General features: G+C 74.2%; 226 protein-coding genes and 4 tRNA genes (1 of these 230 only partly in view). 114 read left to right on the forward strand and 116 right to left on the reverse strand.

Annotated elements, in window-relative coordinates:
* Positions 1-89: 89 nt before the first annotated feature.
* The 3 genes from ACI79E_RS00005 to ACI79E_RS00015 are packed head-to-tail and all read right to left on the reverse strand — an operon-like array spanning position 90 to position 3104.
* Positions 90-1487 (reverse strand): hypothetical protein, encoded by a 1398-nt coding sequence (locus ACI79E_RS00005; protein ID WP_456930486.1) that lies wholly within the window; start codon positions 1485-1487, stop codon positions 90-92.
* Positions 1480-2181, reverse strand: a complete 702-nt coding sequence (locus ACI79E_RS00010; RefSeq protein ID WP_456930487.1) for a class I SAM-dependent methyltransferase — start codon at positions 2179-2181, stop codon at positions 1480-1482. Before ACI79E_RS00010 ends, ACI79E_RS00005 begins: the two co-directional genes overlap by 8 nt.
* Entirely contained in the window at positions 2181-3104 is a 924-nt protein-coding gene (locus tag ACI79E_RS00015; RefSeq protein ID WP_456930488.1) for a GNAT family N-acetyltransferase, read from the reverse strand. Before ACI79E_RS00015 ends, ACI79E_RS00010 begins: the two co-directional genes overlap by 1 nt.
* A gap of 60 nt (positions 3105-3164) precedes the next feature.
* On the opposite strand from ACI79E_RS00015, the gene ACI79E_RS00020 reads away from it, so the two are divergent.
* The 6 genes from ACI79E_RS00020 (at position 3165) to ACI79E_RS00045 (ending at position 9998) form a co-directional block, all read left to right on the forward strand.
* Positions 3165-3653: a sugar 3,4-ketoisomerase gene (locus ACI79E_RS00020; RefSeq protein ID WP_456930489.1), complete on the forward strand. Its 489-nt coding sequence runs from the start codon at positions 3165-3167 to the stop codon at positions 3651-3653.
* Complete coding sequence (locus ACI79E_RS00025; RefSeq protein ID WP_456930490.1) at positions 3650-4765, forward strand: DegT/DnrJ/EryC1/StrS family aminotransferase; 1116 nt, start codon at positions 3650-3652, stop codon at positions 4763-4765. The genes ACI79E_RS00020 and ACI79E_RS00025 overlap by 4 nt, the downstream gene beginning before the upstream one ends.
* Positions 4762-6090 (forward strand): glycosyltransferase family 2 protein, encoded by a 1329-nt coding sequence (locus tag ACI79E_RS00030; protein WP_456930491.1) that lies wholly within the window; start codon positions 4762-4764, stop codon positions 6088-6090. Before ACI79E_RS00025 ends, ACI79E_RS00030 begins: the two co-directional genes overlap by 4 nt.
* A gap of 71 nt (positions 6091-6161) precedes the next feature.
* Complete coding sequence (locus ACI79E_RS00035) at positions 6162-7475, forward strand: citrate synthase (protein ID WP_456930492.1); 1314 nt, start codon at positions 6162-6164, stop codon at positions 7473-7475.
* Between the two features lie 98 nt (positions 7476-7573).
* The gene (locus tag ACI79E_RS00040) at positions 7574-7783 is read left to right on the forward strand and encodes a hypothetical protein (RefSeq protein ID WP_456930493.1); all 210 of its coding nucleotides are present in this window, start codon (positions 7574-7576) and stop codon (positions 7781-7783) included.
* Positions 7784-8342: 559 nt separating this feature from the next.
* Positions 8343-9998, forward strand: coding sequence for an NlpC/P60 family protein (locus tag ACI79E_RS00045; RefSeq protein WP_456930494.1), 1656 nt, complete (start codon positions 8343-8345; stop codon positions 9996-9998).
* Positions 9999-10080: 82 nt separating this feature from the next.
* Here the strand turns inward: ACI79E_RS00045 and ACI79E_RS00050 are convergent, their stop codons facing one another.
* From ACI79E_RS00050 to ACI79E_RS00090, 9 genes are all read right to left on the reverse strand, one after another.
* The gene (locus ACI79E_RS00050) at positions 10081-10839 is read right to left on the reverse strand and encodes a hypothetical protein (protein ID WP_456930495.1); all 759 of its coding nucleotides are present in this window, start codon (positions 10837-10839) and stop codon (positions 10081-10083) included.
* A complete protein-coding gene (locus tag ACI79E_RS00055) occupies positions 10836-11180 on the reverse strand; it encodes a hypothetical protein (RefSeq protein ID WP_456930496.1) in 345 nt (114 codons plus the stop codon). The genes ACI79E_RS00050 and ACI79E_RS00055 overlap by 4 nt, the downstream gene beginning before the upstream one ends.
* A 130-nt stretch (positions 11181-11310) precedes the next feature.
* Positions 11311-12405 (reverse strand): flagellar biosynthesis protein FliA, encoded by a 1095-nt coding sequence (locus ACI79E_RS00060; protein WP_456930497.1) that lies wholly within the window; start codon positions 12403-12405, stop codon positions 11311-11313.
* Positions 12406-12478: 73 nt separating this feature from the next.
* On the reverse strand, positions 12479-12937 hold the full coding sequence (locus ACI79E_RS00065) for a hypothetical protein (RefSeq protein ID WP_456930498.1): 459 nt from the start codon (positions 12935-12937) through the stop codon (positions 12479-12481).
* A gap of 201 nt (positions 12938-13138) precedes the next feature.
* Entirely contained in the window at positions 13139-13438 is a 300-nt protein-coding gene (gene csrA / locus ACI79E_RS00070) for a carbon storage regulator CsrA (RefSeq protein ID WP_456930499.1), read from the reverse strand.
* Between the two features lie 83 nt (positions 13439-13521).
* The gene (gene fliW / locus ACI79E_RS00075; protein ID WP_456930500.1) at positions 13522-13926 is read right to left on the reverse strand and encodes a flagellar assembly protein FliW; all 405 of its coding nucleotides are present in this window, start codon (positions 13924-13926) and stop codon (positions 13522-13524) included.
* The gene (gene flgL / locus ACI79E_RS00080) at positions 13923-14831 is read right to left on the reverse strand and encodes a flagellar hook-associated protein FlgL (RefSeq protein WP_456930501.1); all 909 of its coding nucleotides are present in this window, start codon (positions 14829-14831) and stop codon (positions 13923-13925) included. Before flgL ends, fliW begins: the two co-directional genes overlap by 4 nt.
* A 4-nt stretch (positions 14832-14835) precedes the next feature.
* Entirely contained in the window at positions 14836-16287 is a 1452-nt protein-coding gene (flgK, locus tag ACI79E_RS00085; RefSeq protein ID WP_456930502.1) for a flagellar hook-associated protein FlgK, read from the reverse strand.
* Positions 16284-16769, reverse strand: a complete 486-nt coding sequence (locus ACI79E_RS00090) for a flagellar protein FlgN (protein WP_456930503.1) — start codon at positions 16767-16769, stop codon at positions 16284-16286. The genes flgK and ACI79E_RS00090 overlap by 4 nt, the downstream gene beginning before the upstream one ends.
* A 174-nt stretch (positions 16770-16943) precedes the next feature.
* On the opposite strand from ACI79E_RS00090, the gene ACI79E_RS00095 reads away from it, so the two are divergent.
* The 32 genes from ACI79E_RS00095 to ACI79E_RS00250 all read left to right on the forward strand — a co-directional run bounded on the left by ACI79E_RS00095 (position 16944) and on the right by ACI79E_RS00250 (position 46007).
* Positions 16944-17888 (forward strand): sigma-70 family RNA polymerase sigma factor, encoded by a 945-nt coding sequence (locus tag ACI79E_RS00095; RefSeq protein ID WP_456930504.1) that lies wholly within the window; start codon positions 16944-16946, stop codon positions 17886-17888.
* Positions 17889-17961: 73 nt separating this feature from the next.
* Entirely contained in the window at positions 17962-19026 is a 1065-nt protein-coding gene (locus ACI79E_RS00100; protein WP_456930505.1) for a glycosyltransferase family protein, read from the forward strand.
* Positions 19027-19167: 141 nt separating this feature from the next.
* The gene (locus ACI79E_RS00105; RefSeq protein ID WP_456930506.1) at positions 19168-20325 is read left to right on the forward strand and encodes a flagellin N-terminal helical domain-containing protein; all 1158 of its coding nucleotides are present in this window, start codon (positions 19168-19170) and stop codon (positions 20323-20325) included.
* A gap of 108 nt (positions 20326-20433) precedes the next feature.
* Entirely contained in the window at positions 20434-21795 is a 1362-nt protein-coding gene (gene fliD / locus ACI79E_RS00110) for a flagellar filament capping protein FliD (protein WP_456930507.1), read from the forward strand.
* 67 nt (positions 21796-21862) lie between these two features.
* Positions 21863-22249, forward strand: a complete 387-nt coding sequence (gene fliS, locus ACI79E_RS00115; protein WP_456930508.1) for a flagellar export chaperone FliS — start codon at positions 21863-21865, stop codon at positions 22247-22249.
* Positions 22246-22602: a hypothetical protein gene (locus ACI79E_RS00120; RefSeq protein ID WP_456930509.1), complete on the forward strand. Its 357-nt coding sequence runs from the start codon at positions 22246-22248 to the stop codon at positions 22600-22602. Before fliS ends, ACI79E_RS00120 begins: the two co-directional genes overlap by 4 nt.
* A 298-nt stretch (positions 22603-22900) precedes the next feature.
* A complete protein-coding gene (gene flgB, locus ACI79E_RS00125) occupies positions 22901-23248 on the forward strand; it encodes a flagellar basal body rod protein FlgB (RefSeq protein WP_456930510.1) in 348 nt (115 codons plus the stop codon).
* Positions 23249-23252: 4 nt separating this feature from the next.
* Positions 23253-23651, forward strand: coding sequence for a flagellar basal body rod protein FlgC (gene flgC, locus ACI79E_RS00130; RefSeq protein ID WP_456930511.1), 399 nt, complete (start codon positions 23253-23255; stop codon positions 23649-23651).
* Positions 23651-23986 (forward strand): flagellar hook-basal body complex protein FliE, encoded by a 336-nt coding sequence (fliE, locus tag ACI79E_RS00135; RefSeq protein ID WP_456930512.1) that lies wholly within the window; start codon positions 23651-23653, stop codon positions 23984-23986. The genes flgC and fliE overlap by 1 nt, the downstream gene beginning before the upstream one ends.
* Complete coding sequence (fliF, locus tag ACI79E_RS00140) at positions 23986-25578, forward strand: flagellar basal-body MS-ring/collar protein FliF (RefSeq protein ID WP_456930513.1); 1593 nt, start codon at positions 23986-23988, stop codon at positions 25576-25578. Before fliE ends, fliF begins: the two co-directional genes overlap by 1 nt.
* Complete coding sequence (fliG, locus tag ACI79E_RS00145) at positions 25575-26657, forward strand: flagellar motor switch protein FliG (RefSeq protein ID WP_456930514.1); 1083 nt, start codon at positions 25575-25577, stop codon at positions 26655-26657. Before fliF ends, fliG begins: the two co-directional genes overlap by 4 nt.
* A gap of 119 nt (positions 26658-26776) precedes the next feature.
* A complete protein-coding gene (locus tag ACI79E_RS00150; protein WP_456930515.1) occupies positions 26777-27532 on the forward strand; it encodes a FliH/SctL family protein in 756 nt (251 codons plus the stop codon).
* A complete protein-coding gene (locus ACI79E_RS00155; protein ID WP_456930516.1) occupies positions 27529-28836 on the forward strand; it encodes a FliI/YscN family ATPase in 1308 nt (435 codons plus the stop codon). The genes ACI79E_RS00150 and ACI79E_RS00155 overlap by 4 nt, the downstream gene beginning before the upstream one ends.
* A gap of 19 nt (positions 28837-28855) precedes the next feature.
* Positions 28856-29308 (forward strand): flagellar export protein FliJ, encoded by a 453-nt coding sequence (locus tag ACI79E_RS00160; protein WP_456930517.1) that lies wholly within the window; start codon positions 28856-28858, stop codon positions 29306-29308.
* Entirely contained in the window at positions 29296-30249 is a 954-nt protein-coding gene (locus tag ACI79E_RS00165) for an NlpC/P60 family protein (RefSeq protein WP_456930518.1), read from the forward strand. Before ACI79E_RS00160 ends, ACI79E_RS00165 begins: the two co-directional genes overlap by 13 nt.
* Positions 30246-31538: a flagellar hook-length control protein FliK gene (locus tag ACI79E_RS00170; RefSeq protein WP_456930519.1), complete on the forward strand. Its 1293-nt coding sequence runs from the start codon at positions 30246-30248 to the stop codon at positions 31536-31538. Before ACI79E_RS00165 ends, ACI79E_RS00170 begins: the two co-directional genes overlap by 4 nt.
* Positions 31539-31552: 14 nt before the next feature.
* Positions 31553-32020, forward strand: a complete 468-nt coding sequence (locus tag ACI79E_RS00175) for a flagellar hook assembly protein FlgD (protein ID WP_456930520.1) — start codon at positions 31553-31555, stop codon at positions 32018-32020.
* A gap of 48 nt (positions 32021-32068) precedes the next feature.
* Positions 32069-33316 carry a flagellar hook protein FlgE gene (locus tag ACI79E_RS00180; protein WP_456930521.1) on the forward strand — a complete coding sequence of 416 codons (1248 nt, stop codon included), beginning with the start codon at positions 32069-32071 and terminating at the stop codon, positions 33314-33316.
* Between the two features lie 213 nt (positions 33317-33529).
* On the forward strand, positions 33530-33805 hold the full coding sequence (locus ACI79E_RS00185) for a flagellar FlbD family protein (protein ID WP_456930522.1): 276 nt from the start codon (positions 33530-33532) through the stop codon (positions 33803-33805).
* A 3-nt stretch (positions 33806-33808) separates the two neighbouring features.
* Complete coding sequence (locus ACI79E_RS00190; protein ID WP_456930523.1) at positions 33809-34579, forward strand: motility protein A; 771 nt, start codon at positions 33809-33811, stop codon at positions 34577-34579.
* Between the two features lie 4 nt (positions 34580-34583).
* Complete coding sequence (locus ACI79E_RS00195) at positions 34584-35492, forward strand: flagellar motor protein MotB (protein WP_456930524.1); 909 nt, start codon at positions 34584-34586, stop codon at positions 35490-35492.
* Entirely contained in the window at positions 35485-35955 is a 471-nt protein-coding gene (locus ACI79E_RS00200; protein ID WP_456930525.1) for a flagellar basal body-associated FliL family protein, read from the forward strand. Before ACI79E_RS00195 ends, ACI79E_RS00200 begins: the two co-directional genes overlap by 8 nt.
* Positions 35956-36047: 92 nt before the next feature.
* A complete protein-coding gene (locus ACI79E_RS00205) occupies positions 36048-37007 on the forward strand; it encodes a flagellar motor switch protein FliM (protein WP_456930526.1) in 960 nt (319 codons plus the stop codon).
* Positions 37004-37750 (forward strand): flagellar motor switch protein FliN, encoded by a 747-nt coding sequence (gene fliN / locus ACI79E_RS00210; protein WP_456930527.1) that lies wholly within the window; start codon positions 37004-37006, stop codon positions 37748-37750. Before ACI79E_RS00205 ends, fliN begins: the two co-directional genes overlap by 4 nt.
* Complete coding sequence (locus ACI79E_RS00215) at positions 37747-38136, forward strand: FliO/MopB family protein (RefSeq protein ID WP_456930528.1); 390 nt, start codon at positions 37747-37749, stop codon at positions 38134-38136. Before fliN ends, ACI79E_RS00215 begins: the two co-directional genes overlap by 4 nt.
* Positions 38136-38972, forward strand: coding sequence for a flagellar type III secretion system pore protein FliP (fliP, locus tag ACI79E_RS00220; protein WP_456930529.1), 837 nt, complete (start codon positions 38136-38138; stop codon positions 38970-38972). Before ACI79E_RS00215 ends, fliP begins: the two co-directional genes overlap by 1 nt.
* Entirely contained in the window at positions 38972-39247 is a 276-nt protein-coding gene (gene fliQ, locus ACI79E_RS00225) for a flagellar biosynthesis protein FliQ (protein ID WP_456930530.1), read from the forward strand. The genes fliP and fliQ overlap by 1 nt, the downstream gene beginning before the upstream one ends.
* Before the next feature lie 5 nt (positions 39248-39252).
* Positions 39253-40017, forward strand: a complete 765-nt coding sequence (fliR, locus tag ACI79E_RS00230) for a flagellar biosynthetic protein FliR (protein ID WP_456930531.1) — start codon at positions 39253-39255, stop codon at positions 40015-40017.
* Positions 40018-40020: 3 nt separating this feature from the next.
* On the forward strand, positions 40021-41154 hold the full coding sequence (locus ACI79E_RS00235) for an EscU/YscU/HrcU family type III secretion system export apparatus switch protein (protein ID WP_456930532.1): 1134 nt from the start codon (positions 40021-40023) through the stop codon (positions 41152-41154).
* A gap of 83 nt (positions 41155-41237) precedes the next feature.
* Entirely contained in the window at positions 41238-43280 is a 2043-nt protein-coding gene (gene flhA, locus ACI79E_RS00240) for a flagellar biosynthesis protein FlhA (protein ID WP_456930533.1), read from the forward strand.
* 55 nt (positions 43281-43335) lie between these two features.
* On the forward strand, positions 43336-45786 hold the full coding sequence (locus ACI79E_RS00245) for a hypothetical protein (protein ID WP_456930534.1): 2451 nt from the start codon (positions 43336-43338) through the stop codon (positions 45784-45786).
* Complete coding sequence (locus ACI79E_RS00250) at positions 45783-46007, forward strand: hypothetical protein (RefSeq protein WP_456930535.1); 225 nt, start codon at positions 45783-45785, stop codon at positions 46005-46007. Before ACI79E_RS00245 ends, ACI79E_RS00250 begins: the two co-directional genes overlap by 4 nt.
* A gap of 270 nt (positions 46008-46277) precedes the next feature.
* Here ACI79E_RS00250 and ACI79E_RS00255 read toward each other — a convergent pair whose 3' ends face one another.
* The 4 genes from ACI79E_RS00255 to ACI79E_RS00270 form a co-directional block, all read right to left on the reverse strand.
* Positions 46278-47573, reverse strand: a complete 1296-nt coding sequence (locus ACI79E_RS00255; RefSeq protein WP_456930536.1) for a PhoH family protein — start codon at positions 47571-47573, stop codon at positions 46278-46280.
* A gap of 232 nt (positions 47574-47805) precedes the next feature.
* On the reverse strand, positions 47806-47982 hold the full coding sequence (locus tag ACI79E_RS00260; RefSeq protein ID WP_456930537.1) for a hypothetical protein: 177 nt from the start codon (positions 47980-47982) through the stop codon (positions 47806-47808).
* A 4-nt stretch (positions 47983-47986) separates the two neighbouring features.
* Positions 47987-49204: a DUF885 domain-containing protein gene (locus tag ACI79E_RS00265; protein WP_456930538.1), complete on the reverse strand. Its 1218-nt coding sequence runs from the start codon at positions 49202-49204 to the stop codon at positions 47987-47989.
* Positions 49205-49217: 13 nt separating this feature from the next.
* The gene (locus ACI79E_RS00270; RefSeq protein ID WP_456930539.1) at positions 49218-49997 is read right to left on the reverse strand and encodes an isoprenyl transferase; all 780 of its coding nucleotides are present in this window, start codon (positions 49995-49997) and stop codon (positions 49218-49220) included.
* A gap of 134 nt (positions 49998-50131) precedes the next feature.
* On the opposite strand from ACI79E_RS00270, the gene trhA reads away from it, so the two are divergent.
* The gene (gene trhA / locus ACI79E_RS00275) at positions 50132-50944 is read left to right on the forward strand and encodes a PAQR family membrane homeostasis protein TrhA (RefSeq protein WP_456930540.1); all 813 of its coding nucleotides are present in this window, start codon (positions 50132-50134) and stop codon (positions 50942-50944) included.
* Between the two features lie 169 nt (positions 50945-51113).
* Here the strand turns inward: trhA and ACI79E_RS00280 are convergent, their stop codons facing one another.
* The 4 genes from ACI79E_RS00280 to ACI79E_RS00295 are packed head-to-tail and all read right to left on the reverse strand — an operon-like array spanning position 51114 to position 55753.
* A complete protein-coding gene (locus ACI79E_RS00280; RefSeq protein WP_456930541.1) occupies positions 51114-52364 on the reverse strand; it encodes a geranylgeranyl reductase family protein in 1251 nt (416 codons plus the stop codon).
* A gap of 42 nt (positions 52365-52406) precedes the next feature.
* Positions 52407-53069: a maleylpyruvate isomerase N-terminal domain-containing protein gene (locus ACI79E_RS00285; protein ID WP_456930542.1), complete on the reverse strand. Its 663-nt coding sequence runs from the start codon at positions 53067-53069 to the stop codon at positions 52407-52409.
* Positions 53070-53088: 19 nt separating this feature from the next.
* Positions 53089-53697 carry a hypothetical protein gene (locus tag ACI79E_RS00290; protein ID WP_456930543.1) on the reverse strand — a complete coding sequence of 203 codons (609 nt, stop codon included), beginning with the start codon at positions 53695-53697 and terminating at the stop codon, positions 53089-53091.
* Positions 53698-53755: 58 nt separating this feature from the next.
* Entirely contained in the window at positions 53756-55753 is a 1998-nt protein-coding gene (locus ACI79E_RS00295; protein WP_456930544.1) for a thioredoxin domain-containing protein, read from the reverse strand.
* A 194-nt stretch (positions 55754-55947) separates the two neighbouring features.
* Here ACI79E_RS00295 and ACI79E_RS00300 point away from each other — a divergent pair, with 194 nt between their 5' ends.
* Positions 55948-56514: an AMIN-like domain-containing (lipo)protein gene (locus tag ACI79E_RS00300; protein ID WP_456930545.1), complete on the forward strand. Its 567-nt coding sequence runs from the start codon at positions 55948-55950 to the stop codon at positions 56512-56514.
* 57 nt (positions 56515-56571) lie between these two features.
* Here ACI79E_RS00300 and ACI79E_RS00305 read toward each other — a convergent pair whose 3' ends face one another.
* Positions 56572-56913: a hypothetical protein gene (locus tag ACI79E_RS00305; RefSeq protein WP_456930546.1), complete on the reverse strand. Its 342-nt coding sequence runs from the start codon at positions 56911-56913 to the stop codon at positions 56572-56574.
* Positions 56910-57797, reverse strand: coding sequence for a mycothiol conjugate amidase Mca (gene mca / locus ACI79E_RS00310; RefSeq protein WP_456930547.1), 888 nt, complete (start codon positions 57795-57797; stop codon positions 56910-56912). The genes ACI79E_RS00305 and mca overlap by 4 nt, the downstream gene beginning before the upstream one ends.
* Positions 57798-58012: 215 nt before the next feature.
* Between mca and greA the strand changes: the two genes are divergently transcribed.
* Entirely contained in the window at positions 58013-58516 is a 504-nt protein-coding gene (gene greA, locus ACI79E_RS00315) for a transcription elongation factor GreA (protein WP_456930548.1), read from the forward strand.
* Positions 58517-58530: 14 nt separating this feature from the next.
* Positions 58531-58860 (forward strand): RNHCP domain-containing protein, encoded by a 330-nt coding sequence (locus tag ACI79E_RS00320; protein ID WP_456930549.1) that lies wholly within the window; start codon positions 58531-58533, stop codon positions 58858-58860.
* Between the two features lie 66 nt (positions 58861-58926).
* On the opposite strand, the gene ACI79E_RS00325 is transcribed toward ACI79E_RS00320, so the two are convergent.
* The 4 genes from ACI79E_RS00325 to ilvA form a co-directional block, all read right to left on the reverse strand.
* Complete coding sequence (locus tag ACI79E_RS00325; protein WP_456930550.1) at positions 58927-60999, reverse strand: M3 family metallopeptidase; 2073 nt, start codon at positions 60997-60999, stop codon at positions 58927-58929.
* A 153-nt stretch (positions 61000-61152) separates the two neighbouring features.
* On the reverse strand, positions 61153-61962 hold the full coding sequence (locus ACI79E_RS00330) for an ABC transporter permease (RefSeq protein WP_456930551.1): 810 nt from the start codon (positions 61960-61962) through the stop codon (positions 61153-61155).
* Positions 61959-62975, reverse strand: a complete 1017-nt coding sequence (locus ACI79E_RS00335) for an ATP-binding cassette domain-containing protein (protein ID WP_456930552.1) — start codon at positions 62973-62975, stop codon at positions 61959-61961. The genes ACI79E_RS00330 and ACI79E_RS00335 overlap by 4 nt, the downstream gene beginning before the upstream one ends.
* A 160-nt stretch (positions 62976-63135) precedes the next feature.
* The gene (gene ilvA / locus ACI79E_RS00340) at positions 63136-64359 is read right to left on the reverse strand and encodes a threonine ammonia-lyase (protein WP_456930553.1); all 1224 of its coding nucleotides are present in this window, start codon (positions 64357-64359) and stop codon (positions 63136-63138) included.
* An 83-nt stretch (positions 64360-64442) separates the two neighbouring features.
* On the opposite strand from ilvA, the gene ACI79E_RS00345 reads away from it, so the two are divergent.
* From ACI79E_RS00345 to ACI79E_RS00355, 3 genes are read left to right on the forward strand one after another with little or no spacing between them, the layout of a single operon-like run.
* Complete coding sequence (locus ACI79E_RS00345; RefSeq protein ID WP_456930554.1) at positions 64443-65906, forward strand: sigma 54-interacting transcriptional regulator; 1464 nt, start codon at positions 64443-64445, stop codon at positions 65904-65906.
* Positions 65907-65910: 4 nt separating this feature from the next.
* Positions 65911-67893, forward strand: coding sequence for a VWA domain-containing protein (locus ACI79E_RS00350; RefSeq protein WP_456930555.1), 1983 nt, complete (start codon positions 65911-65913; stop codon positions 67891-67893).
* 52 nt (positions 67894-67945) lie between these two features.
* Complete coding sequence (locus ACI79E_RS00355; RefSeq protein WP_456930556.1) at positions 67946-68767, forward strand: alpha/beta fold hydrolase; 822 nt, start codon at positions 67946-67948, stop codon at positions 68765-68767.
* Here the strand turns inward: ACI79E_RS00355 and ACI79E_RS00360 are convergent.
* Positions 68733-70097: a DUF2252 domain-containing protein gene (locus ACI79E_RS00360; protein ID WP_456930557.1), complete on the reverse strand. Its 1365-nt coding sequence runs from the start codon at positions 70095-70097 to the stop codon at positions 68733-68735. The genes ACI79E_RS00355 and ACI79E_RS00360 overlap by 35 nt on opposite strands.
* A gap of 67 nt (positions 70098-70164) precedes the next feature.
* On the opposite strand from ACI79E_RS00360, the gene ACI79E_RS00365 reads away from it, so the two are divergent.
* Together ACI79E_RS00365 and ACI79E_RS00370 are read left to right on the forward strand one after the other, a co-directional pair.
* Positions 70165-71184 carry an SGNH/GDSL hydrolase family protein gene (locus tag ACI79E_RS00365; RefSeq protein WP_456930558.1) on the forward strand — a complete coding sequence of 340 codons (1020 nt, stop codon included), beginning with the start codon at positions 70165-70167 and terminating at the stop codon, positions 71182-71184.
* A 92-nt stretch (positions 71185-71276) separates the two neighbouring features.
* A complete protein-coding gene (locus ACI79E_RS00370) occupies positions 71277-72497 on the forward strand; it encodes an acetyl-CoA C-acetyltransferase (RefSeq protein WP_456930559.1) in 1221 nt (406 codons plus the stop codon).
* An 80-nt stretch (positions 72498-72577) separates the two neighbouring features.
* On the opposite strand, the gene ACI79E_RS00375 is transcribed toward ACI79E_RS00370, so the two are convergent.
* The 7 genes from ACI79E_RS00375 to ACI79E_RS00405 all read right to left on the reverse strand — a co-directional run bounded on the left by ACI79E_RS00375 (position 72578) and on the right by ACI79E_RS00405 (position 81456).
* A complete protein-coding gene (locus ACI79E_RS00375) occupies positions 72578-73432 on the reverse strand; it encodes a Bax inhibitor-1/YccA family membrane protein (RefSeq protein WP_456930560.1) in 855 nt (284 codons plus the stop codon).
* A 132-nt stretch (positions 73433-73564) separates the two neighbouring features.
* Complete coding sequence (locus ACI79E_RS00380) at positions 73565-75853, reverse strand: FHA domain-containing protein (protein WP_456930561.1); 2289 nt, start codon at positions 75851-75853, stop codon at positions 73565-73567.
* 14 nt (positions 75854-75867) lie between these two features.
* Entirely contained in the window at positions 75868-77403 is a 1536-nt protein-coding gene (locus ACI79E_RS00385; protein ID WP_456930562.1) for a serine/threonine-protein kinase, read from the reverse strand.
* Complete coding sequence (locus ACI79E_RS00390; protein WP_456930563.1) at positions 77387-78967, reverse strand: trypsin-like peptidase domain-containing protein; 1581 nt, start codon at positions 78965-78967, stop codon at positions 77387-77389. Before ACI79E_RS00390 ends, ACI79E_RS00385 begins: the two co-directional genes overlap by 17 nt.
* A gap of 206 nt (positions 78968-79173) precedes the next feature.
* Positions 79174-79247 (reverse strand) — tRNA-Leu (locus ACI79E_RS00395).
* Between the two features lie 34 nt (positions 79248-79281).
* Positions 79282-80661 (reverse strand): NAD(P)/FAD-dependent oxidoreductase, encoded by a 1380-nt coding sequence (locus ACI79E_RS00400; RefSeq protein WP_456930564.1) that lies wholly within the window; start codon positions 80659-80661, stop codon positions 79282-79284.
* A 9-nt stretch (positions 80662-80670) separates the two neighbouring features.
* Positions 80671-81456, reverse strand: a complete 786-nt coding sequence (locus ACI79E_RS00405; RefSeq protein ID WP_456930565.1) for a uracil-DNA glycosylase — start codon at positions 81454-81456, stop codon at positions 80671-80673.
* A 47-nt stretch (positions 81457-81503) separates the two neighbouring features.
* On the opposite strand from ACI79E_RS00405, the gene ACI79E_RS00410 reads away from it, so the two are divergent.
* On the forward strand, positions 81504-81818 hold the full coding sequence (locus ACI79E_RS00410; protein ID WP_456854709.1) for a DUF4235 domain-containing protein: 315 nt from the start codon (positions 81504-81506) through the stop codon (positions 81816-81818).
* Positions 81819-81825: 7 nt separating this feature from the next.
* Here ACI79E_RS00410 and ACI79E_RS00415 read toward each other — a convergent pair whose 3' ends face one another.
* From ACI79E_RS00415 to eno, 5 genes are read right to left on the reverse strand one after another with little or no spacing between them, the layout of a single operon-like run.
* Positions 81826-82275, reverse strand: a complete 450-nt coding sequence (locus ACI79E_RS00415; RefSeq protein WP_456930566.1) for a VOC family protein — start codon at positions 82273-82275, stop codon at positions 81826-81828.
* Positions 82276-82327: 52 nt separating this feature from the next.
* Positions 82328-83278 carry a Ppx/GppA phosphatase family protein gene (locus ACI79E_RS00420; protein ID WP_456930567.1) on the reverse strand — a complete coding sequence of 317 codons (951 nt, stop codon included), beginning with the start codon at positions 83276-83278 and terminating at the stop codon, positions 82328-82330.
* Positions 83275-83769 (reverse strand): DUF501 domain-containing protein, encoded by a 495-nt coding sequence (locus ACI79E_RS00425; RefSeq protein WP_456930568.1) that lies wholly within the window; start codon positions 83767-83769, stop codon positions 83275-83277. Before ACI79E_RS00425 ends, ACI79E_RS00420 begins: the two co-directional genes overlap by 4 nt.
* On the reverse strand, positions 83766-84341 hold the full coding sequence (locus ACI79E_RS00430) for an FtsB family cell division protein (RefSeq protein WP_456930569.1): 576 nt from the start codon (positions 84339-84341) through the stop codon (positions 83766-83768). Before ACI79E_RS00430 ends, ACI79E_RS00425 begins: the two co-directional genes overlap by 4 nt.
* A gap of 13 nt (positions 84342-84354) precedes the next feature.
* Positions 84355-85635, reverse strand: coding sequence for a phosphopyruvate hydratase (gene eno, locus ACI79E_RS00435; protein WP_456930570.1), 1281 nt, complete (start codon positions 85633-85635; stop codon positions 84355-84357).
* Positions 85636-85819: 184 nt separating this feature from the next.
* Between eno and ACI79E_RS00440 the strand changes: the two genes are divergently transcribed.
* A complete protein-coding gene (locus ACI79E_RS00440; protein ID WP_456930571.1) occupies positions 85820-86380 on the forward strand; it encodes a dihydrofolate reductase family protein in 561 nt (186 codons plus the stop codon).
* Between the two features lie 57 nt (positions 86381-86437).
* Here ACI79E_RS00440 and ACI79E_RS00445 read toward each other — a convergent pair whose 3' ends face one another.
* The 4 genes from ACI79E_RS00445 to mfd all read right to left on the reverse strand — a co-directional run bounded on the left by ACI79E_RS00445 (position 86438) and on the right by mfd (position 92264).
* Positions 86438-86653 carry a hypothetical protein gene (locus tag ACI79E_RS00445; RefSeq protein ID WP_456930572.1) on the reverse strand — a complete coding sequence of 72 codons (216 nt, stop codon included), beginning with the start codon at positions 86651-86653 and terminating at the stop codon, positions 86438-86440.
* A gap of 47 nt (positions 86654-86700) precedes the next feature.
* A complete protein-coding gene (locus ACI79E_RS00450; RefSeq protein ID WP_456930573.1) occupies positions 86701-87615 on the reverse strand; it encodes a MazG family protein in 915 nt (304 codons plus the stop codon).
* Between the two features lie 4 nt (positions 87616-87619).
* Positions 87620-88624, reverse strand: coding sequence for a SurA N-terminal domain-containing protein (locus ACI79E_RS00455; RefSeq protein WP_456930574.1), 1005 nt, complete (start codon positions 88622-88624; stop codon positions 87620-87622).
* A gap of 79 nt (positions 88625-88703) precedes the next feature.
* Positions 88704-92264, reverse strand: a complete 3561-nt coding sequence (gene mfd / locus ACI79E_RS00460) for a transcription-repair coupling factor (protein WP_456930575.1) — start codon at positions 92262-92264, stop codon at positions 88704-88706.
* A 256-nt stretch (positions 92265-92520) separates the two neighbouring features.
* Here mfd and ACI79E_RS00465 point away from each other — a divergent pair, with 256 nt between their 5' ends.
* Together ACI79E_RS00465 and ACI79E_RS00470 are read left to right on the forward strand one after the other, a co-directional pair.
* Complete coding sequence (locus ACI79E_RS00465; protein WP_456930576.1) at positions 92521-93219, forward strand: 4'-phosphopantetheinyl transferase family protein; 699 nt, start codon at positions 92521-92523, stop codon at positions 93217-93219.
* Complete coding sequence (locus ACI79E_RS00470) at positions 93197-96127, forward strand: acetoacetate--CoA ligase (protein ID WP_456930577.1); 2931 nt, start codon at positions 93197-93199, stop codon at positions 96125-96127. Before ACI79E_RS00465 ends, ACI79E_RS00470 begins: the two co-directional genes overlap by 23 nt.
* A gap of 53 nt (positions 96128-96180) precedes the next feature.
* On the opposite strand, the gene ACI79E_RS00475 is transcribed toward ACI79E_RS00470, so the two are convergent.
* The 16 genes from ACI79E_RS00475 to ACI79E_RS00550 all read right to left on the reverse strand — a co-directional run bounded on the left by ACI79E_RS00475 (position 96181) and on the right by ACI79E_RS00550 (position 114707).
* Positions 96181-96711, reverse strand: coding sequence for a hypothetical protein (locus ACI79E_RS00475; protein ID WP_456930578.1), 531 nt, complete (start codon positions 96709-96711; stop codon positions 96181-96183).
* The gene (locus tag ACI79E_RS00480; protein WP_456930579.1) at positions 96708-97973 is read right to left on the reverse strand and encodes a hypothetical protein; all 1266 of its coding nucleotides are present in this window, start codon (positions 97971-97973) and stop codon (positions 96708-96710) included. Before ACI79E_RS00480 ends, ACI79E_RS00475 begins: the two co-directional genes overlap by 4 nt.
* Before the next feature lie 89 nt (positions 97974-98062).
* Positions 98063-99637 (reverse strand): right-handed parallel beta-helix repeat-containing protein, encoded by a 1575-nt coding sequence (locus tag ACI79E_RS00485; RefSeq protein ID WP_456930580.1) that lies wholly within the window; start codon positions 99635-99637, stop codon positions 98063-98065.
* Between the two features lie 61 nt (positions 99638-99698).
* On the reverse strand, positions 99699-100277 hold the full coding sequence (locus tag ACI79E_RS00490) for an arsenate reductase/protein-tyrosine-phosphatase family protein (protein ID WP_456930581.1): 579 nt from the start codon (positions 100275-100277) through the stop codon (positions 99699-99701).
* Between the two features lie 118 nt (positions 100278-100395).
* Positions 100396-101718, reverse strand: coding sequence for a polysaccharide biosynthesis tyrosine autokinase (locus tag ACI79E_RS00495; RefSeq protein WP_456930582.1), 1323 nt, complete (start codon positions 101716-101718; stop codon positions 100396-100398).
* A 271-nt stretch (positions 101719-101989) separates the two neighbouring features.
* Positions 101990-103156, reverse strand: a complete 1167-nt coding sequence (locus ACI79E_RS00500; protein ID WP_456930583.1) for a hypothetical protein — start codon at positions 103154-103156, stop codon at positions 101990-101992.
* Between the two features lie 121 nt (positions 103157-103277).
* Positions 103278-104393, reverse strand: coding sequence for a glycosyltransferase (locus ACI79E_RS00505; RefSeq protein WP_456930584.1), 1116 nt, complete (start codon positions 104391-104393; stop codon positions 103278-103280).
* 11 nt (positions 104394-104404) lie between these two features.
* Entirely contained in the window at positions 104405-105178 is a 774-nt protein-coding gene (locus tag ACI79E_RS00510; RefSeq protein WP_456930585.1) for a WecB/TagA/CpsF family glycosyltransferase, read from the reverse strand.
* On the reverse strand, positions 105175-105720 hold the full coding sequence (locus tag ACI79E_RS00515; RefSeq protein WP_456930586.1) for a serine O-acetyltransferase: 546 nt from the start codon (positions 105718-105720) through the stop codon (positions 105175-105177). The genes ACI79E_RS00510 and ACI79E_RS00515 overlap by 4 nt, the downstream gene beginning before the upstream one ends.
* 268 nt (positions 105721-105988) lie before the next feature.
* The gene (locus ACI79E_RS00520) at positions 105989-108619 is read right to left on the reverse strand and encodes a DUF7402 domain-containing protein (protein ID WP_456930587.1); all 2631 of its coding nucleotides are present in this window, start codon (positions 108617-108619) and stop codon (positions 105989-105991) included.
* A 158-nt stretch (positions 108620-108777) separates the two neighbouring features.
* A complete protein-coding gene (locus ACI79E_RS00525) occupies positions 108778-110133 on the reverse strand; it encodes a sugar transferase (RefSeq protein ID WP_456930588.1) in 1356 nt (451 codons plus the stop codon).
* A 339-nt stretch (positions 110134-110472) separates the two neighbouring features.
* On the reverse strand, positions 110473-111060 hold the full coding sequence (pth, locus tag ACI79E_RS00530) for an aminoacyl-tRNA hydrolase (RefSeq protein WP_456930589.1): 588 nt from the start codon (positions 111058-111060) through the stop codon (positions 110473-110475).
* A gap of 56 nt (positions 111061-111116) precedes the next feature.
* The gene (locus ACI79E_RS00535; protein ID WP_456930590.1) at positions 111117-111809 is read right to left on the reverse strand and encodes a 50S ribosomal protein L25/general stress protein Ctc; all 693 of its coding nucleotides are present in this window, start codon (positions 111807-111809) and stop codon (positions 111117-111119) included.
* Between the two features lie 279 nt (positions 111810-112088).
* Positions 112089-113069 carry a ribose-phosphate diphosphokinase gene (locus tag ACI79E_RS00540; protein WP_456930591.1) on the reverse strand — a complete coding sequence of 327 codons (981 nt, stop codon included), beginning with the start codon at positions 113067-113069 and terminating at the stop codon, positions 112089-112091.
* A gap of 53 nt (positions 113070-113122) precedes the next feature.
* Positions 113123-114601: a bifunctional UDP-N-acetylglucosamine diphosphorylase/glucosamine-1-phosphate N-acetyltransferase GlmU gene (glmU, locus tag ACI79E_RS00545; protein ID WP_456930592.1), complete on the reverse strand. Its 1479-nt coding sequence runs from the start codon at positions 114599-114601 to the stop codon at positions 113123-113125.
* Positions 114602-114634: 33 nt separating this feature from the next.
* Positions 114635-114707: transfer RNA gene (locus ACI79E_RS00550), tRNA-Gln, on the reverse strand.
* A gap of 221 nt (positions 114708-114928) precedes the next feature.
* Between ACI79E_RS00550 and ACI79E_RS00555 the strand changes: the two genes are divergently transcribed.
* A complete protein-coding gene (locus ACI79E_RS00555) occupies positions 114929-115897 on the forward strand; it encodes an acyl-CoA desaturase (protein WP_456930593.1) in 969 nt (322 codons plus the stop codon).
* An 80-nt stretch (positions 115898-115977) separates the two neighbouring features.
* Positions 115978-116631, forward strand: coding sequence for a TetR/AcrR family transcriptional regulator (locus ACI79E_RS00560; protein ID WP_456930594.1), 654 nt, complete (start codon positions 115978-115980; stop codon positions 116629-116631).
* A 6-nt stretch (positions 116632-116637) separates the two neighbouring features.
* On the opposite strand, the gene ACI79E_RS00565 is transcribed toward ACI79E_RS00560, so the two are convergent.
* The 8 genes from ACI79E_RS00565 to ACI79E_RS00600 form a co-directional block, all read right to left on the reverse strand.
* Complete coding sequence (locus ACI79E_RS00565; RefSeq protein ID WP_456930595.1) at positions 116638-117603, reverse strand: 4-(cytidine 5'-diphospho)-2-C-methyl-D-erythritol kinase; 966 nt, start codon at positions 117601-117603, stop codon at positions 116638-116640.
* The gene (gene rsmA, locus ACI79E_RS00570; protein WP_456930596.1) at positions 117600-118523 is read right to left on the reverse strand and encodes a 16S rRNA (adenine(1518)-N(6)/adenine(1519)-N(6))-dimethyltransferase RsmA; all 924 of its coding nucleotides are present in this window, start codon (positions 118521-118523) and stop codon (positions 117600-117602) included. The genes ACI79E_RS00565 and rsmA overlap by 4 nt, the downstream gene beginning before the upstream one ends.
* Positions 118480-119589 (reverse strand): ubiquitin-like domain-containing protein, encoded by a 1110-nt coding sequence (locus ACI79E_RS00575; RefSeq protein ID WP_456930597.1) that lies wholly within the window; start codon positions 119587-119589, stop codon positions 118480-118482. The genes rsmA and ACI79E_RS00575 overlap by 44 nt, the downstream gene beginning before the upstream one ends.
* 535 nt (positions 119590-120124) lie before the next feature.
* Positions 120125-120964, reverse strand: a complete 840-nt coding sequence (locus ACI79E_RS00580) for a hypothetical protein (RefSeq protein ID WP_456930598.1) — start codon at positions 120962-120964, stop codon at positions 120125-120127.
* 51 nt (positions 120965-121015) lie between these two features.
* Complete coding sequence (locus ACI79E_RS00585) at positions 121016-121903, reverse strand: TatD family hydrolase (protein WP_456930599.1); 888 nt, start codon at positions 121901-121903, stop codon at positions 121016-121018.
* Positions 121900-123693: a methionine--tRNA ligase gene (gene metG / locus ACI79E_RS00590; protein ID WP_456930600.1), complete on the reverse strand. Its 1794-nt coding sequence runs from the start codon at positions 123691-123693 to the stop codon at positions 121900-121902. Before metG ends, ACI79E_RS00585 begins: the two co-directional genes overlap by 4 nt.
* Positions 123694-123726: 33 nt before the next feature.
* On the reverse strand, positions 123727-124347 hold the full coding sequence (locus ACI79E_RS00595; protein ID WP_456930601.1) for a hypothetical protein: 621 nt from the start codon (positions 124345-124347) through the stop codon (positions 123727-123729).
* A gap of 103 nt (positions 124348-124450) precedes the next feature.
* The gene (locus tag ACI79E_RS00600) at positions 124451-125953 is read right to left on the reverse strand and encodes an amino acid permease (protein WP_456930602.1); all 1503 of its coding nucleotides are present in this window, start codon (positions 125951-125953) and stop codon (positions 124451-124453) included.
* Positions 125954-126075: 122 nt separating this feature from the next.
* Between ACI79E_RS00600 and corA the strand changes: the two genes are divergently transcribed.
* Together corA and ACI79E_RS00610 are read left to right on the forward strand one after the other, a co-directional pair.
* A complete protein-coding gene (corA, locus tag ACI79E_RS00605; RefSeq protein WP_456930603.1) occupies positions 126076-127179 on the forward strand; it encodes a magnesium/cobalt transporter CorA in 1104 nt (367 codons plus the stop codon).
* 97 nt (positions 127180-127276) lie between these two features.
* Positions 127277-128191 carry an endonuclease domain-containing protein gene (locus ACI79E_RS00610; RefSeq protein WP_456930604.1) on the forward strand — a complete coding sequence of 305 codons (915 nt, stop codon included), beginning with the start codon at positions 127277-127279 and terminating at the stop codon, positions 128189-128191.
* A gap of 59 nt (positions 128192-128250) precedes the next feature.
* On the opposite strand, the gene rsmI is transcribed toward ACI79E_RS00610, so the two are convergent.
* Entirely contained in the window at positions 128251-129093 is an 843-nt protein-coding gene (gene rsmI, locus ACI79E_RS00615) for a 16S rRNA (cytidine(1402)-2'-O)-methyltransferase (RefSeq protein WP_456930605.1), read from the reverse strand.
* Between the two features lie 104 nt (positions 129094-129197).
* On the opposite strand from rsmI, the gene ACI79E_RS00620 reads away from it, so the two are divergent.
* The 5 genes from ACI79E_RS00620 (at position 129198) to ACI79E_RS00640 (ending at position 133636) form a co-directional block, all read left to right on the forward strand.
* Positions 129198-130721 (forward strand): dolichyl-phosphate-mannose--protein mannosyltransferase, encoded by a 1524-nt coding sequence (locus ACI79E_RS00620; protein ID WP_456930606.1) that lies wholly within the window; start codon positions 129198-129200, stop codon positions 130719-130721.
* A gap of 65 nt (positions 130722-130786) precedes the next feature.
* Entirely contained in the window at positions 130787-131026 is a 240-nt protein-coding gene (locus ACI79E_RS00625) for an MFS transporter (RefSeq protein ID WP_456930607.1), read from the forward strand.
* Positions 131023-131970 (forward strand): MFS transporter, encoded by a 948-nt coding sequence (locus ACI79E_RS00630; RefSeq protein ID WP_456930608.1) that lies wholly within the window; start codon positions 131023-131025, stop codon positions 131968-131970. Before ACI79E_RS00625 ends, ACI79E_RS00630 begins: the two co-directional genes overlap by 4 nt.
* A 63-nt stretch (positions 131971-132033) precedes the next feature.
* A complete protein-coding gene (locus ACI79E_RS00635; RefSeq protein ID WP_456930609.1) occupies positions 132034-132828 on the forward strand; it encodes an enoyl-CoA hydratase/isomerase family protein in 795 nt (264 codons plus the stop codon).
* 148 nt (positions 132829-132976) lie between these two features.
* Positions 132977-133636: a hypothetical protein gene (locus ACI79E_RS00640; RefSeq protein ID WP_456930610.1), complete on the forward strand. Its 660-nt coding sequence runs from the start codon at positions 132977-132979 to the stop codon at positions 133634-133636.
* 45 nt (positions 133637-133681) lie between these two features.
* Here the strand turns inward: ACI79E_RS00640 and ACI79E_RS00645 are convergent, their stop codons facing one another.
* The 6 genes from ACI79E_RS00645 to galU all read right to left on the reverse strand — a co-directional run bounded on the left by ACI79E_RS00645 (position 133682) and on the right by galU (position 139704).
* Positions 133682-135463 carry a PQQ-dependent sugar dehydrogenase gene (locus ACI79E_RS00645; protein ID WP_456930611.1) on the reverse strand — a complete coding sequence of 594 codons (1782 nt, stop codon included), beginning with the start codon at positions 135461-135463 and terminating at the stop codon, positions 133682-133684.
* A 170-nt stretch (positions 135464-135633) separates the two neighbouring features.
* Positions 135634-135707 (reverse strand) — tRNA-Ala (locus tag ACI79E_RS00650).
* 134 nt (positions 135708-135841) lie between these two features.
* Complete coding sequence (sepX, locus tag ACI79E_RS00655) at positions 135842-136546, reverse strand: divisome protein SepX/GlpR (protein WP_456930612.1); 705 nt, start codon at positions 136544-136546, stop codon at positions 135842-135844.
* Between the two features lie 183 nt (positions 136547-136729).
* A complete protein-coding gene (locus ACI79E_RS00660) occupies positions 136730-137350 on the reverse strand; it encodes a GNAT family N-acetyltransferase (protein WP_456930613.1) in 621 nt (206 codons plus the stop codon).
* 9 nt (positions 137351-137359) lie between these two features.
* Positions 137360-138748, reverse strand: coding sequence for a molybdotransferase-like divisome protein Glp (glp, locus tag ACI79E_RS00665; protein WP_456930614.1), 1389 nt, complete (start codon positions 138746-138748; stop codon positions 137360-137362).
* Positions 138749-138789: 41 nt separating this feature from the next.
* A complete protein-coding gene (gene galU / locus ACI79E_RS00670; protein WP_456930615.1) occupies positions 138790-139704 on the reverse strand; it encodes a UTP--glucose-1-phosphate uridylyltransferase GalU in 915 nt (304 codons plus the stop codon).
* Between the two features lie 80 nt (positions 139705-139784).
* Here galU and ACI79E_RS00675 point away from each other — a divergent pair, with 80 nt between their 5' ends.
* The 5 genes from ACI79E_RS00675 to ACI79E_RS00695 are packed head-to-tail and all read left to right on the forward strand — an operon-like array spanning position 139785 to position 145178.
* Positions 139785-140378: a 5-formyltetrahydrofolate cyclo-ligase gene (locus tag ACI79E_RS00675; RefSeq protein WP_456930616.1), complete on the forward strand. Its 594-nt coding sequence runs from the start codon at positions 139785-139787 to the stop codon at positions 140376-140378.
* Between the two features lie 42 nt (positions 140379-140420).
* On the forward strand, positions 140421-141755 hold the full coding sequence (locus ACI79E_RS00680; protein WP_456930617.1) for an SLC13 family permease: 1335 nt from the start codon (positions 140421-140423) through the stop codon (positions 141753-141755).
* A gap of 19 nt (positions 141756-141774) precedes the next feature.
* The gene (locus ACI79E_RS00685; RefSeq protein WP_456930618.1) at positions 141775-142953 is read left to right on the forward strand and encodes a CaiB/BaiF CoA transferase family protein; all 1179 of its coding nucleotides are present in this window, start codon (positions 141775-141777) and stop codon (positions 142951-142953) included.
* Positions 142950-144470 (forward strand): carboxyl transferase domain-containing protein, encoded by a 1521-nt coding sequence (locus ACI79E_RS00690; RefSeq protein ID WP_456930619.1) that lies wholly within the window; start codon positions 142950-142952, stop codon positions 144468-144470. Before ACI79E_RS00685 ends, ACI79E_RS00690 begins: the two co-directional genes overlap by 4 nt.
* 3 nt (positions 144471-144473) lie before the next feature.
* Positions 144474-145178, forward strand: a complete 705-nt coding sequence (locus ACI79E_RS00695) for an AAA family ATPase (RefSeq protein WP_456930620.1) — start codon at positions 144474-144476, stop codon at positions 145176-145178.
* 3 nt (positions 145179-145181) lie between these two features.
* On the opposite strand, the gene ACI79E_RS00700 is transcribed toward ACI79E_RS00695, so the two are convergent.
* The 8 genes from ACI79E_RS00700 to ACI79E_RS00735 all read right to left on the reverse strand — a co-directional run bounded on the left by ACI79E_RS00700 (position 145182) and on the right by ACI79E_RS00735 (position 151808).
* On the reverse strand, positions 145182-146204 hold the full coding sequence (locus ACI79E_RS00700; RefSeq protein WP_456930621.1) for an LLM class flavin-dependent oxidoreductase: 1023 nt from the start codon (positions 146202-146204) through the stop codon (positions 145182-145184).
* A gap of 40 nt (positions 146205-146244) precedes the next feature.
* Positions 146245-146736 (reverse strand): MarR family winged helix-turn-helix transcriptional regulator, encoded by a 492-nt coding sequence (locus ACI79E_RS00705; RefSeq protein ID WP_456930622.1) that lies wholly within the window; start codon positions 146734-146736, stop codon positions 146245-146247.
* Positions 146737-146801: 65 nt separating this feature from the next.
* On the reverse strand, positions 146802-148217 hold the full coding sequence (locus ACI79E_RS00710; protein ID WP_456930623.1) for an FAD-binding oxidoreductase: 1416 nt from the start codon (positions 148215-148217) through the stop codon (positions 146802-146804).
* A gap of 219 nt (positions 148218-148436) precedes the next feature.
* Entirely contained in the window at positions 148437-148811 is a 375-nt protein-coding gene (locus ACI79E_RS00715) for an STAS domain-containing protein (protein WP_456930624.1), read from the reverse strand.
* Positions 148808-149524 (reverse strand): response regulator transcription factor, encoded by a 717-nt coding sequence (locus ACI79E_RS00720; protein ID WP_456930625.1) that lies wholly within the window; start codon positions 149522-149524, stop codon positions 148808-148810. The genes ACI79E_RS00715 and ACI79E_RS00720 overlap by 4 nt, the downstream gene beginning before the upstream one ends.
* A gap of 177 nt (positions 149525-149701) precedes the next feature.
* A complete protein-coding gene (locus ACI79E_RS00725) occupies positions 149702-150916 on the reverse strand; it encodes an MFS transporter (protein ID WP_456930626.1) in 1215 nt (404 codons plus the stop codon).
* A gap of 20 nt (positions 150917-150936) precedes the next feature.
* Positions 150937-151500 (reverse strand): TetR/AcrR family transcriptional regulator, encoded by a 564-nt coding sequence (locus ACI79E_RS00730; RefSeq protein ID WP_456930627.1) that lies wholly within the window; start codon positions 151498-151500, stop codon positions 150937-150939.
* Positions 151497-151808 carry a hypothetical protein gene (locus ACI79E_RS00735; RefSeq protein ID WP_456930628.1) on the reverse strand — a complete coding sequence of 104 codons (312 nt, stop codon included), beginning with the start codon at positions 151806-151808 and terminating at the stop codon, positions 151497-151499. The genes ACI79E_RS00730 and ACI79E_RS00735 overlap by 4 nt, the downstream gene beginning before the upstream one ends.
* A gap of 85 nt (positions 151809-151893) precedes the next feature.
* Here ACI79E_RS00735 and ACI79E_RS00740 point away from each other — a divergent pair, with 85 nt between their 5' ends.
* The 5 genes from ACI79E_RS00740 (at position 151894) to mscL (ending at position 154652) form a co-directional block, all read left to right on the forward strand.
* Positions 151894-152388: a MarR family winged helix-turn-helix transcriptional regulator gene (locus ACI79E_RS00740; RefSeq protein ID WP_456930629.1), complete on the forward strand. Its 495-nt coding sequence runs from the start codon at positions 151894-151896 to the stop codon at positions 152386-152388.
* A gap of 120 nt (positions 152389-152508) precedes the next feature.
* The gene (locus ACI79E_RS00745; RefSeq protein WP_456930630.1) at positions 152509-152958 is read left to right on the forward strand and encodes a DUF5313 family protein; all 450 of its coding nucleotides are present in this window, start codon (positions 152509-152511) and stop codon (positions 152956-152958) included.
* 174 nt (positions 152959-153132) lie between these two features.
* Positions 153133-153465 carry an FmdB family zinc ribbon protein gene (locus ACI79E_RS00750; protein WP_456930631.1) on the forward strand — a complete coding sequence of 111 codons (333 nt, stop codon included), beginning with the start codon at positions 153133-153135 and terminating at the stop codon, positions 153463-153465.
* Positions 153466-153558: 93 nt separating this feature from the next.
* Positions 153559-154182, forward strand: a complete 624-nt coding sequence (cpaB, locus tag ACI79E_RS00755) for a Flp pilus assembly protein CpaB (protein WP_456930632.1) — start codon at positions 153559-153561, stop codon at positions 154180-154182.
* Positions 154179-154652: a large conductance mechanosensitive channel protein MscL gene (mscL, locus tag ACI79E_RS00760; RefSeq protein WP_456930633.1), complete on the forward strand. Its 474-nt coding sequence runs from the start codon at positions 154179-154181 to the stop codon at positions 154650-154652. The genes cpaB and mscL overlap by 4 nt, the downstream gene beginning before the upstream one ends.
* Before the next feature lie 4 nt (positions 154653-154656).
* Here the strand turns inward: mscL and ACI79E_RS00765 are convergent, their stop codons facing one another.
* Complete coding sequence (locus tag ACI79E_RS00765; RefSeq protein WP_456930634.1) at positions 154657-155358, reverse strand: YbaK/EbsC family protein; 702 nt, start codon at positions 155356-155358, stop codon at positions 154657-154659.
* A gap of 89 nt (positions 155359-155447) precedes the next feature.
* On the opposite strand from ACI79E_RS00765, the gene ACI79E_RS00770 reads away from it, so the two are divergent.
* The 3 genes from ACI79E_RS00770 (at position 155448) to ACI79E_RS00780 (ending at position 156698) form a co-directional block, all read left to right on the forward strand.
* A complete protein-coding gene (locus tag ACI79E_RS00770; protein WP_456930635.1) occupies positions 155448-155807 on the forward strand; it encodes a VOC family protein in 360 nt (119 codons plus the stop codon).
* Positions 155804-156220, forward strand: a complete 417-nt coding sequence (locus ACI79E_RS00775; RefSeq protein WP_456930636.1) for a PaaI family thioesterase — start codon at positions 155804-155806, stop codon at positions 156218-156220. The genes ACI79E_RS00770 and ACI79E_RS00775 overlap by 4 nt, the downstream gene beginning before the upstream one ends.
* Before the next feature lie 133 nt (positions 156221-156353).
* Entirely contained in the window at positions 156354-156698 is a 345-nt protein-coding gene (locus tag ACI79E_RS00780) for a hypothetical protein (protein ID WP_456930637.1), read from the forward strand.
* A 56-nt stretch (positions 156699-156754) separates the two neighbouring features.
* On the opposite strand, the gene proS is transcribed toward ACI79E_RS00780, so the two are convergent.
* Genes proS through ACI79E_RS00810 form a run of 6 tightly spaced genes read right to left on the reverse strand, consistent with a single transcriptional unit; the run spans position 156755 to position 162397 of the window.
* On the reverse strand, positions 156755-158167 hold the full coding sequence (gene proS / locus ACI79E_RS00785; protein WP_456930638.1) for a proline--tRNA ligase: 1413 nt from the start codon (positions 158165-158167) through the stop codon (positions 156755-156757).
* 41 nt (positions 158168-158208) lie between these two features.
* Complete coding sequence (locus ACI79E_RS00790; RefSeq protein ID WP_456930639.1) at positions 158209-159126, reverse strand: MSMEG_6728 family protein; 918 nt, start codon at positions 159124-159126, stop codon at positions 158209-158211.
* 31 nt (positions 159127-159157) lie between these two features.
* On the reverse strand, positions 159158-159463 hold the full coding sequence (locus ACI79E_RS00795) for a biopolymer transporter Tol (protein ID WP_456930640.1): 306 nt from the start codon (positions 159461-159463) through the stop codon (positions 159158-159160).
* A 10-nt stretch (positions 159464-159473) separates the two neighbouring features.
* The gene (locus ACI79E_RS00800; RefSeq protein ID WP_456930641.1) at positions 159474-160340 is read right to left on the reverse strand and encodes an NAD-dependent protein deacetylase; all 867 of its coding nucleotides are present in this window, start codon (positions 160338-160340) and stop codon (positions 159474-159476) included.
* 40 nt (positions 160341-160380) lie between these two features.
* Positions 160381-160827 (reverse strand): SRPBCC family protein, encoded by a 447-nt coding sequence (locus ACI79E_RS00805; RefSeq protein ID WP_456930642.1) that lies wholly within the window; start codon positions 160825-160827, stop codon positions 160381-160383.
* 22 nt (positions 160828-160849) lie between these two features.
* On the reverse strand, positions 160850-162397 hold the full coding sequence (locus ACI79E_RS00810; protein ID WP_456930643.1) for a PucR family transcriptional regulator ligand-binding domain-containing protein: 1548 nt from the start codon (positions 162395-162397) through the stop codon (positions 160850-160852).
* Between the two features lie 141 nt (positions 162398-162538).
* Here ACI79E_RS00810 and ACI79E_RS00815 point away from each other — a divergent pair, with 141 nt between their 5' ends.
* From ACI79E_RS00815 to ACI79E_RS00825, 3 genes are all read left to right on the forward strand, one after another.
* A complete protein-coding gene (locus tag ACI79E_RS00815) occupies positions 162539-163036 on the forward strand; it encodes a nucleoside deaminase (protein WP_456930644.1) in 498 nt (165 codons plus the stop codon).
* Complete coding sequence (gene codB / locus ACI79E_RS00820; protein WP_456930645.1) at positions 163033-164340, forward strand: cytosine permease; 1308 nt, start codon at positions 163033-163035, stop codon at positions 164338-164340. The genes ACI79E_RS00815 and codB overlap by 4 nt, the downstream gene beginning before the upstream one ends.
* A 156-nt stretch (positions 164341-164496) precedes the next feature.
* Positions 164497-165309 carry an alpha/beta fold hydrolase gene (locus ACI79E_RS00825; protein ID WP_456930646.1) on the forward strand — a complete coding sequence of 271 codons (813 nt, stop codon included), beginning with the start codon at positions 164497-164499 and terminating at the stop codon, positions 165307-165309.
* 1 nt (position 165310) lies between these two features.
* Here ACI79E_RS00825 and ACI79E_RS00830 read toward each other — a convergent pair whose 3' ends face one another.
* Positions 165311-165694, reverse strand: a complete 384-nt coding sequence (locus ACI79E_RS00830) for a hypothetical protein (protein ID WP_456930647.1) — start codon at positions 165692-165694, stop codon at positions 165311-165313.
* 92 nt (positions 165695-165786) lie between these two features.
* On the opposite strand from ACI79E_RS00830, the gene ACI79E_RS00835 reads away from it, so the two are divergent.
* Together ACI79E_RS00835 and ACI79E_RS00840 are read left to right on the forward strand one after the other, a co-directional pair.
* Positions 165787-165862: transfer RNA gene (locus ACI79E_RS00835), tRNA-Arg, on the forward strand.
* Between the two features lie 239 nt (positions 165863-166101).
* Positions 166102-167382, forward strand: coding sequence for a hypothetical protein (locus ACI79E_RS00840; protein WP_456930648.1), 1281 nt, complete (start codon positions 166102-166104; stop codon positions 167380-167382).
* A gap of 67 nt (positions 167383-167449) precedes the next feature.
* Here ACI79E_RS00840 and ACI79E_RS00845 read toward each other — a convergent pair whose 3' ends face one another.
* Positions 167450-168091 (reverse strand): hypothetical protein, encoded by a 642-nt coding sequence (locus ACI79E_RS00845; RefSeq protein WP_456930649.1) that lies wholly within the window; start codon positions 168089-168091, stop codon positions 167450-167452.
* A 190-nt stretch (positions 168092-168281) separates the two neighbouring features.
* On the opposite strand from ACI79E_RS00845, the gene ACI79E_RS00850 reads away from it, so the two are divergent.
* Together ACI79E_RS00850 and ACI79E_RS00855 are read left to right on the forward strand one after the other, a co-directional pair.
* Positions 168282-169316: a site-specific integrase gene (locus ACI79E_RS00850; RefSeq protein WP_456930650.1), complete on the forward strand. Its 1035-nt coding sequence runs from the start codon at positions 168282-168284 to the stop codon at positions 169314-169316.
* A gap of 119 nt (positions 169317-169435) precedes the next feature.
* Positions 169436-169864, forward strand: a complete 429-nt coding sequence (locus tag ACI79E_RS00855) for a hypothetical protein (RefSeq protein ID WP_456930651.1) — start codon at positions 169436-169438, stop codon at positions 169862-169864.
* A 129-nt stretch (positions 169865-169993) separates the two neighbouring features.
* Here ACI79E_RS00855 and ACI79E_RS00860 read toward each other — a convergent pair whose 3' ends face one another.
* Both ACI79E_RS00860 and ACI79E_RS00865 read right to left on the reverse strand, forming a co-directional pair.
* Complete coding sequence (locus ACI79E_RS00860; RefSeq protein WP_456930652.1) at positions 169994-170158, reverse strand: hypothetical protein; 165 nt, start codon at positions 170156-170158, stop codon at positions 169994-169996.
* A 5-nt stretch (positions 170159-170163) separates the two neighbouring features.
* Entirely contained in the window at positions 170164-171501 is a 1338-nt protein-coding gene (locus ACI79E_RS00865; protein WP_456930653.1) for a hypothetical protein, read from the reverse strand.
* A 436-nt stretch (positions 171502-171937) separates the two neighbouring features.
* On the opposite strand from ACI79E_RS00865, the gene ACI79E_RS00870 reads away from it, so the two are divergent.
* The 5 genes from ACI79E_RS00870 (at position 171938) to ACI79E_RS00890 (ending at position 176267) form a co-directional block, all read left to right on the forward strand.
* Complete coding sequence (locus ACI79E_RS00870; protein ID WP_456930654.1) at positions 171938-172243, forward strand: hypothetical protein; 306 nt, start codon at positions 171938-171940, stop codon at positions 172241-172243.
* A 451-nt stretch (positions 172244-172694) separates the two neighbouring features.
* Positions 172695-173153 (forward strand): excisionase family DNA-binding protein, encoded by a 459-nt coding sequence (locus ACI79E_RS00875; RefSeq protein ID WP_456930655.1) that lies wholly within the window; start codon positions 172695-172697, stop codon positions 173151-173153.
* 1 nt (position 173154) lies between these two features.
* Positions 173155-173709, forward strand: a complete 555-nt coding sequence (locus ACI79E_RS00880; protein WP_456930656.1) for a PIN domain-containing protein — start codon at positions 173155-173157, stop codon at positions 173707-173709.
* 139 nt (positions 173710-173848) lie between these two features.
* A complete protein-coding gene (locus ACI79E_RS00885; protein ID WP_456930657.1) occupies positions 173849-175543 on the forward strand; it encodes an HsdM family class I SAM-dependent methyltransferase in 1695 nt (564 codons plus the stop codon).
* Complete coding sequence (locus tag ACI79E_RS00890; protein ID WP_456930658.1) at positions 175530-176267, forward strand: hypothetical protein; 738 nt, start codon at positions 175530-175532, stop codon at positions 176265-176267. The genes ACI79E_RS00885 and ACI79E_RS00890 overlap by 14 nt, the downstream gene beginning before the upstream one ends.
* Positions 176268-176542: 275 nt before the next feature.
* Here the strand turns inward: ACI79E_RS00890 and ACI79E_RS00895 are convergent, their stop codons facing one another.
* Positions 176543-176800: a helix-turn-helix domain-containing protein gene (locus ACI79E_RS00895; RefSeq protein WP_456930659.1), complete on the reverse strand. Its 258-nt coding sequence runs from the start codon at positions 176798-176800 to the stop codon at positions 176543-176545.
* Between the two features lie 680 nt (positions 176801-177480).
* Here ACI79E_RS00895 and ACI79E_RS00900 point away from each other — a divergent pair.
* Together ACI79E_RS00900 and ACI79E_RS00905 are read left to right on the forward strand one after the other, a co-directional pair.
* Positions 177481-177978: a hypothetical protein gene (locus ACI79E_RS00900; protein ID WP_456930660.1), complete on the forward strand. Its 498-nt coding sequence runs from the start codon at positions 177481-177483 to the stop codon at positions 177976-177978.
* Between the two features lie 537 nt (positions 177979-178515).
* Positions 178516-178944 (forward strand): hypothetical protein, encoded by a 429-nt coding sequence (locus ACI79E_RS00905; protein WP_456930661.1) that lies wholly within the window; start codon positions 178516-178518, stop codon positions 178942-178944.
* 69 nt (positions 178945-179013) lie between these two features.
* On the opposite strand, the gene ACI79E_RS00910 is transcribed toward ACI79E_RS00905, so the two are convergent.
* Positions 179014-180084: a hypothetical protein gene (locus ACI79E_RS00910; protein ID WP_456930662.1), complete on the reverse strand. Its 1071-nt coding sequence runs from the start codon at positions 180082-180084 to the stop codon at positions 179014-179016.
* A 1747-nt stretch (positions 180085-181831) separates the two neighbouring features.
* Between ACI79E_RS00910 and ACI79E_RS00915 the strand changes: the two genes are divergently transcribed.
* The 3 genes from ACI79E_RS00915 to ACI79E_RS00925 all read left to right on the forward strand — a co-directional run bounded on the left by ACI79E_RS00915 (position 181832) and on the right by ACI79E_RS00925 (position 184881).
* The gene (locus ACI79E_RS00915; RefSeq protein WP_456930663.1) at positions 181832-182341 is read left to right on the forward strand and encodes a hypothetical protein; all 510 of its coding nucleotides are present in this window, start codon (positions 181832-181834) and stop codon (positions 182339-182341) included.
* A gap of 424 nt (positions 182342-182765) precedes the next feature.
* A complete protein-coding gene (locus ACI79E_RS00920) occupies positions 182766-182960 on the forward strand; it encodes a plasmid mobilization protein (RefSeq protein WP_456930664.1) in 195 nt (64 codons plus the stop codon).
* 82 nt (positions 182961-183042) lie between these two features.
* On the forward strand, positions 183043-184881 hold the full coding sequence (locus tag ACI79E_RS00925) for a hypothetical protein (RefSeq protein WP_456930665.1): 1839 nt from the start codon (positions 183043-183045) through the stop codon (positions 184879-184881).
* A 172-nt stretch (positions 184882-185053) separates the two neighbouring features.
* Here ACI79E_RS00925 and ACI79E_RS00930 read toward each other — a convergent pair whose 3' ends face one another.
* Positions 185054-185389, reverse strand: coding sequence for a hypothetical protein (locus ACI79E_RS00930; protein WP_456930666.1), 336 nt, complete (start codon positions 185387-185389; stop codon positions 185054-185056).
* On the reverse strand, positions 185386-185682 hold the full coding sequence (locus ACI79E_RS00935) for a hypothetical protein (RefSeq protein ID WP_456930667.1): 297 nt from the start codon (positions 185680-185682) through the stop codon (positions 185386-185388). The genes ACI79E_RS00930 and ACI79E_RS00935 overlap by 4 nt, the downstream gene beginning before the upstream one ends.
* A gap of 556 nt (positions 185683-186238) precedes the next feature.
* Between ACI79E_RS00935 and ACI79E_RS00940 the strand changes: the two genes are divergently transcribed.
* Together ACI79E_RS00940 and ACI79E_RS00945 are read left to right on the forward strand one after the other, a co-directional pair.
* Complete coding sequence (locus ACI79E_RS00940; RefSeq protein WP_456930668.1) at positions 186239-186484, forward strand: helix-turn-helix domain-containing protein; 246 nt, start codon at positions 186239-186241, stop codon at positions 186482-186484.
* Between the two features lie 43 nt (positions 186485-186527).
* The gene (locus tag ACI79E_RS00945) at positions 186528-187934 is read left to right on the forward strand and encodes a tyrosine-type recombinase/integrase (RefSeq protein WP_456930669.1); all 1407 of its coding nucleotides are present in this window, start codon (positions 186528-186530) and stop codon (positions 187932-187934) included.
* Between the two features lie 97 nt (positions 187935-188031).
* On the opposite strand, the gene ACI79E_RS00950 is transcribed toward ACI79E_RS00945, so the two are convergent.
* Together ACI79E_RS00950 and ACI79E_RS00955 are read right to left on the reverse strand one after the other, a co-directional pair.
* Positions 188032-188823: a TIGR02391 family protein gene (locus tag ACI79E_RS00950; RefSeq protein WP_456930670.1), complete on the reverse strand. Its 792-nt coding sequence runs from the start codon at positions 188821-188823 to the stop codon at positions 188032-188034.
* Between the two features lie 98 nt (positions 188824-188921).
* The gene (locus ACI79E_RS00955; protein ID WP_456930893.1) at positions 188922-189320 is read right to left on the reverse strand and encodes a putative immunity protein; all 399 of its coding nucleotides are present in this window, start codon (positions 189318-189320) and stop codon (positions 188922-188924) included.
* Positions 189321-189706: 386 nt separating this feature from the next.
* On the opposite strand from ACI79E_RS00955, the gene ACI79E_RS00960 reads away from it, so the two are divergent.
* From ACI79E_RS00960 to ACI79E_RS00970, 3 genes are all read left to right on the forward strand, one after another.
* Positions 189707-190015, forward strand: coding sequence for a hypothetical protein (locus ACI79E_RS00960; protein WP_456930671.1), 309 nt, complete (start codon positions 189707-189709; stop codon positions 190013-190015).
* Positions 190016-190193: 178 nt separating this feature from the next.
* Positions 190194-190601 carry a four-helix bundle copper-binding protein gene (locus ACI79E_RS00965; protein WP_456930672.1) on the forward strand — a complete coding sequence of 136 codons (408 nt, stop codon included), beginning with the start codon at positions 190194-190196 and terminating at the stop codon, positions 190599-190601.
* A 102-nt stretch (positions 190602-190703) separates the two neighbouring features.
* Positions 190704-191357, forward strand: coding sequence for a DUF305 domain-containing protein (locus ACI79E_RS00970; RefSeq protein WP_456930673.1), 654 nt, complete (start codon positions 190704-190706; stop codon positions 191355-191357).
* Between the two features lie 26 nt (positions 191358-191383).
* Here ACI79E_RS00970 and ACI79E_RS00975 read toward each other — a convergent pair whose 3' ends face one another.
* From ACI79E_RS00975 to ACI79E_RS00995, 5 genes are all read right to left on the reverse strand, one after another.
* On the reverse strand, positions 191384-192286 hold the full coding sequence (locus tag ACI79E_RS00975; protein WP_456930674.1) for a F510_1955 family glycosylhydrolase: 903 nt from the start codon (positions 192284-192286) through the stop codon (positions 191384-191386).
* Between the two features lie 86 nt (positions 192287-192372).
* Positions 192373-193014: a DUF305 domain-containing protein gene (locus ACI79E_RS00980; RefSeq protein WP_456930675.1), complete on the reverse strand. Its 642-nt coding sequence runs from the start codon at positions 193012-193014 to the stop codon at positions 192373-192375.
* 92 nt (positions 193015-193106) lie between these two features.
* On the reverse strand, positions 193107-193571 hold the full coding sequence (locus ACI79E_RS00985; protein WP_456930676.1) for a hypothetical protein: 465 nt from the start codon (positions 193569-193571) through the stop codon (positions 193107-193109).
* A 64-nt stretch (positions 193572-193635) separates the two neighbouring features.
* Positions 193636-194229, reverse strand: coding sequence for a DUF4396 domain-containing protein (locus ACI79E_RS00990; RefSeq protein ID WP_456930677.1), 594 nt, complete (start codon positions 194227-194229; stop codon positions 193636-193638).
* 384 nt (positions 194230-194613) lie between these two features.
* Positions 194614-194970 carry an ArsR/SmtB family transcription factor gene (locus tag ACI79E_RS00995; RefSeq protein ID WP_456930678.1) on the reverse strand — a complete coding sequence of 119 codons (357 nt, stop codon included), beginning with the start codon at positions 194968-194970 and terminating at the stop codon, positions 194614-194616.
* Between the two features lie 118 nt (positions 194971-195088).
* Here ACI79E_RS00995 and ACI79E_RS01000 point away from each other — a divergent pair, with 118 nt between their 5' ends.
* From ACI79E_RS01000 to ACI79E_RS01035, 8 genes are all read left to right on the forward strand, one after another.
* The gene (locus ACI79E_RS01000; protein ID WP_456930679.1) at positions 195089-195601 is read left to right on the forward strand and encodes an ArsI/CadI family heavy metal resistance metalloenzyme; all 513 of its coding nucleotides are present in this window, start codon (positions 195089-195091) and stop codon (positions 195599-195601) included.
* A 21-nt stretch (positions 195602-195622) separates the two neighbouring features.
* A complete protein-coding gene (locus tag ACI79E_RS01005) occupies positions 195623-195832 on the forward strand; it encodes a hypothetical protein (protein ID WP_456930680.1) in 210 nt (69 codons plus the stop codon).
* Complete coding sequence (locus ACI79E_RS01010) at positions 195829-196329, forward strand: GNAT family N-acetyltransferase (protein WP_456930681.1); 501 nt, start codon at positions 195829-195831, stop codon at positions 196327-196329. The genes ACI79E_RS01005 and ACI79E_RS01010 overlap by 4 nt, the downstream gene beginning before the upstream one ends.
* Positions 196330-196615: 286 nt before the next feature.
* Positions 196616-196912: a hypothetical protein gene (locus ACI79E_RS01015; RefSeq protein ID WP_456930682.1), complete on the forward strand. Its 297-nt coding sequence runs from the start codon at positions 196616-196618 to the stop codon at positions 196910-196912.
* Positions 196913-197007: 95 nt separating this feature from the next.
* Positions 197008-197379 (forward strand): GNAT family N-acetyltransferase, encoded by a 372-nt coding sequence (locus ACI79E_RS01020; RefSeq protein ID WP_456930683.1) that lies wholly within the window; start codon positions 197008-197010, stop codon positions 197377-197379.
* A gap of 122 nt (positions 197380-197501) precedes the next feature.
* On the forward strand, positions 197502-198311 hold the full coding sequence (locus ACI79E_RS01025; protein WP_456930684.1) for an Fpg/Nei family DNA glycosylase: 810 nt from the start codon (positions 197502-197504) through the stop codon (positions 198309-198311).
* Between the two features lie 63 nt (positions 198312-198374).
* The gene (locus tag ACI79E_RS01030) at positions 198375-199199 is read left to right on the forward strand and encodes a hypothetical protein (protein ID WP_456930685.1); all 825 of its coding nucleotides are present in this window, start codon (positions 198375-198377) and stop codon (positions 199197-199199) included.
* 47 nt (positions 199200-199246) lie between these two features.
* Positions 199247-199933 (forward strand): DNA alkylation repair protein, encoded by a 687-nt coding sequence (locus ACI79E_RS01035; RefSeq protein WP_456930686.1) that lies wholly within the window; start codon positions 199247-199249, stop codon positions 199931-199933.
* Here ACI79E_RS01035 and ACI79E_RS01040 read toward each other — a convergent pair.
* Positions 199930-200241: a putative quinol monooxygenase gene (locus ACI79E_RS01040; protein WP_456930687.1), complete on the reverse strand. Its 312-nt coding sequence runs from the start codon at positions 200239-200241 to the stop codon at positions 199930-199932. The genes ACI79E_RS01035 and ACI79E_RS01040 overlap by 4 nt on opposite strands.
* A 61-nt stretch (positions 200242-200302) precedes the next feature.
* On the opposite strand from ACI79E_RS01040, the gene ACI79E_RS01045 reads away from it, so the two are divergent.
* Positions 200303-201721, forward strand: coding sequence for an FAD-dependent oxidoreductase (locus tag ACI79E_RS01045; RefSeq protein WP_456930688.1), 1419 nt, complete (start codon positions 200303-200305; stop codon positions 201719-201721).
* 36 nt (positions 201722-201757) lie between these two features.
* On the opposite strand, the gene ACI79E_RS01050 is transcribed toward ACI79E_RS01045, so the two are convergent.
* Positions 201758-202858, reverse strand: a complete 1101-nt coding sequence (locus ACI79E_RS01050) for an inositol monophosphatase family protein (protein WP_456930689.1) — start codon at positions 202856-202858, stop codon at positions 201758-201760.
* 231 nt (positions 202859-203089) lie between these two features.
* Positions 203090-205888 carry a phosphoenolpyruvate carboxylase gene (gene ppc, locus ACI79E_RS01055; protein ID WP_456930690.1) on the reverse strand — a complete coding sequence of 933 codons (2799 nt, stop codon included), beginning with the start codon at positions 205886-205888 and terminating at the stop codon, positions 203090-203092.
* A 55-nt stretch (positions 205889-205943) separates the two neighbouring features.
* Here ppc and ACI79E_RS01060 point away from each other — a divergent pair, with 55 nt between their 5' ends.
* The gene (locus ACI79E_RS01060; RefSeq protein ID WP_456930691.1) at positions 205944-206870 is read left to right on the forward strand and encodes an SMP-30/gluconolactonase/LRE family protein; all 927 of its coding nucleotides are present in this window, start codon (positions 205944-205946) and stop codon (positions 206868-206870) included.
* 111 nt (positions 206871-206981) lie between these two features.
* Here ACI79E_RS01060 and ACI79E_RS01065 read toward each other — a convergent pair whose 3' ends face one another.
* The 5 genes from ACI79E_RS01065 to ACI79E_RS01085 all read right to left on the reverse strand — a co-directional run bounded on the left by ACI79E_RS01065 (position 206982) and on the right by ACI79E_RS01085 (position 211841).
* Positions 206982-207839, reverse strand: a complete 858-nt coding sequence (locus ACI79E_RS01065; protein WP_456930692.1) for a tetratricopeptide repeat protein — start codon at positions 207837-207839, stop codon at positions 206982-206984.
* Positions 207840-207917: 78 nt separating this feature from the next.
* Positions 207918-208895, reverse strand: coding sequence for a TIGR03557 family F420-dependent LLM class oxidoreductase (locus ACI79E_RS01070; RefSeq protein ID WP_456930693.1), 978 nt, complete (start codon positions 208893-208895; stop codon positions 207918-207920).
* A gap of 57 nt (positions 208896-208952) precedes the next feature.
* On the reverse strand, positions 208953-210143 hold the full coding sequence (locus ACI79E_RS01075; RefSeq protein ID WP_456930694.1) for an ABC transporter permease: 1191 nt from the start codon (positions 210141-210143) through the stop codon (positions 208953-208955).
* A complete protein-coding gene (locus ACI79E_RS01080) occupies positions 210140-211054 on the reverse strand; it encodes an ABC transporter ATP-binding protein (protein WP_456930695.1) in 915 nt (304 codons plus the stop codon). The genes ACI79E_RS01075 and ACI79E_RS01080 overlap by 4 nt, the downstream gene beginning before the upstream one ends.
* A gap of 37 nt (positions 211055-211091) precedes the next feature.
* Entirely contained in the window at positions 211092-211841 is a 750-nt protein-coding gene (locus ACI79E_RS01085; RefSeq protein ID WP_456930696.1) for a hypothetical protein, read from the reverse strand.
* A gap of 78 nt (positions 211842-211919) precedes the next feature.
* Between ACI79E_RS01085 and ACI79E_RS01090 the strand changes: the two genes are divergently transcribed.
* Positions 211920-212591, forward strand: coding sequence for a UdgX family uracil-DNA binding protein (locus ACI79E_RS01090; protein WP_456930697.1), 672 nt, complete (start codon positions 211920-211922; stop codon positions 212589-212591).
* A gap of 31 nt (positions 212592-212622) precedes the next feature.
* Here the strand turns inward: ACI79E_RS01090 and ACI79E_RS01095 are convergent, their stop codons facing one another.
* Both ACI79E_RS01095 and pdxH read right to left on the reverse strand, forming a co-directional pair.
* Positions 212623-214023: an MFS transporter gene (locus tag ACI79E_RS01095; protein WP_456930698.1), complete on the reverse strand. Its 1401-nt coding sequence runs from the start codon at positions 214021-214023 to the stop codon at positions 212623-212625.
* Positions 214024-214102: 79 nt separating this feature from the next.
* The gene (gene pdxH, locus ACI79E_RS01100) at positions 214103-214750 is read right to left on the reverse strand and encodes a pyridoxamine 5'-phosphate oxidase (RefSeq protein ID WP_456930699.1); all 648 of its coding nucleotides are present in this window, start codon (positions 214748-214750) and stop codon (positions 214103-214105) included.
* Between the two features lie 168 nt (positions 214751-214918).
* Between pdxH and ACI79E_RS01105 the strand changes: the two genes are divergently transcribed.
* The 7 genes from ACI79E_RS01105 (at position 214919) to ACI79E_RS01135 (ending at position 222939) form a co-directional block, all read left to right on the forward strand.
* A complete protein-coding gene (locus ACI79E_RS01105; RefSeq protein WP_456930700.1) occupies positions 214919-216049 on the forward strand; it encodes a citrate synthase 2 in 1131 nt (376 codons plus the stop codon).
* Between the two features lie 99 nt (positions 216050-216148).
* Positions 216149-217261, forward strand: a complete 1113-nt coding sequence (gene serC, locus ACI79E_RS01110) for a phosphoserine transaminase (protein ID WP_456930701.1) — start codon at positions 216149-216151, stop codon at positions 217259-217261.
* A gap of 210 nt (positions 217262-217471) precedes the next feature.
* Positions 217472-218413, forward strand: a complete 942-nt coding sequence (gene sepH, locus ACI79E_RS01115) for a septation protein SepH (RefSeq protein WP_456930702.1) — start codon at positions 217472-217474, stop codon at positions 218411-218413.
* Between the two features lie 67 nt (positions 218414-218480).
* Positions 218481-218954, forward strand: coding sequence for a general stress protein (locus ACI79E_RS01120; RefSeq protein ID WP_456930703.1), 474 nt, complete (start codon positions 218481-218483; stop codon positions 218952-218954).
* 96 nt (positions 218955-219050) lie between these two features.
* Positions 219051-220766, forward strand: a complete 1716-nt coding sequence (locus ACI79E_RS01125; protein ID WP_456930704.1) for a PEP-utilizing enzyme — start codon at positions 219051-219053, stop codon at positions 220764-220766.
* Positions 220763-221581 (forward strand): PEP/pyruvate-binding domain-containing protein, encoded by an 819-nt coding sequence (locus ACI79E_RS01130; protein ID WP_456930705.1) that lies wholly within the window; start codon positions 220763-220765, stop codon positions 221579-221581. The genes ACI79E_RS01125 and ACI79E_RS01130 overlap by 4 nt, the downstream gene beginning before the upstream one ends.
* A gap of 5 nt (positions 221582-221586) precedes the next feature.
* Positions 221587-222939, forward strand: coding sequence for an MFS transporter (locus tag ACI79E_RS01135; RefSeq protein ID WP_456930706.1), 1353 nt, complete (start codon positions 221587-221589; stop codon positions 222937-222939).
* Positions 222940-222950: 11 nt separating this feature from the next.
* Here ACI79E_RS01135 and ACI79E_RS01140 read toward each other — a convergent pair whose 3' ends face one another.
* A complete protein-coding gene (locus ACI79E_RS01140; protein WP_456930707.1) occupies positions 222951-223760 on the reverse strand; it encodes a TrmH family RNA methyltransferase in 810 nt (269 codons plus the stop codon).
* 30 nt (positions 223761-223790) lie between these two features.
* Positions 223791-224615 (reverse strand): thioesterase family protein, encoded by an 825-nt coding sequence (locus ACI79E_RS01145; RefSeq protein WP_456930708.1) that lies wholly within the window; start codon positions 224613-224615, stop codon positions 223791-223793.
* 28 nt (positions 224616-224643) lie between these two features.
* On the opposite strand from ACI79E_RS01145, the gene ACI79E_RS01150 reads away from it, so the two are divergent.
* A protein-coding gene (locus ACI79E_RS01150) for an aldo/keto reductase (protein WP_456930709.1) crosses the window boundary here: on the forward strand, positions 224644-225249 show its 5' portion. It continues 357 nt past the right edge of the window; the window shows 606 of its 963 coding nt (coding positions 1-606); its start codon is at positions 224644-224646; its stop codon lies off the right edge, out of view.

The raw sequence follows: 225249 nt of genomic DNA on the forward strand, positions 1-225249 counted from the left end.
TTCGGCGGGATGATCGAGCTCGACGCCCCCCCCGGGCGGGGGGGGGGGGGGGCCCCCCCCCCCCCCCCCCCCCCCCCCCCCCACCACGCTCAGGCGAGCTGTTCGGCTGCCTGCAGCCCCTGCAGGACCTGCTCGTTGAACGAGTCGTAGCCGTGTGCCAGGGCACCTCCGACCACCGTCGCGTGGACGTCGAGCTCGTCCCACCGCCGCACCGCCGCGGCGTGCCGCTCGACGGTGTCCGCCGTGGGGTCGGTGAAGGTGGGCCCGGCGAAGACGGCCAACTCCCGCACGGGAGCACCGTCCGCGCACAGTCCCACCCGCTCCACGACCCGCCGCGCCGTGGCCCCGGCCTCGTCCGGCGGGACGTCGTGCGCGAGCTCCACGCACAGGACGCGCGTCCCGGTCGCCTCGTCCAGCGCACCGGCAGTCACCCGGTAGGCCGGGACGTCGGGGTCGAGGACGTGCACGAAGCCCGGCAGCGCCGTCAGGTCTGACTCCCGGATCGCGAGCCACGCGAGGACCGAGCGCACCCGCGCCGGGGCGTGGTCGATCCCGGCCGCGCGGAACAGGTCGCCGGCGGACAGACCGAGGACCGGCCGGTGCACCGACTCGACCCGGCCGTCGGCGAACTCGACGCGCACGCCGGCACCCTCCCGCGTGATCGACGTGAGGCCGTCGACCTCGGCGACCTCGGCCGTCGAGGCCCGGAGCCGAGCCAGCAGCGCACGTACCACCGGTCCGACGCCGCCCGGGCGAGCCACGGTCAGGGGCCGGTCGGGGACGAAACCGACCGGCCGGCCGGCGAACGCCTCGGCCACGGTCCGCGGCCAGAACAGCGGGACCCAGAGCTTGCGCCGCAGCGCCGCCAGGACGTCCCGGCCACCGGCGGGACGGATCTTGGCGGTGAAGGGGGCCAGGAACACCTCGTGGAAGGTGCGGCCGTGCTGGTGCAGCGAGGCCTCGTCGAAGCCCCGTCTCCACAGGGTCGGCCCAGCGTCTGCCGACAGCCAGCCGGCCGCACCCGACTCCGCCGCGATCGCCGCCGCCTCCTGCGCGATGCGGAGGGCCACGCCGGACGGGACGAGACCGGCCGCTGATGTGAGGTCCGACTGCAGGAGCACCTCCGGGCCGAGTCGTCCCCCGAGCCAGCTCGCCGGCGGGTCGATCTCGACGAGGCCGTCGTCACCGACGAGGTCGCGCACCCACCGGTCGAGGATGCCGACGAACGGCCGGTGCCCCTCCCCCGCCGGCCGGTACTCCTCCAGCGGCGGTGGGGCACCCACGCCCTCGTAACGCAACTCCAGCACCCGCATGCCCAGCTCGAGGGACTGCCCCTCGCGGACCAGCGGCAGGAAGCCGCCCCCGACCCCCTTGCGCGGGAGGAACAGCCGCACCTCCCGCCCACGCGCGGCGAGCGCGTCGGCCGCGGCGAGGGCGGCGACGGTCCCGCCGACGACGACCTGCGCCGTCGAGGCCGGCTCAGTCACCGGCGACGAAGATCGCGTAGTTGAGCGCGCCGTTCTCCGGAAAGCGGCGGGCGACCCGGTCCAGGCCGGCGATCACGGCGTCCGGCAGGCCGGCCAGCTGCGCGTTCGTGAACGGCTTGAGCAGCACCGGCTCCCGGTGCACGCACACCAGTCCGGCCTCGGCGGCGAGGGACTCCAGCCGGTCGGCGTCGAAGATCTCCACCGTGGCGAACTCGCGGCCCCGGTCGCTGAGGGCAGTGGGGGCCTCGATGAGTCCCATCTCCATGGCGATCAGCCGGTGCAGCGACAGTGGATTGGTCATCGTGACGTGCACCAGGCCGCCCGGCGCCAGCATCTCCGTGCCGATCCGCTGGAGCAGGCCGAGCGGATCGGGCAGCTCGTTGATCACGTGGGCCGCCACGACGTGCTGGTAGCGCTCCGCCGGGACGAAGTCGTCGATGTCGGAGAGGTGGAACGTCACCTGGGGCAGCCCCCGGGCGACGGCTCGCTCGTGGTAGGACGGCGTGCGCTCGACCGCGTCGACACGGACGTCGCGCTCGGCGAACAACGAGGTCATGAACCCCGCCGCGCAGCCCAGCTCGAGGACCCGGTCGCCGGGCCGGAACCACCGGCGGATGCGCGTGCCCGTGGCGACCGTGTAGTGCCGGTCGAAGTCGGTCTCCGGGTCGTACCGGTCGGAGTAGTCGTGCGCCATCAGTCGAGTGAAACCACGAAGACCTTGCGGGTGCCAGGTGCCGCGCCGATGCTGCGCTTGAAGTTGACCAGACCCACGTTCGGCGTTCCGTCCTTCTCGGTCGACGGGCCGAGGTCCAGCAGCCGTGCCCCGGTGCGCACCGAGGCGGTCACGAGCAGGTGGGCGAGCAACTCCATGGGCGAGCGGTCCGCCGCCCCCTCCGCGTCGGCCCAGGAGACGACGACGTCGACGTCGTGGAGCACCCGGTAGACCACCGCCCCCGCGACCGGCTGCCCTTCCTGGTGCAGGAGGTGGAATCGGACCCGCCCCGGGAAGCTCTCTCGGGCCTTCGCCAGGTAGTCGAGCGGCAGGACCGGCGGCCGCCCGTGCGCGGTCCGGTTGGCCGACAGGATGTCGTGCAGCGTTGTGAGGTCGGCGCCACCCCGGACCTCGGCCAGCTCGTGCGGCCGCCGCAGCGCGGACCGGACGTACCGGCGCTTCCGCTCCTTGAGCAGTCCCAGGGGGTCGGCACCCGCGGCGAAGGGCGCAAGGTCCAGGTGCTGGTTGAGGTCGCAGTGCTCGACGGCGAAACCACGGTGCAGGAGCACGTACTCCAGCAGCGGCTCGGCGGCCGAGTACACCGGGGGGCGGGCCCGGATCCGCACTGCGGTCAGCCCGTCCGAGCGCGCCGCGGCGAGCGCTCCGTCGATGAGGTCGAGGAGGTCGACGACCGTCGGGTCCTCGCGGACCAGGTCGGGCCCACCGAAGGGAGCACTGTGACCGGAGAGCAGCACCCCGTCGGTCACGACGCCGTCCAGGACGCCGACCAGCCGGCCGTCGCGGCGGTGCTCGTAGCGCCACCGGAGGTCCTCCGGGACGCCGTTGAGGTCGTGGAAGCGGCGGTCGCAGAAGAGCAGACCGCCGCCCAACACCTGCTCAGTCACCGACAGCTCCTCCATCCCACCCGGTGCGGTCCATCCTGCCTCCTGCCGATGAGTTCCCCCGTGACCTCCGTCGACCGACGCTCGCACCTCCCCGGCCGCCGGGCGACCGACTGGAACCCCCCGCCGACGGGGAACGGTGCCGGCTGCCGTCTGGTCGACCTGCCCCGGATCACCGACCCGCGCGGCAACCTGACCTTCATCGAAGGCGGCGCGCAGATCCCCTTCGACGTCGCCCGGGTCTACTACCTGTACGACGTCCCGGGCGGTGAGTCCCGCGGGGGCCACGCACACCGGGAGCTCCAGCAGCTGATCATCGCCGCAGCAGGCAGCTTCGACGTCATCGTCGACAACGGCACGGAGACCGCGCGGTTCCACCTGAACCGCTCCTACTACGGCCTGCTCGTGCCCCGGATGACCTGGCGCGAGCTCGGCAACTTCTCCAGCGGCAGCGTGTGCCTGGTCCTCGCCTCGACCCCGTACTCCGAGGACGACTACTTCCGCGACCTGGAGGAGTTCCTCGCCGCCCGCCGGGTGGAGGACGGCCAGTGACCGGCGTCGGCGTCCGGGTGCCGTTCCTGGACCTCGCGGCACTGCACGACGAGCTGCGGCCCGTGCTGGCCGACGCAGCCCTGCGCGTGCTCTCCAGTGAACGGGTGCTGCTCGGCCCGGAGCTGGCCGCGTTCGAGGCCGAGTGGGCCGACGCCGTCGGGGCCGCCCACGCCGTGGGCCTGGGCAGCGGGCTCGACGCGCTCTCCCTGGGCCTGCGCGCCCTCGGCGTCGTCGCCGGGGACGAGGTGCTGGTGCCCTCCCACACGTTCGTGGCCACCTGGCTGGCCGTGCTGCACGTCGGCGCGGTGCCCGTCCCGGTCGACGTGTCGCCCACCACCGGGCTGTGGGACCCCGCCGACGTGACGGCGGCCGTGACCAACCGGACCCGGGCGATGGTGCCGGTGCACCTCTACGGGCACCCCGTGGACGTCGACCCGCTGCTCGAGGTCGCACGCGAGCGGGGGATCCGCGTCCTCGACGACGCCGCGCAGGCGCACGGGGCGAGCTACCGCGGCCGGCCGGTCGGCGACCTCGCCGACGCCACGGCCTGGAGCTTCTACCCCGGGAAGAACCTCGGCGCGCTGGGGGACGGCGGCGCCGTCACGACGTCCGACCGGGTCGTCGCCGACCGGCTGCGGTCCCTGCGCAACTACGGCTCGACGGAGAAGTACGTCCACCAGGAGGTCGGCTGGAACAGCCGGCTGGACGAGATCCAGGCGGCGCTGCTGCGGGTCAAGCTGCGTCGGCTGGAGGACTTCAACACCCGCCGCCGTCACGTGGCTCGGCGCTACGACGAGGGCCTGCGGGACCTCGACCTGGTCCTCCCCTCGACTACCCCCTGGGCCGAGCCGGCCTGGCACCTCTACGTCGTGCGCACGCCGCACCGGGACGCACTGCGCGCGCACCTCGCCGACTGCGGGGTGGAGACCGGGGTCCACTACCCCGTCCCCCCGCACCGGCAGCCGGCCTTCGCCGGCAGCGGCCTGGCCGGGGCCGATCTCCCGGTCGCCGACACCCTCGCCCGTCAGGTCCTGAGCCTGCCCATGGGCCCGCACCTGGACGACGAGTCCGTGCAGCACGTCATCGAATCCGTGAGGTCGTTCCAGCCGTGAGCCAGCCCCTGGTCAGCATCCTGATCCCGACCTACAACGGCGAACGCTTCCTGCGTCCCGCCCTGCGATCGGCGCTCGAGCAGACGCACCGCAACGTCGAGGTCCTGGTCGGCGACGACGCCTCCACCGACCGGACCCCCGACGTCCTCGCGGAGTTCCAGGCCGATCCGCGGGTCAGGGTCCTGCGGTACAGCCGGAACATCGGCGCCTTCGAGAACCCGCGCCGGCTCCTGGCCGAGGCACGCGGCGAGTACGTCAAGTTCCTCCTGCACGACGACGTCCTGGCCTCGGACTGCGTGCGCGACCTCGTCAAGGGCATGCAGTCTGCGGGGGACGTGACCCTGGCCTTCTCCCACCGCAGCTTCATCGGAGACGACGGCCGACCGCTGCCGAACACCCAGCCCAAGCCCTTCAGTGACAAGGCAGGCCCGGTCGACGGCGTCGCGCTCGGCGACCTGGTCCTCGGCAACTGCACCAACGTCATCGGCGAGCTGACCACGGTGCTGTTCCGACGGGCGGACGTCGCCCCCGACGAGCTCTGGGAGGCCGACGGCCGGCAGCTGGCCGTGCTCGGAGACGTCGGACTGTTCCTGCGCCTGCTGACCCGCGGCCGCGCGTACTACTCACCCCGCACCCTCAGTCGCTTCCGGATCCACGGTGGACAGCGCTCGCAGGGAGCACAGATGGTGCCCGCCAGTGTCCGCGACTGGGTCGCGCTGATCGACTGGGCAGGGCGGCAGGGCTTCCTGGCGGCGGAGGGCCAGGAGAGGCGCGCACACGTGGAGGCGCTGGCCATGGCCAGCGGAGTGCTGCGAGGGGCTTCCGGCTCCCCTCACGGCGCCTCCTGCCTGGAGGCCCTGTTCCTCTCGGTCGCCCGCTTGACGGAGCTGGAGACGGGGACGGCCGCGGACATCGCACAGCCGCTGGCGGACCGGGCCCACAGGCCCGAGTCCCTCCGCCGGTTCCGCCAGGAGGTCGACGTGTGGTCCCGACGGCTCCCCCGCGCGCTGGCCGCGCCGGCACCGGACGCTGCAGAGGTCACCGCGACGATCGACGCCTTCCGGGAGTTGCGGGACGCCGGGCGGGCCGAGCAGTTCCTGCTCGCGACGCACACCTCGCTCGTCGACGAGACGGTGCCTCTGGTGGAGGCCGCACTGGACCAGGGGCCAGACGTCGACGTCGAACTCGTCCCGACCGACGAGGACCCCTCACTGTTGCTGCCCGGACCGTGGCTGGCCGTGACACCCCGCCGTGACGGTCCCCCGTGGCACCGCGGACGGGCCACGGCGGTGTGGCACATCGACCTGTCACAGGCGACGTCCTGATGCGCTCCCTCCACCACCCGGGTGGGACGGCGCGCGCGTACCCCGCGGTACCTGAGTAGCCTGCGGACCTGATGAGCGAGACAGCGAGCGCACCCGCCGGCACCGCCGACGTGTCCCTGCGCTACCCCGGTGGAGACCTGCCCCTTCCCGTCGTCCCCGCGACGGAGGGCGCGGACGGCATCGACACGAGCAAGCTCCTGGCCACGACCGGCCAGGTCGCCCTCGACATCGGCTTCGTCAACACGGCGTCCTGCACCTCGGCGATCACCTACATCGACGGTGACGCCGGGATCCTGCGGTACCGCGGCTACCCGATCGACCAGCTGGCCGGCAAGGCCAGCTTCGCGGAGGTCAGCTACCTGCTGATCTACGGGGAGCTGCCCACCGCCCAGCAGCTGTCGGACTTCGACTCCCGGCTGCGGCGGCACACGCTGCTGCACGAGGACCTCAAGCAGTTCTTCAAGGGCTTCCCCCGCGACGCGCACCCCATGCCGGTGCTCTCCTCGGCGGTGAGCGCCCTGTCGACCTTCTACCAGGACTCCCTGGACCCGTTCGACGACGAGCAGGTCGAGATCTCGACGCTGCGGCTGCTGGCCAAGCTGCCCACGATCGCCGCGTACGCGTACAAGAAGTCCGTCGGGCAGCCGTTCCTCTACCCCGACAACTCGCTGGGGCTGACGGAGAACTTCCTGCGGATGACCTTCGGGTTCCCGGCCGAGCCCTACGAGGTGGACCCCGAGCTCGCCGCGGCGCTGGACATGCTCTTCGTGCTGCACGCCGACCACGAGCAGAACTGCTCGACCTCGACGGTGCGCCTGGTCGGCTCCTCGCAGGCCAACCTCTTCGCCTCGGTGTCGGCCGGCATCAACGCCCTGTTCGGCCCGCTGCACGGCGGCGCCAACCAGTCGGTGCTGGAGATGCTGGAGTCCATCCAGCGCGAGGGCGGCGACATCAACCGCTTCGTGGAGCGGGTCAAGAACAAGGAGCCCGGCGTCAAGCTGATGGGCTTCGGGCACCGGGTCTACAAGAACTACGACCCGCGCGCGGCGATCGTCAAGAAGACCGCCGACGCGGTGCTGGACAAGCTCGGCGGGGACAACCAGCTGCTCGACCTGGCCCGCCAGCTGGAGGAGATCGCGCTCAGCGACGACTACTTCATCCAGCGCAAGCTGTACCCGAACGTCGACTTCTACACCGGGCTGATCTACCGGGCGATGGGCTTCCCGACGCGGATGTTCACCGTCCTGTTCGCCCTGGGCCGGCTGCCGGGCTGGATCGCCCAGTGGCGCGAGATGATCGCCGACCCGTCCACCAAGATCGGCCGTCCGCGCCAGGTCTACACCGGCGAGACCGAGCGGCCATTCGTGGAGATCGCCGACCGCTGAGGCACGCAGCCGAGGTCCCGTCGTCCGTCCGGGCGACGGGACCTCGGCGTCTCGGGCAGCATGAGTCCGTCCAGCCGCACCCACCGGGGAGGAGTCCCATGGCCGAGTCCTCGACCGAGGACGACCTGACCCTCCCACCCGTCCCCCTGGCCACCGGTGAGGTGGTCCGCCTGGACGGCGCCGACCGCCGCGTCGCGCAGGTCGAGCTCGTCGTCTCCACGGAGGACGGCGGCGAGCTGCGCATCCCCCTCGAACACCACCACGGCGGCTGGTGGCCCCCCGCCGACCGCACCCCCGCCGGTCCCTGACCTGTACGCCGATCGGGTGTCACCTGCGATCCACCCTCCCCCGGAGGGGTGAGGCCGGTCCCCGAAGCACTCCGGGCATCCCCCGCGCCCGTCGATACGACGGCCGAGAGCTCCGCTGCACACCGCGGAGCCGGCCACGTACGACGAGACCGCCGGGGGATCCGCAGTGCCTGCACCACGCACGAGGGGCTCCCGACCCGGCGGCACGCCAGCCGACCGCCAGGCGGCCCTGGTCGCCGCTGCGCGTGAGGCCGCCCGCCGCGAGGCCACCGCCCGTGCCGGCGTTGCCCGACCCCCCGCAGCCCGCTCCCGGGCCACGGCCGCGACCGGGGCCTCGACGCGTCCCCCGCTCACCCCCGAGCAGATCCGGGCGCTGCGGGCGACGCTCGCCACCCGGGCCGACGGGTCCGCCTCCCCGGCCGGCCGCACGGGTGCCGCCCGCCGGCGTCCCCCGACCGGCAAGAAGGCCCGCACCCGCGGGACGTCGCGGTCGCGGCGGAGCACCCGCCCCCGGACGGCGCGGCCCGACACCCCTCCCGCAGGTCCTCGCCGCTGGCGGGTGCGGCTGTCGCTGGCCGCCCTCGGCCTGGTGCTGCCGGTGCTCGCCGGCCTCGTCGGCCCGGGGACGCAGGCCCCGGGGAGCGCGGCCGAACCGACCGACACCACCAGCCTGGCGCTGGCCGCGCAGGGCACCATGATCGACGGCGCGAACCACTACCGGGCGCTGCAGGAGGACCTCGCCGCGCGCCGGGCCGAGCTGCAGGCGGCGCAGGACGCCGAGCGGGCCGCCCGCGACGCCGTCGCCGCTTCCCGGGCCGACGTCGGAGCCCGCGCCGCGACGCTGTACCGGACCTCGCCCCAGTCGCGCCACCCCCTGCTCACCCTCAGCGTGCGACAGCCGGCCGCCACGGCCGACGTGCTCCACCAGGAGGCCCTGGTCGAGCTCACCCGGCGTGACCTGGAGCGGACCGTCGTCCGGGCCGACCGCGCCGAGGCGGCCCTCGCGATCGCGGTCGAGCGCGTGGCCACCGCGCGGGCCGCCGTCGCCACCGTGGAGCAGCAGGCCGCCACCGTCCTGGCGGACGTGCGGGCGCACATCGGCGGGCTGCGCACCGACGTCACCGCCCAGCTGGCCGCCCTCGGCACCGTGCCGTCCGCCGGGGCGCAGCAGGACACCAACCAGCAGGCCCTGCGCCGCTGGCAGGACCACCTGGGGCGGCTGGCCGTCGCCGGCATCACGCCGCCGCCCGCGGCCGTCCTGACCGATCCGGCCGCGCTGCCGCCCGGCTTCTCCCCCGCGCTCGACGCCGCCGGCCGGCCGGTCCCGGGTGTGGCGTGGGCCGTCGCCGGCAACCAGCCGGTGACCGTGCTGCCGGCTGAGACCGTGGCCGCGGTCAGCAGTGCCCTGGCGCAGGTCGGCAAGCCGTACGTGGCCGGCGGCGCCGGTCCGGACGTGTACGACTGCGGCGGGCTGGCCGCCGGCGCCTGGCTGCTCGCGGGGTACGCGCTGCCCACCGGGTCCACGGACCAGTGGACCCAGGGCGCCACCGTGCCGCTGTCGCAGCTCCAGGTCGGCGACCTCGTCTTCGCCGACGGCGGGTCGGACGTCGGCATCTACCTCGGCGAGGGGCAGGTCGTCGCCGCCTCGGCCGCGACCTTCCAGGTCGGCGTGCGCGCGCTGTCCGACGCCACCGGCGCGGTGCGGGTGACCCTGCCCAGCCCGGCGCAGCCGAACCCGGCGCTGCCGGCCGGCACCGCGGGACGGGGTGCGTGCGGCGCACCGCCGGCGCCGGTCGGCCCGGTCAGCCCCGCGTGGGGCGGCTGGTCGAACGGGCGCATCCCGTCGGGCACGCTGTGCACGATCGCCCGCGGCCACGCCCTGCGGTGCGACGCCGCCGCCGGCTACACGGCGATGGCCACCGCGTTCGAGGCGACGTTCGGCCGCGCGCTGTGCATCACCGACTCCTACCGGTCCCTCGCCGCCCAGGTGACGGCGTTCCGCGCCAAGCCGGCGCTGGCCGCCGTGCCGGGGACGTCGAACCACGGGTGGGCTCTCGCGGTCGACCTGTGCGGGGGCATCAACGTCGCCGGGACGACGCAGAACACCTGGATGACGGAGAACGCGGGCCGCTTCGGGTTCGTCCAGCCGGACTGGGCGCGCCCCGGCGGGGAGAAGCCCGAGCCGTGGCACTGGGAGTTCGGCCACCTGACGTGAGCTGGCGTCGGTCGCCCCGAACGGTCGGCCCCGTCCAGAGGCTCGCCGCGAGCCTGCGAGCGGTGAGGAGGACGGGGTCCTTCTACAGCCAGCGCAGGTGGGCGAGCTGCGGCACCGGCAGGCGCACGCACGCCTCGCCGGTCTCCCCGGCGAGCCGGGCGGCGACTCCCGCACCGGCGCAGGCCACCGCCGAGCTCGGGGTGACGACCACGTGCGGGTCGGCCACCTCCAGGCCGGCGGCGGCGATCCGGTCGAGCAGCTGCTGGGGGCGCACCAGGACGGCCGACGCCAGCAGCGGGACCTCCGGGTGCGACCAGAGCGCCACCGGCCCCTCGACCCGCAGCTCTCCGGCGAGGGCCGCGGAGCGGCCGGTGGCGGCCTCCCGCACGTGGCGCAGCTCGCGCGCGTCGATCGCGGGGGACGGCGTCCACGGCAGCGCGGTCCGCCCGCGGCGGACGACGACCCGCCAGCCGATCGCGGTCTGTGTCCGGTCGGTCCAGTCCAGGACGGCGAGCCCCGCCTGGGTCGCGGCGGCGTCCGGCACGGGCCGCAGGTCCAGCCAGGCGACGAGCGCGGCCGACAGGGCGTCCGGTGTCGGTGCGACACGGGCGTCGGTCAGGTCCTCGGCGAGGTCGCGCAGCGGCACCGCCTGGCGCCGCTCGTCCTCCACGACCACGAGCACGGGCCCGTCGGTCCGGTCCTCGACGAGGGCGATCCGCAGCCGCGACGTCTGCAGCGGCGGCACGACGTCGGCCACGGCCCGTCGCAGGTCGGCCACGGTCACCGGCACGGGGCGCAACCGCTGCAGGAGGCCGGAGCCCCCGCGCGGGTCGGCGTTCACCCGCGTCCCCGGCCGAGCGCGGTGCGCACCAGCGGCGGGAGGGCGGGCAGGTCGAGCACGCTCGCGAGCTCCCGCGCGGACAGCCGGACCGGCAGCACGTCGGCGCCCCAGCCGGTCACCCGGCGCACCCGGGCGGCCGGGGCCGGCCAGACGGCGTCGCGCGCGGCGGCCACGTGCAGCTCGGTGAGCACGTCGGCGAGGTGCACCGCGGCGACGGGGTGCACGCTGGAGTGCTCCAGCGCCCGGCGCACGACGGCGGCCAGCTGCTCGCGGTCGGCAGCGGCCAGCCAGTGCGGCACGAGGACCTCGGGGGTGGGCTCCCCCGCGGCGAGGGCGCTCATCGGGCGCCGTCCCGCCCCGGCACGGTCCCGCTCTCGCGGCGGGGACCCGTGCGTTCCATCACGAGTGAGATATCGGCAGGCGGGAGCGGCACTCGACCCGTGATCCCGGCCTTTCTCCGGACGGAACGGGTCAGTCCGCGAGCTCGGCGAGCCGCTGCCGGAGGCTGCGCTCGACGCGGTCGGCGTGCACGTTCATGTTCCGCACCGAGGTGCCCAGGTCGGCCGACAGCTGCGTCTTGGTCCTGCCGCCCCAGGTGGTCAGGTACCAGGTGGCCCAGCCGAGCACGTTGGGCTGGCCGGCCCGCTGGTCCGGCCGCGCGGTGGGGTCCGGGGCGCAGGCGGCGGTCAGCGCGTGCGACAGCAGCGTCTGCTCGGCCTCCCCCATGATCTCGTCGGGCGCCTCGCTGGTGTCGGGCAGCATGATCTCGGTGCCCTCGGGGCCGCCGTCCAGCGACTGGAGGTTGCGCAGCCCGTTGAGCGTCGCCACCGTCTGCGAGTTGCGCCGCAGCGTCGCCACGCTCTGCCCCATGTAGGCGGCCAGCTCCTTCTCGCTGGGCTTGCGCTGGTGCTCGGCGAGGAAGGCGGCGATGGCCTTCTGCTGCTTGTTCTCCGTGTCGGCGGCGGTGCGGCCGTGGGCGTTGCGGCCCAGGTCGTGCACCCACTTGGACAGCTGCGTGGCGAGGAAGGCGCCGAACGGGACGCCCTTGGTCTCGTCGTACTGCCCGACCGCCTTGAGGATCCACTCGCTGACCTGCTGGGTGAGGTCGTCGGGGTCGGGCAGGTGCAGCCGCAGGGTGCTCATGTTGCGCTGCAACCGCTTGAGGCTGACCGGCAGGTAGTGGCGGCACAGCTCGTCGAGGTAGGCCGGCGGCAGGTCGCGCGCCGCGCGGCGCCGGACGTCGGTCTCGGCCCGCAGGCCCACCGTCGTGCAGCCGCGCCCGGCGCACCAGGCCCGGACCCAGTCGGCCAGCACCTGCGCCGACCCGCACGCGCCGTCCACCCGGTAGAGGCCGTCACCCTGGTCGTAGCTGACCGTGACGCCGTCCGGCAGCTCGCGACGGAACTCGTCCAGCGGCAGCTCCCGGTCGACGCGGAAGTGCACCCGGTCGCGCGGGGTGATCGGGGCGAGGGCCCAGCCCTCGGCCTCGGGGATGCCGCCGAAGACCAGCGGCGCGCGGGGCGCGGCGGCGGGGACGTCGAGGGTGGTGGACATGCGGTCGGACACGGGAGGACTCCTGGGCGACTGTGTGGGGAAGACGTGGCCGCGCCGGGCACCGAGGACGGCGTCCGGGGAGACTTCAGGCGGGGATCTGCTCGGCCGGGAGGGACTGGCGCGGGGCGGGGACGGCGGCCTGCGCAGCCGACCCCGATTCCAGGCGGGCGACCAGGTCGGCCGCGGCCGCACGCTCGGCCCCGCTGGGCTCGACCGTGTAGACCGGCATGTGGTCGTACAGCGTCGTGAACATCGCGCTGACGAAGGCGTAGGCAGCCTGCGCCTCGGGTGAGAACCGGGCGACCGCGGCCCGCGGGCCGAGCTCGACGCCCACGGTGACGCGGACGACGCGGTCGTCCTTGCTCAGCCCCGTGAGGTCGAAGGAGACGTCGGGGTGGCCGCCGGCCAGCTCGGCCAGCGCCGCCAGGCAGCGCCGGGTCGAGCCGCGACGCGGCCGCAGCTGGACGTGCACGACCACGGTGTCGGACCCGGTGCCGAAGCCGCCGGCCTCGGTGCCGGTCGCGGTGACTGCGCTCTGTTGCATGGTGATCGCCCCCTGTGACGTGCTTGGGGCAACTCTCGCGCATCGAACGCCGGGGAGCGGCACAACACTCGCTGTGCCGAACGCAGTTGTCGGGCCTTCTCTTCGGCAGGTCTTGCCCGTGTCGCTGGCGCGAAGCTGCCGCCCGATGGGGTGGACGGCAGCTTCCGCCAACAGGAGGGGGACATCCCCCAGTCAGTTCTGTCAGCCCGCGGTGTCCTCCGTGACCGTCTCGTGACCTGCGGGCTCACCCTGAGGAGCCGCTCCCGGTGCGCCGGCCGCGGGCACGAAGGCGGCCAGCGCGCTCAGGGTGTCGGCGGTGACCTGGGCCGCGAGCAGGTTGGCCTCGGCGATCTGCCGGTACACCTCCTCGCGGTGGATGGTCACCTCCCGCGGGGCCTTGAAACCGAGGCGGACGGTGCCGCCGCGGACCTCGACGACGTGCACCTCGATGTCGTCGCCGATGCGGATGGTCTCGCCGACGCTGCGCGTGAGAGTGAGCACGGATACCCCTCCATGGGTGTGTGGTGGCCGTCCTTGGCGTGCCCGCGGGAGCGGGCGGACGGGCGGCGGTGCCGCCCTGGGTGTTATCGGCGCAGGGGACGCCGGATCTGATGCGAACTGTCGGTGAGCACGACCTGCACCGCCCGCCAGTTCCGCGGGTTCACCACCAGCGGCGCCCGCAGGTTGGCCGTCGCGGCCGCGGGCCCCTCCGGCGGGACGGTGAGCAGGCAGTACACGCGGGCGTCCGCGGGGTCGGCGAGCTCCAGGTCGGCGCACACCGAGCGGGGCAGCGCGGGCGCGTACTCGGGGAAGTACATACCCGGGTCGATGGCGAGGAACCGCGGCCCCTCGGGCGCCATCGACTGCAGCCAGAACAGCCGGCCGTCGCCGTCGGCGGTGACGAGCACGTAGTCCCGGTGCCCGGGAAAGCCCGGCAGCGCCTCGGTGAGCGCGAGCAGGGGCAGCGTCGCGACCGCGGAGAGGGTCATCGCAGGAAGTCCACGAGCGTGGGCTGCAGGGCCTTGGCGGTGGCGGCCAGGGCCGCCTGGTAGCCGACCTTCTGCATCTCCAGGTCCATGATCGTCTTCGGCAGGTCGATGTCCTCGGTGACGGCGAGCCGGCTGTTGAGGGTCAGCGAGAGGTCGGCGGTGGTCTGGGCCGCGATCTCGACCCGCCGGGAGCGGGCGCCGACGTCGGCGAGCGCGGACAGCATGGTGTTCCGCACCTCGTCGAGGGCGCCGAGCTGCGTGTCCAGCGCGGTGGGGTCGGTCGGGTTCTTGATGGCCTCGGCGATCTTCCCGACCACGACGAACAGGTTGTCCTTCCCCGGCTCGCCGAAGGCCTCGGTGCCACTGATGTCCACCCGCACGGTCTCGGTGTCCGACACGCGGCGCCAGATCTGGGTGCTGGGATCGTCCAGGTCGACCCCGCGGCCGACGTACGCACCGTCGGTGCCGTAGGCCTGGGCGCCCGAGGTGGTGCCGCCGAACAGCGGCCGGCCCTGCACCGTCTGGTTGGCCAGCGCCAGCAGGCTCTCCCGCAACTGGTCGACCTCGGCGGCGATGGCCCCCTGCGACATGGTCCCCAGTGAGCCGGTGTTGCTGGCCTGCACGGTGAGGTCCCGGACGCGGCGGACCTGCTCGAGCATGGTCGTCAGCGCGGAGTCGGTCGTCTCCAGGATCGTCTTGCCGTCGGAGATGTTGCGGGCGTACTGCGCGTTCGCGGCGATGTCGCCCCGGGTCTGCATCGCCCGGTTCGTCCCGGTGGGCGAGTCGGCCGGCTTCGTGATCATCTTGCCCGAGGTGAGCTGCTCCTGGAGCCGGCTGACCGCGTCGAGGTTGCGGCCCAGGCCCTGGAGGCTGGTGAGCGCGACGGCGCGCTGGGTGATGCGCATCAGGTCACCGCCCCACGACGCCGGTGCGGTTGATCAGCACGTCGAGCGCCTCGTCGATCGCGGTCACCATCCGGGCCGCGGCCGAGTAGGCGTGCTGGAACTGCAGCATGTTCGACATCTCCTCGTCGAGGTTGACCCCGGCCACCGACTCGCGGGCGGCGTCGACGTTCGTGGTGATGACCGACTGGATGCCGAGGTTGCGCTCCACGACGGCGGCCTGGATGCCGAGCTCGACGATCATGCCGCGGTAGCGCATGTCAGCGCCGCCGGTCTCGATCCGGAGCTGGGCGATCGCATCGGCGACCCCGGCGTCCGCCGCCGGCGTCTTGACTCCCGAGGTCGGGTCTCCCGGGGTGTTGTACTCGGGCGCCTGCCTGGAGGCGGCCACCTTCGCCGGGTCCGTGAACGCCAGCGTGATCTCCCCGGTGGCGGCGTCGAAGGTCAGCAGGTCACCGGCCGGAGCGCCCGTGAGGTCGTAGCTCCCGGGTGCGCCCTCGGCCCCGGAGTGCCGGTGCAGGGCGTTGACGCGCGTCACGAGGTCCTGGGAGACCGCGTCCAGGCCGGTGCGGTAGTCGGGGACGACCCGGGTGAGGACGTCGATCTGGCCCTCGGCGGTACCTCCCGGGGTCACGTTGGTGCCGCCGGGGACGGTCACGATGCGCGGTGCGTCGGTGGCGACGTCGTCCGGGTTGACGGCCCCCTGGGTCGCGAGCCTCGTGGCGGTGCCGCCGGCCACGAGGGTCACGCCGCCGACGAGCACGTTGACGACGCCGTTCTCAGCGGGGCGGACGGTGGCGCCGACCTGGCCGGCCAGCTTGAGCACGAGGACGTCGCGCTGGTCGGTCAACTCGTTCGCGGACTTGCCGTCCTGCGTCGCCCGCCGGATCGAGTCGTTGAGCTTGGCGATGTCGGCGGCCGTGGCGTTGACGTCGTCGACCAGGGCGCCGAGGCTCTCCCGGGTCTGCGCCCACTGGCCGTCGAGGGCGGAGCGCGCGGCGGCGATGCCACTGGCCAGCGTCTGGGTGCGCTGCAGCAGCTGGCTGCGCGCCGGGATGTCCGTCGGGTGGTTGGCGACGTCCCCCCAGGCAGCCCACATGTCGGAGAGCTGGCTCTGGATGCCGGTGTCGCCCGGCTCGCGGACCGCCTGCTGGATCTGCTCGTAGGCGTCGTTCTGGACGGTGAGCCGGGCCTGCGTGGCGTACTCGGTGTGCGCGCGACCCTCCAGGAAGGAGTCGCGGATGCGCACGACGCCGGCCACCTCGACCCCGCCGTTGGTGCCGTTGCTGACCGAGTAGAAGGCGGGCATGCCGGTGCCGCCCATGGCCTGCAGGTCGACCCGCTGGCGGGAGTAGCCCTCGGTGTTGACGTTGGCGATGTTCTGCCCGGTGACGTCGAGACCGCGGCGCTGCGCCCAGAGGGCGGTCGTGGCCGTGTTCAGCCCGGAGAAGGTGCTCACAGGGCACCGTCCAGCGTGACGGCGCGGTGGGACCGCTCCGTCGACCGGCCGGTCGAGCCGTACGTGCCGGCCGACGGGGCCTTCACCGACAGCAGGGCGTCGCCGAGGGCGGCCAGGCCGCCCTCGATCAGCTCGCGGTTGGCATCCGAGAGGCTGCGCAGCTCGGTGACCAGCACCAGCAGCGTCTCGTGGTGCTTGGCGAACAGGTCGTTCCACGGCGCCGGCGCGGCCTCGGCGAGCTTCCGCAGTGACGGATTGTCGCCCACCCCCAGGTGGACGGCGATGGCCTCGGTGACCGCGGCGCGCTCCAGCTCCAGGGTGCGCAGCTGGTCGAGGACGACCTCGATCTCGTGCGCGATCCGCGCCAGCCAGCGGGTCTTGCCCGTGACGATGAGGTACTGCTTCTCCTCGGCCTTGAACAGCAGCAGGTCCAGGAGCTCCTGCTCGCGCCAGAGCAACGTCGACAGGTGCTGGTAGTCCACGCCCGTCACCGTCCTTCCGTCTTCTCCCCGCGGCAGACGTCGGTGCTGCCAGCGGGTTCTCGCTCCAGCCATCGGCACCTCCGGATGAGGCCTCAAGTCGAGGGCCTCAAGTTCGCCCGAGATGGTGCCGACAGGTAGGTCCCGTCCTCGCTCCGGCCTGCCGAGGAAGGGGGCGTGAGAGCATCGCGCGCCCTGGTGACCGAGCGGACCCCTGCCTCCCGGCCCCCCGTCCTCGCGCGGGCCGGCGCCGGCACCCCGGTCTCCGACGTCGACGCCCTGGTGACCGAGCACCTGCCGCTCGCCGCGTTCGCCGTGAACGCGGTGGCCTCGCGCATCTCACTGCCGGGCCACGTCAGCCGCGAGGACCTGCTGTCGTGTGCACGGGTGGCTCTGGTGGAGGTGGCCCGACGGTTCGACCCGTCCGCCGGTGCCACCTTCGCCACCTACGCCCTCGCGCGCCTGCAGGGCGCCGTCCTCGACGAGCTGCGCTCCGGCGACTGGGCCAGCCGCAGCGTGCGGGCCGCCGCGCGACGCACGGACGCCGCGGCCGACGCCCTCGCGATGTCACTGGGTCGCCCCCCGACCCGCGAGGAGCTCGCCGCCAGCCTCGGCATCGCCCGCAGCGACCTGGAGTCGCTGCAGGTGGACGTCCACCGCGCGGTCATGGTGAGCATCGACGCGGAGACCGGCCCGGACGGGTCCTCCCTCGACCTCCCCGACACCGGCGAGTCCCCCGAGCGGGCGGTGCTGCGCAGCGAGCGCTCCCGCTACCTGAACGAGGCCATCCGGGCCCTGCCCGACCGGCTCGACGAGGTCGTCGAGCGGAACTTCTTCGGCGGGGAGTCGCTCACCGACATCGCCGCCGACCTCGGCGTCACCCTCTCCCGCGTCTCCCAGATGCGCGCCCGCGCGCTCACCCTGCTGCACGCGGCGATGAGCGAGGTGTGGGAGGGCAAGGCGGTACCGGCGGACGGCGGTGTGCGGGCCCGCAACCAGCAGCGCTCCTACGTCGACCGGGTGGCCGGCCGGAACGCACCGCCCGTGGCCGCACCCCCGCTCCCCCACCCCCGCAGCGCGCGGGCGGTCGGCGAGCGCTACGGCACGGCCCGCCCCGCCTGACCTCCGGCACTGCCTGCTTCCGGCAGTGGACACCCCCGACGCACGTGCACGACCGCAGAGAGGCCACGACCCCATGAAGGTGCTGATCATGCACGCCGGGCAGGACGCCCAGGACCACTACCGGGTGCGCGAGCCCGCACGGGAGATCCGGGCGGCCGGCTTCGACGTCGAGATCGAGACGACCCGCGGGATCGAGACGATGGTCCGTCCCGGCGAGGGCGGCGAGGTCTACGACGCCGACGCCCGCGGTGCCGACGTCGTCGTGCTGCAGTTGCCCAAGACGGTGGCCATGCTGCAGACCATCCGCGTCCTGCAGGACCAGGGCGTCGCCGTCGTCGTGGAGATGGACGACCTGCTCTCGGCCATCCCCTTCGGCACGCCCAGCCACGACGTCCTCGTGCGCAAGGGCATGGCGCGGCGGGCCGCCGAGTGTGCCCGGGCTGCCGACATGGTCACCACCACCACGCCCGCACTGCTGGAGGAGTACGCGCCGCACGGTCGCGGTGCGGTCGTCCCCAACGCGGTCCCCCGGCGCCTCGCCGAGCTGCCGCCCGCCTACGAGCGCGAGCCGGACGTCGTCACCATCGGCTGGACCGGCAGCGTGTACTACCACCCGTACGACCTCGAGGAGGTCGGGACCGGGCTGCAGCAGGCGCTGGACCGCACGGCGGGCCGGAGCCGGTTCACCGTCCTCGGCCAGAAGGGCAACGCCCGCACCCGCCTCGGGCTCGCCGAGGAGCCGGACGAGGTGCCCTGGATCGACGGCATCGACGCCTACACGGCGGCCGTCGGCGAGCACTTCGACGTCGGCATCGCGCCCCTGCGGATCGACCGCTTCAACACCGCCAAGAGCTGGCTGAAGGCGCTGGAGTACGCGGCACGCGGGGTGTGGTTCGCCCGCTCACCCAGCGCGGAGTACGAGCGGTTCGGGCTCGGCTGGCGGGCCCGCAACGCCAAGGACTGGGCCAAGGCGCTCACGACGGCGGTCGAGCAGCCCGAGCGGCGCCGGGAGCAGGCCGCCGCCAACCGCGAGGCGGTCCTCGCCGGCCACCTCACCGAGCACACCGCCGAGCGCTGGGTGGCCGCCTGGCAGCAGGCCCTCGACCACCGCGCACGGAGCCGGCGGAAGTACGCCTGAGGACCCTCCCGGGTGACCCCGGCGAAATCCCCGGCCGGTTCGCCTCAAGTCCCAGGCGCCCCACGCCGAAAGACCACCTGCACGGCCCGCAGCACGGATGCAGCGGGATGAACACCAGGACCCCGTCCAAGGAGGAACACCATGGGTCTCAGCGTCAACAACAACATCGCGGCGATGAACTCGTACCGCAACCTGTCGATCACCGACGGGCAGATGAGCAAGTCGCTGGAGAAGCTCTCCTCCGGCTTCCGCATCAACCGCGCGGCGGACGACGCTGCGGGTCTGGCCATCTCCGAGGGCCTGCGCTCGCAGATCGGTGGCCTCAAGGTCGCCGTCCGCAACACCCAGGACGGCGTCTCGGTCGTGCAGACCGCTGAAGGTGCGCTCACCGAGACGCACAAGATCCTGCAGCGCATGCGCGACCTGACCGTCCAGGCCAGCAACGGCGGCGGGCTCAACGACGACGCCAAGAACAACATCCAGTCCGAGATCACCCAGCTCAAGAACGAGCTGACCCGCATCCAGGACACGACCACCTTCAACGGCACCAAGCTGCTCGACGGCAACTACGACGGCAAGTTCCAGGTGGGTGCCAACGTCGGCGAGTCCATCAACGTCAAGGTCGGCACCGCCATGGGCGCCGCCGGCCTCGGCGTGGACGGCGTGGACATCACCACGGACAGCCAGGGCATCACGGCCGCGGCGACCGCCGCGGGCGTGGCGACGGCCGCTGTCGTCACCGTCGCGAGCGGCACCGCGGACCTCACCAAGGCCGAGGAGTTCAGCAAGCTCAACGGCACGCTGTCGATGAACGGCAAGACCCTCGACCTGTCCTCGGTCTCCTACGAGGCCACCGCCGGGTCCGCCGCTCGCGAGACGGCCCTGAAGGACGCCGTGACCAACGTCTTCGGCACCGACGTCGTCGCCAGCTTCACCGGCGGTGCGGTCTCCTTCACCGCGACCACCGCCACCACCGCCGACGACGTCGCGAAGTACGACCTGAAGTTCACCCAGTCCTCGGGTGCCAGCGAGGGCCTGAAGCAGATCGACGCCGCCATCAAGACGGTGTCGAACACGCGAGCCGATCTGGGTGCCATCCAGAACCGGTTCGAGCACACCATCAACAACCTCAACGTGGCGGTCGAGAACCTGACCGCCTCGGAGAGCCGGATCCGCGACACGGACATGGCCCAGGAGATGACCAACTTCACCCGGACCCAGATCCTGACCCAGGCCGGCACCGCCATGCTGGCCCAGGCCAACCAGGTCCCCCAGGGTGTCCTGAGCCTGCTCCGCTGATCCACCCGCAGTACCTGAGCACCACCAGGTGAAGGGGGGAGGCCTCCGGGCCTCCCCCCTTCCCGCTCGATCACCCCCTCGACCACAGGAGGCCCCGGTATGGCAGGCATGAGCACGAGCGTCGGCCTGATCTCGGGCATGGACACCGCATCCCTCATCAGCCAGCTGATGCAGGTCGAGGCGAACCCGCAGACCCTCCTGAAGAACAAGCTCGTCGCCACCAACAGCGACGGCAACGGCTACCGCGCGGTCAACCTCCGGTTCGACTCGCTGCGCAGCGCTGCCGCCGCACTCGCCACCGACTCGGCCTGGACGGCCAACAAGGCGACCAGCTCCAACACCTCCGTCACGGCGTCGGCCGGCTCGAGCGCGCTCGCCGGCGCCCTGACCTTCACCGTCGAGCAGCTGGCCACCACCCACGCGATGCGCAGCGACACCGTGTTCGCCGCACCGGCCGGGAAGACCGCCGCCGCCGACACCGAGTTCACCGCCACCTCGATCGGCGTCAAGGTCGGTGCCACCACCACGACGGTCGACCTCGACACCGACAAGAACGGGACGGCGACCCTCACCGAGGCGGCCGCCGCGATCAACGCGAAGAAGGACCTCGGGCTCACCGCGACCGTCGTCCAGGTCGGCGAGGGCAAGTACCGGATGCAGCTGACCACCGCGACCGCCGGCACCCCCGGCGTGTTCGAGGTCGTCAGCGGCCCCGCGTTCGTCGAACTCACCAAGGGCACCGACGCGAAGCTGAAGATCGGCTCCGGCACCGGCGCCTACGAGGTCACCTCCACCAGCAACACCTTCACCGGCCTGCTGCCCGACACCACGATCACGGTGTCGAAGGCCGGGGAGACCTCGACGGTGTCGGTGGCGCGCGACACCGACTCGACCGCCGCCAAGGTGCAGGCGCTGGTGGATGCCGCCAACAACGCGCTGCAGGTGGTCAGCGACTACACCTCGAAGGACAGCGCCACCGCGACGCTGCAGGGCGACCGGACCCTGCGCGACCTCGCCGGCAGTGTCCTCGACATCGTCTCCTCCGGCATCGGTGGCAAGTCCGCCGCCACCTACGGCATCCAGCTCACCAAGGACGGCAGCCGGTTGACGTTCGACAAGGCCGCCTTCTCCACCGCGCTCGCCGCGGACCCCGCCGCCACGCGCACGTTCTTCAGCGCGACCACCGGCGCGGGCGCCACCGCCCGGCCGGTGGGGCTGTCCGCGCAGCTCGAGGCGCTGGGCAAGTCGGCGTCGGACACCACGACCGGATCGCTGACCGTGCTGGCCAAGGGCAGCGAGAGCGTCGCCAAGGACCTCCAGGAGCGCATCGCCGACTGGGACGTCCGCCTCGCCCTGCGCAAGGAGACGCTGACCCGGCAGTTCACGGCGATGGAGACCGCCCTCGGCACGCTGCAGAACCAGTCGTCCTGGCTGGCCGGGCAGATCAGCAGCCTGCCGTCCTGGTCCTGAGCCACCCGCTCCCGACGTCCCCCACCGACGCCGCTCCCCCGACGTTGACCCTGGAGATCCGTACCCCATGAGCACCGCATCCCTCCGCGCCCGGTACATGGGTGACACGGTCACCACCGCGTCCCCGCAGCGACTGCTGGTGATGCTGTACGACCGGCTCGCCCTCGACCTCGAGCGCGCCCAGGCCGCCCTGACCAGCGGCACGCGCGAGCAGGCGAGCGAGCAGCTGCAGCACGCGCAGGAGATCGTGATCGAGCTGCGCAGCAGCCTGCAGGTCGACGCCTGGGAGGGCGGGCCCCGCCTCGCCGCGCTCTACACCTGGCTGATCGGCGAGCTCGTGCAGGCCAACGTCAAGGCCGACCGCAACCGCGTGGCCTCGTGCCTGCAGGTCGTCGAGCCGCTGCGCGACGCGTGGCGGCAGGCCGCCGCCTCGCTCGCCGCCGCGTCGGCATGACCGCCGACCGCCCCTCCCCCGGGCGGGCCGAGGAGCCCACCGCGGAGTGGGCGACCGTCCTCGACGACCTGGAGGGCGAGGTCCTCGCCGCCGCGGCGAGCATGGACGCCGAGCGCACCGAGGAGATCGAGGCCTGGGGACGACGCGCCCAGGACTGGGTGCCACCCACCGGCCTCGGCCCCGTCCCGCCGGACCTGCGGGAGCGCGCCGCCCGCCTGCTGCAGCACCAGCTCGAGGTCGCCGAGGCACTGGTCGAGGCGATCATCCAGTCCCGCCGGCAGCGCGACGTCGCCGCCCGCATGACCTACGCCCCCACCCGGCCGGTGGCCTCCTACATCGACCGGGCCCTGTAACTCCTGCACTCCCCCGCCCCCCGCGGCCCACCGGTTCCCGGTGCCGCGGGGGGCTCTGTCGTTTCCTGGGCCCGGTCACTCCCAGCAGTCACATCCGCCCCGTTCACACCATCTGCCAACTCGGGCCACTCCCGTGGGCGACATCTGGTCATGTCTGGGGCTCGGGATGCCGATGGAACAGGAGCACGGACAGCACAGCCCCTCGCCACGGATCGGCGGACCCCTCACTCGCTCGCGAGTGTCTCCCGCGTACCCGGAGGTCGATCGTGTCCTGCCCTGCCCACGTGGCGAGTGCCCGGTGATCGGCGACGTCACCATGACGACGCTGCACGCGGCCCTGAGCGGGCTGGCGCAGCGGCAGCGCGTCACCTCCGACAACATCGCCAACATCAACACGCCCGGCTTCCTCGCCGGCCGGGTCGACTTCGAGTCCACCCTGCGCAGCCAGCTGCGCAGCGGTCAGACGCCGACGGTCGGCGGCAGCACCGTCGCGCGCTCCCTGGAGCCGACCAACACCAACGGCAACAACGTCAACCTCGACAGCGAGACGGTGATCGCCACGGAGACCGGTCTGCGCTACCAGCTGGCCCTCAACGCGCTGGACGGCAAGTACAACAGCCTGCGCACCGCCCTGCGGACGGCGTGACGCGATGTTCGACGCACTGAACGTCGCCGGCTCCGGACTCCTCGCCCACCGCAAGTGGCTGGACGCCGTCTCCGACAACATCTCCAACATCAACACGGTGAGCGGCACCGGCGAGGACGCGTTCCAGGAGCGCTTCATCGTCGCCCAGGCCGTGGACTACGGCTCCGGGGAGGGCGGCGTCCGCGTGGCCCGCGCCGAGTTCGGCGACGCCGAGGGCCGGCTGGTCCACCAGCCCGACCACCCGCTGGCCGATGCCGACGGCTACGTGAAGTACCCCGACATCGACCTCGGGGAGCAGATGACCCAGATGATCATGGCCCAGCGCGGTTACCAGGCCAACCTCGCGATCGTCGAGCGCGCCACGAACGCCTACCAGGCCGCCCTCCAGCTCGGGAAGAACTGATGACCGCACCCATCGCGGGCATCTCGCTGCCCACCGTCGGCGTCCCGTCGATCGGCGCGCTCGGCGACGTCGACGCCGCCGCCGGGGCGGCCACCGGGACCCAGTCCGCCACGGGAGCCGGCTTCGCCGGCGTCCTGGCCACCGCACTGGACCAGCTGCAGGCGACCCAGTCGGTGTCCAGCGAGCTGGCCACCCAGGCCGTCACCGGCGACCTGAAGGACGTGCACGACTACATGATCGCGGCCGCCGAGGCGAAGGTCGCCACCGAGATGGTCGTGACCATCAAGAACAAGGCCGTTGAGGCCTTCACCGAGATCATGAGGATGCCGGTCTGATGCCTGCTGCCCTCGCCGGTCCGCTGGAGCGGATCCGCTCCACGCTGGCCACGATCAGCCTGGGCCAGAAGGTCGTCATCGGCCTCCTGGTCGCCGGTCTGCTCCTGGGCGGTTTCTTCTTCGTCCGGTGGACGACCGCACCGACGATGGCGCCGCTGTTCTCCAACCTCGCCTCGACCGACGCCTCGGCGATCGTCGACGAGCTCAACGCCTCCGGCGTCGCCTACGAGCTCGCCGACGGCGGCGGCACGATCATGGTGGCCAACGACGCCGTGTACGACCTGCGGCTGTCGATGAGCGGCAAGGGCCTGCCCGCCGGCTCCGACACCGGGTACGCGCTGCTCGACGAGCAGGGCATCACCACCAGCGAGTTCCAGCAGCAGGTGTCCTACCAGCGCGCCCTCGAGGGCGAGCTGGCCAAGACCCTCGAGGCGCTGGAGGGCGTGCGCTCCGCGGTGGTGCACGTGGCCCTGCCCGAGGACGAGGTCTTCGTCTCCGACGAGAAGGAGCCCACCGCCTCGGTGCTGCTGGACCTGGCGCCGGGCACGACGCTGTCCGGTGGGCAGGTCCAGGCGGTGACCAACCTGGTCTCCTCGAGCATCGAGGGCATGGATCCCGACCAGGTCACCGTCGCCGACTCCACCGGTCAGGTGCTCTCGGCGCCGGGCCAGGGCGTCACCGCGGCCGCCGGCGACGCCCGCTCGCAGCTGGAGCAGGAGTACGAGGACCGGCTGGCCGCCAACGCGCAGGTCATCCTCGACCGGGTGCTCGGCCCGGGCAACGCGCAGGTGTCGGTCCGCGCCGACCTCGACCTCAACCAGCGCGACACCACCTCGAAGACCTACACCTACGAGGAGGGGACCCCGCCGGTCTCGGAGAGCACCAGCACCGAGGAGTACACCGGCACCGGCGCCACCGTCGGCGGCGTGCTCGGCCCGGAGAACACCGCGGACGCCGGCGGGGACGGGGAGTCGACGTACAACAAGGAGTCGACGACCTCCAACAACGCCGTCGGTGAGACCGTCGAGACCGTCCAGGGCGCGCCGGGTGCCATCAACCGGCTGACCGTCTCCGTCGTCATGGACCAGGCGGTCGCGGGCAACCTCAACCAGAACCAGGTCGAGGACCTCATCGGCAACGCCGTCGGCCTGGACGCCGCCCGCGGCGACGACATCACCGTGGCCTCGATGGCCTTCGACACGACCGCCGCCGACCAGGCCGCCGCCGAGCTGGAGGCCGCGCAGGAGGCGGAGCAGCAGGCGCAGCTCTGGTCGATGATCAAGACCGGCGGCATCGCGCTGGGCATCGCGCTGCTGGTGCTCGTCGTCTGGCTGCGGTCTCGCCGCAACCGGGAGGACGACGAGGACTACGAGGAGCTGGGGCTGCCCGACGACGTGCTCGCCGAGCTCGACCGGATCCGCATCGAGAGCACCCGCGAGGTCCCGGTCGACACCGCGGCCGCGGAACTGGAGGCCGCCGAGCGGCAGCGGGTGCGGGGCGAGATCTCCACCATGGTCAGTGAGAAGCCGGACGAGGTCGCGGCCATGCTGCGCGGCTGGCTCAGCGAGAGCGGGAGCGGGAAGCGGTCATGACCCTCGCCAGCGTGGAGCAGATGGTCGGGATGGCCCCGGCCGCGCAGACCTCCGTCCTCCCGGCCGTGCGCCAGCCCGTCGAGATGCCGGGCATCCGCAAGGCCGCGGTGTTCATCGCGCAGCTGAGCAAGGAGGAGGCCGGCGCGCTGCTGTCCAAGATGCGCCCGCGGGAGGTCGAGCAGATCACCCGCGAGCTCATGAAGCTCGGCACGGTGGAGCCCGACGACGTCGACGGCGTCCTCGACGAGTTCCACCACCTCATGACCGCCCAGCGCTTCGTCGGGCGGGGCGGCCTGGACTTCGCCCGCGAGATCCTGGCCGCCGGCCTGGGCGAGGACAAGGCCGAGGGCATCCTGTCCCGGCTCAACGTCGTCTACTCCGAGGTGCCGTTCTCCTCGCTTCGCAACGCCGACGTCCGCCAGCTGGTGACCTTCCTCAAGGACGAGCACCCGCAGACGATCGCGCTGGTCCTGGCCCACCTGACCGCGGCGCAGTCGGCCGAGGTGCTCTCCGGGTTCGCCCCCGAGCAGCAGGCCGCGGTCGCGCACCGCATCGCGACGATGGACCGCACCTCCCCCGAGATGGTCCGCCTGGTCGAGGAGGAGCTCGGCCGCCGCATGGGGTCGCTGCTCGCGCACCAGGACATGAGCACCGTCGGTGGCGTCGAGACCCTCGTGGAGATCATCAACCGCTCGCCGCGGCCGACCGAGCGGTCGATCCTCGAGTGGCTCGACGCCACCGACCCGGAGCTGGCCGACCAGGTCCGGTCGCAGATGTTCGTCTTCGAGGACATCGTCTCCATCGACGACCGCTCCCTGCAGCTGGTGCTGCGCGAGGTGGAGGCCAACGACCTCGCCACCGCGCTCAAGGGCGTCCGCCCCGACGTCCGGGACAAGGTGGTGCGCAACCTCTCCGAGCGCGCCGCGGAGAACCTCGCCGAGGAGATCGAGCTGCTCGGCCCGGTCCGGACCCGGACCGTCGAGGAGTCCCAGGCCAAGGTCGTGGGTGTCATCCGCACCCTCGAGGAGCAGGGTGTCCTGACGATCTCGCGCGGTGGCGACGATGAGTTCGTCGCGTGAACAAGGACCCCGTCCTCCCCACCCCTCGCACGCTCGGGGCGGGCCCCTGGACGGGGCCGTCGGAGCCATGGGCGTGAGCGCCGGCGAGCGAGGAGCGGACCGCAGCGCGGAGGCGCGCCATGGCATCGCCTGAGAACGCGCCGCGGGAGACGGCGCTGCTGCGGGGGGCCCCGGCCGCCGCGGCGGCGCCCTACCGCAGCACCGTCCCGCCGCAGCGCGAGACGCCGCCCGCGGTCGAGCGGCGGACGACGATCCGCCGGGCCGCCGACATGCCGGCGCCGACCAACCGGCCCTCCTTCCGGCTGGGCGACGTCTACGCCGAGGAGCTGGCGCGGCTGCGCGCGCACGCGCACCGCGAGGGCTACGCCGCCGGCCACGCCGAGGGGGTCCAGGCCGCCGGTGCGGTCGTGGCCGAGGCCGAGCGGGCCGCGGAGGCCCGCCTGGCCGAGGTGCAGGCGCGGTGGGAGCGGCGGATGGTGTCGGCCACGGCGGCCCTCGGCGCGGCGGTGACGCAGCTGGAGGAGGCCGCCGTCCCGGTGGCCGACGACGTCCGCGACTCGGTCATCTCGATCGTGCTGACCCTGGTCGAGGACCTGCTCTGCCGGGAGCTGGCCATCGCCGACTCCCCCGCCCTCGACGCGGTCCGGCGGGCGCTGACCCTCTGCCCCGCCGACGCGCCCACCGTCGTCCGGCTGCACCCCGACGACCTCGCCGAGCTGCCCGTGGAGGCGCTCGCGGAGCTGCCCGCCACCGTGCGGGTCGTCGGCGACCTGTCGGTGGAGCGGGCCGGTGCGGTCGCGGAGACCGGGCCCTCCCGCGTCGACGCCCAGCTGGGCACGGCGCTGGAGCGGGTGCGGGCGGTGCTCGCCCCGTGAGCGGTGTCGGGCTGCTCGACCGCGCCCGGGCCGCCGCCCGGCCGCAGGTCACCGGCCAGGTCGTGGGGGCGATGGGCCTCACCCTCTCCGTCGAGGGCATCGTCGCCTCGGTCGGTGACCTCGTGGAGGTCAACCCGGGCCCGCGCGGGCTGCTCGGCGAGGTCGTCGCGGTGACCCGCGACCGGCTCACCTGCATGCCCCTCGGCGAGCTCTCCGGCGTGCACTCCGGCGCCCCCGTGCGCGCCACCGGCATGCCCCTGCAGGTGCCGGTCGGAGAGGCGCTGCTCGGCCGGGTCCTCGACGGGCTGGGCCGGCCGGTGGACGGCGGCCCGCCGCTGGACGCCGGTCTCGAGTTCGTCGACCTGGCCAGCGAGACCCCGCACCCGCTGGCCCGCAGCCGCGTGCAGGAGCCGCTGACCTTCGGCGTCCGCGCCCTGGACACCCTGGTCCCGTGCGGCAAGGGCCAGCGGCTGGGCATCTTCGCCGGGTCCGGCGTCGGGAAGTCCACGCTGCTGGCGCAGATCACCCGCGGCACCGACGCCGACGTCCGGGTCATCGGGCTGATCGGCGAGCGTGGTCGCGAGGTCAAGGAGTTCCTCGAGGAGAACCTCGGCCCCGAGGGCATGGCGCGCACGGTCGTCGTCGTCGCCACCTCCGACGAGCCGCCGCTGGTGCGGCTCAAGGCGGCGTTCGTGGCCACCCGGATCGCGGAGGGCTTCCGCGACCAGGGCCGCGACGTGCTGCTGCTCATGGACTCGATCACGCGGACGGCGATGGCCCAGCGCGAGGTCGGGCTCTCCGCGGGCGAGCCGCCGGCCACCCGCGGCTACCCGCCGAGCGTCTTCGCGATGATGCCCAGGCTGCTGGAGAAGGCCGGCACCGCCGCCACGGGCTCGATCACGGGCCTGTACACGGTGCTCGTCGACGGCGACGACCACAACGAGCCGATCGCCGACACCGCCCGCTCCATCCTCGACGGCCACATCGTGCTGACCCGCAAGCTCGCCACCGCGGGGCACTTCCCGGCCATCGACGTCCTCGAGTCGATCTCCCGCGTGGCCGGGGCGGTGGTCCCGCCGGCGCAGATGACCGACGCCCGCGAGGTGCGCCGGCTCATGGGCGCGCTGCGCGACGTCAAGGAGCTCATCGAGATCGGCGCCTACCAGGCCGGCAGCGACCCGCTGGTCGACCGTGCGCGGCAGCTGGCGCCGGCGATCGAGTCGTTCCTGCAGCAGCCCACCGGTGAGCTGACGCCGGCCCCGGAGTCGTGGGCGTGGCTGAACCGGATCGTGAGGTCGGCGTGACGACCTCCGCCCCGCCCCTGTGAAGCGGCGCGCGTTCCGCCTGCAGCCGGTGCTGGAGGTCCGCCGCGTCGAGGAGCGCGCGGCCGCGCTGGCCGCCGCCGACGCGGCCCGCGCGGCCGCGGACGCCGACCGCCGGGCCAGCGAGGCGGAGGACGCCCTGGCCACCGCGCTGCCGACCGGCGCCGTCAGCTCCGGTGCCTTCCGCGCGGCGATGGTGCTCGCCCGCGTCGCCGCCGAGGACGCCGCAGCCGCCCGGGCGCTGGCCACCGCGTCGGCCGAGCAGGCCGAACTGGTGCGCACGGCCTGGACGGCGGCCGCGCAGCGGACCAAGGGACTGGAGCGGTTGCGGGAACGTCACCTCCAGACGGTCCGACTGGCCGACCAGGCTGCCGAGGAGAGGACCGTGGACGACCTCGTGACCGGCCGATCCGGCCGCCGCGCCCCCTCCGGGGAGGTGCCGTGGACGGACTGATGGCCGTGCAGAGCCGGATCAACGAGATCCAGACCCGCTTCGCCGTCCCCGTGCAGCGGTCGTCCGGCAGCGCCTGGGCCTCTGCCGCCGCGGCCGCCGGGCTCACCGGCACCGGGTCGGCGACCGCGGCATCCGCCGGCCGGGCCGGCACCGCCTCCGAGCAGGCGGTCGTCACCGAGGCGCAGAAGTACCTCGGCGTCCCCTACCTCTGGGGCGGCACCGACCCGTCGAAGGGCCTGGACTGCTCCGGCTTCACCCAGCTCGTCTTCGGCAACCTGGGCATCGACCTGCCCCGCACCTCCTCGCAGCAGGCCACCTCCGGCACCGCCGTGGCCTCGCTGGCCGACGCCCGCCCCGGCGACCTGGTGTTCTTCGACCACAGCTCCGGGCGGCCCGGCATCGACCACGTCGGCGTCTACATCGGCGACGGCAAGATGATCGCCGCCCCGCAGGCGGGCGAGACGGTCAAGGTGCAGTCGGTGGGCAACCCCACCGTCATCCGCCGGGTGCTGCCCGAGCAGCCCGCGGCGACGGTGTCGGCGTCCTCCGGCGCGGGCCTGTCCGGCGTCCCGTACGCCGATCTGTTCACCCGCGCGGGCAACCGGCACGGCGTGGACCCCGCACTGCTCGCGGCGGTCGCGTCGACCGAGTCCGGCTTCGACGCCTCGGCGGTCTCCCCGGCCGGCGCCCAGGGGCTCATGCAGTTCATGCCGGCCACCGCCGCCGGGCTCGGGGTCGACGCCCTCGACCCGGCATCCGCCGTCGACGGCGCCGCCCGCTACCTGCGCCAGCTGACCGACCGGTTCGGCTCCACCGAGCTGGGCCTGGCCGCCTACAACGCCGGGCCGGGGACGGTGAGCCGCTCGGGCGGCATCCCGCCCTACCCCGAGACGCAGAACTACGTCCGGTCCGTGATGAGCAGGGCGGAGACCTACCGATGAGTGCCCCCGTGATGCCGGCCGCGCCCGCGGCCGCGCCCGCCACCGGCGGCGCCGCCCCGGCCGATCCCGCCTCCGGCCAGCAGTTCGCCGCCGCCCTGGACGACGCCGTCGCCGGCCGCGGTGGTCAGGACGACGGACCCGCCGGCGAGACGACCCCGGACGACGAGCCCGCGACGCCGACGTCCACCGAGGCCCTCCCGGCCGAGGGGACGGTGACGGTGACCGGGATGCCCCCCGCGCTCTGGCTGCTGCTGCACGGGAGTGCCACCCCGACCGCCCCGACGGAGGCGCTCCCCGTCGGGGGCGTCGCCGCCGGGGCCCAGGCCGTCGCCGCTCCCGGCCTCTCCGTGGCCGGTGCCCCGGTCGGTACGCCCGTCCCGGGCGCCACCGCCGCCCTCGTCCCCGGTGCCGAGACCCCGGTCGTCCCCGCCGCGATCCCGGCCGGTGTCCCGGCCGTCGCGTCCGACGGCACCCCGACCGGCGCGCCGGTCGCGGTCCCGTCGACCGTCCCCGTGTCGGGAGCCGCGCCTGTGGCGCAGCCGTCCGCCACCCCGGCCGACGGCTCCGGCCCGCTCGCCGGGCTCACCGTCGTCGCGGCGACCGCAGCCGTCCCCGCGACCACCGCTGGGACCCAGGATCCGCCCCCGGCACCCGCCGCCGTCGGCTCGCCCGTCCCGACGGCCGCCGTCGAGACCGCGACCGGGACCCCGTCGGGGGGCACCGACACGGGCACCGGTCCGCAGCAGGACTCCCCCGCCCCGGCCGCACCCGCCCCGGCCGGGCCGGCCGTCGCGGCGTCGGCACCGACGGCGGTCCCGACCGTGGTCGCTGCACCGTCCGGCACCCCGGCCGACGCGGCACCCGCCCCACCCGTGGGCACCCAGGTGGCCTCGCACGTCGCCGTCCTCCGGACCGCGCCCGACGGCGTGCACACGATGACCGTCGTCCTGACGCCGGAGACGCTCGGCCAGGTCGAGGTGCAGGTGACCCTCCAGCAGGGGTCGGTCGACCTGACCCTGCGCGGGGCCACCGAGGCCGGGCGCGCCGCCCTGCTGGCGGCGCTGCCGGACCTGCGCCAGGACCTCCAGAACGCCGGCCTCAACTGCACGAACGCCTCGGTCGACCGCGATGCCGGCAGTGCCTGGACCACCGCCCACCAGCACGCCGGCAGCCAGGACCGCGGCGACGGGCGGCCCCGACCGTGGCTGCGGGCCGACGAGCCCGCCGAGGTCCGGCCGGCCCCCACCGCCCCCACCTCCACGTCCACCGGCGTGGACGTCCGCGTCTGAGAACGGAGCCGACGATGACGACCCCCGTGTCCGGGGTGGCGACCACCTCGCAGCCCACGACCCAGGTCAACCGCAACGACCAGATGGGGAAGGACACCTTCCTCAAGCTGCTGGTGGCCCAGATGCGCTACCAGGACCCGTCCAAGCCGGTCGACAGCAGCCAGATGATGTCCCAGACGGCCGTCTTCAGCCAGGTCGAGAAGCTGGAGGAGCTGACCAAGCAGAACGCGTCGATGCTCGCGCTCCAGCGGTCCAGCAGCGCCGGTGCCCTGGTCGGCCGCACCGTCACCTACACCGACTCGACCGGGGTCAGCACGACGGGGGTCGTGACCTCCGTCCGGCTCGGCTCCGGCAGCACCGACGCCGTCGCCATGATCGGCTCCACCCCCGTCGAGATGGGCCGCATCACCGAGATCGCCCAGACCGCCACCCCGGCGGCCAAGCCGGCCGAGACCCCCGCCACCCCTGCCACCTCTGCCTGACCTCCGTCCGATCCCGCAGGACCGACGCCCACCCCTGAGGAGCTCCCCGTGCTTCGTTCCATGTTCTCGGCCATCTCGGGCCTGAAGGCCCACCAGACCAAGATGGACGTCACCGGCAACAACATCGCCAACGTCAACACCGTCGGCTACAAGAGCCAGACGACGGTCTTCGAGGCCGCCCTGTCGCAGATGCTGCGGGCCGGAGGGGCGCCGACCGACAACGGTGGCGGGAGCAACCCGGCGCAGGTCGGGCTCGGCGTCAAGGTCGCCGGCATCACCACGAACTGGGCGCAGGGCGCCACGCAGACGACGGGCCGGGCGACCGACTTCATGATCGAGGGCGACGGCTTCTTCGTCGTCCAGCAGGGCAACCAGCAGCTGTACACCCGCTCGGGGTCCTTCGGCTTCGACGCGGCGGGCAACATGCTCACCGACAGCGGCGCGATCCTCCAGGGCTGGATGGCCGACCCCGTCACCGGCGTGGTCGACGCGAACGGTCCCATCGGGGGCCTGTCGATCCCGTTCGGCCAGGGCACCGCACCCCGGGGCACCGGCACAGGCGCCGTCGCGGGCAACCTCTCCGCGGCCGCCGAGACCGGCAAGAAGATCGAGACGTCCATCACCATGTACGACAAGCTGGGGGTGGAGGTCCCCGTCACGTACGTCTTCGAGAAGACCGCGTCGGGATGGACGGTCAACGCCACCCGCCCGGGGACGGGGACGCCGGTGCCGCCGGCCACCACCGCCCCCCCGGTCAACCTGACGGCGACTCCGGTGGCCCTCACCTTCGACGCCACCGGGAACCTGACCGCTCCCACGACACTGACCCTCACCAACGCGGCCGACTGGGCAGGCCCGGTCACCGTCGACATCACGGGTCTGACCCAGTACGGCAGCCCGACCACAGCCACCGCGACGGAGCAGGACGGTTACAGCGCCGGCGTCCTGGAGTCGTTCAGCCTGGGCAACGACGGCACGATCACCGGGGTCTTCTCCAACGACCAGACGAAGGTCCTCGGCAAGCTGGCCCTGGCCACGTTCCCCAACCCCGGGGGGCTGGAGAAGGCCGGCAGCAGCACCTACCGGCCCGCCACGAACTCCGGGCTCGCGCTGATCGGCGAGGCCGGCACCGGCGGGCGCGGCGCCCTCAACGCCGGTGCGCTGGAGATGTCCAACGTCGACCTGGCCGAGGAGTTCACCGGCCTGATCGTCGCCCAGCGCGGCTTCCAGGCCAACAGCCGCGTCATCACCAGCTCCGACGAGCTGCTGCAGGACCTGGTCAACCTGAAGCGATAGCACCCGCCCGCGTCGACGGCCCGGTTCCCTCTCCGGAGGGGCCGGGCCGTCGTGCGTTCCCGGACGGCGTCCGCGCAGGTCACCCCACGGGGTGAGGCCACCCGTTCGGCTCAAGGCACGCCTCCGCGAGACCGATGTACCACCACAGACCGGTACCGCTGCGGCGGCACCCCCCAGCCCCTCCGATCGACCAAGAGGTCCCCCGTGATCCGTGTGACGCGCCTGAACGGAGAGCGGTTCGCGCTCAACCCCGACCTCGTCGAACGGGTCGAGGGCCACCCCGACACCGTCGTCTTCCTGGTCGACGGCACGAAGTACGTCGTGACGGAGAGCGTCGATGACGTCCTCGACGAGATCCGTGAGTACCGCGCGAGCATCCTCGCCACCGCCTACGAGATGGACCGCGGCACCTACCGCTCCGGGTCCCGCCCGGCTGCGGACGACGCGAGCGCCTCCGTCGTCCCCTTCCCGGCCCGCGAGGAGCGCTGACCCGTGGATCCCGCCACCCTGATCGGGTTCGCCATCTCGCTCATCGCCCTGGTCGTCTTCATGATCCTGGAGGGCGCCGACCCGACGTCCCTGATCTTCCTGCCGGCGATCGTCCTGGTCGTCATCGCGACCTTCGGTGCGGCGGCGGCCAGCCAGACGATGGACGACCTGAAGAAGGTCGGCAACTGGTTCAAGATGGCCGTGCTCCCGGCGAAGGTGCCGCCGCCGACCGAGCAGATCCAGACGCTGGTCAGCCTCGCCGAGAAGGCCCGCAAGGAGGGCCTCCTGGCCCTGGAGGCGCAGGTGAAGCAGATCGAGGACCCGTTCCTCCGGCGCGGCCTGCAGATGGGCATCGACGGCACCGACCCGGAGGAGCTGCGCACCGTCCTCGAGTCCGAGATCGCGGCCAAGAAGGCCGAGGACAAGGTCGCCGCCAAGTTCATGAACGCCATGGGCGGCTACGCGCCGACCATCGGCATCCTGGGCTGCATCGTCGGCCTGATGAACGTCATGGGCAACCTCAACGACCCGGAGTCGCTGGGCCCGATGGTCTCCGCGGCCTTCATCGCCACGTTGTGGGGCGTCATGGCGGCCAACTTCTGGTTCCTGCCGATGGGCGCCAAGATCCTCCGGGTCAGCGAACTGCAGGCCGCCCAGATGGAACTGCTCGTCGAGGGGATCACCGAGATCCAGGCGGGCACCAGCCCGCGGGCCGTCCGGCTCAAGCTGACCTCGCTCGTGCCGCCGGGCTCGCTGGCCAAGGAAGCGGCCTGACCTCGTGAGCACCGGTCACGGCCGCCGACGCGGCAAGAAGCACGAGGAGCACGAGGAGCACGAGAACCACGAACGGTGGCTGGTGTCCGGCTTCGACATGATGACGCTGCTGTTCGTGCTGTTCGTGGTGCTCTTCGCGATGAGCAAGGTGGACGAGCAGAAGTTCGCCGCCCTGGCCAAGGGCATGGCGGACGCCTTCGGCGGGCCCATCGCGGTGCAGCCCTCGCCCACGCCCGACGGCTCGGTGCTCGACGGCCTGCCCGGCGTGGTCGACATCGCCTCGGCCATCCCGCCGGAGCCGACCGTCGAGCAGGCCGAGGTCGACGCCGCCGCGGCGCAGGCCGCCATGGCCGAGGCGCAGCGGGTCGCCGCGGAGGCGCAGGCGCAGTTCGAGGACCTGTCCGCCGCGCAGCAGCAGATCGAGGCCGCGCTCGAGGCCGCCGGCCACGCCGGTGCCGCCCGCTTCGAGATCGACGAGCGCGGCCTGGTGGTGCACATCGTCGCCGACCAGGTCCTCTTCGACGCCGAGGAGGCGGTGCTGCGTCCCGGGGGCCGGCAGATCCTCGACGCCATCGCCCCGACCCTGATCACCCTGCCCAACCAGCTCGGCGTCGAGGGTCACGCCAACCACCTGCCGGTGACCGCCGGCGGGCCGTGGCCGTCGAACTGGGAGCTGTCGGCCTACCGCGCGACCACCGTCGTCCGCACGCTGGCCGCCGACGGCGTCCCGCAGGTCCGCATGGCGGCCAACGGCTACTCCGACACCCGGCCGCTGGTGCCGCCGTCGGACCCGAACGCCGTCACGGTCAACCGGCGGGTCGACGTCGTCGTCCTGTCCACCGCCTCCGCGGAGGCGAACGAACTGCTGCCCGGCCTGGCTGCCGGCACTGCCCAGGAGGGAACCCATGGCTAAGAAGAAGAAGGACGAGACCCCCGAGGACGCCGAGGGCGCGGGCGGCGGCAAGAAGAAGTTCCTCGTCATCGGGCTCGTCGCGGTCATCGCCCTCGCCGGTGCCGCGTACTTCTTCCTGTTCGCCGGCAGCGGCGAGGCCGAGGCCGCGGCGCCGGAGCACGGCGGCTACACCGCGCTGGAGCCGATCGCGGTCAACCTCGCCGGGGGCGGCTACCTCAAGATCGGCATCACCCTGGAGTACACCGCGGCCGCGGCCAGTGGCGGCCACGGCAGTGGCGGCGTCGACGGCTCCAAGGCCCTCGACCTGGTGATCTCCACCTACTCGCAGGCGCAGGCCGCCGACGTCACCGGTGCCCGGGACGCGCTCAAGGAGGCCCTCGAGCAGAAGATCATCGAGGCCTACACGGAGCACGACGTCCCGATGGTCATGGGCATCTACCTGACCGAGTACGTCACCCAGTAGCACCCGCACCACCAGTCACACCCGTCCGCCCTGATCGGCAGCGCCCCGCGCCGCCGGTCAGGGCGGCGTCGTTCCCAGCCGATGAGGGGTGCGTGACCCGCCCCGAGAACGGACCCACCCAGGGCCCGCTGTCAGTTCCGGGCACGCGCAGCCGGCGCGGAGAGCCCCGCACCTACGACTTCCGCCGGCCCACCAAGCTCTCCCGCGAGCACGTCCGCGTCCTGCAGATCGGTCAGGAGGCCTTCGCCCGCCAGGCGACGACCGTCCTCACCACGATGCTGCGCGCCGGTGCCCGGATGGAGCTGCAGGGCATCGAGCAGCACTCCTACGACGACTACGTGGCCACGCTGCCCAACCCGTCGTTCATCGCGACGTTCACCCTCGAGCCCCTGGCCGGCAAGGGACTGCTGGCCTACCCGCTGGACATCGCGATGGCCGCCGTCGACCACATGCTCGGCGGCTCCGGCAGCTCCGACCAGCCGGACCGGCCCATGACGGTGATGGAGACGACCATCACCAACCACCTGCTCAACCGGCTGCTGCAGGAGTGGGTCGCCGCCTTCGCGCACATCGCCGAGCTGCAGCCGGAGCTCAGCGACCTCGAGTACAACCCGCAGCTGGCGCAGGCCGCGGCCGGCTCGGACACGGTCATGGTCGCCTCCTTCGGCATGGCGGTCGGCAACCGGTCCGGCGAGGCCACCCTCGTGCTGCCCTTCTCCTCCTTCGCCCCCGCGCTGAACAACGCCGCCTCCCCGCACCTGTCGGAGTCCGCGCAGGCCAAGCGCCGGCGGGCCTTCGAGGCCCTCACCGAGCGGCTCACCCAGGTGCCGGTCGAGGTCGGCGTGCGGTTCACCCCGCTCGAGGTCTCCTCCGAGGACCTGCTCTCCCTCGCCGTCGGTGACGTGCTCCTGCTGCGCCACCCGCAGGACGCGCCGCTGGAGGTCACCACCAACGACGTGACGTTCGCCTACGCGATCGCCAGCAACCACCGACGCCGGCTCGCCGCCGCCATCGTGCCCACCCCCCTCGCTGCCCAGAAGGACACCGCATGACCGCCTCCGTGGAGCACTCGCAGGCCTCCGAGACCGTGATCGCCGTCGTCGCCTCGGCGGCCCGCGCCGCCGCGGTCCACGTCCCGGCCGCCGTCGAGCTCGCGCCGGGCGCGCCGGTCAGCGACCCCGACGCCGTCCTGCTGCCGGCCCAGGCCGCCGCCGCCGTCATGGCGCGGCTGTCCGGTGAGGTCAGCGGGGACGTCGTCCTCGTGGTCTCCGCGCAGATCGTCGACGCCCTCGCCAACTCCCCCGTCGGCCCCATGGACGTCGCCGTCGCGCTGCGCCCGGCCCTCGAGGCGGCCGCCGGCACGCTGGGCCGGGTGCGCGTGGACTCCGAGCGCACCGAGGACCCCGACACCGCGATGGACGGGCTGCGCGACAAGGGCATGTTCGTCGCCGTCCCCCTGCTGGCCGGCGACGGCACCGTGGAGGCGAGCTTCGCCCTGCAGGTGACCCTCCCCCAGCCGCGGACCCAGCGCGGCAGCCTGGACCTGCTGCGGCACGTCGCGATGGAGGTCACCGTCGAGATCGGCCGCACCCGCATGACCGTCGGCGAGCTGCTCTCGCTGCACCCGGGCGAGGTCGTCGAGCTCGACCGCGCGGCCAGCGCCCCGGCCGACCTGCTGGTCAACGGCACCCTCATCGCGCGCGGCGAGGTCGTCGTGGTCGACGAGGACTTCGGCCTGCGGATCAGCGAGATCGTCACCGACGCCCACTCGGAGATCGGGCAGGCCACCCCATGACCTGGATGATCATCCGCCTGGTCCTGTCGCTGGCCTTCATCGCCGGCGTGCTGTGGTTCGCGGCCCGAGTGGCCAAGAAGCGCGGCCTGGGCCAGGGCAACGGGCTCATCGAGGTCGTGGCCCGCCAGCGCATGGGCCGGGCCAGCTCGGTCAACGTCGTCCGCATCGCCGGCCGCGTGCTGGTCGTGGGGGCCACCGAGGAGCAGGTCACGCTGCTGGCCGAGGTCGACGGCGAGACCGTCGAGGAGGCCATCGCCGAGCGCCAGGCGCTCGCCGCCCGGCCGGCCACGGCCGCCTCGACCGGCGTCCTCTCCGGCTCTGTGTTCGACCGGGCCGGCTGGACGGCGGCCGTGCAGCAGCTCCGGGAGCGGACGGTCCGCCGCTGATGACCACCCCCACCGTCCCCGTGCGGGGCGCCCCGTTCGCGCGGCGGGTGGGCCTGGTCCTGCTGCTGGCGGCGCTCGTCGGCGTCCTGCTCTCCCTCCTGGCCGGCCCCGCCTCCGCGGCCCCGACCGCACCCACCGCGCCGACCGCGCCGACCGCCCCGGTGGTCCCCGCGGTCGACGGCGGCGTGGACATCTCCGTCGGCGGCGGCAGCCCGAGCAGCACCATCACGCTGATCCTGGCCATCACGGTGCTGTCGGTGGCCCCGGCGATGCTCATGCTCGTCACCTCGTTCACCAAGATCGTCGTGGTGCTGTCGCTGACCCGCAACGCGCTGGGCATGGCGCAGGCACCGCCGAACTCGGTGCTCACCGGCATCGCGCTGTTCCTGACCCTGTTCGTCATGGGCCCGGTCTTCGGGGACATCAACGACGTCGCGGTGCAGCCCTACCTGGACGGGCAGATGACGGTCACCCAGGCCTACGACGTCGGCGTGGTGCCGCTGAAGGAGTTCCTGCTCGACAACACCCGCGAGGACGAGCTGCAGCTGATGGTCGGCCTCTCCGGCGAGGAGGCACCGGCGGCCCCGGAGGCGGTCAGCATGACCACGCTGGTGCCGGCGTTCGTGCTCTCCGAGCTCAAGAGCGCCTTCATCATCGGGCTGGTCGTCTTCATCCCGTTCCTGGTGCTGGACATGCTGGTCAGCGCCGCGCTCATGGCGATGGGCATGATGATGGTGCCGCCGACGATCGTGTCGCTGCCGTTCAAGCTGCTGCTGTTCGTGGTGGTCGACGGCTGGGCGCTGATCACGACGGCGCTGGTCGGGAGCTACGGCTGATGAGCGACGCCGACGTCACCGAGATCGCGGTCCAGACGATGCTCGTCGCCGCGAAGGTCGCCGCCCCCATCCTGCTGACCGCCCTGCTGGTCGGGTTCCTCATCTCCCTGTTCCAGGCGGCGACGCAGATCCAGGAACAGACCCTGTCCTTCGTGCCGAAGATGATCGCCGTCGCGATCGCGCTGCTGGTCACCGGCAACTGGGTGCTCTCCGAGCTGGTCAGCTTCACCCAGGGCCTGTTCGACACGCTGCCGCGGCTGCTCGACCGGACGTAGCCGCCGTGGACCTCGAGGTCCCGGCGACGACCCTGGCGGCGCTGCTGCTCGGCACCGCCCGGGCGGCCGGCTTCGTCATGCTCTCGCCCCCGTTCGCCTCACGGAGCATCCCCGCCCCGGTCAAGGGCGCGCTCGCGCTGGCGCTGTCGGTCGCCCTGCTCAGCCGGATCGCCCCCGAGCTGCCCGAGCCGACCGCGGGCTTCCTCGTCGTGGGCGCGATCACCGAGGTCGTCATCGGGGCGGCCCTCGGGTTCGTCGTCCAGCTGCTGTTCGCCGCCGTCCAGTACGCCGGCGACATCATCGACATCACCGGCGGCTTCACGATGCAGCCGGCCTACGACCCGCTGTCGATGACCCAGACCGGCTCCATCGGGCGGCTGCACTACCTGCTGGCGACCACGCTGCTGTTCACCAGCGGCGGGCACCTGCTCATCGTCCGGGGGTTCGCGACCTCCTACGAGGGGCTGCCGGTCGGCGGCGACGTGCCCACCGAGCAGCTGGGGCAGGTCCTGCTCACCGCGTTCGCGATGATGTTCCTCGCCGCGCTGCAGATCGCGGGGCCGATGGTCGCGGTGCTGCTGCTGGCCGACGTCGCCCTGGCCCTGCTGAGCCGGGCCGCGCCGGCGCTGAACATCTTCGCGTTCGGCTTCCCGGTGAAGATCATGCTCACCCTCGCCCTGCTCGGGCTCACCTTCCCGCTGCTGCCCTCCGCCCTCGACGCGCTGCTGGACGCCGCGACCCGGGCGATGGTCTCCCTCCGGAGCGGGTGACCCGTGGCCCAGGACGGACCGGGTGGTGAGAAGACCGAGAAGCCGACTCCCCAGCGCCTGAAGAAGGCGCGCAAGGAGGGGCAGATCCCACGGACCCAGGAGCTGGGCACGTGGGTGGGTGCGGCGGCGGCCAGCGTGCTGCTGCCGATGCTGGTGGGCAACGCCTTCGACGGGGTCGGGACGCTGTTCGTGCAGATCGGCGCGATCGCCACGCACCCGGAGACCACCGCCCTGTCGGCGTTGTTCGGCCAGGCGCTGACCACCTTCCTCACCGCCCTGCTGCCGATGGCGCTGGGGCTCATGGTCGTCGGCACCCTGGCCACGGCCGCCCAGGGCGGGGTGACGGTGTCGGGCAAGTCGATGAAACCGACCCTCAAGAAGCTCAACCCGTTCCCCGGGTTCAAGCGGATGTTCGGCACCCACGGCCTGTGGGAGGCCACCAAGGCGGTGATCAAGACCGCCGCCCTGCTCACCGTCGTCATCGTCACCAGCGACCGGGCACAGGAGCTCGTGTCGGCGTCCGGGGCGCTGCCGCTGTCGGCGGTCACCGCCACGTTCACCGAGTCGGCGATCCTCATGATCCGGGTCGTGGCGGTCACCGGCCTGGTCATCGCGGTCGCCGACTACGTCGTCGTGCGCCAGCAGACGATGAAGAAGCTCAAGATGAGCAAGTACGAGATCCAGCAGGAGCACAAGCAGTCCGAGGGCGACCCCCACGTGAAGGGGCAGCGCCGGGCCGCCCAGTTGGCCATGTCGCGCAACCGCATGATGAGCGAGGTCGCCACCGCCGACGTCCTGCTGGTCAACCCCACGCACGTCGCGGTCGCGCTGAAGTACGAGGCCGACCGCGGCGCGCCCCGGGTCGTGGCCAAGGGCGCCGACGAGATCGCCGCGAAGTTGCGCGAGCGGGCCGAGGAGGCGCGCGTGCCGATGGTCCAGGACATCCCGCTCGCCCGGGCCCTGCACGCCTCCTGCGAGCTCGGCCAGGAGGTGCCCGCGCAGCTGTTCACCGCGGTCGCCCGGGTGCTCGCCTTCGTCATGCAGCTGTCGGCCCGCGGCGTCCGGGGCGGGCTGCACCGGCCGGGCTTCGAGGCCCCCGACGTCGAGGGCCTGCCCAGGGCCGGCCGCCGCCGCTGACCCGCTGGGGCGCCTGTGACGGGAGGGACGGACGGCACGGTCGCCGGTGCCCCGCTCAAGCCGAACTGCCGATGAGTTGACTCGTGCAGAAGCTGACGAAGGCCGCCGTCCCCATCGGCGTGGTGGCCATCGTCCTCATGCTGGTCGTGCCGCTGCCCTCGGCGGTGCTGGACCTGCTGCTGGGCTTCAACATCACCGCCGCGCTGCTGATCCTGCTGGTGTCGATGCAGATCAAGCGGCCGCTGGACTTCGCCGTCTTCCCGTCGCTGATCCTCATCGCGACGCTGTTCCGGCTGGCGCTGAACGTGTCCTCGACCCGGCTGGTGCTCACCGACGGCTACGCCGGGAAGGTCATCGAGGCCTTCGGGCACTTCGTCATCGGCGGGTCGCTGATCGTCGGCCTGGTGATCTTCGTGATCCTCACGATCATCCAGTTCGTCGTCATCACCAACGGTGCCGGCCGCGTCGCCGAGGTCGGCGCCCGCTTCACCCTCGACGCGATGCCCGGCAAGCAGATGGCGATCGACGCCGACCTCAACGCCGGGCTGATCAACGAGGAGCAGGCGCGCAAGCGGCGGACCGAGGTCACCTCCGAGGCCGACTTCTACGGCTCGATGGACGGTGCCTCGAAGTTCGTCAAGGGCGACGCGATCGCCGCCATCATCATCACGCTGATCAACCTGATCGGCGGGTTCGCCATCGGCGTCATGCAGCTGGGCATGGCGCCCGGCGACGCCGTCTCCACCTACTCCCTGCTGACCGTCGGCGACGGCCTGGTCTCCCAGATCCCGGCGCTGCTGCTGTCCACCGCGACCGGCATCATCGTCACCCGCTCGGCCTCCGACGGGGACATGGGCAGCGACCTGCTGGCCCAGCTCGGCCGGTTCCAGCAGCCGGTGCGCATCGCCGGCGGTGCGGCCATCGCCCTCTGCCTCATCCCCGGCCTGCCCAAGCTGCCCTTCCTGATCATCGGCGGCGCGTTCCTGCTCATGGCCGCGCGCATGAAGGACGCGCCGACCGAGGACGAGGACACCGCCGCGGAGGCGGGGGCCGCCGACGAGGCCCAGCCGGACTCCCCCGAGGCGATCGTCGAGAAGATGCGGGTAGACCCGCTGGAGCTCGAGGTGGCCTTCGACCTGGTGGACCTGGTCGACACCGCCCGCGGCGGCGACCTGCTCGACCGCGTCAAGGCCCTGCGCCGGAAGGTCGCGATGGACACCGGCCTGGTCATCCCGCTGGTGCGCACCCGCGACAACCTGGACCTGCCGTCGTCCCAGTACGTCATCTGGCTCAACGGCGTCCCGGCCGCCAAGGGCACCTCGCCGGCCGGCACCGTGCTGGCCATCGGCGACGCCCTGGACGGGCTGCCGGGCAAGGCCACCCGCGAGCCGGTGTTCGGGCTGCCGGCCAAGTGGGTGCCGGTCGAGCTGCAGCGGCAGGCGGAGATGGCCGGTGCCACCGTCGTCGACCGCTCCTCGGTCATCACCACCCACCTGGCCGAGGTGGTGCGCCAGCACGCCGCCGAGCTGCTCGGCCGGGAGGACGTGCGGCTGCTGGTGGAGACCGTCCGCCGCACCCACCCGGTCGTGGTCGAGGAGCTCACCCCGGCGCTGCTCACCCTCGGCGAGATCCAGCGGGTGCTGCACGGTCTGCTCGACGAGAACGTCTCCATCCGCGACCTGGTGCGCATCTTCGAGGCGCTCTCGGTGCGGGCCAAGGTCGGCACCGACGTCGACGGGCTGGTCGAGGCCGCCCGCGCGGCACTCGGCGCCGCCATCAGCCACCCCTACGTGACCCCGGACGAGCGGCTGCACGTGCTCACCCTCGAGCCCGCGTTCGAGCAGCGGCTCCTGGAGGCGGTCCGGCAGAGCGACGCCGGTCAGGTGCTCGCGCTGGACGCCGGCACCGTCGACGCGCTCGTCAACGGATGCACCGGCCTGCTCGGCGACGCCGAGCGGCTGGGCCTGGCCCCCGTGCTCGTGTGTTCCCCGCAGGTCCGGGCCGCCCTGTCCCGCCTGATGCGTCAGATCCTCCCCCGCCTGCCGGTGATCTCCTACTCGGAGGTCTCCCGGACGGCCCAGATCGAGTCACTGGGAGTGGTGAACGGTGCCGTTGCCGTCCGTTGAGGCCGCCTCGCGCGAGGCCGCCATCGCCGCCGCCCGAGAGAGGTACGGCTCGTCCGTGCGCATCGTCGGGATCCGCCGGGTCCGCACCGGCGGGGTCATGGGCTTCTTCACCACCGAGCGCTACGTCGCCGAGGTGGAGGAGATCGCGCCCACCCCCGTCGAGCGGCGTCCGGCCTCCCGCGCCGAGTCCGCGGCCCGCATCGAGGCGGCCCTGCGCCGCGCCCCGGTGCTGCCCGACCCGGTCGACGAGGTCGCCGGGCTGCTCGCCGGGGACGACGAGCCGCCCGTGGGCCTGTACTCGCGCGCCGCCGCCCGTCCCGGCCGCCCGGCCACCGACCGCCGCTCCCCGCGAGCCGGCAGCTGGCCGTCGGCCGCCCCGACCCGCGCCGCCGCAACGGGGTCGGCACGGGCCGCCGAGCCGGCCCGTGCCGCCGAGCCCGCCCGCGCCTCCGCGGCGCGGACCGCCGCCGGACGGACCGCCGCTCCGCGGCGGACCCCCCCGCCGGTGGACGTCGCGCCGGCACCCTCCCCGTTCACCGCCGCCCTGGCCCAGATGGTCGCCCGGGACGTCGACGTGCGGGAGGCGGTCGACGAGGCCATCGCCGCGGTCGCCGCCGCCGCACCCGCCCCCACGTGGGCACCGGCACCCGAGGACGCGTGGGAGCCGACTGCCGCGGACGCGTGGGAGGCGGCCGAGGCCGCGCCCGTGGAGGAGCCGGCCGCGGCTCCGGTGTCGGAGCCGGTGACCGGGGAGGTCCCGACGTGGGAGCTATTGGCCGGGGACGCCGCCGCCCCGGTCGCACCCGTCCCGCCGCCGGCCCCCGTCGCCCCGCCGGTTCCCGTCGCCTCGGCGGCCCCTGTCGCCGCTGCCCCGACCGCGCAGCCGACGGCGGTGTCCGCCGAGCACCCGGCGTCGGCCACGCTGTGGGGTCCCGCGCCTGCGGCCGGCCCCGCCCCCGCGGCCGGCCCCGCGACGGTGCCGTCCATGCCGGTCGCTGCGCCTGCTGTGACCCCACCGGCGCCCGCGACCCCGGTCCCCGCCCCGGTGGCGACCGCCCCGACGCCGGCCGACGTCCCGGCGCCGTCCGTCGCCCCGGAGGTCACCGACGCACCCGCCGCACCGCCGGTGGTCGCCGAGCCGGCCGTGGCCGCGCAGGTGCCGCCGGTCGCGGCGCCCGCCGCCCCGGAGCCCCCGCGCGTGCCCGACTGGGTGCACGAGCCGGACTTCAGCACCGGCCCCATCACGTCCCGCGAGGAGGCGATCGCCGAGGTGCTGCGGGCCGCGCTCGCGCACGACACCTCCGACGCCGCCCTCACCCAGCTGCTGCGCGGCGTGCTGGCCGGCTCCGCGACGCACGAGGAGACCGCCGGGCAGGACGCCTACGGGTACGGCGAGTACCTCGACGACTACGCCTTCGCCGAGGCGCACACCGCCGAGATCCCCGTGTACGTCGACGCCGAGGCCGAGGCCGACGAGTGGGAGGTGGTCGCCGAGGCGCTCGCCCCGACCGCGAGCGACCCCGCCCCCCTCCCCCTGGACGCCACCACCGTCCTGCCGCCGCTGTCGCTGCTGCCGCCGCCGGCGCCGGGCACCGCCCTCGCCGTCCCGCCGCTGCTGTCCCGCCCCCCGGTGCCGCCGGCGATCCGCCGTCCCGGCGCCGGCGGACAGGTCGCCCGCACCTCGGGCGCCGCCTCCGGCCTGGCCACCGTGACCCGGCTACCGGTGGACAAGCGGGCGGCCTCGTGGCGCCGCAGCGCGCCGATGGTCGTGACGTCGGTCCGCGAGGACCCGCACGGCGCTGGGCCGGTCCAGCCGGGTCCGGGCGCAGCCGAGCAGGCCGTCGTCCGCCGGCTGCTGGAGCTCGGCGTCCCGGAGCGGCTGCTCGGCAGCGACTTCGCCACCGAGGTCGCCCGCCGCGGCACCTACGCGGCGCTCACCCGGGCGCTGGCCGCCGGCCTGCCGACGCCCCCCGCGCTGCCCACCGGCCCCGGCGAGGTGCTGCTCCTGGTGGGCCCGGGCGTGGAGACCCTCGCCGCCGCCCGCTCGCTGGCGGCCTCCCTGCGGCTGGATGCCGAGCGGCTGCAGTGGGCCTCCCGCGGTGACCTGGCCGCGCTCGCGCCGCAGGGCAACCGCATCAGCAGCATCGACGCCGCCTTCGAGCGCAAGCAGGAGATCGACCGCTCGGGCACGCTGACGATCGTCGCCGTGGACGCCCCGCTGCGCGCCGGCGGCAGCACCTGGCTGGAGCAGCTGGTCGCCGTCTTCGCCCCCGCCGGGGTGTGGGCGGTGGTCGAGGCCACCCGCAAGCCCGAGGACGTCGGCCCGTGGCTGGACGGCCTGGCCCGGGTCGACGCGCTGATGGTGCAGGACAGCGACCTCACCGCCGACCCGGCGGCGGTCCTCTCCCGCACCGCCACGCCCGTGGCCCTCCTCGACGGCACCCGCGCCACGGCGCACCGGTGGGCCTCCCTGCTGTGCGAGCGGCTGGAGACCCCGGGGAGATGAGCCCGCTGCGCTGGGACGTGCTCGCCGTGGGGCTGGTCCTCGCGCTGCCGGTGCTGGTCCTCGGCGTGCGGGGCGACCTCGGCATGGAGGAGGTCGCCGTCCGGCTGCCGTGGTGCCTGGGTGCGGCGTGGGCAGCGGTCGCGCTGCTGCGCTGGGCCGGCACGCCCCGCCGTCCCCCGGCGGCGGACCCCGACCCGGATCCGCCCGCCTCCGCCTCCTGATCCCGGCGTCTCTCGGCGGTACCCGCTGCCGGGGCTCGTCATGGGTCGCCGCGGGCCACCCTGTGCGGTCCTTCGCAGACTCCTGCGGTCCTGCAGTGCCGCGCGAGCACGTGGAGCACCGCGTGAGTGCCGGGCGTTGTCCCACTGTTGCGGTCGTCCGTCCCCTCTCGCGGTGTTGCTGCACCGCGAGAGGGGACGGGAGACCGCAGGAGTGGCCGCCGTGGCCGCCGACGGCGCCGGTGCGGGGCGGCGCCGTCGGCGGCCGCGGGCTCAGAGCGGGAGGTCCTCCAGCATCTCGGTCACCAGGGCGGCGATCGGCGAGCGCTCGGAGCGGGTCAGCGTGACGTGCGCGAACAGCGGGTGGCCCTTGAGCTGCTCGACCACCGCCGCGATCCCGTCGTGCCGGCCCACCCGCAGGTTGTCCCGCTGGGCGACGTCGTGGGTGAGCACCACGCGCGACCCCGAGCCCAGCCGCGACAGCACGGTGAGCAGCACGCCGCGCTCCAGCGACTGCGCCTCGTCGACGATCACGAAGGAGTCGTGCAGCGACCGGCCCCGGATGTGGGTGAGCGGCAGCACCTCGATGAGCTCGCGCGCGGCGATCTCCTCGAGGACCTCCTTGGACACCAGCGCGCCCAGGGTGTCGTACACCGCCTGGGCCCAGGGCGACATCTTCTCGCCCTCGCTGCCCGGCAGGTAGCCCAGCTCCTGGCCGCCGACGGCGTACAGCGGGCGGAAGATGACCACCTTCTTGTGCGCCCGCCGCTCCATCACCGACTCCAGGCCCGCGCACAGCGCCAGCGCGGACTTGCCGGTGCCGGCCCGCCCGCCGAGGGAGACGATGCCGATCTCCGGGTCCAGCAGCAGGTCCAGCGCCACCCGCTGCTCCGCCGACCGCCCGTGCAGGCCGAAGGCCTCGCGGTCGCCACGGACCAGCCGCACCTGCTTGTCCGGGGTGACCCGACCGAGCGCCGAGCCGCGGGAGGACAGCAGCACCAGCCCCGTGTGCGGGGGCAGCTCGGCCGCGGCCGGCACGAACACCTCGCCGTCCTCGTAGAGGGCCGACAGCTCGGCGTCCTCCAGCGACAGCTCCGCCATCCCGGTCCAGCCGGCGTCGACGGCGTCCAGGGCCCGGTACTCGTCGGTTTCCAGGCCCACCGCCGCGGCCTTGACCCGCAGCGGGACGTCCTTGGTGATGAGGCAGACGTCGCGGCCCTCCGCCCGCAGGTTGAGCGCCACCACCATGATCCGGCTGTCGTTGCTGTCGTTGCGGAAGCCGGCCGGCAGCACCGACGGGTCGCTGTGGTTGAGCTCCACGTGCAGGGTGCCGCCCTCCTCGCCGACGGGGACCGGCGCGTCGAGACGGCCGTGGGTCACCCGCAGGTCGTCGAGGAGGCGCAGTGCCTGCCGGGCGAACCAGCCGAGCTCGGGGTGGTTGCGCTTGTCCTCCAGCTCACCGATCACGACGAGCGGGAGCACCACGTCGGAGTCGCCGAGGCGCAGCAGCGCACCGGGGTCGGAGAGCAGGACGGAGGTGTCGAGGACGAACGTGCGGCGAGTGGTCACGAGTCGACTCCCGTGGGGCGCGGTCTGCACCCCGGCTCGAAGGCGGCCGGGCCCCGGCACAGGGGCCGGGCACCGGCCCCCTGGGTCGACGAACGCTGTCGCACCAACCGGGCCTCCCGTGGACGGCGAGGTGAGCTCGCCGTCCACTGCGGACGTTAGGCCCGGGAGGTGACAGGAACGTGTCCGGACGACGTCGTGTCACCCTGTCGAGGCACCACGCGCACCAGCCGCATCAGCGGGAGCGGCGGGGCCGGCCGGCGATCAGCGCCCAGGCCAGCGGGACGACCAGCACCGGCCACTGCAGGCGGAGGTCACCCACCCACCACAGGCCGCCCACCAGGAGGACCGCCAGCCAGCCCGCCGTCCACAGCCCCAGGTCGCGGGCCTCCTCGGGGTCGCGGGACGCCATCGGCTCAGGCGGCGCGCAGCTCGCCGGCGACGGCGGCCGGGGTCAGCGGCTCGTCCAGCAGCCGCACGAACCGGTCGGCGACGCGCTGGCCCGCCGGGCGCGCGTCCAGCCACGCCGAGAGCAGGTCGAAGCCCTCGACGTAGGTGGTGGTGTAGGCGCGCCACAGCGGGTGGGTCAGGAAGCGCAGCTGCTGGCGCGCCCGGTCGGCGCTCACCAGCGACCAGCGCTGCAGGTACGCGGCCACCTCGTCGGTGTCGGCGCCCCGGTCGTGCAGGAGGACGGCGGCGTCCTGGCGCACCCGGTTCAGCGGGGCCGCCGCGGCCGCGACCCGCTCGGCCAGGTGCCCGTCGAAGCGCAGCCCCAGGTCACCGAGCACCTCCGCGGCCCAGGGGCCCCAGCCCTCGCCGATCGAGGCCTGCACGCCGAGGTCGGCCAGCCCCTCGGCCATCAGGCACTCCGGGGTGTTGACCAGGAAGACCGTGTGCTCCACCCGGGAGGCCCGCCCGACCAGCCCCTGCTCCTTGCGGCAGTGCTCGGTGTGGTGGCCCGGGTAGGACTCGTGGGCCACCAGGTGCGGCAGCTGCCCCAGGCGGTGCGGCAGGTCGGCGTTGATGGCCACGCGGGAGCGGTAGGCCCCCTCGTAGTAGTTGAAGCCCGACCACGGCTTGTCGGTGACCACCTCGTACCGGACCGTCTCGGCCTCCGGCAGCCCGTACTCCCCGCGGACCTCGTCGCGCAGCGCGCTGGACAGCGCGTGCACCGCCTCGGCCAGCCGCTCGGGCGGGCACTCCTCGCGGCGCCGGTGCTCGGCGTACCGCTCGGCGAGGGGGCCGCTGCCCGGCAGCAGGGCGTCGAGCTCGGTGTGGGCGGCGGCGTAGGCCGCGGGGTCGCCCAGGGTGAGCTCCACCTGGAAGTAGCTGCTCACCTCGTCGAGGAAGGCCACCGGCTCGCCGCTCATCTTCCGCGCGCTGCACTCCAGACCCACCAGCTGGCCGCGCAGGAAGTCCACGCGGTCCGCCGGGAGACCGGAGGCGCCCAGCTCACCCAGCAGCGAGCGGGCCTGGTCGCGCAGGCCCTGCGGGGTGGGCGCCGGCTCGTCCTCCACGGCGGCCCGGATGCGGGGGTCGCCGGTGTAGGCGTCGACGAAGCCGGACTCCAGCCGGTCGAACCGCAGCCCCAGCTCCACGTAGGCCAGGGGGACGTCGAGAGGTCGGGCCGCCATGAGCAGGAGTTTCTCAGCTGCCGAACCGGCGGTGCCGCGCGGCGTAGGCACGCAGGGCGCGGAGGAAGTCCACCCGCCGGAAGTCGGGCCAGTAGACGTCGGTGAAGTGGAACTCCGAGTGCGCGGTCTGCCAGAGCAGGAAGCCCGACAGGCGCTGCTCGCCGCTGGTCCGGATGACCAGGTCGGGATCGGGCTGCCCGCGGGTGTAGAGGTGCTCGGCGATGTGCTCCACGTCGAGCGCGCCGACCAGCTCGTCGAGCGTCGTCCCCCGCTCGGCGTGCTCGGCCAGCAGCGAGCGGACGGCGTCGGCGATCTCCCGTCGTCCGCCGTAGCCGACGGCGAGGTTGACCGTCGCCCCCGGCCGGTCGCGGGTGGTCTCCTCCGCCTGCTTGAGGACGGCGACGGTCTCGGCCGGCAGGAGCTCGAGGGCCCCGACCGGCCGCAGCTGCCAGCGCCGGTCGGGGGCGGCGAGGTCCTCGGCGACGCCCTCGATGATGCGCAGCAGCGGGACCAGCTCGGGTTCGGGCCGGGACAGGTTGTCGGTGGAGAGCAGGAACAGGGTGACCACCTCGACGCCGGCCTCGTCGCACCAGCCGAGGAAGGCGGCGATCTTGTCGGCGCCCCGCCGGTGCCCGGCGTTGGGGTCGTCGAGCCCGATGGCCCGCGCCCAGCGGCGGTTGCCGTCGACGATCACCCCGACGTGGCGGGGGATGTCGGCGCCCACCAGGGCCCGGGCCAGCCGGCGCTCGTAGACCCCGGTGAGGACGTCACGCACCCACTGCCGCACCCCCACGAGGCGTCACCCTAGGCCCCCCGCGCGCACGTCCCGGGTACCCGTCACCGACCTGCGCGAAGGCGGTCCGGAGCGTCGGGCAGCTCACTCCGCGTGCCGCTGCGGGTCCACCTACGTCTGCGTAACCTCGGTCCATGAGCGCTCCCCCCGAGGACCGTGAACCGGTGCGGATCGAGGCGGACGGCGCCGAGGTGCAGGCGCCTCGCGGCCAGGCCGTCGGCGCCGTCCTCGCCGAGGGCGAGCGCGTCGAGCAGACCTGGACGGCGGCGGACTTCGCCGACGACGACTGGGACCACCCCGACACCCGCCCGCGGCTGCGCGGCTGGCTGCACCTGTTCGCGTTCTTCGGTGCGATCGTGGCCGGAGCCGTGCTGGTGCCCCTCGCCGCGGTGCTCGGCGCCCGCTCCGGGTTCTCCGTGGCCGTCTACTGCCTGACCATCTGCGGCCTGTTCGGCATCAGCGCGCTGTACCACCGGCGGCGCTGGTCACCGCGCGGCTGGAAGGTCATGAAGCGGCTCGACCACTCGATGATCTTCCTGTTCATCGCCGGTACGTACACGCCCTTCGCCTTGCTCGCCGTCGACCAGCCGACGGGCTACTGGATCCTCGCCGGGGTCTGGGCCGGCGCGCTCGCGGGCGTCTTCCTCAAGCTGAGCTGGCCGACCGCGCCGCGCTGGGTGGGGGTGCCGCTCTACATCGGGCTGGGCTGGGTGGCCGTCTTCATCCTCACCGACATCCTGCACATCGCCGGGGTGACCTCGCTGGTGCTGCTGGCCGTCGGCGGTGTGCTCTACACCGCCGGCGGTGTCGCGTACGCGGTCAAGAAGCCCAATCCGTGGCCCGGGGTGTTCGGCTACCACGAGGTCTTCCACGCGCTGACGATCGTGGCCGCGATCTGCCACTACATCGCCGTCTACTTCGCTCTCTACAACTCCCCCTTCGTCTGACCTCCGGTCAGACACCGCGGCCAGGTGCCGTGCCCCTGCTGCGTCGAGCCCCACCCCTGCGTCCTCGGGGGAGCCTCCGGCCCCCCGCTCGGCCGCAGCCGCGGCTGCGCCGCGGGTTCCCCCTCGGCCCACCTCCCGTCCAGCTTCGGGGACCCCTCCGGGGCCCCGCTCAGCTGAACGGTGGCCGGTCGTCCAGGCGCACCGAGAACCGGCCGGCGGTGCGCCAGAGGCGGGCCACCAGGTCGCGGTCGGCGTCGGTCACCAGGTTGCCCATCACCCGCAGCGCGAGGGTCATGAGCGCCCGCGACCGCATGCCCACCGGGCCGGCGGCGGGCAGGAACCGCGGCACGGTGAGCAGGCCGGCCAGCCGGCGGGCGATGGAGAACGCCTCGCCGTAGTGCCGCCGCAGGGTCGCCGGCCACGCCGCGGTCCAGTCGTCCTCGTCGAGCAGGCCGACGACGCTGCGCCCGGTCTCCAGGCCGTAGTCGATGCCCTCGCCGTTGAGCGGGTTCACGCAGCCGGCGGCGTCCCCGATGAGCGCCCAGTTCCGCCCGGCGACGTGGGACACCGCCCCGCCCATCGGCAGCAGCGCCGAGGCCGGCGCCTCGACCGGGCCGTCGAGCCGCCAGTCGTCGCGCCGGGCGTCGGCGTAGGTCTCCAGCAGCGCCTTGAGCTGCACCCCCGCCGGCCGCCGGGCGGTGGCCAGCGTGCCGACGCCGATGTTGACCTGCCCCGACGCCGCCCCGAGCGGGAACACCCAGCCGTAGCCGGAGAGCAGCTCGCCCTCGGCCCCGCGCAGCTCCAGGTGGGAGGAGATCCACTCGTCGTCCGCCCGCCCGGACCGCACGTAGCCGCGGGCGGCGACGCCGTAGGCGGTCCCCCGGTGCCACTCCCGGCCGAGCACCCGGCCCAGCGGCGAGCGGGCGCCGTCGGCGACGACCAGCCGGCGGCACCCCACGGTCACCGCGTCGTCGCCGACCTCGAAGACGACCCCGGTCACCCGGTCGCCGTCCCGCTCGACGTCGACCGCGCGGGCGCCCTCCAGCGGGGTGGCGCCGTCGTGCAGGGCCACGTCGCGGATCCGCGCGTCGAGCTCCGTGCGGGGCACCGCGCTGCCGTGGGCGGGGAACTCCCCGCCGGGCCAGGGCAGCTGCCACTCGTGGCCGAACCCGGCGGCGCGCAGCCCGCGGTTGCGGGCGTGGCCCCGCGCCCAGTCGCCCAGGCCGAGGCGGTCGAGCTCGGCCATCGCGCGTGGCGTCAGGCCGTCCCCGCAGGTCTTGTCGCGGGGGAAGACCGCGGCGTCGGCGAGCAGCACCTCGTGCCCGGCGCGGGCCGCCCAGGCCGCGGCCGCAGCGCCCGCCGGTCCGGCTCCGACGACCAGGACGTCGGTCGCGGTCGGGGCAGCGGCGTCGGCGGTCACCCGGCCAGTGTCCCTGGTCGGGACGACGCGCCGGCGGCGTCCTCAGCCGAACAGCGGGAAGCGCTCGGCCGCCGTCCCCAGTGCGGCCCGGTCCTCCGCGGTCAGCGGCTCGCGCCCGGTGCCGCGCCGGGCCGCGGTGGCGTCGTCCCACGCGGCCGGCAGCGGCCCACCCAGCAGCCCCTCCAGCACCCGGCGGACCTCAGCCAGCGGCGCCGCGGCCGGCCCCGGTCTGTCCAGGTGCACGACCAGGTCCAGGTGGTGGACGGCGGCCTCGACGACGAGCGTGGACACCAGGTCCGCGACCGTGAGGGTCGCCCCCTGCGTGCGGACGACGTCGTCGGCGCCCACCCGTCCGGCGGCCACGACGACGGCGGCCGCGGCCTCGGCGTACCGGCGCTGCACGGCTCCCAGGCCGCCCTGGAGGCTGGCCGCCGCGCGGGTGTTCCACAGCTCGTCCTCGTCGTCGGGCGCGGGCGGACGCCAGGCCCGCCAGTAGTCGACGGCGGTGGTGTCCGCCCGGCCCGGCGCCGGGCTGTGCAGGGCGACCAGGGCCCGGCGGGCGTCGCTGAGCAGGTGGAACCCCAGGTCGACCGGCGTCCAGCCGGCACACCCGGTCGGCTGCCAGCCCTCCCCGGCGCTCAGCGACGACAGCACCCGGGACAGGTCGGTGTAGGCGGTGCGCAGCAGGTCGACCGGGTCGGGCACCCGGCCAGCCTGGCAGAGCTCACTCGGTGCGGGGACCCCGCGCGCGGACCTCCTCCACCGCGGCCATCGCGTCGCGCAGCTCGGCCAGCCACGCCTCGGCGTGCTCGCCGACGAGGCGGACCGCCCAGACCAGGGCCTCGGAGCGCGACCGGGCGACCCCGGCGTCGACCAGGGTGTCGAGCACCAGGCGCTCGGGCTGCCGGAGCCGGGTCATCACCGGCACCGACAGGTTGGTGAAGACCTCGCGGGCGTCGCCGCAGGCCGCGCCCCAGGCCACCGACCGGCCGTAGCGGGCCTGCGCGGCGTCGGCGATCGCCATCCGCTGCTCGCGGGTCTCCTCCCGGAAGCGGGCGATCCGGCCGGCGCGGGCGGCCGCCGCGTCACCCTCGCCGGGCGCCGGCTCGGGCAGGGTGCCGACGACGGTGATCTCGTCGCGGTCGACGGCCAGCTCCACGGGCCCGGTGAACCAGCCGTCGGGCAACCGGCCGGCGAACCACCCGGCCACCTCGGCGCGTTCCACGGGGGGCGGCGCGTCGGGGCCGCGACCGCGGCCGCCCGGACCGCGCCCGCGGAAGCCGCGCATGCCGGCGAACGGTGAGTCGGAGAAGCGGGAGTGGTGTCCGTGCACGACGACCTCCAGGCGGCGTGGTGATTACACGCTTGCAGCGTAAGACGCCGCGGTGCGCTCAGGAAGGGCTGAGCGCTGCGCTCAGGGCGGACACGTCGGTCACCGGTGCGGTGCACACGAAGCCCCGGCACACGTAGGCAGCGGGCCGCCCGTCGACGAGCGGACGGCCGGCCAGGAGCGGCACCCCGGGCGCGTCCGGCTCGCCGGCGACCACGACCGCGCCGGGGCTGGTCGCCGCCCGCGCTGCCGCCTCCAGCGCGTCCCGCTCCGGCCCCGCCGGACCGCTCACCGCCACCTCCACCGGGCCGGCGAGCAGCGCCTCCCCCACGGCCGCGGCCCACCCGACGGCGCGCGGCGCCCGGGTGAGCAGGGGCGCAAGGGAGCCGACCGCCGCCGCACCCAGCTCCCGGTGCCGGGGGGACCCGGCCAGCGCGGCGTAGGTCACCGCGGCGCCCGCCGCGGCTGCCATCCCCGCGGGGGTGGGCCCGTCGGTGGGGTCGAACGGCCGGTGCACGAGCGCCTCGGCGTCGGCGGCGGTGTCGTGCCAGCCGTCGGCGTCGATGAACTGCTCGGCGACGACGTCGAGCAGGTCTCCGGCGAGCTCCAGCCAGCGCCCCTCCGCCGTGGCCTGGTGCAGCGCCAGCAGGCCCTCGGCGAGGTCCCCGTAGTCCTCGAGCACGCCGGCGGGGGCGCCCGCGACGCCGTCCCGCGAGGCCCGCCGCAGCCGCCCGTCGACCCAGTGCACGTCGGCCACGAGTCCGGCGGCCCGGCGGGCGGCCGCGACCGACCGCTGGTCGCCGGTGAGCGCACCGTGGTCGGCCAGCGCCGCGATCGCCAGTCCGTTCCACGCGGTCACGACCTTGTCGTCGCGGGCCGGCTGCGGACGGCGGGCGCGCGCCGCACCCAGCCGGTCGCTCACGGAGGCCAGCCGGGCGGTGTCCTCGGGGTCCCGGAGCAGCTGCAGGGTCGACGTCCCGTGCTCGAAGGTGCCGCGCGCCGTCACCTCGAACACCTCCGCGGCCCACCGGCCGTCGTCCTCACCGAGGACCTCGACGAGCTGCGCGGGGGTCCACACGTAGGTGAGCCCCTCGACGCCCTCGGTGTCGGCGTCGAGGGCGGAGGCGAAGCCGCCCTCTGCGGTGCCGAGGTCCCGGACCAGGAAGGCGGCCGTCCGGTCCGCGACCCGACGGGCCCACGGCTCCCCGGTCGCCCGCCACAGGTGCACGTACACCCGCAGCAGCAGGGCGTTGTCGTAGAGCATCTTCTCGAAGTGCGGCACGACCCACCGCTCGTCGACGGAGTAGCGGGCGAAGCCGCCGGCGAGCTGGTCGTGGATGCCGCCACGGGCCATGGCCTCGAGCGTGCCGCGGGCCATGCGCAACGCCGCGGGGTCCCCGGCGCGGGCGGAGGCGCGGAGCAGGAACTCCAGCAGCATGGACGGCGGGAACTTCGGCGCCCCGCCGAAGCCACCCCAGCGCTCGTCGTAGCCGTCGGCCAGCGCGGTGACGGCGGCGTCGAGGTCCCCGGCCGTCACGGGGGTGGGGGCGCCGAGCTCGAGGCGGGAGGAGATGGCCTCGACGATCCGCGTGCCCGCCGACTCCAGCTCCTGCCGCCGGGTGCGCCAGGCGTCGGAGACCGCCGACAGCACCTGCCGGAACGCGGGCATGCCGTGCGCCGGCCGGGGCGGGAAGTAGGTGCCGCAGTAGAAGGGCCGCCCGTCGGGCGTGGTGAACACCGTCATCGGCCAGCCGCCGGAGCCGGTCAGGGCCTGGGTGGCGGTCATGTAGACGCCGTCGACGTCCGGCCGCTCCTCGCGGTCGACCTTCACGCAGACGAAGTCGGCGTTCATCTGCGCCGCCGTCGCGTCGTCCTCGAAGGACTCGTGCGCCATGACGTGGCACCAGTGGCACGCGGCGTAGCCGACCGAGACCAGCACCGGGACGTCGCGCTCCCGCGCCTCGGCGAACGCCGCGTCCCCCCACTCCCGCCAGTCGACGGGGTTGTCCGCGTGCTGGAGCAGGTAGGGACTGGTGGCGGTCGCGAGTCGGTTGGGCACGGGCGAGGGGTACCCCGCCAGGTCACGCAGCGCACATGTGCCACAGCTTGTCGAGCAGGCGCGCCGCTCTCTGGTCAGATCGTGATGACGGAAACGGGCATCTTTCGTCGTCTCTCCACGCAGCGGACCCTGGTGACACCTACGCGCTTCGGCGGATTCTCACGACGTCCACACCGAACTCGCAGGAGGTTCCCATGACCCGGACCCGCATCCTCGTCGCCCTCGTCGCGGCTCTCGCCGCGCTGGGTGTGATCGCCCCCGCCGCCGCCAGCGCCAGCCCCTACTGCGGCATCACCTGGGGGTCGCAGCCGAAGTCGCTGCACCCCACCGAGCCCGGCGACGACCTCGTGTCCGGCGTCCGGGCGGGGCGGCACGCCTGCTTCGACCGGGTCGTCGTCGACGTCGCCGAGGTGTCCGGCTTCGACGCCTGGTCGGTGCGCTACGTGCCGGCGGTCCGGCAGGAGGGCAGCGGCGTCACCGTCCCGCTCCGGGGCGGCGCGGCGTTGCAGGTGACGCTCGGCGCGGCGGCCTACGACGAGAACGGCGACCCGACGTACTCGCCGGCCAACCCGCGCGAGCTGGTCGACGTCCGTGGCTACTCGACCCTGCGCCAGGTGCGGTGGCTGGACTCCTTCGAGGGCCGGACCGGCCTCGGCATCGGCACCCGGGCGAAGCTGCCGTTCCGCGTGTTCCTGGTCGAGGGGGGTTCCGCGCACGTCGACCGGCTCGTCATCGACGTGGCGCACCGCTGGGAGCAGTGACCGCCCGCCGTCCCCGGCCCGCCGGGGACGGTCCGGTACCCGGCAGCGGCCGGCCGGTCAGCCCCTCGGGGCCCCCGGCCGGCCGTCGTCGTCCCGGCGCGGCGGCTCGATGGCCAGCGGCGCCCGGCGCAGGGTGTCCAGCAGCTCCTGGCCCGGCTCCTTGCGCTCCTCGAGCAGCTCGGCCGGGGTGTCCGGGACGACGACCCGCGGGCCCTCGTCGGCCGGGTCGAAGCTGCGGGGCAGCCGCTTGAGGTGCCCACTCATCGACTTCACCAGCAGCGCGGTGGCGATGAGCAGCAGCACGATGAGCAGCAGGCCGATCGGGCCGGCCTTGCCGACGTCGGAGGGCAGCTGCTCGTCGTTGGCGGCGAGCACCACGGAGGCGAGTGCGGGGCTCATCGGACGGTCACCTCGCTGCGGACGCCGGCGAACAGGTCGTCCTCGGGCACCGGCGAGTCGACGACCGACCGGGCCAGCTCGTAGTCCTCGGTGGGCCACACCTTCTGCTGGACCTCCAGCGGGCAGGCGAACCACCGGCCGTTGGGGTCGATCTGGGTCGCGTGCGCGATGAGCGCGGCGTCCCGGACGGCGAAGTACTCGGCGCAGTCCACCTTGGTGGTGACGCGGTGGGACATGTCGCGGTCCGGGTCCCAGTTCTCCAGCCACTCCGCGTAGGGGGACTCGTGGCCCGAGGCGATGATGGCCTCGTGCAACGCCCGCGTGCGGGGCAGCGTGAAGCTCATGTGGTAGTAGAGCTTCAGCGGCTGCCAGGGCTCCCCGAGCTCGGGGTAGCGGTCGGGGTCCCCGGCGGCGTCGAAGGCGTGCACGGAGACCTCGTGGGTCTTGATGTGGTCCGGGTGGGGGTATCCGCCCCGCTCGTCGTAGGTCGTGATGACGTGCGGCTTGAACCGGCGGATGAGCTCCACCAGCGGCGCCGCCGCCTCCTCGGTGGGCACGAGCGCGAAGCAGCCCTCCGGCAGCGGCGGCAGCGGGTCGCCCTCGGGCAGGCCGGAGTCGACGAAGCCGAGGAACTCCTGCTCGATGCCGAGGATCTCCCGCGCCCGGTCCATCTCCTCGACCCGGATCTGCGGCAGCCGCTCCCAGACCTCCGGCCGGTCCAGCGCCGGGTTGAGCACGGAGCCGCGCTCGCCTCCGGTGCAGGTCGCCACCATCACGCGGACGCCCTCCGCGACGTACTTCGCCATCGTCGCGGCGCCCTTGCTCGACTCGTCGTCGGGGTGGGCGTGCACGGCGAGCAGGCGCAACGGGTCTGCTTCGGTCACCGGGACATCATCCCCCGTCCGGAGGGGGCCCCGCCGCTCCCGGACCAACCGATCGGGTGGACGTGGCACGCGTCACCCGCCGGGACCGGGTCGTTCGGACCCCGCGCGCACGCGGAGAGTGGAACACCCCGCCCTGGGACGGTGTTACGTTGACCGTTCTGAACGCGGCCGTTCCCCAGACGGGGGGCGGCCACCGACATTTCAGGAGCAGCGCCGTGTCCACCCCGACTGACGAGCAGCACCAGGGCGTCTGGCTGACCCAGGAGGCCCACGACCGGCTGAAGGCCGAGCTCGACCAGCTGGTGGCGGGCCGTCCGGCGATGGCCGCCGAGATCAACGCCCGCCGTGAGGAGGGCGACCTCCGCGAGAACGGCGGGTACCACGCCGCCAAGGACGAGCAGGGCAAGCAGGAGGCCCGCATCCGCCAGCTGACCGACCTGCTGCGCACCGCGAAGGTCGGCGCCGCGCCGACGACGGCCACCCACGCCGCGACCGGCACCGTCATCACGATCCGCTTCCAGGGCGACGAGGAGACCGAGAAGTTCCTCCTCGGCTCCCGGGAGATCGCCGGCACCACGGGGCTGCAGGTCTACTCGCCCGAGTCGGCCCTCGGGTCGGCCATCCTCGGCGCGGCGCCGGGGGCGACGGTCACCTACCAGGCGCCCAACGGCCGGGACATCACCGTCGAGGTCGTCGCGGTCGAGCCCTTCGTCCCCTGACCGGGGGCTCCCCCGTGCCCCGTCCCGTCCGCTCCCGGCGGGCGGAGAACACCGCGTTCGCCTGCGTCCACTGCGGCTCCCCGGTGCCGGCCAACACCGACGGGCACTACCGCAACCACTGCCCCGTGTGCCTGTGGTCGCTGCACGTCGACGACCTGCCCGGCGACCGGGCGAGCGGGTGCCGGGCGCCCATGGAGCCCATCGGCCTGGTGGAGAAGTCGGGCAAGGGTTGGCAGGTGGTCCACCGCTGCACGGCGTGCGGCCACCGCCAGCCCAACCGGCTGGTCCGCGAGGGCGAGGGCCCCGACGACCTCGACGTCGTTCTCGGGCTGCCCTGGTTGTGACCGCCTGACCCGAGCGGAGTGCCACGGCGCGGGGAACGCGCCCCTGGCACTCCGCTCGCGTCGTCGTCAGGTGCCCTGCAGCAGCCCGCGGCGGCGGAGCAGCGGCGTCGGGTCGGCGTCCCGGCCGCGGACGGCGCGGAAGGCCTCCAGCGGGTCCACCGACCCGCCCACCGACAGCAGCCGCTCCCGGAAGACCTCGCCGTTCTCCCGGCGCAGGCCCCCGTTCTCGCGGAACCACTCGACGGTGTCCGCGTCGAGCACCTCCGACCAGATGTAGGAGTAGTAGCCGGCCGCGTAGCCCCCGGCGAACACGTGCTGGAAGTACGTCGTCCGGTACCGCGGCGGCACCAGGTCGTAGGCGACGCCGGCGGACGCCAGCGCGGCCCGCTCGAACTCCGCCGGGTCGCCGATCCCGGTCTCCGGGGTGATCCGGTGCCAGGCCTGGTCGAGCAGGGTCGCGGCCAGGTACTCCAGGGTCGCGAACCCCTCGCCCCACAGCCGGGCCGCCTCGATGGCCTCGACGACGCTGGCCGGCAGCGGCTCGTCGGTCTCGACGTGCCGGGCGTAGCCCCCGAGCACCTCGGGCCACAGCGCCCACATCTCGTTGACCTGGCTCGGGAACTCCACGAAGTCCCGCGGGACGGCGGTGCCGGCGAACCGCGGGTAGGTGACCGCCGAGCTCAGCCCGTGCAGGGTGTGCCCGAACTCGTGGAACAGCGTGTTCACCTCGTCGAGGGTGAGCAGGGTCGGACGACCGTCGGCGGCCCGGGTCACGTTGAGGTTGTTCACGACAACCGGTCGCGTGCCGAGCAGCCGCGACTGGGTGACGAACGAGCTCATCCACGCCCCGCCGCGCTTGCCCTCGCGGGCGAAGAAGTCGCCCAGGTAGAGGCCGATGGTCTGCCCGTCGGCGTCGGTGACCTCCCAGACCCGGACGTCGGGGTGGTAGCCGGCGAGGTCCGGGCGCGGGGTGAACCGGTAGCCGTAGAGCAGCTCGGCGGCGCGGAAGACCCCGTCGACCAGCACGCGGTCCAGCTCGAACCAGGGCCGCAACGCCGCCGTGTCGACCGCGTAGCGCTCGGCCCGCACCCGCTCGCTGTAGAAGGCCCAGTCCCACGGCGCGAGGTCGGTCACCCCGTCGCGGGCGGCGACCTCCGCGAGCGCGGCCGCCTCGGCCTGCGCGTTGGCCAGCGCCGGGCCCACCATCGAGCCGAGCATCGCGTCGACCGCCTCGGTGCTGGCGGCGGTCTGGTCGGCGAGCACCAGGTCGGCATGGGTGGCGAAGCCCAGCAAGCGCGCCCGCTCGGCCCGCAGCCGGGCGATCCGCGCCGCGACCGGGCCGTTGTCGTGCTCCCCGGACGACGCCCGGCCCACCGAGGCCTCGAAGACCCGCTGCCGCAGCGACCGGTTGCGCAGCTTGGCCAGCACCGGCTGCCCGGTGGGCAGCAGCAGCGGGATCAGGAACCCCTCGGTGCCGCGGTCGGCGGCCGCCCGGGCCGCCGCCGCGACCTCCTCGTCGCCGAGACCGTCGAGTTCTGCGACGTCGCGCACGACCACCGCGGCGGCCTCGGTGGCAAGCTGCAGGTTCTGCCCGAACGTGGTCGACAGGGCCGAGAGCTCCTGGTTGAGCTCCGACAGCCGGGCCCGCCCCGCGTCGTCCAGCCGGGCGCCGGAGAGGACGAAGTCCAGGTGGTAGCGCTCGACGAGCCGCACCGCCTCGGCGTCGAGCCCCGCCTCGTGCCGGCCGGCGTGGACCGCGTCGATGCGGGCGAACAGCGCCGGGTCCAGGCGTAGCGCGTCGGAGTGCGCGGACTCCAGCGGTGCGAGCTCGCGCTCGATCTCGCGCAGCCGGTCCGAGGACACCGACGAGGCGAGGTTGTGGAACACCGCCCCGGCCCGGCGGTAGAGCCGGCCGGAGCGCTCCAGCGCCACCACGGTGTCGTCGAACGTCGGCGCCTCGGCCGACCCGACGATCGCGGCGACCTCGGCCCGCTGCTCGGCCATCCCGGCCAGCAGCGCCTCGCGGCAGTGCTCGAGGGTGATCGCCGCGAACGGCGGCAGCTGCAACGGCAGCTCGGACGGCTCCAGCAGCGGGTTGTCGGCGGACGGGACGGCGGCGGTGGTCTCGGTGGCGCTCATCGCCGCCCACTGTGTCACTGCGGTGCCACCGGACCGCACCGCGGCCAGGTGCCGTCCTGCGGGTGAGCCGGGCCCCCTGCCCCGGCCGGCAGATCGTCCTGACCCTCGCCTGCCGGCGGCTCGCGCCCATCCCCTGACGCGAGCCGCCGGAGGTCAGCGGCTGGCGGTGCGCATGTACGCCCGGACCGACAGCGGCACGAACACCGCGAGGATCACGACCGTCCAGATGACCGTGTAGAGCACCGGGTTCTGCAGCGACCAGGCATCGGGCGCCGGGGCCCCCGGCACGGTGTTGCCGAACAGGTCGCGCGCCGCCTGCACCACCGCCGACACCGGGTTCCACTCCGCGAAGGTGCGCAGCACCGAGGGGAAGGTCTCCAGCGGCACGAAGGTGTTCGCGACGAAGGTCAACGGGAAGATCACGATGAAGCTCGCGTTGTTGACCACCTCCGGCGTGCGGACGAGCAGACCGACCAGCGCCATCAGCCAGGAGATGCCGAAGGCGAACACCAGCAGGAGGAGGAAGCCCCCGATCGCCTCGGGCACCGACGTGTGGATGCGCCACCCCACCACCAGCCCGGTCAGCGCCATCACCGCGATCGAGATGACGTTGAGCCCGAGGTCGGCGACCGTGCGCCCGACCAGCACCGAGGAGCGCGACATGGGCAGTGACCGGAACCGGTCGATCAGCCCCTTCTGCAGGTCCTCCGCGAGGCTCGCCCCCGTGATGGTGCTGCCGAACACCACCGTCTGGGCGAAGATCCCCGGCAGCAGGAACTCCGCGTAGCTGACCCCGCCGGGCACCTGGATGGCGCCACCGAACACGTAGCGGAACAGCAGCACGAACATGATCGGCGACAGCGTCGCGAACACGAGCAGGTCCGGGACGCGCTTGACCTTGATCAGGTTGCGCCGGGTGATGGTGGCGCTGTCGGCCAGCGTCTGCGCGAGCGTGCTGCTCATCGGGCACCTCCTCCGGTCCGCGCCGGCGTCCGGTCACCGGGACCGCGGGCGTCGGCCGCGGCGTTCGTCGTCTCCTCGGCCGCGTGGCCGGTGAGGGTGAGGAACACGTCGTCGAGGTCGGGGCGGCGCAGCCCGATGTCGAGCACCTCGACCGCGGTGCCCTCGAGCAGCCGCAGCGCCTCCGCGAGGTCGTCGGTACCGCCGCTGACCGGCAGGGACAGCCGGCGGGTCGACTCGTCCAGCTGCGGTTCGTCGACCGCCAGCGGGCGCAGCCGGCCGGCCGCCTCCTTGAGCTCCCCGGCGTCACCGACGGTCAGCTCCAGTCGCTGGCCGCCGACCTGCGCCTTCAGCTGGTCGGCGGTGCCGCGGGCGATCACCCGGCCGCGGTCGATGACCACCATCCGGTCGGCCAGCCGGTCGGCCTCCTCCAGGTACTGGGTGGTCAGCAGGATCGTCGTCCCGCCGCCGGCGAGGTCGGCGATGAACTCCCACATCGACAGCCGGCTGCGCGGGTCCAGGCCCGTGGTCGGCTCGTCGAGGAACAGCACCCGCGGTCGGGCGATCAGCGAGGCGGCGATGTCCAGCCGCCGGCGCATGCCACCGGAGTAGGTCTTGGCCGGGCGGTCGGCCGCACCGGTCAGGTCGAACCTCTCCAGCAGCTCACCGGCCCGCGAGCGGGCCTCGCGGCGGCCCAGCCGGTACAGCCGGCCCACCATCTCCAGGTTCTCGAACCCGGTCAGGTACTCGTCGACGGCGGCGTACTGGCCGGTCAGCCCGATGCAGGCGCGCACCGCGTCGGCGTCGTGCACCACGTCGAGGCCGACCACCTCCGCCCGCCCGGCGTCCGCGCGCAACAGCGTGGTGAGGATGCGCACCACCGTCGTCTTGCCCGCGCCGTTCGGACCGAGGAGCCCGAGGACGGAACCCTCGGCCACGGTCAGGTCCACCCCGTCGAGGGCCGTGGTCGCGCCGAAGCGCTTCACCAGCCCCTCGACGACTATCGCGTCGGTCATGAGGGGCACGCTAGGGCCGGGTGCCGACACTCTCCGACTGCTTTTCGGCCCGCCCGGGCCCCGTGCGCGACGCGCTGGTCCACGACTCTCCCCACCTCGTCCGCGTCCCGCCGGGTGCGGGACACGAGGGGTGGACTGCCCGGAGCGGCAGAACTCGTCGTCAGCCGGTGGTGACCGCGTAGCCGGCCCGGTCCAGGCGGGCGAGGACCTCCTCGGCGTGCTCGGGGCCCCGGGTCTCCAGGACGACGAACACCTCCACCTCACCGAGGTCCAGCCGGGTCGCCGTCCGCTCGTGCTCGACCTCCAGCACGTTGGCCCCGACGTCGGCCAGCTCGGTGAGCACGGCCGCCAGCGACCCCGGCCGGTCGGGCACCCGCAGCCGCAGCCGCAGGTAGCGGCCGGCCGCGGCCATGCCGTGCTGAACCACCTTGAGCAGCAGGACCGGGTCGATGTTGCCGCCGGAGACGACGGCCACCACCGGCGGCCGGAACGCCGCGGGGTCGGCCAGCACGGCGGCCACCGCGGCGGCGCCCGCGGGCTCGACGACGAGCTTGGCCCGCTCCAGGCAGAACAGCAGCGCGCGGGAGAGGTCCTCCTCGGTGACCGTGCGCACCTCGTCGACCAGGTCGCGGACGTGGGCGAGGGTCAGCTCGCCCGGAGCCCCGACGGCGATGCCGTCGGCCATCGTGGCCATCCCGTCGAGCGCGACCGGGCGGCCGGCGGCCAGCGAACCGGGGAACGCCGCGGCCTCGGCGGCCTGGACGGCGACCACCCGGACGTCGGGACGGCGGTCCTTGACCGCCGCCGCCACCCCGGAGACCAGGCCACCGCCGCCGGTGCACACCACGACCGTGGCGACGTCGGGGCACTGGTCGAGCACCTCGAGCCCGACCGTGCCCTGCCCGGCGATGACGTCGGGGTGGTCGAACGGGTGGATGAAGACCGCACCGCTGCGCTCGGAGTGCTCGATCGCCGCGGCCATGGCCTCGGTGAGGTCGTGCCCGGCCAGGCGCGCGTCGGCGCCGTACCCGCGGGTCGCGGCCACCTTGGGCAGCGGGGCGGACTCCGGCATGAACACCGTCGCCCGGATCCCGAGCAGCTGCGCGGCCAGCGCCACCCCCTGGGCGTGGTTGCCCGCACTGGCGGCGACGACCCCGCGGGCGCGCTCCTCGGGCGACAGCCGGGCCAGCCGCGTGTACGCGCCGCGGATCTTGAACGAGCCGGTGCGCTGCAGGTTCTCGCACTTGAGCCACACCGGCCCACCCACCCGGCCGGCCAGGGCACGGGAGTGCTCCAGCGGCGTGTGCCGCACGACCCCGTCGAGCAGCGCCGCCGCGGCGGCGATCTCCGCCCCGGCGAGCAGGGGCACCTCGTGCGCGACCATGCCGGGATCCTCCCAGGCGGGTGCGCAGGTGGGGGCCCTCGAACGGGTGCCCAGCGTCGCACCGTCGTCGTACCGTGGCTGGGGTGACGGACCCTGGCGCCTTCGCCTCCGCTCCCCCCGCTCCGACGACCCTCGGCGAGCTCCGCGACAGCGGTGCCGCCTTCCGGCCGGTCAAGGCCGAGATCCGCGCCAACCTGCTCGCCCGGCTCGGCGCCGGCGAGCCCAGCCTGCCGGGCATGGTGGGCTTCGAGGACACCGTCGTCCCCGAGGTCGAGCGCGCCCTCATCGCCGGGCACGACCTCGTGCTGCTCGGCGAGCGCGGCCAGGGCAAGACCCGGCTGATCCGCACCCTGGTCAGTCTGCTCGACGAGTGGACGCCGGTGCTGGCCGGCAGCGAGCTCAACGAGCACCCGCTGCACCCGATCAGCGTCTGGGCGCACCGGCAGATCGCCGAGCACGGCGACGCCACCCCGGTCGGCTGGCTGCACCGCAGCGAGCGCTTCGGGGAGAAGCTGGCCACGCCCGACACCAGCGTCGGTGACCTCATCGGCGACGTCGACCCGATCAAGGTCGCCGAGGGCCGCACCCTGGGTGACCCGGAGACGGTGCACTACGGCCTGGTGCCGCGCACCAACCGCGGCATCTTCAGCGTCAACGAGCTGCCCGACCTCGCCGAGCGCATCCAGGTCGCGCTGCTCAACGTGCTGGAGGAGCGCGACATCCAGATCCGCGGCTACCGGGTGCGGCTGCCGCTGGACCTGCTGCTGGTGGCCAGCGCCAACCCCGAGGACTACACCAACCGCGGGCGGATCATCACCCCGCTCAAGGACCGCTTCGGCGCCGAGGTCCGCACCCACTACCCGATCGAGCTCGCCGACGAGATCCGGCTGCTGCGCCAGGAGGCGCACACCAGCTGGCTGGGCACGGCCGGCGACGGGCACCTCGACACCCCGGTCATCCCCGAGCACCTGGCCGAGATCGTCGCCCGGTTCACCCGGCTGGTCCGCGAGTCCAGCCACGTCGACCAGCGCTCCGGCGTCAGTGCCCGGTTCGCGATCGCGGGCCTGGAGACGGTGGCGGCCTCCGCCGTCCGCCGGGCCGCGGTCGCCGGGGAGACCCGGCCGGTGGCGCGGGTGGTGGACCTGCCCAGCGTCGTCCCGGCCAGCCGAGGCAAGGTCGAGTTCGCCGACTCCGGCGCCGACCCGGACGACGAGCGGGAGCTGGAGATCCTCGAGCACCTGCTGCGCCAGGCGACCGCGCAGACCTTCCGCGCCCGCTGCGCCGGCCTGGACCTGACCGGCCTGCAGGAGCACTTCACCGGCGGGGAGACCGTCGAGTCCGGGGAGCTGGTGCCGGCCGCGGCGCTGCTGGGCCAGCTCGGCACCATCCCGAGGCTGGCCGAGCTGCTGGGCCGGCTGGGGGTGCCCGAGGGCGAGCAGTCGGCCGAGCAGGCCGCCGCCGCGGTGGAGTTCGCCCTGGAGGGGCTGTACCTCACCCGTCGGCTGGCCAAGGACACCGACGGCACCCGCACGGTGTACGGGGCCTGAGGTGGTGCGCAGGCCCGGGAAGGGCTACCGGTACGGGCGCTGGCGGGGCGGGCCCGACCCGCTGGCCCCGCCCTACGACCTGGGCAGTGCCGTCGACGAGATCGGCGACTCCGTGCTCGGCGGCAGTGGCGTGCGCGAGGCGCTGCGCGAGCTGCTCCGGCGCGGCATGGACGGCCGCCGCGGTCTCGACGAGCTGCGCCGGTCGGTGCGCGAGCGGCTGCGCCAGGCCCGCACGGCCGGGCGCATGGACGGCACGCTGCAGGAGGTCCGCGAGCTGCTGGACCGCGCCGTCGAGGCCGAGCGGCGGGAGCTGTTCCCCGACCCGGACGACATGGCCCGCCTCAAGGAGGCCGAGCTCGACGCGCTGCCCGAGGACACCGCGGGCGCCGTCCGCGCGCTCAAGGACTACGAGTGGCGCTCGGCGGAGGCCCGCCAGGCCTACGAGCAGATCCAGGACCTCCTGCGCCGGGAGGTGCTCGACAGCTCCTTCACCTCGATGAAGCAGGCGCTGGAGAACGCCACCGAGCAGGACATGCAGGCGGTCAAGGACATGGTCGCCGACCTCTCGCAGCTCATCGACGCGCACAACCGCGGCGAGGACACCGACGAGCAGTTCGAGCAGTTCATGCAGAAGCACGGCCAGTTCTTCCCGGACGACCCGCAGTCGATCGAGGAGCTCATCGACTCCCTCGCCCGCCGCGCCGCCGCCCAGGAACGGATGATGGCCGGCCTCTCCCCCGAGCAGCGGGCCGAGCTGGCCGACCTCATGGCCCAGACGATGGCCGACATGGGGCTGGCCAGCGAGATGGCGCACCTGCAGGACGCCCTCCGCCAGGCCCGGCCCGACCTGCCGTGGGGCCAGCGCGGCCAGGTGCCCGACGGCGAGCAGTCCCTGGGCCTCGGCGACGCGACCAGCGCCGTGGCCGAGCTCGCCGACCTGGAGGCGCTGTCCAACCAGCTCTCCCAGGGCTACGCCGGCGCCTCGCTGTCCGACGTCGACGAGGAGCTGCTGGAGCGGGCGCTGGGCCGGCCGGCCGTCGACGACCTCGCCGCCCTGCGCCAGATGGAGCGCGAGCTGGAGCGGCAGGGCTACCTGAACCGCTCCGACGGCAAGCTCGAGCTCTCTCCCAAGGCGGTCCGGCGACTGGGCGCGACCGCGCTGCGGCGGGTGTTCGCCCAGCTGGACGCCACCGGCCGGGGCGAGCACGACGTCGCCGACGCCGGCGCGGCCGGGGAGCTCACCGGCAGCTCGCGGGAGTGGCAGTTCGGCGACGAGCAGCCGCTGGACGTCGTCCGGACGGTGAAGAACGCCGTCCTGCGCACCGCGCACGAGCCGCACGTCGAGGGCCGGCGGGCGGTCCGGATCGCCGTCGAGGACTTCGAGGTCGTCGAGACCGAGCGGCGCACCGGCGCGGCGGTGGCCCTGCTGGTCGACCTCTCCTACTCGATGGCGCTGCGCGGCACGTGGGGCGCGGCCAAGTCGACGGCGATGGCGCTGCACTCGCTGGTCACGACCCGCTTCCCGCAGGACGCGATCCAGATCATCGGGTTCTCCTCCACCGCGCAGGTGCTGCGCCCGGAGACCCTCGCGGAGCTGTCGGTGGACACCCTGCAGGGCACCAACCTGCAGCACGGGCTGATGCTGGCCCGGCGGTTCCTCGCCCGGCACCGGGACGCCGAGCCGGTGGTGCTGGTGGTGACCGACGGGGAGCCCACCGCCCACCTGGAGGACGACGGGACGCCGTTCTTCTGCTGGCCGCCGATGCCGGAGACGATCGCGCGCACCGTGGCCGAGGTGGAGCGGGTGGCCCGGTCCGGCGCGACGATGAACGTGTTCGCCCTCGACCCGGAGCCGGGCCTGGTGCACTTCGTCCACGACATCACCCAGCGGGCCGGCGGCCGGGTGTTCACCCCCGACAGCGAGCGGCTGGGCGAGTACGTCGTCGCCGACTACCTGCGGACGCGGCGGGGCCGTCGGGCACGCTGAGCCCGGCCGGCGGCGGGCGCTGAGTTCCGGCGCCGTGGCCGGTCGTAGAGGCGTGACCGGGTACGTGCAGACCGAGGACGGCGTCCGGATCGCCTACGACCGGGAGGGCGCCGGGCAGCCGTTGGTCCTCGTCGGCGGCGCGGGGCAGTTCCGCGCCGTCGACCCCGACACCCGCGCGCTGACCTCCGAGCTGGCGGCGCGCGGCTTCGACGCCGTCCACTACGACCGCCCCGGCCGCGGCGACAGCGGCGGCGTCCCGCCGTTCGGGCTGGCCGGCGAGGTCGCCGCGATCCGTGCCCTGCTCGAGCTGGTCGGCGGCCGGGCGTGGCTCTACGGGAGCTCCTCGGGGGGCGCGATCGCCCTGGCAGCAGCGGCCCAGGTGCCGGGCGTGCAGCGCCTCCTGCTCTGGGAGGTGCCCCTCGACGAGGAGCTGGGCAGCGGCGGGGCCGAGTACCTGGCCGCCGTGCGGGCGCTGGTGGCCGCCGACGACCGGGAGGGGATCTGGCGGCTGTACACCGACGGCATGCCGCCGGAGTGGTTCGAGGAGATGCGCGCCGGCCCGCACTGGCCGCTGTTCGAGCGGATGGCACCGGCCCTCGAGGCCGACGCCGAGGCGCTGGCGTGGACCCAGTCGGCACCGAGGCGGCAGTTGTGGGCGTCGGTGACCGCCCCCACCGTGGTCCTGCTCGGCACCGAGACCTTCCCGTTCATGGCCGACGCCGCCGACTCCATCGTCGGCGCGCTGCCCACCGCCGAGCGCGCGGAGGTGCCCGGCAGGGGGCACCGGTGGGATCCCGGCGACCTGGCCGACCGGATCGCCGCGTACCTGCCGGCGCAGGTCAGCGGCGGAGCGGGTGGGACCCGCTCGAACTGATCCCCGGGATCGCCCCGGCGCGGAAGGCGTCCACGAACAGCCGGTGGTCGCGCTGGGTGTCCCGGGCGTAGGAGTGCGCGAAGTCGACCAGGTCCGCGGTGAACTCCGCCCGCCGCTCACCCACCATGGCGGTGATCGCGTCCTCGGTCTGGAACGGCACCAGCGTGTGGTCGCTGTCGGCGTCACCGACGCAGTGCATCTTCGCCGTGGCCCGGCCCAGCTGGACCATCACCGGGGCGATCTCCTCGGGCTCGGTGAGGTCGTCCCAGTCCAGGTCCACCTCGTAGGGCGAGAGCTCCTGGACGACGAACCCGACGCCGTCGATCTCGGTGTGCCCGAGGAACTGGGAGGCGTTGGCCTGCAGCGCCCGCTGCGAGATCGCCGTCCGGTGGCCCTCGTGCTCGAAGAAGCCGCGGATCTGCGGGTCCCGCACGATCCGGCTGGGTGCCGGGACGTTGCCCTGCTTCAGCGACAGGACGACGTCGTTCTCCAGCGCCTGGTCGTAGCCCTCGATGAGCACGTTGTAGGCGGGCAGCCCGGCGCTGCCGATGCCGAAGCCGCCGGTGGCGATCACGTCCTTCACGTCGAAGGCGACGTCGCGGCGGCGGCGTGGGGGGAAGACGGTCCGGCGGTACCGCTCCAGCGCGGCCAGCACCCGCTCGCGCTCGGCGCCGTCCAGCCGGCGGTTGCGCGGCCCCTCGGCGAAGCGCCGCTCGTAGCCCTCGACGACGGTCATCCGCTCCAGCAGGGTCAGCCGGCTGCGCGCGCTGGTCCGCAGGATCACGTCGTGCACGGCGCCCTCGGTGTTCTCCCGCACCAGCGCGAAGGACTTGTCGTCCTCGAGCCGGGTGAAGGCCGCCACCTGGTCCAGGTACGCGTCGAGGTACCCGCGCAGCAGGTCCCCGATGACGTCGTCGCCGAGCGCCTTGCGCCACGCCAGGAGGGCGAAGCTGGCGGCGAACCGGCGCAGGTCCCAGCTGACGTGGCCCAGGTAGGCCTCGTCGAAGTCGTTGACGTCGAAGACGATCCGCCCGCCGCCGTCCATGTAGGTGCCGAAGTTCTCCGCGTGCAGGTCGCCCTGGATCCAGACCCGGCCGGTGCGCTCGTCGCTCCAGCGGTCCTCCAGGTGCGCCATGTCCGCGTAGAAGAGGCAGGCGCTGCCCCGGTAGAACGCGAACGGGTCGGCCGCCATCTTGCGGAACTTGGTGCGGAACGCGTCGGCGTCGGCGGTCATCAGCTCGGAGAAGGCGTCGACCAGCACGTCGACGATGACCTGACTGCGTTCACCGTCCGTTGGTCCGGCGGTGACCCGTGCGAGGGAATCTGCCACGGGGGGAACGTAGGCGGCGGTTAACCTGCGGGACAGAGGTCCACGCAGCTGGGGAGGTCGGACGGCGGTGACTCGAGCGGGCACGGCATGGCGGCTGGCCACCGGTGCCGCCTACGGCGGCGGCGGGGTGGGGCTGGTGGGGGCGGCGATGGTCGCCCTCCTGCGCGCGCAGGCCCGGTCGGCCCGGCGGCGCGTGGAGTCACGGACGACGAAGGGCGACCCGCCGTCGGGCAACGGCATCTACGGCCGCGGGCGCGGCAAGCCGATCGTCCTGGCCGTCCTGGGTGACTCCAGCGCGGTGGGCCTGGGCGTGCGGCGGGCCGCGGAGACCCCCGGCGTCCTGCTCGCCGCGGCCCTCGCCGAGCTGGCCGAGCGGCCGGTGCGGCTGGTCCGGCTCGCGGTCTCCGGTGCGGAGTCCCACGAGCTCGAGGAGCAGGTCGACAAGGCGCTCATCGAGCACCCCGACGTCGTGATGATCATGATCGGCGCCAACGACGTCACCAGCCGCACCCGGCCGTCGGTCTCGGTGCGCCACCTGCGCGACGCCGTCCGCCGCCTGGTCGAGGGTGGTGCCGAGGTCGTCGTCGGTACCTGCCCCGACCTCGGCACCATCCGGCCCATCGCGCAGCCGCTGCGCCTGCTGGCCCGCCGCTGGAGCCGGCAGCTGGCGGCCGCGCAGACCATCGCCGTGGTCGAGGCCGGTGGTCGCACCGTGTCGCTGGGGTCGGTCCTGGGCCCGACGTTCGCCAAGGACCGCGGCCTGTTCAGCGTCGACGAGTTCCACCCGAGCGGCGCGGGGTACGCCGCCGCGGCCGCCGTCCTGCTGCCCTCGGTGGCCGACGCGATCGGCGTCTGGCCGGCCACCGCCGACCGCGGGCTGCGCAACCTGCGCCGCGACACCGTCCGTCCGGTCGCCCGCGCCGCCGCCCAGGCCGCCGGCCGGACCGGCACCGAGGTCCAGGCGACCGAGGTGCGCGGCTCGGAGACCGGTCCGCGCGGGCCCTGGGCACGGCTGCGCCGGCGCCGTCCGCCGGAGATCCCGACGGCCGAGCAGGCGGAGCGCGCCGAGCAGACGACGGTCGGCTGACGCGGCGCCCGGCGGCCGTTACCGGGGAGTAGGTTCGGGTCCGCCCCGACGTCCGGCGTCCCCCGTCGGATCCGCCTCATCGTGGAGGACCCATGCCCGAAGCCGTCATCGTCGCGACCGCGCGCTCCCCCATCGGCCGCGCCTTCAAGGGCTCGCTCAAGGACCTGCGCCCCGACGACCTCACCGCCACGATCGTGCGGGCCGCGCTGGACCAGGTGCCGGCGCTGGACCCGACCGACATCGACGACCTGATCCTCGGCTGCGGCCTGCCCGGCGGCGAGCAGGGCTACAACATGGGCCGCGTGGTGAGCGTGCTGCTCGGCATGGACCATCTGCCGGGCACCACCGTCACCCGGTACTGCTCCTCGTCGCTGCAGACCACCCGCATGGCGATGCACGCGATCAAGGCCGGCGAGGGTGACGTGTTCATCTCCGCGGGGGTGGAGATGGTGTCGCGGTTCGTCAAGGGCAGCAGCGACTCCCACCCCGACACCAAGAACCCGGTGTTCGCCGACGCCGGGACGCGGGTGGCCAAGACCGCGGAGAGCGGTGCCGACGGGTGGACCGACCCGCGGGAGAACGGCGAGCTGCCCGACATCTACATCGCGATGGGCCAGACCGCCGAGAACCTGGCGCTGCTCAAGGACGTCTCCCGCCAGGAGATGGACGAGTTCGCCGTCCGCAGCCAGAACCTGGCCGAGCAGGCGATCGCCAGCGGCTTCTTCGAGCGGGAGATCACCCCGGTCACCACGCCGGACGGCACCGTCGTCAGCACCGACGACGGCCCGCGGCCGGGCACCACGCTGGAGGGCATCTCCTCGCTCAAGCCGGTGTTCCGCCCCGACGGCCGGGTCACCGCCGGGAACGCGTGCCCGCTCAACGACGGTGCGGCCGCGGTCGTGGTCATGAGCGACACCAAGGCCCGCGACCTGGGCCTGACCCCGCTGGCCCGCATCGTCTCGACCGCCGTCACCGGCCTGTCCCCGGAGATCATGGGCTACGGGCCGGTGGACGCCTCCAAGCTGGCGCTGCAGCGGGCCGGCATGAGCATCGGCGACATCGACCTGGTCGAGATCAACGAGGCGTTCGCCGCGCAGGTCATCCCGAGCTACCGCGACCTCGGCATCGACATCGACCGGCTCAACGTGCACGGCGGGGCGATCGCCGTCGGCCACCCGTTCGGCATGACCGGTGCCCGCATCACCGGCACGCTGATCAACGGCCTGCAGACCGAGGACAAGACCTTCGGCCTGGAGACCATGTGCGTGGGTGGCGGCATGGGCATGGCGATGGTGCTCGAGCGCCTCTCCTGAGCCCGGACAGGCCAGTGGCCCGGCCCCCTCACGGGGACCGGGCCACTGGTCCGTCCTGGCCCCGGCAGCGGGGCCCTCGGTCAGTTGTCCTGGAAGTAGGACAGCAGCCGCAGGATCTCCAGGTACAGCCAGACGACGGTCACGAGCAGACCGAAGGCGATGTACCAGGCGAACTTCGCCGGGGCGCCGCGGCGGATCGCCTCGTCGGCCATGTCGAAGTCCAGCAGCAGCGAGAAGGCCGCGATGCCGATCACGACGACGCTGAACAGGATGGCGATCGGGCCGCCGTCGCGCAGGCCGAGCCCGCCGGGGGTGAAGAAGCCGGCGACCAGGTTGACCAGGACCAGCGCGAGGACACCGAACATCGCGCCGACGATCCAGCGGGTCAGCTTGGGGGTGACCCGGATGGCGCCGGTCTTGTAGACGACGAGCATGCCGGCGAAGACACCGAAGGTGCCGATCAGCGCCTGGACGACGATGCCGGGGTAGATCGTGTTGAAGGCCTCGCTGATGGCGCCGAGGGCGACGCCGTACAGCGCGCCGTAGGCCAGCGTGGCGACCGGGTTGGCGATCTGCTTGAACGAGATCACCAGGCCGAGGACGAACGCGACCAGGACGGCCGGCAGCGCCAGGCCCCACGCGGCCTGCCCGGGCATGGCCCAGACGGCGGCGGCGGCCAGGACGGTCACCAGGAACGACAGACCCGTCTTCTGGACGACGTCGTCCATCGTCATGTAGCGGGTCGTCGACGGCGCGTACGGCGAGCGGGCGTACGGCGCCGGGGCGGCGTACGGGTCCTGCGTCGGGGCGCCGTACTGCGGCGCACCGTACTGGGGGGCGCCGTACTGCGGGGCCCCCCACTGGGCGGACTGCTGGCCGTTGCCGGCGCCCGCGTTCGCGAAGCCCCGGCCGAAGACCGGGTTGTGGCTGGGCATCGTCATCTCCTCGAGGTGACCTGGCGGTTCGTGGGCCCAACGGTGCTGCACCCACTCGACCAGGTCAACGCCTGGACGGGCCGTTGCGTTCCTGACCCCGGCGAAGACACCCGCACGGGGGTCCCGCTGCCCTCACCTCCCGTCGCCGGTGTGCTTCACGGTCCAGGTGAGCCCCCACGCGGCCAGGGCGAGGAACACCGTCGACTGCGCGGCCAGCAGGCCCATGTCCAGCGCCCACTGCCCGGCGGTGGCCTCGAACAGCCGGTCGGGTTGCGGCCCGTCGCGGGGTTGCAGGCCGACCGTCGCCGCCATCGCCGCGTAGCCGGCCCGGGCGGGCAGCACGAGGGAGAACTGCTCCAGGCCGGCCCGCCCGGCCAGGGGGAACAGCCCGCCGCAGAACACCAGCTGCCCCATGACCAGCGCGACCAGCGCCGGCATCGTCTGGTCGGCCGACCGGGCGAACGCCGACACCGCCAGCGAGGCGATGGTCATGGTGACGCCGACCGCGGCGACCGCGGCGGCGATCTCCAGCCGCGGCCACGGGAGGACCAGCCCGTCGTCCGGACCGGGCAGACCCAGCAGCGCGAGGAGGCAGAACGCCACCGACTGGAAGGTCACGCACCCGCCCAGGACGAGCACCTTGGCGGCGAGGTAGACCGCCGGCGACAGGCCGACGGCGTGCTCCCGGCGGAAGATCGGCCGCTCCCCCACCAGCTCCCGGACCGCCAGCGCCGCCCCCATCAGCGCCGCCCCCACGACCAGCACGATGATCCGCTGCTGCGCCTCGGCCGGGTTCCCCCCGGCCGCCGACATCGACAGGCCGCCCTCCCCCGGGAAGGCGTGCGCCATGACCGCGAGGACGACGGGCATGCCGACGAGCAGGGCGAGGAAGAGCCGGTCCGCGGCGACGACGGCCAGGTTGCGGCGCACGAGGGTCGCCAGCTGCCGCAGCGGGGCCGGCCGCGGCGGCACGGGGGCGGTGCCCGCGGGGCACGGCGGCACGCCCTCGCCGGTCGGCTCGACGTAGCGGCGCTGGAGCGTGGACTCGGCGAACCGCTCCACCCACCCCGGGTCCTCGAGGGCGGCGAAGACCGACGGGTGGTCCCGGACGCCGAAGAACGGCAGCAGCCGGTCGGGCGGTCCGAAGAAGGCGACCCGGCCGCCGGGCGCGAGCAGCAGCACCCGGTCGCACCGGTCGAGGGCCAGCACGCTGTGCGTCACGACCAGCACGACGCGGCCCGCGTCGGCGAGGGCGCGCAGGCCGTCCATCACCTGCCGGTCCAGGCCGGGGTCCAGGCCGGAGGTCGGCTCGTCGAGGAAGAGCATCTGCGGGGCGGTCAGCAGCTCCAGGGCGATCGACGTCCGCTTGCGCTGCCCGCCGGAGAGGGAGTCGATGCGCTGGTCGATCTGCGCGGTCAGCCGCACCTCCTCGAGGACCTCCGCGACCCGCTGCGCCCGCTCCTCGGCGGTGGTGTCGGGCGGCAGGCGCAGGCGGGCGGCGAAGTCGAGGGCCCGGCGCACGGTGAGCTGGCGGTGCAGGATGTCCTCCTGCGGCACCAGCCCGATGAGGAAGCGCAGCTGCTCGTACTCGTCGTAGAGGTCCCGGCCGTCCCACGTCACCCGGCCGGCACCGGCGGGGCGCAGCCCGGTGAGCGCCCCCAGCAGGGTGGACTTGCCCGCACCCGACGGGCCGATGACCGCGACCAGCTCCCCCGCCCGCACCGTGACGCTCAGGTCGTCCATCAGGCGCCGGCCCTGCGCGGTGGTGACGGTGAGGTGCCGGGCGTCCAGCGCCGGCCGTCGCGCGCCGGCCAGGGTGACGGTGCGCCCGTCCCAGGCGAAGGTGCTGCCGCCGGCGCCGATCCGGTCGCCCGGCCGCAGCGCCTCGGCGCCGTGGATGCGGCGGCCGTTGAGGTAGGTGCCGTTGAAGCTGCGGAGGTCACGGAGGACGGCACCGCCGTCGGCCGGGACCTCCACGGCCACGTGCCGCCGGGACAGCACGGGGTCGTCGGGGACCACGACGTCGCACCCGGGGTCGCGGCCGATGACCAGCACCTGCCGCCCCGCGCCGTCCTCCGCCGGGGCGGCGGTGCCGGCCGGCCCGCAGCGCAGCCGCAGCTCGGTGCCGTCCTCGCCGCCGACGCGGACACTGACCTCCCGTCCCGCGCCGACCCGCGCCCGCTGCTTCGGGACCCCGTCGACCCAGGTGCCGTTGCGGCTGCCGAGGTCGCGCAGCAGCCAGCCGTCGTCCTCCCAGCGCAGCGCCAGGTGCATGCCGCTGACCCGCTCGTCGGTCACGTGGACGTCGCACCGCGGGTCGCGGCCGACGACGACCGGCTGCTCCCGGGGGAACGTCCACGCCCGGCCCGGGCCCTCGACCTGCAGGACGTCCTGCGCCGGTCGTCGGGGGGTCCGCGTCATGCCTGTCCTCCCGGTCAGCCGGTGGTGCGCAGCGAGCCGACGACCCGGTCGAAGGTCGCCGACTCGGCGGCGAACTCCGACGGCGGCGCGAAGAGGACCAGCAGCTGCGGGGGCGTGGACTCCAGCGCCAGCACGCGCACCTGCAGCGCGACGTCCTCCGCGAGGCCGAACTGGCCGGTCATCAGCTGCGCCTCGAGGTCGCCGGCGGGGGTCGTCCCCCGCGGGGTCAGCGTGGCGTCCTGGCCCGGCAGCAGCGCCCGGGCGGACTCCAGGACCACCGCGGCCGAGGCGCCGCCCAGCCTGGGGCGCTGGTAGACCGCCAGACCGACGACGGAGCCGGGGTCGTCCTCGGCGGTGGCCGCGGCGGCCGCCATGGCGGCGGGGTCGTCGGCGAACAGGCCGGGCAGCTCCGCCGGGGACAGCACGGTGACGGCGCTGTCCCCGGCGCCGTCGGTGCGGGCGACCCAGTCGCCGGGCACGTCCAGGCGGTACGGGATGCCGGGGTCGGTGAACGTCGTCCACCCGCGCTCGCCGCGCAGCAGCACGACGGCGACGGCCGCGACGGCCAGCACCAGCGCCGCGGCCACCGCCAGGAGCACCGGCCGCCGCGGCCCCCGGCGCCCGCCCGGCGACGGCTCCGGACGGGGCCGGCCCACGGACCGCTCGCGCACCGGCGGCTCGACCGCACCGGCGCCCATGCGGGCCAGCAGCTCCCCGCAGGTGGCCGGCCGGTCGTCCCGGTCCTTGGCCAGGCCGGCCGCCAGCGCGTCGTCCACGGCGGGCGGCAGCTCCGGGCGCTCCCGGCTGGGCGGCGGCGGGTCGGTGGACATGTGCGCCCACAGCACCGCGGCGTCGTCCTCGTGGTCGAAGGGCGGGTGGCCGACGAGGACGGCGTAGGCCACGCAGGCCAGGGCGTAGACGTCGGCGCGCGCGTCGACCGGCTCCCCGCGGATCTGTTCCGGGGGGACGTAGTCCAGCGTGCCCAGGAAGTGTCCGGTGGCGGTGAGCCCGGACTCCGACGCCGAGCGCTTGGTGAGGCCGAAGTCGGTGAGGTACACGTGCCGGCGGCCACCGTGCGGTGAGTCGGCGAGCAGGATGTTGGCCGGCTTCACGTCGCGGTGGACCAGGCCGGCGTCGTGGGCGGCGTCCAGCGCCGCCGCCGTCTGGGCGAGCACGTCCAGCGCCTCGTCCAGCGGGAGGCAGCCGCGCCGGTCCAGATCGGTGCGCAGGTCGACGCCCCGCACGAAGCGCATCGCCAGGAACAGCCGGCCCCCGGCGTCCCCGGCCTCGTAGATCGGGATGATGTTGGGGTGGTCGACGGCGGCCGCCAGCCGCGACTCGCGGACGAACCGGCTGCGGAAGTTGCTGTTCACCGTGAGCTCGGGGGCCAGCAGCTTGAGCGCCACCGGCCGGTCGAGGCGGGTGTCACGGGCCCGGTAGACCACGCCCATCCCACCCCGGCCGACGATCGACTCGATCAGGTAGTCGCCGAAGTGCCCACCGGGTTCCAGCAGGGACTGCGGCAGGGCCATCTCATCCGACCCGGGCACCGCACGCACCGCAGAAGCGGGCCCCGGCCCGCAGCCCCTTCCCGCAGTCGGAGCAGAAGCCGGGCGACTCCCCCGCCGGTGCGGCCACCCGCGCCCAGGCGGCGCCCGCGGCCGGCCCGGTCGAGGGGTCGCTGCCGGCGCGGGCCGGCGGGGGGACGGCCACCGGCACCACCCGCGGCGCCGCCGTGGTGAGGTCGGCCGCCGACCGGCCGGCCCCGTCCGGCGCGGGACCGCGACCGCTGCGGGGTGCCGCGGCCGTCGTGGTGGGCGGCACCTGGCCACCGGCCGCCGTGGCCGGCACCGGGTCCGGCGCCCTCCCTCCGGCGCGGGCCGGTCGCCCGGCCCCTCCGCCGCCGCGCCCGGCCGCGGGCCGCCGTGCCCGGCCGCGCCGGACCACCAGGGCGGCGAGGAGGGCGGCGAGCAGCAGCGCCCCGGCGAGCACCGCCCAGCCGGTCGTGCCGCTGAGCGGCCCCTCGTCGCCGGTGTCCGACGCGGCGCCCGCCCCCTGCCCCTGTGCCTGGGCGGTCTGCAGGTGCTGGGCGGCCAGGGCCGAGTCGTAGTAGGTGAGCGACTCCTGGAACGCGCTGGCCGCCGCGCCACCCGACGCGCCACCGGCCAGGTGGTCGACCCCGCGGCGGAACACCGCGTCGAAGGCCGACGCGCTCGGCGGGGCGCCGGCGGCGTCCAGCGCGGTCCGGACGTCGGCGACCGGGACGAGGCTCGGCGTCCCGTCCTCCGCGGTCGTGGCCAGTCCGACCAGCCGCCCGGTCTCGGGGTCGACGACCGGGCCGCCGCTCATCCCGGCGGCGAGGGCGGCGGGGAGGTTGCCCTCGGCGGTCAGCTGGTCGGAGCCCTCGGCCGTCCGCACGGGCAGGGTGACGGGCGGCTGGCCGGCGGCGGGCGGCTGGTCGAACCCGGCGAGCAGGGCGTCGGCCGGGGCCGCCTCCCCGTCGCCGGCCAGCTCCGCCGTCGGCGTCCCGCCACCGCCGGCGATGCGCAGGACGGCGACCCCGCCGGGCCCGTCGGGCGCACCGATCAGGTCGGCCTGGACGCGGGTCGGCGTGCCGGTGTACGGGATGACGGTGTACTCGGGGACGGTGAACAGGACGCAGTGCTCGACGCGGTCGTAGCAGTGCGTCAGGTGCGCGCTCCAGAACCGGTCGTTCGTGGTGGCCCGCCGCGCCATGTCGCCGTCGTTGCCGGTGAGGGTGAGCCCCAGCTGGTCGGTGAACAGCTGGTTGGCCGAGGAGACCGACACCGTCTCCTGGTCGATCTCCACGGTCCGCCCGGAGGTGACGATGACGCCGTCCGCGGAGGTGTAGACGCCGGTCCCGGTGTCCAGCGGGACGGTGTAGCGGCCCCGCAGCAGCTCCACGTCCCCGGTGGAGTGGTTGATGTGCACGATCTCCGCGATCACCGACGTCTCGATGCGGACCAGCGCGGCCTTGGTGCCCTCGACCCCGCTGACGAGGTCGGTGCCGCCGTCGTCGGCGGCGGTGGCCGGGGACGTCGCGAGCAGGGCCGCGGCGGCCGCGAGCGCGACGACGGTGGGTGCCCTGCGCATGTCAGCGCTCCGCCTGACCGCGGGGTGCGACGGGGGTGCGCGATCGGGCCATGACCTGGCCTCGCTCTCAGGCTCGGCGACCGCCCCGGTGGGCTCGGGCGGCAGCGAGAACGTGACCCGTCATCCGGCAGGCGTCAACCGTCGTCCGGCTCTGGACGGCTCCGGCCCCGCGTTCCGGAACTCCCTCCGCGCATGCCGTCACGCTGTGCCCCCGGTCGGGTTCGAACCGACACTCGGACCCTTTTAAGGGGCCTGCCTCTGCCGATTGGGCTACGGGGGCCCGCAGCGCACGGTAGCCCGACCGGCACCGGCCCTCAGGAGGCCTGGGCCGGGCGGGACTGGGCCCGGTCGGCCGCCGACGGTGGGGGCAGCGCGCCGGTCCGCCCGGTGTTGGCGGCGGCGACGAACTCCCGCCGCGGGTCCTGCAGCTGGCCGAGGGAGATGACCTCGCGGCGGAACACGGCGGCCAGGGTCCAGTCGGCCACCACCCGGGCCTTCCGGTTGAAGGTGGGCACGCGGCTGACGTGGTACGTGCGGTGCATGAACCAGGCCGGCCAGCCCTTGAGCTTCACCCCGTAGACCTGCGCCACGCCCTTGTGCAGGCCCAGGCTGGCCACCGAGCCGGCGTAGGCGTGCCGGTAGGGCTGCGGCTGCCCGCCGCCCAGGACGGCGACGATGTTGTCGGCCAGCCGCTTGGCCTGCCGGACGGCGTGCTGGGCGTTGGGTGCCGTGGTCGCGTCCGGTGCCTCCTTGGTGAGGTCGGGGACGGCGGCGAGGTCACCGGCCGACCACGCGTCGGGCATCCCCTCCACCTGCAGGGTGGCCTCGCAGACGACCCGGCCGCGGCCGTCCAGCGGCAGGTCGGTCTCGGCGAGCACCGGGTTGGGCTTGGTGCCCGCCGTCCAGACCAGGGTGTCGCTGTCGAACTCGTCGCCGTCGCTGAGCCGGACGTGGCAGTCGGTCACCGACTCCAGGCGGGTGTTGAGCCGGACGTCCATGCCGCGGGCGGTCAGCTGCTTGACCGTCCACGCGGCCATGTCGAGGTCGACCTCGGGCAGGATCCGCCCCATCGCCTCGACCAGCACCCACCGCATGTCCGACGGCGACAGCCGCGGGTAGTAGTGCTCCACGGCGTACCGCGCCATGTCCTCCAGCTCGGCGAAGGCCTCCACGCCCGCGTACCCGCCGCCGACGAACGTGAAGGTCAGCGCCCGGCGCCGGACGGCGGGGTCGTCGGTCGAGCTGGCCGCGTCCAGCCGGGCGAGCACGTGGTTGCGCAGGTAGATGGCCTCGCCGACGTTCTTGAACCCGATGCCGTGCTCGGCCAGCCCGGGGATGGGCAGCGTGCGGGCCACGGAGCCGGCGGCCATGACCAGCACGTCGTAGGAGAGCTCGAAGGGCTGCCCCTCGATCGGCGCGATGCTGGCCCGGCGCTCGGCGTGGCTGAGCCCGGTGACCGCGCCGGTGATGACCCGGCAGCGCGGCAGGGTGCGCCGCAGCGGGACCACGACGTGGCGCGGCTCCACCGAGCCGGCCGCGGCCTCGGGGAGGAACGGCTGGTAGGTCATGTGTGGCTGCGGGTCGACCACCACGATCTCCGCCCTCCCCCGGGAGAGCTTCTTCTGCAGCCGCAGGGCGGTGTACAGCCCGACGTAACCGCCACCCACGACCAGGACGACCGGACGCTGCGCCATGGAGGGAGCCTAGGGCCGCGACACCGGTCCCGGCAGGGCCGCGGCGAGGTCCGTGGCCCGGGTGAGCACCGCGTCGAGCATCGGCTCGGTGAGCTTGCCGGTGAAGGTGTTCTGCTGGCTGACGTGGTAGCTGCCCAGCAGGGTGAGCGGACCGCGCGGCCCCTCGAGGGTCACCTCGACCCCGTGCCCGAACGCCGGACGTGGCCGGGGCAGCCGGTACCCGGCCTCGGCCAGCACCGGCCACAGCGCCGTCCAGCCGAACCCGCCGAGCACGACGACGACCCGCAGCTCCGGCAGCAGCGCCAGCTCCCGCGCCAGCCACGGCGAGCAGGTGTCGCGCTCCTCCGGCGTCGGCGCGTTGGCCGGTGGGGCGCAGCGCACCGCCGCGGCCACCCGGACGCCGGTCAGCTCCAGCCCGTCCCCGACGTGGGTGGACGTCGGCTGGCTGGCCAGCCCGGCCCGCCACAGCGCGGCGAAGATCCAGTCGCCGCTGCGGTCGCCGGTGAACACCCGGCCGGTGCGGTTGCCGCCGTGCGCGGCCGGCGCGAGCCCGACGACGGCGATCCGGGCGTCGGCCGGGCCGAGCCCCGGCACCGGCCGGCCCCAGTAGTCCTCGTCGCGGAAGGAGGCCCGCTTGACCCGGGCCACCTCCTCCCGCCAGGCCACCAGGCGGGGGCAGGCGCGGCAGCCGGAGATGCGGGCGTCCAGGACGGCGAGGTCGCGGGTCCTCCGCGCCCCGCGGACGACGCCGGCGGGGGTACGGGTCACCGGGAAGCCGGCCGCATCGGTCGCCACCCCGTCAGGGAACCACCCGTGATCTGCGTGCCGACGGGGACCCCGGCATGATCACCGTCGTGGCGAGGAAGAAGAAGCAGAAGGCCCCGCTCACCTGGAAGCTGCTCTCGGCGGGCTTCGCGGTGCCGGCGGGGATCGCCGTCCGGAAGGCGACCGACGCCGCCTGGTACGGCGTGCGCGGGACGACGCCCCCGAAGAACCCCGCGGCACCCGGGGTCAGCTGGCCCGAGGCGCTGGCCTGGGCCGCGGTCTCCGGGCTGGCCGTCGCCGCCGGGCGCCTGGTGGCCGCCCGCGGCGCCGCGGCCAGCTACGAGAAGCTGACCGGGAAGCTGCCCCCGGGGATCAACCAGGGCACCACCTGAGCCGGGGTCAGCCGCGCGCGGGACCCAGCTCCTCGACCAGCCCGACGATGACGTCGGCGGGGCCGCGGACGTAGCAGTACCGGTAGACCTCCCCGTACTGCGCCACCTCACCCACGAGTTCGGCGCCGTGGGCACGCAGGCGGTCGAGGACGGCGTCGACCGCGTCGACGGCGAACGTGAGGCGGGGGATGCCGAGGGTGTTCACCGGCGCCCTCGGCGCACGGGTGGTGGTCACCGGCGTGTGGAACGTGGACAGCTCCACCCGGCCGTGGCCGTCCGGGGTCCGCACGACGGCGAGGTCCGCCCGGACGCCGTCCAGTCCGACGAGCCGGTCCACCCACTCCCCCTCGACGGTCGCCTCGCCCTCCAGTTCCAGGCCCAGCTCGACGAAGAAGGCGACAGCAGCCGCGAGGTCCTCGACCACGACGCCGACGTGGTCCATCCGGTAGACCGTCACGTCCGGCAACGTAGGGACCGACCGGGCGGCCTGACCACCCCCTCTGCCGGGGTCAGCCGCGGGCCAGCTGCAGGGCGATGCCGTCGAGGATGTCGTGCTCGCTGACCACGACGTCGTCGAGGGCGAAGGCGTCCATGACCACCCGCAGGATGAGGGAGCCGGCGCCGATGACGTCGACCCGGCCCGGGTGCATGACCGCCTCCAGCGCCCGCCGTGCGCGGGTCGCGGTGAGCAGGCCGGCGGTCACCGAGCGGACGCCGGCCACGGGGATCCGCGAGCCGTGGATGGCCACCGGGTCGTAGACGGGCAGGTGCAGCGCCAGCGCCGCGACGGTGGTCACCGAGCCGGCCAGCCCGACCAGGGTGGCCGCCTCGTGCACCGGCACCGTGGCGGCCACGTCGGCCAGCGCCGTGCGGATGTCGGCCTCGGCGCGTTGGATCTCGTCAGCGGTGGGCGGGTCGCCGTGCAGGTGCCGCTCGGTGAGCCGGACGCAGCCGATGTCGACCGAGCGGGCCGCCCGGACCCCGCCGGCGTCGCCGAGCACGAACTCGGTCGACCCGCCGCCGATGTCGACCACCAGGTACGGCGGGTGCGGCGCGGGCTGACCGTGCGCGGCGACCGCGGCGTCGAGGGAGGCGGTGGCCCCGAGGAAGGACAGCCGCGCCTCCTCGTCCCCGGCGACGACGTCGGGCAGCTGGCCGAGGGTCGCGACGACCATGTCCTCGAAGTCGGCGCGGTTGGCGGCGTCCCGGCTGGCGCTGGTCGCCACCATCCGGACCGCCGCGGCCCCCAGCTCCCGCGCCTGCGCGGCGTACTCGCCCAGCACGACGCGGGTGCGCTCGATCGCCTCGGGCGCCAGCCGGCCGGTGGCGTCGACGCCCTGACCGAGGCGGACCACCTCCATCCGGCGCAGCAGGTCGCGGTGCGGCCCCTCCGGGGGGACGTCAGCGACGAGCAGGCGGATGGAGTTGGTGCCGCAGTCGATCGCGGCGACGCGGGTCATCGGTCCTCCTGGGCGCACGGGCCGTTCGCCCACCACTCGCCCATCTCGGCCACCGCGCGGTCGCCGATGGGGTTGACGCCCGGGCCGGCGGCCAGCGCGTGACCGGCCAGCGCGTGCAGGCACTTGACGCGGTCGGGCATGCCGCCGGCGGTGTTGCGGGTCGGCAGCACCCCGAGGGCGTCGCGCTCGGCGAGGTAGGCCTCGTGGGCGGCGCGGTAGCGCGCCGCCAGCTCCGGGTCGGTGGCCAGCTCGTCCTGCCACTCCCGCATCCGGCCGGCCGACTCCAGCCGGCTGGCGGCGGCGTTGGCCCGCGGGCACGTCAGGTAGTACAGCGTGGGGAACGGCGTGCCGTCCTCCAGCCGCGGCGAGGTCTCCACGACGTCGGGCTGCCCGCACGGGCAGCGGTGGGCCACGGCGCGCACCGCACGCGGCGGCCGGCCCAGCTGGCGGGCGACGACCTCCCGCTCCGCCGGGGTGACCGGTTCCTTCACTCGTTCGGCTCCTCGTCGCCGTCGGCCTCGGCGACCGACTGCAGCAGTGCGTCGTACCAGGGCAGGTCACCGTCGTCCGGCTCGGGCACGGTGCCGGCGTCGCCCTCGACCGCGTCGCCGTCCACCACGACGACGAGGCGGTCGCCGGGGAGCACGTAGGTCAGCCGTTCCCGCGCCTCGCGGGCGATGACGGCGGGGTCGCCCTGGCGGGCCAGCTGGTCCTGGAGGTCCTCGATGCGCCGGTCGAGCTCGGTGCCCTCGGCGGCCAGCCGGGTCAGCTCCGCCCGCCCGGCCAGGAACTGGCGGACCGGCCCGGCGAGGGTGAGGGCCAGCAGCAGCACCAGGCCGCCGAGCAGGACCGCCCGGCCGGTGAACAGCGGCCGCCGGGGCGTGCCCGGGGCCGCCGTCGTCCGCGGGGTGCGGCGACCCGGCCGCCGCGCCTCCGGCCGGCTGCCCGCGCCCGCGCGGGAGCCGGCCGGGACCGGTCGGGACGCCGCGTGGGTGATCGGCCGCCCGGTCGAGCGGCGCCCGGCCGGCGCGGGCCCGCCCCGGCGGGCGCGCGCGGCGCTCATCGGCGGGCGGACCTCATCGGGCGCTCAGCCGCGGGAACGCCGCCGCACCCGCGTACCGGGCCGCGTCGTCGAGCTCCTCCTCGATGCGCAGCAGCTGGTTGTACTTGGCCACCCGCTCGCTGCGCGCGGGGGCGCCGGTCTTGATCTGCCCGCAGTCGGTGGCGACGGCGAGGTCGGCGATCGTGGTGTCCTCGGTCTCGCCGGAGCGGTGGCTCATCATGCAGCGGTAGCCGCTGCGGTGGGCCAGGTTCACCGCATCGAGGGTCTCGGTGAGCGTGCCGATCTGGTTGACCTTCACCAGCAGCGCGTTGCCCGCCTTGCGCTCGATGCCGTCGGCCAGCCGGGCCGGGTTGGTGACGAACAGGTCGTCGCCGACCAGCTGCACGCGGTCGCCGAGCGCGGCGGTCAGCGCGATCCAGCCGTCCCAGTCCTCCTCCGACAGCGGGTCCTCGATCGAGACGATCGGGTAGGCGTCGACCAGCTCGCGGTAGTAGTCGGTGAGGTACTCCGCCGAGCGGGTCTGCCCCTCGAAGTCGTAGCCGCCGTCGGCGTGGAACTCGGTGGCGGCGACGTCCAGCGCCAGGGCGACGTCGGTGCCGAGGGTGTAGCCGGCCTTCTCGACCGCCTCGGCGATGAGGTCCAGCGCGTCGCGGTTGCTGGGCAGGTCGGGGGCGAACCCGCCCTCGTCACCCAGGCCCGTGGACAGCCCACGGCCCTTCAGCACCGACTTCAGCGCGTGGTAGGTCTCGGTGCCCACGGCCAGCGCCTCGGCGAAGGTCGCCGCGCCGATCGGGGCGATCATGAACTCCTGCACGTCGACGTTGCTGTCGGCGTGGGCGCCGCCGTTGAGGATGTTCATCATCGGCACCGGCAGCAGGTGCGCCGAGGGCCCGCCGACGTAGCGGAACAGCGGCAGCCCGGCGGACTCCGCGGCGGCCTTGGCCACCGCGAGGCTCACCCCGAGGATCGCGTTCGCGCCGAGGCGGGACTTGTCCGGCGTCCCGTCGAGGTCGAGCAGCCGCTGGTCGACCAGCCGCTGCTCGCTGGCGTCGTAGCCGACCAGCTCCGGGCCGATGACGTCGAGGACGCCGTCGACGGCCTTGGTCACGCCCTTGCCGCCGTAGCGCTCCCCGCCGTCGCGCAGCTCCACCGCCTCGAACGCGCCGGTGGAGGCGCCGCTGGGCACCGCGGCCCGCGTGATCGTCCCGTCGTCGAGGGCGACCTCGACCTCCACGGTGGGGTTTCCGCGCGAGTCGAGGATCTCCCGCGCGCCTACGGCGTCGATGCTGGGCACGGGGGCAGCCTAGCCAGCCCCCGCGGGAGCGCTCACCCGCCGCGCGTGGACGGCCCGCCCGCGGGCCGACTCGCGGACACCGCGTCGTCGCACCGATGAGAAGCGGCGTCGGTCATCGTCTCCTCCACGACACCGTTCCGCCGGCGCGCAGGGCGCGCCGGACCGACACGCTGAGGAGCACGCCTTGGGCGCGATCAAGGTCCACGAGTTCACCACCGTCGACGGGGTGACCGACGCCCCCATGTGGACGGTCGACTACGGCTTCCCCGACGACCTGGCCGCCTCCATCGGCGCCCTCACGGGGTCGGCGTCGGGGATCCTGCTCGGCCGCACGACGTTCGAGATGTTCGCGCCGGCGTGGTCGACCCGCACCGCGGAGGACGACGAGGGCGCGCCGTTCTTCAACGACACCCGCAAGTACGTCGTCTCCTCCACGCTGTCCGACGCCGAGTCGGTGTGGCGGAACTCCACGGTGGTCGGGGGGTACGACGCCGAGCGCCTGCGCACGCTCAAGGCGGAGTCGGACGGCGACCTCTACGTGAGCGGCAGCATCACCCTGGTGCGGGCCCTGCTGGCCGACGGGCTGGTCGACGAGCTGCACCTCTACGTCTACCCGCTGGCCGTCGGGACCGGCATCCGGCTGTTCCCCGACGGCGCCCCCCGTACGCCGCTGTCCCTCCTCGGTGCCGAGAGCCTGAGCAACGGGGTGGCGCACCTGACCTACGGGCCGCCCGCCTCCGCCTGACCAGGGCCGGTCGCGAGGGCCGGGCTCCGGGAGCCCGGCCCTCGCGACCGGGGCGGGTCAGCTCCCGCCGTGGTCGGCGCCTCGGAACAGCCAGGCGACGAACCCGGCCACCAGGCCGGCGAGCACCACGTTGACCAGCACCCGGAGCGGGTCGAACGGACCGTCGAGGAACTCCCCGACGACGACCCCGCCCACCAGCCAGACGAAGACCGCACCGGCGATCCACGAGCAGTGCCGGGGTACGCCGGCACCCGACCGTCCCGAGCTGGCCACACCACGATGGTGGCCCCGGACGCGGTGTCCCGCGCGTCGGAGGGCGGTCAGTCCCGGACGCGTTCCTCCGCCGCGGCGTCGAGCTCGCCCGCGTACCGGCGCACCGCCTCGCGCAACGCGTCCTCGACGTCCCAGCCGCGCTGGGCGGCCCCGCTCACGACCGCGAGCAGCCGCTCCCCCAGCTCCTCGGGGCTGCGGGTGGACAGCTCGGCCGGCTCCGGGACGGGCAGCCCCGCCCGGCCGGCCCGGCGCACCAGCGCCGCGCCCCACGCCGCGGCCGGCTGGGAGCGGGAGACGCCCTCGGTCGGCGAGCGACGCTGCTTCTCGGCCTTCTTGATCTCCTCCCAGCCCGCCTCGACCTCGGCGACGTCCCGGGGACCGGCGTCCCCGAACACGTGCGGGTGCCGGCGGACCAGCTTGTCGACCAGGTCGCCGGCCACCTCGTCGACGGTGAACCGGCGGTCCCCCGCGGCCTCGGCGGCCACCCGGGCGTGGAAGACGACCTGGAGCAGCACGTCGCCGAGCTCCTCGCGCATCGCCACCGGGTCGTCGTCCACGATCGCGTCGTAGGCCTCGTGCGCCTCCTCCAGCAGGTACCCGCGCAGCGAGGCGTGGGTCTGCTCGGCGTCCCACGGGCAGCCGCCGGGTGAGCGCAGCCGGTCCATCACGGCGACGACGTCGAGCAGCCGGGTGCCGGCCGGCGTCGGCGCGCCGTCGACCACCTCGGCGGCGTCGATGTCCTCCCCGGCCACGAGGGCGACGACCTGGTCGGGCCGGGCCTGCGCCGCGGCGGCGTCGGGGAGGTCCTCGACGGCCCAGCCGGCGGCGCGCAGCGCGGCGGCGGTCGCCGCGGCGCCGGGCAGCGCGACCACGGGCCGCTCGCCGGTCAGGGCGCGCCAGCCGGCGGGGCCGAGCAGGCCGGGGAGCGAGGGGCTGACGGTGACGGCGAGCGCGACGGGCACGCCGTCAGTCTCCGGCAGCCGCCGGACCGGCGGCCGCGCCGGTGCCCCCGCCCCCGTCGAGGATGTCGACGACCCCGCCGTCGGCCGGGACGATCTGGCCCTCCTCGATCGTGCCGTAGCGGGGGTTGACGGTGATGTCCAGGCCGTCGCGGACGTCGGCGACCCGCTGCTGCGCGGCGTCGTCGACCTCGGAGGCGGCGGCGTCCTCCAGGTCGCCCCGCGCCTCCTCGAAGCTCGGCACGACCGGCTGACCCACGAAGACGACGAGCACGCCGCCCACCTCCGGGACGGCGACCGAGAACGCGCTGTCCGGTGCGGCCGCGGTGACCCGGTCGGCGATGGCGGTCGGCACCTGGTCGGCCGCGCGCGGCGTCACCTGGGGCAGCGTGGTGTTCGACGGGTACTGGGCGGCGACGGCCGGGTAGGCGGTCGGGTCTGCCTGCAGCGTGGCGACGGCGGCGTCGGCGGCGGCCTGGTCGGGCACGGTCACGTAACCGAGGGAGACCTGCGACAGGGAGGGCAGCGCCTCCTCGTAGTCGGCGCGCAGCTGCTCCTCGGACAGCCCCTCGGCCAGCCCCTCCGCGACCGCGATGCGCTGGCGCACCAGCTGCTGGCGGACGGTCTCGAAGATGTCGGTCCGCCCCACGCCCTGGGCGGCGGCCTGGCTGTAGAGCGCCTCGGGGTCCTGGTCGCCGATCAGCTCGTCGAGCAGCGCCTGGACGTCGGCGTCGGACGGCGTGACCCCGTACTCCTCGGCCGCCTGGGCGTAGACCTCGGCCTGCACCATCCGGGTGAGCACGAGGCGGGTGAACTCGTCCTGCCGGCCCTCGGTGGCCGCGGCGAGCGCCGGGTCGGCCAGCCGCTCGTCCACCGCCGTCTGCAGCTGGGCAACGGTGACCCGCTCGTCGCCCACGTAGGCGGCGACGTTGGGCGAGGTACGGCAGCCGGCCACCCCGGCCAGCGTGACGAGACCGAGGGCCAGCGATGCGGTCAGGCGACGGCTGTGCACGCCCCGGAGGGTGCCACAACCCCTGTGACCCACGACGCAGGCAGCCCCGTCCGGCCCCGTCCAGGGGGCCCGCCGTGAGCTAGCGAACGGCGGGGAGGACGGGGTCCTTCTGCGGCTGCTCGAGGACGGCGGCCAGCAGCGCGTGCAGGTTCTCCAGCAGGGCCACGTCCCGCAGCGGCGTCCGCCGGTCCGGGCCGACCGGCACCTTGAGCGAGATGGTGTCGACGGTGGACTTGTAGGTCGCGCCGTCGGCCAGCCGGGCCAGCCGCATCTGCTGGGACTCCCGCAGCGGGACCGGCGAGATCCGGATCGCCCGGCCCTGCATCGAGACCTCGGTGATCCCCCACTTCCGCACGGCGGCGCGGAACCGGGCGACGGCCAGCAGGTTGAGCACCGGCGCGGGCGGGGCGCCGTAGCGGTCGGTCAGCTCGTCGAGCACCGCCTGGGCCTGCTCGTCGGACTGCACCGAGGCGACCTTGCGGTAGGCCTCCATCCGCAGCCGCTCGCCGGGCACGTAGTCGTGTGGCAGGTGCGCGTCCACCGGCAGGTCGACCCGCACCTCGGCCGGTTCGGCCGGGACCTCCTCACCGGACAGCTGGGCCCGGTAGTCGGTGACCGCCTCGCCGACCAGCCGCACGTAGAGGTCGAACCCGACCCCGGCGATGTGCCCGGACTGCTCGCCACCGAGCAGGTTGCCCGACCCGCGGATCTCGAGGTCCTTCATCGCCACGGCCATGCCGGCGCCCAGGTCGGTGTTGTGCGCGATCGTGGTCAGCCGGTCCACCGAGGTCTCGGTCAGCGGGCGCGACGGGTCGTAGGTGAAGTAGGCGTAGGCCCGTTCACGGCCACGGCCGACCCGGCCGCGGATCTGGTGCAGCTGGGAGAGGCCGAAGGTGTCGGCGCGGTCGACGATGAGGGTGTTGGCGTTGGGGATGTCCAGGCCGGACTCGACGATCGTCGTCGCCACCAGGACGTCGTACTCCTTCTCCCAGAAGCCGACCATGATCCGCTCGAGCTCGTGCTCCTTCATCTGCCCGTGCCCGACGGCGACGCGGGCCTCGGGCACCAGGTTGCGGATCTTGGCCGCCGCCTTGTCGATCGACTGCACCCGGTTGTGGATGACGAAGACCTGGCCGTCGCGCAGCAGCTCACGGCGGATCGCGGCGGCCATCTGCTTGTCGTCCCACGCCCCGACGTAGGTCAGCACCGGGTGCCGCTCCTCCGGCGGGGTGAGGATCGTCGACATCTCCCGGATGCCGGTCAGCGACATCTCCAGGGTGCGCGGGATCGGGGTGGCCGACATCGACAGGACGTCGACCGCCGTCCGCATGGTCTTCAGGTACTCCTTGTGCTCGACGCCGAAGCGCTGCTCCTCGTCGACGATGACCAGGCCGAGGTCCTTGAAGCGGGTGGTCGGCTGCAGCAGCCGGTGGGTGCCGACGAGCACGTCGACCTCCCCGGCGGCCAGCTGGCGCAGCGTCTCGGCGCTCTCGGCGTCGGACTGGAAGCGGGACAGCACCTTCACCGTCACCGGGAACTGGGCGAACCGCTCGGAGAAGGTCTTGAAGTGCTGGTTGGCCAGCAGCGTCGTCGGCACGAGGACGGCGACCTGCTTGCCGTCCTGCACCGCCTTGAACGCCGCGCGCACGGCGATCTCGGTCTTCCCGTAGCCGACGTCGCCGCAGATGATCCGGTCCATCGGGACCGGGTTCTGCATGTCGGTCTTGACCTCGTCGATCGCGGCCAGCTGGTCGGGGGTCTCCTGGAACGGGAAGGCGTCCTCCAGCTCGCGCTGCCAGACGGTGTCCGGGCCGAAGGCGTGCCCCTGGGTGGCCATGCGCGCCGAGTAGAGCCGGATCAGCTCCGCGGCGATCTGCTTGACCGCCTTGCGGGCCTGGCCCTTGGTCTTCTGCCAGTCCGCGCCGCCCAGCTTGGACAGCGCCGGGGCCTCGCCGCCGACGTACCGGGTCAGCTGGTCGAGGGCGTCGGTGGGCACGAACAGCCGGTCCGGCGGCTGGTTCCGCTTGGACGGCGCGTACTCGACGATCAGGTAGTCGCGCTGCCCGCCGTTGACGGTGCGGCTGACCATCTCGATGTAGCGGCCGATGCCGTGGTGCTCGTGGACGACGAGGTCGCCGGGCTGCAGCTGGACCAGGTCGACGGCGTTGCGCCGGCGGGCCGGCATCTTCACCGCGTCCCGCATCGAGGTGCCGCGCTGCCCGGTCAGGTCGTGCTCGGTGAGCAGCGCCAGGCCCACGCCGGGGAAGGTGAAGCCGGCCTCCAGGTTGCCCTGGGTGACGTGGGTCAGCCGCGGCTCGGGGGCGGTGGCGATGTCGGGCACCAGGCGGGCACCGAGGTCGGCCTCGGCGAACTGGTCGGCGGCGCGCTGGGCGGGGCCGGGCCCGGCGAAGGTGACCACCAGCTGCCAGCCGGCCCGTGACCACGTGCGCAGCTGGTCGATGGCGCGCGGCACGTCACCGGAGAAGCGGTCGACGGTGGTCGCGTCCAGGGTGACGTGGGTGTCGTCGTCCTCGGTCGCGAGGGTGAACGCGCCGGTGCTCCACCACGGCAGGCCGCGGGCGCGGGCGGCGGACTCGACGTCGGCCAGGTCGCGGAAGGACGACGCCCCCAGGTCCAGCGGCGCCTCCCCGGCCTCGGCGGCGGTGGCCCAGGAGGCGGCGAGGAACTCCTCGGCGGTGCGCACGAGGTCCGCGGCCCGGCTGCGCACCCGCTCGGGGTCGCAGACCAGCACGTGCGTGCCGCGGGGCACGAGGTCGGTGAGCAGCTGCATCTGCGCGTCGCCCAGCAGCGCCGGGGTCAGCGACTCCATGCCCTCGACGGCGATCCCCTCGGCCAGCTTGCCGAGGATCTCCAGCAGCCCGGGGTGCTCGACGGCCAGCTCGGCGGCGCGCGCCCGCACCTGCTCGGTGAGCAGCAGCTCGCGGCACGGCGGGGCCCACAGCCGCTCGGGCCGCTCGTCGAGGGAGCGCTGGTCGGCGGCGGAGAAGTAGCGCAGCTCGTCGACCTCGTCGCCCCAGAACTCCACGCGCACCGGGTGCGGCTCGGTCGGCGGGAAGACGTCGAGCAGCCCACCGCGGACGGCGAACTCGCCGCGCTTCTCCACCAGCTCGACGCGGGTGTACGCGGCGTCGGACAGCGCCTGCGCGACGTCGTCGAGCTCGGCGGAGTCCCCGGGCGCGAGCTCGACCGGGACGAGGTCGCCCAGGCCGGGGGCCAGCGGCTGCAGCACGCTGCGCACCGGCGCGACCAGCACGTCGACCGCGCCGTTCGCGCCCGGGTGCGTGAGGTCGCGCAGCACCGCCAGCCGGCGGCCGACGGTGTCCGCGCGCGGGGAGAGCCGCTCGTGGGGCAGCGTCTCCCAGGCGGGGAACACCTCGGTGCGCCGGTCGGGGAGGAAGCAGCGCAGCTGGTCGGCCACGGCGTCGGCGTCCCGCTCCCCCGCCGTCACGACGAGGACGGGGACGCCGCCGTCCCCGCCGGCCGCCGCCAGCGCGGCCGCGACCAGCGGCTGGACCGACGGCGGGGCGGTGACCGCCAGCTCCGCGTTCCCCGCGGCGGCCACCACGCGGGCCATGCCGGGGTCGGTGAGGACGACGTCGAGCACGCCGCGCAAGGTCACGAGACCGTCTCCTGAGACTTCGGGCCACGCACGTCGCGCCGGGTGCGCGGGGGGCCGGGACCCCAGGTTAGTCCTGGCGGCGCGCCCCCGCCGCCGTCACCGGGAGTGACCGGACGCCCCCCTCGATGGGGTGAGCACCCCCGTCCTGGCGACGTGGTGCGCCGCCGCACCGTGGCAGCCTCGTTCCATGTCCCTCCTGCACCTGCCGCGGGAGCCGACACACCGCGTGGCGGGGCTCGGGCGGCGCAGGACGCGGGTGGACGTGTGGCAGGTCCGGTTGGACGTCACCGACGACCAACTCGCCGGTGCCGCTGCCGTGCTGACCGCAGGTGAGCGCGCCTCCGCCGACCGGGGCGCGCCTCCGGTGCGCCGCCGCCGGATCGCACTGCGCGCCGCTCTGCGCACCGTGCTCGCCCAGGTCCTGGGTCGGGCCCCCGAGGACGTCCCCCTCGTCACCGATCCCTCCGGCCGGCCGCGCCTCGACCTGCCGGCCCCGCTGTGGGACGTCAACTGCTCGCGCAGCGACGACCTCGGCCTGGTCGTCCTGGCCCGCGGACTCCGCGTGGGCATCGACGTCGAACGGATCTCCCCGTGGACCGGTGCGACCGCACAGGAGGGGTGGTTGTCGCCGTCGGAGGTGTCCGCCGTGCAGGCGCTCCCGCCGGCGGAACGCGCCCGGGCCGCCGCTCGCTCCTGGACGCAGAAGGAGGCGGTCCTCAAGGCGCAGGGGACCGGCCTGTCGACGCCGCCCGCCGGGGTCACGGTCTCCCGCGACCGGCGCGGCACCCGTTCCGGGCCCTGGACGCTCGCCGCCGTCGCGGTACCGCCGGCGTACGAGGCCTCCCTCGCCTGCTCCGCACCGGTCCCCCTCGACGGCCCCGCACTCGTCCCCCTGCTCCTGCCCGACCCCGCACGCCCGACGGGACACCGACGTGACACTCACCGCCCCCACTGACCCCGCGCCGCAGGGCGGCCGCCCCGCGCGCGCCAGCCAGCTGGCCGACTTCCGCGCCGTGTGCGAGCGCCTCGCCGGCAGGTCCCTGACCGACCCGGCCGACCTCCACGCCTTCTCCGTCCACCGGGCCCCGCTGTTCTGGCGGGCGTTCCTGGACTGGTCGGGCCTGCCCTGGTCCGGATCGGCGGAGACGGTCGTCGTCGGCGACGACGTCGAGACGGCGCGCTTCTTCCCGGAGGTCACCCTCAACTACGCCGAGGCGTTGCTGCGCCCCCTGCCGGACGTGGACGACGACAGTGCCGCACTCACCGCCGTCCACGCCGGTCGCCGAGCCGAGCACTACACCCGGGGCCAGCTGCGGGCCGCGGTGCGACGGACGGCGACGGCGCTGGCCGGTCTGGGGACCGGGATCGGCGACTGCGTCGCGGCGATCGCACCGAACAACGCCGAGGTCCTGGTCGGCGTGCTGGCGGCGACCGCCATCGGTGCCACCGTCTCCACGGCCACCCCCGACATGGGCAGCAGCGCGCTGCTGGGCCGCCTCGGGCAGACCGAGCCCCGGCTCCTGCTGCTGGACCGCAGCGGCATGGACGACGTGACGCTCGCGGAGGTCGTCGCCGGCCTCCCGACGCTGCACGCCGTCCTGCTGCTGGACGACGCGCCCCCGCCGGCCGCACTGCCCGTGGCCGTCCACCGGCTGGCCGACCTCGTGGCCGCCACCGGCCAGGCCGACCCGGTGGAGTGGCCGCGGCTGCCGTTCGAGCACCCGCTGTTCGTCATGTTCTCCTCGGGCACGACGGGTCCGCCGAAGGCGATGGTGCACGGCGCCGGCGGGACCCTGCTCGAGCACGTCAAGGAGCACCGCCTGCACGGTGACCTCCGCCCCGACGACACGCTGTACTTCCACACCACGACCGCCTGGATGATGTGGAACTGGCAGCTGTCCGCCCTCGCCGTCGGGGCGCACGTGGTGGTGTACGACGGCCCGGTCCTGGGCCCGTCGACGCTGTGGGAGCTCGCCGCCGAGCAGCGCGTCACCGTGCTCGGCACCAGCCCCGCCTACCTCCAGCTGTGTCAGGACTCCGGCTACCGCCCGGCCGCGGCCGTCGACCTCTCCGCCCTGCGCAGCGTGCTGTCCACCGGCGCGGTGCTGCACGACTGGCAGTTCGACTGGGTGAGCCGCGAGGTCGGCCCCCTCCCCCTCCAGTCCATCTCCGGCGGCACCGACGTCATCGGCTGCTTCCTGCTCGGCCACCCCGAGCTGCCGGTCCGTCCCGGGCGGTGCCAGACCCGCAGCCTGGGGATGGACGTCGTCGCCCTCGGCCCGGACGGCGAGGAACTCCTGGACGGGATCGGCGACCTGGTCTGCCGCAGGCCCTTCCCCTCGCGGCCGGTCGGCTTCCTGCGGGACCCCGACGGGGCGCGGTTCCACGCGGCCTACTTCGTCGACCACCCCGGCCACTGGACCCACGGTGACCTCGTGGAGTTCGCCTCGGACGGGTCGGCCCGTCTGCACGGCCGCTCCGACGGCGTGCTCAACGTCAACGGCGTGCGGATCGGCCCCGCCGAGGTCCACACCGCGCTGCGCGAGCTCCCCGCCGTCGCCGCCGCCCTCGCCGTCGAGCAGCGGGACCCGGCGCACCCGGGCGCGTCCCGGATGGTGCTGCTGGTGGTGCTCGCCGATGGCGCGCGGCTCGACGACGCCCTGGAGCGGGACATCCGGCGGACCCTGCGCCGCCGGGCATCGGCGGCGCACGTGCCGTCCCTCGTGGTCGCCGTCCCCGAACTGCCCCTGACGCACAACGGCAAGACGTCCGAGCGGGCTGCCCGTGACGCCGTCAACGGCGACGCCGTGGGCAACCTCTCGGCCCTGCGCAACCCCGGCAGCCTCGACGCCATCCGAGCCGCGGTCCTGGCCGTCGACACCGACCCGGCCGGCGGGGGGACGGCGGCGGACGGGCCCGAGGCGGCCGTGACCCGCCTGTGGGAGACCGCGCTCGGACGGGGCGGGTCCCGGCCGGACGACGAGTTCTTCGACCTGGGGGGCACCTCGCGACAGGTGATGACCCTGCTCCACCGGGTCCGGGAGGAAGTGGGCGTGGACGTGTCCCTCCCCGACTTCTTCACCCGGCCCACCCTCGGCGGTCTGCTCGACTCCGTGGCGTCCGCCCGGTCGTCGGTGGCGCCCGGGGCCCTCATGCCGCTGCGGACCGGCCACGGTGCCCCGCTGGTCCTGGTGGTGGAGGGCTGGCGGCCGCTCACCGACTACGCCGCCCTGGTACGGCACCTGCGGGTCGAGTGCCCCGTGTACGCGCTCAGGCCGCGTCTCACCGACGACGCCGGCCGGGCGCTCTCCGTCGGCGAGGTCGCCGGCCTCGCCGTCGAGGAGCTGCGGACGGTCCCCTCGGGCGCCGTCGCGGGCCTCGTCGGCCACGGCTTCGGTGGACTCGTGGCGCTCGAGGTGGCCCACCGGGTGCGGCAGGACGGCGTGCCGGTCGGCGCGCTGGTCCTCGTCGACGCCCCGTGGCCCGCGGGAGCCCTCCCTCCCCTGGTGCGGGCCGGCCGCCGCTGGGCGGGCCGGCTGGCGGCGCTGCGGTCCCCCGACCGTGGGCGGGACCTGTGGCAGCGGTTCGTCGACCGCTACGCGCCGGCGACGACCTCCCCGGAGCGGCAGGAGTTCCTGCGTGCGCGCGCGGCGGCCGACGGGCACCGCCCGTCCTCCCACGACGGACCGGTCGTGTCCGTCGTGCCCCAGCAGCGGCCCCGGCGGATCGGGGACGACACCTCCGGCTGGCGGCGGACCCTGCCCGCGGGCACCGTCAGCGTGGTGGCGGCGCGATCCGCGGACCTGCTCGAGGAGCCGTTCGTGACCGAGGTCGCGGCCCGCGTCTCGACCACCGTCGGCTGAGGCGCCGGCCCCGACGAGGGCCGGCGCCTCAGGCCGCGGCCTCCGGGCGTCTCCTAGGAGGGCTGGACGACGTCGGCGGGCGTCCCCAGGGCGACCGCGCCGGGTGCGAGGTCCCGCAGCACGAGCGCGCGCGCACCGACGAAGGCACCGTCCCCGACCGTGACCGCCCCCAGGACGGTCGCATGCGTACCGAGGTAGACCCCGTTCCCGATGACCGGGGCGCCCGGCGCGGGGTAGGCGGCACCCGCCGCCGAGTACGGGGCCATGACGACGTCGTCACCGAGGACGGCACCGGAGACGACGATGACCCCCCTCCCCCCGTGGGCGAGCACCAGGCGCCGCCCGCACGCGATGGCCCCGGGCACCTCGCAGCTCAGCGCCAGTCGGGAGAACGCCACGAGCGGGAGGGACAGGACCCGGACCAGTGCCGCCGCGGGGCCGGCCGCCCGGACCCCGAACTGGTGGAGGCGGAAGACCGCGACCGCGACGACGCTGAGCAGCCCGCCGCGTCGGCGGTTCACGCGGGCGTCCTCGACCATCCAGACCAGGAGTTCGCCGAGGCTCGCGGGATGGGTCGCGGTCATGAGGGCTCCTGCTGCCGGGGCGGTGCGGACGGTGACGTGGGCACCGGTGCGGCGCCCACGGGGCGAGGGGTCGCCGGACGGAGGGAGGGACGTGGCGGGCGGCCGGGGGTGCGGGGGCCCCACCTGCCCCGCCGCACGGCGGCCTGGGCGTCGTCGGGGCACGGCGGGCCGGCGGCCCGGCGGTCGAGGCCCATCGCCACCGCCAGCACGATGGTGGCGAAGACGTTGTTGAACGCCGAGACCGACAGCCCGCTGACCGAGATCAGGGCGAGCACCGCCAGCGTGTCCCGCAGGCTCGTGCCGGATCGGCGCAGGCCCAGCCACAGCAGCGTGAGCAGCAGCACGAGCCCCAGGACGCCGTGGTCGAACAGCGCCCGCAGGAAGTACGAGTGGAGGATGACCGAGTAGCAGGTCCCCGGATCGGTCCGGCTGAACAGCAGTGAGTAGAACGACAGGCTCTGACAGGACCCCGGCGACAGCGGGGTCAGCGGGAAGGACCCGGTGAGGAACTCCCACAGCGGCCAGTCGCGCACCTCGTAGAGGAACGTGTCGAGGAAGTTCAGCCGGTCCAGCCGGGCCCCGCCGTCCACGGCCGCCCGGCTCGTGAACACCGTCAGGACCCCGTAGCCGACCACGGCCACGCCGGCCAGGTGGAGCGGCCAGGTCCGGTTGCTGGTGCGCACGTAGAGGAAGACGTAGACCACCAGCAACCCCAGCGCGGCACTGCGCGACCCGGACAGCAGCACCGTCATCGCCACCGCACCGAACAGCCAGTCCCGGCGCGCCCCGAGGTGCGGGTAGGCGAGCTGGAACAGGCCGAGCAGCATGATCAGCTCGAAGTTGTTCTCCAGGTACACACCCGGCCGGTCGTCGAGGCCGAGCGCCACCGAGTAGCCGTACTTCACGAGGAACGCCCCGACGAGGAACGTGGTGAACCGGGCCAGCCGAGCGCGGTCGAACACCCCCGCGCCGACGAGGGCTCCGAGCAGCACCAGGTAGAAGAACGACTTGTAGGCCTGGAGGAAGTCGGTGAGGCTCGCCTGGCTGTAGAGGGTCAGGAGCAGCGTCTTGACCACCACGTACGCGCCGGCGACGACGACCATGAGCTGCCCGACGGGCCGCATCCGGCGGACCGAGAGGGTGGCCACGGCGAGGAAGACCACCTCGAGCAGGTTCTCCGCGGGTGCGACGTTGAACTGTCCGGGCGAGGCCACCCCCACCAGCGCCAACAGTCCCAGTGCGCCGTAGAGCAGGCGCTCCACGGCGGCCGGCCGCGAGCGCTCGACGGACGGACCGCTCGCCGGGCCGGCAACGGAGCCCGGGTGTGGGCGACCGCGGGTCGGGGTCCGGGTCACGCCAGCTCCACCCCCACCCGTGCGGCGCGGTCCCGCGTGTTCTGCACGCCGACGGTGAGCACCGCCCCGTCGGCGCTGGCGGTCACGGTGAGCCGCAGCTGGCCCTCCGCGGCGCCGAAGCCGGCCCCGATGCGGTTCTCGACCGGGCCCAGCTGCACCCGGGCATCGCCGTCGTCCCGGGAGACCAGCAGGAGGGCCTCGGCCACGGCGCGCTCCCCGGTGTCGGGGTCCCGGGCGACCAGTCCCAGGCGGTAGGTGCTGCCCAGGGTCCCGGTCGGGAGGCCGTCGAGGTCGACGGTCACCGCCGCGGTGGCGCCGGGATCGAGGGACACCTCACCGGTCGCCACCCGGACGCGCGTACCGGAGACGTCCTGCACGCCACCGACGCCCAGGTTCAGCGCCGTGCTGGCGCGTGTCGCCGCCGCGCCGCGGGCGATCGCCACCGGCGACGTCCGCCCGGTCAGGTCGTTGCCGGTGTAGCCGACGTCGGTGCCCCCCTCCTCGCGGATGGCCACCGCCGGTGAGCGGTAGCCGCTCGCGCCGTCGTCGTCCCGGCCGGCGTTGGTGACCACCCCGGTGACGACCAGGGCCGTGCAGTCCCTCTGGAAGACGTGGCAGTCGTCCTCCGGCGCCTGCTCGGCCAGGCGGCCGTTGCGCCGCAGGACGGCGCCGACCAGCACGGTGTGCTGGCACTCGACGAAGCGGGCGCCGGTGCGGCCGTTGCGGTCCAGGACGCCCCCGAGCACCACGTTGTGCAGTGCCTGCAGGGCGTGGATGCCGTGCCCCTCGTTCCACTCGACCTTGTTGCCGAGGAAGCTGTTGTCGTTGGCGCCCGGCCCGAGGCTGATGCCGTCCCCGCTGTTGGCGTTGATCGCGCTGCCCTGGACGACGGAGTCGACCAGGTCCTTGATCCCGATGCCGTTCTCGTGCACCTGGCACTCGCTGAGCACGCTGCCGCTCACGTACGCCGCGTCGTAGCCCACGGAACCGCCGACCATGGTGACGCGCTCGAGCACCGCACCCACCCCGGCCGGGCGCACCGCCGGCTGCCCCTGGCCGCGGCCCTCCACGGCGACGTCGGCCACCCGGCCGAACTCGCCGACGGTGAGCACGGGCGCGGTCTGCTCGGCCCGCAGCGCGCGGAGCCGGGCGCCGGCGGCCGCACCGCCGGTGTAGGCGCGCGCCGACGGGCCGGTGAGCATCTGCCCGGCCCGCAGCACCAGGCCCTCGACGAGGAAGACCCCGGCGGGCAGCCACAGCCAGGCGCCCTCCGGCGCGGCGTCGACGAGGGCCTGCAGGCCCGCGGTGCTGTCGCCGTGTCCCGAGGGGTCCACCCCGGGCCCGGCGAGCACGACCGCGCCGGCCGGACCCGCGGCCGCCACTGCCGCACGGTCGCCTCGCGGCGCCACGGCGAAGCCGCCCACGGCCGCCGCTCCGACGAGCAGGCCACCGGTGACGAGACCGCGGCGGCCGACGGCACGGGACCGCGGGACGTCGTCGGACGCCGATGCAGCACCGGTGGCCGCGGCGGCGTCGACCGGCGCACCCGCCGGAGACGCGGGCTTCGTCATCGGGATCCCCCCTCTGTGGAACGGCGTGCTCCAGCGGGTCGGACGTGGACGGGGACGGTGGTCAGCGGTGCTCCGGGACCCGGCCGGTGAGCGCGACGAGCAGCCACGTCATGACCGGGTCCAGCGCCTCGGCGACGGCCTGACCGACCGCACGGTGGACGGTGTCCGGCTGGGCGATCGGGTCGCGCACGTCGTCGTCGGGGCCGCCAGGACGGCGGGCGCGCGCCGCGGCCAGCCGGCGGACCAGCGCGCGGGCCCGGTCCCCCGGCGTCGCGTCCTCGTCCGGCACGTCGGGCAGGAACGGCAGCAGGCCGGCCGCCTCGCGCAGGGTGAACGTGCGGGCGAGCGCACGCGGGGCCCGCGCCAGCACCTCCTGCCGGTGCTGGCGGGTCATGGCCAGGGTGAGGTCGGCGGAGACCGCCATGGCCCCGGTCAGCGGGCGGGCGCGGAAGCCGGTCGGGTCACCGCCCAGCTCCTGCAGCACGCGGGCGCTGGCCGGTTCCATGCCGCGGCCGGCCATCGCCTGGGTGCCCGCGCTCACGAGGTGCACGCTGCCGGCGGCGGCGCCGAGCGCCGCACCGACCCGCGCGCGGGCGAGGCGTTCGGCGATGGGGGAACGGCAGATGTTCCCGGTGCACACGAACAGGACGGTGAACTCCGGCCGGGTGACCGGAGGTGGCTGTTCCCCCACCGGCGCCGCGGACGTCACCGACCCCGCCCGGCAGGAGGGGCAGCCCGTCGCGACGGACCGGCCGTGGTCATGCCCGGCCCTCCACCGGCGCGCGGTCGGGCCCACCGACCACGGTCTCCTGCGCGGGTGCACCCGCCGCGGGCTCGGTGGCGACGTCGCGCTGCGAGGTCGACGAGGTGTAGCCGTAGTCCACGCCGTAGGCGTGGGCGTCGGCCAGGTCGTCGGTCAGCGGCACCATGGTCAGGACGACACCGAACGTCCGGGCGCCCACCGTGTCGAGCGCCGCGGCCGCCTCGGCCACCTGGTCCCCCGTGGTCCGCCCGTGCCGCACCGACAGCAGCACGCCGTCGACCAGGGTGGCGACCCCACGCGCGTCGGCCACCGGCAGGAGGGGCGCGGCGTCGACCAGGACGTAGTCGTTGTCGCTGCGCAGCTTGTCCAGCAGCACGGCCATCTGCTCGGAGCCGAGCAACCGGGCCGGGTTGGGCGGGGTCGGACCGGCGGCCACGACCCGGAGGCCGCCGTCGCCGTAGGACTGCACGACCTCGTCGAGGGCGGCGTTCCCGGCCAGCACGTTGGTGAGCCCCACGCCGCCGACCAGCCCCAGGTACTCGGTGACCCGTGGACGGCGGAGGTCGGCCTCGACCACGGTGACCCGGGCCCCCGCGTCGGCGAGGGCGATGGCGAGGTTGACCACCGTCGTGGTCTTGCCCTCGCCGGGGACGGAGCTGGCCACCATGATCACCTTGGGCGGGGAGTCCACGTCCAGGTACTGCAGGCTCATCGCCATCTGGCGGTACTGCTCGGCGGTCCGGGCGCCCGCGTGCTCGATCGTGTGCTCCCGCTCCAGGACCGGATCACGGAAGACGATGCCGGCCACCGGAGCACCGGCGAGCTCCTCGGCGCGGTCCTTGTCCCGGACCGTGCGGTCCAGCAGCGCCCGCGCGACGGCGGCCGCCGCGCCGAGCAGCAGACCCAGGACGGCGCCGAAGAGGGTGTTCCGGGCGGCCAGGTCCGGCGCCGCGGCATTCCCGGGCCGGTCGGTCACGGCCACCGTGACCGGGGCCGCGTCGGTCCCGGCGGCCTCGAGCTCGGTCACCAGCGCGGGGAACTCGTCGGCGACGGCCGCGGCGATCCGCTCGGCCACCTCACGCGACTGGTCCGTGACCGTCGCGTCGATGAGGACGGTGCCGGTGACGGTGCTCGCGGACACGTCCGCGGCCACCTGCGCGGGGGTCAGGTCGAGGTCGACCGCGTCGACGACCCGCTCCGCCAGCTCCGCGCCGGACAGCAGCTCCGCGTAGGAGGCGACCCGTTGCTGGGCGAACTGGCCACCCTGGAAGGCGTCGGTGGTGGACGCGGAGTCCGTCGTGGACACGAAGAACTGCATCCGGACCGAGTAACGCGGTCCGATGAGCGACGTCCCGACGAGTGCGATGACCGCTCCCAGGACGACGCCCGCGGCAATCCACCTCCACCCCCGACGCAGCGCGGACCACACGGCTCTCGGTTCCACATCTCCCCCGTTCTCAAAGCGTTCGGAGTGCCGCCGAGAATGTCGGCGAAATCCTCCGGTGTGACAGCGTGCCACGGGCGCGAGAATGCGCCCGTCCTCATTCCCCGGAGTGCCACACGAATGGGTGAGGCGGCGGGGACCGCACTCAGCCCGGCGTGCCGGCCGACGCCGGCACGGGGCCGGGCCCGGGGGTGGCCCGGCGGGAGAGCCGCCTGACGCCCACCCACTGCGCGGTGAGCGCACCCACCTGCGCCAGGAGCACCGCGGCCGCTCCACCGGCCGCACCGCAGACGTGCGGCAGTGACGCGACTCCGACGATCGCGACCGAGCCGCCGACCACGGTGCTGCGGAGGATGACGTCGGTCCGGCCCGCCGGGGCCAGCACGTCGAAGGTGATCGCCGACGACAGCGACCACAGCGCCAGAGCCGCACCGAACAGCAGGCTCACCAGGTGCCCGACCTCCACCGCCCCGGCGAACAGCCAGCGGTCCACGACCGGCAGACCGACGGCCACCCCGGCTCCGACCAGCAGACCGGCGCAGGAGGTGGCGCCGACCGCCAGGCGCATGCGTGTGGCGACGCCGCCCCGCGGCGCCTCGGACACCCACCCCTGGAAGGCGTTGTAGATCGGCTGGATGCCCGACTGGGCCAGACGCTGCACCCGGTCACCGGCCGTGAAGACCGCCAGGGACGCCGGTGCGACCGCGGCCATGATGCTGGTCGGGACGGAGGCCACCGCGGCCACGACGGCGTCGGTCGCGGCCGCGGTCCGTTGGTCGCGCAGCGCGGCCACGGCCTGCGCCCAGGTCCCCCGGGAGAACGAGACCTCGCTCAGTCGGACGGTCAGCCAGCCGATGGCGGCGACCTGCCCGAGGAGGAAGACGACCGGGTACCAGAGCGGGTTGCCGCTCACCAGGGCGCTCAGCGCCGCGGTGAGTTGCACGACCAGCCGGGGGACCGTCTCGTACCGCGCCGCGTGCCCGGGACGCCCGGTGCCCACGAAGAACCAGTAGGCCGACATGCCCCAGGTGCCCAGAGCGACCGCGGTCAGCGCGGCCAGCAGCCGGCGCCCGTCCGGGGCGAGCAGGGCGGCGGCGACGGCGGCGACGGGGAACAGCACGGCACCGACCAGCAGGCGCGACAACGTGCTGACCCACAGCAGGCGGGCCCGGGCCCCCGCGTCGAGGCCCACCACCCTGGTCGGTCCGACGAAGCCCCACCCGTACTGCAGGACGGTCGCGATGCCGGTGCCGAGCGCCTGACCGAGCGCGACGGCGGCCCAGCCCTCCGCGCCGCCGACGGCGGAGATCACCGGGATGACGGTGAGCGAGCCCAGCAGCGAGATGAGTGGGAGACCCGCGAACGAGGTCAGCCGCCCCCAGGGCAGGGCCGACGCACGCCCCTCGGTGCCGGGAGTGCGTCTCCCTGCCGGTTCAGAGGGAGCAGCCATGTGCCTCGGCCAACTCCGTCCACGCGTCCGCGGTCGCCTCGATGGAGTACCGGTCGACATAGCCCTGCATGTCGTCCAGGCCGGGTGTGCCCTCCAGCTGCGTCGCCCGCTCCTTGACGGCGAGGGCCAGCCCGGCCGGGTCCCCGGCGGGGAACAGGCTCAGGATCTCCGGCCGGTCACCGAGCAGCTCGACCATCTCCGTGGGCCCGGAGGCCGCGGCCGCCAGTACCGGCACCCCGACCCCCATGGCCTCCAGCAGGACGAGTCCGAGGGCTTCGGAGTGCGCGCCGTGGACCAGCAGGTCGGCGTCCCGGACGAGCTCGTAGGGACGGGGGTGCCCACCGTGGGTGCGCACCAGCACCGGCCCGTCGGTGGGCAGCGAGTCGAGCCACCCGCGCAGCGGGCCCTCCCCGACCACGTGCCACTCGACCTCGAGACCGCTGGCCAGCAACCCCTCGTAGACCACGTCGAGCCCCTTGAGCGGCACCAGCGACCCGACCGTGGCGACCCGCAGCGGCCGCAGCCGCGGCGTGACGGGGGCCGGGTGCAGAGCGGCGGCGCGCAGCGCCTGCAGGTCCACGGCGGGGCTGATGACCTGTGGCCGCGTCTCGAGTCCGTAGACGCGGACCATCGCGTCAGCGACCCGGTTGGTGTTGGCCACGACGACGTCCTTGCGGCGGAACACGCTGCGCACCAGCCGCTGCTTGGTCCGGCCGAGCCGGATGAAGCGGGCGTGCTCGGAGGGGTCGAGGTCCTCGTAGTAGACGAACGTGAAGCCCTCGTCCCCTCGCCGCTCGGCCAGGGCGCCGGCCAGGATGCTCGACCACAGGTGGAGCGCGACCAGCGACTTCTCGCCGTCGCGGAACCGCTCGTCGAGCATCCTGCGGAGTCGCCGGGCCACCAGCGGGGTGCGCAGGTGGTCGTCCAGGCCCAGACACTCGACCTGGACACCCGGGTCCAGCGCGTCGAGCAGGCCACCGACCTCGTCGTGCAGGACGACGGCCGCGCGGCCGTGACGGCGGTGCACGACGTTGGACAGCAGCACCGTCTGCCGCTCGGCACCGCCGTAGCGCAGGTGTGGCTGCACGCTGATGAGCACGGGTCCCCCTGTCAGGCCGCCGGGCGGTGGACAGCGGACGAGCGGCCGGACCCCGCCGCACGCAACGCCCGGCCCCCGAGGCCCATGACGTAGTCGGTCAGTTCACCGGCGGCGCGCGTCGCCCGGACGGCGTCGACGGTGTAGCGCCGCCAGAGCCGCCTGGGCTCCCGACACAGCCGCACCAGCCAGTTCAGCCGGAGCGGGTACGCCCAGCTCGGGTAGTAGTCCCCGCCGGCGTACTGGTCGAGCCATCCCCCGCAGGTCGCGACCAGGACGCCGGGCGTCCGCAGCTGCAGGGCGTAGAGGTCCTGCCTCGGCGCTCCCAGGGCGACGACGACCAGGTCGACGCGCGCCTCCTGGAGCTCCTGGCGCAGCTGGTGCGGCTCCGGCAACCCCGAGTACCCGTCCCGCGTGAGCACGACCCGGTGCCGGTACTCGCTCTCGATCCGCGCCACGACCGCCGCCAGGGTCTCCGGGGTGGAGCCGACCAGCGCGATGCGCAGCGGCGCGCACCTCGCGAGCACGACCGGGAGCAGCAGGTCCGCGCTGGTGCGAGGCACCTCGGCCCTGACGATGCGCGACAGGAAGACGCCGTCCAGGCCCAGGTAGTCGAACTCGTCGAGCGGGACGCCGGCGTGCAGGGCCTGCAGGGCGCTGTAGTGGTTTAGCCACGTGAGCACGCCTCCGGCACGGGTGCGCAGGGCGTCGGTGACGACGTCGGCGAACGAGACGGGCGGGACCTGGCCGTCGCCGGCGGCCGGCGGCGCCTGCACGGAGGCGCTCACGGCTGGGCCGGGGCGGGGCCGATGGCGCGGGCGGGGAGCCCGATGGCGAGCTTGCCCGGGGGGACGTCCTTCAGCACGAGCGCGCGGGTCCCGATGAACGCTCCCTCGCCCACCGTGAGCTCGCCGATGACACTGACCGAGGCGCCGATGTACACGCGGTCACCCAGCGTGGGTGCACCCGGCACGGGGTAGGCCACCCCCAGGCCCGAGTAGGGCCCCATGACGACGTCGTCGCCGATGACGGCGTTCGGGACGATGATCACGCCCCGACCGCCGTGGGCGAGGACGAAGCGTCGCCCACAGGCGAGCGCACCGGGCACCTCGCAACCGAGCAGCAGGCGCGAGAAGGCGAGCAGCGGCAGGGAGAGCAGGCGGACCACCGACGCGGCGAGACCGCGCCCGCGGACGCCGAACTGGTTGAGCCGGAAGATCGCCACGGCGACGACGCTCAGCGTGCCGCCTCCGCGGGAACGGTTCACGACGGCGTCCTCACGCATCCACTCGACGAGTTCCCGGAGGTTCCTGGGATGGGTGGCAGCCATGTGACGTCCTCACTCATACGCATGTCCACGACCACGGGAATGAGCGTCCGACCATTTCAGTGGAATGGCTGACACCCGATGAGGTCACGACGACACTAGGGCGGTCGACTGCATTTCCAGCGGGCCTGCGGCGATGCCCACCCCCTTTTTGGGTAGGCGCTCCGAGAAACGGCGCCCCATTCAGCGCCGGACATCCAGGAAGCGCACGAGCCCCCTCCCGGGTGGGAGGGGGCTCGTGCGCTCATGGGGCCCGGCCGACGGGCGCTGCTCAGTCCGTGACCGCCGCCTCGGTCTCGTCGAGGCGGGCGTCGGGCTGGTCCGCCGTGGCAGGGGCCGGCTCGACCGGGGGTCCGTCCAGCGGCGCCGTCGCGGGCCCCGACGGCGCCGCCTCGGGGACAGGGGACTCCGCGGCTCCCGCGGCACCGGCCGCCGGGTCACCGGTCGGTGCGCTCGACGACGTCGCCGTGGTGGGGGACGCCGTCACGGCCGGCTCGGCGCCCCAGGCCTCCACCTCCGCCAGACCGACGTTGCCGGTCCAGGTACCGACCGAGGTCACGGTGATCCGCAGCGAGGTGGTGCTGCGGGCGGGGAAGGTGACCGTCACCGCGCCGCCGGCGTTCTCGAGCGCTGGCACGGCCACCGTCGACCCGTCGGAGAACGTCAGCGTCGCGCCCGTCACCTGGTCGTACTCGTTGGGCCGGTCGTAGAGCACGACACCGTTGAGCTCGACCTCCGAGGCCCAGCCGAGCTGGAGCCAGGCACCCGCGCCCTCACCGGCACTCGCCCACTCCGCGGTGTGGTCACCGGGGTAGCCGTCGACCACACCGTCGACCGCCTTCGTCGCCGTCTGCCCGTCCCAGGTGTTCTCCGACGACGCGGTCACCGTCGCCGACCCCGCCACGTCCGCACCGGACGGCAGCGCCGGCTCCGGCTCGGTCGGCGTGGGCTCGGCCGGCTCCGGCTCGGTCGGCGTCGGCTCGGTCGGCGTCGGCTCGGCCGGCGTGGGCTCGGCCGGCGTGGGTTCGGTCGGCTCCGGCTCGGTCGGCGGCGGCGTGACGACCGTCGAGGTGCTCCACGCGTCGACCTCGGCGAGACCGACGTTGCTGGTGTACGCGGACACGGAGGTCACGGTGATCCGCATCCAGGTGGCCGTGCGGACCGGGAACGTGACCGTCACGGCGCCGCCGGCGTTGTCCAACGACGGCACGTTGACCGTCGACCCGTCGGAGAAGGTCAGGGTCGCCGCGGTCACCTGGTCGTACTCGTTGGGCCGGTCGTGGAGCACCACGGCGTTGAGCTCCACCGCGGACGCCCAGTCCAGCTGCAGCCAGGCCCCGGCCCGCTCACCGGCACTCGCCCACTCCGCGGTGTGGTCACCGGGGTAGCCGTCGACCACACCGTCGACCGCCTTCGTCGCCGTCTGCCCGTCCCAGGTGTTCTCCGACGACGCGGTCACCGTCGCCGACCCCGCCACGTCCGCGCCGGACGGCACGGCGGGCTCCTCCACGGGCGGGACCGTGCCCCAGGCCTGCAGCTCGGCGATGCCCACGTTGCTCGTGGTCCCGCTGACGGCGGTCACACCGATGCGCAGGGACGACGTGCTGCGGGCGGGGAAGGTGACCGTCACCGCGCCCCCGTCGTCGTCCAGCGAGGGCACGGCCACCGTCGACCCGTCGGAGAACGTCAGCGTCGCGCCCGTCACCTGGTCGTACTCGTTCGGCCGGTCGTAGAGCACGACACCGTTGAGCTCGACCTCCGAGGCCCAGCCGAGCTGGAGCCAGGCACCCGCGCCCTCACCGGCGCTGGCCCACTCCGCGGTGTGGTCACCGGGGTAGCCGTCCACCACACCGTCGACCGCCTTCGTCGCGATCTGGCCGGTCTCGGCGTTCTGCGACGACGCGGTCACCGTCGCCGTCCCCGCCACGTTGGTCCCGGTCGGGATCGACGGCTCGTCAGGGGTGTCGGTGTTGACGTGCTGACGGACCAGCCAGTCCCCGGAGCTGCCGTAGGCGCACTCCTCGGCGCTCAGGCACGAGCCGGGGTCGTGGGGGGCGTAGGCGAAGAAGGCCGCCATCTTCGCCTCGAGATCGCTGCCCTCGACGTTCTCGGGCAGGGCCGTGGTCGTGTACCCCAGGTACCCGGCGAAGCGTGCCGAGGGCGCGGCCGCGGCGTGGGCCTCGGCGACGAGCCGGCCCACCGCGTGGTGGTCGCTGTGGTCACCGTCGCCGTACTCGCCCTCCTCGTCCAGCGTCCGGACCGCGCTGGGCGCCGACGCGGCGATGATGGCGCCCAGGGTCGCGACCACCTGGTCGCGGGTGTACCGCTGCACGGGGACGTCGAGGGTCTCCAGCGCGTCAGCGGTGCCGAGCTCGAGCTGCTCCAGGCTCCGGTGGTCCGACCGCGCGCTGCCCGCGCCGTCGACGTAGCCGTCCGGCAGCCGGAGGAAGTACAGCTGCACCGTCGGCCGGGCGGTGAGGGTCGCACGGGTGACCGACCTGCCCGCGAAGGTGACGCGGGCCGTCGTCCACTCGGACGCGACCCCGGCCATCTGCGCGTAGGCCGCCTTGACCCCCGTCTCACGCCCGACGTAGTAGGCGTCCTCGCCGCCGGCGTCGCCGGAGGTCACGTAGACCGTCGCGGAGCAGCCGCCCGAGGCGATGGTCCGGAGGACGTCCGGGTTCATGAAGAACAGGTCGTCGTCCGGGTGGGCGACGACGTTGACCGACGACTCCGCGCACCCGGCTGCGGCCGATGCCGGGGACGCCACGAAGGTCATCGCCGTGGCGGCCAGCACGGCGATGCCGGCGAGCAGTCGACGCCGGCCGTGGTGCCGGCGCTGAGGCGAGTCGACGCGGACGTCGCGGGAGTTCAGTGGACGCAGGAGCCGCGACAGGGTCACGAGCCACCCCTTCTGGACGGGTATCGCAGGTCTGGGAGGTCAGGGCGAGCGGGAGCGCCGAGGCAGGAGGACGTCACTGCCCCGGGTGGAGCCGGGAGCTGGCGTCGCGCTCCGCGGCGCGACGCACGGGCGTCGGCTGTGCGGTCGCGGACCGGGCGTCAGTAGGCCCCGGACCGGCCGAGGACGGCGCGGACGGTGCGGGCGAGGATCAGCAGGTCCATGGCCAGCGACCAGTTCTCCACGTAGCGCAGGTCCAGGCGCACGGCCTCCTCCCAGGGGAGGTCACTGCGGCCGGAGACCTGCCAGAGGCCGGTGAGGCCGGGCTTGACCAGCAGCCTGCGGTGCACCGAGGTGTCGTAGCGGGCGACCTCGCCGGGCAGCGGCGGCCGCGGCCCGACCAGGGACATCGACCCGCCGAGCACGTTGAACAGCTGCGGCAGCTCGTCCAGCGACAGCCGGCGCAGCAGCCGCCCGACCGGGGTGACCCGCGGGTCGGACCGCATCTTGAACAGCAGGCCGTCGGAGATGTTCTGCGCCATCAGGGCGTCGACCTGGCGGTCGGCGTCGACGACCATGCTGCGGAACTTGAGCATGGTGAACGACCGGCCGTTCACCCCGACCCGCTCCTGGCGGTACAGGACGGGGCCGGGGCTGGTCAGCTTGACGGCCGCGGCGATGGCGAGCAGCACCGGGGCCAGCAGGACGACGGCGAGCCCGGCGGCGGCGCGGTCGAGGCCGCCCTTCACCACGCGCCGCCAGCCCTCGAAGCGCGGCTGCTCGACCGAGAGGAGGGGCAGCCCCTCCAGCGGACGGATGTGCAGGCGCGGACCGGCGACCTCGATCAGGCCCGGGGCGACGAGGAGCTCGATGCCGGTGCCCTCGAGCTGCCAGGACAGCTGGCGCAGGTACTGCGCCGCGGTCTCGCTGGCGGAGGTGACGGCGATGGTGTCGGCCTCCAGCCCCGCGGCGAGGGCGACGACCTCGTCGAGGGTGCCGACGGGGAGGGCGGATGCGCCGGCCACCCGCTCCCGGTCCGCCGGGGGCACGCAGGTGGCGACGACGTCCAGACCGGCGAACTGCTGGCGGCGCAGCCGGTCCACCAGCTCGAGGACCGCCGTCCCCCGGCCGACGACCACCACCCGCTTGGTGCACCGCCCCTGGGCCCGCAGGCCGCGCAGGGTGCAGCGGGCGGCGAACCGGCCGAGCAGGGTGCCGAGGGTGAGGACCGGCACGGCGACGACGACCAGCGCGCGGCTCAGGTCGAGGCCGGCGGCGTAGGAGACGAAGCCGGCGACGGCGAGCAGCAGGAACCCGGCCTTGCCGACGGCGCGGTACTCGTCGCTGCCGGTGCCGAAGACCCGCTCGGCGTGGGCGCCCGTGGCCCGCAGCAGCATCGGCCAGGCGGCGACGAGCGCGACGGCGGCCCAGAACAGCGCGGTGTCGGGCGCGGACCCCGTCGAGTGGCTGGCGAGTACCGCGGTCGCGGCCACCAGGGCGGCCAGCACCTCGAACACCGTCAGGACGGCGGAGTACCGACGGACCCACGCCGGCGGACCCGATCGCGGCCGCAGCCGCGGCGGAGTGTCAGCGGCTGGCAGCCGGGACGCAGTTCCCAGCCTGACGCTGGTGTGGTCGAGCAGCACGGTTTCCCCCGAACACGCGTGACATTCTGTAGCCGACGTCACTCGGGCAGGGGGAGGCGACAACTCCGTCACCAGGATGTTCCCCCCACCGGCGGCGCACGGCGTCGGGAGAACCATCACAGAGCGTCATGAGCAGGGTCAACGCCGGGCGGGCGCATTCACCCGAAGGGAGCGGCGGGACAGCCGCCGGTCACCGGTTCGCGCGACGCGTCAGGTGCGCGGGTGGACGACGTTCTGCGCGGCCTCGAGGCCGCGGGTCAGCAGCTCCTCGGCTGCGTCGGCCGCCTCGGCGAGGAGCAGGTCGAGCTCCTTGCGCTCGGTGGCGGAGAAGTCCTTGAGCACGAAGTCGGCGGGGTCCTGCCGGCCGGGCGGGCGGCCGATGCCGACGCGCACCCGGAGGTAGTCCTTGGTCCCGGTGGAACGGGTGATCGAGCGGAGCCCGTTGTGGCCGCCCTCGCCGCCGCCGCGCTTGAGCCGCACGCTGGCGAAGGGGATGTCGAGCTCGTCGTGCAGCACGACGAGGTCGGTGGGCGGGATGGAGTGGTAGTCCAGCAGGCTCCGGACTGGGCCACCGGACTCGTTCATGTAGCTGGTGGGCCGGGCCAGCACGACGCGGCGGCCGGCCAGCCGGCCCTCACCGAGGAGGGTCCGGGCCCGCTTGCCCTTGCCGGGAGAGAGCCGGATGCCGGCGCGGTCGGCGAGCACGTCGAGCACCATCGCGCCCACGTTGTGCCGGTTGCCCGCGTAGGAGGGGCCGGGGTTGCCGAGACCCACGACCAGGAAGGGGCCCTCGGACACCGACGAGCCGGGGGCGCCGGCAGTGCCGGCGCCCCCGTTCGTACCGGAGCCGGTGCTCAGGGCTGGACGCCGGTGTTCTCGCCGGCGTCGGCCGGGACGGCACCCTCGATGTCGGAGGTGGCCTCCTCGACGGACTCGGCGGACTCCTCGCGCTCGATGCCGGCCTCGGCCTCGGCGGCCTCGAGCTCGGCCTCGAGGGCCTCGGCGGTCGGGGCACCCAGGAAGCCGATGACGAGGGCCTCGGCGTCGGTGACCAGCGTCGCGCCGCGCGGCAGCACGAGGTCGCCGGCGGTGATGTTCTGGCCCGCGGTCCGGCCGGTGATGTCCACCTCGATGGACTCGGGGAGGTGCGTGGCCTCCGCCTCGATCGAGACGGTGTTCAGCTGGTGGTTCGGGATGGAGTCCACGCCGGGCTCACCCACGACGACGATCGGGATGTCGACGGTGGTCCGCTCGCCGCGGCGGACGAGCAGCAGGTCGACGTGCTCGTGCTGGCGGGTCAGCGGGTCGCGCTGCACGGCCTTGGTGAGCGCGAGCTCCTCCTTGCCGTCCAGGACGATCGTGAGCAGGGCGTTGGCGCCGCCGTTGCGCAGCGCCGCGGCGAACTCGCGGGCCGGCAGGGACAGGTGGACGACGTCCTGGCCGTGCCCGTAGAGGACGGCGGGGACGCGGCCGGCCCGGCGGGTGCGGCGGGCACTGCCCTTGCCGAACTCGGTGCGGGCCTCGGCGACGAGGCGGAAGTCAGCCACGGTGGTGTGCTCCTCGGAGAGGTGGTCGGTGTCGCTGGCCGGCGCGCGGCGCGGCACACCCCGACCGGGGCACACGCACGTCGATCACGGAGTACGGACGGGCCGTCTCCCTCGCCGGGCAACCGCCTCAGCGTACCCGACGGGCACGGTGGCACTCCTGCGGTGCCGGTGCCGCAGCACCACGGGGGCGGGCAGGACACCGCAGGAGCCGCCGTCCGCACCTCCGGGGGACGCGGCCGCGCCTCCACCGCGGACGTCACCTCCCCGGGAGGTGCACCGTCAGGAGGCGCCGTCGAAGAGGCTCGTGACCGAGCCGTCCTCGAAGACCTCCTTGATCGCCCGCGCGAGCAGCGGGGCGATGGAGAGGACGGTGAGCTTGTCGAAGTGGCGGGCCGGGTCGATGGGCAGCGTGTTGGTCACGATGACCTCGCTGACCCGGCTGTTCTTCAGCCGGTCGACCGCCGGCCCGGAGAGGACGCCGTGGGTCGCGGTGACGATGACGTCGGCGGCGCCGGCCTCGAAGAGGGTCTCCGCCGCCTTCACGATCGTGCCGCCGGTGTCGATCATGTCGTCGACGAGGATGCAGACCCGGCCGGCGACCTCACCGACGACGCGGTTGGCCACGACCTCGTTGGCGACCATCGGGTCGCGGGTCTTGTGGATGAAGGCCAGCGGGGTGCCGCCGAGCTTGTCGGTCCACCGCTCGGCGACGCGCACCCGGCCGGAGTCCGGCGAGACGACGGTGATGTCGCGGTCGCCCCACCGCTCGCACACGTGCTTGACCAGCAGGTCGAGGGCGAACAGGTGGTCGACCGGCCCGTCGAAGAAGCCCTGGATCTGGGCGGTGTGCAGGTCGACGGTCATCAGCCGGTCGGCGCCGGCGGTCTTGAACAGGTCGGCGACGAGGCGGGCGGAGATCGGCTCGCGGCCGCGGTGCTTCTTGTCCTGCCGGGCGTAGGGGAAGAACGGCGCGACGACGGTGATCCGCTTGGCCGAGGCCCGCTTCAGGGCGTCGACCATGATCAGCTGCTCCATGAGCCAGGTGTTGATCGGCGCGGTGTGGCTCTGCACGACGAACGCGTCGCAGCCGCGTACGGACTCCTCGAAGCGGACGAAGAGCTCCCCGTTGGCGAACTCGTACGCCGCCGTCGGCGTCGGGGTCACCCCGAGGTGGCCGGCGATCTCGTCGGTCAGCTCCGGGTAGGCCCGGCCGGAGAACAGCATCAGGCTCTTGCTGGTGGTCTGCCGGATGGCGCTCATCGGCTCAACTGCCCCTAGTGGTCGTCGTCTGGGGGAACGGGCCGTCGCCCGGCCTACTCGGACGCCTTCGTTCGAGTGTCGGCCGCGCCGGCGGCCTCCGCATCCCCGGCCGCCTCCGCGGCCTTCGCCGCGGCCGTCCCAGGACGCCGCCGGCGCACCCAGCCTGCCACATTCCGCTGGGTGGCCCGCGCCACGGCCATGGCCCCCGGCGGGACGTCGGAGGTGATCACGGAACCGGCCGCGGTGTAGGCGCCGTCGCCGACCGTGACCGGGGCCACGAGCATCGTGTCGGAGCCGATCCGCACGTGGTCGCCGATCGTCGTCCGGTGCTTGGCGACCCCGTCGTAGTTGACGAAGACCGTCGCCGCGCCGATGTTCGCCCCCTCCCCGATGGTGGCGTCGCCGACGTAGGACAGGTGCGGCACCTTGGACCCCACACCGACCTCGGCGTTCTTCGTCTCGACGAAGGCCCCCACCTTGGCGCCCCGGGCCAGCCGGGTACCGGGCCGCAGGTAGCTGAACGGGCCGACGGTGGCCTCCGGGCCCACGACGGCGCCCAGCACGTGCGAGCGGAGGACCGAGGCGCCCTCCCCCACCTCGGTGTCGCGCAGCGTGGTGTCCGGGCCGACGACGGCGCCGGTGGCCACCGACGTCGTCCCCTGCAGCTGGACGCCGGGCTCGAGCACCGCGTCGGGGGCGACCGTGACGGTGACGTCGACCCAGGTGGTGGCGGGGTCGACGACGGTGACACCGGAGCGCATCAGCTCGTCGAGCACCCGGTCGTTGAGGGTGCGCCGTCGGGCGGCGAGCTCACGGCGGTCGTTGCAGCCGAGCACGTCGTCGGGGTCCTCGGCGCGCACCCCGCCGACCCGGCCGCCCTCGGCGACGAGCAGACCGAGGACGTCGGTCAGGTACTGCTCGCCCTGGTCGTTGTCCTCCCCGAGAGCGGCCAGCACGCGGCGCAGCGCGGCCGCGTCACCCACGTAGACCCCGGCGTTGATCTCCCGGATCGCACGCTGCTCGGGGGTGGCGTCCCGCTCCTCGACGATGGCCCGCACCGCGCCCTCGGCGTCCCGGACGATCCGGCCCAGCCCGGTGGGGTCCTCGACCTCCGCGGTGAGGACGGTCAGCACGTTGCCGGCGGTCCGGTGGGTGTCGACCAGGGCGGTGACGGTCCCGGGGCGCAGCAGCGGCGCGTCCCCGTTGACCAGCAGCACCGCACCGTCGATCGACGGGACGGCGGCCAGCGCGACCGCGGCGGCGTGCCCGGAGCCGCGCTGCTCCTCCTGCACCACGGGCCGGGCGCCGGGGGCGACCTCGGCGAGGTGCTCCTCGACCGCCGCGCGGCCGGCGCCCACGACGACCACCGTGTGCTCGGCGCCCAGCGGCGCGGCCGCGGCCAGCACGTGGCCGAGCATGCTGCGGCCGCCGAGGGTGTGCAGCACCTTGGGCAGGGCCGACTTCATGCGCGTGCCCTGCCCGGCGGCGAGGACGACGACGGCGGCGACGGACGGCGGGGTGGGAACGGTCACGGGTCTCCTCGTGCCTAGGCTCGGACGGCGTTGCTGGGGGACTCGGACTCGAACCGAGACTTCACGGCTCCAAAGGCCGGCGGGCTGCCGATTACCCCATCCCCCACTGCGGGCGTCACCGGCGCTGCGGCGGCGCGGACACCGGTCGGCGTCCCCCGGAAGCCTAGGTGGCCCCGGGACCGCGGGCACCGCCCGACCGGGTGGTCCGACAGGCGACCTTCCCTACGGTGACGTAGGTTACGGCCTCCGGCCCGGTTCCCCGGCACCACAGACCCCCGGTGCCCACCGGTCCCCCACCGCCCTGGAGGCCGCTTGTCCGCTCCCGCTGTGACCCGGCCCACCGCGCCGCCGCGCTCCGCCGACCCGGACGCCGGCCTGCCGGCGAACGCGCTGGGCAAGGAGAAGGGCGCGCTGGAGCAGATCACGCTCTACGTGTTCGTGGTCGTGCCGTTCCTGGCGCTGGCCGCGGTGGTGCCCGCCGTCTGGGGGTGGGGGCTGTCCTGGCTGGACGTCGGCCTCGCCGTCGGCTTCTACTACCTGACCCTGCTGGGCGTCACCGTCGGCTACCACCGGCACTTCACCCACGGGTCGTTCAAGGCCGCCCGCCCGCTCCGGATCGCGCTCGCCGTGGTCGGGTGCATGGCGATCCAGGGTCCGGTCGTCCAGTGGGTCGCCGACCACCGCCGGCACCACGCCTTCTCCGACCGCGCCGGCGACCCGCACTCGCCGTGGCGCTACGGCACCGACGCGCGGGCGCTGCTCAAGGGCATGTGGCACGCGCACCTCGGGTGGCTGTTCGACCGCCGGCAGACCAACCCCGAGCGCTACGCGCCCGACCTGCTCAAGGACGTCGCCCTCCGGCGCACCAGCCGGCTGTTCGTCGTGTGGGCCTTCCTGAGCCTGGCCCTGCCGGCGGTGATCGGCGGCCTGGTCACCCAGAGCTGGGCCGGCGCCTGGTCGGCGTTCTTCTGGGCCGGCCTGGTGCGGGTGGCGCTGCTGCACCACGTGACCTGGTCGATCAACTCCGTCTGCCACGTCGTCGGGAGCCGGCCGTTCGCCTCCCGGGACCGGGCGACCAACTTCTGGCCGCTGGCGCTGCTCAGCGGCGGCGAGTCGTGGCACAACCTGCACCACGCCGACCCCACCTGCGCCCGCCACGGCGTGCTCCGCGGGCAGGTCGACATCAGCGCCCGCGTCATCTGGGCGTTCGAGAAGCTGGGCTGGGCACACAGCGTGAAGTGGCCCGACCCGGTCCGGCTGGCCGCGAAGCGACAGTCCGTCCCGGCCGTGTCCTGACCGCGGACCCGCCCCCGCCCGAGCGGCCGGCGTCGGCCGGCACCCCCGGGCGGGGGCGGCCGCGGGGCACCATGGGAGCCATGCCCAGCAGCGTGGCACGCCCCCGGGTGCGCATGACGGGTCCAGAACGGCGCCAGCAACTGCTCGACGTCGGGCGGGCGGTCTTCGCCCAGCGCGGCTACGAGGCCACCTCCATCGAGGAGCTCGCCGCCCGCGCCGACGTCAGCAAGCCCGTCGTCTACGAGCACTTCGGCGGCAAGGAGGGCATCTACGCCGTCGTCGTCGACCGCGAGATGCAGCGGCTGCTGGACCGCTTCACCTCCGCGCTGGCCGCCGGCGGCTCCCCGCGGGAGCTGCTGGAACGGGCCGCCCTGGTCCTGCTCGACTACATCGAGGAGGACACCGACGGCTTCCGCGTCCTCTCCCGGGACTCCCCCGTCGACGGCGCGTCGGGGGGCACCTACTCCTCGCTGATCAGCGAGGTGGCGCGCAAGGTCGAGCACATCCTCGGCGCGCAGTTCGACGCGCGGGGCTACGACCGCGCCCTCGCCGCGCTCTACAGCCAGGCGCTGGTCGGCATGGTGGCGCTGGTGGGCCAGTGGTGGCTGGACACCCGCACCCCGGGCAAGCGCGAGGTCGCCGCCCACCTGGTCAACCTGTCCTACAACGGCCTGGCGCACCTGGAGCCGGCCCCCGGGCTGGTCAGCCGGCCGGTGGAGCAGCCCGGCGCCTGAGCAGGGTCAGCCGACCAGTCGGGCACCGGGCACCGGGCCGTGCACGGCGCGCACGGTGCGGTAGACGCCCACCCCGGCGAGCTCGGCGGCCAGCCGGACGGCGGCGTCCTCGTCGTCGGCGAGCGCGGCCACCGTCGGCCCCGACCCGCTGACGATGGCGGCGGGCGCGCCGGCGTCCGTGGCGGCCCGCAGGGCCCGGCGCAGGGCCGGGCGCAGCGACACCGCCGGGGGCTGCAGGTCGTTGGCCAGCGCGCCCGCGAGCGCTGACACCGGCCCGCTGCGCAGGGCACTGATCACCGGCTCGGGCGAGGCCAGGTCACTGCCGTCGGGGACCCGCCCCTCGCCGCGGAGCCGGTCCAGCTCGGCGTACACCGCCGGCGTCGACAGCCCCTCACCGGCGATGCCGAGCACCCAGTCCCACCGCCGCCGGGCCAGCACCGGGGAGAGCTGCTCGCCCCGCCCCGAGCCGAGCGCGATCCCACCGAGCAGGCTGAACGGGACGTCGCTGCCCAGCTGCGCGGCCAGGGCGGCCAGCTCGCCGCGGGTGGCGTGGGTGCCCCACAGGGCGTCGAGGGCGACCAGCGCGGCCGCGGCGTCGGCGCTGCCACCGGCCAGTCCCGCCGCGGCCGGGATCGACTTGTCGACCGTGATCGTGGCGTCCGGGGAGATCCCGGCGCGCTCGGCCAGCAGCTCGGCGGCCCGCCACACGAGGTTGCGCCGGTCGGTGGGGACGGCGTCCGGGCCGCTGCCCGTGGTGCCCTCACCGGTGACGCTGAGCGCCAGCCCGGCGCCGGGGCGGACGGTCACCGTGTCGAACAGCGAGACGGCGAGGTAGACCGTCCGCAGCTCGTGGAACCCGTCCCCGCGCAGCGGGCCGACCGCCAGGTGCACGTTGACCTTCGCCGGCGCGCGGGCGACCACCGCGCCGTCGCCGGCGATCCGCCCCGGCCCGCCCGAGGACGACCAGCTCATGCGCCGGGCTCCACGGGAGCCGTGGCGGCCAGCCGCGCGAAGTCCTCGACCGACAGCTGCTCGCCGCGGGTGGCCGGGTCGATGCCGGCGGCCCGCAGCCGGGTCTCGGCCGCGGCCGGGCTGCCCGCCCACCGGGCCAGCGCGGCCCGCAGGCCCTTGCGTCGCGTGGCGAAGGCCGCGTCGACGACGGCGAAGGTCGCGGCACGGTCACCCGGCGGCGGGGGTCGGCGCACGAGGGCGACCAGCCCCGAGTCGACGTTGGGCTCGGGCCAGAAGACCCGGCGGCCGACGTTGCCGGCGCGGCGGACCTCCCCGTACCAGGCGGCCTTGACCGAGGGCACGCCGTAGGCCGGGGTGCCAGGCGCGGCGGCGAGCCGCTCGGCGACCTCGGCCTGCACGAGCACCAGGGCACGGCGCAGGGTGGGCAGCAGTTCCAGCAGGTGCAGCAGCACGGGCACCGCAACGTTGTACGGCAGGTTGGCCACCAGCGCCGTGGGTGGCGGCCCGGGGAGCTCCTGGACCCGCAGGGCGTCGGCCTCGACGACGGTCAGCCGGTCGGCCAGCGCGGGCGCCCGCTCGGCGACGGTGCGCGGCAGCAACGCGGCCAGCCGCGGGTCGATCTCCACCGCGGTGACCCGCGCGGCGGCCGGCAGCAGGCCGAGGGTGAGCGACCCGAGACCGGGGCCGACCTCCAGGACGACGTCCTCGGGGGTGAGCTCGGCGGTGCGGACGATCCGCCGGATCGTGTTCGCGTCGTGCAGGAAGTTCTGCCCCAGCGTCTTGGTCGGACGCAGCTCGAGCTGCTGGGCCAGGTCGCGGATCGCGGCCGGGCCCAGCAGCTCGGAGGCGGGGTCGGGAGTGCTCAGCGGGACCCGATCAGCTGAACAGCCGCGGACCGCAGTGCGGCCACTGGCCGGCACCGGAGCGCTGGTAGAGCAGCTGCGCGCGGTAGGTCTGCTCGTCGGCGGAGGCCGCGGACGGGACACCGGTGCCGCCCACGGCGTTCCACGTGGCCTGCGAGAACTGGTACAGGCCGTGGTACTTGCCGGTGGAGCTGACCGCGTTGGGGCGGCCGCCGGACTCGCACTTCGCGAGCGCGGCCCAGTTGAGGCCGTCGGCCGAGGGCGCGTTGCCACTGGACGCCGCCGGGGCCGGGCGCTCCTTGGTGCCCACGGCGACCTGCTCGTCGACCGGCTGCCGGGTGACGGTCGTGGCCAGCTGCTCCCGCGCGGTCTCGACGCCGTCGGTGACGGTGATCCGGAAGGTGGTGGCCTGCTCGCCGTCCACGCCCTTCTGGGTGACGGTCTTCTCGCCCTCGAAGGCCTCGGGGTTCGGCGCCTCGACCGTGCCGTGCGGGATGGCGGAGGTCTCGGTGACCTCGGTGACCTGCACGCGGGTCACCTGGATGCGCATCCGGTCCAGCAGCGCCTGCTCGGCGTAGACGCTGGTGCGGTCGGTGGGGCCCAGCGTGATGCCCTGCTCGGCGAGGAGGTCGCCGGCGGTGGCGGCGGTGGTGGTGACCACGCGCTGGGTGCCGTCGACGAGGAGGGTGACGTCCTTGGGCGTGCTGATCGACAGCGACATGCCGTCGAGCGGGAGTCGCTCGCTGCGGCTGGCGGACAGCACGAGGCCCTCGGCGCGGTAACCCAGCTGCGCGAGCGCCTCCTCGACCGACAGCGCGGTCACGTAGACCTCGCTGGCGACGCCGTCCACGGTCAGCTGCAGGGGACGCGCCCGGTTGACGACGACGGCGTCGCCGTCCTCGACACCGGCCTCGGCGTCGGGCAGGACGACGTCGTGTGCCTGCGTCTGCAGCCCCTCCTCCTCGAGCACCTCGCCGACGGTGTCGGCGTAGGTGCGCACCTCACGCGCCTGCCCGTCGACGGTCAGCGTCAGGGACTTCTGGGCGGCGAAGTAGGCCAGGGTGCCGCCCACGAGTCCGAGCAGGACGAGGGCGTAGAGGGCGAGCTTCAGCGATCGGGACACGACACTTCCAGGGGTCACTGAACCCGGGCAGGGGGCCGTCACACACTCCCGGGCGGCAGCCGATCAGGAGGGGAGCTCCCGGTCGGTTCGACACCGCCCGGGTCGGTCCCCACCCCGGCTGGTCACGACACGATAACGAACGAGGTACCTCGGGCAACTGTGCGTGAGCAGTGAAGCAGAGCGTCGACGTAGCGACATGTGGGCGCGCCGACACGTTGAGTGACAACAGCGCATGGCGGTACGCGTGTGGCGCCTGCGCAGCGTGAGACGGGTGGGGTGACCAATCCCACAGTGTGCCCGCCCTCTCCTTGGGGCATCGGCGCCGCTCAGCGCGCTGTGCAGCGTGCGGCCGGCCGCTCGGTGGGGCGCCACCGGTCACCGGCGGACCGGTTCCGGAGCCGGGCGCGGCACCCGGTCACGGTGGACCGGTCGCGGGGGCCCGCAGGGTCTCCCGACCGCGACACGGGCGGGGCTCAGCGCGACGGGGGCACGGCACGTGGCCGCGGTGCGGTCCCGAGGACCGCAGTGTCACCACTCAGCCGGCGAGGGCGCGGTCGGTCGAGCGGACCGGGCGCAGCCAGGTGAGCAGGAAGACGGCCACGGCGAGCCCGGCGGCCAGTCCGGCGAAGCCACCGGCGACCAGCGCGACGGGCACCAGGTCCACGCCCTCGGTGACCCGGTCGCCCAGGTCGATGCCGGCGGCGAGCAGCAGCGCGCCCAGCGGGAGGAGCGCCAGGACGCTGGTGGCGGCGGTGACCAGGTGGGCGGTCCAGGTGCGCAGCGCCTCGTCGACGGGCACGTCGGCGCCCTCGGCCGGCAGGGGGCGGGCGATCGTGCGCAGCAGCGCGACCTCGGCGAGGACCCAGGTCAGCAGTGGGACGACGAGGGCGACCCACCCGACGGAGGCGGGCAGGTTGTCCCGCTGCCACATGAGGACGGCGGCCAGCACCTCGGCGGCGACCATCGCCCGCATCGCCCACACCAGCACGGGTGAGACCTGCTCGGCGAACCGCGGCCGGCGGGGCGGGCTGCTCAGCCTCCAGCGGGGCCGCGGCCGGGTCGTCTCGGCGAGCACGACGCCGACCAGCAGGCCGACCAGGAGGGCGGGGGCCCACAGGAAGACCGAGGCCTCGGCGAACAGCACGATGCTCACGACGATGCCGACCAGGCCGATCAGCCAGCCCAGCGCACGCACCCGGCGTCCGTGCTGGGCCTGACGGTGCAGGGTCGCGGTGCCCTCCGGCGTCGGGGTGGCGAACTCGACGGCGGCCGCCGCGACCGCGCGACGGCCGGCGGCCAGTGCCCAGGCGCGGGCGAGCAGCACGCCGGGGACCAGCACGGCGATGAAGAGGACGACGGCGATGAGGCGGCCCACGCCCCTAGTGTCCACGCTTCCGCTGGGAGCGGGAGGGCCGTCCTCCCGGCGTCAGGACGACGCGGGCGTCCCGTCGTCCCACGGGCCGAAGACCCGCTCGGCGTTGCTGGTCAGGGCCGCGCAGAGCTGGTCGAGCCCGGCCCCGGTGACCTCGGCGAGCGCCCGCACGGTGAGGGGCACCAGGCGGGAGGCGTTGGGTCGGCCGCGGTGCGGCATCGGGGTGAGGAACGGCGAGTCGGTCTCCACCAGCAGCTGGTCGAGCGGGGTCAGCGCGGCGGCCTCCCGCAGGTAGCCGGCGTTGCCGAACGTCAGGGTGCCGGCGAAGGAGAGGACGTAGCCGCGCTCGACACAGGCCTTGGCGAAGGCGGCGTCGCCGGAGAAGCAGTGGAAGACGGTGTGCTCGGGAGCGCCCTCGTCCTCGAGCACGCGGAGGATCTCCTCGTGCGCGTCGCGGTCGTGGATGACCAGCGCCACGCGGTGCTCCTTGGCGATCCGGATGTGCGCCCGGAACGACGCCTCCTGCGCCGCCCAGCCCTCGGGCCCGGTGCGGAACCGGTCCAGCCCGGTCTCCCCCACCGCGCGCACCCGTGGCAGGGCGGCGAGCCGGTCGATCTCGGCCAGCGCGTCGTCGTCGGCCGCGCCGGCGCCGGCCTCGTTCGGGTGGACGGCGACGGCGGCGAGCACGTTCGGGTGCCGGGCGGCGAGCTCCGCGGACCACCGTGAGGAGCCCACGTCGACGCCGACCTGGACCAGCCGCGGGACGCCCACGGCCGCGGCGGCGGCGATCTCGGCGTCCACCACGGCCGGGTCGGGCAGCCGGTCGCTGTCGAGGGTGATGTCGAGGTGGGTGTGGCTGTCGACCGCCGGCGACGGGAGCGGCTCGGGGGACGGCGGCGGCTCGCCTCGTCGGTTGGCGCGGGACGCGGCCGAGCGGCTCATTCCCCGCCTTCCAGCCGGCGCAGCTCCTCCTCGACGATCGACTCGTCGAGCTTCTTGAACACCGGCGTGGGCGGTGCCAGCGGCGTCCCCGGCTGCAGCGGCCGGGAGGCCCACACGGCCTGCGCGGCGTCGTAGTCGCCGGTGATGACCGGGTAGGGCGAGCCGTCGTCGAGGTCGGTGACCTCGTCGATCCGGGGCGCCGGCGACCACACGCCGGTGCCGCCGAGCAGCTCGTGGATGCGCTGCGCGGAGTGCGGCAGGAACGGGGTGAGCAGGGCGTTGCAGTCGCTGACCGCCTGCAGCGCGGTGTGCAGGACGGTGTCCCGGCGGGCCGGGTCCTCCTTGAGCTTCCACGGCGCCTGGTCCGACAGGTACTTGTTCGCCTCGCCCACCACCCGCATCGCCTCCGCGGCGGCGGCCTTCTGCCGGTTGCGGGCCAGCAGGTCGCCGATCGGCCCGAACGCGGCCTTCGTCGTCGCCAGCAGGGCCCGGTCGGCCTCGGTCAGCTCGCCGGGGGTGGGCACGGCGCCGACGTTCTTCGCCGCCATCGACACCGACCGGTTGACCAGGTTGCCCCAGCCGGCGACCAGCTCGTCGTTGTTGCGGCGGCGGAACTCCGACCAGGTGAAGTCGGTGTCCTGCGTCTCGGGGCCGGCGGCGGCGATGAAGTAGCGCAGCGCGTCGGCGTCGTAGCGGGCGAGGAAGTCGCGCACGTAGATGACGACCTGCCGCGAGGAGGAGAACTTGCGCCCCTCCATGGTGAGGAACTCGCTGGAGACGACCTCGGTGGGCAGGTTCAGCCGCCCCAGCGACCCGGGGGTGCCGCCCTTGTCGCCCTCGCCGTTGTACCCGAGCAGCTGGGCGGGCCAGATCTCGGCGTGGAAGACGATGTTGTCCTTGCCCATGAAGTAGTAGGCGTCGGCGTCCGGCGTCTGCCACCACTGCCGCCACGCGTCGTCGTCCCCGGAGCGGCGGGCCCACTCGATCGACGCCGACAGGTAGCCGACGACGGCGTCGAACCACACGTAGATGCGCTTGTCGGGCCGGTCGCGCCAGCCGTCCAGCGGCACCGGGACGCCCCAGTCGATGTCGCGCGTGTAGCTGCGCGGCTTGAGGTCGGTGAGCAGGTTCTTGGCGAAGTTCTGCACGTTGGGGCGCCAGCCCCGGCGGCTGTCCAGCCAGTCGCCCAGTGCCCGGGTGAAGGCGGGCAGGTCGAGGAAGTAGTGCTCCTCGTCGACGAACTTCGGGGTCTCGCCGTTGATCCGGCTGACGGGGTTGATCAGGTCGACCGGGTCGAGCTGGTTGCCGCAGTTGTCGCACTGGTCACCGCGGGCGCCGTCGTAGCCGCAGATCGGGCAGGTGCCCTCGATGTAGCGGTCGGGCAGGGTGCGGCCGGTGGAGGGGCTGATCGCGCCGAGCGTCGTCCTCGGGAAGACGTAGCCGTTCTTCAGCAGCCCGAGGAAGATCTCCTGGCTGATCTGCGCGTGGTTGACCGTCGTGGTCCGGGTGAACAGGTCGTAGCTCAGCCCGAGCGACTGCAGGTCGCCGACGATGATGCGGTTGTTGCGGTCGGCGATCTCGCGCGGGGTGACGCCCTCGGCGTCGGCGGCGACGGTGATCGGCGTCCCGTGCTCGTCGGTCCCGCTGACCATCAGCACCCTGTCCCCCACCATGCGGTGGTAGCGGCTGAAGACGTCCGAGGGGACGCCGAAGCCGGAGACGTGGCCGATGTGCCGCGGACCGTTGGCGTAGGGCCAGGCCACGGCGGTCAGGATGTGCCGATCACTCACGCCGACGAGAGTACGGAGCGGCGTCCACCCGGTTCAGGGCTGGCTGGTGCCCGCCGTCGCCGGGCCGTCGGCCGGGGTCCCCGGCACGGGCGTGACGAGGGCGACGGCGACCAGCGCCAGGCCGATGACGCCCAGCGTGGCCGCCTGCAGGACGGGTCGCGCCGGCCCCGGCTCCGGGCGGGAGGCGGCGGCGCGCGGCCCGGCCGCCGACCACGCGAGGGCGCTCGGCGCGCCGGCGAGCAGCAGCTTGCCCGCGGGCACACCGAGGGCGAGCAGCGTGAGCGGGAGCACCGGGAGCGATGCCGCCACCGGGTCGAGCAGGGGCGTGCCGAGGGTCAGCACCAGCACGGCGGCGACGAGGGCGATCTCGGCGACGGCCACCCCCGTGTACACGCGGCGTCCGGACCCGTCGGCGAGCAGCGCCCCGCCGCCCGCGCACAGCACCACCCACGTCGCCAGCCCGAGCAGCACGGCGGCGACCACCGGTCCGGACGGCCGTGAGCCGACCAGCAGCAGGCCGTCGAGGCCGGTGAGCGCACCGGCGACCAGGGCCACCGCCTCCAGCCCGGCGAACCCCGCGGCGGCCAGCACCGTCACCGGCGGGCGCGGTCGGCTCCGGGTCGGCGCCGCGGTGGTGGGGACGGGATCGGGCACGGCGCTGCTCTCCCTGGCCGGGGACGACGGTCACCGGTCGGGTCGGCCGCGGCGGGCGGCCGCTGTACGCCTGCGGGGCGGCACCTCACCCCGGGGGGTGAGGTCAGGTGCGGGCGCCGTCCCCACCGGCCGAGGCCGGCAGCCGCTCCCCCGTGGCCATGCGGCTGCGCCGGCGGCTGTAGCCGAAGTAGACGACCACCCCGATCACCATCCAGACGAGGAACCGCAGCCAGGTGTCGGCCGGCAGGTTGGCCATCAGCCAGAGGCAGGCGGCGGCGGAGACCCACGGCAGCACCTGGATGGCCGGCACGCGGAAGGACCGCTCGAGGTCGGGCCGGGTGCGCCGCAGCCACCACACGCCGATCGACACCAGCAGGAACGCGAAGAGGGTGCCGATGTTGACCAGCTCTGCCAGGGCGCTCAGCGGCACCAGGCCGGCGAGGACGGCGACGAACACGCCGGTCGCGATGGTGATCTTGTAGGGCGTGCCGAACCGCGGGTGCACGCGGGCCAGCGCCGGCGGCAGCAGGTGGTCGCGGCTCATGGCGAACAGGACCCGCGACTGCCCCAGCATCAGGATCATCACGACGGAGGTCAGCCCGGCCAGCGCGCCCAGGGAGATGACGCTGGAGAAGAAGGTCAGCCCGTTGGCGGCGAACGCCCCGGCCAGCGGGGCGTCGGCGGACAGCTCGGTGTAGTTCTGCATGCCCACCACGACCAGCGAGACCGCGACGTACAGCAGCGTGCAGATGACCAGCGAGCCGATGATCCCGCGCGGGAGGTCCTTGGCGGGGTTGCGCGTCTCCTCGGCCGCCGTCGCGACGATGTCGAAGCCGATGAAGGCGAAGAAGACGATCGCGGCGCCGGCCAGCACCCCGCTCCACCCGAAGTTGCCCTGCGCGAACCCGAGCAGCTGGATCAGGGGGGTGTGCCAGCCGCTCTCACCCTCCGCCGGCGGCTCCCCCGGCGGGACGAACGGCGAGTAGTTGTCGGCGTTGAGGTAGAAGAGCCCGACCACGATCACCAGCAGGACGACGGCGAGCTTGATGGCCACGATGACCGCGGTGACCCGCGAGGAGAGCTTGATGCCGAGCACCAGGACGGCGGTCATCGCCAGGGCGATCAGGATCGCGGGGATGTTGAACCTCGCCGTCTCCCCCGCGATCGACGCGGGCAGGGCGATCCCGATGTCGTCGAGCAGCTGGTTGAGGTAGCCCGACCACCCCACGGAGACCGTCGCCGCGCCGAGCGCCAGCTCCAGCACGAGGTCCCACCCGATGATCCAGGCGATGAACTCGCCGAAGGTGGCGTAGGAGAACGTGTAGGCCGACCCGGCCACCGGCACCGTCGAGGCGAACTCGGCGTAGCAGAGGGCGGCCAGCCCGCACACGACGGCGGCGATGACGAAGCTGATCGCCACCGCCGGGCCGGCCTGGTCACGGGCGACCAGCCCGGTCAGGACGAAGATGCCGGTGCCGATGATCACCCCGACGCCGAAGACGGTGAGGTCCAGGCCGGACAGGTTCTTCTTGAGCCGGTGTTCCGGTTCGTCGGTGTCGCGGATGGACTCCTCGACGGACTTGACCCGGCGCGTGTTGGCGGCCACGGCGTCCCCTCCTCGCGGCCGGCGCCTCCGCCGGCACTGCTCACCCCGGGCAGCGTCGCACGGGTGCGACCAGCCCGCATGCCTACGCTGGCAGCCCCCGACAGACCGGCTGAGGAGTGCGCATGACCGGCACCGAGACCCCGCGGAACACGCCCGGGGGCATGCCGGCCGAGCCGTCGCCGCGCCCCCGCCCGGCGGGCCGGCCGCGCACCACGCCGTCCCGCCCCGACGGGGTCAGCCCGGTGGTGGACTGCGGGGTCTACGTCGCCGGACGCCGCCAGGAGCCGGTGCACCCGCACGACGCCCTGGAGGAGGCCGTCGCGCTCGGCGGCTTCGTCTGGCTGGGTCTGTACGCGCCGACGGAGGTGGAGCTGGGCGCGATCGCCGACCGGTACGGGCTGCACCCGCTGGCGGTCGAGGACGCCGTCTTCGCCCACCAGCGGCCCAAGCTCGAGCGGTACGACGACGGGCTGTTCATGGTGCTCAAGACCGCGACCTACGTGGAGCACGACCGGCTGACCGCGACCAGCGAGGTCGTCGACACCGGTGAGGTGATGGTGTTCCTCGGCCCCCACTACGTGATCACCGTGCGGCACGGGGAGCACGGCGGGCTGGCCGACCTGCGGCAGAGCATGGAGGACCAGCCGGACCTCCTCTGCCTGGGCCCGGCGGCGGTGCTGTACGCGGTCGCCGACCACGTGGTCGACGCCTTCGTCGACGTCGCCAGCGCCGTGGAGGAGGACGTCGACGAGCTGGAGGCGTCGGTGTTCAGCGACCGGCGCACCGACGACATCGGACGGCTGTACCAGCTCAAGCGGGAGCTCATGTCCCTGCGCCGGGCGGTCTCCCCGCTGGAGGTGCCGCTGCAGAAGCTGGCCGAGCGCCGCATCGACGCCGTCCCGGAGGCCATGCGGTCCTACTTCCGGGACGTCGAGGACCACGCCATCCGCGTGCGCGACCAGATCGCGGCGCTCGACGAGCTGCTGACGTCGATCCTGCAGGCGTCGCTGGCCCGGACCTCCCAGGCCGACAACGAGGACATGCGCAAGATCAGTGCGTGGGCCGGCATCATCGCCGTCCCCACGGCGATCGCCGGGATCTACGGCATGAACTTCGAGTTCATGCCCGAGCTGCACTGGCGGTTCGGCTACCCGCTGGTGCTGCTGGTGATCGTGAGCGCCTGCGTGCTGCTGTACCGCGGCTTCAAGCGCAACGGCTGGCTCTGACCCTGCCCACCGCGGGCGGTTGCGCAGGAACCGACCCATCGGGGTCAGGGGTCACGTCGCCCATCGCGCACGCGCGGCGGGCCTGTGGACGACGCCGGTGCGGGTGCTCGACCTGCGCCACGGTGGGGTGGTGCCGCGCGTCCCGTTGGTGCCCCACGCCCTCCGCACCGAGCCCTTCCGCGGCTCGCACGCCGTCCGGTCCCGGCTGCTGACCGCGCGACAGTTGCGCGGCGACACCTGGCGGCGACTGCTGCACGACGTGTACGTGCACCGCGACGTCCCGGTCACCCATGGACTCCGTGCGCGTGCCGCGACGATCCTGCTGCCCGACGCGGTGGTGACCGGCCGCAGCGCCGCCGTCCTGTGGGGCGTGGACCTGACCGGTCCCCGCGACGACGTGGAGGTGACCGCGGCACGGGACACCCACCAGGTCCGGGTCGAGGGGCTCGTGGTCCGTCGCGCGACCCTCGATCCCGCCCACGTCCGGCGCCGGGACGACGTCCCCGTCAGTTCTCCGGAGGCGACGGCCGTGCGCCTGGCCGCCGCGCTCCCCAGGGACGACGCCGTCGCCGCCGTCGACCAGCTGATCGCGACCGGGGTGGTGGACCTCGAGCCGGTCCGCGCGCTCGCGGCCCGCACGAGGGGCCCGGGCTCGGCGCGCGCCAGAGACGTCGCCGCCCTGGCCGACGGGAGGGCCGAGTCCCCGCAGGAGACCCGGGTGCGGTTGCTCATCGGGCGCAGCACCCTGCCTCCGCCGGTCGCCCAGTTCCGGGTGTTCGACGGGCCTGGGTTCGTGGCGCGCGTCGACTTCGCGTGGCCCGACCGCCGGGTGGCCGTCGAGTACGACGGCCTCTGGCACGCCGAGGCCCGTCAGTTCGCGCGCGACCGGGAGCGTCTCAACCGGCTGCAGGGGGCCGGCTGGCGGGTCGTCTTCGTGACCGCCGCAGACCTCCGGGAGCCGGACCGTCTCATCGCCCGCATCCGATCGACCCTCACCGCGAGTGCGCGCTGATGGACCGGTCGGGGCGCGGGAGGGGTCGGTCTGCGCGCACTCGTGCCTGCGCGCCGGTCTCAGGACCCGGGCTTGGCGGCGACCACGGCGTCGTAGACGGTCCGGCGGGGCAGCCCGGTCCGGACGACGACGGCGCGGATGGCGTCCTTGCGGGTGGCGCCCGCCGCCTCCTCCGCCGCGACCTCCGCGGCCAGCTCCGCCGGGGTGAGCGACACCGCCGCGGCCGGCGCGCCACCCACCACGAGGGTGATCTCGCCCTTCACGCCGTCGGCGGCCCAGGCCGCGAGCTCGGCCAGCGGGCCGCGGCGGACCTCCTCGTGGGTCTTGGTCAGCTCCCGGCAGACAGCGGCCTCCCGGTCGGCGCCGAACGCCGCCACCGCGTCGGTCAGGGCGTCGGCCAGCCGGTGCGGGGACTCGAAGAACACCATCGTGCGGCGCTCGTCGGCCAGCCCGGTCAGCCGCGACCGGCGCTCCCCGCCCTTGCGCGGCAGGAACCCCTCGAAGCAGAAGCGGTCGACCGGCAGGCCCGACAGCGCCAGCGCCGTCGTCACCGCAGAGGGCCCGGGCACCGAGGTGACCTCCACACCGGCCTCGATCGCCGCCCGCACCAGCGTGTAGCCGGGGTCGGAGACCGACGGCATCCCGGCGTCGGTGAGGAGCAGGACGGTGGCGCCGGAGGTCAGCGCGTCGAGCAGCCCGGGCAGCCGCGAGCGCTCCACCGACTCGTGGAAGGTGACCACCCGGCCGGTGAGCGTCACCCCGAGGTCCGTGGCCAGCCGGTGCAGCCGGCGGGTGTCCTCGACGGCGAGCACCTCGGCCGAGGCCATGACCTGCCGCAGCCGCGGGCCGACGTCGCCGGGCTGCCCCAGGGGTGCGCCGCCGAGCACCAGACGTCCACTCACGGCGACGAGCCTGTCACGCCGGTTGCCGCGGGCCCGCCGGCAGGGGCCCGGCGCGAACGCGCGAGTGCCGGGGTCGGGCGGGTCCCTTCTCTACCCTGACCCCCATGGCGGTGCTGGCTCCCGAGCGCACGGACCGGGGGCCCGGCGAGTCCCGGCCGACGGCGGTGCGCCGCCGGCCGCTGCCCCGCCCGCGCCGCGACCGGACGCCGCCGCTGCCGCCCGACCGGTGGCTGTCCTGGGTGCTGGCCGCGGCGCTGGGCCTGATGACGCTGGTCAGCCGGCTGTGGGACCTCAGCTACCCGTCCGACCTGCTCTTCGACGAGGCGTACTACCCGCCCGAGGCCCGCGAGCTGCTCGAGTGGGGCCACGAGTACAACCGCGGCTACACGTTCATCGTCCACCCGCCGCTGGGCAAGTGGCTCATCGCCGGCGGCATCCACGTGCTCGGCTACGACTCCTTCGGCTGGCGGGTGCCCTCGGCGGTCGCGGGCACCGTCTCGGTCGTCGTCCTCGCCCGCCTGGGCCGGCGGCTCACCGGGTCCACGCTGCTCGGCCTGGTCGCCGGGCTGCTGCTGGCCCTGGACGGCTTCGCGTTCTCGCTGTCGCGCATCGGCCTGCTCGACGTGTTCCTCCAGGTCTTCGTCCTCTGCGCCGTCGCCTGCCTGGTCGTCGACCGCGACCGGGTGCGCGCCCGCATCCGGAGCGCGGGCGGGTCGGCCGCCGGGTTCGCCCTCGGCCCCCGCGGCTGGCGGCTGGCGGCGGGGTTCCTGTTCGGCTGCGCGTGCGCGGTGAAGTGGAGCGGGGTGTACTTCCTCGCCCTGTTCGCCGTCCTGTCGGTGTTCTGGGACCGCGCGGCCTGGCGGGAGGCCGGCGTCCGCCGTCCCACGCTGGTGACCGCCCGCCGCGGGCTGCCGGGAGCGCTCTGGGCGCTGGCGGTCGTGCCGGTGCTCACCTACCTGGCCAGCTTCACCGGCTGGTTCCTCGGCGAGACCTCGCAGGGGCGGCACTGGGCGCAGCAGAACCCGGAGACGGCGTTCCCGTGGATCCCCGACGCGCTGCGCTCGCTGTGGCACCAGCACGCCGAGTGGCTGCGGTTCCACAACGGCCTGTCGACGCCGCACCCGTGGGAGTCCGGGCCGTGGTCGTGGCTGGTCGACGGGCGGCCGATCCTGCTGTGGAACCCCCAGGGGCTCACCGACGACGCCGGTGGGCAGGTGGTCCGCTACATCCTGATGCTGGGCACCCCGACGCTGTGGTTCGCCTTCGCGCCGGCGCTGGTGTGGCTGGCCTGGCGGCTGGTGGCCCGGCGGGACCCGGCGGCGCTGCTGGTCGCGACCGCCGTCACGGCCGGGTGGGGGACCTGGTTCCTCAACCCCGAGCGCACGATGTTCATCTTCTACATGGCGCCGGTGGTGCCGTTCTTCGTCCTCGCGGTCGTGCTGGTGCTGCAGGACGTGCTGGGCCGGCCCGGCGCCGATCCGTGGCGCCGCCAGCTCGGCCTGGGGGTGGTGGCCACGTACGTGGGGATCGTCGCGGCGACGTTCGTCTTCTTCTACCCGGTTCTCACCGGCCAGCCGCTGACGAGGGCGGAGTGGCTGGACCGCATGTGGTTCCCCTCGTGGTTCTGACGCCGGGTGGCGCAGCCCGTTAGTTGGGTACTACAACGGAGTCCGTCAGTGCCCACCCCTCCGGCATGCTCGGTCAGCCCAGGGCGGTCTACGCCGTCGCCTTCGCCTGCGTGGTCAGCTTCATGGGCATCGGCCTGGTCGACCCGATCCTCCCCGTGCTGTCGGAGCAGCTCGAGGCCACGCCCAGCAAGGTGTCCCTGCTGTTCACCACCTACCTGGTGGTGACGGCGGTGGCCATGCTCGGCACCAACTGGATCTCCAGCCGGCTCGGCGCCAAGCCACCCTGGTCACCGGGCTCGCGGTGATCGTGGTCTCCTCCGCCCTGGCCGGCTCCTCCGACACCGTGGGCCAGGTCGTCGGCTTCCGCGCCGGGTGGGGCCTGGGCATCGCGGCCGGTCCGCTGCTCGGTGGCCTGCTCGGCGACATCAGCTGGCGCGGCCCGTTCTTCGGCGTCGCCGGGCTCATGGCGATCGCCCTCGTCGCCACCGTCGTCCTCCTGGACCCGACGCCCCGGCCGGCCCGGCCGGGCTCGCTGGGCGCCCCGCTGGCCGCGCTGCGCCACCGCGGCCTGCTGACGATGAGCCTCACCGCGCTGCTCTACAACTGGGGCTTCTTCACGATGATGGGCTACGCCCCCTTCCCGATGGGCCTGTCGGCGATGCAGCTGGGCCTGGTCTTCTTCGGGTGGGGGCTGCTGGTCGCCTTCTCCTCCGTCATCGGCGCCCCGGCCCTGCAGCGCCGCGTCGGCACCGCCCCGGCGCTCTACGCGGCGCTCGGGCTGTTCGCCGTCGACCTGGTGGTCATGGCCGTCGGGGCGGCCTCGGTGCCCGTGCTGGTCGTCACGGTGGTCGTCAGCGGCGCCTTCATCGGCATCAACAACACGCTGACCACGCAGGCGGTCATGCTCGTCGCCCCCGTCGAGCGCCCGGTCGCCTCCGCGGCCTACGGCTTCGTGCGCTTCCTCGGCGGCGGCCTGGCCCCCTTCGCCGCAGGCGAGCTCGCCGAGGCGGCGGACGTGCACCTGCCGTTCTCCGTCGGCGCGGCCGCCGTCGTGGCCGGCATCGCCGTCCTGGCCACCGGGCACCGGCTGCTGGCCCGGGCCGACGCCGGGCTCGACGGGGACGGGCACGCGGCGGCCGGGCACGACGCGCCGGACGACGTGGCCGGCGAGATCGCCGACGAGTTCGGCGGCGCGCCCGCGGCGATCGACGGCGAGCTGCAGGGCGCACCCGTCCGCCCCCGCGCCTGACCCCGGCATCCTCCGTACGGTGACGGTCCAGGACGACGGCGCACCGGCACGGAGGAGACGGCGATGACCAGCGCACAGGAGCGACCCCGGGTGCTCACCGAGGCCGACGGCGACGTCTGGCGCATCACCCTCGACCGCCCGGAGACCGGCAACGCCCTCGACCCGGCCATGGCCGCGGAGCTCCTGGCCGCCCTGCAGGCGCGACCGGGGTCGGCCCGGACCGTGCTGCTGCTGGCCAACGGGGAGCGGTTCTGCGTCGGCGGCGACGTCCGCGCCTTCTCCTCGGTGGACGACCCGAGCCGCTACGTCGGGCAGCTCGCGCACGACTGGCACGAGGTCATCCGGACGCTGCTCTACTGCCCGGTGCCGGTCGTCGCCGGGGTCCAGGGCGCGGTGGCCGGCGCCGGGATCGGCCTGATGGGCGCCTGCGACATCGTCGTCTGCGCCCGCTCCACGAAGATCCGCCCGGCCTACGGCGCGATCGGCTACTCCCCCGACGGCGGCAGCTCGTGGGCGCTGACCCGCGCGCTGGGCGCTCCGCGCGCCCTGGAGCTCATGCTCACCAACGGGGCCCTGACCGCGGCGGAGGCCCACATGTTCGGCCTCGTGGCCCGGCTCGTGGAGGACGAGGAGGTGCACCAGTCGGCGATCGCCCTGGCGCACGCGGTGGCCGCCGGCCCGGTGCGGGCGATGGTGCGCACCCGCGCCCTGGTGCGGCAGGCCGCCGTCCGGACCCTCGAGCAGCAGCTGGACGACGAGGCGCGGCTGATCGCCGAGTCCGCCGGTGACCCCGAGGGCCGCGAGGGCGTGCGGGCCTTCGTCGAGAAGCGCCAGCCGGACTTCCGCGGCGCCGTCTGAGCAGGGGTCCGCCGACGACAGCGGGTTCCCCGGTGGCGTGCCGGGTACTCCCGACCACGGCGTCCCGGCACCGGACCGGGCGTCGTCGACCACGGGCGCCCCTGCGTCGCGCCGCGGCCCGGGAGCGCACCCGGCACTGGGAGCAGCGATGGGTCTACCTGGACGGGACGCGGCACGGAACTGGATCGGGAAGACGGTCGTGGACCGCGAGGGCGCACCGCTGGGCCCCTGCGCGGCCGTCCTGGCCGACGAGGCCACCGGCCTCCCGGAGTGGGTGTACGTCCAGGTCGAGGAGGCCCGAGCCGTCGTCCCGGTCGTCGACGCGGCCGAGACCGGCGACCGGGTGCAGGTGACCGTCAGCCGAGCCCAGGTCGTCAGCGCGCCGGTGGCCGGCGACACCCCCCGGCTGACCGAGGCCCAGGAGGGGGAGCTCTACCGCCACTACGGCATCGAGTACTCCCGCGAGACGTCGGAGAGCCTGCTGCCGGCCGGTGCGGCAGGTGCTCCGGCGGGCGGGTCGCCGGCGGGCACCGGTCAGGCGGCACCCGCTGCCCGCCGCCGGTCGGCCCCGGTGGTCGGCGCGTTCGCGGTCCTGGCGGCGGTGCTCGCCGTGGCCGGGCGCGCCCGGGCGCGGCGGCAGCCGGCCCCGGCGTCCCGGGCCGGACGGCTCCGGGACCGGCGGCCCTGGGCACCACGGCCACCCACCCCGGCCGAGCGGGCCGCCCAGCGCGCCCGACGGCTGGCCGCCACGGTCACGCGGACAGGCGCCACGGCCGCGGCACGGGTGCGGGCCCGGACGGCGCGCTGAGCCCACGCCCACGAGCCGGACGGTGCCCTCCGTCGCCGTCCGGGCTCAGACCTCCGCCTGCGGCTCGAGCACGAACACCGCCCGGGCCACGACGCCGGCGCTGTCGGTGGCGGTCACGGTGACCTCCATGCGGGTGCCCTCGCCGTGGTCGACGAAGGGCCGGGCGTAGTCGGGCCCCTCCACGGTCTCCCCCGGGTGCTCGTGGCAGGCGCCGCCGCTGCAGTGCACGAGCACCTCGCTCCACCGGACCGTCAGCGGCCCGTCCTCGGCGTCGACCGCGGTCGCCGACGCCTGCACCAGCTCACCCGGCGTCCAGCGCCGGTCGGACGGCGGCGCGGTGAGCGTCAGCTCCGGCGGGCTGTTCCCGGGGACGACGGTCACCGTGGTGGTGTCCTGCGCACCGCCGGGATCGGTGACCGTCAGGGTCGCGGTGAACGGCTCGGGCCCCGCGCCGGCGTAGGCGTGCACCACCTGCGGCCCCTCGGCCACGGTCCCGTCGCCCAGGTCCCAGTGGGCCGCCAGCGGGTCGCCGTCGAGGTCGCCGGAGCCGCTCCCGTCGAACGTGACGGTGCGCGTCGCCACGTCCACCGCGGCCGTGGCCCGCGCGGTCGGCGGGCGGTTGCCCGGCGCGTACACCAGCCGGCCGAGGACGCTGCCCCGGATGTCGGCCCACACGACGTCACCGTTCCCCGGGTGCGCCCGGAAGGCGACCGGGGCGCCCAGCTCCGCGGCGAAGCCGTCGGCCTCGGGCGGCCGCACCAGACCCCCCTGCGCGTCGTGGCGCAGCGTGTAGACCCGCTGGACCGAGTAGTCGCCGAAGAAGTACGCCCCCTGGTACTCCGGCGGGTAGGCCGTGCCGGTGTAGGTGAGCCCGCCGGTCACCGCGGTGCCCGCCGGCCCGTGCGGATAGGTCCACAGCGGCGCGGTGTTGGGCACCCCCTGGCAGCCGGGCAGCTCCGCGTACCCGGGGGTCGGCCCGTCGCCCTCCCAGCAGGGCCAGCCGTAGACGGCCCCGGGCCGGACGACGTCGACCTCCTCCCAGGCCGTCCAGCCGACGTCGCCCACGACCGGCGCACCGGTCACCGGGTCGAGGGCCAGCCGGAACGGGCTGCGGAAGCCGCTGGCGTACACCCGGCTCTGCCAGGCGCTCGGGTCGGCGGGGTCGAAGGACGGGTTGTCCGGCACACCGCTGCCGTCGGGCAGGACGTGCAGGAGCTTGCCGTAGCCGGTGGTGGGGTCCAGCGCGCGCAGGGCCAGCGGGTCGGCGCCCACGTACCCCGAGCTGTCCCCGGTGGTCACCCACAGCGTGCCGTCGGGGGCGGCCAGCAGGCCGGTGAGGCCGTGCGCGTCCGAACCGGCGGGCAGCTCGAGCACCACCCGCTCGTCGGCCAGCCCGGTCGGCTGCGGCCCGCCGACGAGGGTCCAGGCGCTCAGCCGCAGGGTCCACTGCCCGTCGACGTCGAGCGCCCGGCCGGTGTAGAGGGTGCCGCCGTCGGGGGACACGGCGACGGCCACCAGCCCCAGGTCGTTGCGCGTGACGACCGGCAACTCGGCGAGGGTGCGGGCCTCCCCCGCGACCGACACCCAGGCCACCCGGCCGTTCTTGCCGGTGGTCACGTAGCTGCCGTCGGGCAGGAAGGCGAAGTCGGTCAGCAGCTGGTCCTGCCCGCTGGGCAGCTCCTGGACGACGAACCCCGGCGCCAGCACCGGTGCGGCCGCGGCCGGGGAGGCGGTGGCCACCGCGGTGGCGAGGGCCAGCGCGGTCACGACGCCCAGGTGCACGCCGGTGGACCACCGGCGGGCGGCACGGGGAAGAGGCCCGGTCATGAGCAGCGACGCTCCCCCAGCACCTCGGCGCGCCACAAACGGGGACGCCGGCGGCCCGTGGGTCCCGACCGTGCGTGGTCACCCGGGCGCGCAGCGGCCCGGCCGGGCGGGTGCCGGGACGCAGCAGCCCCGCTCCGGGAGACCCGGGCGGGGCTGCTGTGACTGTCGGGTGGAGCTGAGGGGATTTGAACCCCTGACCCCCTCGATGCGAACGAGGTGCGCTACCGGTCTGCGCCACAGCCCCTGACGAACGGAGAGCTTACCGTCCGCGTGCTCCGGCACCGCCACGGGGGGCGGCACCGGAGCCCGTCTCGGCTCCTGACCCCGTCCCGGGTCCCGCCCTGAGCGTGCGGAGGGTGGGGAGGACGGCGTCCGCTCTCAGCCGTTGACGACCCGCCGGGGCTGGTAGACGTCGATGTCGGCGAAGCCGATGTCGTCGTCGTCGAGGCCCACGACCGCGCTGTTCTGCCAGCCCGCGGGCGCCGCGGCGCGGGCCGCCACGACCCGGCCCGGGCGCAGCGGGTGCACCGGGGCGAGCGGCAGGCTCGGGTGCGGCAGGCCGACGGTGTGGTGGTGCACCTCCTCGGCGACCGGGGCCTCCTCGACCTCCTCCGGCGCCGGACGCGGCGCGGGCACCGGGCGCGCCGCGGGACGGGCGGCCGGCCCGCGGGCGGCACGGGCAGCCGCGCGGGCCGCGCGGCGGGCAGCCAGCCGCTCCCGGCGGGCCGCGGCGCGCAGCACCATCAGGTAGCCGACCAGGGCGACGTCCAGCAGCCCCTGGGCGATCCACAGCCACGGGCTGTAGAGGACCGCGCCGGCCAGCGCCAGCAGCGTGAGGGCGACCAGCCCGGCCAGGGTGCGACGCCGGACGGCGTGCACGTCCACGCGGAGCTCCCCGGAGGTCAGCAGCGCCGCCCGGTCGACGGAGACGCGCTCGGTCTCGGCGTGGACCACGGGGTCCACCGCCCGCCGCCGCTTCAGCGTCCGGCCGGAGTCGGCGCGGACGGACTGCGAGTCACCGCGGGTCACCACCATGGGCACCAGCACGACGAACCACAGCACGACCAGAGCGGCCAAGAGCACGCCGGATCCCATCAGAACACCACCCGTCACATGAGTCACTCGCCCGGCGAAGTTAAGGCCTGGGCTCCCCCAGACGAGGGAGGCGCGCGGGCGTGTCACTGATGTGTTGTGTGACTGGAGTGCCGTCGGGGCGGCGTGTCGACATGGCGCCACCGGCCGGGGCCACCCCGGCGTGGTATGCGCTCAGCGGGGTGCGCGGGCCTGCCAGCGGGTGAGGACCCCTTCGGGGGTGTCCTCGGCCAGCAGCGCGTAGCACCGGTGGTCCCGCCAGTCGCCGTCGATGTCGAGGTAGCGCCGCAACAGGCCCTCGTGACGAAACCCGAGGCGTTCCACCAGCCGCTGGCTCGGCCCGTTCTCCGGCCGGATGTCGGCCTGCAAGCGGTGCAGTCGCGCCGGCCCGAACGCGTGGTCGCACACCAGCGCCACCGCCAGCGACGCGACACCGCGCCCGGCCACCGAGCGGTCGATCCAGTAGCCCAGGTTGCCCGAGCGCAGCGCGCCGCGGACGACGTTGTCGATGGTGACCTGCCCGGCCAGCCGCCCCTCCACGCGGACGACGAACGGCAGCGTCGTCCCCACGGCGGCCCGGCGCAGCACGGCGCGGCGCATCGCGCGGAACGACTGCGGCGAGTGCCGGGCCGCCCACGACGACGGGGCGCTGGGCTCCCACGGGGCCAGCCACGCCTCGTTGGCCAGGCGGACCCGGCTCCACTCCTCGGCGTCGGCACGGCGCGGCGGGAGCAGTTCCACCGGGCCCCACGACAGCCGCGCGGGCCAGCCGGGGTGCAGGGCGGGATCGGCCACGGCGTTCGGTCAGCCGCCGAGCAGCAGGGGCATGACGGTGACCAGCCCGCCGGCGGCCACCTCCGTCACGTCCTCGTCGATCACGATCAGGCAGTTGGCCCGCGCCATGCGGGCCAGCATCGCCTCGTCCCCGTCACCGAGGGGCTCGACCACGTAGCCGCCGTCGGGGTGGCGCATGACCTGGCCGTGCAGGTACTGGCGGTAGCCCAGCGGCGAGAGCAGCTGCTCGGCGGCGATCGCCTGCACGGTGCGGCGGAACAGCTGGCGCTTGCCCAGCATCAGCCGGATCGCCGGGCGCACGAACACCTCGAAGGCGACGAGCGCGGCCACCGGCTCGCCCGGCACGCAGATGACCGGCACCGCGTCGCGGCCCAGCCGGCCGAACGCCTGCACCGGGCCGGGGTGCATCGTCACCGGCGAGAAGTGCATCTCCCCGAGCTCGGCCATGACCTCCTGCACCACGTCGCCGTCGGCGGCGAAGGTGCCCGACACGAGCACGAGGTCGCTGCGCAGCAGCTGGCTCTCCAGCACCTCCGACATGCGCCGCCGGTCGGAGGGGACGATGCCCGAGCGGTAGGCCTCGGCACCCGCGTCGCGGGCGGCGGCGGCCAGCGCGTAGCTGTTGACGTCGACGACCTGACCCGGGCCCGGCGGCGTGCTGATGTCGACCAGCTCACTGCCGGCGGACAGGACCGCGACCCGCGGCCGGGGACGCACCTGCACGCGGTCGCGGCCCACCGCGGCCAGCAGGCTGATCTGGGCCGGCCCGATCGGCGTCCCGACCTGCACCGCGACGGTGCCCGGCGCGACGTCGTCGCCCGCCCGGCGCACGTAGCCGCCGGCCTCCACCGGCGCGTGGACGGCGACGGTGACCACGCCCCGGTCGGTCCACACCGCCGGGACGACGACGTCGGCGCCGGCGGGCAGCATCGCGCCCGCGCTGACCTTCTGCGCCATCCCGGGGCCGATGGAGGACGGGCCGCTCGGGCCGGCGACGGTCTCCCCCACCACCGAGAGGTGGGCCGGCTCCTCCAGGGAGGCGCCCTCCACGTCCAGGGCGCGCGCGGCGTACCCGTCGAGCGCGGCCTGGTCGAAGGCGGGCAGCGCGCGCTGGCTGACGACCTCCTCCGCGCAGAGCAGGCCCTGCGCGTCGAGGACGGCGAGCTCGATCGGGTCCGGCTGCGGCACCGCCGTGAGGATCTCGTCGAGGTGCTGCTCGACGGTCCGCGGCGGGGGCGGCTCCGCGGCGGCCGGGGGCGGCGGCACCTGCCCGCGGTCGATCGCCGTGGTCTCGTGGGCCACCGCCGTCGCCCCGCGCAGCACGGTGCCCTGACGCAGGTCCATCGCCGTGGTGTCGCGCTGCCCTGCGGGCGCCCGGCCCGCCTCGTCCCCGGTCATCCCCACCACGGAGGACGATGCTCCCCCCTGAGGCGCTCCGTTCAGCCCTGCGACGCGCCCGCAGGGGGCAGGTCGGCGACGAAGTCGGTCAGCCAGGCGCGCAGCGGCGGGCCGAGGTCGTCGCGCTCGGTGGCCAGCTGGATGACCGCCTTGAGGTAGTCCAGCCGGTCGCCGGTGTCGTAGCGGCGGCCGTCGAACACCACGCCGTGCACCGGCTCCCCGCGCTCGACCAGGGTGGCCAGCGCGTCGGTCAGCTGGATCTCCCCACCGCGGCCCGGGGCCGTCTCGCGCAGCACGCCGAACACCTCCGGTGCCAGCACGTAGCGGCCGATGATGGCCAGGCTGCTCGGCGCCTCGTCCACCGGCGGCTTCTCCACGAGGCCGGTGATGGTCACCACGTCGGAGCCGCCGGGCTCCACGGCGACGGCGCCGTACTTGTCGATGTTCTCCCGGCCTACGTCCAGCAGCGCCACCACCGAACCGCCGTGCTCGGCCTGTACCTGCAGCATCTGCTCGAGCAGGTGGTCGCGGGCGTCGATCAGGTCGTCGCCGAGCAGCACGGCGAACGGCTCGTCGCCGACGAACGCGGCCGCCTGCAGCACCGCATGGCCCAGGCCGCGGGCCTCGCCCTGCCGGACGAAGTGGACCTGCGCCACGTCGGTGGACTCCTGGACGGCGGCGAGCCGGCCGGCGTCACCCTTCTTCTCCAGCGCCGTCTCCAGCTCGGGGTGGCGGTCGAAGAAGTCCTCGATCGCGGCCTTGTTGCGGCCGGTGACCATGAGCACCTCGGCCAGCCCGGCCCGGGCGGCCTCCTCGACGATGTACTGCAGCGCCGGGCGGTCGACGACCGGGAGCAGCTCCTTGGGCACCGCCTTGGTGGCCGGCAGGAACCGGGTGCCCATCCCCGCGACCGGGATGACGGCCTTCCGCGCCGGGCGGGAGCTCGAAGTCGGCATGGCGGGAGCCTAGCCAGCGGCCCGGACCCCGGTCCCCACGCCGCCGGGCGGGCCTCACCCCTCGTGGCTAGCCTGCGGCGGTGACCCCTGCGGACGACGTGACCGCCCGCAAGGTCGCGTTCCGCACCCAGGTGCTGGCCCGTCGCTCCGCCCGGCCCGCCGCGGAGCGCGCCGCCGCCGCGGCCGCGGTCACCACCGCGCTGCTGCGCGGGCTGGCCGGCGTCCACACGCTGGCCGCGTTCGTGCCCGATCCCACCGAGCCCGGCGCCGGCCGGCTCCCGGCCGCCTACACCCGGCTCGGCGCGCGGGTGCTGCTGCCGGTCGTGCCCGCGGCCGGCCGGGAGCTGTCCTGGGCCGTCGACACCGGCCGGCTGGCACCCGGCCGCTTCGGGCTGCAGGAGCCGGTGGGGCCGCGCCTGGGCCCCACCGCGATCGGCACTGCGGAGGTCGTCGTCGTCCCGGCGGTGGCGGTGTCCCGGGCCGGGCTCCGGCTGGGGCGCGGCGGCGGTTACTACGACCGGGCGCTGCGGCACGCCCGCCCCGGCGCCCGCGTGGTGGCCCTCGTGTTCGACGACGAGCTCGTCGACGAACTGCCCACGGAGCCCCACGACCACCGGGTGACCGCGGTGGTCACGCCCTCGGGGGGCTGGGAGGCGCTACCGGCCGGTCACTGACACAGTGATCACGCCCTCGTCACCGACGCCGCGGGAGAGACCGTGTCACCCGAGATCGTCACCATCCTCGCGCTCGTCGTGATCTTCGCGATCGCCACGTTCCTGCCCATCAACATGGGCGCCCTCGCGTTCGTCGCGGCGTTCCTCGTGGGCACGCTGTCGGTCGGGCTGAGCACCGACGACATCCTCGCCGGCTTCCCGGCCGAGTTGGTGGTGACGCTGATCGGCGTCACGTACCTGTTCGCGATCGCCCAGAACAACGGCACCGTCGACCTGCTGGTGCGGGGCGCGGTGCGGCTGGTGCGCGGCCACGTCGCGGCGATCCCGTGGATCATGTTCGCGGTCACGGCGCTGCTCACCGCCATCGGCGCGCTCTCCCCCGCCGCGGTGGCCATCATCGCGCCGATCGCCCTGGGCTTCGCCGCCCGCTACGACATCAACCCACTGCTCATGGGCATGATGGTCATCCACGGCGCCCAGGGCGGCGGGTTCTCCCCCATCAGCGTCTACGGCGTCACCGTCAACACGATCGTCGAGGACGAGGGCCTGACCTCCAGCCCGGTGACGGTCTTCCTGGCGAGCCTGCTGTTCAACCTGGCCATCGCGCTCGTGCTGTTCGTCGTGCTCGGCGGGCGGCAGCTGCTGGGGCGCAAGGTCGACGCGCAGGTGCCGGTGCACGCCGCGCACGGCGACGACACCGTCGTCCGGGGGCACGGCGCCGCGCCCGGCCCGGCGGTGGGCGGGGGCGAGGACGTCGACGCCCCGGAGGCGCCCCCGCGGGTGACCCTGGACCAGGTCCTCACGCTGATCGGGCTGGCCGCCGTCGCCGTCCTCGCGCTGGTCTTCGACCTCGACATCGGCTTCGTCTCCATCACCGTCGCCACGGTGCTCGCCCTGTTCGCCGCCGCCCGGCACAAGGGGGCGGTCAGCCAGATCAGCTGGTCGACGGTGCTGCTCATCGCCGGTGTCCTGACGTTCGTCTTCGTGCTGCAGGAGGCCGGGACGATCGACTACGTCGGCGAGGCGGTGATCGGGCTCGGCGTCCCCCTGCTCATCGCGCTGCTGCTCTGCTACATCGGAGGGGTGGTGTCGGCGTTCGCGTCGTCGACCGCGATCATCGGTGTCGCCATCGCGCTCGCGGTGCCGTTCCTGCAGGCCGGGGAGATCGGGGCCGTGGGCGTGGTGGTCGCCCTGTCGGTGTCCTCGACCATCGTCGACGTGAGCCCGTTCTCCACGAACGGCGCACTGGTGCTGGCCAACGCACAGGACGTCGACAAGGACCGCTTCTACAAGCAGATCCTCGCCTACTCCGGGATCGTCGTCGTCGCCGGGCCGTTCCTGGCCTGGCTGGTCTTCGTCGTCCCCGGCTGGCTCTAGACGAACGGAGCGCACCACCATGTCCGGACCGCTCGACGGCGTCCTCGTCGTCGACCTGACCCGAGCCCTCGCCGGGCCGCACGCCGGGATGATGCTGGGTGACCTCGGCGCCCGCGTGATCAAGGTGGAGAGCCCCGGCAGCGGGGACGACACCCGCGGCTGGGGCCCGCCGTTCGTCGACCCGCCCGAGGGCGGGCGGGAGTCGACGTACTTCCTGTCGACCAACAAGAACAAGGAGTCGATCACCCTCGACCTCAAGGACGACGGCGACAAGGCGCTGCTCACCGAGCTGGTCCGCCGCGCCGACGTGCTGCTGGAGAACTTCCGCCCCGGCACCCTGGCCCGCCTGGGCTTCGGCACCGACGTGCTGGAGTCGCTCAACCCGCGGCTGGTCACCCTGTCGATCAGCGGGTTCGGCCACGACGGCCCCGAGGGCGGGCGGGCCGGCTACGACCAGATCGCCCAGGGCGAGGGCGGGCTGATGTCGCTGACCGGCTCGGGCCCGGAGGACCCCCAGCGGGTCGGCGTCCCGATCGGCGACCTGCTGGCCGGCATGTACGGCGCCTACGGCGTGCTGGCTGCGCTGCTCGAGCGCGAGCGCACCGGCCGTGGGCAGGTGGTCCGCACCTCGCTGCTGGCCGCGATCGTCGGCGTGCACGCCTTCCAGGGGACGGCGTGGACCGTGGCCGGCAAGGTCGGCCGCGCGCAGGGCAACCACCACCCCTCGATCGCCCCCTACGGCCTGTTCCACTGCCAGGGCGGCAGCGTGCAGCTGTCCTGCGGCTCGGAGGGCCTGTGGCGCAAGCTGTGCGCCGAGTTCGGCCTGGACCCCGAGGCGCCCGGCATGGCGAGCAACGGCGAGCGGGTGGGCAACCGGCAGCAGGTCATCGAGCTGCTGGAGCGCACCTTCGCCGACATCGGCCCGGAGGAGCTGCTGGCCCGGCTGGCCGCGGCGGGCATCCCGGCCGGGAAGGTGCGGACGATCGACGAGGTCTACACCTGGGATCAGACCCTCTCCCAGGGCCTGCTGGTCGACGTGGAGCACGAGACGCTGGGCCGGCTGCAGCTGCCCGGCCCGCCGCTGCGCTTCTTCGCCCCCGGTCCGGACGGCGAGACCGAGACCACCCGCCGCGACCACACGGCGCCGCCGGTGCTGGGGTCGTCCAACGAGGCGATCCGCGCCTGGCTGCAGTCGTGAGTCGGGCCCTGGACGCCCGGGCCCTGCGCGACCTCGTCCTCGACCCGGGCTCCTGGAAGACCTGGGACGCCCCCATCACGATCGGCGAGGTCTCCCCCGAGTACGCCGCCGAGCTGGCCCGCGCGGCGGAGCGCAGCCGCCAGGACGAGGCGATCATCACCGGCGAGGGGCTGCTGCGCGGCCGGCGGGTGGCGGTCATCGCCGGGGAGTTCGGCTTCCTCGCCGGCTCCATCGGGGTGGCCGCCGCCGAGCGGCTGATCGCCGCCGTGGAGCGGGCCACCGAGGAGGGCCTGCCGCTGCTGGCCGCGCCGGTGTCCGGCGGCACCCGGATGCAGGAGGGCACCGTCGCCTTCCTGCAGATGATCGGGATCACCGCGGCGATCGCCCGGCACAAGGAGGCCGGGCTGCCCTACCTGGTCTACCTGCGGCACCCCACGTTCGGCGGCGTCCTGGCCTCGTGGGGCTCGACCGGGCACGTCACCATCGCCGAGCCCGGCGCCTCGATCGGCTTCCTGGGCGCCCGGGTCTACGAGGCCCTCTACGGCGAGCCGTTCCCCGAGGGGGTGCAGACCGCCGAGAACCTGGCCGCGCACGGGCTCATCGACGCGGTCGTGCCGCACGAGGAGATCGCCGAGGTCGCCGACCGGGCGCTGCGGGTGCTGGCCGCCCGGCAGACCTGGCACCTCGACGTCCGGGACGCCGAGCGGCCCCGGCCCGAGGACGGGCGGGACACCGACGACCCCGAGGACGGGCGCAGCGCCTGGGACGTCGTCACCGCGTCCCGGCGGGAGGAGCGCCCGGGCGTCCGCCGGCTGCTGCGGACGGCGGCGACCGACATCGTCGGGCTGTCGGGCACCGGCGCCGGCGAGAAGGACCCCGGCCTGCTGCTGGCCCTGGCCCGCTTCGGTGGGGCGCCCTGCGTGGTGCTGGGGCAGGACCGGCGCGGGCAGTCGCTGACCGCGCCGCTGGGCCCGGCCGCCCTGCGCGAGGCCCGCCGCGGGATGCGGCTGGCCGCCGAGCTGCGGCTGCCCCTGGTGACGCTCATCGACACCCCGGGCGCGGCGTTGTCCAAGGAGGCGGAGGAGGGCGGGCTGGCCGCGGAGATCGCCCGCTGCCTGCAGGACCTCGTGATGCTCAAGGCCCCGACGCTGGCGGTGCTGCTGGGCCAGGGCACCGGCGGTGGCGCGCTGGCCCTGGTGCCGGCCGACCGGGTGCTGGCCGCGGCCAACGGGTGGCTCGGCCCGCTGCCGCCGGAGGGTGCCTCGGCGATCGTGCACCGCACCGTCGACCGGGCCGGGGAGATGGCCGCCTCCCAGGGCGTGCGGGCCACCGACCTGTGGCGGGCCGGCATCGTCGACCGCGTGGTGCCCGAGCGGCCGGACGCCGCCGACGAGCCGGTGGAGTTCTGCCGCCGGCTGGGCCGGGTGCTCGGCGAGGAGCTGGCCAACCTGCTGGGGCGCGACGACGGCGAGCGGTTCCGCAGCCGGCTGCACCGCTACCGCCACCTCGGCCGCTGAGGCGTGGACCGGCGGCCGGTCCGGCGCGTCAAGCCCGACCCCGGGGCGCCCCGGCCGCCGGACGACGTCTGGCCGGTGACCGTCCCGGCGGTCGCGCAGGTGCTCCGGGAGGGGCTGGAGCTGGGGCCGGGCGCGACGGTCCTGGTCGGCGAGAACGGCTCGGGCAAGTCGACGGTGCTGGAGGTGCTGGCCGCCGCCCTCGGACTCAACGCCGAGGGCGGCTCGGTCAACACCCGGCACGAGACCCGGCGCAGTGAGCCCGGCTCCCTGTACCTCGTCGTGGAGCGCAGTCCGGGAGCGGACCGCTGGGCCTACTTCCTGCGCGACGAGACCCTGCACGGGCTTTACAGCTACCTGGAGTCGATCGGCGAGCCCGGCTTCCACGAGCTCTCGCACGGTGAGGGCTTCCTGTCGCTGTTCGGCAGCCGGGCCACACGGCGGGGGCTCTACCTGCTCGACGAGCCGGACGCCGCGCTGTCCTTCACGGGCACGCTGTCACTCGTCGTGCGGCTCGCCGAGCTGGTCGCGGGCGGGGCGCAGGTCGTCGTCGCCACCCACTCCCCCGTCCTCGCCGCCCTGCCCGGGGCGCGACTGCTCGAGGTGGGCCCGTGGGGTCTGCGCGACGCCGAGTGGGCCGACCTGGAGCTCACCGCGAGCTGGCGGCAGTTCCTGGACGACCCGGCGTCCTTCCTCCGCCACCTGACCTGATCATCAGGCCGCGGAGCTCTGCGCCCCGGCCAGGCCCCACGCGTCGGCCACCAGCTCGAGGCTGTGCAGCCGCTCCTCGACCCCGTGGGTGGACGCCGACAGCATCAGCTCGTCGGCGCCGGTGTCGGCGGCCAGCCGGCGCAGCTGGGCCACGGCGCCGGCGGCGTCCCCGACGATCGCGTTGCTCGGCATCGCCTCGGCCGCGGCCCGCTCCGGGTCGACCCGGGCCTCCTCGACGCTGGGCAGCGCCCGGGGCCGGTTCAGCCGCAGGGACAGCCGCATGAGCTGCCCGGGCAGCGCCAGCCGCCGGGCCTCCTCCTCGGTGTCGGCCGCGAGCACGTTCGCGGTGACGATCGTGAACGGCTCCTCCAGCACCGGGGAGGGGCGGAAGGTGTCGCGGTAGAGGCCGACGGCGGTCAGCACGTTCGGGCCGCCGAAGTGGTGGGCGAAGGCGAACGGCAGCCCGAGGTGGCCGGCCAGCTGCGCGGAGAAGCCGCTGGACCCGAGCAGCACGACCGAGGGCGCGGACTCCGCCGCCGGGGTGGCCCGGAACCGCTCGGCGAGGCCGCCCTCGACCCGCGGGTCGCCGAACAGGCCGAGCAGGTCGATGAGGTGCTGCGGGAAGTCGTCGGCCGACAGCGCCGCCGGGTCGCGGCGCAGCGCCACCGCGGTCTGCTGGTCGGTGCCGGGGGCGCGGCCGATGCCGAGGTCGATCCGGCCGGGGTGCAGCGCCTCCAGGAGGGCGAACTGCTCGGCGACGACCAGGGGCGCGTGGTTGGGCAGCATGACGCCGCCCGAGCCGATCCGGATCCGCTCGGTCACCGCGGCCAGGTGGGCGATGAGCACCGGTGGGTTGGTGCTCGCCACCGCCGGCATGTTGTGGTGCTCGGCCACCCAGATGCGGGTGAAGCCCAGCCGGTCGGCGGCCTGGGCGACGCGGGTGGTGGCGGCGAGGGCGTCGGCGGTGGACTGCCCCGAGCCGACGGTGGCCAGCTCGAGGACGGACAGCGGCAGGGGCTCGGACATCACCGGCGGCAACGCGTGCCGGGCGTGCGGCCTTCCCCGGTCAGGCCGTGTCCGCGCCGTGCTCGACGCGCAGGCTGTGGTCGGGGTCCAGCCGGTCGACCACCAGCTCCAGGGCCTCCCCGAGCGCCCGGGTCTGCTCCTCGGTGAGCGGGTCGAACACCGCGGTCCGGACGGCGTCGACGTGACCGGGGGCCACCGAGCGGACGACGTCCCAGCCGGCGTCGGTGAGGACGGCGACGTTGCCCCGGCCGTCCTCCGGGGAGCGCTCGCGCCGCACCCACCCGCGCTCCTCGAGCCGGGCGACGGTGTGGGACAGGCGGCTCTGCGACTGGTTGGCCCGCCGGGCGAGATCGCTCATCCGCCGGCTGCGGCCCGGCGCCTCCGACAGCATCGCGAGGACGACGTAGGCGGCGTGACTGATGCCGGCGTCCCGCTGCAGCTGTGCGTCGAGGACCCGCGGTACCAGTTCGGCGGCGGTCAGCCACGCCCGCCAGACCCGCTGCTGCTCCTCGTCCAGCCACTCCTGCGCCACGGGGGGACCGTACTTGCGCCCGTCGCGGTGTCGTCCGGCGAGCGGGCTGCCGGCACCGCCGCCGGTCAGCCGCGCGGTGCGGGGATGCCCGGGACCGCGATGTTGACGTTGCGGTGGAACACGTTGCCGGGGTCGTACCGCGCCTTGACGTCCACCAGGCGCTGGTACTTCGGCCCGTAGGAGGCCGCGGCCTCGGCGGCGTCGCGGCCCTCGACGGCGTTGACGTAGCTGCCCTCCCCCATCATGTGCGGGCGCAGCGCCTGCCACAGGTTGCGGATCCACTCGCGCTCCGCGGGGAGCATGTCGGGCGTGGGCGTCAGCCCGATGAAGAACCCGGTGTAGCGCGGCGTCCGCCCGCCCCCGAAGGCGGTCTCGTCCTCGCCGACGTCGGAGTAGGCCCCGTCCAGCCGGTAGAACAGCAGCACCGACAGCGGTGAGGTCTTGCGCGGTGCGTGCTCGACGAGGACGTCGATCACCTCGTCGGTGAGATCGGCGAAGTAGCCGCTCTTGTCGTAGGCGTGGAAGCCCCACGCGTTGGCCTCGTCCAGCAACTGCTGCAACGCCGTGTACGGCATCGGGGCGACCACGTCGAACAACGGCGGGAGCGCCGCGCGGATGCGCCGGGTCACCTCCTCGTGCTCGGCCGGGTCCCCGAACCCGGTCACGAGCAGCGCGTGCCCGGGCCGGCCCTGGTACTCGACCGGCACGAACGGAGCCGGTGGGGCGGTGAGGGCCACCGCCGGGACGGCGTTCACCGTCCGGGGCAGCTCGGCGATGACCTCCCGGGCCAGGCGCAGCGCCGCGCGGCCCTGGGTCTCGTCCCAGAAGAAGAGCCCGAACTGCACCGTCGGCCCGACCGGGTGCAGCCGGAACTCGAACTCCGTGACCACGCCGAAGTTGCCGCCACCGCCGCGGACGGCCCAGAACAGGTCCGGGTTCTCGTCCTCGGCGGCCCGCAGGACGCGTCCGTCGGCGACCACGACCTCGGCCGAGACGAGGTTGTCGATGCTCAGGCCGGCCATCCGGGACAGCCAGCCCATCCCCCCGCCCAGGGTCAGCCCGCCGACGCCGGTGTGGCCGACCATGCCGGCCGGGACGGCCAGCCCGTGGGCCTGCGTGGCGGCGTCGAGGTCCCGCAGCAGCGCCCCGCCCTGCACCCGCGCCCGCCGGCTCGCGGGGTCGACGGTGACCGCGTCCATCCGCCGCAGGTCGATGACCAGCCCGCCGTCCACCGAGGAGTGCCCGGGGACGCTGTGCGCCCCGCCGCGGACGGCGATCTCCAGCCCCTCGGTCCGGGCGAAGCGGATCGCGCTCGCCACGTCCGCCGCCGAGTCGCACTGGACGATGACGGCCGGCCGCCGGTCGACGCCGGCGTTCCAGAGCGCCCTGGCCTCGTCGTAGCCCACGTCGTCCGCCGTGAGCACCGGGCCCCCCACCTCGGCCCGCAGGGTCTGGATGCCGCCGCTGAGTGTCTCGGTCATGGTCCGGCCTGCCTCTCGGGTCCTCCCGTGCGGGCAGTGTCGTCGGGCCGCCGCCCGGAGGACATGCCCCGGACGGCTCGGAGGGCGCGGTTCCCGGCGCGTCGGCCCGTGCACCGGCGCGCGGCACCCGTCCGGACGGGTCCGGCTACCGGTGGTGGCCTCCGGCGCCGGGCCTCCCCGGTCGGGCCGGCCCAGGGGCCGGGTCCCGCCCGAGCGGGGTCACACCAGGTGGAACAGCGGGGTCAGCCCGGACAGCTCGAGCACCCGCTCGAAGCGCCGCGACGCCTGCCGGATCTCTGCCGGGCGGCCGTCCTGGCGGGCCGCCTGCGCCCACCGCGCCAGGAAGCTCAGCCCGGCGGAGTCGATGTAGCCCAGTGCGGACACGTCCACGGCCAGGACCCGCAGCGGGTCGACCGCGTGCTCCCGGGTGAAGTGCTGCAGCACCGGGGCGTCCACGTCGCCGACCAGGCACAGCAGCTGGCCACCGGCCTCGTCGTGGACCGTGATGCGTCCGGACAGCTCGTCGGGCGCATCCGACCACCGGTCGCCCGGACCGCGGAGCCCGGCCCCGCACACCCGGGCCCGGTCGCTCACGGGGTGGTGGACAGCAGCCCCAGCTCCTGGGCCTTGACCACCGCCTCGAGCTGCGAGCGGACGCCGAGCTTGGTGTGCAGGGACTTCACGTAGCCGCGGCAGGTCTCCACGGTGATGCCGAGCACCCGGGCGATCGACTTCACCTGCATGCCGCGGCCCAGGCAGTCGAGCACCTCCTGCTCGCGGCGGGTCAGGTGCGGCCGCGGCTCGTCGACCTGGCCGGGGGCGCTGCCGGCGGTGGGCGCGGCGGAGAACGTGGACGGCGCGACCAGCATCTGGCCGGTCTGCACGCGCGTGAGGACGTCGATCATCTCGGCCAGCGAGCCGTCCTTGGGGATGAAGGCGGACGCCCCGGCCTGCGTGGCGCGCACCACCCACCCCGGGTCCCGGTGGGCGGTGACCACCGCGACGACGGCGCCGGGGGCCACCTGACGCAGCCGGCGGGTGGCCGCCAGGCCGTCCTCCCGGCCGGGCATCTGGATGTCCATGACCACGACGTCCGGCTGCGTGTCCTCGGCCATGGCGATCGCCTGGGCGGCGGAGTGGGCGGTACCGACGACCTCCATGCCCCCGGCCTGCAGGGCGATGCAGAGCATCTCGGCGAAGGTGCGGTGGTCGTCGACGACCAGCACCCGCGGCGGGGTCAGCGTGCGCCGGCTGACGGCGGTGGAGCGGTCCTGCGAGGTGGGCTGGTCGAGCTGGGCGAGCGGCAAGGAGTCCCCCGTGCGGTCGGGCCCCGGTGTCGGAGCGCGCCACCATGGAAAGTGAGCGTTCACATCACGCGGAAGAGTCCGGGACCAACTCATGACGAAGGTCCCTGCTCCGGATCGGCGAGACCGAGCGTGTCGGAACGGTCGGTATCGGATCCGCCTCGTGCCGCACACGCAGCGTCAGTCCGACGGCGTCCCCACCGGCGTCCGGTCCGCGGTCGTCCGGCCCGGCAGGACCCGGCCGAGCACCAGCGTGCCGATCCCGGCGAGCACGACGGTGAGCAGGGCGGTCCGCAGGTCGACCGCGTCCGCCAGGGCGCCGATCAGCGGCGGGGAGACGAGGAAGCCGATCCGCAGCAGCCAGTTGATCACCGCCAGACCCACCCCGTGCGGCAGCGCCGGCAGCTCGTCGGCCGCGGCGTACACGGCCGGGACCAGGGTGGCCACGCCCAGTCCGGCGAGGGCGAAGCCCGCGACCGTCCCGGGCACCGACGGCCACGCCAGGGCCAGCCCCATCCCCGCTGCGGTCAGCGCGCCACCGGCCCGCGCCACCCGGCGCTGACCGAACCGGTCGACGACCCGGTCGCCGGTCAGCCGCCCGACGGTCATCGCCACCGACAGCGCCACGAAGCCCAGCCCGGCGGTGGCCGCCCCGGCCAGGAGCTCGGTGCGCAGGTAGAGCGCGCTCCACGAGGCGCCGGCGTCCTCGACGAACGCCCCGCACGCGGCGAGGACGCCGAGCACCGCGAGCGCCGGGACGGCGGCCCGGCGGCGCGGACGCTCCCGCGGCTGCTCGTCGGCATCCGGCTCGGGGTCGTCGCGGCCGGGGAGCAGCGCGCGGGAGGCCACCAGCGCCACGGCGCCGAAGACGACGGCCGAGCCGGCCAGGTGCGCGACGAGCGGCACCCCCAGCCCGGCGGCGACCGAGCCGAGCAGCCCACCGGCGACCGCACCGATGCTCCAGATGCCGTGGAAGGCGTTGAGGATCGACCGCTGGTAGAGCCGCTGCACGCGCAGGCCGTGCGCGTTCTGGGCGACGTCGATGATCGCGTCGAGCGCGCCGACCACCAGCAGCGCCGCCGCGAGGCCCAGCCAGTTCGGCGCCACCGCCACCGTCCACACCGTGACGCCGAGCAGCACCAGGCCGTAGGAGGCGACCCGGCCGGATCCGGACCGGCGGATCAGCGCCGCCGACGACAGGCCGGCCACCAGCGCGCCGAGCGGAACCGCTGCGAGGGCCGCGCCGAAGGCGGTGCTGCTGAGCCCCAGCTGCGCCTTGACCTCCGGCAGGCGTGGCACGAGACCGGCGTAGAAGACGGCGTTGGTGAAGAAGCAGGCGGCGACGGCGGCGCGGGCGCGGCGCAGGCGTGCGGTGTCGGGCGGAGTGGTCTGCACGGTGTCCTCGGATCGGCCCCTCAGCCGGCGAGCCGGATGAGGGCGGAACGGATCTGGGCGGCGTTCATGGGGTCGGTGGACAGCGCGCTGTGCAGGACCAGCCCCTCCACCAGCGCGTCGACCTCGCGTGCGGTGACGGGGTCGAGGTGGCGCTCGAGGCTGCGGCGGCTGCGGGACATCCAGTCCTGGGTGACCGCGCGCAGGGCGGGGTCGCGCGCCGCGGCGACGTAGAGCTCGACGGCCAGGACCAGGTCGCGCTGGGAACCCAGCAGGTCACCGGTGAGGTGCTCGACCAGCACCTCCAGCGCCGCCGCCCGGTCCGGGGCCGCCCGCATGCGCTCGTCGAAACGGGCCGCGACCGTGTCGACGTGCCGGGTGAACGCCGCGGCCAGCAGCTCGGTCAGCGAGCCGAAGTGGTAGGTCAGCGACCCCAGCGGGACGTCGGCCGCGCGGGCGATGGCCCGGTGGGTGGCGGCGGCGACGCCGCGCGTGGCGATGACGTCGAGGGCGGTGTCGACCAGCCGGTCGCGGCGCCCCGGGTCGTGGCGGCGGGCCCGCCGCGCCGGCGCGGGAACGGCGCTCACCGGGCCCCGGCGTCCACCGTGCGGACGACGCGGGCCGGGGTGCCCACGGCGACCACGTCGGCCAGCAGGTCGCGGATGGCCACCGCCCCGGCGCCGACGACGCTGTCGGCCCCGATCGCCCCGAGCAGCTCCAGCAGCCGCCGGCGCAGCGGGGCCTGGCGGACCGTCGTCGCGTCGTGGGCGGCTGCCCGGCCCAGCGCGCGGCCGTTGGCCTCGGCGGGCTCGGGGGCGTCGGCGGGATAGGGGTCGCCGGCCAGCATCCGCTCGCGCGTGGTCCGGACGTCGCCCGCGTCGGGCCGGCAACTCATGAGAACAAGCGTACACAACGGTCGGGTCGCGTCCGCGCCATGCACTTGGCCCCCCAATCGTTGGCGCACCTCGTACCTTGGGGGCGTGACGACCGGACAGCCCCCCTCCGCCGAGGACGTGCTCGCCCTGGACCGGCAGGTGTGCTTCGCCCTGTCGGTGGCCGCCCGCAACGTGGTCGCCGTCTACCGGCCCGTGCTCGAGCCGCTCGGCCTCACCCATCCGCAGTACCTGGTGATGCTGGCGCTGTGGCAGCACGGGACGCTGTCGGTCAAGGAGCTGTCCGGCCTGCTGCAGCTGGACCCCGGCACGCTCTCGCCGCTCCTCAAGCGCCTGGAGGCCGCCGGGCTGCTGCGCCGCGAACGGGACCCCCGGGACCAGCGCAACCTGGCCCTGGCACTGACCGACAAGGGCACGGCACTGCGCGAGCAGGCCGAGCGCATCCCCGCCGGCATCCTCGAGCGCCTCGGCATGCCGGTCGAGCAGCTGATGAGCCTGCACGAGGCGCTCACCCAGGTGATCGCGGCCTCCCAGCAGGCCCTCGGACACCCCGCCACCGACCCGCAGGCCACGGTCGCCTGACTCCCCGTGACGAGAAGCACCCCCGGTCCACGGACAATTGGTGCCCCAATCCTTTGCGCCCCCATCGTCCTCCGGGACCATGAGGGGGTGACCGTCGTCGAGCAGGAACACAGAGGCCCCATGACCGAGCCCGAGCAGGACACGACCGAGCCGGTCATCCGGCCCGCACCGCACCGCTGGCTCTGGTACGCCTTCGGCGGCGGACTGCCCGCGCGCCACCGCGGCTGGGTGCTGTTCGACACCACCACCGGCACGTGGTGGGCGCGCCACATCGCCCGCATGCTCGTCCAGATGTCGGTCCCGATCGCGCTGATCATGGTGTTCCTGCCGGCCCCCTGGGGACTGCGCGCGGCGGTCGCCGGCGGTGGCATCGCCCTCGGGCTGCTCTACTCGCTCGCCTACATGCCCGAGACGACGGAGAACCGCGTCGTGAAGGCCGGCTACCCGGTCGGCACGGCCACCGCGCACCGCGAGCAGGCCGCCCACCGGCGCGACCTGCGCGACAGCGAGCGCCGCCGGGCGGCCGCCGCCAAGCGGGCCGCCCGCTACCGGGAGCGCACCGGCCGCTGACCGGCGGAGCCCGGCCCGGAGGGACGGGAGCGCCTGAGCGTGGCGGCGGCCGGCCCGGGTGGCGCGGAGGTGACGCTCGGCGACAGACGTGGACGGACGGCTCCTCGGCGCGCATCATTGGCAGTCGCCGGGCACGAGTGCCAGCCCGGCCCGTCCTCCGAGGAGCGCCCAGCCGTGCCGACCTACCAGTACGCCTGCACCAACGCCGACACCCGGCACGAGTTCGAGGTCGTCCAGTCCTTCACCGACCCCGCGGTGAGCGAGTGCCCGCAGTGCGGCAGCCCGGTGCGCAAGGTCTACGGCTCGGTCGGCGTGGTCTTCAAGGGCTCGGGTTTCTACCGCACCGACAGCCGGTCGAGCTCCTCGGCCGGCGAGTCGACCGGCGGCTCGGCGAAGAAAGAGCCGGCCGCGGCCACCTCCTCGTCGAGCACCTCCTCCTCGGCCGGCTCGTCGTCGAGCAGCTCGTCGTCCTCCAGCTCCTCGACCAGCAAGGCCGCCGCCAGCTGATCCCCGGGACGGCGCCGTCCACAGGGCGGCCCGTCCTCCACAACCGCGCGGTGGCCCGACCGCCGGGGGCCGGTGGCCGTCAGCGTGAGGCGCATGGTCCGCCTCCGCCGTCCCCGCTCCCTCGTGCACGCCGCCCGGCAGCTGCTCGCCGCCCTGCTCGCGTGCGCCGCCCTGGTGCTGGCGTTGCGGCCGGCTCCCGGGCCCGCCGCCGCCGACCCGCCGGCCACCGTCCCGGTGGTCGTCGCGGCCGAGGACCTGCCGCCAGGGGCGGTGCTCGCCCCTGGTGACCTCACGGTGGCGCGCTACCCACCCGCGCTGCGACCCGGCGGAGCCGCCGCGGCCCCGGAGGTGCTGGCCGGTGCGACGCTCGCGGCGGGCCTGCGGGCCGGGGAACCGGTCACCGACGCCCGCCTGGTGGGCGCGGGGCTGACCGCACTGCTCACCGGGGGTCAGGTCGCTGCGCCGGTCCGGCCGGCCGACCTCGCGGTCAGTGCCCTCGTCCGCCCCGGCGACCGGGTCGACGTCCTGGCGACCACACCGGAGGCCGAGCGCGCCGAGGTCGTCGCCGCCGGAGCGCTCGTCCTGGCCGCCCCGGGTCCCGACGGCACCGGCGAGGGGCTGCTGCTGATCGCCGTGGACGACGCCACCGCCGCACTGCTGGCCGCCGCGGCGAGCAGCGCCACCCTCACCCTCAGCCTCCCGCCTGTCGGTGCTTGACCGCGGTCGCCCACCTCGGCTGGATGAACCCCATGCTGAAGGGCTTCAAGGACTTCCTCCTGCGCGGCAACGTCGTCGACCTCGCGGTCGCGGTGGTGATCGGTGCGGCCTTCACCGCCGTGGTCACCTCGTTCGCCGACTCGTTCCTGACCCCGCTGATCGGCCTGGCCGGTGGCGGCGGCGAACTCGGCGGCTCGGTCGAGGTGAACGGCCAGACGTTCACCTGGGGCGCGTTCGTCAGCCAGGTGATCACGTTCGTCCTCACCGCGGCCGTCGTCTACTTCGTCGTCGTGCTGCCCATGAAGGCGCTCGTCGAGCGGCGCAAGCGCGGCGAGGAACCGGGTCCGGCCGAGCCCACCCAGGTGGAGCTGCTGATCGAGATCCGCGACCTGCTGCGCGCCCAGCAGGGGGCCGGCCCCGGCCAGGACCCGTCCGGCCCGGGCACCACCACGCTGCCCGGGCGGCTGTGACCGGTCAGTCCCTGCCCCAGTGCGGCGGCCGGTCCTCCAGGTAGCGACGGTCGTCGGCGGAGCGGTCGTCGGGCCGCTCGCCCCAGCCGACGTCCCGGTCATCCGGCGCCCGCTCGGCCGGCACCACGGCGGGCGGCGGGGGTGGCTCGACGGGCGGGCGGCCCAGCCCCTCGAGGACCACCGCGCCCGGCAGCGTGGCCAGCGCCGCGCCCGCCAGTGCCACCTTGCTGCCGCGCGTGCCGGAGCCGACGACGACCACGTCCGCCGCGACGACCAGCGGGTCGACCAGCACCGGCCAGGACGGCGGGAGCCCGAGCGGGGTGATGCCGCCGTAGGCCATGCCGCTCTCGGCCACGGCGACGTCCTGCGGTGCGAACGACGCCTTGCGCGCCCCGAGGTGCCGGCGCACGACGCCGTTGACGTCGGCCCGCGTGGTGGCCGGCACGAGGCAGGCGGCCAGCATCGTCTGACCGGCCCGGCGGGCAGCGACCACCACGCAGTTGGCCGAGGCCTCCAGCGGGACCCCGTAGGCCTCGGTGAAGGCGGCCGTGTCGGCGAGGGCGTCGTCGATCTCCGCCACCCAGGACGGCGCGGCGAGCTCCCCCAGTGCCGAGGCGACCGGGGACGCGAGGAGATCGGGCCGGTCGAGAGCCGGGAGCCAGGTCAGGGAGCCCAGCTGCGGAGCGGGCGAGGAGGACGGGGCCACGCGGTGATCCTGCCCCGGTGGCCGGATCCCGGCGGGAACGGGCCGGATCCGCGCTGGTCGGGGGCGGGACGCCCGGTGAGGATGGGGCCATGATCGGCCAGTTGCACTCCGTCGTCATAGACGCGCCCGACGCGCACGCGCTCGCCACCTTCTACGCCGAGCTGCTCGGCATGGAGGTCAGCCGGGGCGGCCCCGGCGACGACTGGGTGGTCGTCACCGGGCAGGGCCACCGCCTGGCGTTCCAGCAGGCGCCGGACCTGCAGCCACCGGACTGGCCCGACCGCGACCGGCCCCAGCAGTTCCACCTGGACGTCCGCGTCGCCGACATCGAGGAGGCCGAGCCGAAGGCGCTGGCCCTGGGCGCCCGGAAGCTGCCCGGCGGCGGTGGCGACTTCCGCGTCTACGCCGACCCGGTGGGCCACCCCTTCTGCCTGGTGTGGGACGCGTGAGCACCGAGCTGCCCGCCGCCGACCTCACCTCGGCCAGCCGGTTCGTCGCCGCGACCGGCTTCACCGTGGCCGAGGTCAGCGGCACCCGGGTGACCGGCACGGTGGAGGTGGGGCCGGACCAGCACACGCCGTGGGGCGTGGTGCACGGCGGGCTGTACTGCACCGTCATCGAGTCCGCCGCGAGCATCGGCGCGAGCGCGGCGGTGGTGGACCGCGGGCAGTTCGCCGTCGGGGTGAACAACAACACCGACTTCCTGCGCGCCTGCACCACGGAGCGGCTGGACGTGGTCGCCGAACCGGTCCAGCAGGGCCGCACGCAGCAGCTGTGGCAGGTGCTGCTGACCCGGGCCGACGGCAAGCTCGTCGCCCGCGGTCAGGTGCGGCTGCAGAACGTGCCGCTGCCGGGCGCCTGAGCACCCGCCGCCGGCCGGTCCGGGCCGGGCGGTCCACCCGTTCGGAGGGCACCACCCCCGCGCTGCCTCAAGCCGGCCCCCTCCGCTCCCGATGACCCGGGAGCACACACCGTCCTGCAGGGAGCTCTCCGTGATGATCACCGCCCGGGCCCGACCGGCCCCGGACACGCAGGTCGCCGCCGAGGTGATCCGGCTGCTCGACCGGCGCGCGGCGCTGCGGCACCCTCCGGTGACCCTCACCGTCTCCGACGCCGTGGCCCTCGGCATCGCCGGGCTCTTCCGCAGCCCCTCGCTGACCGGCCAGGTGCTCGACCGGTTCCACGGCGGGGGCACGGTCGGCAGCGACGAGCTGATCGAGGCCGCCCGGTTCGAACAGGGCTTCGCCTCCCCGGAGGGGCACGCCGCGCTGCGCTGCCTGATCCTCTGGGTGCAGGGCCGGCTGCACCAGCAGGACCGGCGCACCCCCTCCGCGGGCTGACCCGCCCGGCCCCGCCACCGCCGGACGGCCGGCCACCCGCGGTCCGTCCAGCCGGCTCAGTAGGCGCGGCCGACCACGGCCAGGGCGCCCGGCTCGTCGTCGCCGTCCGGCAGGCCGCCGTCCGGCCGCACCTGGCAGCGGACCGTGACGCCCTGCTCGGCCAGCCGCGCCTCCCCCTCGGGGCCCAGCCGGGCCCAGGGGATCCGCGCCCACCCGTCCCGGGCAGCGGCCAGCGCCTCCTCGACCGACGGCACGTCGGCCGTCCGCTCGGCGAGCCGGGTGCGCGCCTCGGCGAGCAGCCGGGCCTGGTCCTCCTCCAGCGCGCGCCCGGTCTCCTCCGCCACGCGGTCGAGCGGGACCGGCGCGGACCCGCCCGGGATCCGGCGGACGACGACGGCCCGCCCCTCGGCGAGGTCCCTCGGCCCGAGGTCGACGCGCACCGGGACGCCCTTGAGCTCCCAGTCGACGGCCCGCCGCCCGAACGGGACGTCGGCCCGGTCGTCGAGCTCCACGCGCACCCCGCGTGCCCGCAGCTCGCCGACGAGCGCCCCGGCGGCCCCGGCCACGCCCTCCCCGGCGCGGGCCACGACCACCACCGCCTGCACCGGCGCCAGCCGGGGCGGCAGCCGCAGGCCTGCGTCGTCCCCGTGGCTCATGACCAGCCCGCCGACCATGCGGGTGGACGAGCCCCACGACGTCGTCCAGGCCAGCCGCCGCTCGCCGTCGGCGCCCAGGAAGTCGATGTCGAACGCCCGGGAGAAGTTCTGCCCCAGCTCGTGACTGGTGCCCATCTGCAGGGCCTTGCCGTCGCGCATCATCGCCTCGCAGGTCAGCGTGTTGACCGCACCGGCGAAGCGCTCCCGGCGGGTCTTGCGCCCCGGCACGACCGGGATGGCCAGCACCCCGGTCATGACGTCGGCGTAGACCTCGCGCAGGATCCGCCGGGCGTAGGCGGCGGCGTCGGCCTCGGTGGCGTGCGCGGTGTGCCCCTCCTGCCAGAGGAACTCCGTCGTCCGCAGGAAGACGCGGGGGCGCAGCTCCCACCGGACGACGTTGGCCCACTGGTTGAGCAGCAGCGGCAGGTCGCGGTGGCTCTGCACCCACCTGGCCATGTACTCGCCGATGACCGTCTCGCTGGTGGGCCGGACGACGGCGGGGACCTCCAGCTCACGGCCGCCGGCGTGCGTCACGACCGCCAGCTCCGGGCTGAACCCCTCCACGTGCTCGGCCTCGCGCCGCAGGTAGGGCTCCGGGATCAGCAGCGGGAAGTAGGCGTTGCGGGCGCCGGCGGCCTTGATCCGGTCGTCGACCTCGCGCTGCAGCCGCTCCCAGATCGCGTAGCCGTGGGGCCGGATCACCATCGTCCCGCGGACCGGGCCGTTCTCGGCCAGCTCGGCCTTGGCGACGACGTCCTGGTACCAGCGCGGGAAGTCGGTGGACTGGCTCGGGAGCACGGACGGGCGGGCCATCCGCGCACCCTGGCACGGCGGGGCCGGTGCGCGCCGCCCAGTTACCCGGGGACCTGCTCCGGGTCCAGCACCACCTCGAACAGGGCGCGGGGGTCCTGCAGGGTGGCCGGCGGGCGCGCCGCCGACCGCGGCACCACGCGGTCCCACCGGGCGGGACGGCGGTGCGGCAGCAGCTCCCGACCCTGGAAGAGGTACTCCCCCACGACCTCACCCAGCAGCAGGCCGGCGCCGTGCTCGACGGGCAGGCCGACCCGGTCGCCGGGGCGCACCTGGTCGAGGAAGGCCGACAGCTGGCGGAGGTCCTTGGCGGGGCGCCGGCCGGAGATCTCCTTGGACAGCGCGCGCAGCTCGGCCGGGGTGAGGCCGGTGGCGTCGACGTCGATGCCGGACTGGGTGCCCAGCCCCACGACGCCGGCGGCCAGGCAGGCACCGAGCTCGTTGTGCGCCCGCGGTCGCACCACCCAGACCCGCACGCCCTCGGGTGCGGGCGCCGGCGGGACGTCGTCCGGCTCGGGCCAGACGTAGGGCAGGTCGTCGGGCTCGGTGCCGAAGCGCTCGGTGAACCGCGGCCGGTAGAACTCCGGCTCCTTGGCCAGCAGGTTCGACCGGTGGGAGAGGTGCAGCGCCTCGTCCCCCACCCAGGAGGGCAGGAGCCCGGCGCGGGCCAGCTCCTCCTGGGGCACGCCGACCACGTCGGGCGCGAACTCGGCGATCAGCGGGTACGTGCTGTCGGCGAACCCGCGCTCGCGCCACACCCGGACCATCGCCAGCCCGTAGGCGACCAGCGCCGGCGTCCGCCCCCGCCACATCCGGACGACAGGGTGCGACACCCAGCCGTAGTCGGGCAGCTCGAGGGCCCGGAGCACCTGCAGCGTCTCGACGCGCTGCTTGCCGAGGCGGGGGGAGTCCAGGAGCCGGGCGCTCTCCTCGAAGTCGGCGACGGGCAGGAAGGTCTGCATCGCCGCCCCTCCTTCCCGGGCCGGCGCGGGGTCAACCGCCCGGCGGCTCGAGTGCGGCCAGCGCCGCGGTCCACCGGGCGCAGCGCTCGGTGTCGTCCTGCTCCCACCAGGGGGTCCCCCGCTCGCCGAGGCCGGTCTTGGCCAGCCGGACACGGGCCCGGGCGGCGGCCACGGCGGCGTCGTCCCCGGCGGTCCGGACGGCGGCCCGCGCGACCCCGAGGTGGTGCAGCAGGCGGGCGCGGACCTCCTCGGGCAGTGCCGGGTCGGCGGTGCGCCAGCGCCGGCCGTCGACGACGATCCAGCGGCCGTCGTCGGTGCGGCCGACCTCCCGGCTCACGCGGCCGGGCTCACGCCGCCAGGCGGCGGGCCAGGTCGGGCAGGACGGTGCCGAGCGGGGCGTCGACGCGGACGTCGACCTTCGCGTCCCCACGGGTGGGGCCGAGGTTGACCAGGCCCACCGGGATGCCGAGCTTCTCCGCCCGCAGCACGAACCGGTAGCCGCTCATGACCGTCAACGAGGAGCCGAGGACCAGCAGGGCGCCGGCGTCCTCGACCATCGCGAAGCAGGTGTCGACCCGGTCGCGGGGCACGGTCTCGCCGAAGAACACGACGTCGGGCTTGAGCGGCCCGCGCCCGCAGGCCAGGCAGTCGACCATCACGAACCCGTCGAGCACCTCGTCGGGCAGCTCGGCGTCGCCGTCGGGGTTGACCTCGTCGGCGTGCGGGCCGAAGTGGGGGTTCGCGGCCTGCAGCCGCTCGTCGAGCGCGGCCCGGCTCGCGACGTCCCCGCAGGCCAGGCAGATGGTGCGGTCCAGGCCGCCGTGCAGCTCCAGGACGTCGCGCGCCCCGGCCGCCTGGTGCAGCCCGTCGACGTTCTGCGTGATGACGCCGGTGACCAGACCGGCGGCCTGCAGGTCGGCCACGGCGCGGTGCCCGGCGTTGGGCCGCGCCGCCCGGATCTGCCGCCAGCCGACGAAGCTGCGCGCCCAGTAGCGGTGCCGGCCGCGGGGGTCGCGCAGGAAGGTCTGGTAGGTCATCGGCGTGTGCCGGCGCAGCGACCCGGTGGCGCCGCGGTAGTCGGGGATGCCGGAGTCGGTCGACAGCCCCGCGCCGGAGAGGACGACGACGTCGCCGTCGTCCACCAGCGCGGCGAGGTCGTCGAGGGCGGCCGGGTCGACGGCCGGGGGCTCGGCGACGGTGGGCAGTGCGGTCACCGGGCCATCGTCCCCTCCGAACCCGGTTCGCGCCGCCGGCTCAGCCGGCCGCCAGCTCCCGGTCCAGCCGGCCCAGCAGGTCCTCGTACACGCGGCGCAGGCCCTTGGGGGCGAAGGTGCGCTCGAAGAAGCCGCCGATCCCGCCCGCGCCGTTCCAGGTGGTGCGGACCCGCACGGTGCTGCTCCCGGCGTCGGCCGGGTGCACCGTCCACGTCGTCACCATCGACGAGCGGGTGTCGGCCTCCACGAGCGTGGTGGCGTCGGGCTGGGTCACCTCCACCAGCTGGTCGCGCACCCGCTTGGAGGTGGCGGCGAACCGCCACGCCACGCGGGTGCCGGCGCCCTGCCCGCCGGCCTCGACCCGGTAGTCGCTGAACTGCTCGGGCAGCACCCGCCGCCGGGTCTCGGGGTAGTCGGCGAGGGCGGCGACCACCCGCTCCGACGGGGCTCTGACGACGCGTTCGGCGGTGGCCACGACCTGTCCCATGCCCCCATCCTGCCCAGTGCGGTCAGCCGCGGGTGGGGCCGGGCACCGCCTGCGGGTCCAGACCGGTCCGCATCCGCCAGGCGGCCAGCGCCACGCCCAACCCGACGTGCTGCGCCGGGTGCTCCACGGGGGCGCCGAGCAGCTGCTCGATGCGGTCCAGCCGCGCGTACAGGGACTGCCGGCGGATGCCGAGGACCTCCGCGGTGCGGGTCTTGCTCAGCCCGGTGGCCAGGTGCGCGTCGAGGGTGCGCAGCAGCTCGGTGCCGTGCGCGGCGTCGTGGTCGACCAGCGGTCCGAGCTGCCCGGCGACGAACCGGCTGATCTCCACCGGCGAGGCGCCGGCGGCCAGCAGCCGGTGGACGGCGACGTCGCGGGCGAGCACCACCGGCTCCCGGCTGCCGACCCGCCGGCTGAGCGCCACCACCTCCCGCGCCTCGGCCACCGCGGCCGGGACGTCGGCCAGCGCCCCGACCGTGTCGGCCACGCCGACGGTGCGGATCGCGCTGCCGAGCGGGCCGGCGCACAGCCGGGTGCGCAGGGCGGTCACCGCCTCCCGCTGCTGCCGGAGCTCGGGGCGCGGCCGGCCCCGGGCCAGCACGAGCACCGCGCTGCCGGCGGCGCCGACGAGGCACTGTCCCAGGACCTCCTCGGCGGCCTGCCGGACCGCGGGCACCGCCTCGCTGGTGGGCGTGCGCCGGTCGAACTCGACCGCGGCCACGAGGACCGGCACGCCGGGCGCCGGCACCCACCCGGCGGCGGACAGGCGGGTCCGCAGCTCCCCCTCGGAGACCAGGGCGCCGGCGACGAGGTCGGTGACCACCGCCTGCGCGAGCGAGGGCCGGGACCCGACGTCCGGGTGCCGGCCGAGCTCGAGGGCGACGGCGACTGCCGCCCGGTCGGCGACCCCGGTGCGCCGGGCGGTGCGCCGGCCCAGCAGGACCAGCCGGCCGACCGGCCCGTGCTGACCCCGCACCTCGGCCACGGTCCGGTCGGTGGGGTGCGCGGTACCGGGGAGGCGGCTGCGCTCGACCACCCGGCCGTCGACGTCGACCAGCTCGGCCGGGCAGTCGGCCATCCGGGCGACGGCGTCGAGCACGGCGGCCAGCCCCTGCCCGGAGACCACCAGGCCGAGCAGCTCCTGCCAGACCGGCTCGCCGGCGTGCCGCCACGAGAGCTTGCGGCGCAGCAGCAGGTCGTGGAAGTCCTCGACCATCCGGACGAAGGGCACCACCTCGCGCAGCGCCAGGAGGACCACCCCGCGCCGCCGGGCGGTGGTGACCAGCTCCGGCGGGACGACGGAGAAGGTGCGCCCCACCTCCAGCGCCAGCGCGGCGCACCCGGCGTCGGCCAGCATCTCCACGTAGTCGACGACCTGCTGGGCCGACCGGCCGTGCAGCCCGAGGCCGGTGGTCAGCAGCAGCTCGCCGCCGGCCAGCAGCCCGCCCATCTCGTAGACCTCGGAGGAGTGCACCCAGCGGACGACGGCGGCCTGCGGGTCCCCGGCCAGCACCTCCGGGGCGGCGGCGCGCAGCGACGGCAGCTCCAGCACCTCGGACACGGTCGGCAGCACGGCGCAGCAGCCTCGGGGGCGCAGGGGCACCGCGTCAAGCGCAGCACCGCGCCGACCGGACGCGGTGTCCCTTGTCGTGCGCCCCCGGGCAGGAGTTCGCTGCCGACGTCAGCGCGCGCCGCCCACCTGCGAGGAGCACCCGTGACCACACCCGCCCTGCCCACCGTCCCCCCGGACCTCGGCCCCGCCGAGCGCGACCGGTTCTTCCTCGGCCTCGCCGTCGAGCAGGCGCGGATCGGCTGGGAGGAGGGCGGGGTTCCGATCGGCGCGGCGCTGGTCGACGGCGACCGCGTGCTCGCCGTGGGCCGCAACCGGCGCGTCCAGATGGACAGCGCCATCCGGCACGGCGAGACCGACTGCATCGAGCAGGCCGGCCGGCTGCCGGCGTCGGTCTACCGCCGCAGCACGCTCTACACGACCCTCTCCCCCTGCTTCATGTGCGCGGGGACGGCCCTGCTCTACGACATCCCGCGGATCGTCATCGGCGAGAACCGCAACTTCCAGGCGTCGGAGGAGCTGCTGCGGTCCAAGGGCGTGCAGGTCGACGTCCTGGACGACGCGGAGTGCATCGCGCTCATGGAGCGGATGCTCGCCGAGCGGCCGGAGCTGTGGCTCGAGGACATCGGGGAGGAGTCGTGACCGCCCCGGAGCGGTCCGCGCCCGCGGTCGGCGAGACCGAGGTCGTCGACCCGGACTACCCGGTCACCCCGGTCCCGGCGCACGCCCGCAAGTCGTTCTTCTCGGTGGCCGTCGTGCTGCTCGGGTTCACCGTCTTCACCCCGACGATGCTGGCCGGCGCCGCCCTCGGACCGGCGTTCTCCTTCGGCACCCTGCTGGTGGTCATCGGCCTGGGGTCGCTCATCCTGGGGGCCTACGTGGCCGTCATGGGCTGGATCGGCGCGCGGACCGGGCTGACCACCGTCGTCATGGCGCGCTACACGCTCGGGTCCCGCGGCGCGAAGCTCGCCTCGGTGCTGCTCGGCGGCACGCAGATCGGCTGGTACGCCGTCGTCGTCGGGACCATCGGCGACCTCACCGCCGAGGCCACGGGCTGGGACTCCTACGGCGCCCGGGCCGCGATCATGATCCTGACCAGTGCGCTCATGTGCGCCACCGCCTACTGGGGCTACCACGGCATGTACTGGGTGTCCCTGGTCTCCACGCCGCTGATCCTCATCCTGGCCTTCTGGGTGCTGGCCCGGTCGCTGCAGGAGGTCGGCGGGTTCAGCGGCCTGGCCGGTGTCGAGCCCACGACCTCCATGGCGCTGGCCGTGGCCGTCACCACCGTCGTCGGCACCTTCGTGTCGGCCGGCACCCAGGCGCCGAACTGGACCCGGTTCGCCCGGCGCGGCTCGCACGCGGTGTGGGCCTGCATCATCGGGTTCCTCATCGGCAACGGGCTCATGGTCTTCTTCGGCGCGGTCGGGGCGCTGACCTTCGGCGAGGGCGACTTCGTGCTCGTGCTGTACCAGCTCGGGCTGGTCGGCTGGGGCCTGGTGCTGCTGTTCGGCAACCTCTGGAAGAGCAACGCCGACACCGCCTACGCCTTCGGCGTGGCCGGCGCCGAGCTGTTCAACCGGCCCAGCAAGGCGCCGTTCGTCATCGGCGGGTCGGTGATCGCCACCGTGCTGGCCCTGACCGGGGTGCAGAACCACCTGGTCGACTACCTGGTCCTGCTGGGCACGTTCATCCCGCCGCTGGGCGGCGTGATCATCGGCGACTTCCTCGCCCGCTGGCGCCGCCGGGGGATCCCCGCCGACAGCGTGCCGCCCGCGGTGCGGTGGCCCAACCTGCTCGCCTACGCGGTGGCTGCGTTCCTGGCGTGGCTCAGCGGCGAGCTCGGCATCGGCATCCCGCCGGTGATCGGCATCGTCGTCGCCATCGCCCTGTCGATGGGGCTGTCCCGCACGGGCGCACCGGCACCGGTCGGCGCCCGCGGCTGAGCGCCGCCACCCCTCTGTCGGCCACGGGGTCGTTGCCGGGGACCTGCGACGGCGTGCCGCAGGGACCGGCGACGACCCCGTGGTCGCAGTCGGGCCGTACGCCGTGGTGACCGATCTCACCAGCAGGTCCGCGCCCCGGCCGGGTACCACGGACGGGTGACCGCTCCGCTGTCCCTCACCCGTTCCGGCTCCGGCGAGCCGCTGCTGCTCCTGCACGGCATGGGCAGCTCCCGCCGCGACTTCACCGCCGTCCTGCCCGAGCTGTGCGCGCACTTCGACGTGGTCAACGTCGACCTGCCCGGCATCGGGCGCTCCCCCCACCTCCAGCAGCGCCCCACCGTCGCGGCGCTCGCCGACGCCGTCGAACGCACCCTGGACGCCGAGGGCCTGGGCCGGGTGCACGTGCTGGGCAACTCCCTCGGCGCCCGGATCGCCCTCGAGCTCGCCGTCCGCGGCCGCGCCCTGTCGGTCGTGGCGATCGCGCCGTCCGGGCTCAACGTGCCCCAGGAGCGCATCCACCAGGGCCTCGGCATGGGTATGGCCCGGATCGCCATGCGGGTGGCCCAGCCGCTGATCGAGACCGCCTCCCGCTCGGCGGTCGGGCGGGCCGCGCTGCTGGCGCCGCTCAAGGCCCGCCCGTGGAGCACCTCCCCGGAGGAGGCCGTCGGCGCCCGCGAGGGGTTCGCCGAGTCCCGCGACTTCTGGCGCACCCTGCTGTGGGCGCTCATGCTCGACGTCCCGCGGGGCCTGGACCGGATCGACTGCCCGGTCACGCTGGTGCAGGGCGTCGCGGACTGGGTCGCCTCCGGCCAGACCGTGCGCTACCTGCCGTTCGTCCCCGGCTCGCGCTTCAGCCCGCTGCTGATGGCCGGCCACGCCCCGCAGTCCGACCGGCCGGCGACGATCGCCCGCCTGGTGTCGGAGGCAGCGGGACGCCGGGCGCCCGAGCCGCTGCGCGCCGTCGCCTGACCTAGTCGCCGGGTGACTCCTCGGCGTTGAGGTAGGCGCAGCGGAACCGGGCACCGGACATCGCCTCGGTGAAGCGGGCCTCCCACGCCGGGTCGGCCGCCGGGAAGGTCCCGAACACCCGGTCCTCCAGCACCACCGGCAGCCCGTCCAGGCCGGTGTAGGAGCGCCGCAGCAGCACCCGCGTGACACCGTCCACCTCGTCGTGGGCCGGCGTCCAGCGGGCCTGCGCTACGGCGGCGGCGACCTCCGCCTGCGCGCGGGCGGGCAACCGGGCCTGGCCGGCACCCGTGCGCAGCACCGGCCGGGTCGACCAGGTGCCCAGCGCGTACAGCAGCAGGGCGGCCAGCAGCACCAGGAGGGTGAGCTCGGCCAGCGCGACCACCATGCGCTGACGGTAGTTCGCCGGGGCCGCCCCGGGGGGACGTCGTCCCGCGCCCGCTAACCTCCTCGGGTACGCCCCGGTCGGTCCGCCGACGAGCCCCCGTAGCTCAGGGGATAGAGCATCGGTTTCCTAAACCGTGTGTCGCAGGTTCGAATCCTGCCGGGGGCACCAGAGAAAGTGCTGGTCAAGGCGCTGCGAGACGACCCGACCGCCCATGTCAGTCAGTCCTGCGTGACAGGACCGTGTCACATTGCCCCTAAGATGACGGCTCTTCGTCACGTTAGGTGCAAGGAGATGCACCGTTTGTAACTGAGGAGCGTTACGCGGTGTCCGCCGCGGGCATTGCACGATGGGGCAGTAGCCCGCCCGCCCGCGTGTCGAACGGCGCCTGCTGTCGAGAGAGGACTTCCGTGGCCACCCCCGACATCTACCTATGGGACATGCGGGATGTCGCGGATGGCGCAGCACCGGAGTTCGAGCGTGCGCACGTAACGGACATCTGCCTTCGCTCACTGCGTCCGCCGAAGGGTGCGCGCATCATCGGCCTCGCGCGCGACGAGACTGGCATTTCCGTACGGGTCGTCGGAGTCATTGCCGGAACGTCACGGGTAACGACCGGAAAGGATAGGTTTCGAGTCCAGCCGCTCGTGCGCCCAGAACCGGTCCCCTGGGAGCGCGTGACCGACTCTCTGAGCCACTCCTCTAGAAGATGGCTTGATCTGGCGTTCGCGCAGTTGGGTACGAACCGGCCGCAGCGCCTTTCGCATCTGGCGGGCCAGGAGGTCCTTGCTTCCATACGCCACCTTTCGGTTGAGGTTGAGGCATGGATGAACTCGCTAGCCGAATCCGAGACGCCCCAAACGGGACCCGAGGCTTTCCGCCTCCGCGAGGAACGGGATGCCGTCGGCTTAGCGATCAGCCTGGCCGACCTCGATGTCCCCAACGAGGCGCTACAAGCGGATCCCGCCGCGTCGGCGCATGGCCTTGAGAGCGCCTTCGCAGGTACGTGGCTGGACCATGAAGACGATGCGCTTTCCCTAGACCTCGGCCGATTCGACACGGACGGGTCAGTCAGCATGCAGCAGATGTCTGTCGCGCGATTCACGGCGCCCGATTTCGTGCTGGAGATCGCTAACGTAAACCTCAAGCCACTGGACGTTGCGCTAGGCGTCGACCTGATCTACCGGGACATGCTTGCCGACACGTTCACGCTACTCCAGTACAAGCGACTGACTCCCCCTCCGAAGGGATCGAGTGGGAGGTGGCGGTATGTCAACGAGGCGGAACTAGAGCGGCAGTTGGACTTGATGGACGTTGGGGAGAGCAGTGTCCAAGATTCCAGGGATTGGCGCCTAAGTCCGAGCCCGTTCTGGTTCAAGTTCCTCCGCGCGGACGCCTTCACACCCAACGACCCCCTGGTCCTTCCCGGCATGTACGTGCACGCGGACTACCTACGCATGGCCATCAGCGACGGCAGCCTAAGGACCGGTCCCCGAGGCGGTTTCCAGGTCAACTTTGAGAACACCCGCCATATAAGTCGCTCCGGTTTCGTTGAACTTGTGCGCCGAGGGATGGCAGGTACCACTAGCGCCCAGTCCGACCGAATGCATCAGATAATCATGGACTTGGCTCAAGAGCGCGAGGTCGTCGTAGCCACCAAACGGCCACTGCCCCATCGCAGCGGCGCCTAGACGTGACAGAAAAGGGAAAACCTGAGGCAGGCTCAACCCGCCGACACCACGACGGAGAGCCACGTTCTTAGAGTTTATCGACGAGACGCCTCAGCACGATCTCCATCTCGGCGGAGAGTTCGAGCAAGGACGCGCACGCGATGTAGAGGTCCCGCTGACGCCGCCATCGCGGGGTGCTCGTCACGATCGCGGAGCGCGCCTCCTCGTCGACGGGCTGCCAGGCGTTCCACACGGCCGTCGATCCGAAGTGCGCGAGGTCGGACAACTCTGCGTACACGTGCTTGAACTGCGTGGAGTAGTTGCTGTCCATGTGGTTGATCAACCCTTGGAAGGTTTTCCTCTTGGGCGTGGCAGGGGTGTCGTCTCTCGGGTCTTGCACGGCGGCTTCGACGTATTCCGGATGGTCGGCTACATAGGCGATCAGCAGCAGTGCCTCAGCGAAGGCGCGGAGCAGTGGAAAAACTGCGTGGGGGTTGTCGGCCTCGATCTCTCGCACGACTCCCTCGTGCAGTCCGCGGACGCGGGCGATTGAACTGAGCGTGAACATGCCGAGCATGCTGATGCCGCCGCCGTTGCGGGCGAGGGCCGCCTGAAAGGGCTCGAAGACCACGTCGTCGAAGCCGCGCTCCCGTTGGATCTGACGCAGCGCGTCCTCGCGGGAGGAGAACTGGTCAAGGTCCAGGAGCACCGGCTCCTCACTGTTGGCCACGCCTGACCCTAGGTCGGGCCCTGAATCGGCTGTCGCCCCCGACTCTGTTATTGCGCACGGCCGTCCCGCTCGTCTTCAGGCTGCCCTGTCATACCCCGGTGCGATTCTGACGTGGCTACCGGGAAACTCCTGTTCCCCAAAGTTGGATTCACCGCTGCTGATCATGCTCGCCGAGCGCTTGGAGGACCGCGTGACCGTGCTCGACACCCCGGCCGACGAGCCAGTGGCGCTCTCGGTCCCGGCAGCCACCGCGGTGGTCGACCCAGCAGCGCTGCTGGAGGCCGACACCACCTCGGTCGGTGGCTACGTCGCCCAGGCCAAGGCTGCCTCCACGAGGGAGACCTACGCAAAGGACCTGAGGGGCTGGGCGGCCTGGTGTGCGAGCCGGGGCATTTCGGCCACGCTGCCCGCTGATCCGCTCGACGTGGCCCGGCACCTCGCCGCGATGGCCGACGACGGGCGGAGCCCCAAGTACATCGCCCGCCGCCTGGCGGCGATCAACGCGGCGCACCGGGAGGCGCGCCTACCGCTGCCCGGGGACAGCGAGGGTGTCCGGCAGACCCTGCGGGGCATCCGGCGGTCGGCGGTCACGGAGCGCGGCTACGTTCCCAAGCGCGCCCGGGCGCTGAGCACCGACCGGATCCGCGCGCTCGTGTCCGGCCTGCCTGATGGCCTGGCCGGTGTCCGGGATCGGGCGATGATCCTGCTCGGGTTCGCTCTGGGCCTGCGCGCCAGCGACCTGTGCTGGCTGCGAATCGAGGACTTCACCGAGGTCGACGGCGGCCTCGACGTGCTCCTCAGGCACAGCAAGACTGACCAGCAGGGGCATGGGGTCACGCTGCCGCTGGCCGAAGGGGTTTATGAGGCCACCGACCCGGTGCGCGCGGTCCAGGCGCTCCGGGCGGCGCTCGCCGAGCGCGGCTACGACCGAGGGTCGCTGTTCCGTTCAGTGCACCGGGGCCGCTATGAGGCCCTCGGGGAGAAGGGGCTGACCACCCGCAGCGTCAGCCTGATCCTGAAGCGCGCCGCCGTCCGGGCCGGAGTCTCGGCCGAGGGACTCTCCAGCCACTCGCTGCGCCGGGGCATGGCCACCACCGCCTTCGCCCGTGGCGAGGTCGACGAGGCGTCGATCATGCGCTCGGGTCGCTGGTCGAGCCTGGTCGTCCGCCAGTACAACGAGGTGGACCGCTGGCGCACCCCGGCTTCCGGCGGACTCGGCCTCTAGGTAACCGCCCGCTGATGCGCCCCGACTGTTCGCATCACGCACGTAACTTTCGATTGACTGCGTCGGACCGGCGTCGTAAAGTCATCGCTGTCAGCGATCAACTTACGAAGGGCAGTGACGTGGAGAAGTACGAGATCCGCGAGACCTTGGCTCTGGTCCGCCAGATGCAGGTGCTCGCCAAGGACATCGAGGCCCGGCTGAGCCTGGCCCTGGACGAGGAGATCGACGCGTCTGGGCCCCGGCTGGACTCCCGCGACGCGCTGCGGGTCGAGCGCTTCGGCGAGGTCGCCCACCGGCATCTGCAGGCGATCGAGGACAACGGCCGGATGACCCTCGGCGAGTCCCTGGCCATCCGCAGGCAGATGTTCGGCGAGAAGGTGCAGTCCACGGCCAACCTGTTCGGGACCGCCGAGAGCGGCGCGCTGTTCTACCGGAAGACGCCCTACGGGAAGACCCGCCACGACTCCGACGAGATCGCCCTGACCGAGGAGGGCGAGCGCATCGCCCGGCTGTGGCGGGACGTGCACGGCGCGGACGCGGCTCACTGACGAAGCGAAGGCGCCCGCACAGTCGGCTCGTGGGGCCATCCACCCTTCAGGCATGCTGCTAGGGAGCAGGACCGGTGAACGGGGCCGGAGGCGATAGTCGCGCCTCCGGCCCCGCCCCGTGTTGCACGACTACTTCTCGCGCCGGACGCCCTTGAACGGCGCGCTGCTGCTGGTCTTCTGGTCCATGAAGCGCCCGTCGCCGCCGCGCTTGGTCCAGTTGCCGTTCGGAGCCTGCACCTGGCTGCGCCCGGTGACGCTGCCGTGCCGGTAACCCCGGCCGGTGTTCTTCGCCATCTCTCTCACCTCCCTTCTTGGAGGGTCGAACCGCAGCGGGCGGTTGCCCGCCGAGACATCTCCTTGGCGAGGCGGGTGCGCTTGCGGCGGACCGACTCGCCGAACTCGGCGGGGAGGCCCGCGGCCACCGCCGCCTCCCTCCAGGTCAGGTCAGGGGTGTAGGCCAGACAGACGCTGCGCTCCTCGGAGGTCATCTGGCGCAGCACCCGGTGGAGCCGTTCATCGGTGATCTCAGCCGCGAAGGGATCCGGATCAGCCGGGGCAGGGAGCAGATCGCCCAGCGTGCGCTGGTATCCGGAGTCGGGGTCGACCCCGACTGGCTTCTCCAGCAAGGCGACCTTGCCGTAGCGGAGTTGGGTCTCCCAGACCGGACGGTGGTGCCGTGCGCCCATGCGCGTCATGTGCTCCAGCGTCTGGAGCATCTCCTCGATCGCGTCCGGGTCGGCGGCGTCGGGCGGCTCCCACCCGGGCGTCAAAAGAGCGTCCGAGGCCGCTTCGATGTGCGCGGCGTCGGGGTGATCGAGCCCGAGCCACTGCCTGATGAAGGCGGCCACCTCGTCCCGGTTGCCGGAGAGGACGGCGTTCCGTGCCCACAGGGCAGCGCGCAACGCTGCACGCGCCCAGCGGCTGGCGAGGCCGTCCCCGTCGAACAGGTCCTGCCACTGACGGAGGACATCGAAGATCCAGTCGTGGCTCTGGATTAGGCCACCCAGTGCGGGCCTCAGATCGGGCAGCCAGTCGGCGATCGACGGCATCGAGATGCGCGACAGCACCTCGGTCAGCCGGGGCATGTAGGCGCCTGAGGTGACGATCGGCAGCCTGGGGATCCACTCGGTCAGGCGGGGCATGTAGGCGCCTGACGTGATGATGGGGAGCCGACCGATCACCTCGTTGAGGTGAGCGACGACCGGCATCGTCTGGGCGGCCGTTACCTCGGCCACCTGCCGACCGATGACAGCGGCCAACCCCTCGAACGGCTGAACGATGGGCCGCACCGCGTGCGCAAGTGCCGCGTTGATCCCCGAGTTCGGCGGAACGACGATCCGGGCAGCGGCCTCGGCCATCTCCCCGGCGAGCGTGCTAACGGGCGAGTCCACGAGCCTCGGCAGCACCGACTCGATGGTCGACGCCGCGGTGAGCATCGAGGTTGATGGCGCGATCGACTTCAGCGTCTGGTCGAGGCTGGGCATGAGGTCTGACAGCGATGGAGACCACGCCAGAGACTTCAGCGCCTGGCTGGCGCCGTAGTCGATCTTCGGGCTGGCCGGGTAGCGCCGCTTGACCGCGCGCTCACGCGGTGCGGGCTGCGCAGGCGTCTCATCGGTCGGTTCGTTGTCAGTCATGGCATCTCCCGAAGTAGCAAGGGCTTCTACTCACCAGCCGCGAGATCCCGCCCGACCGACAACAAACTTTCGGCGGCGTCTATGGCCTACTCACGGCTCCATGATCACCCCTCCTGCTGACACTTCGGGCTCCCCGGCGAGAGGGTGCGCGCGGCGAGGAACGGGACGCGCGCCGGTCGGTCGACAGCCCAGTCCACCCAGGTCACAGGCTCGTTAGAGACACCCCCAAGGGCCAACGCGAACCTAGGGGTGCCTCCATGGCGACCACGGTGGCGACCACCCACGACCTCCAGCCTGGCCTGCTGGCAAACACCCGGCCGACCCCGGCCGATCTCGACGGCATCACCGCACACTTGACCCCCAGCGTCGCGGCCGACTACCGCGCCAAGGTGCAGGCTGCGCTCGCCGGAGACGACACCGCCAAGCAGGCGTCCAGGTGTCCACCCTCTACGGCGTCGAGGGACAGGGCTACCGGATGGCCACCAGCGGTCAGGTCGTCACCGACCAGCAGGTCAGCAACGCGACCGTCACCGTGGACCGCTCCACCGGCACCGAGCGGCTCCGGGTCAGCCTGGAGCACAGCGGCACCCTGCACGGCACACAGAACGGCGCTCCGGCGACCGCCCGTTCGAGCCAGACCGTGACCTACCTGCTCAGCCCGTCGGACAGCAGCCCGAACGGCTGGGCTGTCGACGGGTGGACCGGCACCTACCGCGTCCTGGACCTAGTAGCGGCCCACTGACGCGGCAGGACCGGGTTCCGGTCACCAGAGGTCGGGCCAGCGCTCCTGAACCTCGTGGAACGCCCTCGCGAGCCAGTACATGCTGCGGGTGAGGTCAGGCAACCACGACAGCGGCCGATTGGCTCGCTTCGGGGCTCGGGGGCGACGGTGCTTGGCCATGCGGGCTCCCATCAGAGATGAGATCGCCCGGCCCACAGCCAGCAGTCGATCGAGGCCAGTCTCTCGGGGAGGGTCGCGCTCGCGCTAGTAGGCGCGCCGGATCCCCCAGCCGGGTCAAGTACCGGCCGAGACCGGCCGATAGACGCTGCGAGCGTTGCACTTATTGCGTTGGCTGCGGATACTGCTGTCAGGTGTGTCGGGGGTGTCAGGGGTGTCGGGGGTGTTCCGCCGAGCCCAGGACGCAGCACACGGCTGCGACTCCGCCGACACTCCAGGAAGAGGAAGAGGAACCATGACGGCGCTGCTCGACCCACCCATCCAGCCCGACGCGACCGATGTGACGACCGCGGCCGATGCCGTGAAGGGCGTCAAGAACTACCTCCGGACCCACAAGCGCAAGGACGCTGTGCGCCTGGTCGTCGAGGACGAGCACCGAGACACCCTCGTCGTCCCCCGCGCGGCGGTCGAACTCCTCGCCCGAATCCTCGCGCACATGGCCGCTGGCGAAGGCGTCTCAGTCGTCCCATCGCACGCCGAACTCACCACCCAGCAGGCCGCCGACATGCTCAACGTGAGCCGCCCCTACCTGATCGGCCTGCTCGACCGCGGAGAGATCGAGTACCGCAAGGTGGGCAGCCACCGCCGGATCAAGGCGGAGTCTCTGCTGCGGTACATGCGCGAGGACGACCGCAAGCGGCGCGCCGCCGCCGACGAACTGACCGCACTCAGCGAGGAGATGGACCTCCTCTGACGTGGCCACCTTCACCGTCGTTTACGACGCGAATGTGCTCTACCCCAGCCTCCTGCGCGACCTGCTGATCCGGGTCGCGCAGGCAGGGCTGGTCCGCGCCCGCTGGACCGACCAGATCCTCGATGAGGTCTTTCGCAACCTGACCAAGAACCGAACCGACCTGGACCCCGAGCGCCTCGCACGCACCCGCACGCTGATGAACGACGCCATCCGGGATGTCCTGGTCACCGGCTATGAGCCGCTCATTGAGACCCTCGACCTCCCCGACCCCGACGATCGGCACGTCCTGGCCGCCGCGATCAAGGTCGGCGCCCAGACCATCGTCACCAACAACCTGAAGGACTTCCCGGCCGAGCACCTCACCCCGTGGGACATCGAGGCCATCTCCGCCGACGAGTTCCTACTCTCGATGGTCGACCTAAACTCCAAGATCGTCTTCGGCGAGGTTCAGCGGATCGCCGACAGCAAGAAGCGCCCCCCGATGAGCGTCGACGAGGTGCTCACCGCGCTGAGCGACCAGGGCCTCGTCGAGACGGTGGCCGCCCTCCGATCCTGACCTCACGCCGGTGGCCGGATTCCGTCGGAGGGGCGCCCTAGCCTGCGGGAGCGTGGCAATCACGTCGCGAGGCGCGACACAGGAACCCGCCCCCAGCCCGGTGCCCGGGCCACAGTTGACGGTGCGTCAGGATGAGCCCATGCCCCTGCCCTCCGCCTCTATCGATACGGCGGAGTTGCGGAAGGCCCGCGGCGCCTTCTTCACCCCGGAGCCGCTGGCCCGGTACATCACCGACTGGGCCGTCCGGTCCACCACCGACCGCGTGCTGGAGCCCTCCTGCGGCGAAGCCGCGTTCCTGCTCGCCGCCGTCGACCGGCTCGCCGCCCTCCACAACCCAGGCGACCCGGATCCGACGCTCGGGTCGCTGGACGGGGTCGAACTGCATGAGGCATCCGCCCAGGCCGCCCGGAACATCCTCCGGAGGGCAGGCGTCGAGCCGAACATCACCACCGGGGATTTCTTCACTGTCACCCCGACCGGCACCTACGACGCCGTGATCGGCAATCCGCCCTACGTCCGCTACCAGGACTTCTCCGGGGAGTCCCGCGCCCGCTCACGCGAGGCAGCGCTGCGTGCGGGCGTCGCCCTGACCGGCCTGGCCTCCTCCTGGGCGGCGTTCACTGTCCACTCGGCGCTGTTCCTCAAGCCCGGCGGACGCATCGGCCTAGTCATCCCGGCCGAACTGCTCACCGTCAACTACGCCAGCGTGGTGCGGCGCTTCCTGATGGAGCGCTTCAGCACCGTCCGGCTCGTCATGTTCACCGAGCGGGTCTTCCCAGGTGTGCTGGAAGAGGTTGTCCTCCTCCTCGCCGACGGCTACGACCCGAACGGCAAGCACGGCACCGACCACTGCGAACTGTTCCAAGTCCAGAACGCCGCGGCGCTCAGCGAGACCGCCGTCGCCCGCCTCTGGAAGCCGGACCCCCGCGATGGCAAGTGGACCCCTAGCCTCCTGTCAACCGAGGCTCTGGCCGCCTACACGCGCCTGACCACCAGCCAGGACTTCACTGTCCTGGAGACCTGGGGCGACACCACCCTGGGCATGGTCACCGGCAACAACCGATACTTCGCTCTCTCCCCGCAGCGGGTGGCCGAACTCGGGCTCCACCGATCCGACCTCATCCCGCTGTCCCCGCCCGGCAGCCGCCACCTGCGCGGCCTCTCCTTCACCGAGAGTGCCCGCACCGAGTTAGGCAAGGCCGGATCTGCGACATGGCTGCTCCGACCCGCGGGTGAGCCGTCACCGGCGGCCTGGGAGTACATCCAGGCCGGAGAGCGGACCAACGTGCACACCGCGTACAAGTGCCGCGTGCGCAAGCCCTGGTGGCGGGTGCCCCTCGTTCCTCCGTCCGATCTGCTGCTCACCTACATGAACGCCGACACCCCGCGGCTGACCACCAACCGCGCCAAGGCGCACCACCTGAACTCGGTGCACGGCGTCTACCTGCGACCGGAACACCGGCAACTCGGCATGGACGTGCTTCCGCTGGCCTCGCTGAACTCACTCACGCTCGTCGGCGCTGAGACCGTTGGTCGCGCCTACGGCGGCGGCATGCTGAAGTTGGAACCCAAGGAGGCTGACCGCCTCCCGGTCCCCTCCCCAGCGCTCCTGGCTAGCGCCCAAGACCGGCTTGCCGCGCTCCGTCCGCAAATGGCGACCCACCTGCGCAACGGCCGCCTCGTCGACGCCGCCCATCTCGTCGATGACATGCTCCTGGTTGGCGAACTCGGCATGAGCCGCGCCGACGTGCGTGCTCTCCGGGACGCCCACGCGGAACTGACCGCGCGCCGCGTCGCCCGCGGACAAGGGAACGGTGCCCGTGGCAAGGATTGACGACCTCCTGACGCAGGCAATCAAGTCGATCGGCCCCAAGCCCGCTGACGACGCCCCCCAGGGCGAGAAGAACCCCTGGGTCGGCAGGCTGTCCAACGTCATCGCGCTAGCGCTGGCCGAGGAACTGCGCCTACGCGGCATGACCGAGGCCCGCCCGGCAGGACCCGGCGATCTCGGGCTTTCCGGTGCTGAGCGGCGCCTCTCCGGTGGCATCGGGGCGAAGCGCGTCGATGTCTCCTGGGCCACCGAGGAGTCCGGTCTGATCCTGGCCTGCTCGGTTAAGACGATCATGTTCCGGGACAAGGTGTCCCAGGCGTTCCAGAAGAACCTGATTAACCGCCGCGGCGACCTACTGATCGAGGCCGTCACGCTGCACCGCCGCTTCCCTTTCGCGGTCCTGACCGGCTTCCTCTTCATGGACGCCCAAGCCGCTCATGACGACACCCCGCGCCGGAAGAGCACGTTCCAGAACGCCTTCCCCAGGCTGCGCCTCTTCACTGGACGGCCCGACCCAACGGGGCGGGAAGAGCAGTTCGAGCGGCTCTTCCTGCTACTGGTCGACGCGAACCCGTTCCAGCCCACCGTGACCTGCTACGAGGTCAGCGATCCCGAGACCCCCGTCGACCTCGAAACAGTCTTCGACGAGATCACCGAGTTGGTCGCGGAGCGCAACTTCGACATCTACGAGTACGACCCCGACTCAGGCTCGATCCGCGGCGTCTAGGACGGTCACTTCGGCCGCTCCCTCTTGACGGGGTTGTCACGCCACTCGCGGTACGGCCCCTCCTTCGTGATCGGCCAGAACTGCTCGCCGCAGTCGCAGAAGTAGACAGTCCCGCTGTCGCCGGACCAGATCAACTTCTCGCGCCACCACGACCGGTGCCCGGTGCCCGGTGCGCCAGAGGTGCCACACGAGTTGGATCACGAGCACTCCTCCTCGTGGCTGAGCCGCTCGGGCTTGCCGTCTACGGTCACGGCACGACCGCAGGACGACTAACCCTAGCCAGCGCGGACGACCGCGACGGCGGCCCCAGACTGCCGCCGATGGACCCCGTGCTTGTCCAGCACCCGCCGAACTGCGGTCTGCGACCGATCCACCAACTCGGCGACCTCCCGCAGTGACCGCCCAGCGGCGTACTGCTCGATCACGAACCGCTCCAGTCGCGCCTGCACGTCACCGGCCGCGGCGTTCCCTGACCGGGCCGTCCCGGCGAACTCGGGCAGCGGTCGCAGCCCCGGGCGCGGTGGATACGGCATGCAGTCGTCGTCCGCGCCAGCAGCCTGCTGTCACGAGCCATTCGCCCGTCCTGGTGACGCGCGCCCCTCAGCCCGGCGGCTCACGTCTTGCAATCAGGGCCAGCATCGCTAGTCTTCACCAATCTCTCGGGGGTCTCCTTCGAGAGATCAGCGCGATCGCCCTTCCAGGCGACCGTGTTGCCGTCACCCCCGGGCGCCGTGTCGACGCCTAGGGTTCTCGGGCTTGCTCCGCAAGCACCGACGAATGCCCCCTGGTCTGCTAGCCAGGGGGCATTTCGCGATCTAGAGCCTGAAATGGCCGTTTGACGGAGGGTCATCACCCCGTCACAGAAGCCCTTTTGTGTGGTCAGGAAGTGGTCCTGACGCAACCTTGCCGACCCCTGTGTCGCGTGCCACGATGCTCGGACCTCACGACAACCGCGCGTACTTCTGCTCGGCCTTCTAGCAGGGGCCAAGTGACCCGCCCAGGGAGTGCACCGGCCGCCGGGAGGTGACGGCAACACAGGTCCGCCTGGGCATGGTCCGCGCATGTGGATGCACCCAGGTTGGCCTGCCCTACCCGACGCGACTTGCTGAGGGTAGGTCAGCACCCAACCTCAGGGATGGTCATGCACATCTACACGCTCCCGCCCGGCTATCGCCGCGCTTCTTTGATCGGCGTACTGCTGATCTTGATGCTGGTGTTTGGCTTCGCAATCGCGAAGCCGGGCATCGCGAAGGCCGACACGACGGCCGACTGCGGTTACAGCGACCAGTACATCGACAAGATCGAGACCGTCTACCACGACGACGGCTCGTTCAAGATCAAGGTCACGCCCACCAACCTGCTCCGGCGGATCGGCTGGATCGACTTCACCAGCGGCGACAACTCGACCACCATCTCGATGTGGCACGCGGTGCAATCCTGCGTCCCCGGCCTCTACTACTCGCTCGCCGACTCGATCTGGCAGCAGTTGCAGTGCCACGTGTGGGGATCGGGGTCGCCGAACAAGACGCTCAGCGACTGGGCCACGGGTCCGACGTTCGACCTGGAGTCCACGGCCCTGCCGCTGATCTATCCGGGATTCCGGTCCTACGGGGCGACCCACTGCCTCAACGAGGACGCCGTTAACACCGGCGACAACGCCCGCTACGGCGGGCCGCCGCTCCCGGATCCGGTGTTCGGCAACTACGCCTGACACCACGACTCGCTCCACAGCAGGGGCCGCACCCGGCGAGGGTGCGGCCCCTGCTGCATGTGGACCAGCGGCCGAGCCTGCGGCCGATGGACCGATTGATCCGGATCCGCTTGCTCCTCTGCTGGACCGACGAGCAGGCCCGCTTCGCGGCATCTACAGCCACCTGCTCGGCCTCCTGAGCGCGTGATGGCCCGTTCTGCTGCTGCCAGGCTTCGGCCGCTACCGCTCGTCGTAGGCCACCCGGATGCCCGCGGGGCGGTCCAAGATTCCGGCCTGCTCCCGGTCCTCGGGCCGCTCACCGATCGCAGCGACCAGTTCCACTGAAGGGCCCTGCTGCACCCAGCCAGCAGGAAGCCGCGGGGACCCAACTCGCGGTCTTCGCGGTCGTCCTCCACCGGCTGTTCCACTTCCAATCGCAGGAGATGACCCGAGCCGCGGACGATCTCCTGGCGCTACCCGGATTGACGCCAGCAGAGCGACCCCGAGCGCAGGCCTGGGTCGAATGACATGGCCAGGAGATCCGGCACCTCTGTTTCCGTGACAACTACACACGCACCCCAGAACCCCCGCCCGCTTCCGTTCCTCGGCGTCCTACTCGACCCGGCACTCACTCCCGCGGTACCGCTCACGGATCCGCAGGTCCGCCAGGCGCTTCACCTCTCCACCGCGGACCTCGGTCGGCTCGGAACCGATGTGCACGCGTGGCGGGCGCACTACCGCACCGCCTTCAAGGCGCTCGGGGTTCCGGTCGACTGGCTGACCTTCTGGACCGCGGACAGCCCCAGTCAAGAGGTCCGGGCGCTACGGCGCTTGCACCGCCTCCTGAGCCTCCTGGCGGCCGAGGCCGTCGGTCAGACCCTCACGGTCGCTGAGGCGGTGTCCCGGCTCGCCCGGGCACGTATCGAAGAGCACAGCGAGACCGCGCTCTTCCGGCCGACGGTCCGTCAGGACCGAGACGGCAACTGACCCTCATCAACGAGCAGACCCCGCCTCCCGGACATCGGGAGGCGGGGTCTCGACCGTCCAGCCACGAGGTCAGCCGGTGGTGAGCGCCGCAACTGCGGTCTCGGCCTGACCGGTCGTCAGCAGGTACTCCACCAGCCGATCCTTGGGGAGCCGCCGCAGCATCGTCGCGGCCGAGGTATCCGACTGCGGGCGAGACGACTGCCGAGCGGTGGTCCGGGTCGGCCAAGTAGCCCACTGCGGCTCCGGAGCCTCCATCAGCAGCACCAGGTCCTCGGCGCCAACCTCCTGCGCGGCAGCCCAGACCTTCTTCAGGATGCTGTCGCTCGGGCTGACATACAGCACACCCCGCATCTTGGCTGTGTCCTCGCCAGTGCCAGCGCCCGCCCGTCGGGTCCGCTCGATCGTGGCCTTGTAGGCCCGAAGGATCTCCACGTAAGAGTCGGGGTTCTTGCTGCTGGCCTTGTTCGTCTGCTCGAACTCGACCGCCAGCGCGCCAACCGGCCAGCCCTGCGAAGGCCACGGCGTGAAGTAGCGAACGTCGGCCGGGAGCAACAGCAGATCGGGGAACCGTGTCCGCGCCCCCGGATAGGCGCTGTACCCGTACACCGGCTCAGCGGCGAGGTCCTTGGCCTCCTGCTCGGTCATCCCGGTCAGGTGCTTGTACGGCGACTCCTGCTTGCGGCCCTTGTACTGGTCTCGGGTGCTCGCCGCGGCCTGGTGGTCGATGGCGAGGATCTCGCGCTCCATGACCAGCCGCACCGGCTGGGGGAAGTCCTCGGGCAGCCAGAGGTTCCCTTGCTCCCAGTCGATCGCTAGGTCCACCAGGCTCAGCGAGTGGGCAAGGGTCGCCGGGCTGGGGGCGCTGATCCACTTCGTGATGATCGCCGGGTCGGCATCGACCGCGACCGCGTGCCCCTTCCGCGTGCACTGCCAGATCGGCAGCCGCGTCTCCAGCGGGAGCGCCTGCGTGCGCTCCAGCCAGCCCAGTCGCTGGAGGCGCACCAACAGCCGGGACAGCGCCTGCGGGCTCGGGGTCTCCCCCTCCTTCCAGGGCACCCGACGCATCAACTGCGGGGAGGTAGCGAACCGCGCCCGTGCCAGCCAGCACAGGATCTCGAAGTCACGGGCCTGGGGGACCACCCCAGGAGCGGTGCTTCCCTTCCGTCGCGGTCGAGCACTCCGCGGGATAGCCAGGCGCTCCCTTCCCTCCCCGTCGAGCAGTTGGTGGCTGCGAGGGATGGAAGGAGCCGGGCGCGACGTGGCCTCGTCTACCTCCTCCCCTCCCGCGGCGGGTTCTGGCTGCGGGAGGGGAGGCGCGGGGTACCAGTCGAAGTCGTCGGGGATGGCGAACGGGGACTCTGCGGGGTTGATGGTCATCAGGGGGCTCCCTGGGTCGTCAGGTGGCTTGGTTCCCTGATGGCTTCGACGTGCTGACCAGCGACTCTGAACCTCATGACGGCCCTTGTTTGACCGTTGATCTGTCCTTGGTGCTCGACAACGGGCACCGCACCCCAAGGACTCTGATCGTTATGCAGGTCAGTGCATGAATCCGTACATATGGGCATGAGGCCCTCCAAGCGGCACCTACCCGGGACGTAGGGCGGGTGGGCGCTGCGCTGGCTGTCTGGTCGTGCGGTCCCCACAAGGAGCGCTCATCTCCGGCGGTCGCCTGACGGTGGCTGGGGCGGCCAGAGCGCCCTCCCTGGCGGTCCTGTCTCGCTTCGCTCGCCTCGGCTGCCCGGGGAAGGTGGCGCGGCCTTGTTGTGTCCCCTGCGTGAGAGGGACCGGTTTCCCGGTCAGCCGGGACACCCCGCCGGGGAGGGGCCGCCGCGCGCGGGCTCGTCCCTCCCCGATTCGCTCGGGGTGTGCGGGGTCCCCGGTGCGTCCCGCTCCCCGCCCTCTTCGAGTAGCGGCGAGGAGGGAAGGGCTCGCCCTTCCCCCGGTGCTCCCTTCCCCAGTCTGCGCGGTGAATGGCTGCGGGGAGGAAGGGCCGGGACGCCGATCCCCCGGGGTACCCCTGTGCACTCGTGACCCAGGTCGGCCACGAGGTGGCTGCTCGCCGACGGCCGCGGCGGTGCACTGCACCCCTGCGCTGCGCTGCGGGGCTCTTGTCCCTCGCTGCGCTCGGGGCTCTGACGGACGCAACCCGCTGCGCGGATCGCGCCTGTTCTCTGCTTATCCCCGCCCGGGCGCGAAGCGCCAAAAAGCCGCACCCGACGTGCGCGACGCTCGTTGCGTTGCGCGGCCAGCCGGACCGCACTTGGTACCGACCCACTCCGGTCCCTGGCACCGGGGCAGCCTCCGTAGCCGGTCCTCTGTCTACAGATGTGGACACCAGCCGAGGCCCCACCTGTCCGGATGAAGGGCAAGCAGCCCAGTGGATGCGCAGCAGCCGTTGCCGGTCGGTGTGCACCCACAGCGAGACGGTTTGCCGCAATGCCGCACTCCCGCACAGCCGCACTTCAGCGGGGCCGAGGCCCGAAGGGGGCGCTCCGGGCCCCTGCCGCAGACAGGAGGGCTCCGGGCAGCCGTAGGTGCCCGGACAGAGCCGTAGGCCCGCCTCCCGCCCCCAGGGTGGCGAGTCCACCCGGGCCGCCGACGGCGCCCGCTCTGCGGGCGGCGGGGCGGTGGCGCCACCACGAGCGCCCAGGCGCGGCAGCGCCGACGGCGACCCCCGAAGCGCAGCGGAGGGGTCGGTCGCCCGAGCGACCGTGGGAGCCGAGGACCTCCTCGGAAGCGGGCACAGGCGGCTTGGGGAGGGCAGTCCAGCGTGTCGGCTTGCGCTCACGAGTGCCAGCAGAACGAACACAGTCTGTGTTCAGAAAGCGAGGGCCCGGGTCGACACCTCCCTCGACGACATCGAGCAGCGCATGAAGAGGACGAACCCATGCCGAAGACCCGCAAGCGGGCAGAGCCCCAGTCCCCGCCGATCCTCACGTTCGCCAACGAGGAGCAGACCAAGGCTGCCGACGAAATCGTCCGGCTCCTGGGCGAGGTCATAAAGACTTCGCACCACGCGATGCCGGGCGCCCACGCCAAGATGGCGCAGTTCGTCTCCAGCCTCATTAACCCGCACGACAGCACGCTGACCTTCAAGGACCACACCGGCCGGACCCGCTCGGTGACCACATTCTCCAGCAAGGTGGCCGCGGAGCGTCTGGCCGCCTTCACCGACCTGCGGGCTGAGGGCCTCATCCACGAGGAGATCGGCGATCTTGTGGGCCTGTCTAGGTCCGGGGTCGTGGCCTTCTGGGAGCGAGTCGCGGGGCGACGTGCTCGACAGAAGCGGATCACGCTGAAGGACGCCGCCCGCCTGGAGGCGGCTAAGGCCGCCGACCGTGCCGTAGCGCCGTCCGTACCGGAATCGGCGGCCGAGGAGCCCGGCACACCCGCGTGAGGATTTCCGGGCTCTCCAGAAACCCGGATTGCAGTTCTCCACAGCACACGCCTCAGGGGGTTTCCGGAACTTCCGGAAATCCCTGGCCGCGCGGCCACGCTCGCTTCCGGACCAGGCCGACGTTTCCGCTTCGAGTTCCCGGCGCTCCGCGAGAGGCGTAGCCGGGACCGACGAAAGCCGCGGTCCCGGAGGTCAGCCCGGTCGACCGGAAGCACTCTTGGTCGGCTCGATGGTCATCGACGAAGTTCCTGGCACGTTCGGGTCTGGCGGATGGGCCAGTCTGCCCGAGGCGGCTAACCGTCCAACGGCTCGCGAGCAGAACCGTCCAAACGAGCGGCAGACTGCGCGGGCCGCCCGTCGACTCGGCCAGAATCGCGCCTGCTAAGGGCATCAGTTCGGGTCTGCGCGAGTCGACGTATTACGTGTGACTACTGAACTCGGCTTCCGCCGCCGCCCTGCCCACGCTGTCGCGATTCGCTCGCGCACGTTCCTGTTCCGCTGCACCCCCAGTGAGGCCGCGCTCATCGAGCGAGCCGCCTCCGACCTCGGGGGCAGCCTTTCCGACCTGATCCGCGACGCCGCGCTCTCGCGCGCCCGTGAACAGGTCCCCACGGCCTGAACGCCAGCGGCCGGACCGGTCCACGCCAAGAAATCCGATCCGGCCGCTCACCCCAACCCTCACTAGAGAAGAGGCGCACAAAATGTTTCCACCCACCTCAGCCATCGGCAGTGAGGCGATCGCCATTGAGGAAGCGGCTACCGCACGGGCCGCAATCCTGACCTCTCGCCGGGCAGGACACCGCGTGCTCTGGATCCCCAAGGTGCTCGCCACCGGCCGAGGACCCGCGGGGGACTCCCCGCGGCTGACCGGACACCAGATTCTCGTCTATCTGCATCGACTCGACCGGGCCGACAACGCGACCGGCCGGGTGACCGCCGAGACGACAACGACCGACGAGGCGCGGACGGGACTCAAGGCGAGGACCCTTCGCGTGGCTGATGATCGGCTGGTCGAGACAGGGCTGCTGACCGTAGTTCGAGAAAGGACCAACGGGCGCCCTGCCATCTATACAGTGCTTCGCGGCACCGGGGCTTCGCGGATCGACCTGCCCGTCGCGGTCGTCTGGCCCACCGACGCGCCCGACTGTTCGCCGCGGTGGGGACACGCCGACGCCGGGAAGGCCCTACGAGCGCTGCTGGCGCTGCTGGCCCGGATGGACCACGAGACCGGGCGGCTGGTCGGCCCCAACGGAACGCCCTGGTTGGCTGAGCAGATTCACAATCCCGCTGGTCTATCCAAAAGCGACTTCTGGGCTGGCATGTCCGCTCTCGGCGTTCCAGGAACCCCGGCCGGAGTCCTCCGAGGGGAGGCGCCCGTGCGGAGCATCGGCTGGCTGACCGTGGCTCCGCAGACGAAGAGGCGGCGGATCGGCGAGCAGTGGGTCCAGCAGCCGTCCCTCGTCACGATCAACTGGTCTCGGCTGCCGGTCCAGCAGCAGGTGCGCGCCTCGCTGCGCGTCGTCCCCGTCCCCGACTGGGAAACCGCCGGAATCGCGGACACGGAAGCGGGCACAGCCCAAATCGCGGACACGGGAACCGACCAAATCGCGGACACGGACAACAGCCCAAATCGCGGACACGGAGAAGCGCTCAAATCGCGGACACAGTTCTCAACTACGTCCCAAATGCTTCCTGACTCACATGCTCCCTCCCTCCCCGCGCAGGGGCAGCCGACGACAGGCACCACCCAGCCCCCTACGACGACGGCGGGAGGGAGGGAACATCGTCTCGAAGAGATTCATGATCCAAGCGCTTGGGCGGTCACCGCGGGTCAAGAAGAGATCGATCAGCGGCTGAGGGCGGAGATCAGCACGGCCGGAGGTCGTGACGCCCTCGCAGACGCGTGGTGGGCCGCCTGCGTGCTAGCGAATCTGCGCTTCGCTTCAACGGGCTACGCCTGGCGCATCCCCCGCGACGACGCCGCCCGCCTGGGGCGCCAACTACTCAAGCACCGCCCGGGCTGGAGCGCTCTCGACCTCGCCGCGGCCCTGAGCGCCGACCCGACCCTAGGCATCGACAACTGGACCGCCGTGCTCGTGCACCGCATCGGGAACCTTCCTGAGACTCCGACGGGCCGCGACACCATGCCGCAGGACGTACCGTGGCTCGCCGCGTCCCCCGCCGCCGATCCGCGCGACGGCGCCCCGCAGTGGATCTGCGACTGCTACGCCGCACGGGAGGCCATGAGCGCAGAGGAGTGGCACTTCAACCCCTTTGCGGCGAGCCATCCGGAGGATCGGGACGACCGGTCAGGCTGGTCCCGGCCGCACCCCAGCCTCCAGTACAACAACCTGTCCTGGGACGAGGACCTCGCCTACCGCATCCGCGAGCACCTCGCCGCTCATCCCGAGGACCAGGCCGACTACGAAGCCTGGCGCGCCCGCCGGACGCCGAAGGCTCCGCCAACTAGCGGGCGTCGCGGCCCCGTCCGTGCGGTCGACGTGCGGGTCCGCCAAGAAGACCTCACGGAGGAGTTTTGACCGCGGCCGGAGGCACCACCGGCATGGCCCGTCGGACACTAGGGCGCGTCCCAGCCCTCATGGCTGCCCGGTCCGATCCATCCCGCTGACGCACCTCCACACGCCCCAGCAGCCTCAGACAGCGAAGGGACGCATACCGCTTTGTGGGGCGCCTCCCGCGCAAAGGGAACGGTCAGACGTGGGCGCGCTCCTCCATGTCATCCAGGACCAGGACCTCCGTTGGCTCGGTGAGGTCCTGGAAAGCCGGAACCATGACGGCCGCGTGCGGGCTGGAGTCCAGTTGGGCGGTGAGGAGTTCCAGGTGTTGGTCGCCGAGACTGATCTCACCCACGAACCTGTGGAGGTCCTCGACGCCGAGGTCACCGCGAGGATCCAGGAGCCGGTGCTGGTAGCCGCACGCGCACCCGAGAGCCACCGCGTCGAAGTGGTCTTGCCAGCACGCAACCTCGGTCCAGATCGCGCCCCCACGGGAGCGGCGAAGCGGGATCAGCACCATGAAATGGCTCATCGCTGCACCTTCGTGGGTTCGGGGAGTTGGGTCGGGTCGTACGACCACGGGGTCACGACGACAAGGTGCATGCTCGCCGCGGTGTACCACTGCTCGATGATCAGGAACGCGTCTCGATAGATCGGCTCGCTCAGGTCGTAGGTGAGCCGGAAGTCCGCTTCGATCTGCTCCCACTGCGTCCAGCAGGTCTCGCAAGCGCTTCCGGGCTTGCACGGGAGATGGCCGCCGGGCTTCCGCTGGGTCACGCCGACCCAGGCGTAGGCGTGGATGCGGGCCAGGGTGTCTTGGTCCAAGGGTGCGGTGTCCCCCACAGAACTGCGTCGCTTCCGGCGCCCGCGAATGGCGCCTGTTGATCATGTTCGGTGACTGGTCTGACAGTCCGGGGACCCGTGTTCCTGAGGCACCGTGTCTGCGGGGCTCCGCGACCGGGGTTCGGTCAGCAGCCAAGGCATGGCCTTTATCGGCCCTGCCGCGACCTCGTTGCCTTCTCGGACATCCGTGGCCGCCTGCACCAACCGAAGAGGCGCCTGCACCAACCGGAGGGCACCACGCACCAACCGGAAAGCATCTGCCGCGTGCCAGCCGCGCATCCTGGCGTCAGTCTCCGAGGAGGCTGCCACTAACTGAGAGTAGCGACATAAGGGCGACCTTGTGGCTATCGGCGCCTGTGAAAGCCGGTCATCCCCGCGCAGCGCTAACTCTGCGCATCTGCTGTCACTCCATCGGATGCATTCTCGGCGAGTACCACAGATCCCCTAGCGAGTCGACCAAATCGGGTGCGCGTCGGCCGATTACAGGGCGGCACTGCCCGGAGGAGCCGGGCAGGCCGACCGCTAGGAGAGCAAGGACATGCACGGGACGAACCACGTGGAGCCGGGGGACCTCGGCGACGGCCGCCGCCTGATCGATGTCGCCGAGGCTGCGCTGCGCCTCGGTGTGTGCGAGCGCCACCTACGGAGCGAGATCGCCTTGGGCCGCATGCCGCACCGGCGCCTCGGAGGCCAGGACGGCGCCCGGGGACGCGTCAAGATCCTCTACCCCGACGACCTCGACGCCTACCTCCAGGCCAGCCTCAGCGGTCCGGAAGCCGCCTAATCCGACTATCAACCCACGAGCATTCTGGACGGTAGCGTTCCCCATGACCCGGCCGAAGAAGACGCCCGCCACCCCGCAGCGCAAGAAGCGCACGGGCAGTATCACTCAACTGCCCTCGGGCAAGTGGCGGCCACGCCTGACGGTGAAGGGCCAGCAAGTGGCCTTCCGTCCATCCCTGTACGAGACGGACGTCGAAGCACTCGACGCGATCGACCGCTACCTCGCCGAGACCGACGAATCTCGGGACAAGCGCGCTCAGGGCGAGCGGTTGCTCGGCGCGGAGGTCACTCGGTACATCGCCGAGCGGGTCCGCTACGACGACCTGTCCGAGACAAGCGAATCGGATCTCCGCGACCTCGCCAAGAACGTGATCTGCGCTCCAGAGGTCGGCATCGGCCACCTCCGCCTTGTTGATCTAGCAGCGGACCGACGGTTGGCCAAGACATGGATGAGCAAACTTAAGGAAGTGCCCGAGCGCCCCTCTTCAGGTCGGGAAGGCATGCCGAGGCAGGGGGCGAGCCGTCGCCTTAAGGCTCTCCGGCTGGCAAAGGCCGCCACCCGGGAGGCGCTCGAAGAGAAGTGGATCGACAAGGACCCATTCAAGGATGTCCGCGCCGTGAAGAAGGGGAGGACCGCATCAAGCGTGAGGAAGGCGAAGTTCTTCTTTACCCCTCCTGAGATCGTCGCATTGTGCGTCGCCGCACCTAGCGAGATGGACCGGCTCATGCTGGAGGTGCACCTTTGGGCGGGCCTTCGGCCCGGGGAAGTTCGGGCGATGGACGGAATCACGGTCCTGACCGACGAACCGAAACTGAGGGTGGAGTACACCCTCAACGAGAAGGGCGCGGGTGGCGCGAAGCAGGGGCCGGTGAAGAACCGAAAGAGCCGCTTTGTGACGATCCCCAAGCCTCTGTGGCGCCGCCTCCTCGCCTGGTCAGAAGCCCAGGGACGCCTCCCCGGCCAGCCCCTCTTTCCGTCCGCCACCGGCGGCTGGTGGCTCTACGGGGTCTGGTCCCGGTACTCCTGGCAGCCCACCCTGGCGGCTGCCGCCAGGGTGTGGCCCACCCTCAACGGCGATCCGGCGACGCACGTCAAGGGGCGTCAAGTCCGGCCGACGCCGTACGCGACCCGCGCAACATACGTCAGCATGCTTCAGGCGGCCGGTGTCCCTCAGCGCCTGGTCCAAGCACAGGTCGGACACGAGAGCGGCAGCATGGTGACCGACATCTACTCCATGGCGGAGGAAGACGGCGTCGTCGAATGGCGCGAGGCGCGCAAGGTGCGCGCCAAAGGGTGGGGCCTTCAGAAGACGCTTACCGCCCTGTACAACGCCGTCTGGGAAAACTACGGCCCGGAGTGCGGTCGAGACGGCTTGGCGGGCACTGCTGTCCGGACGGGCATCGCGGACAGGGGTCCCGGCGCGGAGGACCGTGAGGACGAAGCCGCCTGACCGAACGCATCGATGCGGACGCGCGTCGGCCATCCCCGCTGTCCGCGGGACGGCGTTCCCGTGGCCGCTGCCTCGGGAGGCGCAGCGGGCCGGGTCGCTACTGGCGCGCGTCGAGCCGTCGATGTATGAGCGACAGCGTGCCCAGCACATCCAAGGCATCCTGCTCGGTCAACTGCCAGTGAATACGTGGTTCATGAGCCACGGGGTTTCGGAAGGCGCTGAACAAGCCCTTCGCGAGGTTGGCCACGCCCAGTTGTTCGTCCCGCTCTGTCCGGGTCTTCCCGTCGTTGATCCTGAGCGGTGCCTGAGCACCCGCCATTGTCTGCTCGATCAGGTTGTAGCCGTCAGCGTCCACCCCGGTCAGGCCGCGAATCCGGGCTCCGAGGCCCTTGATCGCTTCGAAGACGGCTTCGTAGTAGTCGGTGCGTAGCAGTTCCGGACGGCAGTAGGCGACGACCTCGTTGTGAGCGCCTCGCTGCTCCAGCACCCGCCGTAGCCGCGTGGTCCGGTCAAGGGCCTCGGAGTCTGTAGTCGCAAGCGGCGCTCTGCCGACCCGGCCATCCTCGCGAACCTTCAACCCCACGAGGGAGAGGGCCTGGTTCAGTTCGTCGCGGGCTGCATCGGCTTCGCGCTTGCGGCTGAGTGTCCGGCTCGGGGCCATGGCGACGGTGATCAACCGGACGAGTGCGTTGCCGTTCCGGGTCTTCGCCTGGTTGCTGCCGACCGCGTGCGCAAGGCGTCGCCACTTCGTGATCCCCAGTCCGGGATCGTCACGCAGGGGGACCTCGGCCATCAGCGTGGTGAGTTCGGTGCCCGTATACAGACCGCCGACGGCCTGGCAGACGGCCTCGATGGTTCCTGCCGGGTGTAGCGGGATGTGCGTGCTCACCGTCAACAGACCTTAGTCGTCTCACTTGATGCCGCTGTTGCCTCCGTAACCGCATCCCGTGGGGCAGATCGGCGCGTTCCATGCGTCGCGCGAGCCCGCTACACCGGTGTCCGGGTGAGACGGGCTTGCAGGTCAGACGAAGGCGCCGAGTTGACTTGAAGCAAGCAGTCCCGGCCCGAGGGGACCTGACGGGTTCTCACTAACGGGTGGAAGCGCCCGCAGCGCGCGGCGAACCTCTGCGGACATGCGGTCGAGTTGCCAACGGATGTCCGCTTCGACGGCCTCCGGCCGGTCCGGGTCCGCCATGGCGCATAAGCGGCGGCACCCAAAGCGTGCGCGCCTATGTGGCAGACGGCGACGGCCTGTCCAGCGGCTCGTGCAGCCGCAGATGCGGCACCACCCTGCACATCCCCCGCACCGACGCCACCAGAGAAGCGACGCCGGATCTCCTTGGCAGTGTTTAGGTCTCCCCTGGCGAACGCGCGAGCCCGCGCGATGACGCGCCACGTAGACGGCTACAACAGCCTCTCCCGGCATGTGCACAGCAAGACAACATGGTCACACGGCACACTCACTTGGCGGCCAGGCTGACGAGCGGCAGGCGATGCCACGACTGGTGCGGCGATGGACGCGTCGGAGAGCGTCCACGGCCTGTCTTAGCGCCACGCTCCGCGTGACACATTCGTGACAGGATCCCGTGCTCGAACCTGCATCTCCTTGCAGTGCAGCCTGGTTCTTGCAGGTCAAATGCCCAGGTCGCAGCGATACGGAGGAGTTCCAATCGGTTTCCTAAACCGTGTGTCGCAGGTTCGAATCCTGCCGGGGGCACCGCCAGGAGCTAACCGTTGGCCTCTGTTCGAGCTGCTACGGCTACGAGCGGCCGGTGTCCCTCGACGTGCTGACCGGCCGACTCCTCGACGTCTTCGCCGGGCGGCCGGCGCCGGCCCTCGACGACCTCGGCCCGCCGACCCCGCTGGACCCGGCGGCCCGCGACGCCGTGGCGGAGGCCTACGACGCGTGCACCGGCCTCGAGCTGCCGGCGCTCTCCGATGCGCTCACCGCGCGGCTGCTCACCAGCGGTGTGCTGCGGTGGGCGGCCCTTCGCCGGCCGGGAAGCCGGCCGCCGCCGGCGATGCCACGGTACCGGCCGCTGACGGCGCCGGGCCGCGCGGGCGTGCCTCCCGCTGGATGACTGGAGCTTCTGACCGGGGTCGAGGAGACGTGCCCGGCGGCGCATTCGACCGGGCGCTGCGGATGACGACTTCGTGACAGAGGTGCGGCCGGGATGGACGCGGGTAGGGGCGGCGGACCGGCGTGAGTCGCCGGCGGCCGCCCAGCCGCCGCGGCGCCGGGCCGACGAGGGAGATCCCATGACCGTCGCCGCCCAGATGCTGGACACCTACCCGAAGGACCTCGGCGGCGTGGACCGGGAGGATCTGGCCGCCTGCATCGAGGCGTGCATCGAGTGCGCCCAGGCCTGCACCGCGTGCGCCGATGCGTGCTTGTCCGAGGACATGGTGGCCGAGCTGACCAAGTGCATCCGGACCAACGCCGACTGCGCCGACGTCTGCGACGCCACCGGTCGGGTGCTGTCCCGGCACACCGGCTACGACGCGAACGTCACGCGCGCGGTGCTCGAGGCGTGCGCCGCGGCGTGCAAGGCCTGCGGTGACGAGTGCGAGTCCCACGCCGACATGCACGAGCACTGCCGGGTCTGCGCCGAGGCGTGCCGGCGCTGCGAGACCGCCTGCCGCGAGCTGATCGCGTCCCTGGGCTGACGGGCCGGCGGCATTCCAGGCGAGTCCGGGCGCCTGCCGGAAGGCGCCCGGGCGTCCGGGCACCGTCACCCCCTCACCGACCACGAGCGAACGGAGTTCTACATGTCGACGAAGAGCAGCGACGAGTCCGACCAGCACGCCGGCACCGGCCAGCACGATGAGTCTGGCCAGCATGGCCGGGACGGTCACGGCGGCGACCAGTCGCAAGGGGCCAAGATGCAGAAGCAGATGTACTGGCGCTTCGGAGCCATGATCCTCACGGCCATGGTCGTCATGTACGCGACCATGTTCGCCGGGACCTGGCAGTGGAGCCACGTCCGCTTCAGCGAGAGCCGCGTGTTCATGGCGCTCACCATGGGCGGCACCATGGGGCTGGTCATGCTCGCCTGGATGCTCACCATGTACCGCAACGTCAAGGCGAACATCGCCATCGTGGCGGCCAGCGTCGTGCTGCTCGGGGTCGGGGTGTTCCTCGACCGCAGCCAGATCCTCGTGAACGACGAGAACTGGATGAGCTCGATGGTCCCGCACCACTCGCTGGCCATCACCCGATCCGAGCGCGCCCAGATCTCCGACGTCCGCGTGTGCGAGCTGGCCCGCTCCATCAGCGAGGCGCAGCGCCGGGAGATCCTGGAGATGGAGTGGCTGATCAACGACATCGAGGAGAACGGGGACGCCTCCACACCCGAGGAGGCGCAGGCCCGAGCCGTGCCGGAGTTCGAGGTGTCGCCCGAGCGCACCTGCCCGGCCGGCTGACCGGCCACACCGGCCGGCCTTGCGGGTCAGTAGCCGAGCAGCTGGCTGAAGGTCTGTCCGCCGTCGCGCGACTGGGTCAGGCCCTCGTCGGTGACCACCGCGCTCCGCAGCGGCCGGCCGCCGGCGACGGTGGCTGCGACGGCATGCGGCGCCGAGCCGAGGTCGGCGGTCTGCTGCCAGGTGGCCGCGGCGTCGGTGCTGGTCCACACCGCGCCGGCCGGGTCGACCCCGACCGCGGTGGTGCCGTCCTCGGCCCAGGTGACCACCTGCAGCACCGGCGCGCCGGGTGCCGGCGTCCAGCTGCCGCCAGCGTCGGCCGAGCGCAGCGCCCCGGTGGCGGTGGTCGCGAGCACGGTCGCCCCGTCGGGGGCGGCGGCCAGCGTGTGCGGCTCGGCGGGGATGGCCAGGTCCTCCCAGGTGCGGCCGTCGGCGCTGCGGCGCAGCGTCCCGTCGTAGCCGAGCACACCGCCGCCGGGCAGGGCGGTGAGCGTGTGGAAGTCGGACTCGCCGGCCCGCGACAGCAGTGTCCAGGTGCGCCCGCCGTCGGTGGTGGCGATGAGCCCGACCGGGTTGGGCAGGTCGACGTGCAGGCCGGGGTGCCCCGACGCCAGATGGCGGCCGGGGCCGGTGACGGCGAAGCCCATCAGGTCGATGACCGGGCCGACCTCGGTCGCGGTGCCGTCGGCGTCGACGTCGACCAGGCCGTGGTGGGTGGCCACCAGCAGGCCGCCGCTGCCGTCGGGGTCGTAGACCAGGCCGTGCACGTGCTCGGTGGGCAGGACGTCGGTGGTGGCCGGGGTGGTGGCCGGGGTGGTCTCCGCGCTGGTGTCTGCGAGGTCGGCGGGTGCCGGGGAGCAGCCGGCCAGCGCGGCGGCGAGGACGGCCGCGGCGCCGGCGGTGAGCAGGGCACAGGGCGCGCGGGAGCGCATCAGGGTCTCCAGAGGGGCGGTGCGGGCGGGCGGTGCCGGTCCGCGGCGAGGTGGGTGGCAGTCGCCCACCCCGCCGCGCAGGCGGGTCAGCCGCCGAGCTCGGTGAGCAGCTGTTCCATCTCGGCGATCTCGCCGTTCTGGGTGTCGCGGATGGTCTCGGCCATCGCCAGGGCGTCGCTGTTGCGCCCGTCGGCCAGCTGGGCTTCCGAGGCGCTCACCGCCCCGCGATGGTGGGCCACCATCATCACCAGGAACTGGCGGTCGAACTCCGGCCCGGACAGGGCCGCCAGCGCCGCCATGTCCTCCTCCGACATCATGCCGCCCATGTCGCCGTGGCCCATCGACCCGTGGTCCATGCCGTCCATGGCGTCCGTGTCGGCCTCGGCGCCCCACTCGGCCAGCCAGCCGTTGAGGGTGTCGATCTCCGGCCCCTGCGCGGCCTCGATACGGGCCGCCAGGTCCTTGACGCGGGGGGCGGCCGCACGGTCCCGGGCCAACTCCGACATCGCCACGGCCTGGCCGTGGTGCTCCAGCATGCCGGCCGCGAACTGAACGTCGGCGTCTGAGTGCGTGGCCTCGGCCGCGCCGGTGTCGGTGGCGCTGGCGGAGGCGTGGCCGCCGCCGTGCCCGCTGCTGTTGGAGTCGTCCTGGCCGCAGCCGGAGAGGACGAGGGCGCCGGCCATCAGCGCGGCGGTGAGGTAGGGCAGTCGTGCGGTGGTGCGTGACACGTTCTGAGGTCTCCTGACTGGACGGATTGAAGGCGTGCGCGGACCGCCGCCGGAGCCGGTAGGGGCAGGGGCGGTTCGGTCAGGCGTTCGGCCTAGATCCGCAGCAGGCAGAGGGAGTGCAGGTCCGGCGGGCGCAGTGGGGCCAGGCCGGCGGAGGCGTGCGTGCGCAGCCGCGCCCACGCCACCGGCAGCAGCGTCAGCAGGCGGGGCAGCAGCAGGGCGAGCAGGACAACGAGGCCGGCGGCGAGCACGGCCAGGCACAGCGTCCACAGATGCCCGACCGCCCCGGCCGGGGTGCTGCCGTGGTCGGCAGCGAGCAGGGCGGCAGGCGCCGCGGCGACCACCACGGCGCCGGTGGCCGCGGGATGCTCGGCGGCGTCGACGGTCATCGCCGCGGGGTGCCCGCCCGGGGCGCGGTCGAGCGACACGGCCGGCTCGGGGGCCGCCGTGCTGACATGGTCGGTGGCGTGGTCGCCGAGAGCGGCGGCGCACTGCACGCCGTGCATGGCGAAGACGGCGGCCAGCACCAGCACCGCCGTCCACAGCCGTCCCGTCACCTGCACTCCCATCGTCCTCGAGGTCAGGCGGCCCACCGTCACCGGCCTCGGCCGCCCGCCGGGGTCAGTGGTGGTAGGCGTGCACCACGGCGTGGCCCTTGCCGCGGGCGATCAGTGCCCGGTTCACCGGCACGGTGACGAGGAACGCCACCAGCAGCGCGAACGCCAGCGACCCCCAGAACAGCGGCGAGGTCAGGCCGGCCTCCATCGCGCCGGGCACCGCGAGCATCACCGCGTTGTCGACGAGCTCCATGACCGCGATCGACAGCGTGTCGGCGGCCAGCGCGACCTTCACCGCGGTGCGCAGCGGCAGGCCCGAGCGCAGCACCGGCGCGATCGTCAGCGAGTAGCCGAACACGAACGCCAGGGCCACCGCCAGCGCGATCGTCGCACCGTCCGACCAGCCCCAGGCGGTGCCCAGGACCATCCCGAGCACCTCACCGATCGCGCAGCCGGTGAGGCAGTGCAGGGTCGCGCTGACCGCCAGCCGGGTCAGTGCCCGCCGGCCGACCGGGCTGGCCGGGTCGACCTCCTGGCCGCCGTGCCCCGCGTGCCCCTCATGCCCCGCGTGACCGGCGTGGCCGTCGTGGCAGGCTGGCTCGGACCCGGTGGTGGGCCCGGCCGGGTGCCCCGTGGCGGCGTGGTCGTGGGTGCTCATCGGCCGTTCCTCCGTACTTGATGCGCTCCGGGCCGGGCCGGGGCTGCCTGCGGTGCCGGAGGGTTCCGGCGCCATCCTGCACGGCTGACGCTATACCCCCCAAGGGTACGCCCGGCACTCCAAGCCCGGCGGCGGACGGGCGATCGAAAAGACGCGCTCGGCGCTGTCCGCCCACCCCCGCGGGCTGTCGCTGACGCCTGAGTGCCGTTGCCGGGCCGCTTCCGACGGTCCGGCCGGTGCCCAGCGCCCTGCACCCCGAGGGAACCGCGGCGCGGCTGCGGGCCGCGGACCTCGAGCCGCTCGAGCCGTGGCCGTCGCCCGGCGAGAGGTCCTATCACCACCAAGCACCTGTGGTGGAAGTGCCCGGTCGCCAGCCGGCCGTCGTCAGCGGGTGGCCAGAACCGCGCGCAGCGCCTCCAGTGCCGCCGGGTTGATCGCGTACCAGACGTTGCGGCCGCGCTTCTCGCTCACGGCCAGGCCACTGGCGACGAGCTTGGACAGGTGCGAGCTGACCGTGCCCTGACTGCGACCAGCCGGCTCGACCAGGTCGCACGCGCAGACGGTGCCACCCTCGGCGTTCGCCAGCAGCGACACCAGGCGCAGACGAACCGGGTCGCCTAGGGCGGCGAACTGGGCGGCCAGCGTCTGCGCGTCGGGCTCGGTGAGCACCTCGGCGGCCAGTGGCGCGCAGCAGGCGGCCACCTCGGGCTGGTCGAGCACCGGCAGCTCGCGCACGGTCATCGGGGTCCTCCAGGTCCTGGGCAACTCGCCCTTGCGAAACCATTGACAGCCGTCAATGTATCGACCACTGTCAATACAACGGTACCCGGTTGCACCGAGATGACCAGGAGGTCACCCCATGGCCCGCATCCAGCTGGCCCTCAACGTCGACGACGTCGAGGTCGCCACCGCCTTCTACAGCAAGCTGTTCGGCGTCGAGCCGGCCAAGACCCGGCCCGGGTACGCGAACTTCGCGATCGCCGACCCGCCGCTGAAGCTGGTGCTGCTGGAGAACCCGGGCACCGGCGGCACCCTGAACCACCTCGGCATCGAGGTGGCCGACGTCGACACCGTCGACGCCGAGCTGACCCGCCTCGGCGGCGCCGGCCTCGCCTCCACCGAGGAGCGCGACTCGACCTGCTGCTACGCCAAGCAGACCAAGTTCTGGGTCGAGGGCGTCCCCGGCGGTGAGCGGTGGGAGGTCTACACCGTGCTCGCCGACTCGCAGACCTTCTTCGGCGACGCCACCCCGGCGGCCACCGAGACCGACGGCGACACCTGCTACACCCCCGCCTCGGCGGAGACCCCCGAGACCGTGACTGACGGCTCGTCCACTCCCGCAGTCCCGCCCGCCGCGGCGGCCTGCTGCTGACCCCTGACAAGGAGAACCGCCATGATCAGCCCGTACGTCGCCCAGCTCATCACCGCCGACCGGATGGCCGAGGCCCAGCGGCACGCGACCACCGCCCGGTTGGCCGCGATCGCCCGCTGCTGCCAGCCGTCCACCTGGGGTCGCGCCGCCCGGCGCGCCACCACGGCCGTGCTGCGGCTGCGCGACGCGCTCCGGCGCGACCGGTCCGCCGCAGCGCCCTGCTGCGCGTGACCAGCACTTCCCGCAGCGAGGTCCCGCCGGTGCTCGTCCGCGAGGCGACACCGGCGGACCTCGCCGCCATCACCGATCTCATCGCCGCCGCCGGGCTGCCGCTGGCCGGGCTCGAGGACGCCGTCCTCGTCCTGACCGCCGAGGTGACCGGGGAGCTGGCCGGCGCCATCGCCCTCGAACGCCACGGCGCCGGTCCCGACACCGCGTTCCTGCTGCGATCTGCCGCCGTCGCCCCGGCGTGGCGCGGCCGCGGCCTGGGTGCCACGCTCACCGCCGCGGCGCTGTCTCACGTCGACGCCACCGGCGCGCCGGTCGCGCTGCTCACCGAGACCGCCGACGGGTACTTCCCCCGGTTCGGGTTCACCCCTGTCGACCGCGATCAGCTGCCCGCGGCCCTGGGTGCCTCCGCCGAGCTGCGCGGCGCCTGCCCCGCCTCCGCGCGGGTACTGCGGCGCCCGGCCACCGACCCCACCACCGGAGAACCCGGAGGGAGGTGACCGACGTGCTCGAGGACTGCTGCGAGGGCTGCACCGCCGAGGCGTGCACCGCGGGCTGCTGCTGAGCCCACACCACGACGGCCCCTGACCCTGTGCGGTCGGGGGCCGTCGCCGTGACCGACAGAGTTCTGACCGCTGTTGTGCAAGAACTCCGCCGGAAAACGTGTGAGAAGTCCGCCGAAGTCAGCGCTCCGCTGCCGGTCAGAGCAACGGTCAGCACCCCACCACCGGCATCTGCCCTGGTCACTGGACGTGCGCCCACCGGCAGACGGGGTACCGGTGGCCCATGGGCACGCGCACCGCGGCGGTCGCCGCCGCCGACCAGTGGACCGACCCCGACGACGGCATCCGCTACCCCGCCGGGGAGGTCCACGCCTGGGAGCAGGGCCGCAACGAGACGGCCTGCGGCCTGTCGCTGAGCCGGTCGAGGCTGAGCCGGTTCCCGCACGTCAGGTGGGCCGACGTCCAGCCGGAGTCCGGCCGGCACGCGGAGGGCGTGCAGGCCGTGTGCCGCCGCTGCCGGGCGGCCCAGGGCGCCCGCCGCGACGAGCGCGGGTGGACGCGGACCAACCCACGTCCCTGACCGTGAGGAGGCGGGCACCGCCGGTCACGCACGAGGGTGACACCCCGGCGCGGCGAAACCCCCGGGAGCTCCGGGGCGTTACCGTTCCAGTACGCATGTCGAACTCCGGCAACGGCGCCGGGGGCGAGCGGAGGTGGAACACGAGCATGGAGACCAGCGTGGTCGACGTCCCCGACCGGGGACGCTTCGAGGTGCTGCTCGACGGCCGGGTCGTCGGACTGGCGAGCTACCACGTCGAGAACGGCACGATGGCACTGCCGCACACCGAGGTGGACCCCTCCGTCGGCGGGCGGGGCATCGGCAAGGTGCTGGTCGCCGGCGTCCTGGCCGCCGCCCGCGAGCGCGGCCTGCACGTGCTCCCCTACTGCTCCTTCGTCCGCCACTACATCCAGCAGCACCCCGAGGAGCTCGACCTCGTGGCCGACGACGAGCGTCCGCACTTCGGCCTGGCCACGGCCGCCCACTGACCCGCGGAGCCGGTGCCGGCTCCCCACCCCGGCGCGGGTGCCGACCGCGCTGCCGTCCCGGGCCGTCGTGGCAGGACGGCGGGCCGGCGGGGAAGCTGGGGGCGTGACCTGCGCAGCCGCCCGTGCCTGAGGGCCACACCCTGTTCCGGCTGGCCCGGGACCAGTCGCTGGCCTTCGCCGGCCGCCCGGTGCACGTCACCAGCCCGCAGGGCCGGTTCGCCGCGGGCGCGGCGCTGCTCGACGGGCGGGTGCTGGACGAGGTCACCTCCTACGGCAAGCACCTGTTCGCCTGCTTCGGCGCCGACACCCTGCACGTGCACCTGGGGCTCTACGGCACCTACACGTCCGGCACCGGTGTCCCCCCGGCGCCGCGGGGCGCGCTGCGGATGCGCTGGGAGGCCGAGGGGCCCGACGGCCTCGGGGTCTGGACGGACCTCCGCGGTGCGACGGCCTGCGAGGTGCTCACCACCGCCGAGGTCGACCGGATCCTGGACCGGCTGGGCCCCGACCCGCTGCGGCCGCGCACCGACGGCATGCAGGCACACCGCCGGGTCTCCGGCAGCCGCACCGCGATCGGGGCGCTGCTGATGGACCAGTCGGTGCTGGCCGGGGTCGGCAACGTCTACCGCGCCGAGCTGCTGTTCCGGCACCGGGTCTCACCGTTCCGCCCGGGCCGGGACGTCGACGCCGAGCTGTGGGCGCGGATGTGGGCCGACCTCGTGGTGCTCATGCGGGCCGGGGTCCGGATGGGCCGGATCGTGACCACCCGGCCGGAGCACCGCACCCGCCGGCGCGGCGCGGTCGTGCGGGAGGACGCGCACTACGTCTACCGCCGCACCGGCCTGCCCTGCCGCATCTGCGGCACCGCGGTCCGGACCCAGGAGATGGTCGGCCGCAACCTCCACTGGTGCCCGGTCTGCCAGGCCGTGTGACCGCCCACGGGCGCGCCCCGCGGGGTGGGTGACCGCCGCCACCGCCGTGGTTATGGTGGCGGGATGGCCCGTACGGCGCGCGCTCTGGTCGTCGCCGTGCTGGCGTGCGCCGGTCTCGCCCTGGGCCTGCCGGCGGCCTCGGCGTCCACCCCCGACGAGCCCTCCACGACCGGCTACGACGTGTCGCACCCGCAGTGCGACGAGGACCTCCCCGACGACCACGCCTTCGCAGTCGTCGGCGTCAACGGCGGGCTGGCGACCCGGCCCAACCCCTGCCTGGCCGAGCAGCTGGAGTGGGCCACGGACGCGAGCGGGGCGGTGCCCGGGCAACCGGGGCTGCAACTCTACGTCAACACGGCCAACCCCGGTGACTTCATCGACGTCCTGCACACCTGGCCGCTGCGGGGCAGCACCCCGTACGGCACCTGCGAGGGCGGCAACAGCACGGCGTGCTCCTGGCAGTACGGGTGGCTGCGCGCCTACGTGACGGTCGAGGCGTTCTTCGTGCGGGCGGCCCAGGACGCCGGGGTGGACGTCGACCCCGCGGCGCACCGCTGGTGGCTCGACGTCGAGACGATGAACACCTGGCAGTACGGGTCCGCCTCCGCCCAGGCCCGCAACCGCGCGGCGCTGGAGGGCATGGCCACCTACCTGACCGACCGGGGCGCGGAGGTCGGCCTGTACTCGACGGGCGCCCAGTGGGCGCTGATCGCCGGCGACGTCCCCGCCGACAGCCCCCTGTACGACCTGGACAGCTGGCTGGCCGGCGCCATCGGCCCCGCCGGCGCCGAGGCCGCCTGCGGGCGGCCGCCGCTGACCGGCGGGGGCGAGGTGGTCCTCACCCAGTACGTCGCCGACGGACTGGACCACGACCACGCCTGCGACTAGGACGTCGCTGCCGTGTGCTGGGGTGGGCGCGTGGACCGGAGACCGACATGGCGGTGACGGGTACGACGGTGTCCGAGGTGCTGGCCGAGCTGGCCGCGCTCGAGGAGCCGAGGATCCGCGAGGTGAACGCCCGGCACGGTGACGACCACGGCGTGAACCTGACCCGGCTGCGGGAGCTGGCCAAGCGGCTGAGGACCCAGCAGGACCTCGCCCGCGAGCTGTGGGCGACCGACGACTCCGCGGCGCGACTGCTCGCGCTGCTGGTCTGCCGCCCGAGGGCGTTCGGGCGGGACGAGCTGGACACCATGCTGCGCGAGGCGCGCACCCCCAAGGTGCACGACTGGCTCGTGACCTACGTGGTCAGGAGGAGCCCGCACGCCGAGGAGCTGCGCCTGGCCTGGTCGGCCGACCCGGACCCGGTGGTCGCCAGTGCCGGCTGGGCGCTGACGACCGACCGGGTCGCCAAGCAGCCCGACGGGCTCGACCTGCCCGGGCTCCTCGACGTCATCGAGGCGGGGATGGCCGGCGCCCCGGACCGCCTGCAGTGGGCGATGAACCACTGCCTGGCCCAGATCGGCATCGAGCACGCCGAGCACCGCGCCCGCGCGATCGACATCGGTGAGCGCCTGCGCGTGCTCGCCGACCACCCGACGCCACCGAACTGCACGTCCCCGTTCGCGCCGGTCTGGATCGCCGAGATGGTGGGCCGGCGGGCGGCGTCCAGCGGCGCCTAGAGCGCGCCCTTGCCCTGGTCCCCCGCCGGGACCGCGGTGAGCACCTGCAGCTCCGGAGCACCGGCGAGCTTGCCCTCGAGGGCCTGGCTCAGCGCGCTGAACGGCTCGCCCTTGCCGTGCGCGGCCAGCGCCTCGGGGCTCGCCCACTGCTCGATCATCACCAGCCGGCCGTCCTGGCCCTGGTGCAGCGCGTAGCGCTGGCAGCCGTCCTCCTCGTGCACCTGCGGGATGGCGGCCAGCACCGCCTCCCGGACGGCGTCGGCGTGCTCGGGCTGCGGGGTGATGGTCGCGACGACGACGACGGCCACGGGCTGCTCCTCGGGATCGTGGGGGCGGATGCCTGGTGCAGCGCCCCGTGTGCCCGTCAGGATGCCTGTCGTGTCGGTCGACGAAGACCCCGGTCCCCCGTCCACTGCGCCGCCCCTGCGGGTGGCCGTCGTCGGCGCGGGCCCGGCCGGCATCTACGCCGCGGAGGCGCTGACCCGGCAGCAGGAGGTGCCCGTGGCGGTCGACCTGATCGACCGGCTGCCCACCCCCTTCGGGCTGGTGCGGCACGGCATCGCCCCCGACCACCCGAAGATGCGGGCCATCCGCGACACCCTGCACCGGGCGCTGGACCACCCGCGGGTGCGGTTCGTCGGCAACGTGGAGATCGGCCGCGACATCTCCTGCGTGGAGCTGCACGACGCGGTCGACGCCGTCGTCTACACCTACGGCGCCGCCCTCGACCGGCAGCTGGCCATCCCCGGCGAGGAGCTGCCCGGCAGCCTGGCCGCCACCGAGCTGGTCGCCTGGTACACCGGCCACCCCGACGCCGACCGCCCGAAGGTGGAGGCCGCGCTGGCCGCGGCGCGCTCGGTCGTGGTCGTCGGCGTGGGCAACGTGGCCCTCGACGTGGCCCGCGTCCTGGCCCGCAGCCCGGCCGAGCTGGAGCCGACCGACATGCCCCAGCACGTGCTCGACGCGCTGGCCGCGGCGCCGGTGCAGGAGGTCACCGTCCTCGGCCGCCGGGGTCCGGTGCACGCCACCTTCACCACCCAGGAGCTGCGCGAGCTCGACGAGCTGGCTCGGGCCACGGTGCTGGTGGACCCGGCCGACCTGGAGCTGGACCCCGTGGCCGAGGAGCGCGCCGCCGCCGACCGGGTCGTGCACCGCAACCTCGACGTGCTGCGGGATTGGGGCGGACACGTGCTGGAGCCGGGGCGGACCCCGGTGCGGCTGCGCTTCTACACCCGGCCGGTGCGGCTGCTCGGCACCGACCGGGTGACCGGGATCGAGGTGGAGCGCACGGTCGTCGACGAGGACGGCCGCGCCTCCGGCACCGGCGAGACCAGCGTGCTGCCGGCCGACCTGGTCGTCCGCTCGGTCGGCTACCGCGGTTGCGGCCTGCCCGAGCTGCCCCTCGACGAGCGCCGCGGCGTGGTGCCCAACGACGGCGGCCGGGTGCTGCGCGACGGGGAGCCCTCCCCCGGCGAGTACGTGGCCGGCTGGATCAAGCGCGGGCCGACCGGCGTCGTCGGCACCAACAAGCACGACGCCCGCGAGACGATCGCCGTCCTGCTCGAGGACGTCGCCGCCGGGGTGGTCCGCCCGGGCCGCGGCGGGGTCGACGACCTGGTGGGGGAGCTGCAGGCGCGGGGAGCGCACCCGGTGCTGCTCTCGGACTGGCGGGCCATCGACGCCGCCGAGGTGGCCCTCGGCGCCACCCGTGGCCGGGCGCGCACCACGCTGCACGAGTGGGAGTCCCTGCTCGCCGCGGTGCGCGAGGCCGCCGCGCACCCCCGCTGACCTGCGGCGTCCCCGCGGGGACGTGCGGCAGGCGCCTCACCCCCCGGGCACGTGCGGCAGGGACCCGAACGACCGCAGCAGCTCCCCGGCGGTCTCCTCGCTCTCGGCCGCGACCAGCCGGACCAGCATCTCGGTGTCGGGCCGCAGCCGCAGCGGCGCGCCGTCCGCGGTGCGCGTGACCCCGCCGGCCGCGGCGAGCACGGCCAGCCCACCGGCGACGTCGTGCACGTGGGTGCCGCTGCGGTCGAGGTCGTGCCAGGCGGCGGCCGAGCCGTCGGCGACCAGGCAGAGCTCGACGGCGGTGCAGCCGGTGACGCGGACCCGCCGGGCCGACGGCGGCACGGTCACGGCCTCCCCCGGCGGCGCGCTGGGGACGACGACGGTGCCCCCCGGCCGCGGCCGGACCGGCACCCCGTCGCGCACCGCACCGGCCCCCTCCGCCCCCGACCAGCGCCGGCCCGAGGACAGGTCGACCACGACGCCGGCGACCGCGCGCCCGTCCTGCACCAGCCCCGCGGAGAACGCCCACGGCGGCAGCCCGGCCCGGAAGTTGCCGGTGCCGTCGAGCGGGTCGACCACGACCCACGGGAGCGAGGGGTCGACCGGCCGGTCCGGTCGCTCCTCGCTGAGCAGGGGCACGCCGAGCCCGCCGAGCACCTCGATCGCGGCCACGTGGGCGGCCTCGTCGGCCGCCAGCGACGGGCTGCCGTCGGCCTTCACGCGGTCCTCCCCCGCACCCCGCGCCAGCGCGACCGCGGTCTCGACGCGGGTGGCGGCCAGCGCGGCCAGGTGCAGGAACCGCTGCACCACCGGCGCCGCCGCCGCGGGCTCCGCCACCGGCACGATCCCGCGGCCGCCGGGCCGGTCGCGCACCCGCGCGCACCCCCACCCGGCCGCGGTGGCGAGCACGGCCGGCGAGTCGGGCCCGATCCCGGTGGCGGCCAGCAGCACCGCCTCGGCCACGCCCTCGGCGGTCCACTGCCGGCGCAGCAGCACCGCCGCGCCGTCGTCCTCGACGAGCACCCGGTAGGCCGGGTCGCTGACGGCGGGGGCGAGCGCCGCGGGCGACAGGCCCAGGGCCGCGCCGGCACGGGTCAGCTGCGCACCGGTGGCGACGACGGTCCGCGCGGGCGTCACCGCCGTCCCCGCCGCGGTCGCTGGCAGGCGCGGGACGCGACCCGGACGGTGTCCGTGGCCGGCGTGCTGCCGATGGCGGCCGACCCGGCCGGCCGGGCCGCCGACCTGCTGCACGTCGGCACAGGGGCACTCCTCTTCCTCGGTGCGGCAGTCGCCGTCGTCGCCTCGGTCGTCGCCGTGCTGGCGTGGGTGGGGTGGCCGGTTCCCGGCCGGTACCGGCCACCCACCTGCTCAGCCACTGTTGCGCAGGGCCGTGGCGATGCCGTTGATGGTCAGCTGGATGTTGCGGCGGACCAGCTCGTCGTCGTCCCCGCTGCGGCGCCGCCGGAGCATCTCCACCTGCAGGTGGTGCAGCGGCTCCAGGTAGGGGAAGCGGTTGCGGATCGAGCGGGCCAGCGACGGGTTGTCGGCCAGCAGGCGGTCGTCGCCGGTGATGGCCAGCAGCATCCGGCAGCTGCGCTCGTGCTCGGCGGTGATCTCGCCGAACACCCGGACCCGCAGCACCGGGTCCGGGACCAGCTCGGCGTAGCGGGCGGCCAGGTCGAGGTCGGTCTTGGCCAGCACCATGCCCATGTTGGACAGCACCGTGCGGAAGAACGGCCAGCGCCGGTGCAGCTCCCGCAGGCGCTCCAGGCGGGCGTCGTCGCCGTCCACCCAGCTCTCCAGCGCCGTGCCCGTGCCGTACCAGCCGGGCAGCATGATGCGGGCCTGCGACCAGCTGAACACCCACGGGATGGCGCGCAGGTCGGCGATCGAGGTGCCGGCCTTGCGCGACGGCGGCCGGCTGCCGATGTTCAGCTCGGCCAGCTCGCCGATCGGCGTGGCGGCGCGGAACCAGTCGACGAAGCCCGGCGTCTCGTGCACCAGGGCCCGGTAGGCCGCCTGGGCGCGGGCCGCGAGGTCGTCGAGCAGCGCGTAGGCGTCCTCCGCCGCGTCCCCCAGGCCCTCGACGTCGAGCAGGGTGGCCTCCAGGGTCGCCGCGACCATCGCCTCGAGGTTGCGGCGGGCGAGGTCGGGGTCGGCGTACTTGGCGGCGATGACCTCGCCCTGCTCGGTGATGCGCAGCGCGCCGGCGACCGCGCCGGGCGGCTGGGCGCGGATCGCGTCGTAGCTCGGCCCGCCGCCGCGGCCGACCGTGCCGCCGCGGCCGTGGAACAGCCGCAGCCGGATCCCCTCGCGGCGGGCGACCTCGACCAGGGCCAGCTCGGCCCGGTAGAGCGCCCAGTTGGCGGCGAGGTAGCCGCCGTCCTTGTTGCTGTCGGAGTAGCCGAGCATGACCTCCTGGACGTCGCCCCGGTTGGCCAGCAGGGCCCGGTAGAGCGGCTGCTCGAGGACGGCGGACAGCGTCCGCCCGGCGCGCTGGAGGTCGCCGATCGTCTCGAACAGCGGGGAGATGCCGACCGGGCAGGTGGGGCCGTCCTCGCCGTCGGGGTCGAGCAGCCCGACCTCCTTGAGCAGGACGGCGACCTCGAGGACGTCGCTCACCGACTCGCACATGCTGATGACGTAGTTCGGGATCGCCCGCGGACCCAGTGACCGCACCTGCTCGGCGGCGGCGAGGAGCACGTCGAGCTCGCCCCGGGCGGTCTCCGACAGCTGCGCGTCCGGCCGGGTCAGCGGACGGCGCATCCGCAGCTCCGCGACCAGCAGCTGGACGCGCTGCTCCTCGTCCAGCGCCGCGTAGTCGGGGCACACGCCCGCCCAGGCCAGCAGCTCGGCGAGCACCTCGGCGTGGACGGCGGAGTTCTGCCGCATGTCCAGCCCGCACAGGTGGAAGCCGAACACCTCGACGGCGTCCCGCAGCCGGGTCAGCCGGTCGTCGGCCAGTGCCCCCGCGCCGTGGCTGCGCAGCGACGCGTCGACCGTGGCGAGGTCGGCCAGCAGCTCGTCGGGGGTGTCGTAGGGCTCCAGCTCGTGGTGCGGCGGCTGCCCGGGGACGCTGCCGAGTACCCGCCGGGCGGTCGCGGCCAGCCGGGCGTGGATGCCGTAGAGGGCGCGCCGGTAGGGCTCGTCGGCGCGGAACGGGGAGTCGTCGCGGGAGGCCTCGGCGAGGTGGTACAGCGCCGGGGTGGGGGTGACCAGCCGGTCGGACATCGACAGCTCGTCGTGCAGCACGAGCAGCTCGGCGAGGTGGTGGGCCAGCGCTGTCTCGGCCTGCCGGGTGCTCGCCCGCCGGACGGCGTCAGCGGTGACGAACGGGTTGCCGTCGCGGTCGCCGCCGATCCAGGAGCCCGGCAGCAGCATCGGCCGCGCCAGCAGGCCGGCGTGCGGCCACCGCTCGGTGAGGGCCCGCCGCAGCTCGGCGTTGATCGCCGGGACCACCTGGAACAGCGACAGCTCGTAGTAGCGCAGCGCCTCGTCGATCTCGTCGGCCAGCCGCAGCCGGGACAGCCGCAGCAGGGCGGTCTGCCACAGGGTGAGCACCGCCCGCTCCAGCTGCGCGGACCACTCGGCGTCCTCGGCCGCCCCGGGCGCCGACAGGTCGCGGCGGCGGATGAGCTCGGTGACCTGCCGCTGCACCCGGGAGATCGTCTTGCGGCGCACCTCGGTGGGGTGCGCGGTGACCACCGGGCAGACCAGCGCGCCGGCGAGCTCCCGGGCGACCACGTCGGGGTCGAGCCGCTCGGCGTCCAGCAGGGCGAAGGCGGCCGCCAGGCTGCCCTTCTGCGGAGGCGAGCCCTCGCGCCGGTGGAACCGGCGCCGGCGCTCGTGGTGGATGTCCTCGGCGAGGTTGGCCAGCAGCGAGAAGTGGCTGAACGCGCGGATGACGTGGTTGGCCGACCGGACGTCGAGGTCCCCCAGCCGCTCCGCCAGTTCGGCCCGGTCGACCTCCGAGCGGCGGACGCGGAAGGCCTCCACCCGGGTGGACTCGACGAGGTCGAGCACGTCGGCCCCCGACTGCTCGCCGATCACCTCACCCAGGACCCGGCCCAGCAGGCGGATGTCCTCCCGGAGCGGGGCGTCGGCGGCATCCCCCTCCTCGGCGCCGTGGTGGCGCAGGTCCGCGACGTCGACGGTGGCTTCGGACACGCCTGCAGTATCGCGGCCTGGTGTGACGGGCGGGTGTCGTGGGGAGATGCCGTCCGTGCGCACCCTGACCGCGGTCCCGGCTCCCCCCTCCCCCGCCGCCCACGGGGAGGGGCCGACGTGGGACGCCGAGCGCGGCGAGCTGCTGTGGGTCGACATCCCCGCCGGCCTGGTCCGGCGGGCCGCCGTCGCGGCCGACGGCACCCTCACCGAGACCGCACCCGCCCTCCGCGGAGGGGACACCGTCGGCGCCGTCGTCCCGGCCGCGGCCGGCGGGTGGCTGCTCGCCGCGGGTGGGGGGTTCACCCACCTCGCGGCCGACGGCACCGCGCGGGTCCTGCTGGACCTGGCAGGCGAGGGCGGCACCGAGGCCGGCGGCGGCACCCGGATGAACGACGCCAAGTGCGACCCGGCCGGCCGGTTCTTCGCGGGCACGATGGCCTTCGACCAGCGGCCCGGCGCCGGTGCGCTCTACCGGCTCGACCTCGACGGCACCGTGACCACCGTGCTCGACGGGCTCACCGTCTCCAACGGCCTGGGCTGGTCCCCCGACGGGCGCACGGTCTACCTGGCCGACTCCGGCCCCGGCCTGGTGCACGCGTTCGACTACGACCTCGCCGCCGGGACGTTCGGCGACGGCCGGGTGCTGCTGGAGTTCGACGTCGACCACGGCGTGGCCGACGGGCTCACCGTCGACGACGAGGGCTGCCTCTGGACGGCGCTGTGGGGCGGCGGCCAGGTGCGCCGCTGGTCCCCCGAGGGGGAGCTCCTCGCCGTCGTCGAGGTCCCCGTCGCCCAGACGTCGAGCTGCGCCTTCGCCGGGCCCGGCCGCGACCTGCTGGTCATCACCACCTCGACCGAGGGCATGGACGACGCGGCGCGGGCCGCCCAGCCCGACGCCGGTCGGCTGTACACCGCGCCGGCCGGGGTCACCGGTCCGCCGGCGTCGCCCTACCGCGGACCGCTCGGGGCCCTGCGCCAGTAGGAGGCCCCCCTCCTCGCCACCCCTCGCAGGCTCGGGGTCGTGACCCGACGTGCGGCCCCGTCCAGGGGCCCGCCGCGAGCTGGCGCGCGGTGAGGAGGACGGGGTCCGTCCTCAGTCCCCGAGCTCGCGCAGCGCCTGGGCGGCGAGGGCGTCGCCGTCGGCGGCCCCCAGCCGGAAGTGCTCGACGGCACCCTCGAGGTCCCCGCGGTCGGCGAGCAGCACGGCGAGGTTGTGGTGGCAGTAGGTGTCCCCCGCGGCGATGCCGGCCCGGTAGGCCTCCTCGGCGGCCTCCACGTCACCGAGCTGCTCGGCGTAGAAGTTGCCCAGGGGCAGCCAGGCCTGCAGCTCACCGCGCTTGGCGCCCCGCTCGAGGGCGAACCGCGCCTCCTCCGGCCGGCCGTTCTCGCGCAGCAGCTGGGCGAGGGCGACGCGGGCGCCGGGGAAGAGGTCCTGGCCGCCCCGCAGGTCCGGCTCCAGGCCGGGGTCGAGGGTCGCGCCCCACCGCCAGGTCGCGACGACGGCGGCCGCGAGCGGGTCCCCGCCGGCGGCGAGCTCCTCGGCGACCGTCAGCGCCTCGGCGCGCTCACCCTGGTCGTGCAGCAGGAAGGCCAGCTGCAGGCCGCCCAGGGCGTCCCCGGCGGCGCCGGCGCCCTCGTAGGCCCGCATGGCACCGGCGAGGTCCCCGAGCTCCTCGAGCACCAGCCCGAGGTTGACCCACGCCTCGGCCTCCCCGCCGACGAGCGCCTGCTCGTAGGCGTCGACGGCCTCCTCGACGCGGCCGCGGGCGGCCAGGGAGTTGCCCAGGTTGAACCACCCCAGCGCGGCACCGAGCTCGGCCGCGTGACGGAAGCAGCGCTCGGCGTCCTCGTCGCGCCCGGCGTCGGCGAGGTCGCAGCCCAGCTCGATGACAGCGTCGGCGTCCCGACAGGCGCGCAGCCGACGGAGCCGCCCGTCGAGGTCCTTCCCCATGCGGCGATCATCACCGGGCCCGATCGCCGCGTCGTCCCCCGACGGTGGCGTATCACCCCTCGGAGGCGGTGCCCGCGGTCACCCGCCGAACGCCTCCCGCCAGGCGGGTGCCAGCTGCCGCCGGGTCCACTCGAGGTACGGCTCCTGGTGGTCGCCGCCGATCTGCACCAGGGCGAGGTGGGTGAACCCGGCGTCGGCGTAGGCCTTCGCCGCCGTGACCACCGCGTCGACGTCGTCCCCGCAGGGGATGCTCCCGGCCACGTCCTCCTCCCGCACGAACTGGCTGGCGGAGTCGAACGCCTGGGTCCCGGGCAGCTCGGCGTTGACCTTCCACCCGAGACCGAACCAGCGGAACAGCGTGTGCGCCCGGGTGACGGCGGCCTCCCGGTCGGTGTCGTAGCAGATCGGCATCTGCGCGATCCGGGGCTTGCCGGCGCCGCCGGCGGCGTCGAACCACTCGACCAGCTCCGGCTTCGGTTCGGTGGCGATCAGGGCGTCGGCCAGCTCCCCGGCGATCGTGCACGCCTGCTGCCCGCCGGCGGCGACCCCGATCGGCACCCGCTTCTCGGGGAGGTCGAACAGCTTGGCCGACTCGACGTCGAAGTGCTCCCCGCGGAAGTTGGTGTACCCGCCGTCGAAGAGGTCGCCGATGACCTGGATCGCCTCGACGAGCATCTCCTGCCGGACGTCGGCCGGCGGCCAGCCCTCACCCACGACGTGCTCGTTGAGGTTCTCCCCCGACCCGAGGCCGAGGGTGAAGCGGCCGTCGGAGAGCAGCTGCAGCGTCGCCGCCTTCTGGGCGACGACCGCCGGGTGGTAGCGGAAGCTCGGGCAGGTCACGTACGTCATCAGCGGGATGCGGTTGGTGGCCTGGGCGGCGGCGCCGAGCACCGTCCAGGCGTGCGGCGCGTGCCCCATCTCGTCCAGCCACGGGAAGTAGTGGTCGCTGCTGACGGCGAAGTCGAAGCCGACCTCCTCGGCGCCCACCACGTGGCTGACCAGGGCCTTGGGCCCGGCCTGCTCGGTCATCATCGTGTAGCCCAGCTGCATCGCCATGCGGCGGCGCTACCCGGGTCGGGCGGATGACACGCCCGACCCGGGCCGGCCCGTCGGTCAGACGCGCTCGGCGCGCAGCGCCTCGCGCAGCTTGGTCTTGCCGCTGGTACGCAGCAGCGACGCGGAGTAGACCCGCCCACCGACGCGGACGACGAGCGCCACCGCGACGGCGGCGAGGACCGCGGCCACGCCGACCTCCCACGCCGGGACGTCCCCGGCCGCCATGCGCACCGGCATCACCAGCGGCGAGAGCCCCGGGATGAACGAGGTGACCACGGCGAGGGTGCCGTCGGGGTTGGCCCCGGCCTGGATGCCGACGATGAACGCGACCACCAGGACCAGCGTGGTGGGCATGACCACCGTGCCGAGGTCCTCCTGCCGGCTGACCAGGGAGGCGGCGACGGCGAAGACCGACGCGTAGAGGGCGTAGGCCAGGACGAACCAGAGCACCACCGAGACCGCGGTCCCGATCAGCTCGCCGGGGATGTCGACCAGGTCGAAGGCCAGGGCACCGGCGACCCCGACGGCCGCGATGACCACGATCTGGGCCAATCCGAGCAGGCCGAGGCCGAGGATCTTGCCCGCCAGCAGCTGCCACGGCTTCATCGTCGACAGCAGCAGCTCCACGACCCGGCTGGACTTCTCCTCCACCACGCCCTGCGCCACGAACTGGCCGAACAGGATCAGCAGCCCGTAGAGCAGGCCCGTGCCGATGATCGCGACGACCACGCGCTGGCCCTGCTCGTCCGCGTCGGGGTCGAGCGCGGTGACCGCCACCTCGGGGACGTCGAGGCTGGTCACCCCGGCCTCTGCCAGCTGGTCGGCGACGGCGAGCTGCCCCACGGCACCCTGGACGACGGCCTGCAGCGGGCCGTCCGCCGACTGCTCGACCAGGAGCTCGGGTTCCCGGCCGCCGTCGGCGAGGACCACACCGTCGACGTCGCCGTCCTCGATCGCGGCGCGGGCGGCGGCCTCGCCGTCCAGCGGCTGGACGACGACGTCGACGTCGAGCGCCTCGCCCTGCGCCTCCAGCGCCTGCTCCAGCCCCTGGACCTGGCCGACGACGCCGATCCGGGTCTCCTCGGAGCCGGAGTTCAGCGCCACCTGCAGGCCCAGGGTGCCGACCAGCAGCACGAGGATGACCACCGAGCTGATGATGAAGTTCTTGTCGCGGAGCCGGGCCGACAGCTCCCGGGCGGCCACCAGCCGGACCATGGCCGCGCTGCCCACCTCCTGCGGTGCGCTCACGCCGCCACCTCCGCCGCGGTCGGCGCGGCCACGGCCTCGCGGAACAGCTCCACGAGGGTCGGCTGCTGCCAGGCGAAGTGCGCGACCCGCCCGGTGGCCAGCGCCGCGGCGAGCACCGCCTGGTCGTCGGTCGGGCCCTTCAGCTCCAGCACCGTGTCGCCGGCCTGCTCGGACACCACGCGCACTCCCGGCAGGTCGGCGGCCCAGCCCGGCGCCGCATCGGGCACGACCACGCGCAGCAGCCGCCCGGCCTCGCGCTGCCGCAGCTCGGCGACCGACCCGGTGGCGACCATCCGGCCGCGGGCGAGGATGCCGACGGAGTCGCACAACCGCTCGACCAGGTCGAGCTGGTGGCTGGAGAAGACCACGGGTACGCCCTGCCGGACCTGCCCGAGCAGCGCGTCGGCCAGCGAGTCGACCCCGATCGGGTCCAGGCCGGAGAACGGCTCGTCGAGGATCAGCACCTCGGGCCGGCTCACCAGCGCGGCGGCCAGCTGGACCCGCTGCTGGTTGCCCAGGGAGAGCTTCTCCACCGGGTCCCCGCGGCGCGGCCCGAGGCCCAGCACCTCGACCCACTCGTCGGCGGCCCGTCGGGCCGCGGCCCGGTCCAGGCCGTGCAGCCGGGCGAAGTAGGCGACCTGCTCGCCGACCTTCATCTTGGGGTAGAGCCCGCGCTCCTCCGGCATGTAGCCGATGCGCCGGCGCACCCCCGGGTCGAGGGCGCGGCCCCGCCAGCGGACCTCACCCGCGTCCGCGCGGGCCAGCCCCATCGCGATGCGCATCGTGGTGGTCTTGCCGGCGCCGTTGGACCCGCAGAACCCGAACATGGAGCCGGGCGCGACGCGGAACGACACCCCCTCGAGCACCCGGTTCGACCCGTAGGTCTTGTACAGCCCGTCGAACTCCAACACAGCCGCGGATCCCCTCTCGTCGCCCCGACCGTATCGGTCAGGACGCCGAGTCCCCGTCCACGCCGCGGGGTCGTCCCACCCGGTCGCCGGCGCGGAGGGGGGTCACGGTGGTCGCCGTCCCGGTCCGCTCCAGCCGCCAGGCCGTGCCCCGCCCGGCGACCCGGCCCAGGCCGTCGGCCAGGTGCACCGCGGTGTCCTCGTCCAGGGCGAGGCCCTGACCGACCGGCACCCGGCCCAGCGCGGTGAGCAGCCGCGGCAGGGTGCCCCACTGCGCGCAGTGCACGTCGACGGCCCAGGGCACCAGCCCGAGCCCCGGGACGACGGCCACCTCCTCGAGGTCCTCCGCGGCGTCCTCCGGGCAGACCGGGACGCCACCGTCGCGCCACCCCCCGACGACCGCGGAGCCGGCCGCGACCGCGGCGCCCGCGGAGAAGCCGGCGTAGGGCCGGTCACCGGCCGCCAGCCAGACCCGGAGCTCCTCCGCGACCGGGGCCAGCGCGTCGGCGTAGGCGGGGGTGAGCCCGCCGCAGACCAGCAGCCCGTCGGCGTCCCCCAGGGCGGACACGTCGAGCCGGCCGCCCAGCGGCACCGGCACGGGCACCGGCTCGCAGGGCGCCGTCCGCCGCAGGACGGCGGACCAGCGCTCGAACTGCACGGCACCGTCCCCCTCGTCCAGGACGACCGTCGCCACGACCGGGGTGGTGCCCGCCGACTCCAGGAACGGGCCGTAGAGGTCCGCGGTCGCGGCCGGGTCCCAGCCGCCGCCGAGCAGGTGGACGGTGGGCACGGGCGGCTCCTCGCTGGTCGGCGGTGGCGCCGGTCAGTCTGCCCTGCGGGAGCGCCGGACCTGCGGTCTCATCGCTGCATGACCGAGGAGAACGTCCCGGCCCGGCCGCCCACCGGGGTCGGGCTGGAGGGGCTGCGCGCGGCCGCGGCCGGGTGCCGGGCCTGCGAGCTGTGGCAGGACACCACGCAGACGGTGTTCGGCGAGGGGCCGGAGACCGCCCGGATCGTCTTCGTCGGCGAGCAGCCCGGCGACCAGGAGGACCGCCGGGGCGAGCCGTTCGTCGGACCGGCCGGGCGGCTGCTGGACAAGGCGCTGACCGACGCCGGCATCGACCGCCGGGACGCCTACATCACCAACGCGGTCAAGCACTTCTCCCACACGGTGAAGGGCAAGCGGCGGATCCACCAGACCCCCCGACCGGAGCACCTGCGGGCGTGCCGGCCGTGGCTGGAGGCGGAGTTCACCGTGCTGCAGCCGGAGGTGGTGGTGTGCCTGGGCGCGACGGCGGCCAAGGCGCTGATCTCGCCGTCCTTCCGGATCACCAAGGACCGCGGCCAGCTGGTCCCCTGGGCCCCGCCGGGCACCGAGCCCGCCGCCCCGGGGGACGACGACGAGGACGCCCCGCACCAGACGTGGGTGCTGGCCACCACGCACCCCTCGGCGATCCTGCGGACGCCGGACGAGGCCCGCGACGCCGCCTACGACGCCCTCGTCGCCGACCTCCGGGTGGTGGCGCGGGCCCTGGCCTGAGGGTCCGTCCGGCGGGACAGGGCCGGTCCGGTTATGAAGAGGCGGGCCCCGGCCGGTCCTCGCCACTCTCGGGGGCGGGTGAGGACGGCCGGGGCTCCCCCGCGGGGACCGTCGCGTACGTCGAGCGGGAGGCCCGGAACGCCCAGAACGAGGGCACGACGAGCGCCACGACCACCATCGCGACGACCACCACCACGCCGCCGGACACCATGGCCGCGCTGACACCCGCGGCGCTGGCGATCGCCCCGGCGCGCAGGTCGCCCAGGCGCGGCCCGCCGGCGACCACGACGAGGAAGACCCCCTGCATGCGGCCGCGCATCTCCTCCGGGGCGGCCAGCTGCAGCATCGAGGAGCGCAGCACGGCGCTGACCATGTCCCCGGCCCCGGCGACCGCCAGGCACAGCACGGCCAGCCACAGCGACGGGGCCAGGCCGAACCCGATGATCGCCACGCCCCAGACGACGATCGCGCCCAGCACCACCGCGCCCTGCCGGTCGACCCGCGACACCCAGCCCGAGGTCAGGCCCATGAGCAGCGCGCCGATGGAGACCCCGGCGAACAGCCAGCCCAGGCTGTTGGGCGAGCCGGCGTAGCGGCCCTCGGACAGCTCGGGGAAGACCGCCTGCGGCCAGGCGAAGCACATCGCGATGACGTCGACGACGAAGGTCATGAGCAGCACCGGCTGGGTGCGCAGGAAGGTGAAGCCCTCCCCCACGCCCCGGACGGCGGCGCCCAGCCGCAGCTTCCCGGCGACCCGGCCCGGGGGCAGCGGGGGCAGCCCGCGCAGCAACAGGACGGCGACGACGAACCCGAGCGCGTCGACGGCGTAGGTGATGAACAGGTCGCCCACGGCGATGAGGACGCCGGCCAGCAGCGGGCCGACGATCACCCCGACCTGGCGGACGGTCATCGCCAGCGCGTTGGCCGCCGGGACGCCCTCGGCCCCCACGATCGCGGGGATGACCGCGCTGCGGGTCGGCTGGTTGACCGCGCTGAACCCCGAGACGGCGGCGGTGAGCAGCCACAGCAGCCACAGGTTGCCGCCACCGGGCAGCAGCGCCTGGACGGCGAGCAGCGCGCTGGTCACCGCCGAGCCGACCCCGGTGACGAGCATCAGCCGGCGGCGGTCCATGGAGTCGGCGATCGCGCCACCGAGCAGGCCGAACACGATCAGCGGCACCAGCGCCACGATCGAGGTGACCCCGACCAGCAGCGAGGAGCCGGTGAGGGCGAACACCTGGTACGGGACGGCGACCAGCGTCATCTGCTGGCCGAGCATCGTCGCCGCGACGCCCCAGAACAGCCGCCGGTAGTCCGGGTTGCGCAGCGGGGTGGTGTCGATGGCCCAGGCGCGACGGGGCGCCGGTGGGGGGACCGGGACCGGCTCCTCGACCGGGCCGGCGCCCTCGACCGGGTCGACAGGTGACGTCATCGTGTCACCGGTCCGCTCACGCGGGCCGCTCCGCTCCTCGCTCGCCGGCGCTCGCCGCGGTGCCCGCGCCCCTGCCCGCTCACGGGGCGAGCCGCTGGACGATCCAGCCGCCGCCCTCCTCGTCGGACCGGACGAACCGCAGCCGGTCGTGCAGCCGGTCCGCGCCGCCCTGCCAGAACTCCACCCGGTCGGGGACGACCCGGTACCCGCCCCACACCTCGGGCCGGGGCAGCCCGCCGTCGGGGGTCTCGGCGTCCAGCCGGCGCAGCCGCTCGACCAGCTCCTCGCGGGAGTCGACGACGGTGGACTGGACCGACGCGGCGGCGGCGAGCTGCGCGCCCCGGGGACGGGGGTCCCACAGGTCGTCGGAGGCGCCGGGGCCGACGCGCTCCACGCGGCCGGCCACCCGGACCTGCCGCTGCAGCGCGTGCCAGGGGAAGACCAGCGCCGCCCGCGGGTTGACCGCCAGCTGCGCCCCCTTGGCCGAGGCGTAGCTGGTGCCGAAGACGAAGCCGTACTCGTCGTAGCCCTTCACCAGCACGATGCGCGCGTCCGGGGCACCGTCGGCGTCCGCCGTCGCGACGACGACGGCGTTGGGCTCGGGGAGCTCGGCGGCCACCGCGTCGGCGAACCAGCGGTCGAACTGCTCGACCCACGTGGGGGCGAGGTCGGACTCCCGGAGACCCCGGGTCTCGTAGTCCCTGCGCATGCGGGAGAGGTCGGGCACGACCCCATGCTGTCACCGGCGGACGGGACCGGCGCGCACGGTGCCGGCCACCCGCGACCCCCGCCGCCCCCGCCGTGCCTGGCGTGTCGGCACGGCCTAGGGTCGCAGTCGCAGTCGTGCGCCATCTCCGATGTGCGCACGTGTCCCGCGCGCAGAGGAGCATGCGAGATGGCCGACGACTTCGTGCCCGGCCTCGAGGGCATCATCGCCTTCGAGACGGAGATCGCCGAACCCGACAAGGACGGCGGGGCACTCCGGTACCGCGGGGTCGACATCGAGGACCTCGTCGGCAAGGTCACCTTCGGCAACGTGTGGGCGCTGCTCGTCGACGGGAAGTTCGGCCCGGGTCTCCCGCCGGCCGAGCCCTTCCCGATCCCGGTGCACAGCGGTGACGTGCGGGTCGACGTGCAGGCCGCGCTGGCGATGCTGGCCCCGTTCTGGGGCTACCGGCCGCTGCTGGACATCAGCTCGGAGGAGGCCCGCGAGCAGCTGGCCCGGGCCGCGGTCATGGCGCTGTCCTACGTCGCCCAGTCCGCCCGCGGCATCGGCATCCCGGCCGTGCCGCAGAAGCGCATCGACGAGGCCTCGACCATCGTCGAGCGGTTCATGGTCCGCTGGCGGGGCGAACCCGACCCCCGCCACGTCGCCGCCGTCGACGCCTACTGGACGTCGGCCGCCGAGCACGGCATGAACGCCTCCACCTTCACCGCGCGCGTCATCGCCTCCACCGGCGCCGACGTCGCCGCGGCCCTGTCCGGCGCGATCGGGGCCATGTCCGGCCCGCTGCACGGCGGCGCGCCGTCCCGGGTGCTGCACATGCTCGACGAGGTGGAGCAGACCGGCGACGCCGAGAAGTACGTCAAGGACCTCCTCGACCGCAAGGAGCGGTTGATGGGCTTCGGCCACCGGGTCTACCGCGCCGAGGACCCCCGCGCCCGCGTCCTGCGCCGGGCCGCCGAGGAGCTCGGCGCGCCGCGCTTCGAGGCCGCCCGGGCCCTGGAGCAGGCCGCCCTCAAGGAGCTGCGCGAGCGCCGTCCCGACCGGCCGGTCGAGACCAACGTGGAGTTCTGGGCGGCGATCGTCCTCGACTTCGCCGAGGTGCCCAGCCACATGTTCACCTCGATGTTCACCTGTGCCCGCACCGCCGGCTGGTGCGCGCACATCCTCGAGCAGAAGAACACCGGCCGGCTGGTCCGCCCGTCGGCCCGCTACATCGGTCCCGAGCCGCGCCGGCCCGAAGAGGTCGAGGGCTGGGACACCATCACCACCAAGCAGATCAACGAGCCCGCGCCGGCCTGAGCCGGCACCGCTGAGCGCCGACGGCCCGGTCCCGCACCCGCTGCGGTCCCGGGCCGTCGTCGGCCCAGCCCGTTCCGACCCGAGAGGCAGTCCCCCCGGATGACCATCCAGATCCCCGCCGACCTCCTGCCCGCCGACGGCCGGTTCGGCTGCGGCCCGTCGAAGGTGCGCCCCGAGGCGCTCGAGGCACTGGCCTCCAGCGGCGCCTCGCTGATGGGGACCTCCCACCGCCAGGCCCCGGTCAAGGGCCTGGTCCGCCAGGTGCGCGAGGGTCTGGCCGAGCTGTTCGACCTGCCCGACGGCTACGAGGTCGTGCTCGGCAACGGGGGGACGACCGCCTTCTGGGACGCCGCGATCATCGGCCTGATCCGGGAGCGCAGCGCGCACGGCACCTACGGGGAGTTCTCCAGCAAGTTCGCCTCCGGGGTGGCCGAGGCGCCGTTCCTCGCCGACCCGGTCCTCGCCACGGCCGAGCCGGGCTCCCTGGCCCTGCCGACGGCGGCCGAGGGCGTCGACGCCTACGCGTGGGCCCACAACGAGACCTCCACCGGCGTGATGGCCCCGGTGCAGCGGCCGCACGGCACCGACGACGCCCTCGTGCTCATCGACGCCACCAGCGCCGCGGGCGGGCTGCCGGTCGACGTCTCGCAGACCGACGTCTACTACTTCGCGCCGCAGAAGAACTTCGGCGGGGACGGCGGGCTGTGGGTGGCCCTCATGTCCGGTGACGCGCTGCAGCGGATCAGCGAGATCAAGGCCTCCGGCCGCTGGGTGCCCGGGTTCCTCGACCTGTCGATCGCCGTCGACAACTCCGGCAAGGACCAGACCTACAACACCCCGGCGGTCGCCACGCTGTTCCTGCTGGCCGACCAGGTCCGCTGGCTGCTGTCGCTGGGCGGGCTCTCCGGCGCCGTGGCCCGCACCCAGGACTCCTCCCGCCGCCTGTACGGGTGGGCCGAGCAGTCGCCGTTCGCCACGCCGTTCGTCAGCGACCCCGACCACCGCTCCTACGTCGTCGGCACGATCGACTTCGACGAGTCCGTCGACGCCGCCGCGGTGGCGAAGGTGCTGCGCGCCAACGGGGTGGTCGACGTCGAGCCGTACCGCAAGCTCGGCCGCAACCAGCTGCGCGTGGGCATGTTCCCCGCCGTCGACCCCGACGACGTCAGCGCCCTCACCGCCTGCATCGACTTCGTCGTCGAGAAGCTCTGAGGCAGGCCCGTCCCCTCGTCACCGGCACGCTCGCGACGGGCCCCTGGACGGGGCCACGGCCGGGCACGGAGACTGGAGGTGCTCCGGTCGGCATCGCGCCACGCCGGGCGAGCCTGCCGAGCCCGTCCCCCGACCGCGGATAGCCTCGGGAGCCAGCCTGTCTCGCCCGAGCCGGCTCCACCCGTCGCCCGCAGTCCCCAGGAGGTCGCCATGCGCACGCTGCGCCTCGTGGCGCTCTCCGACGACGGCACGAGCCTCGTGCTGGCCGTGGACGGCACCGAGCCGGGCGAGGAGGGCGAGCGTTTCGAGCTCCCCATCGACGAGCGGGTCCGGGCCGCCGCCCGCGGCGACGCGCGCCGCCTCGGCCAGATCGACGTCGAGATCGGCGCCACCCTCCCGCCCCGGGTGATCCAGGCCCGGATCCGTGCCGGCGAGACACCGGAGCAGGTGGCCCAGGCCTCCGGCATCCGGGTCGAGCGGATCATGCGCTTCGCCCACCCGGTCCTGCAGGAGCGCGAGCGGGTCGCCGAGCAGTCCCGCGAGGCGCGCGTCCGCCTCTCCGACGGCACTCCCGCCGTCCCGCTGCAGCAGTTCATGTCCGAGCGGCTGCGGCTGCTCGGCGCCGACCTCGACGCCGTCCGCTGGGACGCCTTCCGCTCCTCCGACGGCACCTGGCAGGTCACCGCCGCCTGGCAGGCCGGCGCGAAGTCCGGCGTCACGCGCTGGTCCTACGACATCCCGGGCCGCACCGTCACCCCGGTCGACGCCGCCACCACCGACTTCGCCGAGGGCACCCGCCTGGTCCGCGTCGTCCCGCACGTGCCCAGCGAGCGCCCCGCGCCGGTCCACCGCGCCCGGCCGGTCGCCGTCGTCCCAGACGACGACGGCGTGGCCGCACCCGCGTCCTCCGCCCGGCTGGCCGACGACGACCGGGCGGACGACGACGAGCACGTCCGGCCGGTCCTGCCCGCCGACGCCTCCTCCTCCGGTGGCGAGCGGCGCACCGACCCCGGGTTCGACGACGACATCGCCGAGCACGACACCGTCGTCCTGGGCCGCCCGGGCGGGGACGGCGACGGCGAGGACGAGGACCCCCGCGCCCGCATCCCGGCGTGGGAGGACATCGTCTTCGGGGTCCGCCGGCACCGCTGAGCCCTAGGCTGCGACCAGCGGCACGCCACCTGCGTGTCCGCCGGTCGTCCACGGGTAGGAGGTGCCCATGGCAGCGTCGGTGTCCATGCCGCTCGGCGGCGTGCAGGTCGGGTCCTACGACAGCTACGAGCAGGCGCAGGCCGCCGTCGACTACCTGTCGGACGAGAAGTTCCCCGTCGAGAACGTCACGATCATCGGCTCGGACCTCAAGCAGGTCGAGCAGGTCACCGGGCGGCTGACGATGGGCCGCGCGATCGCCGCCGGTGCGGCCGGTGGCGCCTGGTGGGGCCTGTTCGTGGGCCTGCTGCTGGGCATCTTCGCCGAGGACGGCGCCAACTGGGTCGGCTCGGTGCTCACCGGCCTGCTCATCGGCCTGGTGTTCGGCGTGCTGTTCGGCGCCATGGGCTACGCCGCCACCCGGGGCCGGCGGGACTTCACCAGCACCAGCACCATCGTCGCCGGCCGCTACGACGTCATGTGCAACCCCGCCCGCGCCGAGGACGCCCGGGCCCTGCTGGCCCGCTTCTCCCTGCGCGGCTGACGCCGCACCCCGTGGGCCGGGCAGGGCCCTCCGGCTCTGGCCCGATCGCCGGGCCGGTCGCTACCGTTCCCGCCTCCGCGCGACCGGGAGGCGACGATGGACGACGTCCACGCCCAGCGGGTCGACAGCGCGCCCGCGTGGGTGGCCCCCGGTCCGGGCACCTGGACCCTCGACCCCAGCCACGCCCCTCGGCCGCTGTGCCGCTTCACCGCGGTCGCCGTCCTGCAGGGCTTCTCCGCCGGGTTCGACGAGGGCCTGGCCCGCTACGGCACCCTCCTCGAGCACTTCGACACCGCCGTGGTCGGCGGGTTCCTCTACCAGCGGTTGTGCCCGGTGGGGGCGCCGCCGGACGCCGCCGGGCCGCCACCGGAACCCGTGTTCCGCCGGCTCCTGGAGGAGCACCCCGTGCTGCGGGAGCGGACGGCCACCGCCGAGGCGGTCGTGGCCGGACGCCGCTGGCGGGAGGCGCTGCGGGAGTGGGACGACGAGGTGAAGCCGACGCTGCACGGCCTGCACCGGGCGCTGACCGCCGTCGACCTCGGCGCGCTGGACGACGCCGCCCTGGCCGACCACGTCGACCGGTGCGCCCAGGCCCTGGTCGAGGGGTGGAAGCAGCACCACCGGTACACCGTGCCCGCGTTGCTGCCGGTCGCCGACCTCGTCGTGCACACCGTGCGCTGGACGGGTCTGCCGCCCGGTGAGGTCCTGTCCTGCCTCGCCGGCGCCAGCCCGGTCACCGAGGGGGCGCCCGACGAACTGGCCCAGCTCGTCACCGCCCTCCGGGAGGACCCCGACGCCGCGGCCCTGCTGCAGGACGGGTCGGCGGAGCCGGACGCCGTGCTCAGCGCGCTGCTGCGCCGGCCGGGCGCGGTGGGCGACCGGGCCGGCGCCTACCTCACGGCGCTCGCTGCCCTGCCGGTCGACGGTGAGGACTCCGTCGCGGAGCCGGGGTCCCTCGAGGCCCCGGGCCTGGTGCTGGCGCGCATCCGCGGAGCGCTCTCCCCCGAGCGCCCTCGTGACCACGCCGCAGCGGCCCAGGCGGAGGAGCGGGTGCGGGCGGCCGTCCCGCCGGAGCACCGGGAGGAGTTCGACGACCTGCTGGGCGAGGCCCGGCTGCTGTACCGGCTGCGGGACGAGCGCGCCGTCCACGGCGACCGGCGGATGGGCAGCGCCGCCCGCACCGCGCTGCTGGAGGCCGGTCGCCGGCTGGCCGACCGCGGCCTGCTGGCCGACGCCGAGGACGCCGTCGACCTCGAACCCGGGGAGGTCCGGTCGCTGCTGGTCCACGGCAGCGGCCCGAGCCGGGAGGAGGTGGCGGCGCGGGTCCACCGGCGGCGGACCGCCGACTACCGCGACATGCCGCCCTTCTTCGGCCCGCCACCGGCCGAGCCGGTACCGGCCGCCTGGCTGCCGCCGGCGGCTGCCCGCGTCCACGAGGCCGTGGGTTTCGCCGTCGCGGCCGTGCTGCGCGACGCGGCGCGGCCGCCGGAGGGTCGCGTGCTGCACGGTCTGGGCGTCAGCCCCGGCACCTACGAGGGCACCGCACGGGTGGTGTCCGACGCCGGCGAGCTGTCCCGCGTCCAGGCCGGGGACGTGCTCGTCGCGTCGTCCACCGGACCGGCGTTCAACCTGGTCCTCCCCCGCCTGGGGGCTCTCGTCACCGACCGCGGCGGGTTGCTGTCCCACGCCGCGATCGTGGCGCGGGAGTTCGGCGTCCCCGCGGTCGTGGGCTGCTCGGAGGCGACCCGGGCCGTACCCGACGGTGCCCGGGTCCGCGTCGAGGGCGCCACCGGCACCGTCACGGTCCTGTGACGTCCGCGCTCCGGCCGCTGGCCGCGGTCGAGGACGGGGACGAGGACGCCTACGGCGGCAAGGCGGTGGCCCTGGGGCGGGCGCTGCGCAGCGGGCTCCCCGTCCCACCCGGTACGGCGCTGTCCGCCGGCCTGGTCGCGGCCGTGTCCGCCAGGGACCGGCAGGCGGTCGCCGCCGTCCGGGCCGCCGCCGCGGAGCTGGGCGGGCCGCTGGCGGTCCGCTCCTCGGCGGCCGGCGAGGACGGCACGGCGTCGAGCTACGCAGGCCAGCACCTGTCGGTCCTCAACGTCGGGCCCGGGGACGTCGTCGAGGCGGTCGTGCGGGTGGCGGCGTCGGCCTGCAGCGAGTCGGCGCTGGCCTACCGCCACGCGCGGGGCGAGCGGTCCCCGCCGCGCTGCGCGGTGGTGCTGCAGCGCCTCGTGCCCGCCGTGGCGGCCGGGGTGCTGTTCTCGCACGACCCCGTCAGCGGCGCCGACGAGGTCGTCGTGGAGGCCAGCTGGTCGCTCGGGGAGGCCGTGGTCGGGGGCATGGTCGTCCCGGACCTCTTCCGCCTGGACCGCGAGGGTCGGCTGCTGCACCGCGTCGTCGGGCGCAAGGACCGCGCCGTCGTCGCCCGGCCCGGGGGCGGCACCGCGACGGTCGACGTCGACCCCGAGCGCGCCGGCCGGCCCTGCCTGGACGAGGCGGAGCTCACCGAGCTGGCCGGGCTGGCGCGCCGCTGCGACGAGCTGTTCGGCGGCCCCTCCGACGTCGAGTGGGCCTGGGGCGCCGCCGGCGTGGCCCTCCTGCAGCGCCGACCCATCACCGCCGGCTGAGCCGGGTGACCGCGGCAGCCGGACCCGCCGCCCGCACCCGGGCGGGCGAGCGCCCGGTCGTGGCCGCCGCGTGCCTGGTCACCACCCTCGTCCCGCTCGGGTCGACCTCCGTGGCGGTCGCGCTGCCGCGCATCGGCGCGGCCCTGGGCGCCGGGGTCGCCGGGGTGGTGGCCCTGGTGACCGCGTACCTCGTCGTCACCGCCGCCTGCCAGACCATCGCCGGGGCGCTCGGGGACCGGTGGGGCCGCCGACGGTGCGCGTTGCTCGGGACGGCCGGGTTCGGCGTCTGCACCGCGCTGGCCACCGTCGTCCCGGCGCTGCCGGCCGTGGGGGTCATGCGGTGTGGGCAGGCGGCGTTCGGGGCGCTCGCCCTGGTCAACGCCGCGGCGACGGTCCGGACGACGGTCCCGGCCGTGCGCCGCGGCCGGGCGTTCGGCGCGGTGGGGGCGAGTGCGACCGCCGCCGCGGCGGCCGGCCCCGCACTGGGCGGCCTCGCCGTGCACCTGGCCGGCTGGCGCGGCGCGTTCCTCGCCACCCTCCCGGTGGCGGTGCTCGGCGTCGCGGCCGTGCGCGCGTGGTTCCCGCCCGACCCGCGGGACGGGGCGCGACCGGCGACGCGGACCCGGTTCGACGTCCCCGGTGCGCTCCTGCTGCTGGCCGTGCTCGGCGGCGGCGCCGCCCTGATCAGCGAGGCGCGTCGGCTGCCGGCGGCCTGGCCCGCGGCGGCCGTGGGTGCGCTCCTCCTGGTCGCCGTCGCGTTCGCCCGGCGCGAGCTCCGCCAGGAGGTGCCGGTACTGGACGTACGGGTGCTGCGGTTGCGCCCGGTGCTCGCGGCCGGCGCGGCGGTCGCCACCGGCAACCTGGCCCTGTACACCGTCGTGCTCGCCGTCCCCCTCCTGGTGGGCACCGGCGCGGCGGTCGTCCTGCTGCTGCCGGCCCTGGCCGGGGCCAGCGTCGCCGCGCTGCTCGGGGGCCGGCTCAGTGACCGGTGGGGACGTCGCCGCCCCGCCGTCCTGGGCGGGGTCCTGGTGACCGTCCCGGCGCTGGCGCTGGTCGCCGTCGACCCGGCCCGGCAGGTGCCGGCGGCGGCGGTGCTGCTGGCACTGTGCGGCACCGGTCAGGGCATGGCGGCCGCCGCGGTGCAGACGGCGGGGCTGGAGGCGCTGCCGCCCGAGCGCGCCGGCCTGGCCTCGGGGGTGTGGTCGACCTGCCGCTACCTGGGCAGCATCACCGGCACGAGCCTGCTGGCCCTGCTCATGACCGGCGGTGCCGGCAGCGGGGTCTTCTGGCTGACCGCGGTGGGCGGGGCGCTGTCGGCGGTCGCGGCCGCCGCGCTGCCCGGCCCCCGTCCGAGCTGAGCGGTCGGCCCTCAGCGCAGGGTCGCGAACGCGACCGCCGCGGCCGCGGCCACGCCGAGGGAGTCCACGCCCGCGCGCATCGGGATCCGCGCCCGCACCCGGGCCGCCGCCTGCGCCTCCGGCGTGAGCCCCGGCCCCTCCGCGCCGAGCAGCACCGCGGTCCGCGGATGGGCGCGCGGGTCGACCGCGCCCAGGTCCACGGCGTCAGGGGCCGGGGTCAGGGCCACGGTCAGGTAGCCGGCGTCGTGCAGCCGCGCCAGGCCCCCGGGCCAGTCGGGCAGGACGGCGAACGGCAGCGCCAGCACGTGGCCCATCGACACCCGCACCGAGCGCCGGTAGAGCGGGTCGGCGCAGCGCGGGTCCAGCAGCAGCGCGTCCACCCCGAGGGCCACGGCCGACCGGGCGATCGAGCCGAGGTTCTCCGCGTCGTTGAGCGCCTCCAGGACCGCCAGCCGCCGCGGTGCGGCCGGGTCGGGCCCGGCCAGCAGCGTGTCGACGTCCTCCGGTGGGCGGCGGTCGGCCGAGGCGAGCACCCCGCGGGTCAGCCGGAAGCCGATGACCTCCGAGAGCACCCACTTGTCGGCCTCGTAGGCCGGGACGCCCTCGGGCAGGTCCAGCGCGGCGACCCGCCCCGGCACGCCGAACACCGCGCGCACCCGGTACGGGGAGGCCAGGAGCCGTTCGACCGCCGGCACGCCCTCGACGATCACCGGCCCCGTGCCCCGCTCGGTGCCCGGCGGGCGGTCACCCGCCTTGAGGTCCCGGAAGTCGGCGACCCGCTCGTCGTGCGGGTCGGTGATCAGGACGGGCGCGCGGGACACGAACTGATCCTGTCAAGGCGTCGGTGCCGCTCAGCGCGGCAGGCGGGCCAGCTGCCGGCTCTGCGCCACCAGGCGGCCGGTGGCGTCCCAGATGCGGTAGTCCTCGTCCAGCCAGCCGCCGGCCACCTCGTTCGCCCGCGCCTCCACCAGGCACCAGCCCGGCGCCGGGAGCGCGCGGACCAGCACCTGCAACTGCACCGTGGGCGCCCAGCCGAACCGCCCGGTGGCCCAGCTCGTCGGGGGCAGCACGTCGGCGAACAGCAGCAGCGCCAGGGGGTCCGGCTCGCGCCCGTCGGCCAGGCGCACCCAGCCGCGCAGGTACGGCTCCCCGGCGGGCCGGCCCCTCGCCCAGCCGGCGGTCTCCGGGTCCAGCCGGGTGTGCACGCGCGTCCGCAGCCCCACCTCCGGCAGGGGGTGGGGCAGGGTGCCGTCGTCCACCGCAGGCAGGCAGTCGGCGACCGGGGTGGCCGCCGGCGGGGACCACCCGGAGTACACCGGCTCGCCGTCGGTGAGCGTCGCGGTCGTGACCTGGACGGCCAGCGACGGGCCACCGGCCGGGGCGAGCAGCACCGAGGAGTGCGCCAGCGTGCGGCCGGCCGGGCCCGGGGTGAGCGTCAGCGTCGCCGGCCCGGGTGGGGTGGCCCGCAGGAAGCTCGCGGCCAGCGCCACCGGGTGCGCGTGCGGGCTCGCGGTCAGGGCGGCCCGGGCCACCACCGCGAGCAGGTAGCCGCCGTTGAGGATGCCCGGGCCGACGTCCCAGGCGGGGTCCAGCTCCGCGGCCAGGCCACCGCCCTCGGTGGGGGTCACCGCGGTGGCGGCGTCGAACGCGGAGGGCGCGGGGTCGGTCTGCGGCACGCGGTCGAGACTGCCAGGGTGGACCCCCGTGGAGTACACGCACCTGGGGCGCAGCGGCCTGTCGGTCTCCCGCCTCTGCCTGGGCACGATGAACTTCGGCTGGAAGACCGAGGAGGCCGACGCGCACGCGATCCTCGACCGGGCGCAGGCCGAGGGCGTCAACTTCGTCGACACCGCCAACACCTACGGCTTCGACGCCGGCAAGGGGCGCACCGAGGAGGTGCTCGGCACCTGGTTCGCCCAGGGCGACCGGCGCCGGGAGAAGACGGTGCTGGCCACCAAGGTCTACGGCTCGATGACCGACTGGCCCAACGACACGTTCCTGTCCGCGCGCAACCTGGTGCGCTCCTGCGAGGCCTCCCTGCGCCGGATGCAGACCGACTGGATCGACCTCTACCAGTTCCACCACGTCGACCTGGCCACGCCGTGGGAGGAGGTCTGGCAGGCCTGCGAGACCCTCGTCGCCCAGGGCAAGGTGCTCTACGTCGGCTCGTCCAACCACGCCGCCTGGCAGATCGCGGCGGCGAACGAGGCGGCCGCGCGCCGGCACTTCCTCGGTCTGGTCAGCGAGCAGTCGCACTACAACCTGCTCACCCGGCACGTGGAGCTCGAGGTGCTGCCGGCCGCGCAGCAC

Source organism: Geodermatophilus sp. SYSU D00079, assembly GCF_054050635.1.

Excerpts from the sequence above, each read along its gene's own strand:
- ACI79E_RS00330 (WP_456930551.1), bottom strand. The coding sequence starts at position 61,962 with ATGAGCAGCACGCTCGCGCAGACGCTGGCCGACAGCGCCACCATCACC.
- ACI79E_RS00975 (WP_456930674.1), bottom strand. The coding sequence starts at position 192,286 with ATGCGCTCCCGCGCGCCCTGTGCCCTGCTCACCGCCGGCGCCGCGGCC.
- fliF (WP_456930513.1), top strand. The coding sequence starts at position 23,986 with ATGCCTGCTGCCCTCGCCGGTCCGCTGGAGCGGATCCGCTCCACGCTG.
- ACI79E_RS00335 (WP_456930552.1), bottom strand. The coding sequence starts at position 62,975 with ATGACCGACGCGATAGTCGTCGAGGGGCTGGTGAAGCGCTTCGGCGCG.
- ACI79E_RS01090 (WP_456930697.1), top strand. The coding sequence starts at position 211,920 with ATGACCGAGGAGAACGTCCCGGCCCGGCCGCCCACCGGGGTCGGGCTG.
- ACI79E_RS00685 (WP_456930618.1), top strand. The coding sequence starts at position 141,775 with ATGTCCGGACCGCTCGACGGCGTCCTCGTCGTCGACCTGACCCGAGCC.
- ACI79E_RS00200 (WP_456930525.1), top strand. The coding sequence starts at position 35,485 with ATGGCTAAGAAGAAGAAGGACGAGACCCCCGAGGACGCCGAGGGCGCG.
- ACI79E_RS00065 (WP_456930498.1), bottom strand. The coding sequence starts at position 12,937 with ATGCAACAGAGCGCAGTCACCGCGACCGGCACCGAGGCCGGCGGCTTC.
- ACI79E_RS00375 (WP_456930560.1), bottom strand. The coding sequence starts at position 73,432 with ATGCCCAGCCACAACCCGGTCTTCGGCCGGGGCTTCGCGAACGCGGGC.
- glp (WP_456930614.1), bottom strand. The coding sequence starts at position 138,748 with ATGACCGGGGACGAGGCGGGCCGGGCGCCCGCAGGGCAGCGCGACACC.
- ACI79E_RS00055 (WP_456930496.1), bottom strand. The coding sequence starts at position 11,180 with ATGAGCGCCCTCGCCGCGGGGGAGCCCACCCCCGAGGTCCTCGTGCCG.
- ACI79E_RS00420 (WP_456930567.1), bottom strand. The coding sequence starts at position 83,278 with ATGACCCGCGTCGCCGCGATCGACTGCGGCACCAACTCCATCCGCCTG.
- ACI79E_RS00175 (WP_456930520.1), top strand. The coding sequence starts at position 31,553 with ATGACGACCCCCGTGTCCGGGGTGGCGACCACCTCGCAGCCCACGACC.
- ACI79E_RS00645 (WP_456930611.1), bottom strand. The coding sequence starts at position 135,463 with ATGACCGGGCCTCTTCCCCGTGCCGCCCGCCGGTGGTCCACCGGCGTG.
- ACI79E_RS01095 (WP_456930698.1), bottom strand. The coding sequence starts at position 214,023 with ATGACGTCACCTGTCGACCCGGTCGAGGGCGCCGGCCCGGTCGAGGAG.
- ACI79E_RS00970 (WP_456930673.1), top strand. The coding sequence starts at position 190,704 with ATGTCGACGAAGAGCAGCGACGAGTCCGACCAGCACGCCGGCACCGGC.
- ACI79E_RS00565 (WP_456930595.1), bottom strand. The coding sequence starts at position 117,603 with ATGAGCTGGTCGTCCTCGGGCGGGCCGGGGCGGATCGCCGGCGACGGC.
- ACI79E_RS01065 (WP_456930692.1), bottom strand. The coding sequence starts at position 207,839 with ATGGGGAAGGACCTCGACGGGCGGCTCCGTCGGCTGCGCGCCTGTCGG.
- ACI79E_RS00120 (WP_456930509.1), top strand. The coding sequence starts at position 22,246 with ATGACCGCCGACCGCCCCTCCCCCGGGCGGGCCGAGGAGCCCACCGCG.
- fliW (WP_456930500.1), bottom strand. The coding sequence starts at position 13,926 with ATGACCCTCTCCGCGGTCGCGACGCTGCCCCTGCTCGCGCTCACCGAG.
- ACI79E_RS00105 (WP_456930506.1), top strand. The coding sequence starts at position 19,168 with ATGGGTCTCAGCGTCAACAACAACATCGCGGCGATGAACTCGTACCGC.
- ACI79E_RS00515 (WP_456930586.1), bottom strand. The coding sequence starts at position 105,720 with ATGGCTGCCACCCATCCCAGGAACCTCCGGGAACTCGTCGAGTGGATG.
- ACI79E_RS00265 (WP_456930538.1), bottom strand. The coding sequence starts at position 49,204 with ATGGCGGCCCGACCTCTCGACGTCCCCCTGGCCTACGTGGAGCTGGGG.
- ACI79E_RS00945 (WP_456930669.1), top strand. The coding sequence starts at position 186,528 with ATGACCCGGCCGAAGAAGACGCCCGCCACCCCGCAGCGCAAGAAGCGC.
- ACI79E_RS00625 (WP_456930607.1), top strand. The coding sequence starts at position 130,787 with ATGCTCGGTCAGCCCAGGGCGGTCTACGCCGTCGCCTTCGCCTGCGTG.
- ACI79E_RS01030 (WP_456930685.1), top strand. The coding sequence starts at position 198,375 with ATGGCCCGTACGGCGCGCGCTCTGGTCGTCGCCGTGCTGGCGTGCGCC.
- fliP (WP_456930529.1), top strand. The coding sequence starts at position 38,136 with ATGACCACCCCCACCGTCCCCGTGCGGGGCGCCCCGTTCGCGCGGCGG.
- ACI79E_RS00170 (WP_456930519.1), top strand. The coding sequence starts at position 30,246 with ATGAGTGCCCCCGTGATGCCGGCCGCGCCCGCGGCCGCGCCCGCCACC.
- ACI79E_RS00560 (WP_456930594.1), top strand. The coding sequence starts at position 115,978 with ATGCCCAGCAGCGTGGCACGCCCCCGGGTGCGCATGACGGGTCCAGAA.
- fliQ (WP_456930530.1), top strand. The coding sequence starts at position 38,972 with ATGAGCGACGCCGACGTCACCGAGATCGCGGTCCAGACGATGCTCGTC.
- ACI79E_RS00965 (WP_456930672.1), top strand. The coding sequence starts at position 190,194 with ATGACCGTCGCCGCCCAGATGCTGGACACCTACCCGAAGGACCTCGGC.
- ACI79E_RS00100 (WP_456930505.1), top strand. The coding sequence starts at position 17,962 with ATGAAGGTGCTGATCATGCACGCCGGGCAGGACGCCCAGGACCACTAC.
- ACI79E_RS01045 (WP_456930688.1), top strand. The coding sequence starts at position 200,303 with ATGCCTGTCGTGTCGGTCGACGAAGACCCCGGTCCCCCGTCCACTGCG.
- ACI79E_RS00770 (WP_456930635.1), top strand. The coding sequence starts at position 155,448 with ATGATCGGCCAGTTGCACTCCGTCGTCATAGACGCGCCCGACGCGCAC.
- ACI79E_RS00250 (WP_456930535.1), top strand. The coding sequence starts at position 45,783 with ATGAGCCCGCTGCGCTGGGACGTGCTCGCCGTGGGGCTGGTCCTCGCG.
- ilvA (WP_456930553.1), bottom strand. The coding sequence starts at position 64,359 with ATGGTCGCGCACGAGGTGCCCCTGCTCGCCGGGGCGGAGATCGCCGCC.
- ACI79E_RS01035 (WP_456930686.1), top strand. The coding sequence starts at position 199,247 with ATGGCGGTGACGGGTACGACGGTGTCCGAGGTGCTGGCCGAGCTGGCC.
- ACI79E_RS01125 (WP_456930704.1), top strand. The coding sequence starts at position 219,051 with ATGGACGACGTCCACGCCCAGCGGGTCGACAGCGCGCCCGCGTGGGTG.
- fliN (WP_456930527.1), top strand. The coding sequence starts at position 37,004 with ATGACCGCCTCCGTGGAGCACTCGCAGGCCTCCGAGACCGTGATCGCC.
- trhA (WP_456930540.1), top strand. The coding sequence starts at position 50,132 with ATGAGCGCTCCCCCCGAGGACCGTGAACCGGTGCGGATCGAGGCGGAC.
- ACI79E_RS00040 (WP_456930493.1), top strand. The coding sequence starts at position 7,574 with ATGGCCGAGTCCTCGACCGAGGACGACCTGACCCTCCCACCCGTCCCC.
- ACI79E_RS00380 (WP_456930561.1), bottom strand. The coding sequence starts at position 75,853 with ATGACGCGGACCCCCCGACGACCGGCGCAGGACGTCCTGCAGGTCGAG.
- ACI79E_RS00370 (WP_456930559.1), top strand. The coding sequence starts at position 71,277 with ATGCCCGAAGCCGTCATCGTCGCGACCGCGCGCTCCCCCATCGGCCGC.
- ACI79E_RS01120 (WP_456930703.1), top strand. The coding sequence starts at position 218,481 with ATGGCAGCGTCGGTGTCCATGCCGCTCGGCGGCGTGCAGGTCGGGTCC.
- ACI79E_RS00540 (WP_456930591.1), bottom strand. The coding sequence starts at position 113,069 with ATGAGCGCCATCCGGCAGACCACCAGCAAGAGCCTGATGCTGTTCTCC.
- ACI79E_RS00260 (WP_456930537.1), bottom strand. The coding sequence starts at position 47,982 with ATGGCGTCCCGCGACCCCGAGGAGGCCCGCGACCTGGGGCTGTGGACG.
- cpaB (WP_456930632.1), top strand. The coding sequence starts at position 153,559 with ATGGTCCGCCTCCGCCGTCCCCGCTCCCTCGTGCACGCCGCCCGGCAG.
- ACI79E_RS00990 (WP_456930677.1), bottom strand. The coding sequence starts at position 194,229 with ATGAGCACCCACGACCACGCCGCCACGGGGCACCCGGCCGGGCCCACC.
- ACI79E_RS01015 (WP_456930682.1), top strand. The coding sequence starts at position 196,616 with ATGGGCACGCGCACCGCGGCGGTCGCCGCCGCCGACCAGTGGACCGAC.
- ACI79E_RS00930 (WP_456930666.1), bottom strand. The coding sequence starts at position 185,389 with ATGAGCCATTTCATGGTGCTGATCCCGCTTCGCCGCTCCCGTGGGGGC.
- ACI79E_RS00700 (WP_456930621.1), bottom strand. The coding sequence starts at position 146,204 with ATGTCCGAGCCCCTGCCGCTGTCCGTCCTCGAGCTGGCCACCGTCGGC.
- ACI79E_RS00860 (WP_456930652.1), bottom strand. The coding sequence starts at position 170,158 with ATGGCGAAGAACACCGGCCGGGGTTACCGGCACGGCAGCGTCACCGGG.
- corA (WP_456930603.1), top strand. The coding sequence starts at position 126,076 with ATGACCGGCACCGAGACCCCGCGGAACACGCCCGGGGGCATGCCGGCC.
- ACI79E_RS00305 (WP_456930546.1), bottom strand. The coding sequence starts at position 56,913 with ATGAGCCCCGCACTCGCCTCCGTGGTGCTCGCCGCCAACGACGAGCAG.
- ACI79E_RS00875 (WP_456930655.1), top strand. The coding sequence starts at position 172,695 with ATGACGGCGCTGCTCGACCCACCCATCCAGCCCGACGCGACCGATGTG.
- ACI79E_RS00805 (WP_456930642.1), bottom strand. The coding sequence starts at position 160,827 with ATGGGACAGGTCGTGGCCACCGCCGAACGCGTCGTCAGAGCCCCGTCG.
- ACI79E_RS00745 (WP_456930630.1), top strand. The coding sequence starts at position 152,509 with ATGACCGAGCCCGAGCAGGACACGACCGAGCCGGTCATCCGGCCCGCA.
- ACI79E_RS00790 (WP_456930639.1), bottom strand. The coding sequence starts at position 159,126 with ATGCAGACCTTCCTGCCCGTCGCCGACTTCGAGGAGAGCGCCCGGCTC.
- ACI79E_RS00150 (WP_456930515.1), top strand. The coding sequence starts at position 26,777 with ATGGCATCGCCTGAGAACGCGCCGCGGGAGACGGCGCTGCTGCGGGGG.
- sepH (WP_456930702.1), top strand. The coding sequence starts at position 217,472 with ATGCGCACGCTGCGCCTCGTGGCGCTCTCCGACGACGGCACGAGCCTC.
- ACI79E_RS00035 (WP_456930492.1), top strand. The coding sequence starts at position 6,162 with ATGAGCGAGACAGCGAGCGCACCCGCCGGCACCGCCGACGTGTCCCTG.
- ACI79E_RS00410 (WP_456854709.1), top strand. The coding sequence starts at position 81,504 with ATGATCACCGTCGTGGCGAGGAAGAAGAAGCAGAAGGCCCCGCTCACC.
- ACI79E_RS01105 (WP_456930700.1), top strand. The coding sequence starts at position 214,919 with ATGGCCGACGACTTCGTGCCCGGCCTCGAGGGCATCATCGCCTTCGAG.
- ACI79E_RS00300 (WP_456930545.1), top strand. The coding sequence starts at position 55,948 with ATGACCCGGACCCGCATCCTCGTCGCCCTCGTCGCGGCTCTCGCCGCG.
- ACI79E_RS00830 (WP_456930647.1), bottom strand. The coding sequence starts at position 165,694 with ATGGTGGTCGCGCTGGCCGAGCTCACCCTCCTGGTGCTGCTGGCCGCC.
- ACI79E_RS01005 (WP_456930680.1), top strand. The coding sequence starts at position 195,623 with ATGATCAGCCCGTACGTCGCCCAGCTCATCACCGCCGACCGGATGGCC.
- ACI79E_RS00640 (WP_456930610.1), top strand. The coding sequence starts at position 132,977 with ATGGGTCTACCTGGACGGGACGCGGCACGGAACTGGATCGGGAAGACG.
- ACI79E_RS00485 (WP_456930580.1), bottom strand. The coding sequence starts at position 99,637 with ATGACGAAGCCCGCGTCTCCGGCGGGTGCGCCGGTCGACGCCGCCGCG.
- ACI79E_RS00215 (WP_456930528.1), top strand. The coding sequence starts at position 37,747 with ATGACCTGGATGATCATCCGCCTGGTCCTGTCGCTGGCCTTCATCGCC.
- ACI79E_RS01070 (WP_456930693.1), bottom strand. The coding sequence starts at position 208,895 with ATGGCGATGCAGCTGGGCTACACGATGATGACCGAGCAGGCCGGGCCC.
- ACI79E_RS00995 (WP_456930678.1), bottom strand. The coding sequence starts at position 194,970 with ATGACCGTGCGCGAGCTGCCGGTGCTCGACCAGCCCGAGGTGGCCGCC.
- flgL (WP_456930501.1), bottom strand. The coding sequence starts at position 14,831 with ATGCGCATCACCCAGCGCGCCGTCGCGCTCACCAGCCTCCAGGGCCTG.
- ACI79E_RS00390 (WP_456930563.1), bottom strand. The coding sequence starts at position 78,967 with ATGCGCAGGGCACCCACCGTCGTCGCGCTCGCGGCCGCCGCGGCCCTG.
- fliD (WP_456930507.1), top strand. The coding sequence starts at position 20,434 with ATGAGCACGAGCGTCGGCCTGATCTCGGGCATGGACACCGCATCCCTC.
- ACI79E_RS01020 (WP_456930683.1), top strand. The coding sequence starts at position 197,008 with ATGTCGAACTCCGGCAACGGCGCCGGGGGCGAGCGGAGGTGGAACACG.
- ACI79E_RS00010 (WP_456930487.1), bottom strand. The coding sequence starts at position 2,181 with ATGGCGCACGACTACTCCGACCGGTACGACCCGGAGACCGACTTCGAC.
- ACI79E_RS00620 (WP_456930606.1), top strand. The coding sequence starts at position 129,198 with ATGGCGGTGCTGGCTCCCGAGCGCACGGACCGGGGGCCCGGCGAGTCC.
- ACI79E_RS00865 (WP_456930653.1), bottom strand. The coding sequence starts at position 171,501 with ATGACTGACAACGAACCGACCGATGAGACGCCTGCGCAGCCCGCACCG.
- fliS (WP_456930508.1), top strand. The coding sequence starts at position 21,863 with ATGAGCACCGCATCCCTCCGCGCCCGGTACATGGGTGACACGGTCACC.
- ACI79E_RS00495 (WP_456930582.1), bottom strand. The coding sequence starts at position 101,718 with ATGCAGTTCTTCGTGTCCACGACGGACTCCGCGTCCACCACCGACGCC.
- ACI79E_RS00895 (WP_456930659.1), bottom strand. The coding sequence starts at position 176,800 with ATGCCGTATCCACCGCGCCCGGGGCTGCGACCGCTGCCCGAGTTCGCC.
- ACI79E_RS00400 (WP_456930564.1), bottom strand. The coding sequence starts at position 80,661 with ATGGCGCAGCGTCCGGTCGTCCTGGTCGTGGGTGGCGGTTACGTCGGG.
- ACI79E_RS00780 (WP_456930637.1), top strand. The coding sequence starts at position 156,354 with ATGATCACCGCCCGGGCCCGACCGGCCCCGGACACGCAGGTCGCCGCC.
- fliG (WP_456930514.1), top strand. The coding sequence starts at position 25,575 with ATGACCCTCGCCAGCGTGGAGCAGATGGTCGGGATGGCCCCGGCCGCG.
- ACI79E_RS00430 (WP_456930569.1), bottom strand. The coding sequence starts at position 84,341 with ATGAGCGCCGCGCGCGCCCGCCGGGGCGGGCCCGCGCCGGCCGGGCGC.
- ACI79E_RS00710 (WP_456930623.1), bottom strand. The coding sequence starts at position 148,217 with ATGACCGAGACACTCAGCGGCGGCATCCAGACCCTGCGGGCCGAGGTG.
- ACI79E_RS00940 (WP_456930668.1), top strand. The coding sequence starts at position 186,239 with ATGCACGGGACGAACCACGTGGAGCCGGGGGACCTCGGCGACGGCCGC.
- ACI79E_RS00925 (WP_456930665.1), top strand. The coding sequence starts at position 183,043 with ATGTTTCCACCCACCTCAGCCATCGGCAGTGAGGCGATCGCCATTGAG.
- galU (WP_456930615.1), bottom strand. The coding sequence starts at position 139,704 with ATGCCGACTTCGAGCTCCCGCCCGGCGCGGAAGGCCGTCATCCCGGTC.
- ACI79E_RS00885 (WP_456930657.1), top strand. The coding sequence starts at position 173,849 with ATGCCCCTGCCCTCCGCCTCTATCGATACGGCGGAGTTGCGGAAGGCC.
- ACI79E_RS00585 (WP_456930599.1), bottom strand. The coding sequence starts at position 121,903 with ATGAGCCGCTCGGCCGCGTCCCGCGCCAACCGACGAGGCGAGCCGCCG.
- fliE (WP_456930512.1), top strand. The coding sequence starts at position 23,651 with ATGACCGCACCCATCGCGGGCATCTCGCTGCCCACCGTCGGCGTCCCG.
- ACI79E_RS00915 (WP_456930663.1), top strand. The coding sequence starts at position 181,832 with ATGCCGAAGACCCGCAAGCGGGCAGAGCCCCAGTCCCCGCCGATCCTC.
- ACI79E_RS01000 (WP_456930679.1), top strand. The coding sequence starts at position 195,089 with ATGGCCCGCATCCAGCTGGCCCTCAACGTCGACGACGTCGAGGTCGCC.
- ACI79E_RS00475 (WP_456930578.1), bottom strand. The coding sequence starts at position 96,711 with ATGACCGCGACCCATCCCGCGAGCCTCGGCGAACTCCTGGTCTGGATG.
- ACI79E_RS00325 (WP_456930550.1), bottom strand. The coding sequence starts at position 60,999 with ATGAGCGCCACCGAGACCACCGCCGCCGTCCCGTCCGCCGACAACCCG.
- flgC (WP_456930511.1), top strand. The coding sequence starts at position 23,253 with ATGTTCGACGCACTGAACGTCGCCGGCTCCGGACTCCTCGCCCACCGC.
- ACI79E_RS00735 (WP_456930628.1), bottom strand. The coding sequence starts at position 151,808 with ATGAGTTGCCGGCCCGACGCGGGCGACGTCCGGACCACGCGCGAGCGG.
- serC (WP_456930701.1), top strand. The coding sequence starts at position 216,149 with ATGACCATCCAGATCCCCGCCGACCTCCTGCCCGCCGACGGCCGGTTC.
- proS (WP_456930638.1), bottom strand. The coding sequence starts at position 158,167 with ATGGCCCGCCCGTCCGTGCTCCCGAGCCAGTCCACCGACTTCCCGCGC.
- ACI79E_RS00635 (WP_456930609.1), top strand. The coding sequence starts at position 132,034 with ATGACCAGCGCACAGGAGCGACCCCGGGTGCTCACCGAGGCCGACGGC.